The following is a 225,963-nucleotide window of genomic DNA, read 5'->3' as shown; positions in this document are numbered from 1 at the left end:
CACTGTGTCCTTGCGAGCCTCTGTCCCATGCGCGCATGTCTCGGCGGATCTCCCGTGCCGCGATCCGCAACTCGGAACCGCCTCGGAACCGATGACCTCGCCGAGCGAGACGCCGGTCGAAGACCGCTCCGCATGTGAGCAGCAGACCGAAGAATCCGAGAACCAGCCACCACATGAAGCCAAGCTAACCGACCAAGGAGAAAACCTTGAGGCCGGATCAGCACCTATAGGTAGACCATGTCGTTCGGAAGCTCGACTACTCCCCTAACGAACCGCCGCCTGACCGACAACCGCAACTGGCCGTGCCCCCGGCTACCCGCGCTGCCGCCTCACGTCCTGGCTGAGCACGAGCAACATGATCGCTGCCCAGCGTATGCGCCTCGAGATCATCGAGCGGTCTCCCGAGATGCTCGGCGCCCCTGCTGTGCAAGGCGTGCGGCCACGGCGCGGGTGGATTCCAGTTCGTCGGTCAGCTCCTCGACCAGCGCGGTCAGCCTAGCCAGCTCGTCATGGAGCCATGCGGTTTCGCGCTGCAGTTCGAGGATCTGCTTGATGCCGGCCAGGTTGACGCCCTCCTCCTGCGAGAGCCTCTGGATCTCGCGGAGCATCACGATGTCGCGCATCGAGTAGCGGCGGGCCCGCCCGGCCGTTCGGACGGGGCAGACCAGCCCCATCCGGTCGTAGGTGCGGAGCGCTTGAGGGTGCAGGCCGGACAAGTGCGCCGCCACCGAGATCACGAAGACAGGGATGTCATCCCCGAAGGGCCGCGAGTCCGAACCGGGTGATTCGGCTTCCGCACCGCCGGCACTCACGGGCTGGTGGCCCATCCAGCGGTTGAGTCTTTCGAGCCCGGCACCCATGTCATGCGACGACCGCTCGGCAGCGGCCTGCTGCTGTGCCTGCCGGTACACATCTGCCGGCGCGACGGCGATGTCGCGCTCAGTCCCAGGGCTCCGCCGCAGGCTCTCCACATGGCCTCCCGCGCGGTCCCCGGCATGGTTCCCTGCCCGGCCGGCTGCGGAAACTGTCCCGCGCTCCACCGATTCCGGGTGTTGCGCATGGACGCCCAGGACCGAGTCGATCTCTTCGACCGTCAGTGGCCTCTCGGCCCGGGCCACCGCTGACAGCAGCTCAGCGTAGAGTTCGATTTCGTCGAGAGCGGCTCCGTCATCGGCACGAAGATCGAGGTTCTCCTTCCTCACGACGCCGCCTCCTTCCCAAGATCGTCCCCACTATCGTCGATGTCTTCAGGATCGTCCAAGAAGGGGATGTCGGACCCCACCTGCTCGACCAGTCCGTCTCGCGCGACCTTGAGGTGCCCGCGCACCGAAGCAGGAGCGATCCCTAACCACTCGGCGATCTCACCGGTACTCCACTCCTCGCTCCAACGCAGGAAGGCGACCTTCTGCCGCATCGGCGGCATCTGCTCGATGGCCAGCCAGCACCTCTGCAACGCCAACGCGGACAGAACCTGATTGAACGGTTCCGCTGCCGGCCGGCCGAACCCGGCGAGGTCGGCACTGGGGTGCTGACGTCTGTTCTTACGCCATTCGTCGATCGCCTTGTTCCGCAGCACCGTGAACAGCCACCGCCGTCGACCTTCGAGGTCCCGTCCGGCGAGCTTGCGCCAGCACAGCGCGGCCTCCTGAAACGCCATGTGCACCAGGTCCTCGGCGTGCGCCCGATCCACCTGCGGCAATGTGCGGGCATACCCGAGCAGATCCGATGCGGTCTCGACGTACAGTTCCCCCACTTGATCAGCGACCTCTGGGGGGATCGGGACCGTCACCCACTGTCCTCGGATGGCCGGAGACGAGACTGCCCGCCCAATGTGACCCTCATCATCTGTCCGTCAGGGCCGTCCTGCTGCACGATCACGGTGCCGTGCGGCGCGTCAGCCGCCAATGCCGTGAAGGTCCGACGCCGCTGCCATTCGATGAAGATCCGGGTGATCCCGCTCACGGCCAAGACCGCCAGCACCATCCCGGCCGCCCGCCAAGAGATGAGCCCAGCCATCCCGCCGCCCACCATCGTTGTCCACCATGCCCCGCCACCGGCGGGCTTCAGTACCGTCACACCCTTACGTCGGACAGAACCACAAAACCGTTCGGCCGACGCGCTGAACACAGAATCAAGAGGTCCCGCACTGACGGCCCGAGCAGTCCCGCAGCGGACCCGATAGGCCGCCTGGGCCGGTGCCGGCCACGACCCTGCCGTCGCTGCCGACCATGTCGGCTCAGGTCGGCCTCGTGCATCGTGACCGGCCACGCGTCCCGCTGTTGTGGGACAACCCTTAGAAGGACGACCGAGAAGATCGGGGATCGCTCGGGGTGCTCCCTAATGGCGTGGCGTGTCGCCGACCTCAAGACTTGAAACATGAGCTTCGCAAGTTCGCCGACACGTCGAACTCGATGAATGGCACCCACCACGCGGGAGAAACGAGTTGCAGTGCGCCTTGTAGGAAGACGCCGGAACCGCGGCGGCCTGGCCCCGGCGGACGCCCTCCCAGTAGTGGTGCGGCTGGACAACGTGATTCGCCGTTACGGGGCCGGTCATGCCGAGGTGGCTGCGCTGAACGGCGTATCGCTCGGCTTCGCGCCCGGGACGTTCACCGCGATCATGGGGCCCTCGGGCTCCGGCAAGTCGACGTTGCTGCACTGTGCCGCCGGGTTGGACCGTGTGGACGACGGCCGGGTGTGGTTGGCCGGCCAGGATCCGTCGCGTCTGCCACGGCGGACCCTGACCGAGCTGCGGCGTGACCACACCGGGTTCGTCTTCCAAGCGTTCAACCTGATCCCGACGCTGACGGCGAAGCAGAACGTGGAGCTGCCGGTACGGCTGGCAGGCCGCAAACCCGACCCGGACCAGGTGGCACGCTCACTGGACCGTGTGGGACTCGCCGACCGCGCCGACCACCTGCCGACACAGCTTTCAGGCGGTCAGCAGCAGCGGGTGGCGGTCGCGCGTGCGCTGGTCGCCCGCCCTCGGGTCCTGTTCGCGGACGAGCCCACCGGGGCCCTGGACATCCGTTCGTCACGGGAGGTCCTCGGCCTGCTGCGTGACACCGTGGCGCAGAGCGGAACGGCCGTGATCATGGTGACGCACGACCCCGTGGCCGCGGCACACGCCCAGCGGGTGGCGTTCCTCGCCGACGGACGTCTCGCCGGCGAGCTGGTCGGTGCGAGCGCGGAGAAGATCGCCGCGCGGATGACGCTGCTGGAGTCCGGTCGATGGGCTGATGGTCGGGGTGGCCACGGGCCGACCCGTTCCGACGGGGAAGGAGCCGTCGGTGCGCGGGGTTGACCGGCTGACCTGGGAGCTGGGACTGGCCAGCGTGCGGCAGCGCTGGTCGAGCTTCGTGGGAGCGTTCGTGGCCCTGGCGGTCGGAACGCTGATCACGGCCGCCAGCATCCATGTCCTGGCGGCGACCGCGAGTACACCCTCACCAGGGCCACAGCGTTTCGCGGCGGCTCAGAGCGTCGTCGTCCCGGTCGACGGCCTCGGGACGCCGTTGCCGGCACCGGCAGGCCTGCCCCGAGAGACCGTGGATCGGGCAAAGCTCGCCGGCCCGGCCGTGGTGGATCGCAGCTTCGCCGTTCGAAGCCTGGCCGGGCCCGGGATGGAGGCTGTAGGGCACGGATGGTCCTCGTCGTCCCTTGCCTCCTACAAGCTGCTCTCCGGGCATCGGCCGGTCGATGACCACCAGATCGTCGTGACGGCCGAGGACACCGACTCCACTCCCCTGGGCGAAAAGGTCAGGGTGGTGACACCGCTGGGAACGGCGTGGTACACCGTCGTCGGCGCGGCCGGGCGCAAGTCGTTCGAGGACGCGGTCTTCTTCACTGACGCGGAGGCCGCTCGCCTGTCCCCGGCTGTGAACGCGGTGACCGTCCAGGCGCCGGCCTCCGCGGTTCGCGCTCGTGTGTCCAGCGAGACCGCCGAAGTGCTCGCCGGCGACCTGCGGCGGTTGGCGGATCCGGCCACCGTCGGCGGTATCGGCAGAGCCCGGTCCGTAGTGCAGATGACCACCGGGCTGTCGGTCTTGGTCGTGGTGTTCGTCCTGATCGCGACATTCGCCTTCGTCGTCGAGCAGCGGTCGCGCGAACTGGCGCTGCTGAGTCTGGTGGGCGCCTCGCCCGCGCGGATTCGAAGGATGGTCCGTGCGGAGACCGTGGTGGTCGGCGCCGCCGCGGCACTGCTGGGGTGCCTGCTCGGAATCCCCGCCAGCCTGCTGCTGCGGTCCTGGATGGTGGCCAACCGACTGGCTCCAGAGTGGTTCCACGTCGGTTTCCACCCCGTGGCGTTGATGATCGCGTTCCTGGTCGGCATCGGAGCGGCGGTGCTCGGCTCCGCCGCCGCCTCATGGCGCGCGTCTCGTGCCCAGCCACTCGACGCCCTGCGGGAGACGATGGCCTCGCCCCGCATTATGTCACCGGTGCGGTGGATACTCGGTGGCCTGATCCTGATCGTCGCCGGCACGGTCGCGCTCGTGTTCGCCGTGATCAGCCCCTCAAGCGCCGCGAATCCCGGAACCTATTTCGAGGTGCCGATCCTTTGTGCGGCGGGTCTCGCGATTCTTTCGCCGGCGCTGGTCCGCCCTGTGGCACGGGTGGTGACTTGGCCGCTGATGCGCTTCGGCGCGCTCGCGCTGGTGCTGCGGCAGAGCACCCTCAATGGCGGACGCAGGGTAGCTGCCATCGTGACGCCGGTCGTCCTCGCCGTCGGCATGTTCGGCGGGATGATAGGCATGCAGAATGTCGGCCGTGACGCGGCCGCCCGCCAGCGCACCGCCGCGGTCGAGGCCGACTTCGTCGCCACTCCGAACTTCGGCAGTACCTTCAATCTCCCAGCCGTCTCCACCCTGCGCCACGCCGGCGGCATCCGGAGCGTCGAGGTGACCGACGAGGTCGTCACCCTGGCCACGAAAGGCGGCGAAGTCCTCGACGCGGTCGACGCGCGAGGCGTCGACCTCAGCGCCCTCGGCGACGTGGTGACACCACAAGTGCGGCAAGGCTCCCTCGACGCGCTGCCCGCCGATGCCATCGTGGTCAGCCACGACCTGGCCTCCTCCGCCGACCTGCGGATCGGTCAGCCCCTCGTGGCGTGGACCGGCAACGGTCATCGCGTCACCGTACACGTCGCCGCCGTTGTCGACTCAGTGCTCGGAGGCGGTGCGGCCTATGTGTCCCACGGGCTCCCAGGAAGCATGACGCCCGGCACAGCGTTCCTACGCACCCTCCCCGGCAAGAGCGTGACACCGCAGTTGAGAGAACTGCGCGCTGCCGGCATGCGAATCGAGCCTGTGTCGACGTACGTGGCCCGAGCGAGCCAGGCCGAGAAGGAGGACTCACATCTCGCGAACGTCGTCATCCTGGGCATCGTGATGGCTTACGCCCTTCTGGCCCTCGTCAACACCCTCGTGACGAGCGTCTCTGCGCGACGGCGAGAGATGGGTGCCCTCAGCCTCACCGGGGCCACCTACCGGCAGATCGTCAGCATCGTCGTCAGCGAGGCAGTGCTGGCCGTGGTCGTCGGCACCTTGGTCTCGATCCTCTCCGCGGGAGCGGTGCTCGGACTGCAGCACGTCACGCTGAGCCGCATCATTGACCATCCACCTCTGGCATTGCCCTGGACCAGTCTCTGGCAGATCGTCACACTATGCACCGCGACAGCCGCGCTCGCTGCCTTCGTCGCCGTCTGGCGCACCCTCGCACGCTTCGAGACCACACCCACAAGCGAGTAACGCACCGGTGACCAGCAAGGGGGCTGTACGGTCTTCGGCACCTCTCTGTGTCAGAGCGGCGGCGAGCAGAGAGGTGTCAGTCAACTGGACGGCCCCCTCGGCACCGAGGGGACTGACATCGCAAGTCGGCGATGAACGTCCGAGAAGTCGGCCCATTCGCACGCGGGTGAACGTGCTGATCGGCGGACCATCTCCGCGCGTGCGGGGCCGAGCGCTGCTCGCCGGGTCGATCATGACGAGGCGACTCACCCGCTCAACTACGAAATATCAGCCTGGGCTCCCCATGCGCGATACCCGACGGATCATACTGCGCATCCCGGGGATAAGCCCAGACGCTGAAATTTCCACAGGCTACAAAACCGCCGTCGGTCTCAGCATTGAGCAGGAGGCACTGCACCTTTGGAGCACGCGATTCAGATACGCCCCGTGGCGGTGATCTGCACGTGGGTCCCGGCACTGGTACGGAGCCACATGCCGGGTTTCGGTTCGGCGGCGGGCACCGGATCCGCAGGCCCGCATCCCGGCGCAGGCGGCACCATCGAGCCTGCTGACGGATTTCACGCTGAACTACGTGGCCGGGGATCGTCCGGCGCCGCCGCCGGACGGTCAGGTCGCGGTGGCGGCTGCTGAACCCGGGCCAGCAGGCTCTGCCGGTGCTGGTGCACCTGCGCAAGGACGAGACGTTCGCCGAGGTCGCCGGGGGGCCGGGTGTCGGTGGCCCCGCCTGCCGCTGTGTCGAGGAGATCGTCGTGCTGCTCTCGGCACGCCTGTGGACCTCGGGGGCGATGCCCGGCAAGATCCACGACCTCCCCGCCGCCTGTGGAGAACCCATCTCGTTCACGACAGGTGCGAAGTCAGGCCATCCGGAAGCCCAGGGGGGCGCTGCCCGGCCACGTCGGCGGGGAGACGTCCGACGGCGTGTTCGAGGTCGGCACCGGGTGGCAGGGGACGCATGTGCTGAGGGATTGACGGCTCTATGGAGTCGATCGAGCAGCGGCCAGACTGACAGATCCACATTCAGGTGCTTATGATGTCCGGGATGAAGAACAACTCCTCTTACAGATCGGGGGAATCGTTCGCGCAAGGTGAGTGCTGATGGCACACCACTTCGCGAACATTCCGGCCCGTCTGCTGATGTGGCAGCGCGTGCGTGAGTACGCCGTACCACTGTCCATGATCGAGACTGCGACCGCACGGCGCGTGGTCGGTGACTGGGCGGGGGCCTGCGCCTCCGCTCGGATCGACATCGATTTCGGTCTGCGCGCCGTGCGCGACCGCTACGGCACCGAGTTCGTCACCCGCCTCAGAGCGGATCTGCGTCGGCTGGCACCGGATCTGCTTCGCTGGCACATGCCCCGAATCGCTCCCCACGGGCGGCTCCGGCCCGGGCTGACGATCTCCCTCAGCCGTTATGGCAGTTCTGGCACCACGCCGGTGCAGTTGGTGGTGCGAACACCGCCGGCTTGGGCGGACGCCGGCCAACGGATGTCCCTGGCCCTCTGGGACGAGCACGGTGGCGGCGCACCGAGGCACCATCCGCACCCACATCCCGCCCGGCGTTTCCGGCTCGACCTGCATCGGCATCTGTGGGACTCCAGTCGGTGCGGCGAACTGACGTCGCGCTGCGGTGCGGACGCCGCGCCGGTCCCGGCACCCCCCGACCGTCCCCACCCGCTCGCCCGGCTGAACGGGCCGGTCCGGCCCAATCCCTCCGACGTCAGCGATTACCCGTGGGCGTCGGCACGGTGGGCCGCCGAGGCAGAGTTGTTGCTGGGAGCGGAGGGCGACTCCAGCGGGATTTTCACCGTGCGGCTCGGCGCACGTGACCGCAGGGCGTTCGAACTCGTCTCCCCCGATGGCCACCATGTCCCGACGTTCCGGTCGCTTCGAAGGGCACTGCCACCTCAGGTGTACGCAGCGCTGCCGGTGCTACCGGAAGCGGCGGCCCGGATCCTTCCGGATCTGGCGTTGCTGCGGGCCGGGCTCGTCACTGCCGATCGGCTGCATCCGCTTGTGGCCAAAGCGCTGTCGGCGTACGGAGCAGAACCCGCGCCCAGCCCTGAGCATCAGCCCGGCGACCCCCACAGCGTGGAGTGCCGGGGCGACGTCCACCGAATCGCGCTGCGGGACGGGGTACTGACGGCGGTCGACCACGACCCGGCACAACTGCGCCGGGAGGAGTTGCTGGTGGCACTCGGTGGCCCCGCGCTGCCGTGCCTTCGCGCGATCGACGCGGTGCACCGCGCCCCACAGGCACTGCCCGCCGTCCGGGAGCGGCTCGGCCACGGCGATGTCTCCGGCGCGCTGGCCGTGGTCGAAGGCCTGCTCGGTCCTGGTGCAGTCCTCCGCGACGGGCCGCTGCGAGAGGCGCTGGAGTCGTCTGCGGCCCGCCGTCTCGATGACGGGCTCTTCCGCTCCGGGCTGCGCCCCGTACACGCTCCCGCAACGCGCCCCGCACAACGCAGTCGGGCGCGACTCCGTACCAGTCCGGCACGGGCAAGCTGACCGTCCCGCGCCCGCGCCGCGAATTCCGCACGGCCTGGCCCGGCCATGCCGTCCATTTCGACTACCCCCAGGTGATGCTCTTGATCTCCAGCGCCCTTCCGCCCAGCTCGGTCCTGACGACCGGGATGTCCACCGACGCATCCGGAACCGACCCGCAACTCGTTCTCGCTGACGACCTCCTGGCCCTGCTGCGAGCCACCACAACCGAGACACGTCCCTCCGAGCAGCTCGAAGCGCTCACCCTGGCCGTGGCAGCCGACCTGCCCGTGCTGCTGTGGGGCGAACCGGGCATCGGCAAGACCGCAGCTCTGACGCAGCTCGCCGCGTCGCTCGACCTGCCGCTGACGACCGTGATCGCCAGCGTCCACGAGCCGACGGACTTCTCCGGGTTGCCCATCGTCGGCGATGATGCGGCGACGCAAGGAGTGCCCATGGCGCCGCCGCAGTGGGCAGTGGACCTCGTACGCACCGGACGGGGATTGCTCTTCCTGGACGAACTCTCCACCGCCACTCCGGCCGTCCAGGCAGCGTTGCTCAGAGTCGTTCTGGAGCGCAGAGTCGGTGCATTGCAACTGCCGCCGGCGATACGGATCGTGGCCGCCGCCAATCCGCGCGCATCGGCAGCGGACGGATGGGAGCTCAGCCCACCGCTGGCCAATCGATTCGTGCACCTGAACTGGGTCCATGACCAGGACACAGTGGTGCGCGGGCTGGGCGGGGTCTGGCCCCGGGCACAGCTGCCCCGGCTGGTGCCGGAGGAGCTACCGGAGGCGGTGGCGTACGCCCGGCGAGCGGTCTGCGGATTCCTGCGGGCACGGCCGACACTGATCCACCGGCTGCCGAGCACTGAGACACGACGCGGCGGTGCCTGGCCGTCACCCCGGAGCTGGGAGGCCGCGCTGACACTGCTGGCCTTCGGCACGGCGGCGTCCGTCTCCCGGGAGGTGCTGGCGTTGCTGGTACGGGGCGCGGTGGGGGACGGGCCAGGGCTCGAACTTCTCGCCCATCTGGACCGGATGGACCTGCCGGACCCCGAGTCGCTGCTGGCCGATCCCGCATCCGCCGAGCTGCCGATGCGGGGAGATCTACGTCAGGCGACCTTGGAGGCGGTAGTGGCCGCCGTGGGTGCACGGCCACAGCGGGAGCGCTGGGAGGCGGGCTGGACGGTACTGGTCCGGGCGCTGGAGACCGGTGCCGCTGACCTGCTGGTCACACCGGCAATGGTCTTGGCCTCGCTGCGGCGTGACGACTGGGAAGTGCCGGAGTCGGTGGAACGGCTGGCCGGAGTGATCGGTATCGCCCAGCGGGCCGATCAGTCGGTACTGCGTGCCACGGGGTCGGCTGATGCCGAGCGTACGGCGGGGGTGGGCCGATGACGAGGACCTCGAAGTTCCCGATGGCCCGGCCCGCACCGCCGCGCCGAGTGCGGGCCGCCGTCCCGGCACGCCCGGCCGGCTCCGAGGAGCCGTATGGACCGCCTGGCCTTCCGCTGGACCTGGAGAAGTTGCTGGCCGCTCGACTGCACGCGGTAAGGGTCCGTCCCTATCTGGCGAGCGCGCTCTTCGCGCTGCACGTCGTTGAGGACCGTTCAGTGCCGACGATGGCGGTGGATGCGCACTGGCGCTGCTATGTCTCCCCCGGCTTCGTCGCGCGCACCCCGGTGGAGGAGCTGGCAGGCGTCTGGGTGCACGAGGTCTCCCATCTGCTGCGAGACCATCACGGGCGGGGGGATCGGTACGCGAAAGAGCACGGGCAGAACGGGCCGGGCGAGCGGCTGCGGCGGAACATCGCCGCCGACTTCGAGATCAACGACGACATCTACGGTGACGGTCTTCCCCTGCCCGCCGGGGCGGTCCTGCCGTCGATGCTGAGGCTGCCCGACGGGATGCTCATGGAGGAGTACCTGCGGACGACCTCTCTATCCGGGCTCACGCCGGACCTGGCCTGGCTGGACTGCGGCAGCGGAGCCGACGGACAGGGCCGTCCGTGGGAGTTGGGGCCCGACGGGGCACACGGCCTGAGCAGACAGCAGCGGGACGCGGTGCGCTTCCGGGTCGCCGAGGGAATCAAGGGCCGGCCGGGCGACGCGCCGGAAGGCTGGCGCCGCTGGGCGGACGAGGCGTTCCATCCGCCTCAGCCGTGGCGGCAGTTGCTGGGGGCGGCGGTCCACTCGGCAGCGGGAGCCTCTGGGGCAGGAGAAGATCACAGCTATCGGCGTCCATCCCGGCGCGCGGCCGCCGTCCCCGGCGTGCTCCTGCCGAGCCTGCGCCGTAAACCGCCCCAGGTCTGCGTGGTGATCGACACATCCGGATCGGTCAGCGACGCCGAACTGGGCAGCGCGCTGCTGGAGGTGGTGGCGATCTCGCGGGCGGTGGGCGGACGGCGCGACCTGGTGTCGGTGATCTCCTGCGACGCGGCGGCCGGGGTCGCCGTTCCTCTTTGCCGAGCTGAGAACGTCGAGCTGATCGGTGGCGGAGGAACGGATCTGCGCTCGGGTTTCACCCGGGCGCTCCGCTCCCGGCCCCGCCCGGACGTGATCGTCGCCCTGACGGACGGCCAGACCCCCTGGCCCGCCGAGCAGCCCCCTTGCCGCACCGTGGTGGGTCTCTTTCCTCGCCCGGCGAGCGCAGTGGACGAGGAAGACCCCGACTATGCCCCGAACAACCCGCCGCACTGGGCCCGCGTTGTCACGATCAGCTGAGGAAGCGCGATGACGCCGATGTTCAGCCCCGATGCGAGCCGGGTGCTCGGAGGCGGGTTCATCGCCGACGTGTCCACCTCAGACTGGTACGAGCCGTTGCGGTCGGTGGTCGAGGACGGGTGGGTTCTGAGGACGGACGCCATGCGTGGGTTCGAGTCCCACGCGACCCAACCTCTGACCAGGGCAAACGTGAGAGTGCCAGGCTTGTCCGCCACCACGTCTTCCCCGCTTCGTCCCCATGGCGGCTCAAGGGCGGCCCCAAAGAATCGGCGCAGACCTTCCCTCGGAAACAAAGCGATAACGCCGGGCGCGTGATCTGAGAAGGTGTCATCGCCCCACCCCCCGGAGCGCCGGGACCAGAGGGCGATGGCGTCCCAGTCAGAGCGTCACTTTCCTTGGCGACGCTTGGCGGTGTACTTGAAGAAGACCGTGCCTGCCGAGAAGATGACGGCGACCACTCCGATCAGGATGAGGATCTCAACGAGCGTCGGCGCTGCTGATGGCATTGGGTTCCTTTCTCGGCGGGGCGGCTGGGGGGTCGGCTGTCAGGCGCCGCCCCGGAGGGAGGCCTTCCCGCTGGGCCAGGCATCGATCCTAGCCAGTAAATCCTGGCGACGTAGCGCAGGCGTCGGCGAGGCCAGGACCCGGATCTAGGGTGATACCGCGGTCCTCAATGCGCGCGTGACCAACACCGCGCATTACGGGGGTCAGCGGTTCGACACGGACGAATGGACGACCGAGCTCACATACTCGTTGGGAACCACCGAGCCGATGACCTTGCCGCTCAGCTTGCCGCTCTCCGGCAACCGGGCATCGGCGGTCACCGTGCCTCCGGCCTGGACCCTGATCGGCCGGGCGGCGAAGCGGTCGGGGGCGTCACCGGACCATTGCCACGCATAGCGGCCGCGGAAGTCCGGGTACTGGACACGCCAGTCGTAGGGGCCGAGGCCGTCGATGGTGTAGCGCCCGCCGGAGTCGGTGCAGTTCCTGCCCCGTGCTTCCGGGCCGGATGGGCCGGCAGGCAGCACCCAGGCGCACACGTCCTCGACAGCCTTGCCGGTGCGGGCGTCGGTGACGGTACCGGCGATGGATCCCGTCCCGTCCAGCCGCACCTCGGTCTTGATGACGTCACCGCCGGCCACCGTGAACAACGCCGCCTTGGCCGTGCGCTGTTACCAGTCGCGCCATTCGTCTGTGATCTCATGGCGGGTCAGGCCATGGCGTCCGGCGAAGGCGTCAACGTCGATGCCGTTGTCAGTGAGCGAATTTTCAATGTACTCGCATAGCTGTTCGCGTTCGTCGGTCTCGTAAGCGGCGCCATCGTAGTCCTCGTTCACCTTGTTGAGGGCGAGCACCACGTGCTGGATGACGGCGAAGATCTCCTCGTCGGTTGGATCGATCAGGGCGGCGAGTTCGCGCTCAAAGGGCTGCAGGACTTCGTCAGTGCGGATGAGCATGTCTTCCGGGAAGAGCTCTGCTGTCGACGCATCCTCGGCGTCGAGCTCACCCGCGGCGACCTGCCGGGCTTCTTCGGCGACATCGCGCCAGTATTCGGTGGGACGAGTAGCCATGCGCCGGACCTTAGCGACCACCTGTGTCATCGCGGCGGGTGATGGCCGAGCCGGCCTTCGCGTTCGGCCTCGGCCAGGCGGTCGTGCAGGTCGCTCGGATCTCTTCGAGGCGAAACGCTGGGCTGGGTCCGGCCTCAGGAGTGAACGTCTGACACAGGCGTGTTCATGGATACAGGTGAGGTGAATGCGCGCCGGACCGGCTGAGAGCCGACGATGCGAGTCTCCAAAATCGCCGGGGCGGTCCCGGCCCCGGAATCCTAATACCGCTGCGCGTACCTGGTCGGTTGCTCGCCGAACATGCCCTTGAAGTCGCGGATGAAGTGGCCCTGGTCGGCGTAGCCGAGGTCTGCCGCCAGCGCGGCCCAGTCGATCGCCCCGCCGGCGGCCATGCGTGCGGTCACCTCGCGCAGGCGGTAGCGGCGGATCACCCACTTGGGCACGATGCCGACGTACTCCGCGAACAGCCGTTGCAGCCCCCGCACGCTCAGCTTCAGCTCGCCGGCGAGGTGCTCGACCCTGGTCACGGCCTTGTCCTTGGCGATCAACTCGACCGCGGCCGCCGCCTGGCGCACCCGGGGGTCGTCGTCCGGCAGGTGTCTCAGCAGGAAGGCTTCCACGGTCGGCACGTCGAGCGTCGTGGGCAGGTCCGGGCCGAACACCTCGGTCGCCGGGACGATGCGGTCGGTGATCGTCGAGACGGAGGCACCGAGGAACGGGCGGAAGCAGCCCGGCCGGAACGCGACGCCGAAGACATGAGCGCGACCCTCGAGGACCTTGATCTGGTAGCCGCTGCACACGCCGTTGACATCCGCGCGGCCGCCGCCGAACGACAGGTGGACGTTCGGGTACGGCACGATCTTCTGCCGGTAGGGCTCGGCGTAGTCCCAGCGAGCCTCCCAGTACCGCTCCACCCATGGCGCGAGCGCCGGCGACGGGCTGTGGAACGTGTGGCGCTGATACCTGGTCCACGCACCCCGCAGCTCACGAACGTCCCGCTCCACACGGCAGAGTGTATGTCGCCTTTGTCCAATACCCCTCCCGCCCGGGCCGCCTAGCCTCGCTGCCCATGTCGCATCTGTCCAACGCTGCCGAGGCCATGGCCGCAGTCGCCCGCACCATCACCGACGACCAGCTCGCCAACAAGACTCCGTGCACGGAGTACGACGTGCGGGCACTGGTCAACCACCTCCTGTTCTGGGGCCCGTCGCTCGCCGGCGGCGGCCGCAAGGAGTCCGTTCCGCAGCCGGCGGGCGCCGAGTCCGAGGTGGACCTGGCGGCCGGCGACTGGCGCGGCCGCCTGCTCGCCCTGCTGGACGACATCACGTCGTCGTGGGCGCCGCCGAGCGCCTGGGAGGGCGAGACGAGCATGGGCACACCGCAGACGCTCCCCGCGCCCGTCCTGGGCGACATGATCGTCGGCGAGCTGGCCATGCACGGCTGGGACCTGGCGGTCGCGACCGGGCAGCGGCTGGAACTGCCCGCCGACCTGCTGACGCATCTGCATGACACGGTGTTCGCCAGCGTGGACCAGGGGCGGGAGATGGGCATGTACGGACCGGAGGTCGCGGTGCCGGCCGACGCACCCGCCTTGGACCGCATCCTCGGCCTGACCGGCCGCGATCCCGCCTGGGCGTAGTCACACCGTCCGCCGCGCCGCGCCGGCCCGGGACGGTGGCGGGAGGTGGAGGCGGGAGTCCATGTCGAGGCCACCGGCTGCGTTCAAGATGCCGTCAGAAGGCCTCACGATGACGCGGTCGTAGAGCCCGCCATGTCATGCGCTCGGCTGGGGAACCTTGCAGTTGGCGGTGGGGTTGAGACCGATGTAGTTGAGCGGACCGGATGCCCAGGTGATTCCGATCGTGGCGATTTTGGCGCAGCTGCCGTCAAACTGGGCGTAGTAGTGGCGCTGCCCCGCGGCGAGCGCTCCTATGATCAGCCAGGCGACGAGCATCCACCGTCCTGACCTCATCGCCACCTCCGGTGACCGCTTCGCCGACCCTGGGGTACGACAGTAACGACAAGATCGTCCATAGTTAAGCAAGTCGGGCCGGGTGTGTCATGTCACCAACGTCTCGCGCGGCCGCCCTGCTCTCGACGACGCCCTGCCCACCACCGGAACGTCTCTCGACGACCCGACCGTGCACAACCCGCTCGATCCCCCGACTGGCAGCGGGTGGTCACGGCGTGGTGCGCCGGGGGACGGGTCGGGCGGTTGCAGGTGGTGTATCGGGGGCATGCATGCTGGCGAGCTGCGCAGGGACGGCTCACCGAGGATCTCGACCAGGCGCGGGTCGTCGATGTCCACGCCGGCGATGGAACGCAGATAAGGGACGACCCGGGCGGTCATGCCCTCCCAGTCCTGATGGAGCTCCCGCATCTCAGGTTCCAGGAAAGCCGCGAGAATGCCGTTGCGGCCCGGGGCGTTGAACGGTGAGAGGGCGATGGCGAGGCTGTTGGCGGCGAGTACGTCCATGTACTTGCCGTGGATGTACGCCGGGGTGAGTGGCCACGTGTCGATGAGGGCGCGGATGCCCTCGCCGGCCCGCTCGGGTTTGCGGGGCCGTTTGCGCCGCGCCCCCGCCGGTGCGGCGATCTGCAGCAGGTAGGCCGTGGCCCGCGCAGATACTGGACGGCCAAGGACTGCTGGCCGCCCTCGTCCCGGGGACGATCATCGTCAACCACGGCACCGGCGATCCCACCGAGGCCGTCCGCATCGCCGAACACGTCGCGCAGGCCGGAGGCGTTCACCTCGACGCCCCCGTCAGCGGCGGCGGCCCCGCTGCCCGCGCCCGCACGCTGACGACCTTCACCGGCGGGTCGCGGGACGCGTTCGAGGCGGCCCGACCGGTGTTCGACACGTTCAGCGACACCGTCAAACTGATGGGAGCGGTCGGCGCGGGCCAGATCACCAAGTTGTTCAACAACGCGCTCACCATCACCAACATGAAGAACGCCGAGGACGTGCTCGGTCTGGCCGCGCAGGTCGGCCTGGACCTTCCGGCCCTCATCGAGGTGGTCTCCGCTAGCAGCGGCGGCAGTGCGGCGCTCCACGCCCTCGGCCGCGACATCACCCCGGAACTGGCCGAACACGTCCACACGCTCATGCACAAGGACATGCACCACTTCGCCGACGCCGTCCGCGCAAGTGGTGGTGACCCCTTCGAGGTGCTGGAGCGCGGCCTGGCCGGAGCCGCCGGCCTGGTCGAGGCGGCCCGTACGGTGGCCCATGCCCGGAAGTACGCCGCAGCGGGGAGGAGCGGCGCGTGACCGGCGCGCCGACCGGCCCGGCACGCTCAGCCTGTGGGCCCGGCGTCGGCGCCGAGCACGGTCCCGAGCTCGGTCCGCGAGGCGATGCCGCGCTTCGCGAAGACCTTCCGCAGGTGGTATTCGACCGTGCGCGGGCTCATGAACAGCCTGCCGCCGATCTCGGGATTGGTCAGGCCCGTACTGGCGAGACGTGCGATCTGCAACTCTCGCTGGGTCAGGTCACCGTCGGCCTCGGCGCTTCTCCTGTGCGCGGTCTCGCCGGTGGCCCGCAACTCCCGTGCGGCGCGCTCGGCGAACGCCTCCATGCCCATCGCGGTGAACATCCCATGCGCGTTGCGCAGGTGTTCGCGCGCTTCGAGCCGACGCCGCTCGCGGCGCAGCCATTCGCCGAACAGCAGGTGGGCGCGGGCCGTCTCCGAGCGCAGCCGGGTGCGGCCGAGGCGGTCGATCGCCTCGCCGTAGAGGGCCTCCGCCTCCTCGCCGTGGCCGATGAGCGCGCGTGAGCGGGCCGCGATTCCCCGTGCCCAGTCCGTCTCGCTCGCCTGTGTGGTCTCCAGCAGCTGCCCGAGCGCCCTTGCGGCGAGGCGCGTGTCTCCGCAACGGACGGCCGCCTCGACCAGTTCGGTCGGCGCCCACTGGGCCGCGACGCCCGGTGCCGGAGGGTCCGCGCTGGCCTGCCGGGCGGCGTCCCGGGCCTTCTCGTAGCGCCCCAGACCGTTGTAGAGCACGGCGCTCGTCCACTGGGCCACGCTCAGACCGACCCCCTCGCCCCGCGAAGTCGCTTCGCTGACGGCCGCTCCCCTCAGCTCCTCGGCCTCCGCTTCGCGGCCTCGCCACGCGGCGAGCGCGAGGGCACCGTAGTTCGTGATCTGCATCCCGGTGGCCGCGGTGAGGGTGTCCACCTCCTCGCTGAGCGTCGTCGCCCCGGCCAGGTCACCTTCGAAGAGCCGCACCATGATGCGCGAACTCAGGGCGAGAGGCAGCACCGCGAGGGCGCCGGTCTCCCGTGCCAGGCGGACGTGGCGGTCGGCCAGCGACCGGCCCGCCTCGTCGTCCCACCGAGCCATGGCCGTGATGAACGCGAGCCACAGCCATCGGAGTTCGTCGTCCGCGGAGACGTCCCGGGCCAGGAAGGCGTGCAGCGCCCGCCTCATCGCCGGGGTCGCCGCCGCCGCGTCCTCGGTGAACAGCAGGGCCAAGGCGTCCAGGAGGAGATCGGCGGCCCGGCAGGGTGCCGGCGGACGCGGCGCGGCACGGGCCGCCACGGCGACCTCCAGCAGTCCGGTGCCCTGCGCCAGGCGGCCGGCGAACATCACGGCGGACAGGGCCTGGAGGTAGGTGTCACGCGCAAGGGGCAGGTCCAGCGGCTCCAGTTGCTTGGCGGCGTCGAGCAGCAGAGGCGGAGCCAGGTTGCCGTGGTGCGCGGAGAACTCGATCTCAGCGTGCAGCAGGGTCGCCCGAGCGCGCTGCCGCTCGTCGAGCGGCCCCGCCTGGGCCGCGGCCAGCAGCCTCCGGGCGGCTTCGGCCGCGCCGGCCTCCTGCTGGGCGTGGGCGGCGGTCAGGGCCCGCTCGGCGCGGCGCGCGGGATCGGGGGTGAGCGCGACGGCGCGCTGCATGAAGGCCGCCGCCGCGGCCAGGCCTCCGCGCGCCTGCGCATGCCCGGCCGAGCGTTCGAGTTCCGCGGCGATCTCCTCGTCGGGCTCGGCCGTCGTGTGCGCACGGTGCCAGGCACGGCGTTCCGGATGCGCGCGGGCATCGGTCGCGTCCGCCAGCGCCGCGTGCGCGCCCAGCCGTTCCTCCGCCGTCGCGGCCCGGTAGACCGCCGAGCGCACCAGGGGATGCCGGAAGCGGATCAGGGTGCCGAACTGGATCAGATGGTCCGCGGGGGCGGCGGCCGCGGTGCCGTCGGTGATGCCCGTCCCGGAGGCCGCCCGCCAGACCAGGGCCGCGTCGCCGAGCGGCTCGGCGGCGGCCAGCAGCAGCAGCCGCCGCGTGGCCGGGGGCAGCCGCTCCAGCTGCCGCAGGTAGCCGTCCTCGATGCGGCGGGAGAGCGTCCCCGTCCCGGGGAGTCCGAAGCCGCCCGCCAGCTCGGCGGGGGTCGAGCCGAGCGGCAGCTCCAGCAGGGCCAGCGGGTTGCCGCGGGCCTCGGCGATGATCCGGTCGCGCACCCCCTCGTCGAGCGGACCCGGTACCGCCCGCCGCAGCAGCTCCCGCGCGTCACGGTCGCCCAGCCCCCGCAGCTCCATCTCCGGCAGCCCCCACCGGTCGGGGGAGTCGGCGTCGTGCTCCGCGCCCTCCTCCGCGTCGCGGACCGCGAACACGCAGGCCACCGACTCCGCGCCCAGACGGCGCGCCACGAACGCCAGGAGCTGCGCGGAAGCCCTGTCCAGCCACTGGACATCGTCGACCACGCACACGAGCGGACGCGGCTCGGCCGCCGCGGCGAACAGGCCGAGCACGGCCAGGCCCAGCAGGAAGCGGTCCGGCGGCGGCCCGCCGCGCAGGCCGAACGCCGTCCTCAGCGCATCGCGCTGCGGCTCCGGCAGCCTGCCGAGCAGGTCCAGCATCGGCGTGCACAACTGGTGCACGGCCGCGAAGGCGAGTTCCATCTCCGACTGGGCCCCCACGGCGCGCACCACGCGGCAGCCGTCGGCCCGCCGCACCAGGTACTCCAGCAGCGCAGACTTGCCCGTCCCCGGCTCCCCGCGGATCACCAGCGACCGGCTCTCCCCGGCGCGCACGGAGTCCACCAGCCGATCGAGCGCCTCGCACTCCGCACGCCGCCCCAGCAGTCCGGACCGCTGCGGCCAGGCGGGAGGACGCAGGCCGGTCGGATCTGTCGACGACATCCCACCTCCGTCCGCCGGGAGCCGCTGACGCCACTCTACGGCCGCGAACGGCGGTTCGCCCAGGTCGGGGCAGGTGCGCCCGGAATGCGGGCGCAGGCGGGCCCGTCGTCAGTCGTCGGTCAAGCCCGCGAAGAGCATGGTGAGCCCCTCGCCCATGGTGGGGTGGGTGATCATCATGTCGCGGAGGGCGGTGAAGGGAAGGCCGGCGAGCATCGCGGTCTGCACGGTGGTGATGGTCTCGCCGGTTTCCGGCCCGAGCAGCGTCGCGCCCAGAATGCGGTCCGTGTCCGCGTGGACGACGGCCTTCCACAGGCCCCGCGTCTCCCCGGTCGTGCGGGCGCGGGGAATGGCCGACACGGGCAGGCGGGCGATCTTCACGGGGTGGCCGAGCCGACGGGCCTCCCTCTCGGTGAGGCCGACGTGGGCGAGGTCGAGGCTGAGGAAGGTCGTGCGCGGGACCAGCCGGTCCTTGGTGGACCGGGAGCCGCCCGCCATGTTCTCCTTGAGGATCCGGTAGTCGTCGAGGGACGCGTGGGTGAACTGCGGGCTGCCGGCCACGTCGCCCGCCGCCCACGTGTGCGGCGCGGTCGTGGCCAGGTGCTCGTCGACGTCGACGAACCCGGCGGCGGTGACCGCCACGCCCGCCCGCGGGAGATCGAGCTCCTCCGTGACCGGCTGCCGTCCCACGGCGACCAGCACGTCGTCACCGGCCAGTTCCAGGCCGTCCGCCAGCACCACGGTCACCTCGCCGCCGCCGTCACGGCCGACGCGCGCGACCTCGCGCTCGAGCAGGACGGTGACGCCATGGCCGGACAGCAGGTCCCGCACCGCCGCCGCGATCTCGGCGTCCTCACGCGGCAGCAGCCGGGAATGCCGGCTCACCACGGTCACCCGGCTGCCGAACGCGGCGAACATGTCGGCGAACTCCAGCCCGATGGGCCCGTCACCCAGCACGATGAGCCGACCGGGGATCGACTCCAACCGCAGCAGGCTCTCGCTCGTCAGCGCCCCGGCCGCGTCCAGTCCCGGGATGGCGGGGACACGCGGCCGCGTGCCGGTGTTGATGACCGTGTCCGCACCGCGCAGCACCCGCCTGCCGCCGTCGCCCAGCCGGACGTCCACAGTGCGCTCGGCCACGAACCGCGCCCGGCCGATCACCAGGTCCATGCCCGAGTCGAGGAACTGCTTGTGGTTGAGCGCGACCATTCCGTCGACGACATCGCTCTTGTGCGCCCGGAGCAGGTCGGCGTCGGCCTCCGCACCGTCCACGATGAGCCCGAGTTCGCGGCCGCGGTCCAGCGTCCTGCGGGCGCGGGCGCTGGCCACGAGGGCCTTGGTCGGGATGCACGCGACATTGATGCACGTGCCCCCGATCATGCCCTGCTCCACCATCGCCACGCGGGCGCCGCCCCGCGCCCGGTCCATGGCCAGCGTCTTGCCGGCCTTGCCGCCGCCCACGACGAGAAGGTCGAAGTCCTCTGCCGGCGGTGCCATCCGTTCCTCCCTCAAGGCTCGGTCCGGGCTCCCACGCCCGTATCAGTCGTCGGAGTCCAGCGCCGCGCGGAGCACCGCGACGGCCTGGGCGACGGCCGCCCGGGTGGCGTTGGTCTCGCTGAGCGGGTTGAGCATCATGAAGTCGTGGGTGATGCCGCCATAGCGGACCGCGGTCACCGGAACACCCGCGGCACGGAGTTTCGCGGCGTACGCCTCGCCCTCGTCCCGCAGCACGTCGGCCTCGTCCACGATCACGAAGGCGGGCGGAAGGCCCGCCAACTGGTCCCGGGTCGCCCGCAGGGGCGAGACGGTGATGGCCGCGCGGCGCGCGGCGTCGGGCAGGTAGGCGTCCCAGAACCACGCCATGGCCTTCGCCGTGAGGAAGTAGCCGGTCGCGAAGCGGGCGTAGGAGCCGGTGTCCATGCCCGCGTCGGTGACCGGGTAGTACAGGGACTGGTGGACGAACCGGACGTCGCCGCGCTCCTTGGCCAGCAGGGTCAGCGCCGCCGCCATGTTCCCGCCCACGGAGTCGCCGGCGACGGCCAGGCGGTCGGGGTCGAGACCATGCTCACGGCCGTGCCGGACGATCCACTGGGCGGTCGCGTACCCCTGCTCGACGGCGACGGGGTAGCGGGCTTCCGGCGAGCGCGTGTACTCGACGAACACGACGGCGGCCCCCGCCCCCACCGCGAGCTCGCGGACGAGCCGGTCGTGGGTGTCCGCGTTGCCGAGGATCCACCCGCCGCCGTGCATGTACAGCACGGCCGGCAGCGGCCGTGCTGCGCCCTGCGGGCGCACGATGCGCACCCGCACGTCGCCGGCGTCGACGGGGACGGTCGTCCATTCCGAGTCGGCGGGGAGTTTCTCGATCGGTTCCGCCTGGAGGTCGTCGAGCACCTTGCGGGCCTTCGCCACCCCCAGTTCGTACAGGAAGGGCGGGTGCGCGGTGGCGTCGGAGAGCCGCTGCGAGGCGGGCTCCAGAACGATGCCGGCGTCGGACTGGTCGGTCATGACGGGACCCCTTACTGGTTCGAAGGACCGGTGGCGCGTCCACCACGGTCACGCCGTGGAGGCGGCGGCCTCCCGGACGAGGTCGGCGACGGTGGCGGCCTCCGGGATGCCGACGGCGTGGGAGCCCTCCGGCAGCTCCACGGTCCGCCGGGATCCCGCCCGCTCCGCCATGAACCGCTGGGCCGCGGCGGGGATGTTCTTGTCCTTGCCGCCGATCAGGAACCACGACGGGATCGTCTTCCAGGCCGGCTCGCCCGACGGCTCGGCGAGCGCCGACTCGGCGATCGGGCGCTGCGTCACGGCCATCACCGCGGCCTCGCGGGCCGGGGAGTCTGCGGCGAACTGCGCGTGGTAGAGGTCCTGCCGGATGTACAGGTCCGTACTGCCGTCGGCGAGCTTCACGGGCGCGAGCGTCTCCCCGAGGGTGCTTCCCTCGTAGCGGCCCGCGAGGTCGGCGGCGCTCTCCCCCGTGTCGGGGGCGAAGGCGCCGATGTAGACCAGCGCCTTCACGTTGCCGTTCCCGGCGGCCCCGTTGGTGATGACGATGCCGCCGTAAGAGTGGCCGACGCAGATGACGTCGCCGTCGATCGCGGCGAGGACGCCGCGCAGGTGGTCGGCGTCGTAGGCGACCCCGCGCAGCGGGTTCGCGACGGCGATCACGGGGTGGCCGTCGTCGAGCAGTGCGGCGATGACGCCGTTCCAGCTCGACGACTCGGCGAACGCCCCGTGCACCAGCACGATCGTGGGCTTGCCTGCGGAGTTCGTCGTGATGCTCATCGTCTGGTTCCTCTCGTTCGGCACCGGAATGCGGCCAGTCTGTTCTCGGCGTCCCGCCACTCGCATCCGTCGGTCCCCGGCGGGAGTCCCTAGCGCCTGACGACCTGCGTCGCCGCGGCGCACCCGAAACACCCTCACCGGTCGGCGTCCGGCCCTGGCGCGGGGCAGGCCGTGGAGCGAGCCGATCACCGTCGGCCCCGGCGCGCCGCCGGGCACGTCGGCAGGTTCCCGGGCACGCCACCAGTGAGGCCACGGATGCGAGCCGGCGCTCACAGCACCGACACTCGGGGCATCGGGAGAAAGGGAGACATGCCATGCGCGCTGTCGTACTGGAGGAGTTCGGTGGTCACCTGGATCTGCGCGAGGTACCGCACCCCGTGCCGGGGACGGGACAGGTGCTGGTCCGGATTCGCGCGAGCGGCGTCAATCCGCTCGACACCAAGATCCGGGCGGGCCGCGCGGATCATGCGCGCAGCCGGCTGCCGGCGGTTCTGGGCCTGGACCTGGCAGGCGTGGTCGTGGAGGCGGGACCGGGGGTGACCGGCTTCCGGCCGGGCGACGAGGTGTACGGGCTGACCGGCGGAGTGGGCGATCTCCAGGGATCGCTGGCGCAGTACGCGGCCGTCGACGCCCGCCTGCTCGCCCCCAAGCCGGCCTCCTTGGGGATGCGAGAAGCGGCGGCGCTCCCCCTCGCCGTGATCACGGCGTGGGAGGGGCTGGTCGACCGTGCCGGGGTGCGGGCGGGCCAGCGCGTGCTGGTGCAGGGCGGCGCCGGCGGTGTGGGCGGTGTCGCCGTCCAGCTCGCGGCGTCCCGCGGCGCCGAGGTCTACGCGACCGCGTCGGCCGCCAAGGCGCCCCTCGTCCGGGACCTCGGTGCGACGCCGATCGACTACAGCACGACGTCCGTCGAGGAGTACGTGGCCGAACATACCGGCGGCGCCGGCTTCGACGTGGTGTTCGACACCGTCGGGGGCGCGGTCCTGGACGCCTCGTTCACGGCCGTGCGCACCTATACCGGGCACGTGGTCAGTGCCCTGGGATGGGGTACGCACAGCCTCGCGCCGCTGTCGTTCCGCGGCGCCACCTACTCGGGCGTGTTCACCCTGCTGCCGATGCTGACGGGAGCCGGGCGCGAACATCACGGCCAGATCCTCCGGGAGGCCACCGCGCTCGCGGACGCCGGCGGACTCCGCCCCTTGCTCGACCCGCAGCGCTTCAGCCTCGAGACGGTGGCCGAAGCACACGCCGCCGTGGAGAACGGCACGGCCCTGGGAAAGGTGGTCATCGACATCGAGCACTGAGCGGCACGGAGCCGACCGCTCGGCGAATCCCGGCATCCCGTCCGTACGTGCGCGCCGTACGCCGGCCGGGCCTGATAATGGTGTCGTGAGCAACAGGCGGCTGCGCGTGGTGCTGGCCGAGGACTCCGTTGTTCTCCGTGACGGCATGGTCGAGCTGCTCGGCGCCCGAGAGTGCGAGGTGGTGGCCACCGCAGGGACGGCGCCCGAGCTGCTCGCCGCGGTGGTCGAGCACCGGCCTGACGTAGCGGTGGTGGACATCCGGATGCCGCCCACACAGACCGATGAAGGCATCCGCGCCGCCGTGGAGATCCGCGCGAGGACGCCCGAAGTCGGCATCGTGGTCTTCTCCCAGCACGTCGAGACCACCTGGGCGTCCCGGCTGCTGGCGGACGGCGCGGCGGGCATCGGGTACCTGCTGAAGGAGCGCGTCGCCCGCACCGCCGAGTTCGTGGACGCGCTGTACCGGGTCGCCGACGGGGGCACGGCGCTCGACCCGGAGATCGTCACGCAGCTGATGCGCGGTCGGCAGCGCAGCCGTGTGGACACCCTGACGCCTCGCGAGCGCGAGGTGCTGGAGCTGGTGGCTCAAGGGCACTCCAACCGCTCCATCGCCGCACTGCTGGTGGTGTCGGAGCGGGCGGTGGAGAAACACGTCGCCGCCGTCTTCACCAAATTCGATCTGCGGTCGACGGACACCTGCAACCGGCGGGTGAAGGCCGTCCTCACCTACCTGGCGGAGAACGGAAGTCGATCGGCCATCACAGACGGGTCGGCAGCTCGGCGGTGACCACGGTCGGTCCGCCGGGCGGGCTGTCGATCCGCAGAGCGCCGTCCACCGCCGCGAGCCGTTCGGCCAGGCCCGTCAGGCCGGTGCCGACGCCGAGCGCCGCACCGCCGCGGCCGTCGTCGCGCACGGACAGGCGGATTCGACCGGCGGTCGCGCTCGCCTCGACTTCGGCCGAGTGCGCTCCGCTGTGCTTGGCAACGTTGGTGAGCAGCTCGGCGGCGCAGAAGTAGAGGGCCCGTTCGACCACTTGATCCGGTCGTTCCGGCAGGTTCAGGCGGAGGGTGACCGGCACTGGCGAGGTGGCGGTGAGTCCCGGCAGTGCCTCGTCGAGGCCGCCGTCCAACGCCACCGGGTGAATGCCGCGAGTGAGCCGCCGCAGTTCGGTGACGGTGTCGTCGGTCTGGCCGCGGGCGCGTTCCACGAGGGTGCGCAGCCGTGCGAGGTCCGGGCCTGAGGCGGGACCGAGCGCGTCTTCGGCCAGCGAGAGGGTGATGGCCAGGGCGACCAGCCGAGCCTGGGTGCCGTCGTGCAGGTCACGCTCCAAGCGGCGGAGTTCGTCATCGTTCTGCGCGAGCAGGGTGGCGCGGGCGGTCTCCAACTCCCGGACGCGCCGATGCGCTCGGGCCGGGCCGAGCAGCAGCCGGGCGAGCCGGCGGTTCGCTCCGCTCAGCACCCGAACCGCGCCGGGCACTGCGGACAGGATCACCGGCCCCAGCGCCACGGACGCGGCATCCAGCCAGGTGGCGGGTCGCGGGCCCGGTTCGAGCAGTCGTGCCCAGAGCGGGAAGCCGATCAGCCAGCCGGAGCCGAGGGGAATCGCCACTGCGGCGGCGAACCCGAGCACGCCGAGCGGCAACCGCAGCACCAGATAGAGCAGCGACCACCAGGCGATCGGGTCGGTCAGCACGACCCGACCACGGGCGACCACGCCCGCCGGGCGGTGCAGCCTGGCCGGCGCCTCGATGTGCTCGCCGAGCAACCGGCCGACCAGCCGCCGGTGCAGCGCGCCGAGGCCGCGCGCGCCCATCAGCCCGGCGGCCATGAACGGCAGGCCGAACACGGTGAGCGAGAGCAGCGTCCCCGCGTAAAGGACAGCGAAGGCGTAGACCCCGCCGAGCAGGGCGAGCGGCAGCCCGACGACGGCGAAGGCCCATTCGCCGCCCCGGACGGACAGGTATCGCCGCTGCTCAACCACGGTCGACCCTGGGGACCTGCGCAGGCCCGCCCGAGGCTGGTGACAGCACCGAGCCGGCGGGCGGCGCGTCCGCCACCGTTCTCCGGGTGGGCGCCCGTGCGCAGGCCGTCCCCTCGGCGACCGCCCCATCGCCGCGCTCAGTCACGGCCACCTCCCACCAGCTCCGCCGCCGGCCCGCGAACCGCCTGCAAGCCCGTGCCCAGGATGCCGGGAACGGTCAGCGCCGTCGCGCCTGCGGCGATCCAACAGCAGCCGGCCACCGGAAGGGACGGCATCGGCGACCCGCTCACCGCCGTGCTGAACGCCGCCGACGCGGCGCCCGCGACCGCCGCGCCGAGCAGGATCCCCACCGCCGTGGTCAGCACCGCCTCCGCGGTCAGCATGCGCAGCAGCTGCGATCGGGTCGCGCCGACCAGCCGCAGCAGCGCGAACTCGCGGCGCCGTTCGGCGGTCACGGCGACCAGGGTGTTGACGGTGGAGACGGCGGCGAAGCAGACGAGCATCGCCAACTCGGCCTGACGCAGCCAGACATCGGTCGCCGAAGTGACGCTGGACGCCGCCGCGCCCGCGGCGTGCCCGGCGGTGCTCGTCATGATCAGCATGGTGCCCGACAGGCCCACGAGCAGCGCGACCGGCACCACGGCGGACGACAGGCGCCGCGCGTACCCGCGCAGGTTGGCGTCGGCAAGCCATCCTGCACCGGGTGCCAGCGCCCGTACCGGTGCGCCCAGCGCGGCCGCCAGGACGCGCGCCGCGAGCGGTCCCGCCAGAGCCACCGCGACCAGGAGCACCAGCGAGCTGAACAATGCCGCCTGCCCCGCCTTGTCCACCTGCTCCGCCGGCCGCGTCGCGGCCAGCCGCAGCAGCAGGGCGCCGCCCGCCAGCGCGCCGATCGCGGCGAGCAGACGCAGTGCGCCCGTCCGCCCGTGCTCGGTCGAACTCGCCGTGAGGGCGGCCGCAGGCGTGATCCGGGAGATCCGCCGCGCCGCGACGGTCGAGGCCGACAGCGCGACGGCCAGTGCGGCGGCCAGCGCGACGACCAGCGCCACCAGCACCGGAATCGTGGACCCCGGCATCCGCACACCCGGCGCCGCCATCCCCCGCCGCTGCAGCTCGGCGAGCAGGCCCCGGGCCGCCGCCGCGCCGACGGCCCAGCCCGGCACGGCCACCGACAGCGTGGTCACGACGGCCTGGCCGCGGACCAGGCGCCGCGCCTGGCGGGGTGTCGCCGCGATGGTGCGCAGCAGGGCCAGCTCCCGGTGCTGCTGGCGCAGCGCGAACCCCAGCGCGTTGACCACGACGAAGAACGCGACCAGTACGGCGATCTCGCCGAAGGCGCCGGCGATCACCATCAGGCCGGGCCCGGCGGTCGCCTTCCGGACCGCCGCCGGGGCGGTGACGTCGGCGGCGAACAGCGAGCCGAACAGAGTCAGGGTGGCGATGGCGAGGAAGAGCGCGACCGCCACACCGGCGAAGGCCGCCGGACGGCGGCGCATCTGCCCGAGCGCGAGCGGGATCACAGCCCTCACCCGCCCAGCCGGCTCAGGCATTCGCCGACCTGGGCGGCGGTGGGCCGGACGAGCTCGTCCACCACCATGCCGTCGGCGAGCAGCAGCACCCGGTCCGCGTACCCGGCGGCCACCGGATCGTGGGTCACCATCACGCAGGTCCCGCCGTCCTCGTCCACACCGGCGCGCAGCAGAGCGAGGATCTCGTGCCCGGTGGACCGGTCGAGGGCGCCGGTCGGCTCGTCGGCGAACAGCAGCAGAGGACGTGAGACCAGTGCCCGGGCGATGGCCACCCGCTGCTGCTGCCCGCCGGACAGCTGCCCGGGCCGGCGCCGCTCGCGCCCGGCCAGTCCCACCCGGGCGAGCGCGTCGAGCACCCGGCCCCGGTCGGGCCGCTCACCGGCCAGTCGGCCGGGAAGCTCGAGGTTCTGCGCGACCGTCATCGCGGGCATCAGATTGAACGCCTGGAACACGAACCCGACCCGGCTGCGCCGCAGTACCGCCAGCCGCCGCTCGGGCAGCCGGGACACCTCCGTGCCGCCCCACCAGACGGAGCCCCGAGTGGGCCGGTCCATCCCCGCCAGGCAGTGCAGCAAGGTGGTCTTGCCGGAGCCCGACGGCCCCATCACCGCCGTGAACGTCGCAGGCGCAAAGGCCACCGACACCCCGCGCAACGCCCGCACGGCGGCAGCGCCGCGTCCGTACTCCCGGTGCAGGTCCTCCGCCCGGGCGGTCAAGCCCGTCGTGTTGTCCGCCGCTATCTCAGCCATGCCCTCATCCTCGGCGGGCGGAGCACGGCGATCGATCGTGCCCGCCCCCGAATCGGACGTTCGGAAAACCGCACCCCAGTGGGCCGGCCACCCCACCCGCCACTGGCTGCGGCGTCGGCCCGCCCCGGACATGACGCCGGGACGGGCCGAGGGGACGGCGGTTGTCAGGTCGGCGTGACCACCTGTCGCCCTCCACCGGGATGGTGGGCTGCGGCGCGGGCGGCACGCCTGGATATCAAGTGCCGTCGATCAGGCGAATGGCCAAGTCGGGGCTGAACTGGCCGGCGGGAATCCCCGCACCGATTCCGCAGTCGCCGTCGGAGTCGCCTGGGACCTTGACCCACAGTTCCAGTTCCGCATCGGCTCCCTCGCGGGGCGGGGTGCCGAGCCTGCGTCCGGCCGGGTTGCACCATTCACCATTGGAGCCGTTGCCGTTGCGGCTGGTGTCGACCACGAAGGTCTTACCGCCGGGGAGCCCGGCATTGACGGCCTTGGCGTAGGTGACCGACTGTTCGGTCGTGTAGTAGTTCGACACGTTGACCGAGAAGCCGCGTGCGTCTGCGATCCCGGCGGCCTGCAGACGCTGGGCCATGGTGCCGGCGGGAATCCAGTTGGCATTGGCGGCGTCCAGGTAGACCCAGGCGTTCGGCGCCTTCTGCTTGAACTGCTGCACGCCGTATCTCAGCAGGTCGAGCCGGATCTGCCGCTCGCTGTCGTTCGGCAGGCAGTCGAGTTGGGCGACCGCGTCGGGCTCCACCACGACGATCGCCCGGCGGTCGCCGATGGCCGTGGCGAACTGCCCGATCCAGGTGCGGTAGGCCTCCGGGCTGCCCGCGCCGCCGCCGGAGTGGCTGCCGCAGTCACGGCCCGGGACGTTGTAGGCCACCAGCGTCGGCGTGGCCCCGGTCTGCGCGGCACCGCCGACATAGCGGGACACCGCCGCGGTGATATCGCTGTCCCAGTTGCCGAACCAGCGTGCGATCGGCCGGTCGGCGATGGCCGCCTTGATGCGAGCGGCCCGCGGGTCGCCGGGGTTGGCGGCGACCCAGGCCGCCGGGTTGGAGTTCGGGTCGACGTACAGGTTGGCCGCGGCGATCGCCTTGGCCTCGGGTGGGGCATAGGAGACGGCGGCGACCTTGGCGGCCTGCGGCTGCTGTCCGGTGAGGTGGGCACCGGTCAGCGCGGCCGTCGACGCGGTGACCGCGGCGATGGCGGTGATGGTCCATCTGCGGAGAGCGGGGAGCACGGGGGTCCTTTCCTGTCCGGTGTCATTGCGGCACCGTCCGCCGGCTCTCCGGCCATCTTTCAGCGGATCATAGGAAGCGGACGAGTCCAATGCACTATTTCTGGACGTTTCCCGCGAAACTATCGACGCACTTCAATTCGAGTCAAGAGCCCTTTCACGATTTCATCTTCATCCAGCTGCAGAGCAGCCCGCCGTCATTGCGATCCTGCGGGCCACCGATATTGCGGGCCTGGTCAGGGGCTGATCTGCAGTGGTCTTCTCTGCGGTGGTGTGGACGCCTTCGGGCAGCACGGAAGCGCAGGTGTCGGCGATGATTCCCGGCCGGCTCGGCGTCCTGACATGCCTCAGCCCCGGCGCCTCGGCCGGGGCATTACGGGAGTCAGGCCTTGGCGCGCTGCTGCTTGAGGCGGAGTTCCTCTTCGCGGACTTTGACACGGACGGCTTGCTCGCGTTCCAGCCAGTCGGGGTTCTCGGCCTTCAGGTTCTCGATCTCGGCTGTGGTGAGGGGGCCCGTGATGCCGGCGCGGGCGAGACCTGAGGCGGAGACACGGAGCCTGGCGGCGACGACCTGACGGGGGTGGGGGCCTTCGCGGCGAAGTTGGGCGAGCCACGAGGGCGGGTCGGCCTGGAGCGCGTTCAATTCGTCCCGGGAAACAGGGCCTTCCTGGAACTCGGCGGGCGCCGCCGACAGCAGGATCCCCAGCTTCTTGGCCGCGGTCGCGGGCTTCATGGTCTGCGGGGTCTTCGCCTTGGACGCGCTCATGGCCCCAAGGGTAGCCAGCGGAAGGGGCTGCCTGGACGGGACTACGCTGAGGGAGTGACCGAAGGTGAGTTCCGGCTGGCCTACGTGCCGGGGGTGACGCCCGGGAAGTGGGCGGGGGTATGGGCCGAGCGGGTGCGGGATGTGCCGCTTGAGCTGGTGCAGCTCCCCGCCGCCGATGCCGTCCCCCTGCTGCGGAAGGGCGATGTGGACGCGGCGTTCGTACGCCTGCCCGTCGACCGCGAGGCCCTCCATGTGATCCCGCTGTACCTGGAGACGACCGTCGTGGTGGTGCCCAAGGACCACGCGGTGGCCGCGGTGGAGGAGGTCGAGCTTGCCGATCTCGCCGACGAGGACGTGTTCGAGCCGCTCGACGAGGTCTTGACCTGGGACGACCGCCCCGGACAGCCCGCCTTCACCCGTCCCGATGACACCGCTGCAGCGATCGAGTTGGTGGCGTCGGGGGCCGGCATCCTGCTGCTTCCGCAGTCTTTGGCCCGCCTCCACCACCGCAGAGACCTCACCTACCGCCCCGTGACCGACGCTCCCCAATCCCAGATCGGCCTGGCCTGGCTTGATGCCGAGACGACCGATCTCATGGAGGAACTGATCGGCATCGTCCGCGGCCGCACCCCCAACAGCTCCCGCGGCCGCAACGCCCAACAACAGCCCGCCCGCAAGAAGCCGCCCCGCCAGCGCTCCACCCCCAAGCGCCGCCACCAAAAACGCCGCCGGACGTAGCCGAGTACGCCGTGCTGCGTCGGGACGCGGGGACTACCTGCCGGCGCAGATCGCACACCGATTAGGTTTCCGCGCCGCGCCCGTCTGTAGGTGTGAGATCGACTCACAGGAGGCTGACGCCATGCGGAAACTGACCTACGGCATGAACCTGAGCCTGGACGGCTACATCGCCGCGCCCGGCGACGACCTGGGCTGGAGCGTGCCGAGCGACGAGCTGTTCCAGTGGTGGTCCGACCGGGTGGGGGCGACCGGCCTGGCGCTGTACGGGCGCAGATTGTGGGAGATGATGAGCTCCCACTGGCCGACCGCCGACCGGCAGCCCGGCGCCACACCGGCGGAGATCGAGTTCGCCCGCCGCTGGCGGGACATGCCGAAGGCGGTGTTCTCATCGACGATCGACAAGGTCGACTGGAACGCCCGCCTGGTCACCGGCGACGCGGTCACCGAGATCACCCGGCTCAAGGCCGAGGACGGTGGCCCGATGGACATCAGCAGCGCCACACTCGCCGGAGCTGCGATGCGGGCCGGGCTGATCGACGAGTACGTGCTGGTCACCGTGCCGGTCCTGGTGGGCGGCGGCAAGCCGTTCTTCACCGCGCTGGACAGCTGGGTGAAGCTGAACCTGGTCGAGACGCGGACATTTCCCGGCGGCGTGCTGCTGACCCGATACGAGACGAGGCGATGAGCACGGGCCAGATGCTCGGCTCCTAAGGCCAGGTCGAAATCCTTTCTGGCACGCTCGCCGTGCCCCTCGACTATGAGTCGTCGCCGGTGGGGACTCGTCCGGTCACAGCGTCGCGGGCAGGTTCAGCCATGGTTTGTCGGTGGCGTCGAATCCGGTGAGCTCGGCGATCTTCCCGTCGACGATGTGCAGGACCGCGATATTGAACAGACGGTATTCGGGGTCGTCGGGGGTGCGGAGGTACAGCACGGCGGCGGGCATGCGGTTGACCGTCGTGGCGATGCAGCGCCAGTCGTCGTGGCCGGGCTGGAAGAGCCCACCGGCGACCCAGCCGTCCACCGCGTCCTTGGCGGTGACGTCCACGGTGCCCGACCCGGGCAGCATCATGAAGCGCAGGTCGTCGCGCAGCAGGGCCATCAGCCCGTCGAGGTCGTTGCGCTCATGGGCGTCGATGTACGACTTCACCACGCCGCGCTCGTCGTCCGACAGCTCGTGCGTGGCAGAGCTCCGCCAGTCGAGGCGGCGGTCGGGCAGCTGCTCGCGCATCGTCACGCGCGCCCGCTGCAGTGCGCTGGTCACCGACGCGACGGTCAGTTCGAGGGCGTCCGCGGCCTTCGACGCCGGCCAGCCGAGGACGTCCCGCAGGATGAACACCGCCCGCTGCCTCGGCGGCAGGTGCTGGACGGCGACGATGAACGCCAGCTCGATCGTCTCCCGCGCCACCACCGATTCCTGCGGGTCCTCCGGAAGCATCCGGTCCGGGTATGGCTGCAGGTAGCGCATTTCCGAGCCCGCGTCCGGCAGCTCGGCGGGCACGGGTGTGCGGTCGTTGCGCTTCTCCAGGAAGTCGAGGCAGGCGTTCGTCGCGATCCGGTACAGCCAGGTCCGCAGCGCGGCGTTGCCCTTGAACGACTCTCGCTTGCTCCACGACCGCAGGAACGTCTCCTGCGTCATGTCCTGAGCGTCCTCGTAGTTCGCGAGCATCCGGTAGCAGTGCACCTGCAGCTCCCGCCGGTAGCGCTCCGTGATGAGCGCGAACTGAGCTGTGTCGTTCGAGCGGGCCGCCGCGATGAACGCGGCCGTGTCGGCGTCCAGCAGGCCGGCGTCGGTCATGGTCGTCAATCCTTCCGCGGGTGGCGAGGGGCCACCAGAACTGACGGCGTGGCGAAGGATTTCTGATCGGTGAAGCCGCTGACACCGACCCGTTCGTCAGACCGGACGGGTCGGGGCGATCCAGTGGACGTGTTCGCGTCGAGCAACCGTGTCCCGCGGGTCCGGGTCCAAGCCGCGCAATGCCAAGGTTCGACAGCACGTTGGGCCCGCAGGCCGCCCTCCCAGGTACCCGGCTCAGCCGGGCAGGTCGGCCAGGACGGCTTCGGCGGCACGGCGGCCGGACACCAGGGCTCCTTGGATGGAGCCGGTGTCGCGGTGGTCGCCGCATACGTAGCGTCCCCTGCGTATCCGCACCGGACGGCGCAGCCGCAGTGGCGGGAGCATCGCCGGAAGAGCGGCTTTGATCGGATAAGTGGCGATCAGCTGCCACCCGGCGGTGTCACCGTAGATCTCCTCCAGCCGGCCGCGCACGCGCGACTCGTCGGCGTCGATCCCGAGCACGGATGTCGAGATGAGTGCGCGGCCGTCGGCGGAGTACTCGGGCGCCGCGTCGGTGAGAACGAGGGTGTCGGTGATGATCCCCTCGGCGTCCAGGATTTGCAGGGGCTCCTCCAGCGGGGACTTCGGCGCCGCGTGGTAGAAGGTGGTGACGTCCCGCATGACGGGCGCGTCGATCTCGGGGACGAGGGCGGCGGCCTGGGCGGGGTCGGTCGCCACGATGACGGCATCCGCCTCGAATGCCTCTCCCTCGGAGCTCTGCACCCCTCGCCTGTGACCGCTCGCACGGCGGTCTCCAGTGACACTGCTCCGTCCGGCAACCGGGCCGCGAGTTGCTCCGCCATCCGTCCCATCCCGAGGGCCGGGGCGCCGATCGTGCCGCGTGCGAACGACCGCCAGATCAGGTGGAAGAAGCGGTTCGAGGTCTCCAGCTCCCGTTTGCAGGGCTTCGCCTAGGTCTGCAAGGGCTGGTGCGGCCCAGACGACGCCCGGGGGACGGCCCTCCATCGACTTCGCCTGATGGCGGCCGTGACGGAAACGTTCGCGGCCTCATGCGGTGCCACGGATCTGGGCGGCGTAGGCGTCGATCTTGCGCTTCAGGTTGGCTCGTTCCGCGGCGTCATCGGCTTCCTGGCGGCGGACGGCGGCCAGTTCGCGGTCGTGTTCCGCCTCGTTGACCAGGGCCATCAGGGCGGCGCTGTGCTCTTTCTCCTTGGCCGCGGCCACTTCGATGCGGTCGAGTTCGGCTGCCGTCTGCGCATCCACCCAGCGGCGGTGCACGACTTCGTTGGCCGTCAGGCGGGCCTCGTGCAGGCGGTCGTACTTGCCGGTACCGCCCAGCAGTTTGGTCAGGACGGGGGCGCACTCGACGATGATGAGCAGGAGGCGCAGGAGCCAGAGGGCGGCGCCGGCGTTGGTGTCCCGGGATGCCAGGTGGTGCAGGGCTTTGATCTCCTCCAGGACGCCGATGCCCTTCGCCGCGCTCTTGCGTTCCGCCACCTGCTCCGCGATCCGCTTGTTCACGTTGGCGGCGTAGCCGGCCGTGCCGGTGCCCAGGTCCGTGGTCAAGGCGGTGATCTTGGCGTTGACGGCGGCGAGTTGCCGGTGCAGGCCGTCGATGCCGGACGTCTTCTTGTAGGTGGCGAACGTCGCGCGGTTGGCCTTGCAGTTGACCCCGTTGCCGTAGCGCCGGGTGCCGCCGGTGCCGTCGCACTCCTCGCGGGCACGCTTCTCCAGAGCGTCCAGTTTCCGCTCGATTGGCCTGATCTGGTCGGTCAGTTGGGTGCGCTCTCGCTGCTTGGCGTCCAGGTCCGCTTGAACGCCTGCGGGAAAGCCCGCGACGCTCAGGGTGCTGCCCGCGCAGTCGGAGGACGTACTCGGCAGGCCGGTGGTGGGGTTGCACCGGCGCAGCCTGCTCTCGTACTCCAGGGCCTGCACCTGGCGGATCTGCAGGGCCTCCTGGCGGATCTCCTCATGGAACAGGCGCAGTACCAAGGGCTCGGCGATCACCACGGCTATCAGGACGGCCATCAGAATCCGCGGGACGAACAGCACGAGTTTGCGGGCGCCGCTCACCACGCCCTGCGCCGAGGAGATGAGCCAGGCGTCCAGGGCGAAGATCAGGGCGCCCCAGAACAGCGCCACCGCGAACACCGCGGGGTGGCCGAAGACGCGGTACAGGAAGAAGCTCATGGATACCGCGGCCATGCAGCCGGTGAACAGGGTGATCACGCCCTGCCAGGCCAGCCGCGGGCGCTCCTCGGGGGACCAGCACAGCCGCTCGTCGATGACCCCGATCAGGTCACGGACCAGGCGGAGCGGGCCGGTGCTCGGAGGGACGGGGCGGAACGCCTCAGGGGTGATCGCGGTGAACGGGCCCACGTCGCGGGAAGGGTCAGTAGTCGTCGTCATCTTCGGTGAGGTCCTCGATGCTCTGGTCGTCGGCGGCGTCACGGCTCGGTTCGACGATTTCGGGGCGCTGGCCGGAATCCACGGCGGGCTTGCCCGAGTCGGCCTGCAGGCCCTTGATCAGGCCCTCCACATCGACATTGATCTGGTCCAGGTAGCCGTGTTTGGCGATCTCCCGCAGCAGGTTCAGCCGGAGGTCCAGCGCGTGCAGCCGGTCCTGGTGCTCGCGCTCGTCGCGATCCCGGCGGTCCTGCCGGTCCCAGGTCTCGCGGCGGATCATGTCCTTGCGCCCGGCCTCGATCTCGGCCAGCTTCTCCTCCCGGTCCCACACCTCGCGGCGCAGCTTGTCCTCGTGCTCCTGCTCAGCGACGGCGCGGTAGTCGGCGCGCCGCTCCAGGCGCAGCCGCTCCTCGCGGTCCAGCAGCGCCTGGGCGTCGCCGCGCTGCTCCAACCGGAGCTTCTCGCGGTGCTCCTCCTCCCGGCGGTCCTGCTCACCGACCGTCACCGCGACATCTTCGTGGCCGATGGCGCCGTACTGGTTGGCGAGGATCGTCGCGCGCACCGGGTCGTTGCCGATGGCGTCGTAGTCGTGGTCGAGCTGGGTGCGCGCGAACTCGGCCCGCTCCTCGCGGTTGCGGAGCTCGGCCTCCCGCTCCCTCTCTTGCATCTCGACCCTGAACTCGCGCGTCCGGCGTTCCGCGTCACGCTCCATCTCCGCCTTCTGGTCCGCGACGCGCTGCTCGCCGGCGTCCTCGCCGAGGGTGCCCTCCACCTTGCTGATCGGCGGCGGCGTCTGGACGTCCACCGCGGCGAGCGCGATCCGCATGCCCGGCACCGTCGGCTGGATGAAGTGGGCGTACGCCTTGATCTGCGCGGTCACGTCCAGTTTGAACTCCTTCCACTCCGCGAGGCCGCGCCGCAGGCCCACCTCGAAGATCTCGTTGTGCTCGCGCAGGTACTGCTCCAGCGGTGCGGTGACGTCGCGCAGCCCTGACTTCACGACCCGGGAGGCGTCCACCACCGTGCAGTCGAACATGACGTCCACCTGGAACGTCTGCGCGTCCTGCGACGCGACCGGCAGCCGCACCGCGACGCTCACGCCCATCGCCATGTCGACGACGCTGACGCTGGTCGCCTCGATCGCGTCGGGGTGGTCGGGCCGGGGATGCCGCAGCACCGTGAAGCGGTCGCCGATCTGGAACACGTACGCCTGGTGCGGCCGTGCGGGCGGCAGTTCCGCGGCCACCCGCTGCTTGCGCTTGAAGCCGGCGCGGCCGTGCTTGCGGGCCTCGGCGAGGGGGCACTGCTCGGTGATCGGATAGGGCATCGTCACTCGCTCTCGGGGGACGGGCTCGCCGCGTCCAGCGCGGCCAGCAGGATCTTGGTCAGGGGGGACGGGCGGTCGCGGTGCGCCGGGTTCCGGGCCATCACATTCGGCAGGTCGCGGCGGAGCGCCGCCTGCTCGGCGGGGCCGAGCGCGCGGCGCAGCTCCTCGCCGAGCGCGGTGGCCTCCCGCTCGGCGTGCTCGCTGAGCCGCTCGATACCGCGCAGCGCCTGTGCCAGCGCCCGCAGTGCGCCCAGGCGGGCCGGGCCGTAGCGCAGCGCGTCGGCCCAGATCCGGCAGATCAGCGGGCGCCGGTCGGGGCGGGCCAGCAGCAGAACGACGATGGCGGGCTTCCCGCCATCGGGCAGCTTGGTCGACAGCACCGCCAGCACGGCCTTCATCGCCAGCCGGTACCGCGGCGCGTCCCGGCCGGTCGGGCGCAGCAGGTCCAGCCGCTTGCGCAGCAGCGCCAGGACGTGGTGCGACCTGCCCTCGGCTTCCACCAGCGTGGCGAACAGCTGCCCCATGCTCTGCGCGACGGCGGGACTGATCGACGTGCACTGGGTGACCAGCTGCCACATGCGGCGGGCCGCCTCCTCGGGGTAGCGGACGCCGAGGAGGCCGGTGAAGGCGACGGCGCCCGTCCACCGCTGCTGGGACGTGCCGTGGTTGACCCAGTCGTTCGCGGTGTCGAGGGCGGTCTTGGACAGCGCCTCATCGGTGCACATCACCGACAGCACCCACACTGCCGCCTGCTGGCCCCGCCAGCCGTCCCGGCCCTGCGACCAGGGCAGCAGGTAGTCGGGCTCGACCTCGTCGTAGGCCTCGCGGGCAAGCAGCGCCAGCCCGACCGACAGGTTGAACCGGACGGTGTCGTCCAGCAGGTACTCGTGCACCCACTCGTGGACGACGTACCAGAACCGCTCGTCGTACTCGCCCCAGAGTTCGCGCAGTACATGCGACCGGTAGGCGGGGTCCTTGAACCGGAGCCGGCTGCTGGCGGCGCCGTGGCGCACGATCCGGTCGCAGGTCATCAGCCCGTCGCCGTTCAGGACGGCGCCGCGCCGCCGCGGCAGGTCCTCGCGTTCCTTGTCGTCGTCGGCCGACGGCGGGATGTGCTTGTCGAGGATGCTTTCGAACTTCATCAGGCACATGCCGTGGTCGCGGTGCCGGAGGCCCCCGGTCAGCGCCAGGACGGTGACCGAGCAGATCTCGGCCCGGGACGGCGTGCTCGCGAACCAATCCCGGACCGTCGCGGCGGCGGCGAGCCCGAAGGTGTGCTGGACGGCCTCCTTCGGGTTTGTACCGGACGCGACCAGCTCGGCGGTCCGGATGACGCTGCCCATGGCGGGCTCGTCCGGCAGTTCGTCCCGGACGACCTCGGCGGTCGCGGCGTCAAGGCCGTGCGCGGTGAGGATCTCGGCGATGTCGGGGGGCTCCCAGCGCAGCCGCCGCACGCCTCCGGCGCCGGACATGTCCCCGGCCTCCTCTGCCGACACCGCGAGCAGCCATGCCCCGCAGTCGGCGAGCCTGGTGCGGACCCGCCGCCAGGCGTCGGTCGCCATCCGCCGGTCGGCGCCTTCCCGGACGGCCTCGGCGAAGTAGGCGCAGCCTTCCTGGTAGCCGCGGCGGGCCAGCTCGTCCAAGATGAGCCCGGGCGTCAGCACGAAGATCTTCTGAGGGTCGAGACAGGCGAGCACGGCGGTGCCGCCGTGCTCGCGCCCGCTGCCGGGCCGCCCAAAAATCACCAGCACTCGCGCATCGGAGAGCAGTCGCACCGCCTCGCCGTGCACGGGTGACCGGACCGGGCTGGTCCGGAGCGTGTGGATCTCCGCTTTGCTCAGCTCACCGGTGACGGCCTTGGACGTCGTCCCGCCCGGGGCGCCGTGCATCCCGAGGTAGACGTTCCCGTGGTTCTCGACCTTGGTGTGGAACTCCTGGTTCGCCTCCTGCGTGAACTGGTGGGTGGCTCGGGTGCCGCCGCCCCTGGGCTCGTCCTTCGCACCGTCGCCGGCGGGCTGCTCGCCCGTCTCGGTAGCCGATTCGCTGTCGGGTTCCTGCTGGGTGTTCGCTTCGTTCACGGGTCGACCAACCGCCGTGGGTGAGAGTGGTCCCGGGTCACGGCCCGGTGGGGAAGTTGTTGACCACGCCGAACTGGGCCGTGCCGCCCTCGGCGATCTTGATCCGGTGGTACTCGTGGTGGTGGTTCGCGGCCTTCCCGGGGGCGGCGGCGGGGGCCGGGTCGGGAGCCGGGGCCTCGGTGCCGGGGCCGACGCCGCCATCCCGGATGCGGTCGCGGGCGGCGGTCAGCCGCGGATCGATGGGGAGGCCCTCGCGGGTGAGGCGGTCGAGCATCGCGTCGTGGACGGACAGGGCCTCCTTCGAGCGGCCCAGCTTCGCCAGCGCGTACATCAGGTAGCCGGCCATCACCTGGTCGTAGGGGTCTTCGGCGAGGGCCTCGCGCAGCAGCGGGACGCGGGCCTCCTCGCGGCCGGCCTGCAGCGACCACAACTCCAGGAGGCGGCGAGCCTCGGCGCGCTCCGCCAGGAGGCGCTGCCGGAACGCCTCTGCCCGGGTGCCCGCCAGGCCGGGCAGAGGGGTGCCCGCGACGTGGTCCAAGGCGCCGGCCATCTGGTCGGCGGCGGCGGCCGGGGCCTCCCCGGCGATCCGCCGGGCGTGCTCTGCGTGGTCGCGGAAGAGCTGGAAGTCGGCCACACGCGGCAGCTTCAGCCAGTAGCCGCGGTTCACCGTCTCCAGCACGTCCGAGTCGAACCCGGCCGCTTCCAGCACCTTTCGGACGTCCCGGACCTTGCGCTGCAGGTCCTCGTCGGCGCCGAGCGGCTCCTCCTTCCCGTCCCACACGTAGGAGACCAGGGCGCCCCGGGCGATCCAACCCTCGGAGATCACCAGATGCGCCAGCACCGCCTGGTGGGTGGGGCCGCCGAGCGGCAGCGCGCGACCCTTGTCGCGCACCTCGATGGAATCGAACGTCCGGATTGCGGCGCCGGTCCTGGGCGCCGGTAGATCGTTCGGCATATTCTCCCCCTTCATCGGTCCTTATGGAACGCGAAATTGCCGGTGGTATTGCCGGTCGCGCGCCCCGCTGCTTTCCCGGCATCGAAACGGATGATCACCTTGTCGGCGGGCATCGGGCCCGCCGGGCGAGGAGCAGATCCATGGATGTCTCTGACAGCGGAAAGCGGTCGGCCTTCCGCAAGAGCTCTTACAGCGGCTCGCACAATGACGCGTGCGTGGAGGTCGCCGGCGACGGCGCCGGGCTGCTGGTGCGCGACTCCAAGGACCCGGAGGGCGGCACGCTGGCGCTGGACCCGGTCGCGGCACGGCGGCTCCTGGCCATGCTGCGCGGCTGACCGTGCGGGGCCCGCCGGGCGCCGCCCCTGCAGGCGCCCGGCGGTCAGTCCGGTCACCGCGCCGCCAGCCGGGTGAGGAACACGATCGAGGCGTCCGGGTCGAGCGCCCCGGCCCGGGATCGGTCGAAGGCGTCCGCGTACCGGTCAACCTCCGCGGCGGTCCATTCGAAATACTCCCGGTCGAATTCCTCCAGTTGCACGACCGAATTGATTCCTCCGGGCTCTTCCGGCAGCGCGAAGAGGTGGAAGGTGAAGCCAGCCTCGCGGAAAGGCGGTGCCGCGAACGGGCGGACCAGAATCGTCACGCGGGGCCGATGCGCCAGCTCTATCAGGTGCTGGTACTGGGCGCGCATCCCGGCGGCGCCGCCGACGGGGCGGCGGAGCGCGGCCTCGTCGATGACGGCTTCCACCTCCGGGCCGATGTCGCCGCTCAGGACGCGGGCGCGCTCCAGTCGGAGCCGGACGAGCCGTTCCATCCGCGGCCACGGCTGGTCGCGGCGGGTGCCCAACAGCCCCGCGGCGTAGCCGCGGGTCTGGAAGAGTCCGGGGATGAGGCCGGCGGTCTGGGTGCGGATCCGGACGGCGCTCTCCTCCAGGATCAGCATGGTCTCGTAGTCGTCGCCGATGTCGTCGGAGTACGGAGCCCACCAGTCGCGGGTGCCGGCGAGCAGCGCCTCCTCGGGCTCCGCTCCGTACGCGGCGACCAGTTCCTTGTAGTCGGCCCGCCGGATGCCGGCCAACCCCGCCTCCAGGCGTTCGAGCTTGTGCGGCTGCCATTGGAGCGCCGCGCTCGCAGCGCCGGCGTCGAGACCGGCCGCCGTACGCAGCCCCCGCAGATGCGTGCCGAGCCGGCGACGTTGCCAGATCCCCATCCCCACCCCCGCGGTGATCGTTTGCAACCTGCAATTTGCTGATTATGCATCAGCGCGGCTAGTCCTCGCAATCCGGGATACCCCGGTCACCTGCGTGACGTTCCCCACGACACTGGGCATGCCGCCCACGCACCGGAGGCCAGAGGGCGCGCCGCAGCCGGCCGAGAGGCTGGGGCAGCCAGCAGAGCAGGGCCGCTACGAACGCCGCGAGCGCCGGCCATGTCCAGCCGGCCGCCAGCAGGATCGGCGCACAAAGGGCGCAGACCTTCTCCAACTCCGCGAACGGCCACCGGGACGGTTTCCCGACGGTACCGGACACCTCTCGCGGCCGTGAGCGCCTATCCACGTATCCTCCAGGTAATCAAGCCCTGCCCCCCGAGTTCGACTCCAGGGCGAGAGCGGGGCGCAGAACGCAAATTGCAAGATGTAACGTCGAGCTGCGAGACGGCGGAAAAGGGGACGGGATGGCACGTGGCAGGAGCCCGGTGATGCAGCGCCGGAGGCTGGCTGCCGAACTCCAGCGGCTGCGGGGCGCGTCCGGCCGCACCCTGGAGGAGGTCGCCGAGCGGCTGGAGTGCTCGCCCGCCAAGATCAGTCGGATCGAGAACAACCTCGTCGCGGTCCGGATTCAGGACGCCCGCGAGCTGCTGGACTTCTACCGGGTGAGCGGCGAGCGCCGCGAGGAGTTGCTCACCATGGTCCGGGAGGCGCGCCGCAAGGGCTGGTGGTCGGCCTACTCCGCCGTGATGGATGAGAGCACCGAGAACCTGCTGAGCCTGGAGGAAGACGCGGTCCGCGTCTCGATCTACGACGAACGCGCCGTCAGCCCGCTGTTGCAGACCCCGGACTACGCCCGAGCCCAGCTGACCGCGGCCGACGAACTCGACAGCGCCGCGATCGAGCGGCGGGTGGAACTGCTGGCCGAGCGGCAGCGGATCGCCACCGGGCCGGACGGTCCGCAGCTGGCGATCGTGCTGGACGAGGCGCCGCTGCGCCGGTACGCCGGCGGCACCGCGATCATGGCGGGCCAACTCGACCGGCTCATCCACGCGTCCGACCAGAACAAGCTGGAGCTGCGCGTGATGCCGTTCAGCCGAGGCCCGAGCAACGCGCAGGGCTTCCCCGCGCAGATCTTCGAGTTCGCCGCCGACCCGCGCGTCGTCTACACAGAGCAGTTCGGTGGGGGCGGCCGGATGATCGAGGCCGCCGAGGAGGTCGGCCTCTATCTGTCGGCGTTCGAGCAGCTGTGGGCCCGCGCTCTGACACCCTCCGCGACGCGCGACTTCCTCAAGGCGCTGCGGGTAGAGCTCTGACCCGGGCATGCCCGTACCCCCTTGCTTCAGTGGTCACCTCGATCGAAGCGAGGGGGACCGGGAAACGATGGGGGTGGAGAGCCGGGAAATCGACTATTTCCATGAGCGGGTGCGGGACAGGCCGACGATGCGTCCCGTTCAGGTACCAGCCGGCGTAGGGCAGGAAGCCTCTGCTACTAGAGGTCGCGGGACGGGAACGTCCGACCTTGGGACTATGGTGCGTTTTCGTGAACAGACTCCACACCAGTCTCGATGAGAAGGTCCGGGCGTGAGCCGCTACAGGGGGCCCGCCACCTTGATCAGCAGCGGGGGAGCCGAGGTCGAGGTCTACGTCGATCTGCGCTCCAGGCAGCGGGAGTGGTCCGGGACCGCGACCATCGCCGACTTCGATTCCAGCGATCCTCATGACCGGACGTTGAGGCTTCCCGACGGCCGCGAGGGACAGGTCGCGCTCGGGGGTTCGGAGGCCTGGTCCGACGTCGTCACGCTGGTCGGAAGTGGTCCGCCGCCCTTCGGCTGAGCAGATCGTCCGACCAGCGGCGCCGGCATCCTCCCGGTCGCATGGGCCGCTGCCTTTCGAGCACGGCGATCAAGAGGCGGAATCCTTCGGGGTCCGCGCGTGAGCTTGGTCCAGCCGGTCTGTTCGTCGGCCATCCGCGTGATGCAGTCGGCCGGCTCGGCCAGCCGTGGGTTGTCGGCGGGCTGGTCGAGGGCCTCGCCGCAGGTGCGATAGAAGTCGACGAGTTGCGGGTCGCCGATCTGCTCCCACTTGCGTGCCGTCCACTACCGTGACCCGCTCGGGTGAGTGCGCGGCCGGCAGGACCCGGCCTTCGCGCTCAACGGGGACGATCCTGTCGCCGACGCCGAGCGCTCGAAGCGGGTCGAGATCTCGGCCACCTCCGGCGGCAGCGCCAAGTGGTCCCCGGCGTCCGGGATAAGCGCGCGTCTTAGGGCGTGGCGGGGTCGGTGGGGAGGAGTTCTTGACGCGGCCGGGGTAGGCAGTCAATGTGACCACCCTGGATTACTCAGCGGTGTTCGACGCGGTTCCCGCCGCGTGCGCGGTGCTGTCGTCCGACCTGGTGTACCTGGCGGTGAACCGGGCGTACGAGCATGTCGTGGAACGCCCGCGCGGACAGCTGCTCGGGCGTCGGATCTTCGAGGTCTTTTCGGGTGGTCCGTCCGGGGAGGGCGTCCAGGAGCTGCGCGCCTCACTGGAGCGCGTGCTGGCCGAAGGCGACGTCGACGTGATGCCGCTGGTGCGTTACGACGTGCAGGCGGCCGGGCAGCCGGGAAACTTCGAGGAACGGTACTGGACCGCGGTGAACTCCCCCCTGCTGGGACCGGACGGCCGAGTCACATGTGTGGTCAACCGGGTCGAGGAGATCACCTCCTACATCCAGCGGCTCCGGTCGGCCGGCGCGGCCGAGGAGGGGTTCCTGGCCGACCAGGTGGAGGCGACCGAAGCCGAGCTGTTCCAGCGCGCGCAAGAACTCCAGGAGGCCAACCGGCGGCTGCGCCGGGCACAGCGACGCGAGCGGCAGGCCACCGCCGCCGCCCGCGCGGCGCTGCGCCGGCAGCAGCAGGTGGTGGCCGACACCTCACACGACCTGCGCCGCCCGCTCACCGGCCTGCAGACCAGGCTGCAGGTGGCGCTGACCGACCCCCAGGCCGACTCGCGGCAGGTCCTGCACGCGGCACTGCAGGACGCCGAACGGCTCGGCGACATCGTCAGCGACCTGCTGGAACTGGCCCGGCTCGAAGGCAAGGCCCCCTTCCCCACCGAACCGGTCGACCTGTCGGCGCTGGTGGAAGCCGAACTCGCGCGGTCCGGCCTCGCCTGCGCCACCACCGTCGACATCACCGAAGGCATCGTGGTCGAAGGGTCCGCGGTCCGCCTGGCGCGGCTGCTGGCCAACCTGCTGACCAACGCCGACCGGCACGCCACCAGCCTGATCCACATCAAGGTCCACGAACGCGGCGAGGAGGCGTTCGTCGAGGTCATCGACGACGGCCCCGGGATACCCGCCGACGAGCGGGAAGCGGTCTTCCAGCGCTTCTACCGCCGCGCCGACGCCCGCCGCAGCGACCCCGAGGGCACCGGCCTCGGCCTGCCCATCGCCCGCCAGATCGCCCGCGCTCACCACGGCGACCTCTACGTCGCCGACCACCCCAGCGGAACCCGCATGGTCCTCCACCTGCCCCGCACGTCCCCCTGACAAGGCGCGCGGACGTTGTCGAACGGCGTCAGGCGGTTAGGCGCCGGCGCAGGAAGTCCTTGCCCTGCTCGGCGCCCTTGCGGCTCTCGGTCTGGGCACGGCGGAACAAGTCCGCCAGTTCGTTGTCGCCTTCGCGCTCGGCGTCGGCGATGTAGATCTCCAGTCGCAGCGCGTTGCTCAGGCATTGCTCGACGAACCAGACCAGGTTGTAGTCCTTGTCCTTGGTGCCCGTAATCCCGCCGGTCTCCTGCTCATGCATCAGACTCATCGGTCCCCCCTTTTCCGTCGGTCTTCGTGCCGAGCCCTACCCGGCCGCTCGCCCTCCATGCGAGCCCCGCAGGCCGTCGAAAGGTCCGAGGTCGTCGGGACGAGGGCACCGGCAGGGCCCTTAGGCGGGGTGGAGGCTCAGGCTCGCCGCGTTTCGGCCTCGACGGTGTCTTGGGCGAACTGCACGGCGGCGCTTGTGGCACCCTTCAAGCCCAGTACGGCCCCGTTGGCGTTGAGACCGTCGATGATCAGGTTGATCCGGTCGGAGAGGGCCTCCGGGTCCCGCGCTCCGGCGCGCTTCGCGAGGTCGCGCAGGTGCGCCTGCTTGGCGGTGAAGTGGTCCACGATGACCTGGTGGGCGGGGTGGGTCTCGTCGGGGAACTCCGCGTAGGCGTTGCGCAGCGGGCAGCCCCGGAAGCCGTCTTCGGCGGCGCGCTCGGCGACCGCGGCGACCAGGGCGACGATCTCCCGGCCCGGGTCGGACGTCTCCGGCCGGGCGGCATCGGCGACGACCGCGTCCCAGTCGTCCTTGCAGCGCTCCAGGAAGGCGACGACCAGCTCGTCCTTGCTGCGGAACTCGCGGTAGAGGAGGTTCTTGCCGCAGCCGCACTCGTCGATGATCCGCTGGAGCCCCACGGCGTGCACGCCGTACCGGGCGAAAAGGCGCGACGCGGTCTCCAGGATGCGGTCGCGCGCCCCCTCGTCGGGCTTTCGGGCCATCGAGCACCTCCGCCGGACCGTCGACCGTCCCCGCACGGATTATAGCGGACTGATCGGTCCGCCGCTTCGGGCGCGGAGCTCCCGACCGGTTGACACCGGCTCCGCCGTCCATCAAGGATGGGGACCGTTCGGTCCGGGACCGATCGGTCCGCAACCGTGAGGAGTCGTACGTGGACACAACGGGTTCGATGGCCGCCGACGACGGCGGCAGGCTGGGCGGACGTGCCTGGGGCATGCTGCTGGTGCTCTGCGGAGCGCTCTTCCTGGACGCCCTGGACGTTTCGATGAAGGGCGTCGCGCTGCCCTCGATCGGCGCGGACCTCGGCATGTCCACCCGCTCGCTGCAGTGGGTGGTGAGCGGCTACGTGCTCGGCTTCGGCGGCTTCCTGCTTCTCGGCGGCAGGGCCGCCGACCTGCTCGGCAGGCGCAGGATGTTCGTTCTCTCGCTCGCCGCGTTCCTGGTCGCCTCGGCCGTCGGCGGCATCGCCGCCAACGGCGAGGTCCTCATCGCCTCCCGCTTCCTCACCGGCGTCAGCGCGGCGTTCTCCGCTCCGGCCGGGCTGTCCATCATCACCACGAGCTTCGCCGAGGGGCCGGCCCGCAACAAGGCCCTGTCGGTCTACAGCGCGACGGGTGCGTCCGGCTTCGCTCTGGGCCTGGTCGTAGGGGGCCTTTTCACCGAGTTGTCGTGGCGCTGGGTCTTCTTCGCCCCGGTCCTGATGGCCGTCGCGACCCTCCTCGGCGCGCTCTGGCTGGTCCCCCGCACCGTCCGGCCGGAGGGCCCTCGCCAGGGCTTCGACGTGGCCGGCGCCATCAGCGCCACCGCCGCGATGCTCCTTCTGGTGTTCACCCTGGTCGAGGCGCCCCAGGCGGGCTGGGGGTCGGCGCGCACGGTCGGCTCCCTCGTCGCCACCGGGCTGCTGCTCGCGGTCTTCGCCCTGATCGAACGCCGCGCGCCCGCGCCGCTGGTCCGTCTCGGCCTGTTGCGGTCGGGTCCGGTGATCCGCGCCAACCTCGGCGCGATGGCGCTGCTGGGGAGCTGGGTGTCCTGCCTGTTCATCCTGACCCTCTACATGCAGCAGGTCCGCGGCTGGTCGCCGCTGGAGACCGGCCTCGCCGTCGCCCCGTCCGGCCTCCTCGTCGCGCTGCTGGCACCGCGGATCGGCGCCCCGCTGGTGGGACGCTTCGGCGCGTTCCCGGTGACCCTCGCCGGGCTGGCGGCGGCCGCCCTGGCGTACGCCCTGCTGCTCCCGCTCGGCCCCGACTCGGCGTACGCGCCCGCCATGCTTCCGACGTTCCTGCTGGTCGGCGTGGCGTTCTCGTTCGCCTACGGGCCCCTGAACATCGCCGCGACCAACGGCGTTCCGGCCGAGGAGCAGGGTGTCGCGGGCGGGCTGGTGAACACCTCGTTCCAGCTCGGGCCCGCGCTCGTCCTCGCGGTCGTCACCGCTGTCGACGACGCCGCCGCCGGACCCGGCACGGCGCCGTCCGATCTGCTGGACGGCCTGCACGCGGCGCTGGTCGTGCCACTGGTCGCGGCCCTCATCGGCATGGCGGCGATAGCGCTCGGCGGCCTCGGAAGGTCCCGGTCGCCGCGGCGCCCGGCGCACGGCTCCGACTCCCGGACCCGCCAGTCCGTTCCGGCCCCCTGAATCCCGACCTGCCGGGCGAGGCCTGGCGGTAGACCTTCGACCCGCATTTCTTCAATGCACTGCCGGACATGCGAGGGGCGCCCACCGCGTGGTGGGCGCCCCTTTCTTGATGGCGATGTGGCTACTTGAGGAAGGGGAGGCGGCGAACCAGCGGGGTGCCGGCCCACCAGCGGCCCAGGCCCAGAGTGTCGCCGGCGCTGACCAGAGCCAGACCCACAGCCAGCAGGGCGTAGACCAGGTGGTCGTCCATGAACGGGTTGTTCTCCGGAGGCAGAACCGCCGCCCACATCATGACCAGCAGCACCGCCCCGGCACCGGCCGCGAGACGTATCCCGATCCCCAGCATCAGCGCCGCGCCGATCCCCGCCAGGCCGAGCATGAACAGCCAGTCCGCCCAGGCCAGCCCTGCCAGATCGTTGTAGAACCCGGCCAGCGGGCCCTTGGGGGCGTGGGCCAGGAACCCCTCGGTGGGGCTGCCGCCGTCGATCCACCCCTTGCCCGCCGGGGTCTCATGCCCCAGCCCGAACGCCTTGTCCAGGAACGCCCAGAAGAACACCCACCCCAGCGCGATCCGGGCGACCGCCCACACATACCGCGCGGCCGGCGACTCGGTGATCGGCCTGGCCGCCACCACCTTCAGACTCACCAGAGCCCGGCGCCCGCTGATCCTGTGCTCGGAGACAGCCATTGTCGTCCCCACCCTTCCCATCGAACCCCGAACTCCTGTCACTGATCATTCAACGCACCCCCAACCACCCCCCATAGGTGCATTCGCCCCACCCTTTAAGGGACCTTCGTCCCACAATGAAAATGCTGCTCTGATACGGGAGCCCGGACTTTAACCCGGATGCGGTCGCTCCTATCGGAAGCGGCTCTCCATGCGCCGGCGGATCCGGCCGGGTGTCAGCTTCGGGCCCGGATCGACAGCGCCAGGGCCGGGCACATCTCGGCGGCCTGAGCGGCCCCCCGCAGGAGCCGGGACGGGATGGCCGCGCCGGTGATGACGGGATAGCCGAAGCGGTCCAACTCGATGAGTTCGGGAAGCAGATGCCGGCAGAGCTTGTGGCCGGCGCAGCGCGACCAGTCGATGGCCAGTTGGGCCCCCGACTCCTCCTCGGTCCGCTCCCCCGGTACGGGAAGGAACCGGCGGGTGGGACGGCCGCATCCGCCCCTGGTCAGGTGCGCGTCGACGTCGTCCTGAAACGCCTTGAGCGCCGAGAGCAGGAAGCGGGTCGTCCCGTCGGGGTGGCTGCACGCCCCCCGCCCCCGCACGGTCGCGCTGCCGTTGCGGATCGCGGCGAGCGCCTCGTCACCGGTGTTCCCGGCGGCCAGGGCGCCGAAGGACTGGGCGATGGCGGGCAGGCCCAGCCGGCAGGGGCCGCACTGCCCGGCGGACTCGGCCCCCATGTAGGCGGCGACGCGGGCGACCTCGCCGACCGGGCACGTGTCCCGGGGCAGCGGGACGATGATCCCGGCGCCGAGCGCGGCGCCCGCCGCCGTCATCGACTCCCGCGACACGGCCGCGGTCGCCGCCTGCGCGGGAGTGAGCCAGGCGCCGTGGTACCCGCCGACCATGAGGCCCTGCCCGGCGTCGGTGCCGCATCGGCGCAGCACGTCGGCGAGGGGGACGCCGGTCGGGGTCTCCACGACGACGTGGCCGCCGTCGGGGACGGTGACGGTCAGCAGGACGGTGCCGGGCTCGGCGGCCGTGCCGACGGACCGGTAGCCCTCGGCGCCCAGTCCGGCGAGGACGGCCAGCTGCGCGAACGTCTCGGCGTTGGACAGCAGGGTCGGCAGCCGGTCGACCCCGCTCTCCGCCGCCCTGACTTTGCGCCCGGGCGGTATGGGCGTCTCGCCGTTGACGCCGCGCACCAGGGCGCCGCCCTCCCCGGTGATGAACCGTTCCGGCAACTGGACGACCCGGACCCGGTCGTCCAGCCCGGACTCGGCGACGGCCAGCCGCAGCGACCGCGCGGCCGGCCCCTCATCGGTGATCCCGATGACGAGTTCCCGGGCGCGCAGCGCCCGGACCGCGAGCATCGCGCCGTTCAGCACGAGATGCGGGACGTGCGCGAGCAGCGCCTTGTCCTTGGAACTCGCCGGCTCGCCCTCGGTGGCGTTGACCAGTACCACGCAGGGCCGGTCGGACCGGGCCGCCGCCTTACGCACGGCGGTGAGCTTGCGGGCGAAGGGGAAGGCGGCTCCACCCCGGCCGCGCAGGTCGACCGCCTCGGCGAGGGCCACCAGATCGGGCACCGAGAACCGGGCCGGGACACGGTGCACGCGCCGGTGCGCGGCGGCGTCCAGCCGGGAGACCCGGTCGAGCCCGGCCAGCAGCCGGGGACGGCCGATCGTCGTCACTTGGGGGACGGGGCTCACGGGCGGCTCCTCGACCAGCGGCGGGCCTCATCCTTCAGGTCCGCCCAGAACTGCTCGTCGGGCACTCGGGCGACGACGTCCGGCGCAGGCTTGGCCGCCGGCCGGGCCGGTGACCTGGGGACGGCGGGCTGCGCCGGTCGCGGCCGGGTCGCGCGGCGGTGCCGGGCGGCGAGGGCGAGGCGCAGCAGCACCAGGACCACGACCACGGCCGCGCAGGCGAGATAGCTGAACGTCACCCAGCTCTTCGCGGCGCGGCCGGCGTTGAGGCCGTGGACGAGGGCGACCGGCCAGCACACGTAGACGCTCAGGTGCAGCAGCCGCCACGTCCAGACCCGGCCGGCGCCGATGAACCGGCCGCGCGCGACGCCGATCAGGAACGCCAGGATCATCAGATCACCGGCGACCGGGCCCAGCGAGACCATCAGACCGTGCCCGCGCAGCCCGGCGGCGGGCAGGACCGCGTCCAGCGCGGTCGCGTGCCGTTCCAGGATCTTGAGGGTCACGTGCACGGCCAGGAAGCTCATCGACAGGGTGGCCGTGGCCCGGTGCCCGGACTGGGCGACGATCCGCAGCCGGACGGGAGTGAACCGGCCGCTCGCCAGCAGCCCGAACACCACCGCCCCGGTCAGCCCGACCAGGGTGAACACGCCGGAGAAGAACTCCAGGAACGCGTGCACGCCGGCCAGCGCGCTCGCGGCCGGAGCGGTCCGCCCGGCGGCGGCCGCGGCGGCCAGGCCGGCGGCGAGCAGCAGGAACGCGCGCACCCGCCGGCCGGTGCCGGACGGCAGGGTGTCGGAGGAGGAGGTCGCGCTCATGACGCCTTCCGCATCAGAACACCGACGCTGCGGGACGGCGCCGGAGCCGTGGGGCTGAGCCTCGCCGACGGCGCCGGGGAGGCACCGGGGGCGACGCCGAGGTTGAGCAGCGGATCCCCCGCCTGGATTCGCAACCCGGGGCGCTCCGCCTGGATCGGTCCGGATGCGGGCACGTCCAGGGTCCAGCCGCCGATCCGCAGGGAGTCCAGCGGCACCGGGCGGCCGCCGGACAGGACCCCGAACACCACCGCGGCGGCCCCGTCCACGTGCGCGCCCGTGCAGGACTCCTCGTTCCCGGCCGTCCCGAGGTAGGCGCCCCGCTGGACGACCGCCCCGTCCTTGACGTTCGCGAGAGCCGACATCTGTGAGTACGTCGAGGCGAGCCCGTTGGGATGGATCAGCAGGAGCATGCCGTGGGCGGGCTCGCGGCTGCACAGCCGGTACAGGCGCCCCGATCCGGCCGCCAGCACACGCCCGTCCCCGCCGGTGAACGCGATCAGTTCCGCGCTGCCCGTGGGGCGCATGGTCCACGACTTGCCCGCCCCCCAGGGCAGTGACAGGCCGGTGTCCTTCGACGCCGCCGCCTTGCCGTACGCGGCCAGGAACGACCGCTCGGCCTTCGGGACGACGCTGTCCGGCGCCTGCCGCGCGTAGGCGGTGAAGGTCTCGGAACCGGTCACGGCGACGTGCCAGCCCGTCCTGGCGCGGCGGGCGATGAACAGCGAGGCGTCGGGAGGGGCGTCCACGCCCTCGGGGGGAGTGAGGACGGAGGAGCCGAACGCCCAGCCGCGCGCCGGGTCCGACCGGGACAGCAGGACCCTGGGCGCCGCCGGGGCGTGGCCCCCGAAGTCGCGGCGCGCGAGCGGCGCGCGCTGCCGCAGGACCACGGCGCGCACGGTGCGCACGAGCGGCGTCGACTTCGCCGCCGGCCGGGCGGGTTCCGAGGGGTGCGAGCCATGCACCGGCCGCGTCCGGCCGGAGGCGGGTACGGACGCCCGTGCCGGCCCGCTCCGCGCGGGCGCCACCGTCTGCGCCACGACGGCGGACAGGATGAGCAGGACGGCGCTCGCCCCGGCACCGCCGAGCCACGTGATGCGGTTGGCGAGCGGCAGTATCGACCGGCCGCCCGGTTGGTGGCTGGACATCACCGGACCAGGGTCGCGTCCGAGCCGATAAGGCGGCGCTGCCTCCAGGTTAAGGCTGGGCTAAGAAGCGCGGCCCCGGGGCGGAACCCCGAAACGGACCATGACCCGCGCGCCTTCGGCCGGGGACACGCCGAGCTGAAGGCTGCCGCCGCTGGCTTCGGCGGTGCGCCGCACGATGTCCAGCCCCAGCCCGGTGGACGACGCGGTGCTGACGCCGCGGCGCAGCAGGTGGCGGGCGCCGAAACCCGGGCCGGCGTCGTCCACCGTCAGGTAGACGGCGCCGCTGCGCGGTTGCAGCGCCACGGCCAGCGCGCTCCCTTCCGGCGTGTGCGAGAAGACGTTGCCGAGCAGCGCGTCCAGGCAGGCCGAGAGGTCCTCGGCGCGCACCTTGACCGGCAGCGGACCCGGCGGGACGTCCAGGTCCACGCGGCGGTCCTGCTCGTCCGCCAGCGCCGACCAGAACTCCACCCGTTCGGTCACGATCGCGGCCGCGTCCGCGCGCGGCGCCTCCGTCCGGGCCGGTCGGCGGGTGGTGTTGATGAGGTCGGTGACGGTGCGTTCGAGCACCCCCACCTGGTCGCCGATCCGCTCCGCCTCCGCGGGGTCGCTGAGCGTCTCCGCCTCCAGCCGCAGCACCGTCAGCGGCGTCCGCAGCCGGTGCGACAGGTCCGCCGCCGACTCCCGCTCCCGGGCCAGCAGCTCGCCGATCTGGGCCGCGAGGTCGTTCAGCCCGATCGTCACGTCCCGGATCTCCGGCGGCCCGCCCGGCGCGACCCGGACGTCCAGGTCCCCGTTCGAGACCCGCTTGGCCAGGTCGGCCAGCAGGGCGATCCGCCGCACCAGCGAGCGCGCCAGACGGTCGGCGAGCACCAGGCTCACCGCCAGCAGTCCGCTGCTGAGCGCGGCCAGGATCCCCCACGCCCGCGTCACGCCAGCCCGCATCTGGCGGTCGGACACGAAGGTCCGGATCACCGCCGTCCCGCCGGGCACGCCGAGCACCGCCACCAGGATCTCCTGTCCCCCGGGCGTGTCCACCGTCAGGCTCTGACCGCGCTCGGCGAGCCGCACCCCCGGGTCGCGCGCGGCCGGCGCCCCGCTGACCCGCCCGTCCGGCCACAGCACCGTCATCGGGTGGCCGGTGGAGGCGTTCTGCTGCAGCGCCAGCTCGACCGTCCCCCGGTCGCCCGCGGCCACGACGGGCGCCAGCGACTGCGCCCGCACGTTGGCCGCCGCCAGGGTCCGGGTCCGCGCGACGTCCTGGACCAGCAGCGCCAGCGGGACGAGGAACGCCACCAGCACCAGCACCACCGTCGCCGCCACCAGCAGCGTGATGTGCCGCCTCACGTCGGATCGACGATCTTGATGCCGGAGCCGCGGACCGAGCGCAGGTACCGGGGCGCCGAGGCCGTCTCGCCAAGCTTGCGGCGCAGCCAGGCCACGTGCACGTCGATCGTCTTGTTCGCCCCGCCCATAGGCACCTGCCACACCTGCGTCAGCAGCTCGCGTTTGGAGACCACCTGCCCGGGGCGCGAGGCCAGGTAGTACAGCAGGTCGAACTCCTTGGGCGACAGTTCGAGCATCCGCCCGTCCAGCACCGCCTCGCGCGCCGCCGCGTTCATGCGCAGCCCGCCCACCTGGACCGCCGGCGCCGCGGCGTCCGCGCCCTCCGAACGGCGCAGGACCGCCCTGATACGGGCGTCGAGCTGCCCGGCGCCGAACGGCTTGACCAGGTAGTCGTCCGCGCCGGCGTCGAGGATCCGCTCGATCTCGCGCTCGTCGTCGCGGGCCGTCGCGACGATCACGGGGACGGCGCTGACCGCGCGGAGCATCCGCAGCACCTCGGCGCCGTCGAGATCCGGCAGGCCGAGGTCCAGGATCACCAGGTCGGGCCGCGCGGTGACGGCCCGCCGGATCCCTTCCATGCCGGTCGGGACCGAAGCCACCGCGTGCCCGCGCTCACCGAGCGCCCGGACGAGCCTGCCGCGCACCTCGATGTCGTCTTCCACGAGCAACAGTTGGACCACGCGGCAACGCTAGACCGCCCGCTCCGCCGGCACCGGCCGGATCACCCCCTTACGGGGGCCTTAAGGGCAACTTAACCGACCCTTAGCCACGAACATGCGACAGTCGGCACATGTCCAAGCACAGCGCGCTCGCCGCCATGGCGTGGGCGGCGGCCGCTGTCATCGCGATCATCTCGGGCATGGCGGCGATCTCCGCGGTGGGCTCCGGCATCACCGACCGCGGCACCGAGCCCATGAGCCCGCGCGAGGTGGAGGCCGCGCTGGCCGCCCCCACGGCCGGACCGGCCCCGTCGCCCTCGTCGCCCGCGGCCCCGCGGCCCTCGCGCCGCCCGGCTCCGACGGTCACGGTCACCCAGAAGATCACCACCTCCGTCACCAACCTCGCCTCCGAGGCCGGCGACATCGTCGCCCGCTGCAACCACGGCTCGGCGTACCTGGCCTCCTGGACGCCCCGGCAGGGTTACAGCGTCGGCGACAGCCGCCGCGGACCGCAGAGCCCGGTCTTCGTCCGGTTCCGCTCGTCCGCCCGCCAGGTCACAATGGTCGTCGCCTGCCGCGGCGACCGCCCCTTCGCCACCGTCCGCAGGGAGCGCACGGACCGCACCGGCGAGCATCCCGATGACCGCACGCACACCGAAGACCCTTACCACCGCCATTCCGAGAGCCGCGAATAGCCTCGTCCGCCCTGGCAGTGCACGGTGCGGACGGTGCGACCACCTGGTCCCGATTCCAGGGACGACTGGACGAGCCGATCGGCATGGGAGGGCTGCACACCGGCCCACTTGAACTGCCCATACCTCCCGGCTCGGGTAAGAGATCCCTTATGCTCGCCGCATGCAGCTCGTGGCAATGGGGGACGGCACCCCGGCGGTCCTCGCGGTCGGGCCCCGGGCCGTCGGCGTGTTCGCCGTCGGGCAGGAGGCCAGCGGGATCATCGCCATCGGTCAGATCGCCACCGGTGTCATCGCTGTCGGCCAGTTCGCGCGGGGCGTCGTCGCCATAGGCCAGCTCGCCATCGGGGCCGTGGCGGTCGGCCAGGGGGCCTTCGGCCTCTGCGCCGCGGGGATGGGCGCCATCGGAGTCGTCTTCCAGGCCGGGTTCGGTATCGGCGGGACCAGCGCGATCTCGTCCAAACTCGGCCTCTGGGGCAAGCTCCACGTCGACCGGGTGTTCGACCCGCACGCCCGCGGCCCGATCCTCGAGAACGGCGGCCTGCCCGGCTGGCGGGTCGCGCTCGCGCTCGTCGGCACGCTGATCCTCGCCGGGGCCTGGTGGAAGATCACCGGCGAGCCGCTCCGGGCGGCGATCCGGGAAATGTGATCAGGCGAAGAGCAGCAGGCAGAGCAGGACGATCAGGACCAGCCCGCCGAGGGCGTTCAACCAGACCGGGATCCGGCCGAACAGCTCCTCCCCGCCCGGAGACAGCGCCGGGAGCGTCCCGGCCTTGCCGCTCCTGCCGCTCTTGCCGCTCTCGCGCCGACGCGTCATCAGCCCGCCTCCGCCAGCCCGCCGGGCAGCAGTGTGAGCCCGGTCCTGCGCGCCTTCTCCACGCTGTGCCGCAGCGCCTCCTCGAGCTTCCTCGCCTCGTCGGTGAGCCCGTCGATCTCCGCGACCGCCAGCTCGTCCCGGACGGTCCGCGCGAGCAGTTCGCCGTAGGCGTCGCTGCTGTCGGCCAAGCGCTGCAGGGTCTTCCACTGCAGCAGTGCCCGATCGGCGGCCGTCACCTGCTCGGCGTACCGCTCGATGGCCTCGATGCGCTCCGTGACCGAGGCCGTGGCCAGCTTCAGCGCCTTGGCCTGCGGGGCCATCATCTGGGCGAGCTCGGCGCTCTGCCCGGCCAGGCGCGCCGTCCGCTGCTCCTCCGACAAGCGGCTGATCTCCTGCAGGGTCTGGGCGACCTCCCACTCCTGCGCCGGCAACGTGACGGTGTTCCGCAGATCGTCGAGCAGGCCCTCCTTGGTGACCTCGGAGGTCAGCACCACCTGGATCGCCCGCTGGACCCGCCCGAGCAGTGCCGCCGTAGCGGTGTCGAGGTCGTCCGGCACCACGTAGGAGCCGTGGAGCCGCCGCGCGAGGGAACCGGCACGGCCCTGCCCGCACCGGGCCAGCAGCACACCGAACGCGACCACGGCCGCTCCCGACAGGACGAAGAGGCCGCCGGGCGCGAAGATCAGCACTGCGCCCGCCGCGACCTGCCCGATCGCTCCGGCGATCAGCGCCCTGCGCCCGTAGAACGGAGCGACGACGAGGGGCAGAAGTGCCCACAATGGGGCATTCCAAAGGCTGAAGAGCACATCCCGGGGGGTCCGCCCACCGACCGGCCCCGACGGCCGCACTCCGGCGGCGGGGTGCAGCAACTCAGGCCGCGCCTCCAGCAGGGCGCGGTCCTCCGCCGCGATGAGCGGGTCGAACGAGGGTCTGACGGTCACGGGAGTATCTAAGCACTTACCTCCTCGGGAACTAAGGGGTCCGTTTCGCGGAGCATCCTCGATTCCGTTGACGCGGGCGGGGCGGTTCGACACGCCGGCGTGGATCGCCCGCGACGTCGGCGAGCCGGCCTGAGCATGCTCGGCCTCGTCAGGAGGAGAGATCGCTGATGGCGCCGCCCACCAGCTTCGCGGCGAGGATCAGGCAGATCACCGTCATGATCGCCGAGTTGTTCCGCTCCATCCAGACCTTGAGGCCGTCGAGGATGTGCTCGGAGCGCTCCTTGAGCGCGAAGTAGAGCACGACCGGCGCTCCGGTCCCGAGCGCCCCGATCACGACGAAGACCGCGAGCGCCGCGGCCTGCGCGCCGGCCGAGATGTCCGTGCGCGCGATCGCCGCCGCCGCGGCGATCACGAGCAGCAGGTTCTTCGGGTTGACGGCCGACAGCGCGATCCCGAGTGCCCCCGCCTTGACGGGGGTGAACGAGTCGACCGCGTGCAGCCACTTCGGCAGCGACACCTCCTCGTCGCCGCGCGGCCGGCCGCGCCACTCCTTCACCGCCACCCACAGCAGCAGCACGCCGAGCGCGAGGTCGAGCGCGCTGGCCCACTCGGCCGGCTGCCCCTGCTCGCTCGGCCCCGCGCCGCCCGACACCAGCAGCACGACCGCCCCGACCAGGGACAGTCCCAGGATCCAGCCCAGGAGCAGCGCCGGCCCGTTGGACCGCGCCCTGGGAGTCGCGAGCATCAGCACCACACCGATGATCGGAAACGGGCTCAGCGCCACCCCGACGGCGTACGACAGAACCTGACCGATCGCCTCGCCCACGGCCGTCTACCTCACACCGGTTCGACCTCGCCCGGCCGCCAGGTCTTGTCGAAGAACGGCGGCAGAGGGCTGTAGAGCCGCAGGACCACGAACCATCCCTTGCCCGGAACGGTCTGGATCCAGTTGCCCTCCGGTACGCCGTCGGGCCGGTCGGGCCCGAAGTGCACCGTGGTCCTGCCGTCCGCGGCGGCGGCCGCCGCCGGGGTGGGATAGTCCTGGCTGCCGGCCCGGGGGAAGCGTTGCGGTGTGGAGAGCATCGAGCGGGTCTGGTTGTCGTAGACGGTGCACGACCAGAAACGGGCTGCGGGAATGTCCGGCGGGAGCACCAGGCGGTAGTGCCCGCCCCCGTCGAGGGCCCGGCCATGCCGGTCCGCGAACGCGAACAGGTACTGCGAGCCGATGCCGGGCAACGGTGCGGTGAACGCCGGGCTGATGCCCACGCCCAGGTACCACCACCAGGTCCGCAGGTTCAGCTTGCGGGCGCCGTCGCTCGGACGGAGCTCGACGCCCCGGTCGGTGATGTCCGGGGGCGGGGTCATGAAGTCGTAGCCGGACACGAGCAGGCCGTTGACCCACTGGGAGGACGCGCCGTAGAAGTGCGCCCCCTCCTCCGCGCGCGGGCGGCAGGCGAGGGTACGGGCCGTCGCGTTCCCCACCGCGGCCGCCTCGGCGAGGATCCCCCGCATCCGCGGATCCGGCTGGAACGGCCGGTCCTTGGCGATCCCAAGGGCGGCCAGAGCACCGGCGATCTCGGGATCGAGCGCCTCGGCCGGCTGGTCGTGCACGAGCTCGCTCGCGAGGTCGAAGTAGGTCGCGTCCGCGGGTGGGACCGTGTTCACGGCGAACCCGGTGCCCTCGACGAAGCGCGGCGGGTCGGGTTCGCGGAGCGCGGCGGTCCACGTCTGAGCGGTCCACGGCGACGGCGGGGCCGTGCCCCCGGTGACGATCTCCCCGATGCTGGTTCCGAAGAATCCGGGGGCGTAGCGGTGGATGCGCAGCCCCTCCTTGATGCGCGCGACCGCCGGCTTCGGGTCGTCGCCTTCTAGGAACGCCCGCCCGCCCAGGAGGAGCCGCGTGGTGCGGGTCGGCTGGGTGAAGTAGCCGCCCTGCGGAAGGGGGCCCTCATAACCGGGCGGGACGAAGAGGTATCTGCCGCCGGCCCCGCGATCCGGCCCGGCCATACCGGGATCCGCGACCCAGCGGAACCACATGTCGTTGACGAAGCACAGGGAGAGGGGCGGCATTTCCACTACCAGCGGGCCCTCAGTCAGGTCGAGGAACGTCACGAAATAGACGGTGTCCGCGTTCCCTGTCAGCACGAGCGTCTCGGAATCCATGAACTCCGAGAAGAGCAGGACGTCGTGGTCCCTGATCCCGGCCTCGAGGAAGCCCTTGCGCGCCGCCCACACGTTGACCCCGGAGTACGCGTCGAGGAACGCTCCGACGGCGTGCACATGGTCCAGATGGTCGTAGACGCGGTCGGCGGTCTCGTCGGTGGGCATGCCCAGCGGGAATTCCAGAGTGCCCAGGCGCGTCTCCACCCGCCCGGGCGTCGAGAGCGACTCCATGACCTGGGGCGAGATCCGTCCGGCTTGCTGCAAGGCATCGCTCCGTTCTCGGGAGAGGGCTCCCCTCGCCCACGAGCCGTACCTGCCGCGAACCATCACTAAACGCAGCGTCCTGAGTCATTGGTTTCTCGCTGGACGAAAGATGAACGATCGCCGCCGGGGACAGGTGCGTTGGTTCGGACGCGCAGAGAATTCCCCATGAGAAAATTCCTATGGGCGGCGCAGGTCATGGCGGCCGCCGCCGCCATCGGACTGGTCGTACCGGGCACCGCCGAGGCCCAGGCCGACCGCGGACGTCCGGTCACGTTCGCCCTGATCGGTGACACGCCCTACGGCGACGCCCAGCGAGCCGCCTTCCCGGCGCTGGTCTCGGACGTGAACGGCGACAGGAGGATCCGGTTCGTCCTGCACGCGGGCGATGTCAAGAACGGCTCGTCCACGTGCGACGACGCCCGGTTCGCGGATCTGGCCGGGCTGTTCGGCACCTTCCAGGCCCCGTTCGTGCTGACGCCCGGCGACAACGAGTGGACCGACTGCCACCGCACCGCCGCCGGCGGCTACCTGCCGACCGAACGCCTCGACAAGGTCCGCAAGGTCTTCTACCCCGTGGCGGGCAGGACCCTGGGCCGCCGGCCGATGGGCGTGTCCAGCCAGGCCACCGACCCCCGGCACCGCGCCTACCGCGAGAACGTGATGTTCAGCCGAGGCCAGGTGGTGTTCTCCACCCTGCACGTCGTCGGCAGCGAGAACGACCTGGAACCGTGGGCGGACCTGCCCGGCGGCGACCTGCCCGCGCCGCGGCTGGCCGAGTTCGAGGCCCGCAAGGCCGCCGCCCTGGACTGGATCGACACCACCTTCGCCAAGGCGAGCCGCACCCACGCCCCCGGAGTGCTGCTGATGATGCAGGCCGAGCCGACGGCGTCGCCCGGATTCACCGAGATCAGGGAGCGGATCGTCCAGCGCTCCAGGGCGTACGGAAAGCCGGTGCTGCTGGTCCACGGCGACGAGCACCATTACGAGGTGGAGCCGGCGTACGCCGGGGTTCCCAACCTGACGCGCCTGGAGACCTTCGGGGCCACCGCTTCCCAGTGGCTCCGCGTCACGGCCGACCGGAACGACCCGAAGGTGTTCACCTGGGAGCCCCAGACGGTCCCCGCCGGCTGACTCCTCCTCCACGCGCGCTTCCGGCTCGGCGATCCGGCCCCGCCGATCTCTCGACCGGCCACGGTGCGCACACCCGGCGCCCGCGTCCCCGGTGCGATCACGCACCGGGGACGCAGGCGTATCCGTCTCGGTCGCCGCCGTGCCCGTGGGCTCGCGCTGGTGGCGGCGGCCTCCCAGGCGCCCGGCTCCATCGTCTTGAAGGTTTCCGCGTTGTTCGCCTACCGGGCCGACGGGCGGGGTGGGAAGGTCGTGCCGGACGTTCACGCTTGCGCCGTGAAGATCGCCATCGTGACCGAGTCGTTCCTGCCCCGGGTCAACGGGGTCACCGGCTCTGTCTGCCGCGTACTCGAACAGCTCGCCGCGCGCGGGCACCAGGCTGTCGTCGTCGCCCCCGAGCCCGGTCCGGCCACTTACGCCGGCGTCCAGGTGGAACTCGTCCCCGGTGTCGCACTCCCGTTCTACTCCTCGTTCGCGGTCGGCCTGCCGTCCCGCAGGGTCACCTCGGTGCTGCGGGACTTCGAGCCCGACATCGTCCATCTCGCCTCGCCGCTGGTGCTCGGCGCCTCCGGCCTGGCCGCGGCCGAACGGCTGGACGTGCCGGCCGTGGCGGTCTTCCAGACCGACATCGCCGGGTTCGCCCGGCGGTACGGCCTGCGCGGCACCGATCCGCTCGTGTGGTGGTGGTTGCGCCGCCTGCACGGGCGCGCCGACCGCACGCTCGTCCCCTCCACACCGGTCCTGGCCGAGCTCGAACGCCACGGCGTGCCCAGGCTGTCGCTGTGGGGGCGAGGCGTGGACCGGAGCCGGTTCCACCCCGCACACCGGTCGACCGACCTGCGGAAACGGCTCGCGCCAGGTGGCGAGGTCCTGATCGGGTACGTAGGACGGCTGGCCGCCGAGAAGCGGCCGAGAATGCTCGCGCGGCTGGCCGGCCTGCCCGGGACGCGACTGGTGATCGTGGGCGACGGGCCGGAGGAACGGCGCCTGCGCCGCCTGATGCCCGACGCGGTGTTCACAGGGTTCCGCACCGGCGCCGAGCTGTCGCGGCTGATGGCCTCGCTGGACGTGTTCGTGCACACCGGCGCCGACGACACGTTCTGCCAGGCGATCCAGGAGGCGCTGGCGTGCGGGGTACCCGTGGTGGCGGCCGCGGCGGGCGGTCCGCTCGACCTGGTCCGGCCCGGCGTCAACGGGTTGCTGTACGCCCCTGATGACGGCGATGGCCTGCGCGCGGCCGTGGCCGCACTGGTGGCCGATCCCCAGCTGCGGGCGCGGATGAGCGACGCGGCCCTGGAGTCGGTGGTGGGACGAGACTGGAACACCGTGTGCGAAGAACTGATCGGCCACTACCGACAGGCGGCCTACGGTGCGGCCGCGCAGCAGACGGCCGCGCGGCAGGCCGGCAACGCCGCATGAACGCGCACGCGAGCTTTCCGATCATCGTGTCCGTCCACGATGTGGCCTCCAGCACCGCGGCACCCACCGCCCAGTGGCTCACCGACCTGGACGAGCGGGGTGTGCCCGCCACACTGCTGCTGATCCCGGGCCCGTTCGGCGGGGGTCCGGCGCTTCGCGACGACCCCGCCCTGACCGAGTTCCTGCACCGTGCGGCCGGCCGCGGCCACGAACTCGCCCTGCACGGCTACCGGCACGAAGGCGTTCCCGGCGGTTCACTCTGGCGGCGCGGCGTCAACGAGGTGCTGGCCCGGGGAGCCGGTGAGTTCTGGACGCTGACGGAGCAGCAGGCCCGGCGGCGGCTGCGGGCGGGCCTGGAGATGCTGGCGGACGCGGACATCGGCGTGATGGGGTTCACGCCGCCGGGATGGCTGGCCTCGCCGGGTACGCGGCGGGCGCTGGCCGCGCTCGGGTTCGGGTACTGGACCAGCCATCTGGCCGTCCACTGCCTGCCGGGCGGGCCGGTCCGCCGGATGCCGGTGCTCTCCCACCGGCCGGGCGGGGCGGGAGAGCGGACCGGTGCCCGCCTGATGATCGATGCCGCCCGCACCTTCTCCCGGCGACGGATGCCGTTCCGGATCGCCCTGCACCCGGCGGACCTGACCCGTCCCGGCCTCCGCCGGACCACGCTGGCCGCCCTGGACCTGGCCCTGGCCGCGGGCGCCCGCCCGATGACCTACGAGGCCGCGGTGACGGCATGAGGATCGTGCAGCTGGCCAATCTCTACAGCCCGGTGTCCGGCGGGCTGCGCACCGCCGTCGACATGCTCGGCGCCGGATACGCCGCCGCCGGTCACCAGCGGGCACTGGTGGTGCCCGGCCGCGCCCACACGCGGACGGAGGACGACAGGGGGCTGCTCATCACGGTGCCGGGCGCGTCGGTCGCCCCGGGCTACCGGTTCGTACTGGATCCGCGGCCGGTGCTTAGGGTGCTGGCGCGGCTCCGACCCGACGTGGTGGAGGTCTCCGACAAGGCCAGCCTCACCGTGGCGGCCCGCTGGGCCCGGCGGCGCGGGATCCGCACGGTGCTGTTCTCTCATGAACGCCTCGATGCGATCCTGGCGCCGCACACGCCCGGATGGCTCCCGCTGGAACCGGTCACCGACCGCTGGAACCGGCGGCTGGCCGCGGCCTTCGACGCGATCGTGACGACCTCGGCGTTCGCCGCGGCCGAGTTCGCCAGGGTGGGCGCGCCCCGCCTGCACCGCGTGCCGCTCGGCGTCGACCTCGCCACGTTCCGACCGGCCGGCACCGGCGGGGACGACCGTCTCCGGCTCGTCCACCTGGGGCGGCTCTCCCGGGAGAAACGCCCGGAACTCGCCCTGGCGACGGTGCGCGAGCTGCGGCGACGCGGCGTCCCCGTCCACCTGGACGTCGTGGGCAGCGGCCCGCTGTATCCGGCGCTCCGCTCGCTGGCAGCCCACGAGGCCCTCCCCGTCCGCTTCCACGGACACGTGCACGGGCGCGGCGACGTGGCCGCGCTGCTGGCCGCGGCGGACGTGGCCCTGGCCACCTGCCCCGTCGAATCCTTCGGGTTGGCGGTGCTGGAGGCGCTCGCCTGCGGCACCCCCGTCGTGGCGGCCGACCGGGGCGCGGCCCACGAACTGCTGGCCCCCGACGCCGGAATCGCCGCCCCGCCCACACCGACGAGGTTCGCCGACGCGGTCCAGCACCTCTGCCGCCTGCCGCGATCTCGGCGCCGAGGTGCCGCACGCGCCCGCGCCGGGCACTACCCCTGGGCCGCGACAACGGCGAGGATGCTCGAAATCCTCGAAGGCCCGTGAGACGACGGCAGTCCCGCCGTGCTCGCGGCCGCGGACCGCGCGACCGGCACGGCTCGCTCGGCAGAGCCAGTCGCGATGTTCCGCACACCGCCTGTGCGGCGCGGCGGCCGCTACGGCCGGCGGGATCTCGCTCAGGCCAGGGCGGGCATCACATCGCCGGCAGGGCTGCGGCGCTGGCGTGCCGTCTGCACGAGCTGCACGAGCAGGCGCGTGAGGAGGGCCTCGACAGCCGCGACGAGCGCCTTGGCGAGGATGCTGGCGAGGAGGTCCGACATCGAAGTTCTCCAACAGGAAGACGAAAGATTACCTTTTGTCCGTTATGCCGGGTTACGGCTTCCCTCGGGGAACCAGAACTTGGCCAGAAGGTGAACATTGGCCCATGACCGGTTAATGCCTTGTGCGGGGGGCGGGCGCCGATGGCCGGCGACCGTGTGAGCGGGACCGCCGGCAGCGGGCACGCCCTGCGGATCCGAGGGCGGCGATGGCCCAGCCATCGGGAAGCGGCAGCCGATAGCCGAAGCAGTGGGTCGGTGATGGTCCCGGGCGGTCAGCCGCAGCTCGTCGGGGCGGCGTGCATGACGCCTCGGTCAACCTCTCGATCAACGCGATGCCTGGTCATCGGGTCGCCAGTGACGGCGTGCGGCCGGGTGGTGGTGCCGTTGTCCGGCGGGCATCAACCAGCCGACCGTCCTCCTACTGCCTGCGCCCCGTCTGCTCATGCCGCTGCTCGTCGGAGCGGCGTGCCCGCTTCGCGACAGCGACCCCTACTCCGATCGCCGCCGCGACCGGCCATTCCACGACACCGAACGCGGCCAGGGCGCCCAGCCCGGCGTAGTAGACCAGCCGGCCCGGCGGCCGAATGAACGAGGTCACGGTCTTGCCGGCCGTCACCATGTCGTCGCCGCTCACCGGAAGGCTCGGCGCCGGCACGTCCACCTTGTGGACGGTGAAGTGCGGGGCGACGAGAGGAACGGTGACCGTCCGGTGCGCCTTTTCGGTGCTCTTCTTCGCCGCGGGCCGCTTCGCAGGGGCGGCCCGGCCCCTGGTCTGGGGCTTCGCCTTCTGCGGCGCACGACTACGCGTGGTGGTGGTCGTGGTCCTGGCTTTTTGGGGCGCTGCCATATCGGCCTCCTGGAGAGGATCTCGGCCTCTCATCGTCCGAAGACGGGCCGCTGTCTGCGAGTCCGTTAGTGCCGCGTACCCATGGCATCAGCGCCGCAATCACCAGGTTGCACTGCGTTTACGGTGGTTTAGGAACTCTTCTCCGTCGCCCCAGCGTGTTCCCGCGCCCAGCACCCAGATCAGCGTTTGCGGTTGTAGGTGGCGATGGCCATCGGGCATAAGACGATGAGGGTCGTCGCCGAGCTGGTGCCGAGCATGAGCGGGATGAAGGCGACGAAGCCGAAGGCCAACACCGCGCCCTCGTCCTTGACCAGGACGCCGAGGAACACGGTGATCCAGTTCAGGCAGAACCCGAAGCCGAGCGCGACCGCCGCCGGCGCGGACGCCGTGCCGGTGTGGACGCGGAAGCCCATGAGGAACCCGATGGCGAACAGGAGCGCGATGGCCACCGCGCAACGGACGACGTCGGCCAGGACGGATCCGAGCAGCGGCGCGGAACGGGCGATGGGCAGGCTGCGGAAGCGGTCGAAGACGCCCTTCTTGATGTCGATGTTGAGGGTCAGCCCGCTGGCGAGCATCCCGGACAGCCCTGCGCCCAGGACGAGGATGCCGGGGAAGAGGTAGTCCAGGTACTCGCCGGTCGATCCGGCGACGGCCCCGCCGAAGAGGTAGACGAAGAGCAGCATGAAGATCGCCGGGGTGATGACGCCGTTGACGGCCGCGCCGGGGTTGCGGGCCGACTTGGCCAGGCTCCGTCCGGCGAGGATGAGGCTGTGCCGCAGCAGTCCCGCGGGCCGTCCAGGCTGGGCAGCCGAAGGGAGAACTCGGCCAGGGCGATCCCCTGTTCTTCGAAGCGGCGCGCCACCTCGAAGACGGCCCGGTCGCTGTCGACGTGCACGGCGATCTCGTGGCGGTCGGCCCGTTCGACCGGGTGCCCTGCGACCGTCGCCAGGATCGCGGCCGCGTCATCGAGGCGGTCGGGGTCTCTGGGACGAGCGGCGACGGCCTGACCGCCGACGATCTGCTTCAGTTCCGAAGGCGTTCCGTGGGCGATGACACGGCCATGGTCGATCAGCGCTATGTCGTCGGCCAGCGCGTCGGCTTGACCAGCCCTTCGGTCTGGAACGCGTATTCCTCCACGCGCCTGCCCTCCTCTCGCGGTCGCATCCCCCTCGGTCCCGGAAGGACGACCGGAGTTCAGATGATGCCATCATTCGGATGATGAGAGTATCTTGGAGCCTCGTCGAGTCGAGGGAGTGGTGGCGATGGCCCGGCTGACGCGGGTCCAACAGCAGGCACGCACACGCGCATCGGTGCTGGCGGCGGCCAGGCAGGAGTTCATCGAGCAGGGCTACGCGGGGGCGAAGATCGACCAGATCGCATCGCGGGCGCAGTTGACCCGGGGGGCCGTCTACTCCAACTTTCCCGGCAAGCGGGCGCTGTACCTGGCGGTTCTGATCGAGATGGTCGAAGGCGCCGACATCGTGGAGCCTCCGCAACGGCCGGAGTCCGCGGGGGAAGCGCTCGGCTCGTTCGCCCGGGCATGGTTGGAGCGGTTGCCGCTGACGGGCGACACGGCACCGGAAGGCCGTCTGCGCCTGCGCTCACTGGCGGAGGTCGTCGATGACGAGCAGAGCCGCACCGTGCTGGCACAGATCGCCCGGCTGGAGGCGCTGCTGCTGGCCCTCGGGTTGGAGAGCTGCGCGCGGAACGGCTCCGCATCGCGGCAGGTCCGGCTCGCCGAGCTGGCACTGACATTGCTGGGCGGATCCGCCCTGCTCGCGGAGATGGCACCCGGTTTCGGCGACCCCTTCGACCGGGCCCGCGCCTGCGAACATCTGGCCGGCCTGCCCCTGGCGGACACCTGGGCGCCGCCGTACCTGCCCTTCGTCAAGCCCGCTCGTACCAGCCGCGACGTCTGGTCCCCGCCGGAGGGACTCACCGATCGGCTAACCGGCGATCGCATCGACCTCCGCGCCGACGGACTGGTGAGCGTGCTGGGCGCACACAGGATGGAGGCGGCCGAGGACGCCGTCCGGTCGGCTCGGTCCGGCGAACGGGTCACGGTGGCCGTCGTCACCGGCGACCCCGACGAGACGGGCCTTCTCCTCCGGCTGAGAGTCGCCGACCTCGCCTCCTGCCTGCGCCGCGTCTTCCCCGCCGAGATCTGGCGGCGCTTCCGGCTGGTCATCGGCGACGACGCGGCCGCCGTGGCGACGTCCATCGGCCTGACCGGCACCGACGACACGACCGAGGCCGCGGTGCGGATCCAGGACGGGGCGATCGTCGCCCGGGCCCACGGCCGGGGAGCCGCCCACGCGGCCGCCGCCGGCACCGCGCGCGCGACGTCGCGGAAGGCGGGAACATGACCTCGCCTGGACTTTCTTCGACCGACGGCGACCTGCTGGTGCTGCACGCCCTGCGCTGCTGCGGCCACACGGGCACCGCCCGCCTGGCGGCCGCCACCGGTATGGACGAGTCCGCGGTCGAGTCCGAGCTGATCGACCTCGCGGTCGCCGGGCTCGTCACCTACGAGTCCGGCGTGTTCAGCGCCTGGGGGCTGACGGACGCCGGACGCGTCGCCGCCGGCGAGCGCATCACCGCGCAGCTCCAATCGGACGGCGCCCGCGCGGCCGTGGCCGGGGCGTACGAGCGGTTCATGGTGCTCAACCCGGAGCTCCTGGACCTCTGCACGGCCTGGCAGCTGAGGGCTGTCGACGGCGTCACGACCGTCAACGACCACAGTGACCCCGCCTACGACGCCCGTGTCCTCGGCCGGTTCGCCGATCTGAACGAGCGGGCCGCGGCTGTCTGCGCCGACCTGGCGGCGGTGGTGCCGCGCTTCGGCCTCTATCGGGAACGCCTTGCCGACGCCCTCGCCCGTGCCGCCTCGGGGCAGCTGGAGTACGTGGCCGACCACATCGCGTCGTACCACACCGTGTGGGCCGAGCTGCACGAAGACCTGCTCGCCACCCTCGGGATCCCCCGGTGAAGTGGATCCGCCAGATCTCCGCCGAGGTCGAGGACCCCGCCGAGACGCTGGGCGCCAAAGCACACGGTCTGGTGGCACTGCACCGATTGGAACTCCCGGTGCCCGCCGCGTTCGTCGTCACCACCGAGGCATGCCGGGCCTTCCTCAGCGAAGGAGCTCTCCCCGCCGGGCTCGACACCGAACTCGCGGCCGCGATGAGCTCCCTGGAGGCCGCGACGGGACGACGGTTCGGCGGTGACCGGACGCCGCTCGCGGTATCGGTCCGCTCGGGGGCGAGCGTGTCGATGCCCGGCATGATGAACACCATCCTCAACCTCGGTCTCACGACCGGAGCGACGCAGGCGCTCGCGGCCGAGACCGGCGACGAGCGGTTCGCCCGCGACTCGCGGCTGCGGTTCCGGTCCGGATTCGCCTCCGCGCTCGCCGACGGCGGTGCCGCCGGGCGCCTCGGTGGGGCGGTCCGCGCGACCCGGGCCGGCCGGCAGCCGCGCGGGGAGACGATTCCGGACGACGCGTTCCGGCAACTGGAGTTGGCGGTCGAGACCGTGTTCTCGTCGTGGGAGGCACCGCGTGCGCGAACCTACCGCGAACTCCACGGCATCCCGCACGACCTCGGCACCGCCGTGATCGTCCAGGCCATGGTGTTCGGGAACCTCGACGAGCGCAGCGGCTCCGGAGTCGCCTTCAGCCGCGACCCCAACACGGGGAGGAACGTCCCGTTCGGTGACCTCCTGTTCTGTCACCAGGGCGAGGACGTCGTCTCAGGCCGATCGGCGGCTCGGCCCCTGCACGAACTCCACTCGCGGGAACCGGCCGTTTGGGCCGCCCTGACCGATGCCCTGGCCCGGCTGGAGCGGCACTACCGCGACGCCTGCTACGTCGAGTTCACCTTCCAGGCCGGCGAGTTGTGGCTGTTGCAAGTCCGGCCCTGCCGGTACGGCGGCGCCGCCGGCGTGGGCGTCGCGACCGACCTGGCCGACGAGCACCTGATCAGCCGCCGCGAAGCGCTGCGTCGCGTCTCGCCGCACCATCTCGAGCACGTCCGTACACCGCGCATCGCGGCCTCCGCGCAGACCGACCTGCTCGCCCGAGGGGTGGGAGCCTGTCCCGGCGTCGCCACCGGCAGGGTCGCCACCACGACCGAAGCGGCGGTACGGATGGCCGCCGACGGTCCCGTCGTCCTGGTACGCCCGGAGACCTCCCCGCACGACATGCGCGGCCTGGCCGCCGCCGCGGGCATCGTCACCGCCCTCGGCGGGCCGGCCAGCCACGCCGCGGTCGTCGCCCGGGCGATGCACAAGCCCGCCGTCGTCGGCGTCGCCGACCTGGAGATCGACGCCGGCGCCTCGGTGACGGCCGGTGGACGCACCATCGGCGAAGGCGCCCTGGTCACCATCGACGGGACCAGCGGGACGGTGGCCCTCGGCAGCCCCCCGACCACCACCGGCACGGCCGACCCGCGTCTGCGCCGGCTGCTGTCATGGGCGGACGACGTATCGGGCGACCACACCGAACGCGACGAGGTCCAACGCCTCAAAGCGGCCCACGCCGCATTGGGCCGCCGAGGATGACCAGGGAAGCACCCGCTGCCGCCTCCGCGGCGTCATGGCCGTCGAAGAACCCCGCCCACGCCTCAGGGACCCGGTCCGGCACATGAGGGACGTGATCGACCAGTTCGGTCGCCTCCCGCACCGGAACGCCCGGCAGACGCTCGCCGATGATCCGCGCTGAACGCGCCGCGCGCGGCAGAGGCGAGTGCCACACCGCGTCGACCGGCAGGCCGGCGAGGCGGTCGGCCACCAACTCCGGCTGCCGCCGTCCCACGTCGGTCAACTCTCCGAAGGGGTCGGCCGCCCCATGCCTCACCACGTACAGATGCCGCGCCACCATCGGCCGCTCCACCACACCATCTCAAATGTTCTTAACATCCAGATGTTATTATCATCCGAATTACCGGGAGCGTCCTTCCCGGAGCGACCCGAGAGGCGCGCCACCTCAAGGACGGCGGGCAAGGATGCGAGGGAGATGCGGCGTTGGCTGCACGCGGCGGCCGACGCGCTCGGTATCGAGATCGATCACGCTTACGACCCCTCGGCCGGTTGCTGGGAGTGGCGATGGGTCGACGGCCCCGCGCCTTCACGGGTGGCGGAGGATCTCGGCGACGCCGCCGGGCGGGTGCGCCTCGATCGAGCACCTCACCCACCGCTACGCCGCCCGCCCCACCCGCCTCTCACACCAGCCCTGACCGGGTGAGACATCTGATCTGCGGAGGGTTCAGCGGCGAAGGACGGCGCCGGGACCGGCTGCCCTCGTGAAGCTCATGTCCATCCAGTGCCGCCAGTTCGAGCCGTCGTCGGTGCGCTCCCATTCGGCCGTCATGGACTCGCCGTCTTCGGCGATCACCAGCGTCGCCCGCTCCGTCTCGCCGGCGAACGTCCAGACACCGCCGTCGTCGACGCTTGCCCGCATGGTGACGAAGTGGCCGTGATTGTCGAAGGAGCGCATGGGGTAGGTCCGGCTCTCCGGATCGTAGGGCCCGATCATCTCGATGACCTCGACGCGTTCCTCGTTCATGCGCACGTCCACGCGGTGAATGAGAAAGTGCTCGCCCGCCAGCCACTCGTAGGTGTCCGACCCGGCGATGCGGATCTCCGGGTCGCTCGCGGTGGCCGCTGTACGCCCCTGCGAACGCCAACGGCCGACCAGCGCGCCCAGGCGCTGGTTCTCCGGTCGGGGGGCGCGGGCGTTGCCGTCTCCTGACATGGCGGGTCCTCGTCACCGATAGAATGTAAGATGTTGCTTAAACACTTACACAGTCTCCCGGCAGTGCGCAACGAAGGCGGTGGCCCATGGACGACGCGCTTCGCGCCGTGGCGGACCCGACCCGCCGCGCCATCCTCGTCCTGGTGCGGGATCGCGAGGTCTCGGCGGGTGAGATCGCCGAGCGCTTCCCCGAGATCAGTCGTCCGGCGGTGTCCCAGCATCTGCGGACGCTGGCAGCGGCCCGCCTCGTCGACGTCCGGCGCGCCGGCAACCGCCGCTTCTACCGGCTGCGCCCCGAAGGGTTGGCCGAGGCGGCGACGTTCCTGGAATCAATGTGGTCCACCTCGCTCAGCCGCCTCCAGCACGAAGCCGAGCAGGAAGAACACGCGCACACCCGCGAACAGGACGCGAAGGGATCGCTGTGAGCAGGACGATCGAGCAGACGTTGCACATCCGCGCGCGTCCCGAGACGGTCTGGCGGTACTTCACCGACCCGGCACGCCTGGCGCGCTGGTGGGGAACGGCAGAACTGGACGCCCGCCCTGGCGGCACTCTGCGGGTTGCGATGCACGAGGGCCCATGCCCGGTGATGCGCGGGCGATTCGTGGAGCTCGTCCCGTACGAACGCCTCGTCTTCACCTTCGGCTGGGAGCCGAAACCAGGAGCGCCCGACATCGCACCAGAGGCATCCCGAGTCGAAGTCACCCTGACCCCGGATGGTGACGGCACCAAGCTCACCCTGCGCCACAGCGGTCTACCGGCCGCCCTCGATGAGGAGACCAGCGACGGCTGGGCCCACCTGCTCCGCCGTCTGAGCGAAACAGCAGAACGCCAGGAACCCCGCTGAGCCTGAACGAACTCGGCGCCGACCGCACCGAGCCCGCAGAGCGCGCAGCCGGGCAGCGCGCCGCGGGCACTGGCGTGCGGGACGCTGATCAGCGGAGCGAGTTGTCGACCAGCAGGTCGGTGCTGCCGGAGGCCTTGCCCACGATGCGGGGCGCCCGGCCAGGGCCGCCCAGGATCACGGCGTGGGGGTCAGCCGTCAGCCTGGACCGTCCATGACCGGATGTCAGTGGTCCGCGACCCCGTCAGGTGGGCGCGGCGTCGTTGTGGTCGGTCAGCCCGGCGGCGGTCAGGGTGAGGTGCCGGGTCAGGACCTCGGTCGCTGTGTCGGCGTCGCGGGCCAGTGCCGCCTCCTCCAGCCGGCGGTGCTCGCCGACGGCGTCCCGGCCGGGAGCGCGGAGCGCCGACAGGCGGCGGGCCAGTTCGCTCGCGGTCCACAGCCGGTCGAAGGTCTCCAGCAGGACGGGGTTGCCGCACCCGTCCAGCAGGGTGCGGTGGAAGTCCCGGTGGGCTTCGGCCCAGGCGTCGCTGTAGTACTCGCCCTCGTCCGGCACGTGCGTCGGGGTGCGGGCCAGCCGGTGATGGGCGGCGCGAAGGCGGACCTCCCAGTCCACGTCCCCGCGCTCGATGGACATGCGCAGCGTGACCGGCTCGATCGTCCGGCGGGCCTCCGCGATCTGCTGCCAGCGGAGGTCGGAGAAGGCCGGGACGGCGAAACCGCGGTTGGGCAGCCGCTCGGCCAGCCCCTCGCCGACCAGCCGCACGAGCGCCTCGCGCACGACCGCCAGGCTCACGCCCTGCTGTTTGGCCAGGTCCTGCGGTTTGAGGGCGGCCCCGGGGGCGTGTCGGCCATGCATGATCGCATCCCGCAGGTGCGCGTGGACCTGCTCGGAGAGCATCTGCTTCCCCGACGGCGGCGAGGTGTGGAGCGGCTGACTCATGGACGCCAGCATAGACGATTCGGAAGATAATCGATTATTAGTGTTATGGTCGATTCACAGCGGACGGACGGCGGCGGCGTCGCAGCCGCGTGCTGCCGGCCGTCGTCGACCGCATCGCCGCCGCCCGTCGTCACGATTCGAAAGGAACGACGCGACATGAGCGCCAACGACCCCTTCGCCCGCCTCCCCGAGGCGGCGTCCTTCTCCGTGACCAGCACCACCGTCGCCGACGGTGGCGTCTGGCCGCCCGGGCAGTTCTCCTCGGGCGTCCCCGGCGGCAAGGACCTCTCACCGCAGCTGTCCTGGAGCGGTGCCCCGGAAGGGACCAAGAGCTACGCCGTCACCGTCTACGACCCCGACGCCCCGACCGGGTCCGGGTTCTGGCACTGGGCGGTCGCCGACATCCCCGCCGAAGTCACCGAACTGCCCGAGGGCGCTGGCGACGACACCGGCTCCGCTCTGCCCGAAGCCGCCTTCCAGTTGCCCAACGACGCCCGGGCGGCCCGCTACATCGGTGCCGCCCCTCCGGCCGGGCACGGCCCGCACCGCTACTTCGTCGTGGTGCACGCCCTCGACGTCGCCTCGATCGGTGACGCCACCCCCGCCCTCCTCGGCTTCACCATGACCGGCCACATCCTCGGCCGCGCGGTCCTGATTGCCACCGCCGAGACCGCCGCCTGATGAACGGCAGTGAGGGTGGCTCTCGACCGCGAGAGTGGTCGAGAGCCACCCTCACCACATCGAGGCACGGGGCAGCCGCAGGCGGTTCAACGTTGTCGTAGTCGCCGGCACAGCGCGGGGACGGCGCGTGCTGATGCTCGCGCCGTCCGCTGTGTCAGGCTTCGGCGGTCCGCTTGGGCAGCTTCCAGCCGGGGCGGGGGAAGTGGCAGGTGTAGCCGTTCGGGTACTTCTGCAGGTAGTCCTGGTGCTCGGGCTCGGCTTCCCAGAAGTCGCCGGCGGCGGTCACCTCGGTGACGACCTCGCCCGGCCACAGGCCGGACGCGTCGACGTCGGCGATGGTGTCCTCGGCGACCTTCCGCTGCTCCTCCGAGGTGTAGAAGATCGCGGAGCGGTAGCTCGTGCCGATGTCGTTGCCCTGCCGGTTCACGGTCGTGGGGTCGTGGATCTGGAAGAAGAACTCCAGCAGCGCCCGGAAGTCGGTCTGGCCGGTGTCGTAGACGACCTCGATGGTCTCGGCGTGGGACCCGTGGTTGCGGTAGGTGGCGTTGGGCACGTCGCCGCCGCTGTAGCCGACGCGCGTGGAGACCACTCCGGGCTGCCGGCGGAACAGCTCCTCCATCCCCCAGAAGCAGCCGCCCGCGAGCAGGGCCCTCTCGGTTGCCATGTTCCTCGTCCCCCTCGTCTCCTTTGTCGATGACTACAGCGGTCATCGCCTCGGCGCTATTCCGCGCCGCTCACCTAGCCTCGCGTCGCTTCTTCCATTCGGCGACGACGGCCTCGACGTGTTTGCGGATGTCGTCACTGCGGTCCGCGCTGCCGTTGACGTCACGGCACGCCTGGTCGTACTCGGCCCACAGGGCATCGTCGGCGAGGCGGAACTTGCGCTGCGGACTGCCCGGTGTAGGGATGTCAGCCGCCCAGCTTCGCGACCAGCGAGCGCAGGTGGGGGGTCGCAGCGTTCTCCTGGCCGCGCTTCACCCACTCCGCGATGTGTTCGCTGACCAGTTCGGCGAGGCTCGCGCGCTCGTCGTCGCTGAGGTCCACCGTGGTCGTGGTGTTGGTCCGGCAGTCGTAAGCCGTGAAGAGGATGTCCCCGACGGCCTGTTCGGCCGCGGGAGGCTTGCGGTTGCGCTGAGCATGCCAGTCGGCACTGTTGTTGACGACGCCCCAGCCGTGCAGGGCTTCGTAGTTGGTGAGTTCGAGCCTCATGGGGCCGGCACCTCTCGCTGCAAGGGTGTGGCCACACCCTTGCAGCCACTCTACGCAGGTGTGGCCGCACTGGTGGCGCAGGCGACGGTCCGGTGCGGGACGACTCCAGGCTCGAATGCCGCTCAGCCGGTGCGGACGGGCTCCTTGGTGAGGCGGATGGTGCCGTCCTCGCCGGGGAGCGGGGCCGGGTCGTATCCCTCGCTCCGGTAGAGCGCGATGTTGTTCCGGCTGCCCGCTCCAGTGGACAGCACGATGCGGCGGCAGGCGGGGTCGGCGACGGCCTCCGCCGTACGGAGCAGCCAGCGTCCGAGGCCGCGCCCCCGCAGGTCGGGGGAGACGCCGAGCCGCCCCACGTGCCATTCGGCTTCGACGCGGCGGGTCCGCACCATGCCGAGGAGGCGGCCGTCCCGCCACAGTCCGACCGCGTCCCAGTCGGCGAGCCACTCACGCACCTGCTCCACGGACTCGTGCAGCGCCGGGACGGTGCCGGGGTCGTTGGCAAGGGCCTCGTCCACCCAGCAGCACCGCTGCAGGACGGTCACCTCGGGGGCGTCGTCCGGCGTCAACCGCCGCAGGTAGGACCCCGGTTCGGGCCCGGCCACCGACTCGGGCCGCGCCTGCTCTCGCATCGGCCTGAGCGCGTGCGCGACCCGGACCAGTTCGTCGAGGACATCGATCGCGGCCATGCCGGCAGTGGGGGCGGGCCGCACTTCCCCGTCCTGCACGGCGTCGGCGATGCGGAGAGCGACCGTGGCCCCGAGCGGCACCAGGCGCAGCGTGGTCAGCACCTGCTTGGCGTGCTGCACGGACCTCGTGCCCGCCGAGGTGTTGCCGTAGCTGACGAAACCGACCGGCTTCCACGCCCACTCGCGGGAGAGGTAGTCCAGTGCGTTCTTCAGGGACGCCGGCATCCCGTAGTTGTACTCCGGCGTCACGACGATGACGCCGTCCGCCGCGTCCACGATCGCGCTCCACCTTCGCGTGTGCTCGTTGCGGTACACGCCCGACGACGGATGCTCCTCCTCGTCGAGGAACGGGAGGCCGAGGTCGGCGAGGGCCACCGGCACCAGCTCGGCGCCGAGTTCGGCGGCGCGGGGAGTGATGGTCTCGGTCAGCCATGCCCCCACCGCGGGGCCGAGGGCGCCGGGCCGGGTGCTGCACACCAGCACGAGGACGCGTACCTGTTTCGTTGACATGTAAATGAATCTAGACGATAGGTTGTTTACATGTCAAAGAATCCGTCGGACGGGTCGGTGCGCTGGCTGACCCCGGACGAGGAGCGGGCGTGGCGGGCCTTTCGCCGCATGATGATCGCCGTCCAGACCGGCACCGCGCGCGACCTCTCCCAGGTCGGCCTCTCCGAACCCGACTACGAGGTGCTCAGCACGCTGTCGGAACGGCCGGACCACGCCGGCACCCTGCACGGGCAGGCCGCGAAGATGGGCTGGTCGCGCAGCCGCCTCTCCCGGCACGCCACCCGCATGGAGGCGCGCGGCCTCATCCGGCGCGCGCCCGACCCGGACGACGGGAGGGGCTGCCTCCTCGTCCTCACCGAACACGGCCTGGACACTCTGGTGGACGCCGCGCCCGCGCACCTGCGATCGGTGCGCCACCACTTCATCGACCGCCTCGCACCGGAAGACCTGACGGCCCTTGAGCACATCGCCAGAAAGGTGGAGCCCCCAGACGAGGCACCCCGGCCACCCCAGACCTGACACCGCCGCTGTCGCGTGCTGTCCCGCTTTCCGTGGGGTCGGTCTTGTTTGGCTGCTGTGCCTTCGCGTTCACGCGAAAACGCGAAGAAGGGCGCTCACCGTGGCGAGCGCCCCTCTTTGTCTTGGTGTGGCTACTTGAGGAAGGGGAGGCGGCGAACCAGCGGGGTGCCGGCCCACCAGCGGCCCAGGCCCAGGGTGTCGCCGGCGCTGACCAGAGCCAGACCCACAGCCAGCAGGGCGTAGACCAGGTGGTCGTCCATGAACGGGTTGTTCTCCGGAGGCAGAACCGCCGCCCACATCATGACCAGCAGCGCCGCCCCGGCACCGGCCGCGAGACGCATCCCGATCCCCAGCATCAGCGCCGCGCCGATCCCCGCCAGGCCGAGCATGAACAGCCAGTCCGCCCAGGCGAGCCCTGCCAGATCGTTGTAGAACCCGGCCAGCGGGCCCTTGGGGGCGTGGGCCAGGAACCCCTCGGTGGGGCTGCCGCCGTCGATCCACCCCTTGCCCGCCGGGGTCTCATGCCCCAGCCCGAACGCCTTGTCCAGGAACGCCCAGAAGAACACCCACCCCAGCGCGATCCGGGCCACTGCCCACACATACCGCGCGGCCGGCGACTCGGTGATCGGCCTGGCCGCCACCACCTTCAGACTCACCAGAGCCCGGCGCCCGCTGATCCTGTGCTCGGAGACAGCCATTGTCGTCCCCACCCTTCCCATCGAACCCCGAACTCCTGTCACTGATCATTCAACGCACCCCGAACCACCCCCCATAGGTGCATTCGCCCCACCCTTTAAGGGACCTTCGTCCCACAATGAGCACGGAGACCAGAATGCACGCAGCGGGGTGGCCGACCGCTGGGACGCCCTCCAGCCGCGTCGTCCGGAGCCCAGCTCCACGCGTCCATCCGCGGCCAGTGGCGTCCGTCAGGTGGAGGCGCGGCGCAATGAGGGACTTTCGGCCCTGGGTCGGGCATCGGCCAAGGCGGTCTTATAAGTGATGCGCGGGAGGAACCGCGGAAAGGGTGCGGAGCAGCGGCTTGCCGTTCACCACACATCTCGGATCGCTGCCTAAGCGGCGAAGGGCTCCTCCCGCGCGACACATCACCGACCGGCGGGTCGGAGGGCTTCGTCACCCGCAGGTCGCCTAGTCATACAGAAGTGTTTGTTTGACAGGGCGTGCGGTCGGTGGGCTACGGTCCTGGCGTGGCTGAGGACCTCGGGCGAATGCTGCTGGGTCGGTACCGGCTCATGGATCCGCTGGGACGCGGCGGTATGGGCACGGTCTGGCGCGCGTACGACGAGCGGCTCGGCCGCCGGGTCGCGGTCAAGGAGCTGCGGCTTCCCGAGGGCCTGGACGCCGAGCAGCGCCGCGCGTGGACGGCCCGGCTCGATCGGGAGGCGCGTGCGGCGGCCCGGCTCCGGCACCCCGGCATCGTCACCGTGCACGACCTGGTCACCACCGGCGACGGGCAGCCGTGGATCATCATGGAACTGGTGCCCGGTCCGTCCTTGGCCGATGTGCTCGCCGAGCACGGCCCTCTCTCACCGGACCGTGCCGCCGCGCTCGGCGCGCGGGTGCTGGACGCGTTGCGCGCGGCCCACCGGGCGGGCATCGTCCATCGCGACATCAAGCCCGCCAACGTCCTGTTGGAGGGCGACCGGGTCGTCCTGACCGACTTCGGTATCGCCGCCGTCGAGGGCGACGCGACCCTGACGCGTTCGGGCGCACTCCTGGGGACCCCTGCGTACATGTCCCCGGAGCAGGTCCGCGGCCTGCCCGCCGGCGCCGAGTCCGACCTGTGGTCGCTGGGGGCGACACTGCACACCGCGGTGGAAGGCCGTCCGCCCTTTTCGGGCACCAGCCCCGGAGCCGTCTTCGTCGCCGTCGCGACCGAAGAACCGGCTCCCGCTCCCCACGCCGGTCCCCTCGCACCGGTCATCCACGGCCTCATGCGCAAGAACGCGGCCGAACGGATGGGGCTTGACCAGGCGCTGGAGATGCTGAACGCGCTCGCGTCCCAGCAGGCCGGGTTCGCTCCCGCGCCGGCCGGCGGGCAGGGCTCGCCCGGCGATCCGCCCGGGCCGGTTCCCGGACCAGCGCCCAACATCGCGCCACCACCGCAGGGGCCTCCAGCGCATCAGGCTCCGTGGCAGCCACCGCCGCCGTACGTGTCGCGCCCGAGCAGACACATCGGCCGTTGGCCGGGGTTCCTCATCGCTGGCGCAGCGGCACTGCTGATGGCCACGGTGCTGCTGCCCTGGCAGACGGTGACCGTCTCCGGGGCGGGCCTCCCCCACATCCCGCCGACCACCTCCTCCGGACTCGGTTCGGCCTGGGGCTGGGGGATGCTGCTGTGCGCGGCGGCGGCAGCCGCGCTCGGCGTCCTCGGCGGCGTCCGGTCCAAGGGCCGGCTTGCGGCGACCGCTGCGGCGCCGGCGCTGGTCGGCCTGCTCATGCTGGCCATCGCGGCCGTCCTGCCTCAGATCAAGAAGCCCGCGATCCCGAACGCGAAGGTGCTGCCTCCAACGCTGGTCCACCTGGCGAGCAGTCACACCAAGGTCTCCATGGGATTCGGGTGGTACCTCGCGGCGCTCCTGACACTGCTGGTCATCGGCCTCAGCATCGTTTCCCTCGTGCTCGCGACCCGGGACTGAACACCGGCGCGGTGCGGTGACCGCCGGACGAACGTCTTCACGGGGCGGGACCTTGGTCCGGGGTTTTGCGGGACCGACGACCGGCGACCGGGCGGGACGCCGGTGATCGACTGAGTGTCGCGGCACGCAGGCCGCTGATCGAGGAGACGCTCATGGGCACGCAATCCCCCCGCCGAAGACTGGGTTTCTGGATGGCCTCCGCACTCGTCGTGGGCAACATGATCGGCTCGGGCGTCTTCCTGCTGCCCAGCTCGCTGGCCGAGTACGGCCCCATCAGCCTGATCGCCTGGGTGTTCACCAGCGCGGGCGCCGTGCTGCTGGCGCTGGTGTTCGCCCGCCTGGCCCGCGCCTACCCGCGGACGGGCGGGCCCTACGCCTACGCGCGGCGGGCCTTCGGCGACTTCGTCGGATTCCAGACGGCCTGGGGCTACTGGATCGCGGTCTGGGCGGGGAACGCGGCGATCGCGGTGGCGTTCGTCGGCTACCTGGCCCACTTCTGGCACGCGCTGGCCACCGACAGGGTCCTGGCGGCCGCGGTGGGGATCGCGGTGATCTGGCTGCTGACCGCCGTGAACGCCTACGGCGTCCGGCAGGGCGGCGCGGTCCAGGTCGTGACGACCGTGCTGAAGCTGGCGCCGCTGCTGCTGATCGCGGTCGGCGGGCTGTTCTTCATCAAGTCCGCCAACTTCGGGCCGTTCAACGCCAGCGGCGAGGGCGCCTTCTCGGCGGTCACCGCCGCGGCGGCGCTGACGCTGTGGGCGTTCATCGGCCTGGAGTCGGCCACCGTCCCTGCCGAGGACGTCGAGAACCCCGAGAAGAACATCCCGAGGGCCACCGTCGCCGGCACCGCCGTCACCGCGCTGATCTACATCCTCGGCACCGTCGCCGTCCTCGGCCTGGTGCCCGCCGCCGCGCTGGCGACCTCGACCGCGCCGTTCGCCGACGCCGCCGACGCCGCGTTCGGCGGATGGGCCGCCGACCTCGTCGCCGCGGGCGCCGCGATCAGCGCGTTCGGTGCGCTGAACGGCTGGATCCTGCTGCAGGGCCAGGTGCCGTTCGCCGCCGCGCGCGACGGCCTGTTCCCCCGGGTCTTCGCCCGCACCGGACGCGGCGGCACCCCGGTCGGCGGCCTGGTGATCTCCAGCGTGCTGGTGACGGCGCTGATGGCGATGAACTACAACGCGAGCCTCGTCGACCAGTTCACGTTCGTGATCCTGCTCGCCACCCTCACCACCGTCATCCCCTACGCCTACGCGGCGGCCGCCGAGCTGGTGCTGCTCGCGACCGACCACACCGCGTTCTCCGGACGCCGGCTCGCCCGCGACGCGGTGATCGCGCTGCTGGCGTTCGGCTACTCGGTGTGGGCGATCTCCGGCGCCGGCCAGGAGGTCGTCTTCAAGGGCACGCTGCTGGTCTTCGCCGGGTTCCCCGTCTACGCGTGGCTCAAGTACCGCGACGCCCGCACCCCGCTCGAGGCCGTCGCGAGCCGGCCCGAACCGCCCGCCAAGGCCGCCTGAACCGCCGCTCGAAAGGAAAGATCTCCGTGTTCACCGTTTCCTCCGAGGTCGGGCGGCTGCGGCAGGTGCTGCTGCACCGCCCCGACCTGGAACTGCTCCGGCTCACCCCGGCCAACAAGGACGACCTGCTCTTCGACGAGGTGCTGTGGGCCAAGCGCGCCCGGCAGGAGCACGACGTGTTCGCCGACACGCTGCGCGAGCGCGGCGTCCAGGTGCTCTACCTCGCCGAACTGCTGGCCGAGACCCTCAAGAACGACCAGGCGCGGGCGCACGTGCTGGACCACACCGCGTCCGAGACCGTGCTCGGGCCGACGCTGGCCGGTCCCGTCCGGGCCGCGCTGGACGGGCTCGACCCCGACTCCCTCGCCCGGCACCTCATCGGCGGGCTGACGAAGGCGGAGACGGGCCTGGCCGTCCACAGCCTGCTGCTGGCCTCGCTCGACGACGGCGACTTCGTCCTGCCGCCGCTGCCCAACCACCTGTTCACCCGCGACCCGTCGGCCTGGGTGTACGGCGGCGTCACCCTGCATCCGATGGCCAAGCCCGCCCGACGCCGCGAGACCCTCCATCTGGACGCGATCTACCGGTACCACCCGATGTTCGCCGAGCAGCACCCGCCGGTCTGGTATCCGGGCGCCGGCTTCGCCCTCCCCACGCTCGAAGGCGGCGACATCCACGTCCTCGGCAAGGGCCTGGTCCTGGTCGGCATGAGCGAGCGGACGACGCCGCAGGCCATCGAGCTGCTCGCCCAGCGGCTGTTCGCCGCGGGCGCGGCGCACCGCGTCATCGCCGCCCAGCTGCCCCGGCGGCGGGCGTTCATGCACCTCGACACCGTGATGACCATGGTCGACCGGGACGCCTTCACCGTCTACCGCGGGCTGCCGCCGCTGCGGTCCTACACGCTCACGCCCGGACGGGCCGCCGAGGTCCTCGTGCACGAGAACGAGGCGCTGTTCCCCGCGATCGCCCGAGCCCTCGACCTGCCGCGCGTCCGCGTCCTGACCGCCGAGCAGGACGTCCGCGCCGCCGAGCGCGAGCAGTGGGACGACGGCGACAACGTCCTGGCCCTCGAACCGGGCGTCGTCGTCGCCTACGAGCGCAACGTCACCACCAACACCATGCTCCGCCACCACGGCATCGAGGTCGTCACCATCCCCGGCAGCGAACTCGGCCGCGGCCGGGGCGGCCCCCGCTGCATGTCCTGCCCCCTGCTCCGCGACGAGGTGACCCCATGAAAGACCTGCTCCGCGCCGCCGACCTCAGCGCCGACGACCTGGCCCTGCTGCTGAAGCTGGCCACCGGGTTCCAGGACGAACCGGGCGCGGCTCACGACCTGCTGGCCGGCCGCATCGTGCCGATGTACTTCGCCAAGCCGTCCACCCGGACCCGCCTGTCCACCGCGGCGGCGGTCGCGCGGCTCGGCGGCGCGCCCGTCACCGTCGGGCCGGACGAGCTGCAGCTGCGGCGCGGCGAGACCATCGCCGACACCGCCCGGGTCATGGGCTCCTACGCCGCCGCGATCGTCATCCGCACCTTCGCCGACGCCGACGTCGAGGAGCTGGCGGCCGCCGCCCCGATACCGGTGGTCAACGCGCTGACCGACGGCCACCATCCGCTGCAGGCCGTCGCCGACCTGCTGACCGTCAAGGAGCACTTCGGCGAGCTGCGCGGCCACCGCGTCGCCTACGTCGGCGACGGCGGCAACAACGTCGCCCGCAGCCTGATGGAGGCCGCGGCGGTCGCCGGCATGGAGATGGCCATCGCGGCCCCGGACGGCTACCTGCCCCGAGAGGAGGTCCTCGCGTCCGCGAGGGCCGAAGCCGAACGGCGCGGCGGAAGCATCGCGGTGACGCATGACCCCGCCGGGGCCGTCAGGGGCGCAAGCGTCGTCTACACCGACGTCTGGCTGTCCATGGGGGATTCCGAGGACGAACGCGCGCGCCGCCGTTCCGTGTTCGCCGCGTACCAGGTCGACCAGGACCTCATGAACGGCGCCGGTGAGGACGCCGTGTTCATGCACTGCCTTCCCGCCCATCGCGGGGAGGAGGTCACCGCGGCCGTCATCGACGGCGGACGGTCGCTGGCCTTCAGGCAGGCCGCCAACCGGCTCCCGGCCACCCAGGCCGTCCTCTACGCCCTCCTGACCGACCAGTTGGAGGGACGGCGATGAGGATCGTCGCCGCACTCGGCGGCAACGCGCTGCTGCGGCGCGGGGAGCCCCTGGACGCCGCCGTCCAGATCGCGCACGTCCGCGAGGCCGTCCGCGGCCTCGCGGCCCTCGCGGACGGCAACGACCTGATCGTGACGCACGGGAACGGCCCGCAGGTGGGGCTGCTGGCGATCGAGAGCGCCGCCGACCCCGAGCTCGCCGCGCCCTACCCGCTCGACGCCCTCGGCGCCGCGACCCAGGGCATGATCGGCTACTGGCTGATCCGCGAGCTCCGCCGCGTCCTCCCCCACCGGGAGGTCGTCGCCCTGCTGACCGAGACCCTGGTCGACCCGGCCGACCCCGCCTTCCGCGATCCGACCAAGTTCATCGGCCGCGGCTACCCGCCGGCCGAGGCGCGGCGGCTGCGGGACGCCAGGGGGTGGGCGATGCGCCCGGACGGCCGCGTGTGGCGGAGGGTCGTCCCCTCCCCCGAACCGCGCGGCATCGTGGAACTCGCGTCCATGCGGCGGCTCGTCGACGACGGCTGCGTGGTGATCGCGGCCGGCGGCGGGGGCGTCCCGGTCGACCCGGACCACCACGGTGTAGAAGCGGTGGTCGACAAGGACCTCACGGCCGCGCTCCTCGCCGCGCACCTGAAGGCGGACACGCTGATGCTGCTCACCGACGTCCCCGCGGTGATCGCCGGCTACGGCACCGCGGACGCCCGTCCCGTCGGACTCATCACGCCGTCCCGGCTCCGCGCGATGGACCTCCCGAGCGGCTCCATGGGGCCGAAGGCGGAAGCGGCCTGCCGGTTCGCCGAGCAGCGTCCCGGCGCCGTGGCGGTCATCGGCTCGCTCGCCGACGCGCCCGCCCTGCTCGCCGGTGAGGCGGGCACCAGAGTCGAGGCACCATGAGCGTCGCACCGCCTGCGGCGTGGCGTTCGGCGGTCAGGCCGCGCTCGGCCGCCCGGGGAGCGCTGAACCGACCCGGTCCCGGATCGCTTCGATCGCCTCCCACTGCGCGGTGGCGAGATTCGCCAGCGCGGCGGGGAAGACACCGTCCTGTTCCGTGAGGATGTGCTGCCGCAGGACGTGCAGGGCGTCCAGCAGCCGCTCCTCCCCGCCCGGCTCCACCGCTTGGGCCGCCTCGGAGAGCGCCGCCTCGACGAGACGGTGCTCGTGGACGAGCGCATCGATGTGGTCGGGGAAGTCGCCGGCCATCGCGGGGAACAGCCCCTGCTCCTCGACGGCGGTGTGCGGACCGAGGACCGCGGCGATCCGGCCGGCGAGAGCGCTCACCAGGTCCCGGTCGCCGGCTCGGTGGGCGGAGCGCACCTCGCCGATCAGGTCGACCACGAGTTCGTGCTCATCGGTCAGCCGCCCGATCGAATCGATGGCCTGACATCCGCAGTACTCGCACATGACGCCCTGCCCGCCTCCCGCCGCGGTGCCGGTTCTCGACCGCCGGCACATCGTTCTCCCTCCCAGCATCGGCGGACCTTCATGGCCCCGGGCAGGGCCATTGGTCCCGTCCGGGCATCCTCCTGAATCCACGGCACCGCAGATCCCTCGGACTCGCCCAAGCCGCAGGCGCCAGGGATCTTCCGGGTGGCCCTCCCGACACCCGACCATGGCGCGGCCGTCGCACCGTGGGGTCACTCCGCGCGATACCGGGCCTTCACGGTGTTCAGGGCGGCCATGAAACGCGCGAGGAGCGGATCGGCGTCCCCGGCCCGCCAGACCAGGTGCAAGGTGGTGGCGGTGCCCGCGAGCCGTCGCGGTGTCACGCCCTCCCGGTGCAGCACGCGATAGGAGTCGGCCATCACGGCCGCACCGAAGCCGGCGGCGACCAGCGCGAGGATGGTCTGGACGGTCCGGCCCCGCGCGCCGACGCGCGGCACGACACCGGCGCGGTGGCACACCGCGGTGATCTCGTCATGCGCGCGGGGCGCGGATTCGCGCGGCCACAGCACCAGGGGGATCTCCCCGAGCACGGACACCGGCACCGGCTCACCGGTCCTGGCGAGGGGGTGCCCGGACGGCAGGAAGAGGGTCAGCGGCTCGCGCGCCCAGACCCGGGTGGCGAGACGGGCGTCGTGGACCGGCAGCCGCTGCACCGCCACGTCGAGGCTTCCGTCCAGGATTCCGGCCGACATCTCGGTGTCGTCGAACAGCTCCACCAGGGACAGGTCGACGTCGGGAAGTTCCGCCCGCAGCCGCCCGAGGGCGTCCCCCAGCGCGCCGTTGATGCCCGATCCGGCGAACCCCACCGTCAGGCGGCCGGTCTTGCCCTCGGCGGCCAGCCGGACGTCGTGCAGGGCGGCCTCGGCATCGGCCAGCATGCGCACGGCCCGCCGGAGCAGCGCATCCCCGGCGGCGGTCGGGACGAGTCCGCGGCCGGCGCGGACGAACAGCTCGGCCCCCAGGCGCCGTTCCAGTTCGCGGAGCTGCCGGCTCAGGTTCGGCTGGGTCAGCCGCAGCCGGCGGGCGGCTCCGCTGATGGACCCCTCTTCGGCGATCGCCACCACATAGCCCAGCAAGCGCAGATCCATCCATACCTCCAAGGCATGGGTGCCATATCGATCGATGCCTCAGAGTAGGCATGTCGGGATCCGCCGGGAAGAATCAAGTCGTCCCGATTCACCGGAGAACGCCGGAGCCGTCGTGAAACACCTTGGGGTCCTCGCCCACAGCACGGGAGGGGCCGCGCTGTGCTTCCTCACCTTCTGCGAGGAGGGGTTCCGCCGGACGGGCCGCAACGAGCACCCCGACGTCACCCTGGACTACATCGCCTTCGGGTACAGCATGCCCGCCTGGGACGCAGGGGACCACGCGGCCGTCCGGGCCACCCTGGCCACCAGCGCGCAGCGGCTCGCCCGGGCGGGCGCCGACTTCTTCGTCTGCCCGGACAACACCGCCCACATGGCCCTGGAGGCGCCGGGACCGGACCTGGCGCTGCCGGGCCTGCACATCGCCGAGGTCGTCGCGGACCAGGCCGCGGCCGAGGGGCGCACCCGTGTCGGCGTGCTGGGCACCAGGTACACGATGGACGGCCCGCTGTATCCGCGCGCGTTCGCCGCCCGCGGGATCGCCGCGGAACTGCCGGACGCCGACGACCGCGACCTCGTCAACGAGGTCATCTTCGCGGAACTGGTGAACGGCGTGATCAGCGACGCGTCGCGCCGGGAGTACCTCCGCGTCATCGACCGGCTGGCCGACCGGGGCTGCGACGCGGTCGCCCTCGTCTGCACCGAGATCCCGCTGCTGATCACGCCCGACGTCTCGTCCCTGCCGACGCTGGACTCGACCCGTCTGCTGGCCCGCGCGGCCTATGACGTCGCCGTCGGCGAGCGGGCGATGCCCGACTGGCGCGGCGGCCCCCGATGAGCCCGGGACGCCGCGGAACGGGGCGCGCGATGTCCCGTCCCGAACAGCGCCTCGCGGAACTGGGGCCGGCGCTGCCGGAGGCCGTCCCGCCGGTCGGGACGTACGTGCCCGCCGTGCGCAGCGGTGACCACGTCCACGTATCGGGCCAGGTGCCGCTGCGGGAAGGACGCCTGATCGCGGCCGGCCGGCTCGGCGACGCGGTCGGCATGGAACTCGGATACGCATGCGCGCGCCAGTGCGCGCTGAACGCCTTGGCCGCGCTGAAGGCGGAGACCGGTGACCTGGCGGCGGTGGCCCGCGTGGTCAAGGCCCTGGTGTTCGTCGCGTCGACGGCCGACTTCACCCGGCACCCGCAGGTCGCCGACGGGGCGTCGGACCTGCTCCGCGAGCTCTTCGGCGACGCCGGACGCCATGCCCGCTCGGCGGTCGGGGTGTCGGCGCTGCCGCTGGGCTCCCCCGTCGAACTGGAACTCCTGGTCGAACTCCACCGGCCGGCACACGGCTGAGCCCGCGACTCCCCCGGATCCCCCGCCGCCGGCCTGCGGGGGAAGGGCCTCGGCGTCGAGGTGTCCGCAGAGGGCGTCGACTGGCTGCTCGGCGACCGGACCGGCCTCCGCTGGTCTTCGAGGCGACCTCCGCGAAGGCGCACGCCGCGGCCGCGCCGCGCTACGCGGCCGCGGGGATCACCGCGATCGACCTGACGCCCGCGTCGGTCGGCCCCTGGGTCGTGCCGGCCGTCAACCTCGACGACCACCTGGAGGCGCCGAACCTCAACATGGGCGGCTGCGCGGGACAGGCCACCATCCCCCTGCTGTACGCGATCGACCAGGTGGCCGACGCGTCGTACGGCGAGATCGTGGCGACCATCGCGAGCGCCGGTGCCGGTCCGGGCACCCGGTCGAACCTCAGCGAGTTCAGCGAGAAGACCGGGCAGGCCCTGGTCGCGGTCGCCGGAGTGGACGAGGCCAAGGCGTTCTCCCTGATCAATCCGGCCGAGCCGCCCATGGCCATGCGCGACACCGTGTACGCGAGGGTCCGCCGGAGCGTCGCCGAACGGATCGCGGAGACGCCCCTGGGAGCCGCCCGATGATCACTCTCGTCGACACGAGCCTGCGCGACGGCATGAGCAGCGTCGCGCACGCGTTCACGCCGGAACAGGTCGGCGCGGTCGCCGGAGGCCTCGACGGGGCCGGGGTGCGGGTCATCGAGGTCGCCCACGGCATCGGCATCGGCGCCTCCTCGGTCCAGTACGGGTTCGCCGCCGCGACGGACGTCGAGTACGTGCGGGCCGCCGTCGCCGCGGTGGACAGGGCGGACATCGCCGTGCTGTACGTGCCGGGATCTCGACGCTCGCGGCCCTGGACGCCGTCCGCGACGCGGGGGCGACCACGGTGCGGGTCGCCACGCACTGCACCGAGGCCGACTGCGCCGAGCAGCCGACCCGCCACGCCCGCGACCACGGCATGCGCGTCATGAGCTTCCTGATGATGAGCCACAAGCTCAAGCCCGCGGCCCTCGCCGCGCAGGCCGCCAAGCTGGACTCCTACGGCGCGGAAGTGGTCTACGTCGTCGACTCCGCCGGGGCGCTCGTGCCCGACTCCGCCGGAGCCCGCGTCTCCGCGCTGCGCGACGCGGTCCGCGCCGACATCGGGTTCCACGCCCACAACAACCTGGGGGTGGGCGTCGGCAACGCGCTCTTCGCGGTCGAGAACGGAGCGACCTACATCGACGGGTCGCTCCGGGGCCTGGGGGCCGGCGCGGGCAACGCCCAGACGGAGGTTCTCGCCGCGGCGCTGGAACGGACCGGCCACGACCCGGGAGTCGACGTCTTCGCGCTGGCCGAGGTCGCCGAACGCGTCATCGCGCCGTTGATGACCGAGCCCCAGATCATCGACGTCGCTGCGGAGCTTTCGAGCCGCGACCCGGCCACCTGAGCGAGGACTCCGGCAATTCACCGCCGACCCGGTCCGCGCGGTCCTCGACGCGCTCCCGGCCGTGTGCGCCGCGGCATGCTCGTCAGGTCGCCGGATGGGAAGGAACGGGGCGCGGAAACACTCTGGTACCGGGATGGTCCGCGCGGAACCGGGACAGCGTCGGGGCCGTCACCTCGGTGTCGACGAGGTCGAGGTGGTCGAGGTCGTACCGCTCGAGCACCGGAACGATCGCATCGGTGACCGGTGTCCCGCGAAGGCTCAACGACCTTATGCACCTGACGCCGTCGAGCAGTGTCATCAGGTCCTCATCGGCGGCAGAGGTGAGACAGATGTCCAGACGGTCGAGCTTCGCGGGCAACCTCGCCGAACCGGCGACGTTGGCCGCCGTGAGCGTCACGCTGTTCAGGGCCGAAGAAAAGGGGGCGTCCAACCAGAGGGACTCGTTCGCGCTGAGATGGACGCTCGTGAGGCCGGGGGCGGCTTCGGTCAGCATTTCCTGACCCCATGGGCGCGAGGGGAGGTTGGCAATCGTCAGATCGGCGAGGGCATCGAGTCGCCCGCCGCCGGCGCCGGCATGGAAGGCGCCCGGCTCCCCGAGATAAAGGCGCAGGATCCGCAGTTTCGGGAAACGGAGGAAAGCCGACAGTGCTTCGGCCTCGATCGTGCACGCCCGATGCTCGAAGATCTCAAGGCTCGGCAGGTTCGGCACAGCGGAAAGCAGGCGGTCATCGAACTCTTCGGTCATCAGGGTGAGCGACCACACCCGGTCGGAGGCGGTCGCCAGTGGTTCGAGGTCGGAGCCATGCCGGCATTCGACACGCGTGTGAATGCTGAACGGGGTGCCGTCATGCCGGGGCGGCAGGACCGGGCTCAACACGTGAAACGGCGGCGTTCCCTCTTCGGAGTGGTAGAGCCGGGAATCGTCGCTCGTGAAGCGCCCGCAGCAGACGACTTCGACAACCGTCGCCGTGCCCGTCTCACTGACCGCCGCGACGTTCACCCATTCGGGGACGTGGCCGTCGCGCCACAATTCGGCCACGACGGTTTCCGCGTCGCATCTGCTCAGTTCGACGGCCCGATTCCGGGCACTGTCCTCCGGAAACCTCAACTCGCCGGATTGCGGGGGGTGCCCGTCGTAGGATTGGTTGAGCCGTACCCTGAAAACCAGCGGCTCCGGCAAATCCTCGGAGACCAGTGACTGGGCGACCTCCCAGGCGGCCCGAGTCGATGCGGCGAACCGCGCGGCGAACACCTCTCGATTCACCCGGCCAATCTACCGGCCGAAAGCGTCCGGGGCGGTGGCGTATTGGAGGGCGGTGTTCTCGGTTCTGATGCGGAACCTCAGAAGGCCGAGGTTCACGATGGTGAACACCAGGGCGGTGGTCCAGCAGGTGTGCACCAAGGGCAGGGCGATGCCTTCGGCGACGACCGCCACGTAGTTGGGGTGGCGCAGGCGGCGGTAGGGACCCGCGTCCACCAGCGGCAGGTGCGGAACGATGATCACCCTGGTGTTCCAGCGCCTGCCGAGTGTGGCGATGCACCACCAGCGCAGTCCCTGGGCCAGGACGGTCAGACCCAGCATCGACCAGCCCAGGAGCGGGATGAAGGGGCGGTCGAGCAGCCGCACTTCGAGCAGCGCGCCGCCGAGCAGGCCGACGTGGGCGGCGACGATCCCCGGGTAGAGTCCGCGCCCGTACTCGACACCGCCCCTGCTCCTGGCCCAGGCCTGGTTGCGGCGGGCCACGACCAGCTCCGCGATCCGCTCGGCTCCGACGAGCGCTACGAGCAGGGTGAACCCGGTCACGGAGGTCACCAGCGCAGCAGGAGCAGTTCGGCGGAGAACCCGGGGCCGAGTGCCAGCAGCAGCCCGGGATCGCCCTCCGGCGGGCGGCGCCGTTCGATCGTCTCCTGCAGGACGTTGAGCACAGAGACCGACGACAGATTGCCGTTTTTCCGCAGGGAGTCCCAGGTCAGGTCGAGTTCACCGGCCCCGAGGGCGAAGGCCTCGGCGATCTTCTCGATCACCTTCGGCCCGCCGGGATGGCAGACCCACGAGGGCACCTCGTCGGGAGACAGGCCGTGCTCGCCGAGGAAGGCGGCGACGTCGTCCGCCAGCGTCGCCTCGACGTGGTCCACCAGGTCGGCGGCCAGGACGATCCGGAAGCCGTGCTCGCCGACGTCCCATCCCATGAGCCGCTGGGTGCCGGGATAGAGCTTGCTGCGGGTCGCGACGACCTGGGGCCCCCAGCGGACCGGCCCACCGGCGGCGGCCTCCCGGTCGTTCCCGACCGCCACGGCGGCCGCGGCGCCGTCCCCGAACAGGCCGCTGGCCACCAGGTTGGCCAGCGAGTCGTCGTCGCGCTGCGCCGTCAGCGAGCACAGCTCGACGCAGACCAGCACCGCCACCTGGTCGGGCCAGGCGCGCAGGTAGTCGTACAGCCGCGACAGCCCCGCGGCGCCGGCCGCGCATCCCAGGCCGAAGATCGGGACCCGCTTGACGTCCTGCCGCAGGCCCAGGCGCTGTGCCAGGGTCGCGTCCAGCGAGGGGGTGGCGACTCCGGTCGAGGAGCAGAAGACCAGCTGATCGACCTGCGACGCGTCGACCCCGGCCGCCTCCAGCGCGCCCCTGGCGGCCCGCTCCCCGAGGGACAGCGCGGCATCGACGTAGGCGCCGTTCGACGTGGTGAAACCGTCGAGGTTCGCGTACTTGTCGATCGGGAGCGCGAGGTACCGGCCCGCCACCCGGGTGGCGGTGTGGAAACGCTCCACCACCCGCCGATCGGCGCTGGTCGCCCTGACGACGGCCTCAGTGATCTCACGCTGGTCGTAGTGATGTTCCGGCAGGACGGTCCGCACAGCCCCTACACGCACAGCTCCCCCTAAGCCACCCTCCCGGCTCCTTCCCCGCCAGCGCGGCTTGTACCAGCGGATCAATCTCCCCTCTCGGAACCGGCCGGACCCCCGCGGCGAGGCGAGCGCCTCCGCTGTCACTCCTCGCTGCTGGAACGGCCGGCGAGGAAGGCCAGCAGCGAGGGATCGGCCGAGGTGAACCGCTCGACCTCCTGGCCGCCGTCGCACTGGCACAGCGCCACCGTGACCTCGGACCGCCCCCGGGCCAGCACCCGCCACACGGCCCCGCAATCCTCCCAGCGCCGCAGGACGGCGACCAGGTCGCGTCCGTCGGCCCCTTCGGCGTGAGCGCCGGGCGGCGAGGCCGTCATCGCGGCCTCGCCGTGAGGGTCACGCAGCAGCGGTCCTCGCCGGGATCGAGGCTCGCCTCGAACTCGTGGGCCCCGACCGCGTCGATGAGCCCGTTGATGAGGGCATGGTTCATGTGGCAGACGAGCTCGGTGTGCGTCCGAGCGAGGGCGTGGAAGGGGCAGTTGGCCATGACCGCGCGGTCGCCCTCGCGCCGCGGCTCGTAGCCGTACTCGGCCAGCGCGCCGAGAGCGGCGTCGAGAGCCTCGGCAGGCGGTGTTCGAGCGCCGTCCGCGACCGCGCTTCCGATCGCCATGCCATGTGCGGCGGCGACCCGCTGGAGCGTGTCGAGGACGGGTGCGCCGGTCCGCGCCGACTCCGTGATCGCCTCGGCCATCAGCCGTCCCGCCAGCTCGTACCGCCGGTCCGGCAGCGAGACGGCGATGTCGTGCGGCGTCCGGCGGTAGCGCTTGGAGGTGCGTCCGGCGCCGGGCCCGGTCCGGCCGGTGAGGCGGGCGTAGTCGGCTTCGAGGAGCCCTTCGGCCTCGAGCCGGTCGAGATGGAACTTGGCCTGGTGGCGCGGCACGCCCACCGCCTCGGCGGCCTCGTCCCGGCTCACCGGCGCCGCCTGCGCGCACACATACAGGTAGAGCGCCCGGCGCACCGGTTCGGCAAGGGCGCCGATCCCGGCCACGTTCTGCTCGAATCCAGGCACCCGCCCACCTTCTAACGGACATCAGTGTTGACGTTACAGTCGCTCCAGTTCTAACGTTGATTCTACTATCCGTTAGACCTGGAGCCAATCCATGCGCACCGATCCTCTGCCTTCATGACCGAGACCATCAGCTCCCCGAGCGGCCACCCGAACGCCGGCCACGACCCGATCTCGATGGACCCGGATGTCGGCCTGCAGGTGGCGGCACGCGCGGCACGGGAGTTCCTCGAAGCGCTCGGCGTGGCCTGCGACGAACCCGGCACGCGCAACAGCCCGTTGCGGATGGCCCAGGCGTACCGGGAGATGCTCACGCCGCGCACTTTCGAGATGACCACCTTCCCCAACCACGAGGGGTACGACGAGCTGGTCGTGGTCAGGTCGATACCGGTGCAGTCGGTCTGCGAGCACCATCTGCTCCCCTTCACCGGGACCGCGCACGTCGGCTACCTGCCGGGCGACCGGATCCTCGGGCTGTCGAAGTTCGCCCGCGTGGTGGAGATGTTCGCCCGCCGCCCGCAGGTCCAGGAACGCCTCACCTGGCAGATCACCACCTGGCTGGACGAGCGGCTGCGCCCCGGCGGGGTCGGTGTCGTCATCGAGGCCGAGCACACCTGCATGACCCTGCGGGGCGTCCGGGCCGGCGGGACGGTCACCAGGACGACGGCACTGTCCGGCGCCCTCCGCGAGAACCCGGCCACCCGCGCTGAGTTCCTCGCCGCGACGACCACCTGACGCCCCCGCGCTGACGCATGACCGCTGACCCCCCAGCCGCGAACGAATTGGATCGGAAAGGAGCCTGCGATGGCCGCAGATCCGGGATGTGTCGTCATCGGAGCCGGACTCGCCGCCGCGAACGTCGTGCAGACCCTGCGGGAGCAAGGGTTCGATGAGCCGATCACGCTCATCGGAGACGAACGCGAACGGCCGTACGAGCGACCCGCCCTGTCCAAGGGCTACCTGCAGGGGAAGACCGAGGCCTCCTCGCTGTACGTCCACGGCGAGAACTGGTACGCCGACCACGGGATCGACACGCGGTTCGGTGAGGCGGCCGTGTCCATCGACCGGTTCGGACGGCAGGTGCGGCTCGCGTCGGGGGACTCGGTGGCCTTCCGGCAAGTCGTGATCACCACCGGATCCAGCCCGCGCGTCCTCGACATCCCCGGCACCGAGCTGGCGGGGGTGCACACGCTCCGGCGGATCGGCGACGGCGACGCGCTGAGAGCCGCGCTGGACGAGGGCGGCCGATGGGTCGTGATCGGTGGCGGCTGGATCGGGCTGGAGGTGGCGGCCGCCGCGCGCGCGGCCGGCCGGGAGGTGACGGTGCTCGAGTACGCGCCGCTCCCCCTCCAGCGCGTGCTGGGCGACCGCCTGGGCCGGTACTTCGCCGAGCTGCACCGCTCCCACGGGGTCGACCTCCGCACCGGGGTGTCGGTCTCCGAGATCGTGGGCTCCGGCGGGAAGGCGACCGGAGTGCGGACGGACCACGGCCTGGTCCCCGCCGACCTGGTCGTCATCGGCGTGGGCGCCACCCCCAACACCGCTCTCGCCGCCGAGGCCGGCCTCAAGGTCGACGGCGGGGTCGTCGCCGACGAACGGCTCCGCACCAGCGACCCCGCGATCCTCGCGGCGGGCGATGTCGTCACCGCCCGCAACACCGCGCTCGGACGGTCCCTGCGGGTCGAGCACTGGGACAACGCCATCCGCCAGGGCCGGCTGGCCGCGATGTCGATCCTCGACCGTCCCGGCCGGTACGACTGGCAGCCGTACTTCTACACCGACCAGTTCGACCTCGGCATGGAGTACGTCGGGCACGCCCGCGCCGACGACGACGTGGTCATCCGAGGGGACACCGCCGGCGGCGAGTACATCGCCTTCTGGCTCCGCGACGGCCTCGTCACCGCCGCGATGAACGTCAACATCTGGGACGTCAACGACGACCTCCGCTCGCTCGTCGGCCGCGCGATCACGACCGACCGGCTCGCCGACGCGGACATCGCCCTCACGGACCTCTGACCGGCTCCGGCCCCGGCCTCGCGGCGCCTGCGACCGCACCGGCGGACCCTCAGGAGCATTCGAACCACACCGTCACGCCGGGCGGCGCCGGGGTGACGCCCCAGCGCGTGGTGAGGGCGTCAACGATCATCATTCCGCGGCCGCCCTCGTCGCGGGCCGCGCCCCTGACGTGGGGAGTGGAGTCCGCCGCGCCGTCGTCGGTCACCTCGCCGCGGATCACGTCGCCGTCCGCTGCGACGGTGACGGTGATCTGACCGCCGTCACCGCTGGCCGAATGTCGGACGGCGTTGGTGACCAGTTCGCTGACGCACAGTTCGACCGTGTCGGCCACCGGCCCCGTCCCGAGCACCTCGCGCACGAACCGGCGGGCGCGCGCCACCGAACGACCGGTGCCGGGAAAGGCCGCCGTACCGATCAGCGCCGTCTCACGGGTCATCAGGGCACCTCCCGGGCGGCGCGGTCCCGGATTCCGGCGGCCGCCCGCGGCCGCCGCGGACGGTGCCCTCTCCGGGCGCGGCCTTCCGCGGCCGGGGTCCGTGATGGGCGGTGTGCGACTCGATCGGCATGGCGATCACTCCTTGGGGAGGGTTCCGGTGACCAGATAGCGGCGCGGCACCTTGTACCGCGCGAACCGCGACCGCAGCTCGGCGTCCACCCTGGCGACCAGCGGCCGCGGGGAGACGTCGCCGCGGGCGACGAGATGGGCGACGACGATCTCGCCGTGCCGCTCGTCGGGTTCCCCGCGTACGAGGACGTCGGCCACACCGGGGACGCGGCGGACGGCGTCCTCGATCTCCTGCGGGTAGACGTGGTACCCGGTGTTGATCATTCGGTCGAGCCGCCCGCGGAGACGGAGGTGGCCGTCCTCCAGTCGTCCCAGGTCGCCCAGCGAGCACCACCCGTCGGCGTCGGCGTACTCGGCGACCACCATCGGCGACCGGACGCTGATCTCCCCGGACGGCCCGAGGCGCAGCTCACCGGCCGCGGCGACGGGACGGCCGCAGCTGCCCGCCCGGGACATGTCGCCCTCGGCCACCGCCCGGTGATCGGCCTGGTCGAGGACGGTGAGGGGCCAGCCGCCCTCCAGCCGACCGTAGATCTGGACAAGGACGTCCGGGAGCAGGAGCGCGGTGTCGCGCAGGTCTTCCGGCGCCATGGGCGCCCCGCCGTAGAGGAGGCGCCGCAGGGAGCCCAGCCCGCCCGGACGGCTCCGCACGGCGGCGGCGAGCCGGGAGACCATGCCGGTCACCATCATCGTCGAGGTGACCGTGCCGGACCGCAGCAGGTCGAGGACGGCGTCGGCGTCGAACCGGCGCATGATCGTCTGCGGCAGCCCCATGCGCAGGAACGGGAAGGTCCCCACGAGTCCCGTGCCGTGCATCAGCTGCTGGACGGTGAGGAAGCACTCGTCCGGCCCGAAGCCCGGGCCGTAGCCGCCATCGCGGTAGAGGGCGATGTTGGCGGCCATCGCGGCCTCCCAGTTGCCGTACGAGATCGGCACCGCCATCAGCTCCCCCGAACGGACGGCCCGCGGGTAGAGCAGCAGGGTGCGCTCCGCGGGGACCTCCGGCTCGGACGGCGCCGGCGGGCCGGTCAGCGGCTCGTCGTCGTCGTGGACCAGCGCGCCGCCCCCGGCGTGCTCGCGGTCCACCAGGACGGCGTCCGTGCCGGCGGCCTTCCAGATCGAGGCGGCCTCGGCGGGCGCGGCACCGGGATCGACGGGGACCCTGGTCGCGCCCAGCCACTCGACCGCGAGGGACGCCTCGACGGCGGCGATCGCGTTGGTGTGCCACAGCCCGATCCGCCCGCCCGCCAGGCCGCGCTCGGCCAGGGCCCCGGCGAGCCGGTCGACGCGCGCGGCGAGTTCGTCGCCGGTGCGCGCGCCTCCCCGGTCATCGCTGATCAGCACGCGGGGTCCGGCGGCCAGGAGGGCGGCCCGGGCGGCGGTCACGATCCCGCCGCCAGGCGCTCGCGCAGGACGGCCCGCTGCACCTTCGCCCCGCCCAGCACGCAGGGCAGCTCGTCGACCACGACGATCTCGGGCCGCTCGTGCGGGAACAGTCCCGGCGCGGCCGTGCGGTCGATCTCCTCCCGCAGGGCCTCGGTGTCGGCGAAGCCCTCCTTGAGCACGACCGCGGCCACGACCCGGTCGTCCCCGAGCCCGACGACACCGCAGTTGGCCACTGCCGGGTGCTTCAGCACGGCCGCCTCCACGGCGTGCGGGTACACGCTCCCGGACGCCGTCGGGATCGAGTCGGCGGCGCGGTCGACGTAGTAGAGGAATCCGTCCTCGTCGAGATGGCCGACGTCGGCGGGCCTGAACCAGTCGCCGGGCAGGAAGGCGTCCTCCGTGCGATCGGGCATGCCCCAGTAATGGCCGATCGACATCGCGCTGCGGACCACGATCTCGCCCAGCCGCCCCGTCGGGACCCGCCGGCCGGCGTCGTCGACGATGGCCACCTCGAAGAACGGGGAGGCGGGACGTCCCACGCTGGTGATCCGCCGCGGATCCTCGGCCACCTCCGATGCGAGCAGGCGTGTGGTCACCGCGCCCTGCTCGGTCGAGCCGAACCCGTGGCACCACACCGGCCCCAGCAGCGCGGTCGTGCGCTCCAGCAGCTCGGGGGTCGCGAAGAACACCACCAGCCGGCGCAGCCGGTGCCCGACGCCGCCGCGCAGCTCGACGACGTCGAGGATCGGGTCGAGCATCGGCGCCGGCAGCAGGAGCCCGGTGACGCCCTCGGAGACGATGACGTCCAGGACGTGGGCGGGGTCGAAGTCGGAGTCGTCCACCAGCACCGTCCGGGCGCCGCGGACGAGGTAGGGGTACAGGAGCTGGAATCCCGTCGCCCACTGCAGCGCGTGCGCGTGCAGTACGACGTCGGAGGGGCCGACCGGTTCGAGTCCGGGTGCGAACGTGTCGACGTGGTGGAGGTTCTGGTCGACCACCGCCGCCCACGAGCGGTGGCTGACCGTCCAGGGTTTCGGGGAGCCCGTGGTGCCGGACGTGGGCTGGATGAACGCGGGGGAGTCCTCGTCCACGTCCAGGGGCTCGGCCACGGGGGACCCGGCCGCCAGGACGTCCGTCCACGGGGTGGCCCAGGAGGGCGGGTCCTCGCCGACCGCGATCAGCAGGAGGTCGCCGAGCCGGTCCCGGTGCGCATCGACGGCATCGGCGAAGCGGACATCGAAGATCAGCCCGCGGGCCCCCACCTGCTCCAGGAGCTCCGCATGGGTGCCCATGTCGAAGTGGCTGTGCAGGACGACCCGGACGATTCCGGCCCGTTCGCATCCCAGCCAGGCGTGCACGACCTCGGCCCGGTTGTGGGAGAGCACGCCGACCCGCTCCCCTTCGCCCACCCCGAGGGCGGCCAGGCCGGTGGCGACCCGGTTCGCCGACGCGTCGAGCTCCGCGAAGGTCTGGTCCCCGCCGGCCGTGGTGAGGGCCGTCCTCCCGGCGAACCGCATCGCCGCGTCCATCGGCAGCATCCCCGCCCTGATCAGCATCTTTCCTCCTCATGAGGTCGAGCGATGCCCACGAAGCTAGGAGGCGGGCGCCGTCCGCGGACGTCCGCTGCACGGAGCGACAAGCCATCTGGCACGCAGCGACAAGTCCTGCCTTGTCCCCCCGGACACACCGGCCTAGCGTTGGCCTCGTGGGACAGGTGCTCTCCACCGAACAGGTCCCGCCGCGGGACCGGATCGCGTACTGGCACGAGGTCATCTGCTCGACCTTCATCCAGCTGGACGTGGCCCAGACCAGCGGCGGAAGGTTCCGCGGCATGGTGCGGAACCACCAGGTCGGCCCGATCCAGGCGACCCGCATCCTGACCGATCCGATGACCGCCGAGCGGTCACGCCGCCATCTGCGGTCGGCGGAGGAGGACGTCTGCCTGCTCGCACTGCAGCTGCGCGGCCGGACCGTCGGCCACCAGGACGGGAGGAGAGCCGTTCTGGAACCGGGCGACCTGGCGCTGTTCGACAGCACGCGCCCCTACCTGGTGGACTTCCAGGGCCCGCAGTTCGATCATCTGGTGCTGCAGTTCCCCCGCGCCGCGCTGAGCGAGCGCGGCATCGAGGCGGCCGGTGCCACGGCCCGCCGGATCGCGGTGGACTCCATGGTCGGCCGCCTGGTCTCCCCCTTCCTGGTCAACGCCACCCGGATGGCGGACACGGCCAGTCCGGAGACCGGGCAGCGGCTCGCCGAGATGGCGCTGGACCTCGTCGCGACCGCGCTCGCCCCGCTCACCGGCATCGACCGCCCGCCCGCCTCACCGGGAGAGGAGCTGCTGCGCCGGGTCCAGCTCTACATGCAGCTGCACCTGTCCGACCCGTGCCTGTCCCCGCCCAAGGTCGCCGCGGCCAACAACATCTCGCTGCGCCAGCTCCACCGGCTGTTCTCCCGCGAGGGCACCTCGTTCGGGCGCTGGCTGCGCGAGGAGCGGCTGCGCCGCTGCTTCGACGACCTGGGCTCCCCGCTGCTCGCCGGACGGTCCATCGCGGAGATCGGCGCCCGCTGGGGCCTGCCGGACGCGCCCGGCCTCAGCCGCGCCTTCCGGGCCCGCTACGGCATGAGCCCCCGCGAGCACCGCAGAGCGGCCCTGTCGATGTGCGACGCCCCGCCGCGCCGACCGGCGACGAGCCCGTTCTGAGGCTTCGGGCGGTCGGGCCTCGTGGCTCAGCCGGTGTGGAGGACCCGGAATCGATCAGGTTCGGCCGGGTCGCGGTCGACGACCTGGATCGGCGGCCAGGCCCACTGCCAGACGCTGATGCCCTGCGCACGGGAGAACCGGATCTGCCCGCGGGTGCCCTCGACCGCGACCCGCGGCCAGGTCTCGGCGACGCCGGCCCGGTCCGCGCCGCGGCGGCGCAGCACGTCGGCGAGGACGGCGACCGTGTCGTAGCCCTCGAAGGCGACGAAGGACGGCGCTCGGCCCAGCCGCTCGCGGAGGGCCGTCTCGACTCGGGCGCCGAGCGGGCCGAGACGCTCGGGCAGGTAGCGCAGGAACGGGACCGCTGAGCCGGCGTCGCCCAGCAGCGCCGCCCATTCGGTGAACTCCGGCTGCCCGGCCGGCGCGCCGATCAAGATCTCGGTGAGGCGCCGGTCGCGGCGGACGGCCTGGACGATCGGCACCGCCGGGTCCGGGTGCCCGACCAGAAGCAGGAGGGCCGTCGCGCGGTGTGCCACGAGCTCGTCGCACACCGCCGCGGGGGCGAGCACGCCCATGTCGAGCTCGATGAGGCTGCCGCCGCGTTGAGCGAGATGGTCCCGCAGGATGCGGGTCCCCGACGTCCAGTAGACGCTCGGCTGCGCGGCCACGGCGATGCGGCTGTGGCCCTGGTCGAGGAGGAAGTCAGCGTAGATCCGCCAGCCGCGGGACTGCGCCGGGGCCAGGCGCGCGACCCGTTCGGTGGGCTTGTCGGTGAGCGCGTCGAGAACCGCCGACGAGCAGAGGAAAGGCAGGCCGAGGGCGTCGGCCCTGGCAGCCGCGGCGCGGGCGACGACGCTGTGGTACTCCCCCGCCAAGGCGGCCACGCCCAGGCGGGCCAGCTCGTCGACCGCCGCTTCGGCCCGCCGCGGGTCGGCCGCGGTGTCCCGGACCACCAGTTCGAGCCGTCGTCCGGCGATCCCGCCGGCGTCGTTGACGTCGCGGACGGCCAGCTCAAGGCCGGCGAGCAGGTGCCGGCCCGCCTCGACCCAGCCGGGCGGGGTCAGCGGAACGAGCGCGCCGACCTGGATTGACGACCCGGCAGTGCGCTCCGCTCCAGACCGCGATGACGGCGTTTCCATGCGCTGCCCCCCGTGTGGCGATTCGGTCGCACCATAATCCCCGGCCCCCGAGGCCAAGGAAAGACGGAAATGTCCGGCGGGGGCGGGCAACCGTTCCGGTGGGCCAACCGGTAGATGTCGGCAGAACATCTCTTGGGAGGTCGGATGCGGGAGCGACCGGAGTACGCGGCGTATGTGACGGAGCGGTCGCCGCGCCTGCTCAGGACGGCCTACCTACTGTGCCGCGACTGGGGCCAGGCCGAGGACCTGCTCCAGACGGCGCTGGTGAAGGCATGGCGGGCCTGGCGGCGGATCGGGGACGACCCCGATCCCTACGTCTACCGGATCCTCGTCAACACGCACGCGTCGTGGGCGAGGCGCCGCTGGCGGGGCGAGCGGCCCACCGAACGCCCGCCGGAGGCGGCCGACCCGGCGGACGGCTTCGGCGCGGCCGAGGACAAGGCCGTCCTGTGGGCGGCGCTCGGGCGGCTCCCGCACCGGCAGCGCGCCACGGTGGTGCTGCGCTTCTTCGAGGACCTGTCCGAGCCGCAGGTCGCCGAGGTCCTCGGCTGCTCGGTCGGCACGGTCAAGAGCCAGACCAGCAAGGCCCTCGCCAAGCTCAGGGTCGATCCGGGCGTCCTCGCCGCCACGCCGCAGGGAAGGGAGTGACCGATGGCCCACACGCTGAAGGACCTGACCGAGGTCATGGAGGCCGCGAGCGCGCCCGGCCGGCCCTCGCCCGACCTGCTCGCCGACGTCCGGCGCCGGGTCGGGCGCGGCAACCGGGCCCGCGCCGCCGCCGGGGCCCTCGGGGTCGCGCTGGCGGCCGGGGGGACGTTCGGGACGGTCCAGGCGCTGGCCGGGAACGACTCCGGCCCCGCCCCTCGCAGGCAGGAGGCGCTCGGACCGGCGATGACCGGCGTCACGAACGGCGCCTTCCCGAACTCCGCCCGGGTCGAGGGACTGCGACCGGTGGCGGAGGTGCACTACGCCGAGTTCGGCCGGACGGCCCGCCTCACGTTCACCCCGACCGGCGAGTTCACCATGGTCAGGGCGGCCGACTGCGGTGACGCGACCGTCTTCGGACTGAGCCACGACACCCTGAGCAGTTACAGGTGCGGAGGGGAGGCCTACATGCTCACCACTCCCGGCGTGCCCGTCACCATCGAGACGACCGTCCTGTCCAGAGGGGCGGCCAGGGATGTGGGCAACATGCCCACACTCCCCGCGCTCAACCGGTACCTGGCCGCCCACAAGCCGACGCCTGGACACTGGAGCGTCCAGGTCTACAGCGGCCCGTGCACATCCGACACGTGCAAGACGCGGCATCCGCCGAAGCCATGAGCCGCTCCTGTGACACCCGCCGGAGCGTGGACCCTGGAGGCCTACGCACGCTGAGCACGGAGCGGGCGCGTCAGGGGTTGTAGCGGTAGCCCATGCCGGGCTCGGTCAGGAGGTGCCGGGGACGGGTCGGGTCCGGTTCCAGTTTGCGGCGGAGCTGGGCCATGTACTGGCGGAGGTAGTGGCTTTCCCGGACGTACTCGGGCCCCCAGACCTCCGTCAGCAGGTACCGGTGCCCGATCAGTTTGCCGGGGTTGCGCAGCAGGATCTCCAGCAGGTGCCACTCGGTCGGCGTCAGGCGCAGGGTCGTGCCGTCGGACGCGGTGACGGTCTTGTTCACCAGGTCGACGGTGTGGTCGCCCACGGAGGCCGTGGGGACGGCTTCGCCGGGTCTGGCGCGGCGGGTGACGGCGCGGATGCGCGCGATGAGCTCCTCGACGGTGAAGGGCTTGGTGACGTAGTCGTCGGCCCCGGCGTCGAGGGCGTCGACCTTGTCGCGGCTGCCCGCCCGCCCGGACAGGACGATGATCGGGACGTCGGTCCAGCCGCGCAGGCCGTGGATGACGTCGAGGCCCTCGATGTCGGGCAGGCCGAGATCCAGGACGACGAGGTCGGGGCGGGCGGTGCCGGCGAGGCGGAGCGCGGCGGTGCCGTCGGCGGCGGTCTCGACGTCGTAGTGGCGGGCGCGCAGGTTGATGCGCAGGGCCCGCAGGATCTGGGGGTCGTCGTCGACGACGAGCACGCGGGTCATGGGCCGTCCGTCCGGGTCGCGCGGGGAAGCGAGACGGTCATTGTGAGGCCGCCGCCGGGGGTGTCCTCGGGGATCAGCTCACCGCCCATCGCCTCGGTGAGCCCGCGGGCGAGGGCGAGGCCGAGGCCGGAGCCGGTGTGGTTGTCGCGGTCCGACAGCCGCTGGAACGGCAGGAAGATCCGGTCGTGGTCGGCAGCGGGGACGCCGGGGCCGCGGTCGGCGACACGGAGCTCGACGCGGTCCCGGAGGGCGCCCGCGGTGACGAGGACGGGCCTGCCGGGCGGGTTGTAGCGCAGCGCGTTCGTGATCAGGTTGACCAGGACCCGCTGCAGCAGCGCCGGGTCGGCCTCGACCTCGGGGAGGTCGGCCGGGATCCGGACGCTGACGTCGTGGCCTTCGGGTCCGGCCTCGTCCAGGGCGCGGGGGACGACCTCGTCCAGGGCCAGCGGTCGGGCGGCCATGCCGAGGGCGCCGGCCTGCAGGCGGCTCATGTCGAGGAGGTCGGCGACGAGGCGGTCGAGCCGGTCGAGGGACTCGGCGGCGGTGTCGAGGAGTTCGGCGCGCTCCTGGGGCGTCCAGCGGATCTCGGTGTTGCCGAGGCTCTCGACGGCGGCCTTGGCGGACGCGAGGGGGGTGCGCAGGTCGTGGCTCACGGCGCTGAGCAGGGCGGTGCGCATCCGGTCCACGGCCTCCAGCGGCCGGGCCCGCTCGGCCTCGGCCTCCAGCCGCTGCTGTTCCAGCGCGGCGACGGCCTGGACGGCGAACGCCTCCAGGATGCGGCGGTCCCCGGCGGTCGGGATGCGTCCGCGCAGGGCGAGGGCGAGGCCCTCGTCGAAGGGGATCTCGGTGTCGGCCTCCTCCGGGGTGGTGCAGGGACGTCCGCCGACCGCGGCGATGACCTTCCAGTCGGCGGTGCCGCCGTGGCCGCCGGGCGCGGGCAGGGCGCCGGGGACGCGCTCCAGGAGGGTGACCGAGTCGAGCCCGAAGGTCTCCCGGAGGCGCCCGAGCAGCGCGTCGAGCGCGCGCTCGCCGCGCAGGACGTTGCCGGCGAGGGTGAAGAGGACCTCGGCGTCCGCGCCGAGGCGGGTGGCCTCGCGCGATCTTCGGGCGGCGAGGTCGACGACGGCGCTGACGGCGGCGGCCACCACCAGGAACACGCCGAGGGCCAGCAGGTTCTCGTGCTCGGCGATGGTGAGGGTGTGCAGGGGCGGGGTGAAGAAGTAGTTCAGCAGGACGGACCCGGTGACCGCGGCGATGAGCGCCGGCCACATGCCGCCGACGAGCGCGACCCCGACGATGGCGGCGAGGAAGAACATGATGTCGACGGGCAGGGAGAACGCGCCGCGCAGTTCGGCGAGGGTGAGGCTGAGCAGCGGGAGGCCGAGGACCGCGAGGACGAACCCGGCGAGCCGGCGGCGCGGCGCCAGGCCGGTGTCCGCCGCGCGATGGTGCCGCAGGCCGCGGTGGGCGTGCTCGTGGGTGACCATGTGGACGTCGATCGAGCCGGACAGCGCGGTGGTGGCGACGCCGACGCCGGGGAACAGTGCCTGCGCGAACCGGTTGCGGCGCGAGACGCCGAGGACGAGCTGCGTGGCGTTGACGGCGCGCGCGAACTCCAGCAGCGCCTTCGGCACGTCGTCGCCGACGACCTGGTGGTAGGTGCCGCCGACGCTCTCGACGAGGTCGCGCTGGCGGGCGAGCCGGTCGGGGCGGGTGCCGGAGAGGCCGTCGCCGCGGATGACGTGCACGGCGAGCAGGTCGGCGCCCTTGGTGCGGGCGGCGATGCGGGACGCGCGGCGGATCAGGGTCTCGCTCTCGGGCCCGCCGGTGAGCGCGACGACGACGCGCTCGCGGGCCTCCCAGGTGCGGGCGATGCCGTGGTCGGCGCGGTACCGGTCGAGCTGCTCGTCGACCTTGCCGGCCAGCCACAGCAGGGCCAGCTCGCGCAGGGCGGTGAGGTTCCCGACCCGGAAGTAGTTGGACAGCGCCGCGTCGATCTTCTCCGGCGGGTAGACGTTGCCGTGCGCCATCCGGCGGCGCAGGGCCTCGGCGGACATGTCGACCAGCTCGACCTGGTCGGCGCGGCGCACGACCTCGTCCGGCAGGGTCTCGCGCTGGGCGACCCCGGTGATCTGCTCGACGACGTCGTTCACCGACTCCAGGTGCTGGATGTTGACGGTGGTGACGACGTCGATCCCGGCCTCCAGGATCTCCTCGACGTCCTGCCACCGCTTGGGGTTGCGGCTGCCCGGGACGTTCGTGTGCGCGAGCTCGTCGATCAGGGCGGCCTGGGGCGCACGGGCGATGACGGCCTCGGCGTCCAGCTCGGTGAACTCCGCGCCGCGGTAGGTGAGGGCGCGGCGCGGGACGATCTCCAGGCCGTCGAGGAGCTCGGCGGTGTGGACGCGGCCGTGGGTCTCGACGAAGCCGACGACGAGGTCGGTGCCGCGGGCGACGCGCCGCCTGCCTTCGGCGAGCATGGCGTAGGTCTTGCCCACGCCGGGGGCGGCCCCCAGGTAGATGCGGAGCAGCCCCCTGGCCATGGTCGGTCTCCTCCGTTCAGCCCCGGTACGGGGCGGTCCTGTCGAGGTCGATGTTGAGCTGGAGGACGTTCACCGCGGGCTCCCCCATGAACCCCAGCGCGCGCCCGGCGGTGTTCCCGTCGATCAGCGCGCGGACCCGGTCGACGCTCAGGCCGCGCGCCCGCGCGACGCGTCCGGCCTGCAGTCTCGCGTACGCGGGTGAGATGTGCGGGTCGAGGCCGCTGCCGCTCGCGGTGACGGCGTCGGACGGGACCGCCGGCCGCGCCGGAGCCCCGCCTCGGACGGGGATGATCCGGCCCTCGTCGACGTCTTCGCCCGCGGCGCGGCACTCGACCTCGACTCCACGGTACGTCGCGAGGAACGGCGTCGCGGGGCACGCCTCGTTGACGCTGACGACCCGCGTCGGGCGGACGACGGCGCCGCTCGCGTCGCGCGGACCGATCACGGAAAGCACGGCGCCCACGCCCCCGCCGGTGCAGTACGGACGCGCCCCGTCCACGCCTTCCCGGGCGCCGATCGCCTTGCTGCGCGCGCAGACCTGGGTGAGGAGGCTCTGCCGGGCGTTCGGGTCCGGTTTGCCCGCCTTGACCAGCGTGGGGTCGGGGGGGACATCCACGACGTCCTCGGGACCGAGGTTGCTCGCGCCGGACGCCGCGGGGTCGTAGCCGTCGCCGGCGGCGGACGGGCGGCCCTGGAAGTACTGCTTGAGCGGCTCGCCGTGCCCGTCGGTGAACCTCTGGCCGATCAGTGCGCTGCCGGCGGCCCTGCCGTCCACGACGACGCGGGAGCCGTCGGCCCTGTGCCGAAGGCCGGGCGCCTGGGCGACGGCGGTGACGGCCAGCGGGTAGAGGACGCCGCAGACGGCGGTGAAGACCAGCAGCGCGCGGAGGGCCGCCAGATGCCGGCGGGCCCAGGCGGGAAGCGTGTTCATGAGATCCCCGGAATGAACTGGACGATGAGGTCGATCACCTTGATCCCGGCGAACGGGGCGAGGACGCCGCCCAGCCCGTAGAGGGACAGGTTGCGGCGCAGGAGCCGGGAGGCCGAGGTCGGCCGGTAGCGGACGCCCCGGAGCGCCAGCGGGATCAGCGCGACGATGACGAGCGCGTTGAACACGACCGCCGAGAGGATCGCCGACTCCGGGCTGGTCAGCCGCATGACGTTCAGCGCCTCCAGGCCGGGGAACAGCGACACGAACAGCGCCGGGATGATCGCGAAGTACTTGGCCACGTCGTTGGCGATGGAGAAGGTGGTCAGCGCGCCCCGGGTGATGAGGAGCTGCTTGCCGATCTCGACGATCTCGATGAGCTTGGTCGGGTCGGAGTCGAGGTCGACCATGTTCCCGGCCTCCTTGGCGGCGGAGGTGCCGGTGTTCATGGCGACGCCGACGTCCGCCTGGGCGAGCGCGGGCGCGTCGTTGGTCCCGTCGCCGGTCATGGCGACGAGCCGGCCGCCCTGCTGCTCGGCCTTGATGAAGGCGAGCTTGTCCTCGGGCCGGGCCTCGGCGAGGTAGTCGTCCACGCCCGCCTCGTCGGCGATCGCCCGCGCGGTCAGCGGGTTGTCCCCGGTCACCATGATCGTCTTGATGCCCATGGCGCGCATCCGATCGAACCGGGCGCGCATCCCCTGCTTGACGACGTCCTTGAGATGGACGACGCCGAGCACGGCCGCGCCGGGCGTCCCGTCCGGGCCGGGGCGGGTCTCGCCGACGGCCAGCGGGGTGCCGCCCGCCGCCGCGATGCCGTCGGCGACCTCCGCGAGCGCGGGCGGCACCTGCCCGCCCTGCTCGCGGACCCACGCGGCCACCGCCCCGGCGGCGCCCTTGCGGAGCCGGCGCCCGTCGAGGTCGACGCCGGACATCCGCGTCTGCGCGGTGAACGGGATCCAGTCGGCGTGCGCGAGCTCGCCCGGAGACCGCTCCCGCAGCCCGTACGCCTCCTTCGCGTAGACGACGATGGAGCGGCCCTCGGGCGTCGCGTCCGCGAGGCTCGACAGCTGGGCGGCGTCCGCGAGGGCCTCCTCGGTGACGCCGCCGACCGGGACGAAATCCGCCGCCTGCCGGTTGCCGAGGGTGATGGTGCCGGTCTTGTCGAGGAGCAGGGTGTTGACGTCGCCCGCGGCCTCGACGGCGCGGCCGGACATCGCCAGGACGTTGCGCTGCACCAGCCGGTCCATCCCGGCGATGCCGATGGCGCTGAGCAGCGCGCCGATCGTCGTCGGGATCAGGCAGACCAGCAGCGAGACGAGCACGACGCCGGTGACGCCGTTCCCGTCCAGCGCCGCGCTGTCCGGGACGCCTGGGTTGTCGGCCTTGGCGTAGATCGCGAACGGCTGCATGGTGGCGGTGGCGACCAGGAAGATGATCGTCAGCGCGGCCAGCAGGATGTTCAGCGCGATCTCGTTGGGCGTCTTCTGCCGGGCGGCGCCCTCCACCAGACCGATCATCCGGTCGATGAACGACTCGCCGGGCCGCTGGGTGATCTCGACGACGATCCGGTCGGACAGCACCTTCGTCCCGCCGGTCACCGCGTTGCGGTCGCCGCCCGACTCCCGGATGACCGGGGCGGACTCCCCGGTGATCGCGGACTCGTCGACGCTGGCGATGCCCTCGACGACGTCGCCGTCCCCCGGGATGATCTGGCCCGCCTCGACCACGACCACGTCACCGCGGCGCAACTCCGCGGCCGGGACCTCCTCCTCGTCCAGGGCGGCGGCACCGGGCGTCCAGCCGCGCAGCCGGCGCGCGAGAGTGCCCCGCTTTGCCTTGCGCAGCGTCTCGGCCTGGGCCTTGCCGCGCCCCTCGGCGACCGCCTCCGCCAGGTTCGCGAAGAGCGCCGTCAACCACAGCCACACCGCGATCAGGACCGAGAACGACGACGGGTCCGCGATCGCCAGGACCGTCGTCCACACCGCGCCGACCTCGACGATCAGCATGACGGGGTTGCGCCACATGACGCGCGGGTCGAGCTTGCGGAGCGCGGCAGGCAGCGAGACGAGCAGCTGCCCGGGGTCGAGCAGGCCGCCGCCCACCAGGTCCGACGCGGGACGGCCGCGTGCGGGGCGCCGTCCGGACGGCCTCGTCCGGAGGTTTCGGGGGGACATCAGTGGATCCCTTCGGCGAGCGGCCCGAGGGCCAGCGCGGGGAAGAACGTCAGGGCGACCAGGACGACCGCCACGCCCACGACCAGGCCGACGAACTGCGGGCGGTGGGTCGGCAGCGTCCCGGCGGACGCGGGGACGGGGGTCTGGCGGGCCAGCGAGCCCGCCAGCCCGAGCACGAGGACGATCGGGAGGAACCGGCCGAGGAGCATCGCCAGGCCGAGCGCGACGTCGTAGAACCAGGTCGCGGCCGACAGCCCGGCGAACGCCGACCCGTTGTTGTTGGCCGCCGAGGTGAACGCGTACAGCACCTCGGAGAAGCCGTGCGCCCCGCCGTTCAGCATCGACCCGCGCGGGCCGGGGAACGCCATCGCGATCCCCGCGCCGACCAGCACCAGCGCGGGGGTGACCAGGAAGTACAGCGCCGCGAACTTGATCTCCCGGGCGCCGATCCGCTTGCCGAGGTACTCGGGCGTCCGGCCGACCATCAGCCCGGCGACGAACACCGCGATCACGGCGAGGATCAGCATGCCGTACAGGCCCGAGCCTGCGCCGCCCGGCGCGACCTCGCCGAGCATCATGTCCACCAGCAGCATCCCGCCGCCGAGGCTCGTGTAGGAGTCGTGCGCGGAGTCGACGGCGCCGGTGGAGGTGAGCGTGGTCGCGGCGGCGAACATCGCGGAGCCGATGACCCCGAAGCGGGTCTCGGTGCCCTCGGCCGCCGCGCCCGCCGCCTGCGGGACGGTGCCGTGGTGGACGGCCTGCGCCGCCGCCGTCGCGCAGACGGCGATCAGCGCCAGGACGGCCATCACCGCGGCGATCGCGTACCCCTGCCGCTTCTGCCCGACGAGCCGGCCGAACGTGCGGGGCAGCGCGGACGCGATCAGCAGCAGCAGGAAGATCTCGATCCAGTTCGTCCAGGCCGCGGGGTTCTCGAACGGGTGGGCGGAGTTGGCGTTGTAGAAGCCGCCGCCGTTCGTCCCGAGTTCCTTGATCACCTCTTGCGAGGCCACCGGCCCGCCCGGGAGCGCCTGCCGCTGCCCGGCGATCGTGGTGACGGCGTGCGGATCCGCGAAGTTCTGCACGACGCCGCCCGCGACCAGCACGACCGCGCCGACGGCGGCGACGGGCAGCAGGATCCGCAGGGTGCCGCGGGTGAGGTCCACCCAGAAGTTGCCGAGTTCGCCGGTCCGCTGCCGGGCGAACCCGCGGACCAGCGCGACCGCCACGGACATCCCGACCGCCGCCGACACGAAGTTCTGCACCGCGAGCCCGGCCATCTGCGTCGGGTAGCCCATCGTGGACTCGCCGGAGTAGGCCTGCCAGTTGGTGTTGGTGACGAAGCTGACGGCGGTGTTCCAGGCGACCTGGTCCTCCACGCCGCCGAGGCCCAGGCTGTACGGCAGCAGCCCCTGAAGGCGCTGCAACCCGTACAGCACGAGCACCGACACCAGGGAGAACGCCAGGACGCTGCGGGCGTAGACGCCCCACGTCTGCTCGACCTCCGGGTCCACGCCCATGACCTTGTAGAGGGCCTTCTCCACCCGCAGGTGCCGGGGCGAGGAGTACACCCGGTACATGTGGTCGCCGAGCGGCACGTGCACCGCGGCGAGCGCCAGGAGCAGGGACGCGACGAACACGATCCCCGCGGTCGTGGAACCCATTCAGAACCTCTCCGGGAAGAGCAGCGCGACCACGAGGAGGACGACCAGCCCGACGGCGAGCACCAGCCCCGCCGCGTTCTCGACGCTCACAGGCGCCCCACCGCCTTCACCACCAGCGCGAGCACCGCGAACACCGCGATGGTCAGCGCCACGAGCACCACGTCTGCCATGACTCCGAGTCCCTGCCGTCTCGTCCGGCGCCGCGCGATCCACGGCACACCCCGCAGAAAACACCCGTCAGCAGGACAAATGGCTCATCTTGACGCCTTCCTTACGCCCGACCGCGCGATCTTCACGCGCCCCCTACGGCCCTCCCCTTCCCGGGACGGCCGGAACCGGATGAGATCCTGGTTCCATGAGAGTCAGCGGTCCGCCCGTTGACCCCCCGCCCGGCCCCGGAAGCGCGACGGCCTTCCGGAGGGACGGCTACGCCCGGCTGCGCGACTACGCCGTGATCGGAGACGGGCGGAGTGCCGCACTGATCGCCGCCGACGGGTCCGTGGACTGGCTGGGAATGCCGGACCTGGACTCCCCCTCGGTGTTCGCCGCCGTCCTGGACCCCGCCCGAGGCGGCCGCTTCCTGCTGGAGCCGGAGGAGCCCTACACGGTCGCGCGCCGGTACCTCCCCGGGACGAACGTGCTGGAGACGACGTTCACCACCGACCGCGGCAGCGTCCGGGTCACCGATGCGATGACCCTGGATGCCGATGGGGCCCTGGGGCCGATGCGGGAGGTGCAGCGGCGCCTCGACGGCGTGGCCGGAACGGTACCGCTGCGCTGGAGCGTGCAGCCGCGGTTCGGCTACGGCGCCCACCGGCCACGCATCACCAAGCGGGCCGGTACCCCGGTCGCGGTGGCCGGAGCGGACGCGCTCGCCGTCTGCGCCTGGGACGCGGGAGAGCCCGAGTGCACCGACCGGTCGATCAACGGCCGCTTCGATGTGCGGCAGGGAGGGCGGGCCTTGCTGGCGATGCCGCTCGCCCACCAGGAACCGCTCGTCCTTCCGACCCGTTCCGAGTGCGATGCCCGCATGGACCACACCATCGCGGCGTGGCGCGACTGGGCCCGGGCCCGCTCCTGCGGCGGCAGGTGGCGGGACGCCGTGCTGCGCAGCGCGCTGGCGCTCAAGCTCCTGATCTTCGCGCCCTCGGGGGCGATCGCCGCCGCGGTGACCTCCTCGCTGCCGGAGCAGGTCGGGGGCGAACGGAACTGGGACTACCGCTTCTCCTGGGTCCGCGACTCGGCGTTCACCCTCGACGCGTTCCTGAGGCTGGGATGCCCCGCCGAGGCGGACGCCTACTTCTGGTGGCTCATGCACGCCTCCCAGCTCACACATCCGCGGCTGCGGGTGCTCTACCGGCTGAACGGCGGCGGCCACGCCCCGGAACGGACGCTCCCCCTCGACGGGTACCGCGGCTCCAGACCGGTGCGGATCGGCAACGCGGCGGGCGCGCAGACCCAGCTCGACACCTATGGCGAGCTGCTGCAGACCGGGTGGCTGTACGCGGGCGCCGCCGGACGGCTCGACGCGGACATCGCCCGGCGCCTCGCGGAACTGGCCGGCTTCGTCTGCGCCGCCTGGCGGGAGCCGGACTCGGGGATCTGGGAGGTGCGCAGCGCTCCCCTGCACTTCACGCAATCGAAGATGATGTGCTGGGTCGCGCTCGACCGGGCGATCGACCTCTGCGAGCGCGGCCTGATCCCCGACCGCGGTTCGGCCCATTGGCGGCAGGCCCGCGCGCAGGTGCGCGACTTCATCGAGACGCGCTGCTTCTCCTCGCTCCGCCACTGCTACACGCGCTCCGCCGACAGCCCGGAGCTGGACGCCGCAGTGCTGCTCGGCCTCCTGCACGGGTATGCGCGTCCCGGCGATCCCCGCATGCGCTCCACGGTCGATGTGCTGGATCGGGAACTGCGCCACGGCCCGTTCGTCGACAGGTACTCGGGCGAGGACGGGGTGAGCGGCACCGAGGGCGCGTTCCTGGCCTGCTCCTTCTGGCTGGCCGAATGCCTCGCCCGCACCGGACGCATCGAACAGGCCACGGCGCTGATGGACGACCTGGTCGGGCTGGCCAACGACGTCGGCCTGTACGGAGAGGAGATCGATCCGGCCACCGGCGCCTTCCTGGGGAACCTGCCCCAGGGACTGAGCCACCTGGCGTTGATCAGTGCCGCGTGCGCCATCGAGTCGATCACCGGGGAGGCGGGCGGGTGAGCGCCTGGGGGACCGCCGCGGGCGCCTTCGTCGGCACGCTGGTGCTGACCACCGTCCTGCGCACCGCCAGCGAGCTCCGGCTCACCCGCATGGACCTGCCGTTCCTGCTCGGGACCGCCGTGACCGCCGACCGGGGCCGCGCCAAGGCGCTCGGCTACCTCGTGCACTTCGCCAACGGACAGGTGTTCGCGTTCGTCTACTACGCGGTCTTCCTCGCCATCGGCCACGCCGGCTGGTGGCTCGGAGCCCTCTTCGGCCTGGTGCACGGACTGTTCTCCGGCACCGCGCTGGTGAACATCCTGCTGCCGCTGGTCCACCCCCGGATGGGCAGCCCGCTGACAAGCGCCCCTCGGGTGGCCCTCCTGGAACCCCCGGGCTTCCTGATGCTCAACTACGGGCCCACCACCCCCCTGGTCACCGTCCTCGCCCACGTCGGCTACGGCGCCATAGTCGGAGGCTTCACCACACTCGGCTCAACCTGACCCCCAACCCGACCCTCGGGTTGGGGGCGGTCGAGCCGCTGGGTGGTGGTCAGGTGATCGTGTAGGTCAGGTTCACGAGGCCGTCCGGGAGGGGCTGGACGTCGCGCAGTTGGAGTGTGTGGCGGCGTTCCGTCGTCCCGAACAGCGACTTGGCCTCACCGGCGATCAGCGGGTACACGATGAGCCGGAGCTCGTCCACCAGTCCGGCGTCGATGAGGCTCGCCGTGATCCGGGCTCCGCCCATGAGGTAGATGTCCTTGCCGGGCTGCCGCTTGAGCTCCGCGATCTCCTCCACCTTGCGGAGGAAGCGGGTCTGCGGCCAAGCGGCCGAGGTCACGGTGCTCGACAGGACGTAGTGCGGGGTCCGCTCGGCGAAGCGGGACCATTCGATCTCGCCCGGGGTGGGGGTGTGGCCGGTCAGCGGGTGGGGCCCCTCCGGCTTGTCCTTGAGCGCGGTCCAGTACTGCTCGTAGCCGGGGTACATGCCCGCCCCGATCACGACCGCGTCCACCTGGGGCGTCAGGCCGTAGTCCTCCGACCAGGCCGGTACCCAGTCCGCGTATCCCTCCGGGCCCTCCACCTGCCCGTCGAGCGAGGTCTTGAAGGCGGCGATCAGCTTGCGCACGTCGTTCTCCCTGGTCGTTACCGCCGGTGGACTTCACCGGCGGTTCGACCCACCGACGAACAGGGCGCCCGCGCATCGACATCCTCGTCAAAGAACTTCGGGCGAAACCCCGGGCATGACGGAGGGGCGCCGTGCAAGTGGGCGGCTAGCCACGCAGGGCCCTGGTGGCTTGGTCGGCGATGGTCGCGACGATCTCGGCTGCGGACGCCCGGTCGCGGACCAGCCCGGCGCTTTGCCCGGCGTACAGGGCCAGGGCCGTGAGGTCTCCGCTCATGCCTTCGACCGGCACCATGTCGTCGTAGCGCATGTGGGTGCGGCCCTGGGCATCGCTGGCAATGGCCGCGCCCTCGCCTGGGCGGTCGGGCCTCGCGGGGCTGCCGGCCTCCTCCCAGGCGGTGAGGGTTGTGTTGCGCAGCGCGCGGTGCGGGGCGTTGGGCCAACCGCCGTCGAAGCACCTGGTGTGGACGCTGTCCTCGGGAGCGGCGCGCACGACGGCGTCCCGGTAGACCGGGTGGCTGGCGGCCTCGTCCGCGGTCAGGAACCGGGTGCCCAGCCAGCCCGCCTGCGCGCCGAGCATCAGAGCCGCGGCCAGCCCGCGTCCGTCCGCGATGCCACCGGCGGCGATCACCGGGGTCGGGCCGACCGCGTCCACCACCGCGGGCACCAGCGACATGGTGGTGACCTGGCCGCGCACATGGCCGCCGGCCTCCCAGCCCTGGGCCACCACCGCGTCCACGCCCGCGCGGACCGCGTCCACGGCCTCGCCCACCGAGCCGATGGTGTGCACATGCAGCGCACCGGCCTCGTGCACGCGAGCGGTCACGGCCTCGGGGGCTCCCCAGAAGGTGGAGATGACAGGCACCCCTTCGGCCAGGCAGGCCGTCAGGACGTCCTCTACGTCGAAGTCGAGGACCAGGTTCACGGCGAACGGCCTGTCGGTGAGTTCGGTGACTCTCCGGACCTGCCGCACCGCCTCAGCGGCGTCGACCCACGTCAGCGCCAGCGTGCCCAGCGCTCCCGCCGCCGAGACCGCCGCCGCCAGTTCGGGTGTCGCGGCCGATCCGATCGGTGCCTGGATCACCGGCACCGCTATGCCCAGCCGACCGCACAATGGCGTCGTCAACGTCCCGGCCACTCCGGCCCCCTCCATTGGTCAGACCTTTGACGGCCAACGGATTATACCTGCACCGAAAAATAGGCATTGACGCTGGGGCCCCGTGACGGCAATCTTGGACATGCATTGGCACTGGACTCTTTGTCGCAACCGCTCCAGCGAACTGCTTCGAGGCGGTGAAATGTTCACTTCCCTACTTGCATCCGGCGCGAAGAAGGACCGGGTCCAGTTGCTTTCGCCGCGGACTGTTGAGCGATCTCGGCAATCCCAAAATGGCCGTCTTCTTCAGTAGCCTGCTGCGCCGCCCGTCAATTCGCCGCGGCTTGGACATGGTGACCGGGACAATCCTGGTAGCCCTGGGAATCAGGGTGGCGGTCGAACCTCGGTGACGCAAAGACGGCGCCCGCTCCTGAGATCCCCGTTCTGTGCGGCATAGGCTCACAGGTGGCCGCCAGGCTGCGCCGCCCAATGGGCGATGAGCGCGGCGGCGAGGTCGGCCGCCCTCTCGTCGGGGAAGAAGAGCTTGGCGCCCTCCAGCTCGACGACCTTTGTCACGCCGGGAATGGTGTTTCGAAGCCGGTAGGCCCATTTCAGCGGGAAGAACTTGTCGGCGGTGCCCCAGACGATGAGCGTGGGAACGCGCAGCCGGGCGAGGTCGGGATCGATCGCCGGCAGGTCGCGGGCATGGAGGGAGAGCAGGAACCGCTCGAACCGGCGGGCCGATTCGCGAGTACCGAAGATCGGCTCCAGATAGGCGCGGACGACCTCCTCCGGCAGCGTCCGGACATCCTGATACCCGCTGCCGTAGACCCGCCTGCGCGCTCGCGGCAGGTCGCGGAGCATTCTCGGAGCCGTGCGGGCGAGCAGCCCGGCGCGCGCCAACATGATCACTGGCAGGAGCGCCCTGGGCGGCAGGTTGCCGTGGGTCTCGCAGTTGGTGAGGGTCAGTGTGGCGAGCCGGTGGGCGTTGCGGGCGGCGAACGTCTGGGCGATCGCGCCGCCCGTGTCGTTCGCGACGAGGTGGAAGCCGTCCAGGTCGAGGGCGTCGCAGAAGTCGCCGACGAAGCGGGCGAGCCCCGGCAGGGTGAAGTCCTGGTCCGGTGCCGCCGGCGTGGTGCCGTGCAGCGGCAGGTCGGGGACGACGCAGCGGCGGTCCAGCCGCTCGACCACGTGGCGCCAGAGGTAGCCGCTCGTGGCGAGACCGTGCAGGAAAAGGACGGGCGGCCCGTCCCCGCCGGTATCGGCGTACCCGACCGGCCCGGAGGCGGTCTGGACCCTTTGGCGGTGGCGTTCGAACTCGTCGGGCGTCATGAACCCTCCCAGGGCGGCACCTACCGCCCCACAAGTCGGCCGGGTGAATAGACCGACAGTCGGTCTGGTTTGCCAGACCGACTGTCGGGCGTCTCTTCCGGGGCGGTCGGCTCAGCCGTTCAAGGTGGCCATGAAGGGGGCCGGCCAGCGCTCACCCGCGGCGGCTCCCGGCGGGAACGTCTCGGCCAGGAGCCTGCGGTCCTCCTCGGTCAGTCCGACGTCCAGCGCGGCGGCGTTCTGCTCGACCCGTTCCGGCCGGGTCGTGCCGGGGATCGGGACGGCGTCCGGTACCGAGGCGAGCACCCACGCCAGCGCGACCTGCGCGGCGGTGGCACCGCGGTCAGCGGCGATCCGCTGGACGTGCCCGACCAGTTCGCGGTTGCGGACGAGGCTGTCCCCCTGGAAGCGCGGGTTGGTGCGCCGGAAGTCGTTCTCGGCGAGGTCGTCCGGGCCGCTGATGCTCCCCGTGAGGAACCCGCGGCCAAGGGGGCTGTAAGGAACGAAGCCGATGCCCAGCTCGTGCAGTGTCGGGATGACCTCGGCCTCCATGTCGCGGCTCCACAACGAGTACTCGCTCTGGACGGCCGTCAGCGGATGGACGGCGTGGGCGCGGCGGATCGTGTCCGCCGACGCCTCGCTGAGTCCCAGGTACCGCACCTTCCCCGCCTCGACCAGTTCCGCCATCGCCCCGACGGTGTCCTCCACCGGAACCCTCGGGTCCACCCGATGGAGGTAGTACAAATCCACATGCTCGACGCCGAGCCGCCTCAGTGACCCGTCGATGGCCCAGCGCACATGCTCCGGACGCCCGTCGGGGACAGGACCGTCCGGCGAATACGAACCGAACTTCGTGGCCAGTTCGACTCGGTCGCGCCGCCCGGCGAGGGCCTTCCCAAGTAGCGCCTCGTTGCTCTCGGGCCCGTAATGGTCGGAGGTGTCGAAGAAGGTGACACCCAGCTCAAGTGCCCGGTCGATGGTGGCGATGGCGCGCTCCTGCGCGACCGGGCCATAGCCGAATGTCATTCCCATGCAGCCGAGGCCCATGGCGGAGACCTCCGCCCCCTGGCTGCCCAACGCACGCCTCAACATTCGAATACTCCTTGGCTTTGGGGGATGCCGTGCCTCAGGCGGTGGTGGAGGCGCGGAAGCCGGCGACTCTCGAGCCGAAGTCCACCTGTGGGGCCGCGACGAGCAGATCGGCGAACCGCTCCAGCAGTTCCTGCACGTAAGGAGCGGTGAAATGGGCATCGCATGCGGCCTGGTCGACGTACTCCTCGTACACCAGGAAACGGACCTGGTCGTGGCGCACCACCGAGTAGGCGACCGCTCCCGGCTCCCGCGCCGTCCGCTCCGCGACCTCGGCCAGGGCCGCCTCCACCTCGTCGCCCCGGCCGGGAACGGCCTCCAGCCTCGCCATCGCAACCGTCATCGCACTGCCTCCCGTCGTTCGGTCAGTGCCGAGTCTCCGGCCCCTCCGGCAGCGACGGATAGTAGAAATGCGACGTCCCCCGCCCGAGCACCGCCATCGGGGACTCCCCCGTGATGCGTCGGAACTCGCGGATGAAGTGGCTCTGGTCGTAGAAACCGGCATCCAGCGCAGCGTGCACATAGTCCGTGCTCCCGCTCAGCAGCAGCGGCCGCACCACCGACCGGAACCGGGCCAGACGCTGGAACTCCTTGGGCGTCGCGCCGGCGGCTCTGGGGAACGTCCGCTGCAACTGCCGCGTCGTCAGCCCCAGCTCGCTCGCCAGCCCGTCCACCCGGGCCGTCCCGGGACGGGCATGAAGCACCCGGACGGCAACGTCCACCCGGGACTCCTCCCGCCCGTGCGAGCGTCGCAACTCCTCCAGCCCGCGGTCCAGCGCCCGGGCCCAGGCCGTCGACCGCGACGGCGGGCCCGCCTCTGCGACCTGTTCGACGATCCGGTTCCCGAGGCGTCCCCACAGATCCTCGGCGCTCACCACGCGGTCGGCCAACTCAGCCAGTCCCTGCCCGGTGAAGTGGCGCAATGCGCCCGCGCGAAAACGGACGGCGACAAAGCTCGCTTCACTGCGGGGTTTCAGCGACCAGCGTGTCCGGCGCAGGCAGACGGCATGGGCGCGCGGCAGAGGCGCACCGTCCAACTCGACGCCGCCCGCCAGGTGGATCCAGAACTCCGCGCCGGTGCCGGGGAACACCACTGGCAGCTCCGTCGCACCGGCACACCACCAGTAGCGCTCGATCAATCCCCGCAGCGGCGGCGCCGGCAGCACGCGCCCGATCTGGAGCACCCCTCCAGCCTACCTGCCGTCCTCGCGCGATCTCTGGGGCGTGATCAGCGGCGCCCATCGGGTTCCCGGGCGTCAGGCGGCGGTGCGCTCCAGCATGTCGTGCATGTAGGCGCGGAAGCGGCGGAGGGTCGGGGGATGGTCCGCGAAGCGGCGTGTGCCCTCCGCGTCGACGAGGCCCACGTGGATGAACCCGTTCACCATCCAGATGATGTTCCAGAGGCCGAGTTCGAGGTCGTAGCCGGGGCGGACCGCGTCCTTGAACATCTCGACGAGGGCGCCGAGCAATGGCCGGTACAGGCCTTCGACGTCCTGCACGTCGGCCGCGTCCTGGAGCCAGCGGTGCAACCACAGGGCCCGCAGCTCCGGATGGGCGATCGAGTAGTCCAGGTAGCCGTCCACGAGCGTGTGCAGACCGGCCATGTCGGGCGAGATGCGCTCCATCACGCCCCTCATGTACACGGCCTCGGCCCTGGAGTACCGGGTCATCACCTCCAGGTAGAGATGCTGCTTGTCCTCCACGAGACGGCTGACCTGCTTCGCGCTCATCCCGGCGGCCGCCCCGATCATCTGCAGCGTGGTGCCGTCGTATCCGAGTTGGACGAAGAGCCTGGCCGCCGCCTGGATGACCAGCTCACGCTCCTCCCCCGCGCCCTCCTGGGCAGCCACAGTCCCCCCTTCCCAGAAACACGCTCTCCCGTCCTCGGTCCTTCCCCCCGTCGCCCACGACACCCGCCGCCCGGCGTGAAATAACCCTGCATTGCGGTCATATCTGGACAAGTCCGCATCATCCGCTTGCCCTTGCGCCCGGAGCGCGCCACCGGTCGGGCGGGACTCTCCGCCCGACCGGTGCCACGTCATCTCATGGCTCGGCCGTCACGCCGGAGGCGTGAAGTCGAAGAAGGCCGTGCAGTTGCGCGGCCAGCGCGGATTGCCTCCCCGGCCGGGAACGGGCGACACCCTGCACGACGTCTGGCGTATGACGTCGTGGCCGGCCGCGTCCGTGCCACGAACGGTGATGTGGATCCGGTTGGCACCCTGGGAGATCACGGAGATGTCGTCGGCCCCTCTGACGGGGTAGCCGGGCAGGCTGGAGATGTCGTGCCAGGAACCCAGGTTCGGATCGTAGACATGGGTCCGGCCGTTCTGGCCGACCACGCCGATGTACTTGTCGTCGCCCAGCATCGTGCTGTCGAGGCCCAGGCTTCTCGGCCCGGTCGGACCCGTCGCCCCCTGAGGCCCGGTCGCTCCGGTCGGCCCGGTCGCTCCCGGACTTCCCGAGGGGCCGGTGGCCCCGGTAGGGCCGGCCACGACTCCACCGGCGGGTCCCGTCGGGCCGGTGGCCCCCACCGGACCAGTCGGTCCGGTGGCACCGGGCTCACCGGCCCCGGGTCCCGTCGGGCCCGTCGCGCACGAATGCTCGCATCCGTGGTGGCCCTCATCGCATGCGGGCGGATGACATCCGCCGGGCCGAGCGTCTCCGCGCTGGAGCACTGCGGCGGATGCGCCTTGCGGTGTCATCGCCAGCGTGGGGGCCGACACCAGGGTGAGCCCGCCGGCGGCCGCCAGCGCTACCAGCAAGGGGCGCCCCTGTGCGAGTGTTCGCCGATCGCGCCGTTTCCTGTAGTAGGTCAACTTCATCCCTCTTCTACGAATTGCACGAACTGTCTTTCGAGGCACCGCGGACGCGGCGTGCACTAAATCCCCACTCGGACGCGAGATCAGCTCATGGCGAAAGAAAGAGTTCAACAACAAGGCGGAGCCGACTATTCGCAAGCCACAGCGCAGTCAAAATCTCGGCATGCCGCTATACGGAGCCGAAACCGGACTTACCCTGCGCGGGCGGCGGTCAGCTTGTGCGGCGCCAGACGGCCCAGGCCCCCGTGTACGTCCAGCGGGCGGCCACGAACGTGAAGTTCGCGGGTGCGCCCGGCCAGCTCTTCGCGGGTGGCGTCCCGGGATCCCAGGGGACGACGGCCAGTGTCGCGTCCGGAGCCAGGGTCGAAGGATCGAAGCGGTCCAGGGGCCTCAGGTGCGTCCGCACCTGGAACGCCTGGGACACCCACACCCGCCACGGCATGCCCCTGTAGTCCAGCGCCACCACGTCGCGCGCGGTGAGCCCCGCCACGGCCAGGCTGGTGGCGGAGTCGAGCCTGCGCCCCCAGTACCGCGTCCCCCGGACGCTGACCGCCGTCACGACCGCGATGTTCAGGACGACGACGAGAACGAGCGCCGCCGCGGCCATCCGGCGGTTCTTCAGCAGGACCAGCAGCGCCAGCCCGGGGAGCACCGCAAGCGTCGCCCATCCTGGTTTCAGGGCGTCCCAGCTCCACGTCACCACGCTCATCTCGGGGAAGTCGAACACTCCGAAGAAGTCGGTGTACAGGCGCTGACCCGCGTGCTGCATCACCATCACGGCGCACAGCAGCGTCACCATCACCGTGGCGACCGCGGCGCGCTGAACTTCCCTGCGGGGTCGGCGCAGCGCTAGAGCGGCACCCGCCAAGAACAGGACCGGTGCAAAGCAGGCCAGGTAGCGGCCGTAGGCGAAGTTCGCGACCGTCCCCTCGTCCGGCACGGCGGCCGAAGACGCAAGGGCGATCCCCGCCATCGCGGCCAGGACGGCCAAGGCCGACACCCGCAGCGCCCGACCCGCCCCGCGCCGTACCGCGACGAACCCGGCGGCCGCCAGGCCCGCTCCTGCCACTCCCCATGTGGACACGACGAGGTACCAGAGCTTCCCCGCCGTGAGGCCCAGCGTCCAGCCCCAGCCGTCCAGGCTCGTCAGCCGCTGGACGAGGAAGCCGTCCAGGTCCATGGGGCCGCCGGGATAGATCTGCGACTGAAGCATCCTGTTCAGCAGAGCACCCGCGGCCACGCCCAGCGCCAGGACACCGGTCGCGGCGGCGACGTCGCGTCTGGGCGCCCAGCGGCGGACGAACACGGCCATCAGCAGCGCCGCGTGCACCACCACGATGACGTCGCCGCGGACATGCACACTGGCGGTGTAGGCCGCCAGCGCGGCGGCCGCCGCCCCGTGCCCCATTCCGCCTCGGGACATCCAGGAATGGATGCACAGCATCCACCCGAGGACGACCACGGGCAGGACCGCGTCCGTCAGGGCGAACTGCCCGTAGTAGAGAGCGGACGGCAGCAAACCGGTCGTCATGGCGACCGCGTACGCGGGCACGCGCGACAACCCCAGGCGTCTCAGCGCCGCGTAAGCGAGCACGAAGAGAAACGCGCCGATCAGCGCGTTGATGACCAGCACGATCCGGTAGACGGTCGCCGGGTCGTCGCTCGCATGGAACGCCGGACTGATGAGCAGCGGGTACCCGCCCTCGTAGAGGGTGCGACCCGACAGATCTCCTCGGTCACCGCCGGACAGGAGACGGGCCGCCAGGAGATAACCGGTCTCGTCCGGAACGAGAACGGGCATCCGGTGGAACGGCAGGAACAGCAGCCGCACCACGAAATGCGTCAGCCAGCCGCCGGCGAGCAGCGCCGGCCACCAGAGCGTCCGGCGCCCGGTCCCGCCGACCGTCGGCGCCGGCCGCCACGCCCGCTCGGGCGGCCTCAAGACTTCGAGCGATCCCATGGCGCCGCGCCGCCTCCGTCCACATCCGGCATTCCTTCATCGGAAACGGCGCCCGACCCTCGTCGATCGGCCGTCACGCTGATCGGACCGGCCGGCGCCACCCATCATGATCACTCTTCGCTTGCGCGAGTTTCGGATTCCCCTGGGGCGACCACCGAAATCAAGGACGGACTTTGTCGCCCGATGACCAAATGGAAGCCATTTCGCACCACGTCAGATGTCGACCTGGGAGCCCATGGTGACCGTGTGGTTCTCGGGGAGGCGGAAGTATTCGGCGGGGTCAGCGGCGTTGCGGGCCAGGGAGGAAGAGCCTCTTGCACCACTGGCGCATGCCGGGCGCCCAGGTGAGCTGCGGGGTGATCCGGGACAGGAAGTAGGAGGCGTGGTCGGGGTCGAAGCGCAGCTCGGGGACGGGGAGCGCGGCGGCGCGGCGCAGCGCGGCGGGGAGGTCCTGCGGGAGGGCGATCGGGGTGACGGGACCGAAGAGGCCGCCGACCCGATGCGTCCCCCAGCGCTGCGCCATGAACAGCAGCGTCAGGACCGCTCCGTGGTCGATCGAGAAGACCTTCTGCAGGGCGTACAGCGGGCTGGTGCCGATGTCGCCGTAGACCACGCCGAGAGCGCCCAGCATCAGCACGCCGCGCCCCCGCGCCCAGGACGTGAGGGCGCCGTTCCCGGACGCGGGCGGCCCCGGCGTGTCCTTCGCCGTCCGCGGGTCGGTCATGACGCCATACCTACCCGGACGGCGGGTACGGGTGAGGTGAACCGGCGGTGGGGCGTTTCCCCTGGTCGCCGGGCTTGGAGATCCCGCCCGTGTCCCCGAGGAGGCCGGCCGTCCCATGAACGATCTGACGTTCACCGTCCCGCTGTGGGTCTGGACCGCGGTCATGGCCGGCATCGTCGCCATGCTCGCCGTCGACCTGCTCGCCCACCGCGACGGCCACGTGATCGGCTTCCGGGAGGCCGCGCTCTGGAGCGGGGGCTGGATCGCCGCCGGGCTGGGCTTCGGCGGCGTCCTCATGCTGTGGCAGGGCGGCGAGGTCGCCTCCACCTACTACGCCGGCTACCTGATCGAGAAGGCCCTCTCGATCGACAACGTGTTCGTCTTCGCGCTCGTCTTCTCGTTCTTCGCCGTCCCGGACGCCTACCAGCACAAGGTCCTGTTCTGGGGCGTGATCGGCGCGCTGGGGGCCCGGCTGGTGTTCATCTTCGTCGGCGCCGAACTGCTGCGGGTGTTCTTCTGGACCGCCTACGTCTTCGGCGCCTTCCTCATCTGGACCGGCTACAAGATGGCCGTCTCCAAGGACTCCGAAGTCCACCCCGACAGGAACCCGGTCGTCCGCGCCGTCAGGAGGATCGTCCCGACCGACCCCCGCTTCCACGGCGACCGGTTCGTCACCCGCGTCGACGGACGGCGCGTCGCGACGCTGCTCCTGGTCGTCCTGGTCGCCGTCGAGGCCACCGACCTGATCTTCGCCGTGGACTCCGTCGCCGCCGTGCTGGCCATCACCACCAACACCTTCCTGGTGTGGACGGCGAACGCCTTCGCCGTCCTCGGCCTGCGGAGCCTCTACTTCTGCCTGTCCGGCCTCCTGCGCCGCTTCGCCTACCTGCACTACGGCCTGGCCGTCCTGCTCGTGTTCGCCGGCGTCAAGCTCATCCTGTCCGAGACGCCCGTCGGCAAGCTCCCCATCCCGCTCACCCTCTCGGTCATCGCCGTCACCATCGCCGTCTCCATCGGCTGGTCCCTCCTCGCCACCCGCGGTGGGACCGACGAAAGCCACGATGGACGGGCCCCAGGGTCGCCGGACGTCCCCGAGCCAGGAGCCCGTCCGCCCGGAGACGACCTGTGACCCTGCAAGTCGCCATCGCGTCGGCGCGGCCGAGGGCGTCAGGCAGTGCCGATCAGGACAAGGCGACCGACAGGTTCCCCAGCGTGGTGCCGGTGTCCGAAGGGCGCGATGCCCTCCCGGCGGTCGAGCGGCGGGCGCGGGCCGCCGCCGGTGCAGCGCCGCCGGGTCCCGCTGAGGGGGCGCGGCGCAGCCGGTACGCCAGGACGGCGGCGGCAAGCAGCGGACCCCAGATCGGGAACGGGAAGATCAGCAACGCCATGACCATGCCGACGCCCATGCCGTCGCTCTCCAGCCCGTGCACGACGAAGCCCGGCGCGGCCACGCACGCCGCCGCGGCGACCACGCCGCCCGGGATCACGGCCATCCCCGGCGGCACGGGACGTCCGCCCACGACCGGGACCCAGCGCGGGAACCGCTCGCCCCACCTGGCGATCAGCCCCAGGGTGAGCACCGTGCCGCCGACCGCGGCCACCCCCAGTCCCGCGCCCTGCATCCGGGTCGCCGGATTGTCCTCGCTGCCCATCAGTCCTATGGGCCACGGGGTCAGCCAGGTCAGCCGGACGAGGCCGTACGTCAGCGGGCACAGTCCCGCCGCGATCGTGGCGATCCGTCCCCATCGGCGGGCGCCCTCGGGGGTCGCCCAGGCCGGAAGACGACCGCCACCGCCCAGAAGCATCGAGCGGCGCAGCAGCCGGTAGGCCAGGAACGCCCAGCCGGCGGTGACGGCCGACATCCCGATGCCCCAGACCAGCCGCAGGTCGTAGTCGGCGAAGCTGTGCCCCACGTTGCGCGCGAACCGGGACACCGAGCCGACGGTGAGGAAGCCGGTCGCCACCCCGACGGCGGCCAGGGCCAGCAGCATCCCGGCGGCCAGGTACCCGATCCGCTGGCGGCGGACGCAGGCCACCAGGACGGTCGTCAGCACGATCAACGGGCTGGTGAGCGCGAGGGTGTAGGCGAGCCCCACCATCAGCGTGATGTCGGCCATCACCAGGCCGAAGAACAGGGTCTCGGCGAGGGCGATCGCGCCGGCGGCCCGCAGCGCTGCGACGCGGGCGCGCCCGCGGGCGGCGAACGCGGTGGCCGCGAGCCCGGCGGCCGAGGCCGCCAGCAGCATCGCGCCCGCCGCCCGGTGCTCGATCAGGTGGGTGACCGACACCGTGACCTTGTCGGCGGAGCCGAACGGGTAGCTCGACGGACGGGCGAACCACAGCGCACCCACCCCGGCTATGAGCAGCGTAAGCATTCCCGACGCCGCGACCGGCCCTCGGGGCGGCCTCGCCTCGCAGGCGTCGTCCTTCTGCGTTTCCATGGCAGGGAGGCTAGAAAGAGCTGGCCGGAGCCCGGTTCCCCCTGCCGGGGGAGCCGCCTCCCTCCGGCGAGCGAACCGACCGCCCGGACGGTCGCGAAGTGCTCCACCGCGCGTGTCCGAGCCGAGTGCCACAATGCGGACGGCATTTACAGGAGGTGGGATGGCCGTCCTCATCCACGCCAGTGAGGTGCCTGCCGCGGAGCGGGCGCAGACCTGGCTCGACGTGGTCTGCGACACCCTGGGCCCGCTGGATGTGCGGATGGATCGGGACGTCCCTCTGGAAGGACGGATCGAGGCCGCGCAGCTCGGCCCGCTCGGCGTCGGCAGGATCCAGACCTCGACACCGCACAGCGTCCACCGCACGCCAGGGTTGATCAAACGCGGCGGGCCGGCGCTGTACCGGGTGCTGCTGGCGGCTTCGGGAACGGTGCTGCTCCGCCAGGACGACCGGACGGCGCGGCTGCGCGGCGGCGACCTGGCGGTGTACGACTTCACCCGTCCGTACGAGCTGGTCTACGACTCGGCCGTCCAGTTGGCGGTCTTCAGCCTCCCCAGGGAAGCGCTTGCCGTACCCGCCGGCACGCTGCACCGGCTCACCGGCGTCCCGATCCCGGGGGACGGCGGTACGGCGGCCCTCGCCGGGCCGCTGCTGCGCAGGGTCGCCGAAGACGTGGACACCTACCGGCCGGCCAGCGCCGCCCGGCTGGCCACGGTGGTGACGGACCTGCTCACGACGACGGTCGCCGAGCACGCGTCGCAGGCCGACGCGCTGGAGCCGGAGACCCGCGAACGGGTGCTGCTGCACCGCGTCCACGCGTTCGTCGAACAACACCTCGGCGACCCCGACCTCAGCCCGGCCGTGGTGGCGGCGGCCCACCACGTGTCGCTGCGCTACCTGCACCGGCTGTTCGAGTCGCAGGACACCACGGTCGCGGGGTGGATCCGGCACCGGCGGCTGGAACGCTGCCGCCGGGACCTGGCCGACCCGGGCTGCTCCGACCAGTCGGTCAGCACCATCGCCGCGCGGTGGGGGCTGCCCGATCCGGCCCACTTCAGCCGGCTCTTCCGCCGGGCGTACGGGAGGCCGCCGGCCGAGTACCGCAGGGCGTGCCCGGCGCCGGGCGGCTGAGTCCCGCACGGATCGTCAAGTCCCCGGCTCTCAGGTACAAGCCCCGCCGCAGCGCGGTCCGCAGAATCGTGGACATGGCAGGCCGCGAGGCCACGACCTCCGAGAAGGGAACGGAAATGTCCCACACCCTGTTCGTCAACATGCCCGTCAAGGACCTCGACCGGTCCAAGAAGTTCTTCACCGAGCTCGGCTTCGACTTCTTCGGCATGACCGACGACATCGCCTCCGTGGTCATCAGCGAGCGCACCCAGGTCATGCTGCTGGCGGAGCCGACGTTCGCCGGTTACAGCCGCAACCCGGTCGCCGACCCGGCCGAGACCACCGAGGTGATCCTGGTGCTCGGCCTCGACAGCCCCGCGGAGGTGGACGAGCTGTTCGACAAGGCGGTGGCAGCCGGCGCGACGCCCGTCGGCGAGCCGCTGACCGAGGGCCCCCGCTACCAGCGCGGCTTCGCCGACCCCGACGGCCACCAGTGGTCGGCGCTGTGCCTGATCAACCCGGCCGGCTGAGATGGCGGCGATTCCGGCTCCGATCGCCACGGACACCGCGACCTCGGCCGACGGCACGTCGATCGTCTTCGACCGCACCGGCACGGGACCCGCGCTCGTCCTGGTGCACGGCGCCTTCACCGACCGGTCGCATCCGCTGCTCCACGAGGTGGCGCGGACGCTGGCCCCGTGGTTCACGGTGTTCGACTACGACCGCCGCGGCCGCGGCGCCAGCGGGGACACCCGGCCCTACGCCGTCCAGCGGGAGATCGAGGACCTGGCCGCGGTCATCGAGGCGGCGGGCGGCACGGCGATGGTGTTCGGCGGCTCCTCCGGCGCCGCGCTGGCGCTGCGGGCCGCCGCCCGCCTCCCGGCCGTCACCCGCCTCGCGCTGTGGGAACCGCCGTACCACGTCGGCCCCGGCGCCCCCGAACTGCCGCACGACTTCGCCTCGCGCCTCACCGCACTGGTGGAGGGGGGAGCGCGAGGCGAGGCGGTGGAGCTGTTCATGGTCCGGGCCGCCGAGGTCCCCGCCGACGTGGTCGGTGCGATGCGCGCCGATCCGTCGTGGCGGCGGATGGAGGCGCTCGCCCACACCCTGGCGTACGAGGCGGAGGTCATGGGCCCCGGCAACCCCCTGCCCGTCGACACGGCCACGTCGATCGGGCGACCGGTCCTCGTCCTCAACGGCCAGGACAGCCCCGCCTGGATGCGCGACGCCGGCGCCGCTCTCGCTCAGGCCGTCCCAGGGGCCGTCCACCGGACGCTGAGCGGCCAGACCCACGCCGTCGCCCCTGACGCGCTGGCCCCCGAACTGCTCGAGTTCTTCGCCCGGCACGCCTGACGCCCGCCGGCCGTCCGCCCGCACCCTTGACACATAGCGACCGATTGGTTTCTATGTCGGCCATGCGCTTCGACGTCATCATCCGCGGCGGCCGCTGGTTCGACGGGACGGGCGCGCCCTCCGCGATCCGCACCCTCGGCATCAAGGACGGCAAGGTCGCCGCCGTCTCCGCCGCCGACCTCCCCGCGGAGGGCGCGCGGGTCGTCGACGCGTCCGGCAAGTGGGTCATGCCGGGCTTCATCGACATCCACACCCACTACGACGTCGAGGCCCTCGCCGCGCCTGGACTGGGCGAGTCGGTGCGCCACGGGGTCACCACGGTCGTGTTCGGGTCGTGCTCGCTGGGCACCGTCCACGTCGAGCCCCTGGACGCGGCCGACCTGTTCAGCAGGGTCGAGGCCGTGCCGCGCGAGCACGTCCTGTCCATCCTGGGACGGCACCGCGACACCTGGGGCTCGGCCGCCGAGTACATCGCGGCGCTCGAAGACCGGCCGCTGGGCCCGAACGTCACCGCGTTCCTCGGCCACTCCGACCTGCGCGCCGCGGTGATGGGGCTGGGCCGCTCCACCGACGCGAAGGCCGCCCCGACCGGCGCCGAGCTGCGCAGGATGGAGCTGCTGCTGGTCGACGCCCTGCGCGCCGGGATGATCGGCATGTCGGAGATGCGCAACCCCTGGGACAAGCTGGACGGCGACCGCTACCGCTCGCGCACCCTTCCCTCCACCTTCGGCACCCGCGCCGAGCGCCGCCGCCTCTACCGCATCCTGCGCAGCTCCGGGCGGGTCCTGCAGTCCATCCCGAACCTCAACCTGCCCGTCTCCCTGATCCCCGCGCTGCTGGCCTCCATCGGACGGGGCGGCACCAAGCCGCTGAAGACCAGCTACCTGACCGCCGCCGACGTCAAGGCCAACCCGTTCCTCATGCACATCATGGGGCCGCTGGCCCGCGCGGTGAACCGGCTGGGCGGCGACTTCCGCTGGCAGCACCTGCCCGTCCCGTTCCAGGTGTTCGCCGACGGCATCGACCTGGTGGTGTTCGAGGAGTTCGGGGCCGGCGCCGCCGCGCTGCACCTGAAGGACGAGGTCGAGCGCAACGCCCTGCTGCAGGACGAGGCCTACCGGCGGCGCTTCCGGCGGGAGTACGAGAACCGGTGGACTCCGCGCGTGTGGCACCGCGACCTGTACGACGCGCACATCGTCGACTGCCCCGACGCGTCCGCCGTCGGCAGGACGTTCGGGCAGGTCGGCGACGAGCGCGGCGTGCACCCGGTCGACGCCTTCCTGGACCTGGTGGTCGAGCACGGCCCGAAGGTCCGCTGGCACACCACCATCTCCAACCACCGGCCCCAGGCCCTGAACCACCTCAGCTCGCTGCCCGAGGTGCAGATGGGGTTCTCCGACGCCGGGGCCCACCTGCGCAACATGGCGTTCTACAACTTCCCGCTGCGGCTGCTGCGCCGCGCCCACCACGAGGGCTTCATGACGATCGAGCGGGCCGTCCACCGGCTCACCGGCGAGCTGGGCTCCTGGTACGGGCTGGACGCCGGGTTCCTGCGCGAGGGGGATCGCGCGGACCTCGTCATCGTCGACCCCGACCACCTGGGTCCGGAGCTCGACCAGGCGCAGGAGGCCCCGGTCGAGGCGTTCGGCGGGCTGCGGCGCATGGTCAACCGCAACGACGCCACCGTCGTGGCGACGTTCGTCGCGGGCACCCGGATCTTCGGCGCGGGCGAGTACGCCCCCGAGTTCGGCCGCCGCCGCACCGGCCGCTTCCTGCGGGCCGGCGAGCCGCGCGGCACCGTCGACCCCCGGACCCTGCCGGGCCCGGCTGCTATCGTCGGCTGAGTGGACGCCCAGCAGCCCGTCCGGCGGCGCACGCAGCGCGAACGCAAGGAGGCGACCGTCACCCGGCTGCTGGACGCGACGATCGCGGCCATCGCCGAAGCCGGTTACGCAGGCACCTCGGTGGGCGAGGTCTGCGCCCGCTCGGGCGTCTCGCGCGGCGGGCTGTTCCGCCACTTCGGGTCCCGGCTCGACCTCGTCGTCGCCGCGGCCGAGCGGGTCGCCGCCCACCACCTCGAAGCCGCCGCCGACCACCTGGCCGCCGCGCCGCCGTCGGACCTGCGCGCCGCACTGGAGTGGATGCGCGGCCGCCACCGCGACCGCGAGAACGTCGTCTGGTTCGAGCTGATGGTCGCCGCCCGCACCGACGCCGCGCTGCGCGCCCGGCTGTCCCCCGTCGCCGAGCGCTTCTTCGCCGACATCACGCGTCTCGCCCGCCGGGTCCCCGCCCTGGCCGGCTTCCCCGACGAGACCCTCCACCTGCTCGTCTCCTCCGCGCGCAACCTCCTCGACGGCGAGACCATCTCCAGGACCCTCGTCCCCGAACCCGCAGTCGAGGACGCCCGCCTCGACTTCCTGGCCGACTTCGCCCAGTTCCTCGCCGTCCGCCGGACCCGCGTGAGCGTCGGCGGCGCGTGACCGGACAACCGGTTCCCGGCGCGCCACAACGGTCGGTTGTGCGCGCCTAGGGTGAACCGGTGGACACCGAGGCATTGCGATCGTTCGTCCGGGCGGCCGAGCTCGGGCAGCTGGGGCACGCGGCCGACGAGCTGGGCGTGACGCAGCAGGCGGTCTCCAAGCGGATCGCCGCACTGGAGCGCGATCTGGAAGTCCGCCTGTTCACGCGTACCGCGCGAGGGGTGGAGCTGACCCTCGACGGCCAGGCGTTCCTCCCCCACGCGCGGAGCGTCGTCGCCGGGGTGGAGCGCGCCGTCACCGCGGTCAGGCCGGGGTCGCGGGCCCTTCGCATCGACGTCCTCGGCTTCCGGAGCGCGCAGGCCGTCGTCCTGCACGAGTACTGGCGGTCGCATCCCGGGACCGACCTCGACGTGGTGACACTCCGGGTCGACGACCCGCGCGCGGCGGTCGCCGCCATCGAAGCCGGCGAGATCGACGCTTCGTTCCGCACCGTGACCGACCCGGCCGCCCTGCCGTCCGGCGTGCGGATGATCCGGGCGTTCGACTCCCCGCTGGAACTCCTCGTCGGCCCGGGCCACCTGCTCGCCTCCGCGCGGGAGCTGACCCCGGCCCGGCTGCGCAAGCACCGGATATGGGTGCCGGGCATCGCGCCCCGAAGCGAGTGGGGAGAGTTCTACGACCGGCTCGCCGCCCGATTCGACCTGCGCATCGACGCGGCGGGCCCGCACTTCGGCGACGAAGTGCTCCTGGACGTCCTCGCGGACTCCGCCGACGTGGCCACCCTCGTCGGCGCCCGGGACCGCTACATCTGGCCGGCGAGCTACGACCTGCGCCGCATCCCCATCGTCGAGCCGACCCTCGCGTACCCGCTCTCGCTCATCCTCCCCAGAACGAACCCGCATCCGGGACTACGCGGAATCATCGCCCACCTCAGAACCCTACCGAGCCTCCCCGACCCGGTCTGGCTCCCGTCCTGGGCGCCCGAAGAGGCATCGCAAGAGCCCGCCTGACGAAGGCGACCCGGCCGACCGCTGATGGCGGCCTCCCCTTGAGCCCCCATCTCACCGATTCACCAGAAGGGATCGCGGCATGCCCAGCGACCGCCTCATGCGCATCCACAGCCCCGATTTCAAGGCCATGTCCGACAGGGTCCTCCGGGCCACGGAGCTCACCTCCCGCCTGAACGTCCTGCCCTTCGAGGACGAAGCGGGCAAGGCCGAGCTGTTCGAACGGATCCTCGGCAGGCCGCTGCCCGCGAGCGCCACGATCTACCCGCCCTTCTACACCGATCACGGCCTGCGCCTGGATCTCGCGGAGCGCGTGTTCATCAACCAGAACTGCACGTTCCTGGACTACGCCGGCATCCGGCTCGGCGAGCGCGTGATGGTCGGGCCGAAGGCCACGTTCATCACCGTCGGCCATCCGGTCGATCCCGGGGAGCGCCGGGAGTGGCTGACCGGCGCGCCCATCGACGTTGCGGAGAACGTGTGGATCGGCGCGGGCGCCACCGTCCTGCCCGGCGTCAGCATCGGCCGAGACTCGGTGGTCGCCGCCGGAGCGGTCGTGGCCGACGACGTCCCGCCCGCAACCCTGGTGACCGGCCCGAAAGCGACCCTGAACAGGCAGTGGTGACCGCGGCGGGAGCAGGCCGAGGGGCGGCGTGCGTGGAAATCGACCCGTGAGTCCCGTTAGGGTCGTGGCTTGGTGAGCCGGGAAGTCTGGTCGGCACTGCGTCCGCCATTCCCGAGAGAGCCCCGGTATGACCAACCTTCTGCTCGCCTTCGCCGCCATGCTGCTGCTGGCGGTGCTGGTGTCCAACCTCGCCCACCGCACCGTGCTGTCGACGGCGGCGCTGTTCCTGGTCGGCGGGTTCCTGCTGGGCGACGGCGTCACCGGACTGATCACTCTGAAGCCGGGCGACACGCTGGTGTCCGAGCTGGCGGAGCTGGCGCTGTTCGCCGTGCTGTTCACCGACGGCATGCACGCGGGCTGGCAGGACCTGCGCAGCGCCTGGCGGCTGCCCGGCCGCGCCCTCGGCTGGGGACTCCCCCTCACGCTGCTGGTCACCGCGCTCTTCGCGCACTACGTCGTCGGGCTCGGCTGGGTGCAAGCACTGCTGATCGCGGCCATCCTCACCCCCACCGACCCCGTGTTCGCCGCCGCGCTGGTCGGCAACGACAAGGTGCCGCCGCGGCTGCGCCATCTGCTGAACGTGGAGTCGGGCGTCAACGACGGGCTCGTCCTGCCGTTCGTGGTGCTGTTCCTGGCGATCGCGCGGGGCGAGGAGAGCCTGCATCTGGGTGAGCTGGGCGCCGAGCTGGCCGGCGGGGTGGCCATCGGCGTGGCGATCCCGTGGGCCGCGATCATGCTGGTGCGGACCCGGTGGTTCGCGATCGCGCCCAAGTACGAGCCGCTGAACGCCGTCGCCATCGGGCTGCTCGTGCTGGCCACCGCGCAGGCCACGCACGGCAACCTGTTCCTGGCCGCGTTCGCCGCCGGCGTCACCGTCGCGACGGTCGGGCACCGCCACCGCGAGACGTTCGAGCAGTTCGGCGAGCTGGTCGCCGAACTGCTCAAACTCGCCGCCCTGCTGGTGTTCGGCGCGCTGCTGTCCCCCGCGTTCCTCGGCGACGTCGGCTGGACCGGCTGGGCCTTCGCCGTCCTCGCCCTCGTGGTCGCGCGCCCGGTGGCGATCTGGGTGTCGTTCCTGCGCTCCGGACTCACCGCACGGGAGCAGGCCGCGGTGATGTGGTTCGGGCCAAAGGGCTTCGCCTCGGTCGTCTACGGCCTGCTCGTCCTGGAGTCGGGCATCCCCGCCGGCGAGAAGATCTTCCACCTCGTCGGCGTCACCATCACCCTGTCGATCCTCGCGCACTCCTCCACCGACATAGTCGTCGCACGCGGCTTCGATGAGGAACGCGAGGTCCCGGCCTGGTTCGGAAAGGCCCGCGCCCGCCTCCGACGCCCCGCCCCCGCCGAAGGCGGCGACGGACCGGCCGCCGAGTCCGGGGCGGATCGCGAGCCCACTCCCTGATCAGGAGCCGCGACCGGGCGCCTCAACGGGTGTCGCGGAGGGTGGTCTCTATTGCGGTGAGTTTGTCGGCCAGGTGGAGGAGGGCGCCGACGGACGGGTCGTCGGTGGCGCCCGCGAGGGTCTGGGCGCGGCGGTAGGCGGCTTTGATCTCGGTCCAGCGCTCGGCCTCGGACGGGGTGAGGGTGCCCTGGAGTTCGGCGAGTTTGAGGAGGTTGGCCTCCGCGTCCGAGGTGAGGGTCTGGGACTCGGCCCGGTAGTGGTCGTCGATGACCGCTTGCAGTTCGGTGTCGTCCATGACCGGGAGGATGCGTTCGGCGAGCTTGTTCATGTCGCGGTAGGAGCCCTGGAGGCGGAACGGCGGTTCGGTGCGGGACGAGTCGTCCTGGGCGGCGGAGGCTATGTAGACGCGGTTGACCGTCAGGACCACCTGCTGCGCGTAGCGGAGCTTGGCGAGCACGGACAGGATGTCGTCCAGTTCGGCTTGGGAGTACGGGTGGGACAGGCGGTCGGGGTGGACGGTCTGGTCCCCCGCCGCCAGGCGGACGAGCAGTTCGATGTCGCCGCGGTCGCGGCCTCCAAGGGGCGCGAGGACGGGGTTCGAGGTCAGGGCGTTCTCGATGTAGCTGAGCGCGAACAGCTCGTCCTTGCCGGACAGGACGTCGCCGAGGTTCCACACGTCGGCGCGGTTGGCGAGCATGTCGGGGATGCGGAAGCGGCGGCCCGACTCGGTGTAGGGGTTGCCCGCCATGCAGACGGCGAAGCGCTTGCCGCGCAGGTCGTAGGTGCGTTCGGCTCCCTCGATGCGGCGCTGGGCGTCGCAGAGCGGGATGAACTTCTGCAGGAGTTCCGGCGAGGTGTGCTGGATGTCGTCGAGGTACAGCAGGACGTTGGTGCCCATGTCGAGCGCAAAGTTGATCTTTTCGACCTCGCGGGCGGCGGTGGCGTCGGGGGCCTTGGACGGGTCGAGGGACGTGACGCCGTGGCCGAGCGCCGGGCCGTCCACCTTCACCAGGGCGAGGCCGAGGCGGTCGGCGACGTACTCCATCAGGGTCGTCTTGCCGTAGCCGGGCGGTGAGACGAGCAGGAGCAGCCCCATCTGGTCGGCGCGCTCGCCGTCGCCGGCGGCGCCCAGCTGCTTGGCGAGGTTGTCGCCGATGAGGGGGAGGTAGACCTCGTCGATGAGGCGGTTGCGGACGAACGCGCTCATCGTGCGGGGGCGGAGGCCGGCCACTCCCAGGCGCTTCTCCTCCGCCGCGACCAGCTCGTTCCGCTTCCGCTGGTAGGCGCGGAAGGCGGGGACCCGCTCGGTGCGGAAGCGGTGCGTCCTGGTGAGGAGCTCGTCCAGGCGCAGGTCGAGCCGGCGGCCGGTGATCCGCGGGTGGCGGCCGAGCAGGTCGTCGATGGTGGCCGCGAGCGCGGCCGGCGAGTCGTACCGGGCGGACGGGCACAGGAGCATGGACACGGCCTCGGGCAGGTCGGCCGGGTCGCCGTCCGCCCCCGTCCCGAGGTAGGCGGAGAGCCACGCCTCGGCCAGCTGCCGGCGTGCGGCGAGGGTGCCCGCGCCGCGCAGGTCCTCGTCCAGGGGGACGTCGCCGAGCGCCTGGGTGAAGTCCTTCAGCAGGGTGCGGGCGCCCTGGCTCGTCACGAAGCCGTCCGGGGCGGTGGCGAGTTCCTCGACCAGGTACTCGGCGGCGAGCGGGTCGGGGGCGGGCATGGCGTCGCGGTCGGCGAACGCCTCGATCGCCGAGCGGAGTTCCTCGGTCAGCCCGGTGAGGGCGCCGGGACGTCCGAACGCCTCGCGGGCGCGGACGAGCGACCGGGCGCGGACCGTCCACGTCGCGCGCTCGGCGTCGTCGGGACCGTGCGTCCAGAAGAGCTGGGCGGCGGCGCGGGCCTCGCCCGGGTAGCGCAGGAGGCCCGCCTCGGTGTGCAGGCGCAGGAGCGCCTCCAGGATGCGTGCCGCGTCGTGGTCGTGGACGCCCCGCTCGTACCCCTCGTCGTAGCGGTCGGCGGCGGTCTCCCGGACGAGGGCGAGCAGGCGGCCGTCGGCCGCGGCCCGGCGCAGGTCGCCGGGGTCGGCGGCGGCGAGGAGCGACGCCGCCAGGTACTCGGCGCGGTAGGTCTCCGCCGTCTCCGAGACGAGGCTCTGGCTCCAGAAGGGGCGGGTCGCGGCGAAGTCCGCGTCGTGGACGGGCGCGCGGTAGTCGGTCCCGGTGATCGTGAAGGCGACCGTGTCGCGGTGCAGGACGAGGGTCAGCTCGATCGGACGGGTGTTGACCGCGAACCGGTGGCGTCCGAGCCGGATCGTTCCGCCGCCGTCGCCGTACAGGTCGAGGCGGTCGCGCAGGGCGCGGCCGGCCTCCTGGCGGGCGGCGTTGAGGCGGCCGTCCAGCTCCTCGGCGCGGGCGGCCTCGCCCAGGGCGCGCAGCTCGTCGGCGATCGCGCGCAGCCGGCGCACCATGGCGTCGGTCGTGAAGTAGGCGGTGACCTCGGCGGGGGACGCGAGCGCGGCGGCGCGGCGGCGCACACCGGACAGGATCCGGTCGGCCGACTCGGTGAGCCGGTCGCCGCGGCGGGCGCGCTCGTCCAGGAGCGTCTGCTTGCGGGAGGTGAACGCCTCGTTGAGCTCGGTCCGCTTCGTCTCCAGCTCGGCGAGGAACTCCTCCGGCTCGGCGAAGCGGGCCTGGAGCGTCTCCAGGCGGAGCAGCAGGCGGCCGAGCTGCGCGTCGCAGTCCTCGGGGGTCGCCGCCGCGGCGAGGGCGCCGGCGATGGCCTGGTCGAGCAGGCCGAGTTCGGCGGCGAACGCGGCGCCTCCCTCGCGGGCGAGCAGCTCGCGGCGGCGGTCGTCGAGGACGGCGCGGGCCCGGTTGAGGCCGCCTAGCACCTCGCCGACGCGCTCCAGGATCGCGGTCCGCGCGGTCGCGTCGGTGACGTCGAGGTCGCCGACGACCTCGGTGACGACGTCCAGCCCCTCGTTCTGGGCGTCGAGGAGGGCGGCCAGCGGCGCGGCGTCGGCGGCCGTCCCGATGGCGCGCGCCGCCTCGGCGATGCGCTCGACCTCGGCGTGGTAGCCGGTGAACGCGTCCTCGCCCTGGAGGTACTCGACGGCCTGCCGCGCGGCCTCGTCCAGCTCCGCCCGGACGTCCTCCGAGAGCGCGTCGATCCGGGCGCCGTCGGCGTAGCGGAGGTCTCGGAGCGTCTCCAGGTGCCCCTGGGCGCGGCGGAACTCCGCCAGGCGGGAGACCCAGCCGTCCGCGCTCTCCGGTTCCTCGGTCCGCGCGCGGCGGATCAGGGCGGCGAGCCGCTCGCCCGCCTCGGCGACGGCGGCGGCCGCCTGCCCGGTGAGCGCGCGGACCTTCTCGTACTCGTCCAGGACCTGGCCCGCGGTGGAGCGGACTTCGGCGAGCGGCGCGGCGAGGTCCCCGAGCCGGTCGTCGCCGAGCCAGGGGTACAGGTCCGCCGCGCGCGTGCACGCGGCGATCAGCGCCTCGAACACCCGGCCGGACGGCGACGTCTCCGCCGCCATCCGGGTGATCGACAGGCACTCGGAGACGCCGCGCACGAGGTCGGCGTTGCCGACCCGCTCCAGCGGGCCCGTGCCGACGGGCTGCGCGGCGGCGTGCGCGTCGGACACGAACGGGGTCGCCCAGATCTGCATCGGGTGGACGCGGGACGGCTCGTCGGAGAGCGCCCGCATGACCACGAGCGTCCCGTCGTCGAACAGCGAGTACCCGTGGCAGGTGATCGGCGTCGCGACCTGCTTGCGGATCACGTTGTAGGGCAGCAGCAGCGACCGGCCGTCCTCCCGCGAGTGGAAGACGTACAGGACGTCCTCTCCGTTGGGAGAGCGGACGACCCGCTCGTACTCCAGGCCCGCGACGTCGGTGTCGAACGTCTTCGCGGCGCCCGTGTCGAGGTGGTAGCCGCCGGGGAAGATGATCCCGTGGTCGTCCGGCAGCCGGCGGCACGCCTGCTCGATCCCGTCGAGCCGCGCGACCTCCTTGGTGCGGACGTTGAACACCAGGTGCCGCCACGCGGACTCGTTGTACGGCCTGATCCGCAGCAGGATCAGCGCCCCGACCCGCGCGTGCAGGACGTCGGCGTCCGCGAGCGACTGGAGCGGCTCGTCCACCGGCTCGGAGTAGATCCCCTCGCCGGTCCCGGTGTTGTCCTCGATCTTGACGGTGAGGGTCCCGCCGATCGTCTCGACGAACACCTCGCCCTCGATCGAGATGTGCGGGTGCCGCCCGGCGACGTGGTCGTCCCGTGTGGCCTCCACCCAGTCGACGTCGTGCGCGGGAGGGAACGCGTGGTCGCGCTCGCCCTGGTTGTCCTCGTAGGCGACGCCGCCGTCCGGCGCGGTCCGCCACCGCAGGACGCGCAGGTCCGACAGGCGCGGACCGGTCTGGAAGACGGCGAGCAGCCGCCCCTCCACCAGGCGCAGCTGGAGCAGCCGCGCCTGCCGGTAGTACCGGTACATGTCGGCGAAGTCGCGCAGGAAGCGCGGGTCGTCCAGCAGGCCCGGCACGGCCTCCGGCCCGGTCTGGACGAACCGGACGCCGTCCTCTCCGCGCGTGAACCGGTGCAGCGAGAAGACGTCGTCGACCGTCGTCTCGGGCTTCAGCCCGAGGAAGGCGTTGCAGCCGAACAGCAGCACCCCGCCGAGCGCCACCACGTCGCGGGGCACGCTGTTGTGCGCCGTGCGGATCCGCTCGGTGCCCGCGAGCCGCAGGTCCGAGCCCCCGAAGACCTCCAGCCGCCGGGCGTTGAGCGCCTCCGCGCGGCGCGCCAGCTCGCCGGCGTGCCCGGCGAGCCGCGCGCGCAGCACCTCGTACGTGCCGTGGTCCGGCTCCGCGTGCCGGTTCCCGGCCGCGCCGGGCTCTGTCATGTCCACGCCCACCTGCCTCCCGTTCGTCTACCGCGACGCGTGCCGAACCCCGACCTCGTCCAAGCGGTCCGTCCTGCGGCGAGCCGCCGTCCGGCGGCTCGCCGCGCGTGTCAGCGGGCCGCGGCGCCGACGGTGAGATCGGTGCCGTTCGGCGCGGCCTTCGGCAGCGGGGCGTCGGCGACGCCCAGGCGGCGCGCGGTGTCCAGGAGGTCCTGGAGGCCGGCGGTGTCCGGGCCGCCCGACTTGATCAGGCGCAGCAGGAGCGCCGAGAGGGTCAGGTCCCGCACGCCGCCCGTGTCGACCGCGCCGAGCACGCGCGACAGGTCCTCGGTGAAGCTCGCCGAGCCGTCCAGCCACGGACCCGCCACCGCCCGCGCGACCTCGGAGTTCTGGACGAAGCCGTCCACGCTCTTGCCGAGGGCGACCGACCCGACCAGGCGGTCGAAGAAGACCGAGTCGCCGCCGACGATGCTGATGTCGGCCTGCTCCAGCCCGGTGGCGAGGACGGTGGCCTGCGCCTCCGCGACCTTCTGCTGCACCTCGATGCCGGCCAGCCGGACGTCCTTCTCCGCCTCCAGGCGCAGCCGGTACTCCTCGTGCTGGCGGGACGCCTCGTCCAGCGCGGCCATTGCCCCGGCCTTCTCGGTCAGCCCCTCGGCCTCGGCCTTCAGGCTCTCGCGGATCCGGTCGGCCTCGGCCATCGCCTTCTCCCGCGCGACCGCGGCCTCGGCGCGCCCGACCTTCTCGATGGCCTCGGCGTCGCGCTCGCGCACCTGGACCTCGGCGAGCCCGGCCGCGGCGGCCTCCGCGCGGAGCCCCTCGGCCAGCCTGATCTTCGCCTGCGCGTCCAGCTCGGCGGTCTCCTGCCGGGCCTGCGCCAGCGTCAGCTCCTCGCGGGCGCGGTGCGCGGCGGCCGCCTCCGCCGCCTCGGCGGCCTTGATGTCCTTGACCAGGTTCTCCTGCGCCTCCGCCTCCGCGTGGATGATCACGGACTGGCGGGCGCGCTCGGCCTCCTCGACCGCGCGGAGCCGCTTGATGGCCTCCTCCTGCTCGGCGACCGTCCGCTCCACCGCGATCCGCTCGCGGACGACGTTCGCGATCTCCCGCTTCTCCGCCTCGACCTCCTTGTCGGCCGCGATGCGGGTCAGCTGCGTCTCGCGCTCGCGGGCGATGACCTCCAGCAGGCGGTCCTTCTCGATCCGCTCGCTCTCGATCGCGAGGACCCGCTCCTTGTTCTTCGCCGCGACCGACACCTCGCGGTCCCGGTTCTCGTTCTGGACGCCGAGCTGCTCGTCGGTGCGCAGGTGCGCGGCCTGCGCCCGCAGCCGCTCCTCGGCCTTGACCCGCTCGATCTCGGCGGCCTCGCGGGCCCGGACGGTCTCGACCTCGCGCTCCTGCCGCAGCTCGGCGTCCGCCTGCCGGCGCTCCAGCTCCAGGATCGCCTCGCGCGCCTCCACGTTCTGGCGCGTGATCTCCTTCTCCTCGTTGCGGGCGTGCTCGTTGGTGCGGACGTGCTCGATCGCGGTCAGCTCGGTGATCTTCCGGATGCCCTGGGCGTCGAGGATGTTCGACCTGTCCAGGGAGAGCAGGGGCGTCTGCTCCAGGTGGTCGATGGCGGCGTCCTCGAGGCTGTAGCCGTTCAGGTCCGTCCCGATGACGCGGATGATGTGGTCGCGGAACTCGTTGCGGCGGGTGTAGAGGTCGGCGAAGTCCAGGTGCTTGCCGACGGTCTTCAGGGCCTCGGAGAACTTGGCGGCGAACAGCTCCTGCAGCGTCTCCTGGTTGCTGGCGCGCTCGGTGCCGATCGCCTGCGCCACCTTGATCACGTCCTCGACCGTCTTGTTGACGCGGACGAAGAACGTGATGCGGATGTCGGCGCGGATGTTGTCCTGGCAGATCAGCCCGTCCCGGCCGGTCCGCTCGATCTCGATCGTCTTGACCGAGATGTCCATGAGCTCGGCGCGGTGCAGGACGGGCAGGACGATCGCGCCGGTGAAGGTGACGTCGACCTTCTTGAGCTTGGAGATGATGAGCGCGCGGCCCTGGTCGACCTTGCGGAACAACCGGGTCACCATGAGCACGAGGCCGAGGGCGACGAGCAGCGCGAGAGCGAGGAGCACACCGGCTCCTATCGTGATGGTGTCCATCGAGATCCCTGTCTGCCAGAGGGGATGAGAACGCGGGGGGCCGGGCGGGGCCGGGAGTCCTAGCGGGGGCCGGGAGCCGTGTCGTACGGCATGACCCAGAAGAAGCGGCCGTCCGGATCGATATCGAAGATCAGTGCGGTGCTGCCGGTGGTGAGGCCGGTGCCGGCCGCGGCGCCCGCCACGGGCACGTCCATGGCGTGCTGCCGCACCTGGACGATCGCGGACGAACCGTCCGGGGCGGTGACCTCCGCCTGGCCGAAGTCCGGCCCGACCTGCCCGGTGCGGATGACGCACGGCAGGCCGACGAAGTCGCGCAGCGACGCCTCGGCCCGGCCCTGGAAGACGCGCCGCAGCGGCAGGACCGCCGCCCGCGTCCCGATCCAGGCGACGACCAGGGCGAAGGGCAGGACGAGCGCCCGGAGGACGGCGCCGTCCAGCAGCGCCGAACCGGCCAGGCTGACGAACCAGGCAAGGCCGACGAGCACCGACAGCACGACCGTGGCCGGGACCCCGCCCAGCCCGAGCGGTGCGAGGTGCTCGGCCGCGAACCCGTCCTCGGCGCCGGCGCCGGCCCCCGTGTCGGCATCGGCGCCGGCGCCGAGGAAGTCCACTCCGAGGCCGCCGAGCAGGACGAGCGTCCAGTACCCGGCCACGACCAGGAGAGAGAAACTGAAAAGCGCGGTCGGAAAACCGAGCGCGACATCGACGAATTCGCCCATTGAATGCACGCTTCCGCATCGAGACGGCATGAACTGCGGAAGGGCGCACCGCTACGGCCGCCCGACCGTGAGGAAAGGCTTCGTCAAGCGAAGAAGGGGACCAGCTCAGCTATCCAGGAAGGCGTGCGCCCAGAACACCCGGAAGAAGACGGGGGGCGCGTCGCGGCTCGGAGCGCCTTTGCGCCGCGGAGCCGGCGGGACGAGAAAGTGCCGGGGAGTCATAGACCCTCCTGATCGGAGACGTATCCTGTCTCGCCGACCAGGCTTCCCGGCACACCGAGAGACACTTTAACTCATTTGCCGGGCTAACGGAAGCCTTTTACCCCGAACTCGGGCATCGCGCCCGTCCGTCGGCGGGGAAACCCGTTAATGGCGGCCGACCCCGGACACCGTTTCCCGTAAACCCCGGCCGCTATTTGCTACAAGTGTCGTAGACCGGGACGGCCCCCTCGCGCCGGGGCGGGCGCGGGAGGACGAGGATGCGGCCGAGGCAGGCCAGGAGCAGGCCGAGCGCCCAGCCCGCGACGGCGTCGGTCGGCCAGTGGTACCCGAGCGTGACGACGGCGACCGCGACACCCGCCGCCATGGCGTGGGCGGCGGCCGTCCAGGCGCGGGAGGCGCCCGTCACGGCCGCGATGAACAGCAGGCACGCCGCCGCGTTGGCGGCATGCCCGGACGGATAGGACAGGACGCCGTCGGCGAACAGCAGGTCGTGGCCGGTGCGCGGCGGGGTCCGGGCCAGCGCGACCTGCGTTCCGCGCACCAGGAGTTCGCTGCCCACCAGCCAGATTCCGGCCTTGACCAGCAGGGCGGGGCTGCGCCGCCGTCGCGCGGCGACGACGGACGCGATCGCGGCGAGGGAGCCGACGAGCCAGTACTGGCCGCCGTTCACGACCGTCCGCCACCAGAGATGCCAGGCGCCGCCGCGCGGTGGCAGCCCGTCGGCGAACATCCGCCCGTCGAGGTGCCGCAGCGGGCCGCCGAGCAGGACGTCCAAGGTCACCGCCACCGCGACCAGTGCGGCGACCGCCGCGAGCGCGTAGGGCGGCCTGCCGTCTCCCGTTCCGGACGCCTTCACCGGCATGCGGCCGGCACCTCCCCCGAGTCTGCTACTACATTTGTAGCAGTTCGGCTAGGGTCGGTGGAGACGGCCGACGAGCGGAGGATGACGATGCCTTTCTGGGACAAGCTGCGCGAGTCAACCCAGACCATGCAGACGCAGCTGCTCAGTAAGAAGAACGAACTCAAGAGCGGAGCGTTCCGTGACGCGAGCATGGCGATGTGCGCGCTCGTCGCGGCCGCCGACGGCAGCGTGGACCCGTCCGAACGGCAGCGCACCGCGTCCCTCATCGCCTCCAACGAGGTGCTGCAGAACTTCCCGGCCGACGACCTGCAGCGGCGGTTCAACGACTACGTGGCCAAGCTCACCGCCGACTTCGACTTCGGGAAGGTGGCGGTGCTGCAGGACATCGGCAAGACCAAGAAGAGGCCGGCCGAGGCGCGCGCCGTCATCCAGATCGGCATCGTGATCGGCGGCGCGGACGGGCACTTCGACCAGAGCGAGAAGGCCGCCGTCCGCGAGGCCTGCTTCGCCGTCGGCCTCGACCCCGCCGAGTTCGAGCTCTGAGGGGTGGCGCGGCCCGTCAGCGGAACGCCAGCACCGACAGCAGGAACGACACGAGGACGTGGTCGAGCTGGAGGGTCGCGGCGGTCAGCGACCCGGTGACGACGCCGTTGCCCATGAACAGCAGCGGGCCGGTGACCGTGTTCTTGGCCGGGGGCGTGCCCATCAGCGCCTCGACCCGTTCGACGACCCCGGACTCGGCGAACGCGCTCAGCGGTCCGGGGTCGCGCGGCTGCGCGAGGGCGACCTTGGCGATCGTCCGGGCGACGGCGGCGCGGTCGCCGGTCGCCTCCGCGGCGTCCTCGTCCGCCCAGCGCTCCGTGGCCAGCCGCAGCCGGGCGGCGAGGGGGCGCAGCGGCGGCAGGACGGCCGAGGCCAGCGCCCCGGCGGCGAGGTAGCGGTGGTGCCGGTGCCTGAGGTGGGAGCTCTCATGCTCGAAGACGACGTGGAGCTCCTCGGCCGTCAGCTTCCGCAGCAGGCCCCGGGAGACCAGGACCCCGCCGCGGCGGCCGGGGACCGCGACGGCGATCGGGACCTCGGTGTCGAGCGGCTCGCGGGCGTCCGCCCGCGCGGCGCGGAGCGCGGCCGCCCCCCGGGCGGCGGCCCTGCCCGCGGCCGCCAGCCCGGCCGCCGACAGCACGGCCGCCGGGATCCCCACCGCGTCCGGGACCGGCCGGTCGTCTCCGAACAGCGCCCACTCGGGGACGTGCGCCGCGGCGGCCGGCGCCAGCGTCGCCGCGTAGTTGACGGCCACGAAGAAGCCGGTGCCGAGCGCGGCCACGCCGGTCAGCGCCCCGGTGGTCGCCAGCAGCCGCGCCGACCAGGACGGGTGGAGCCGCGACGGCGCCTTCGCCAGCACGGCGCTCAGCGTCAGCATGATGGCGAGGGGCAGGAAGGTGTACCAGTTCACCCGCCGGCCTCCGGACGGTCGAGGAACTCGCGCAGCTTGCGCGCCTCCTCGGCGCTGAGCGACCGCGCGAACCGGTTCAGCACGTTGCCGGGGTCGCTGGCGTGCCGCAGGTGGTCGCGCATGCGCCCCGCCACCAGCTCGGACTCGTCGACGGCGAGCCGGTACCGGTAGTGCCGGCCCGTCCGGGTCCGCGAGACCAGCTTCTTCTCGTGGAGCCGGTGCAGGATCGTGTTCACCGTCGTGTAGGCGGGGTCGCCGTCCAGCCGCTCCACCAGTTCGGCGGTGCTGGCCGCCCCGCCGAGCCCGGCCAGCGCGGCGAGCACCTCTGCCTCCAACTGCCCGAGCGGCCTGCGCCCCACCGTCCTCAGCCCCCCTTCCGCAGCACGTCCGGCTCGAGGTAGACGAGCCGGGCGATCGGCACCGCCGCGCGGATGCGGGCCTCGGCATCGTTGATCGCGTCGGCGACCTCCCGCGCGTCGTCCTGGAGGTCGACGGCGACCTTCGCGGCGACCAGCAGCTCGTCCGGCCCGAGGTGCATGGTGCGCATGTGGATCACGGCGGGGACGTCGCGGCCCTCCACGATCGCCTGCCTGATCAGCCGCACGTGCTCCGGGGTCGCCGACTCCCCGATGAGCAGGCTCTTGACCTCGGTGGCCAGCACGATCGCGATGGCCGCCAGCAGCAGGCCGATCGCGGCGGTGCCGATCCCGTCCCAGACGCCGTCACCGGTGACGAGGGTCAGCCCGACGCCCGCGAGCGCGAACACCAGCCCGATCAGCGCCCCGGTGTCCTCCAGCAGGATGACCGGCAGCTCCGGCGACTTGGAGCGGCGGACGAACTGCACCCAGCCCGCCCGCCCCCTGCTCCGGTTCGACTCGCGGACCGCGGTGCGCAGCGCCGCCCCTTCCAGGACGATCGCGACCAGCAGGACGGCGATCGGCACCCACTGCCACTCCTCGATCGGGTGCGGATCGGCGATCTTGTGCCAGGCCTCGTACAGGGCGAACAACCCGCCCAGGCTGAACAGCACGATCGCCACCAGGAAGGCGTAGATGTAGCGCTCCCGTCCGTAGCCGAACGGGTGCTCCTCGGTCGCGTCCCGCTCCGCGCGCTTCCCGCCGATCAGCAGCAGCGCCTGGTTGCTGGAGTCGGCGACCGAGTGGATCGCCTCCGCCAGCATCGACGACGACCCCGTCAGCGCGAACGCCACGAACTTGGTGGCCGCGATGCCCAGGTTCGCACCCAGCGCGGTGACGACGGCCTTGGTACTGCCTTCGGCGCTCACGGACTCCCCTGTCATATCCGCACCCCGGAACGTCCGGCTAAGCGTAGGCGGTGATCGCGGGCAGCATGTCCTGAAGGGTTCGCCCCTGGCCGGGTTCGCCGCCGCGGCGGTGCGGGGATGGCTCTTCGCGCGTCCGCGACCTGGCGATGCGCTCATTAGTGTGGTTCCGGCAGATCCGCGTGGACAGGACCGCGCTGACCGGAAGGGCGGGGCATGGACGAGTTCGATGTCGTGGTGGTGGGGGCCGGGCCGACCGGGGAGAACCTGGCGGAGCGGGCGCACGCCGGCGGGCTCAGCGTGGCCGTCGTGGAGAGCGAGCTGGTGGGCGGGGAGTGCTCGTACTGGGCGTGCATGCCCAGCAAGGCGCTGCTGCGCCCGGCCGCCGCGCTCGCGGACGCGCGGCGGGTGGCCGGCGCGCGCGAGGCGGTCGGCGGGACGCTGGACGCGGCGGCGGTCCTCAGCCGCCGGGACGAGTTCACCTCGCACTGGAAGGACGACGGCCAGGTCTCCTGGCTGGAGGGGGCCGGGCTCGTCCTGGTGCGCGGCCACGGGCGGCTGGACGGGCCGAAACGCGTCGTGGTGCGGACCCGGGACGGCGGGCAGCGGGTGCTGACCGCCCGGCACGCGGTCGCGGTGTGCACGGGTACCCGCGCCGCGCTGCCCGACCTGCCCGGACTGGCCGAGGTCCGTCCCTGGACCAGCCGCGAGGCGACCGCCTCCGAGCGGGTTCCGCCGCGGCTCGCGGTCGTGGGCGGCGGCGTGGTGGCGTGCGAGATGGCCACGGCCTGGCGGGCGCTGGGCAGCGAGGTGGTGCAGCTGGTGCGCGGGTCGCGCCTGCTGCCCCGGATGGAGCCGTTCGCGGGAGAGCTGGTGGCCGAGGGCCTGCGCGCGGCCGGGGTCGACCTGCGCTTCGGCACGTCCGTCACCGCCGCCCGCCGCGACGGAGCGGTGGTGCTCACCCTGAACGGCGGCGAGACGGTGACCGCGGACGAGGTTTTGTTCGCCACCGGACGGGTCCCCGCGACGGCCGACCTCGGGCTGGAGACGGTCGGGCTGGCCCCGGGCCGGTCGATCGAGGTCGACTCCACCGGGCTGGCGGCCGGCGTGTCCGGCGAGTGGCTCTACGCGGCGGGCGACGTCAACGGCCGCGCGCTGCTGACCCACCAGGGCAAGTACCAGGGGCGGATCTTCGGGACGGTGATCGCCGACCGCGCCGCCGGACGTCCGCTCGACACCGCCGAGTGGGGGCGCAGCGTGGCGACCGCGGACGAGCGGGCGGTGCCGCAGGTCGTCTTCACCGATCCCGAGGCCGCCGCCGTCGGGCTCAGCTTGGAGGAGGCGACCCGGGCCGGGCACCGGGTGCGGGCGGTCGACTACGACCTCGGCGGCGTGGCCGGGGCCTCGCTGTACGCCGACGGCTACCAGGGCCGCGCCCGCGCGGTGGTCGACCTGGACCGCGAGACGCTCCTCGGCGTCACCTTCGTCGGCGCGGGCGTGGCCGAACTGCTCCACTCGGCCACGGTCGCGGTCGCCGGCGAGGTCCCGATCTCCCGCCTGTGGCACGCCGTCCCGTCCTACCCCACGATCAGCGAGATCTGGCTCCGCCTCTTGGAGGCCTATCGCGGCTGAGCCCGTCCGGCGGTCTGAGATGGGACCGAGCCGTCCTCGGACAGCCGGCCGTCGGTCATGGAGTACACGCGGTCGGCGGCGGTGAGCCGGGCCAGGTCGTGGGTGACCATGACCGTGGCCAGCCGCCGGTCGCGGGTGAGCCCGGCCAGCAACTCGACGACCTGCTCGCCGCGGTGGTGGTCGAGGGCGCTGGTGGGCTCGTCCACGAGGAGCACCTCCGGGCCGTTCATCAGCGCGCGGGCGATGTTGACCCGCTGGCGCTCGCCGCCCGACATCTGGTGCGGCCGCTTGTGCTCCATGCCGGCGAGGTCGACGGCGGCCAGCAGTTCGCGGGCCCGGGCGGCGGCCCGCCGCGGCGACCGGCCGGCCATGTGCGCCATCACCGTCAACTGGTCGAGGGCCGTCAGCGAGGCCGGGAGGTTCGGCTGCTGGAAGACGATGCCGATGTGGTCGCGGCGCAGCCGGGTCCGTTCGGCGGGACGCAGCCCGGTGGTCTCCCGGCCCGCCACCAGCACCGTCCCGGAGGCGGGGGCGATGAGCGTCGCGGCAACGGCTAGCAGGCTCGACTTGCCGGATCCGGACGGCCCGACGACCGCGGCGAACTCGCCGGGCCCGACCGCCAGGCTCACGTGGTCGAGCGCGGTGAGGGTGCGGTCCCCGTCGGGATAGGTCAGGACGACGTCGGTGAGGGCCAGGCTCATCGTGCGGCTCCCAGCGCGGTCAGCGGATCGACAGAGGTGATCTTGCGGATGGCCAGCGCGGCGCCCGCCGCCCCGAGGACGACCATCACCGCGACGGGCAGCACGGTGGTGGCGGCCGAGACCACGAACGGGACCCGGTCCCCGATGGCGAACCCCGCCAGCCCTCCGACGGCGCCGCCGAGCCCGGCCCCGGCCAGGAGCACCAGGACGGCCTGGGCGAGCGCGTCGCGCAGCAGGTAGCCGGTGCTCGCGCCGAGTGCCTTCAGCACGGCCACGTCGCCGCGGCGCTGGATCGTCCAGACCGTGAAGAACGCGCCGATGACCAGCGCCGAGATGGCGAACAGGAAGCCCCGCATGAGTTGCAGCGACCCGTTCTCGGAGGAGAACGACGGGATCGCGGACTTGGCGTCCCCCTGGGCGATGGTGGTGGTGGCGAGCCGCCGGTCGGCCGCGTCCAGGTCGGCATGGCCGGTCTCGCGGAGCAGCAGGACGGTCGCGGCCCGGTCGCCGCCGGACGGTTCGAGGGCGCGCCAGTCGTCGATCCCGATCCAGGCGACCGGCGTGTGGCTGTAGGAGGAAGCACCGCCCTTACCCGCCACGGTGAGCCCGTGCCCGAAGACCTGCACCCTGTCGCCGGGCGCCAGCCCGGTGCTCTCGGCCAGCTCCTCCGACAGCACGATCTGCCCGGACGCGGGCGGGTGCGCCCGGTTCCCCGGAGCGACCCCGAAGAGCGCCGCAGGCGCGCCGCGCTCACCGGACGGGCCGAAGGACATCCGGCCCATCGAGATGCCGAGCGGCTCGGCCCTCACCCCCGGGACGTCCTGCCAGCCCTTCGCCGTCGCCGTACCGATCCGGCTCCCCGAGAAGGTGGCCTCACCGCCGAAGACGATGTGGTCGGCGGGCAGGTCCTCGACGGCCGAGGCGCTGTCGCGCGCCAGCCCGGCCGTCAGCCCGGACAGCAGGGTCACCAGCAGCGTGATGAGCAGCACGACCGACCCCATGAGCGCGAACCGCCCCTTGGCGAACCGCAGGTCCCGCAGTGCCACGAACACCGGCGCCCCCGTTCCACGTGATCTGGGATTGACGTCTCCCAGCGTGCGCCGCGGGCCCGTCCCGGCACATCGTGCGCCGGGACGCGCGGAACGCCTTCTTCCGGACGGCCGGACATCAACCTTTCGATCGATGCGACCAGGGGAACCCGTCGCCTACGCTGAGTGAGAAATGCCGAACGATCCGTTCTCGCCGGCGGTGCGGCTGCTCGGCTGGGCCGTGCACGGCACCTTCCTGGTGCTGCTCGCTATCGCCCTGGTGCGCACGCTGCACGACGGGGAGGCGGGGGCGGCGGCCGGGGGGTTCGCGCTCGGCGTCCTCTATGCCGGCGGGGTGGTCTGGGCCGGACGGCACCGGACGCCTCGTCCGATCCCTGCCCGGTTGTGGCTCGCGCTGCTCACCGCGGGCTGGGCGGGGCTGGCCCTGGCGTCGCCCGACTTCGTCTGGCTGGCCTTCCCGCTGTTCTTCCTCTACCTGCACCTGCTGCCGCTGCCCGCCGCGCTGCCCGGCGTCGTGCTGCTGACGGCCGCGGCGGTCGCGGCCGTGGCCTGGCACGGCGGCGGGGTCACGCTGGCGGAGGTGCTGGGCCCGAGCATCGGCGCCTCGGTCGCCACGCTCATGGCCCTCGCCTACCGGGCCCTGTACCGGGAGAGCGAGCAGCGCCGCCGGCTCATCGAGGACCTCGTCCGCACCCGCGAGAAACTCCTCGGCGCGGAGGCCGACGCGGCCCGGCTCACCGAGCGCGAGCGCCTGGCCCGCGAGATCCACGACACGCTCGCCCAGGGGATGTCCAGCATCATCCTGCTGCTGCGCGCCGCCCGCCGCGACCTCGACACCGACCGGGGCGCGGCGCTCGGACGGCTGGCGGAGGCCGAGCAGGCCGCCGCGGAGAACCTCGAGGAGGCCCGCAACTTCGTGCGCGCGCTGGCCCCGCCCGCCCTCCAGCGCTCGTCCCTGCCGGACGCGCTGCGCCGTCTCACCGAGTCGGCCGCCGCCCGTTCCGCGGCCCGCATCCGCTTCGAGGTGTCCGGGTCCCCCGCCGAACTCCCGGTCGACTACGAGGTGGCCCTGCTGCGCATCGCCCAAGGGGCCCTCGGGAACGCCGCCAGGCACTCCGGCGCCGAGAACGTCGGAGTCACCCTGACCTACCTTGACGACATGGTGGTGCTGGACGTCTACGACGACGGCCGCGGCTTCGACCCGGCGGCGGGCGGCGGGCGTCCACCGGAGGACGGGGCAGGCACCGGCTACGGGCTGCGGACGATGCGCGACCGGGCCCGCGCCCTGGGCGGGGCGCTCACCGTCGAGTCGGCCCCTCGGGAGGGGACGGCCGTGGTCGCGACCCTGCCGCTGCCCGAGGGCGAGGAGCGGCGGTGAGCGGGCCGATCCGCATCCTGCTGGTGGACGACCATCCCGTGGTGCGCTCCGGGATCCGCGCCATGCTCGCCGACCAGCCCGACTTCGTGCTGGTCGGCGAGGCCGCGACGGGACGGGAGGGCGTCGAGGAGGCGCGCCGCCTCTCCCCCGACGTCGTGCTCATGGACCTGCAGCTCGGCACCGGGATCCACGGCAGCGAGGCCACCCGCCAGATCACCGCCGCCGGGCCGGACGCGCCGCGCGTCCTCGTGCTCACCACGTTCGACACCGACTCCGACATCCTCGCCGCCGTCGAGGCCGGCGCCACGGGCTACCTGCTCAAGGACGCGCCCCCGGACAGGCTGTTCACCGCGATCCGGTCGGCCGCCGCCGGCGACAGCGCCCTCGCGCCGAGCGTCGCCTCGCGCCTCCTCGGCCGGATGCGCTCGCCCACCGCGACGCTGACCGCCCGCGAGCTGGAGGTGCTGCGGCTGGTCGCCGAGGGGCTCTCGAACCGGCAGATCAGCAAGCGGCTGTTCCTCAGCGAGACCACGATCAAGACGCACCTGGTGCACATCTACGCCAAGCTCGGCGTCGACTCCCGCACGGCCGCGGTCGCCGCCGCCACCCGCCGCGGCCTGATCCGCCCCACCTGACCGCCTCCCGCACCGCGCCGCCCGGGGCCGACCACTCAGACCCGGGCCTTCTCCGCGGCCTTGACCGGGGCGGGCTCCGCGGGGCGGCGGCCGGGCATCCACCAGTTGGCCTTGCCGCACAGTTCCATCACGGCGGGCACGAGGATCATCCGGACGACGGTGGCGTCGATGAGGACGGCGACGGCCATGCCGAGGCCGATCTGCTTGACCGACACGTCGGAGCCGAGCAGGGACGTCCCGAAGACGGCGATCATGATGGCGGCCGCGGCCGTGATGACCTTGGCGGTGCGGGCCAGCCCGCGGGTGACGGCCGCCCGGGTGTCGCCGGTGCGCTCGTACTCCTCCCGGACCCGCGAGATCAGGAACACCTCGTAGTCCATGGACAGGCCGAACAGGAGCGGGAACATCATCATCGGGACCCAGGTCGTGATCGGCATCTCGGTGGGGAAGCCCAGGGCCGAGCCGAGCCATCCCCACTGGACGACCGCCACCAGCACGCCGTAGGCGGCGCCGATCGACAGCAGGTTCATCACCGCGGCCTGCACCGCGATCGTCACCGACCGGACGAGCGCGATCAGCAGCACCAGGGACAGGGCGAGGACGACCGCGACCATCAGGGGCAGGCGCGCGCCGACGTCCTCCGCGACGTCGATCGCGGCGGCGTTGGGCCCGCCCACCTGGACCTCGGCGCCGCCGGGCGCCTTGGGCAGGACGTCGTCGCGCAGCTCGTGCACCAGGTCGGCGGTCGCCTCGTCCTGCGACCCGGTCTTCGGGAAGGCCATGAACGTGGCGGCCCGCCCGTCCTCGCTGATCCGGGCCGGAGTGACGGAGGCGATGCCGCCGGTCCTGCCGACCGCCTCGACGACGGGACGCAGATCGGCGTCCGCCGAGCCGATCCGGGCGGCGAAGATCAGGGGCGCGCCGTAGCCGGGGCCGAAGCCCTCGGAGAGGATCTCGTAGGAGGTGTAGCTGCTCCGGTCGCGCGGCTGGACGCTGGCGTCGGGCAGGCTCAGCCGCATCGACAGCGTGGGAGCCGCGAGCACGAGCAGGCCGGCGCCCGCCAGGACCGCCGCGAGCAGCGGCCGGCGCTGCACCGTCACGGCCCACCGCTCGGCCGGGGGGCGCCGCTCGGCGGAGCGCGGGCGGGGCGCGCGGCGCGGCAGCCGCAGCGAGTCGATCCGGTGGCCGGTGAAGCCCAGCAGCGCCGGCAGCAGGGTCACCGCGGCGACCATCGTGACCAGCACGGTCACCGACGCGGCGATGGCCACGCCGGTCATCAGCCGCTGCCCCATGACCACCAGGCCGAGCAGCGCGATCACGACGGTCGTGCCGGCGAACAGCACCGCGTGGCCCGCGGTGGTGATGGCCCTGACCGCGGCGCTCTCGGGCTCGTCGCCGTCCTGGCGCGCCTCCCTGTAGCGGGTCACGATGAACAGCGCGTAGTCGATGCCGACGCCGAGCCCGACCATCGCCGCGACGAGCACGGTGAAGTCCGGCGCGGGGACGAGGTATCCGACCAGCCTGATCAGGGCGATGCCGCCGAGGATCGCCATCAGCGCCGTCATGATCGGCAGGCCCATCGCGACCAGGGACCCGAAGGAGACGAACAGGATCACCGCCGCGGTGAGGATGCCCACGCCCTCGGTCGGCCCCTGCGGCGGCGTCTCGGCCTTCTCCGCCCGCTCGCCGCCGAGCCCCAGCGTCACGCCGTCGCCGGAGGCGTCCTTGACCTCGTCCACGAGGGGCTTGACGGCGGTCTTCTCCACCTCCTTGTCGGTCAGCGGGATGGTCATGCGGGCGATGCGGCGGTCCGGCGTCACCTGGGCGGCGTCCCGGTACGGCGAGGTCACCGGCCCGGTCAGGGGCGAGGCGTCGAGGTCGGCGACGACCTTCTCGATCCGCCGCCGGGCGGCGGGGTCGTCGATCCCCTTCGACGCCTTGATCGCGAGGGTCAGCGTGTCGCCCTGCCGCTCGGGGAAGTGCCGCTCGATCAGTGCCTGCGCCTTGGCGGATCCGGAGTCCCCGCCGGAGAAGTCGTTGTCGGAGGCGGCGCCGTAGCCGAAGCCGGCGAAGGCCACGGCGGCCACGCCGAAGATCCAGGCCAGCAGGACCAGGCGGCGCCGCCGGTGGCAGAACCGGGCCAGCGCCGCGAGGGCGCCGTCCGGCCGCGGAGTGGAGGAATGATCGCTCATGGCGGCGATCGTCGCGCCGGCGGGGCGTCCGCCGCGTCTGCCGACGATCGGCCGCGCCTACACGATCGGGCGTACGCCGTCCGGGCGGCGCTACACCGGACGGAGTAGCAGGTCACGCGGCTGAGCGCAGCGGCGCCCGCGCACCGGCTCGGTACGATCGCGTCATGGAACGCCATACCGGGTCGTTCTCCCTGCGTGCGGCGACGCACGACACGCTGCTCGCGCTCTTCGTCACCGTGATGCAGGTGCAGGGGACGGTCGCCCGCGTCGCCGCCGAAGGGGCGACCCGCCCGCTCGCCGACCTGGGGAACCTCGGGTACGCGCTGCTGGCGGTGAGCGGCCTGGTCCTGGTCGTCCGCCGCCGGTGGCCGGTGCCGGTGTTCGCCGCCACCGCGCTCGCCAGCCTCGCGTACTACGCCGTCGACTTTCCCGACGGGCCCGGCTGGCTCGGGCTCTTCGTCTCCCTGTACACGCTCGCGGCCTACGGGGACGGGCGCCGCTCCCTGCTGATCGCCGGTACGGGGATCGCCGTGCTCGCCGCCGTCTGGCTGTACCAGGCGGCCGACATCGAGCCCCGGGCCGCCATCGGATGGGTGTTCTTCCGCATCGGCGCCTCGGTCATGAGCGCGGCGCTCGGCGAGTCCGTCCGGTCCCGGCGGGTCATCGCGGCCGAGGCGCAGGAGCGCGCGGAACTGGCCGAGCGGACCCGCGAGGAGGTGGCGCGGGCCCGGGTCGACGCCGAGCGCCTCCGGATCGCCCGCGAGGTCCACGACACCGTCGCGCACGCGGTCGCGATCATCAACGTGCAGTCCGGGGTCACCGCGCATGTGCTCGACAAGCGGCCCGAGCAGGCGCGCGAGGCGCTGCGGGCCATCGAGGAGACCAGTTCCCGGGCGCTGCAGGAGATGCGGGCCATCCTCGGCGTGCTCCGTGACGACGACGACGGCCGTGCACCGCAACCCGGCCTGGACCAGATCGACGAACTCACCGCGAAGGCGCGCGAGGCGGGGCTCGACGTCACGCTGGACGCGTCCCCGCCCACGGCGCCGCTGCCGGGCGCGGTGGGAAGCGCCGCCTACCGGATCCTTCAGGAGTCGGTCACCAACGTGATCCGCCACGTCGGCCCCACCCGGGTGACGGTCGCACTGAATCCGGGGACCGACGCGCTGGAGATCCGCGTGACCGACGAGGGCCGCCGCACCGGAGGCGGGAACGGCTCCGCGTCCGGCGGGACCGGCTCGCGCGGGCCGGGCCGCGGGATCCTGGGCATGCGCGAGCGCTGCCGGCTGCTCGGCGGCGAGTTCGACGCCGGGCCCACGCCGGGCGGAGGCTTCGAGGTGACGGCCCGGCTGCCCCTCGCGCCGGCCGGACGGCCGCGGTGAGCGCGGCGCCCGCGGCGCCCATCAAGGTGCTGCTCGCCGACGACGAGGGGCTCGTGCGGTCCGGGTTCCGGCTCCTCATCGACGTCGAGGACGACATCACCGTGGTCGCGGAGGCGACCGACGGCGCCCGGGCCGTCGAGCTGGCCCGCGCCACCTGCCCCGACGTCGTCCTGATGGACATCCGCATGCCGAACCTGGACGGCATCCAGGCCACGGCGCAGATCACCAGGATGCGGGGGCTGGAGGGCGTCCGGATCCTCATCCTCACCACCTACGACACCGACGCCTACGTCTTCGAGGCGCTGCAGGCCGGCGCCAGCGGCTTCCTGCTCAAGGACGCCGGACCGGCCGAGCTGCTGCACGCCATCCGCGTGGTCGCGGCCGGGGACGCCCTGCTCGCACCGCGGATCACCCGGCGGCTCATCGGCCGGTTCACCGCGCGGCACACGGCCTCCAAGGCCGCGCAGGACCGGCTCTCGGTGCTCACCGAGCGCGAGCGGGAGGTGCTGGCCCTGATCGGGCGGGGGCTGAGCAACCAGGAGATCGGCGCCGCACTGTTCATCAGCCCGGCCACCGCGCGCACCCACGTCAGCCGCGCGATGGCGAAGCTGGGCGCCCGCGACCGCGCCCAGCTGGTCGTCGCCGCCTACCAGACGGGCCTCGTCGAGCCCGACGCATGACCGTGGGGCTCGCCGGGGGTCTGCTACGTCCGTGACGGTTCGGACGTGCCGCGTCCGCCGGCCGCCTCGCCACCGCCGGCCGACCGTTCGATCAGGGCCTTCACGAGGCGGACGAGCGCGGCGCGCTGGCCGTCCGGGTCGTCGTCCAGGTCGGGCATCAGCATCCGCCGGAGTTGCGGGGTCGCGAACCACCAGCCGGCCAGGACGATGACGGCGTACAGCAGCTCCCGGGGCGCGAGCCGGGTGTCCAGGCACCCCGATTCCTGAGCCCCGGCCAGCGCGGCGATCTTCTCGGCGTAGTGCGCGGTCCGCTCGGCCTCGGCCGCCACGGGCTCGTCGTCGGCGGTGTGGAGGCCCTCCCAGTGCAGCAGCCGGACGAAGTGCGGGTGCTCGCGGTGGTAGTCGAAGACCTGCCCGGCGTACTCGCCCAGGTCGGAGGCGGCGCGCTCGTCCAGCGGCACGGCCTCCGCCAGGCGCTCCAGCTCCGTTGTCAGCACGATCGCGAACATCTGCCGCTTGTTGCCGAAGTAGGAGTAGATCCGCTCCTTGTTCACCCCGGCCGTGGCGGCGATCCGGTCCATGCGGGCCGCCTCGGGCCCGTGGGCGGCGAACTCGGCGACCGCGGCGTCCAGGATGAGCCGCCTCGTCCTCGCGGTGTCCCATGCCATGACCCGAGCCTACCGCAATTTCCAACTAACGAGTTGGAATCTGGCGCCGGCCGTGGCAAACTCCAACTAACGAGTTGGAGTTTCCGGGGCTCGCCGGACAGCGGGCCCACCGAACCGAGGAGGCGCCATGCCGTCGCTCCGCACCACGTCCGCCGCCGTCGCGGGTCCCTCGATCCACCTGCGCGCCGCGTTCACCTGGCTGGCCGTGTACCTGATGATCATGCTCACGCAGCTGCTGCTCGGCCCCCTGCTGGGATCGCTTTCGCTGCCGCTTCGAACGCTGGTGGTGACCGGCGTGGTCGTGCCCACCGTCGTGTACGCGCTCGTCCCGGCGATCCTGCGGGCCTACGCCGTGCTGCGGCGCCGCGCCACGGGCCGATACGTGAACCGTACGAAGGGGATGTGCCGGCCGACCTCGCGGTAGTCCTCCACGCTGCCGTCGACGGCGAAGCCCATGAGCTTGCACAACTGCCGCGCGGCGGTCGGGTGGCGGGGAGCGTAGCGGGCCATGATCTCGCCGCCCTCGCCGGCCGGGATGGAGGCCGCGGTCGCCTGGATGCGCTTCCCCCCGATCTGGAGGGTGACGTCCGGGTTCGCCATGACGTTGCGGTACCAGTCCGCTCGTGGCCCGAATCCGGAGGCGGCCACGCAGCCGTGCTCGTCCTTCTGGACGACCTCGATGACGACCTGACGCGGCAGGCCGGAGACGCGGCCGGTGTGCGTGAGCAGCATGACGCGGCGCCCCAGCAGCGGCCCGAGCCCGATGCGGTAGAGCCGGATGGGCAGCCGCCACAGCAGGCGGCGCAGTCCGGTCGGCGGAGCGGGCCTGTCAACGATCTCCATGATTCGGTCCTCACGGTTCGGTCCAGACGGGGTCGGCGGCGCGGGGCGGCGGGTCCGCGGACCCCTCATTCCCGGCCTTCCAGCAGGTCTTCGGCGGCGGACAGGGCGTCGGCGACCGGGAGGTCACCGTCGATCATGCGGTGCAGCATCACCCCGTCGATCGCCCCGGTGATCAGAGTGGCCGCGCCGACGAGCCGTGCCCGCGGCCAGTCCGGGTGCAGCAGCCGGAGGCGGTCCGCGATCAGCACACGGGCCTGGCGGAGTTCGTCGCGCAGCACGGCGCCCAGGGCGGGGTCGCGCATCGCTCCCACGATCAGTTCGGCGGCCAGCCGGGTCCCCGGCCCATCGCTCGGGGCTCGGGCCAGCAGGCTCCGCATCGTCTCCAGCGCGGCGCGCTCGTCCGGCGCCGCCAGCAGCTCGGCCGCCATCGGCCCGACGATCAGGTCCGTGGCCTGGCGGAAGACCGCCTCGTGCAGTCCGGCCAGCCCGCCGAAGTGGTAGTGGATCAGTCCGGGGTTGGTACCGGCGCGCTCGGCCACCGCGCGCGTGGAGACGCCCGGCCACCCCTCGTCGCCCAGCAGCGCGACCCCGGCGTCCACCAGCTGCCGCCGCCGGCGGTCGCCCCGCGGCGAGTTTGGTCGATCGGCCAAGTTGGTCACATGGCCAAGTTAGCACGCGCGGCGCGCACCCGGACGGGCTTGTCCGGAAAGGGGGGACCCGCCGCCGGAGAGCGTCTCGTCCGGCGGCGGGCCGGTCTCACGCCCTCAGCCGACGCCGAGGGTCAGGATCGGGGCGCCGCTCGGCCGGGGGGAGCCGCCGGCCGGTTCGATCGTCACGCCGATGCGCCGGGCGTCGCCGAGACCCGAGGCGACGACCGGGCGATCCGATTCCGACGGGTTCATCGTCCCGGCCGAGCGCGGTGCGGCCCGGCCGAGCCACCACATCTGGTACGTCTTGGCCGACGGCAGGGGCGGCATCCGGTCCGTGGTGACGACGGCCTTGCCGAGCGAGCGCGACGAGACGACCGTGACGGTGGCGGCGTCCGGCGTCCGGACGGTGGAGGTGTGCGCGTCCGGCGCGCTCATCACCGCGGCGACCTGCCGGTTCAGGGACTGCTCGGATTCGGCGGAGCGCTGGATGCGCCATGCCGCGCCGGCGCCGACCAGCGTCAGCACCAGGCACGCCGCGGCGGCCAGCCAGATCAGCCCGCCCGCGCGGGGGGACGGCAGGCGGCGGGCGAGCGGCGGGGGCGACTGCCGGGTCCGGGCGATCTCCGCCATGACCCGTCCGCGCAGCTCGTCCGGCGGGCGCCGCGCGGCGGCCAGCGCCAGCCGGGTCGCGGTCTCGCGGAATCCGGCGGCCTCGTCGGCGCAGGCCGCGCAGCCGGGCAGGTGGCGCTCGAACCGGCGCCGCTCGGTGCCGGAGAGCGCGTCCAGCGCGTAGGCGCCGGCGAGGCGGTGCGTGTCGTGGTCATGCGGGTCGCGGGTCATGGCTGGACTCCCAGGCAGTCACGCAACCGGATCAGGCCGTCGCGCATCCGGGTCTTGACGGCCGCGAGACCGACACCGAGCAGTTCGGAGACCTCGCGGTAGGTGTAGCCGCCGTAGTAGGCGAGCGTGATCGATTCGCGCTGGGTCTCGGTCAGGCCCCGCATGCAGCGGCGCACCTGCTGGTGCTCCAGCCGGACGCCGACCTCCTCGGCGACCTCGTCGTACTCGGGCGCCGGCGCGGCGGTGCGCTCCTCGCGGTCCCGGTCGGCCTGGCTGGAGCGGACCCGGTCGACGGCCCGACGGTGGGCCACGGTCAGCGCCCATGACGTCGCGCTGCCGCGTTCCGGGCGGTAGTGCGAGGCCTTGCGCCACAGCTCGACCAGGACGTCCTGGGCGATCTCCTCGGCCTGCGCGGGATCGCGGACGACCCGCAGCGCCAGCCCGTAGACGGGCCCGGACAGTCGGTCGTACACGTCCCCGAAGGCTTCCTGGTCGCCGCGGGCGACGCGGCCGAGCAGCTCGGCCAGGTCCGGCGGCTCCGCGCCGACCGTCCCCGCCGGGCGCGGCCCGATGCCCGGTTCGCTCATCTCCACACTGTTGATTCGGCGCGGACGGCCGGATGGATGGGTTCGGATTCCGACGAAGATTCGACCCATCCACCTGCCGTCCCGCCCCGAACACCGGTTGTGACAGACGAACGAGCGACCGGGCCCCTGCGGTGGATCGCCGGCGCGCTGAGCGGCCTGGCCTCCGCCGCGGCGGCGTTGGGGATCGCGGAGCTGGCGGCCGGTGCGCTCGGACGGGCGTCGTCCTCGCCGCTGCTCGCGGTCGGCGCGGGCTTCATCGACCTCACCCCGGGATGGCTCAAGGACTTCGCGATCCGCCGGTTCGGCAGCGCCGACAAGACGGTACTGCTGGCCGGCCTCGGGGCCGGGGTCACCGTGGCCGCCCTGGTCGTCGGGCTGCTGGGCCGACGCCGGCTCGCCTGGGGCCTGGCCGGGCTCGGCGCGTTCGGGACGGCCGGGGCCGTCGCGGCGCTGACCCGACCGGTCGCCGGGCCCGCCGACGCGGTGCCGTCCGCCGTCGGGGCTCTGGCGGGAATGGCCGCGCTGACCGCGCTGGTGCGCGCCGCCCGCCCCGAGAACGCCGGCCCGGGGACGGAGGTGGATCGGCGGCGCGTGCTGCTGACCGGGGCCGGAGTGATCGGCGTCGCCGCGGCCGGCGGTGCCGGTGGGCGGGCGCTGCTGCGCCGCGGCGACGTCTCCTCCGTCCGCGCGGAGCTGCGGCTGCCGCCACCGGCGAGCCCGGCCCGTCCGGTGCCTCAGGGAGCGCGGGTCCGGGTGGCGGGGATGGCGCCGTTCCGAACGCCGGCCCGGGAGTTCTACCGCGTCGACACCGCGCTCACCCTGCCCCAGGTCGACCCGCGCGACTGGACGCTGCGCGTCCACGGCATGGTCGCCCGCCCTGTCGAGATGTCGTTCGACGATCTGCTGCGCGAGGCGCTGATCGAACGCGACATCACCCTGTCGTGCGTGTCCAACCAGGTCGGCGGGGACCTCGCGGGCAACGCCCGCTGGCTGGGCGCGCCGCTGGCGCCGCTGCTGCGCCGGGCCGGTGTCCGCTCCGGAGCCGACCAGATCCTCTCCCGCTCGGCCGACGGCATGACGCTGTCCACCCCGATCGAGACGGTCCTCGACGGCCGGGACGCGATGATCGCCGTCGGCATGAACGGCGAGCCGCTGCCGATCGCCCATGGCTTTCCCGCCCGCATGGTCGTCCCCGGCCTGTACGGCTACGTCTCCGCCACCAAGTGGGTCGTCGACCTCAAGATCACGCGCTTCGCGGCCGACCGCGCGTACTGGACGGAGCGCGGCTACGCCGAGGACGCGCCGGTCAAGACGTTCTCCCGCATCGACGTGCCGAAGCCGCTCGCCGGTGTGCGCGCGGGACGGGTCGCCGTCGCGGGCACCGCGTGGGCCCAGCACCGGGGTGTCGACGCCGTCGAATGGCAGGTCGACGACGGGCCCTGGCGGGAGGCGCTCCTCGCCCCCGTCCCCGGCCTGGATACGTGGCGGCAGTGGATCGCCGAGTGGGAGGCCGAGCCGGGCTCCCACACGCTCCGCTGCCGCGCCACCGACGGGACCGGCCGCACTCAGCCCGGACACCGCGCCCCGCCGTTCCCGGACGGCGCCACGGGATGGCACTCGGTGGTGGTCACCGTGACCTGACCCGTCCCCTCCCCTGCCCGCGACCCACGTCGTCCTGCACAGGACCGCATCCGGTCCACCGAAAGTTCCGACAAAGGAGTTCACCATGCACCGCAACCGCATCGCCGCCGGCGTCCTCGCGGCCGCCGCCCTCGCCATCGGCGCGACGGCCTGCTCCGGCGACGACGACGGCGACGCCGCCGCGGCCCCGGCCGCGTCGTCCGCGCCGGAGACCTCGATGAGCGGCGCGCCGGCCGCCGAGGGGCCGTTCGGGCCCGCCTGCTCGGCCGTCCCGGCGTCCGGCAAGGGCAGCTTCCAGGGCATGGCCGCCGACCCCGTCGCGACCGCCGCCTCCAACAACCCTGTGCTGTCCACGCTGGTCAGCGCCGTGCAGAAGGCCGGCCTCGTGGACACGCTCAACTCGTCGAAGAACATCACCGTGTTCGCGCCCACCAACGACGCGTTCAAGAAGATCCCGAAGGAGACGCTCGACAAGGTCCTGTCGGACAAGAAGACGCTGACGGGCATCCTCACGTACCACGTCGTCGGCCGGCAGGTCGCACCGAGCGGGCTCGCGGCGGGCGACTTCAAGACGCTGAACGGCGCCATGCTCAAGAGCAGCGGCTCAGGCGAGTCCTTCACCGTCGGGGAGGACGCGAAGGTCGTCTGCGGCAACGTCCAGACCGCCAACGCGACCGTCTACATCATCGACAGCGTCCTGATGCCGCCGAAGTGACCCGCGTCATGGCCGGGCCCCGCCATCCGAAGGGGCCCGGCCGCACCGGGCGCCGCCCCGGGCCCGCCGGTGCGCTGCCGCCACCGGGCCGCGCATTCGGCCGCCGCGGCCGCGATTCACGCCGTCACCGTTCGCCGGGACCGGGCATGGGGCGCTCTTCGCAAGAATGATGTGTCTCGGTCGAGATATGGCCTGGCCATCGGGCCAGAAGGGAGTCTGGAGTCGTCAAGGCCCGTGCGGGGCGACGGATCGCGTCATTCCGAACTATGGGCCGGGCCTCGGAGTGCGTGCCGGGCCGATGCTTTCAGGAGGCGTCCTGGCGCGCGTTGGGGACCAATGGCGCAGGCTGCGCATTGGCCTGGTCGCCGGCGACGTTCGCGAACGCGTGCCGGAGGGTGGGGCTGATGAGCATGTGCGCGTCGAGGCCCGTGCGTTGGAGGATCCGGTGGCACACCGGGCTCGGGCGGCTGAGGACCAACCGGCCGCGCTGGGCCGTGACGGCCTTCCAGACGCCCACCAGGGCACCCAGCCCGGAGGAGTCGCAGAACTTCACATCCTGCAGATCCAGGACGATTCTCCAGGTGGCGGAACAGTGAGAAAGAACATGCTCCCGGAAGCCGTCGGCCGTAAGGTAATCGATTTCACCTTCCACCCGGACGAGAAGGCAGGTATCGCGGTCCTCGATGCCGATCCGGAGCCTGTCGTGAGGATCGTGCCATCGTCGTAGCGACGTGTGATTTCCGTCTTGTACCGCGTCCATCACCTGATTCCACCTCCTGTTGAGGCGAGGCTACCCCGGAACGCGGACGGCATTCCTGAGGCCCCGACCACACCCGCTGACCTCGGCGCTTACCGGCCTTGTCCAGGCCCGCAAGGGGAACCCGCACGAATCTTTGCCTTCCGGCAACTGTCTTGTTGTGGTTAGGGTGGTGGCGAGGACACGATCCTCGTTCAGCGGCTCAGTGCAGGAAGGAAGTGGTCCCGCCGCAGGCTGCGACGTGATGGAACTGACCCAAGGCATAGACGGCACTCAGCGCGTTCTCGACCCGGCGCTGGGGCCCGGCCCCTACCCCGCGCTCGCGGTGGACCCGTCCGGCACCGTCATGCGGCTCAACGACGCGGCGCGCCTGCTGCTCGGCATGCTGCCGGGCGCACGGCTGGACGACGCGGCGCCCGCCTGGCTGGCCGAGGCCCACCACTCCCTGACCGAGACCCCCCTCTCCGAAGTGGCAGAGGACGATCTGCCGCAGACCGGCGCCTCGCGGCCCGGTCCCCTCGCCGACGGCCCCATCGGCGACCGCGTCTTCGAGGCCCACGGCGTGCCCGACGAGGGCACGGGCGCCCCCGACACGCAGCCCGGCATCGCGCCGGGGACGGTCTGGTGGCTGTTCGACGTCACCGCGCACCGGCGGCTGGAACGCGAACTCGCCGACGAGCGGGAGCGGACGGCCTTCCTGGCGGAGGCGTCCAGCCAGTTGCTGGCGTCGCTGAACTTGGAACGGTGCATGGAGGTGACCGTCCAGCTGGCGGCGCGGTACCTCGCCGACGCCGCACTGGTGATCGCGCCCGGTCCCGGGCGCGCCTACCCCGTCTCCTACTGCGGCCCGGACGGCGCGGTGGACCACCAGCAGCTCCTCGTCGACCCCGCGGAGGTGCCGGGGCTCGCGGAGGCGATGCAGGGCTTCCCGCCGGTGCCGTCGCGCTGGCTCGACCCGACCGCCGCACCCTCCTGGATCGTCCGCACGGACCTGGGCGACCTCGGCGCGATGGTGGTCACCGCGCTGCCGGGGCAGGGCATGCCCGCCGGGGCGCTGGTGCTGCTCCGCCGGGGCGGGCGGCGCGCGTTCTCCGAGGGCGAGGAGACGATCGCGCGCCTGTTCGCGGCACGGGCCGGCGCGGCCATGTCGGCCGCCCGCGTGTACGCCGAGCAGGCGTCCATCACCGACACGCTGATGCGCGACCTGCTGCCGCCGCGCACCAGGGAGCTGGAGGAGGTGGAGCTCGCGGCCCGCTACCGGCCGGCGGGCGCCGGCGAGCGCGTCGGAGGCGACTTCTACGACCTGCACCCGGCGGCCGCCGACGGCTCCGGCGCCGAGCAGGAATCGCTGGTCGTGCTGGGGGACGTGTGCGGCAAGGGCCTGGAGGCCGCCGTGCTCACCGGCAAGATCCGCAACACGCTGCAGGCCCTGCTTCCGCTGGCCGGCGACCACAAGCGCGTGCTGGAACTGCTGAACGGGACGCTGCTGAACAGCGAGTCCACCCGATTCGTCACCCTCGTGCTGGCGTCGATCCGGCGCGAGGGCAACCTCGTGCGGCTGCGGCTGACCAGCGCCGGCCATTCCCGCCCGCTGATCGTGCGGGCCGGCGGCGAGGTCGAGGCCCCCGACACGGGCGGGTCGCTGATCGGCGTGCTGGACAAGATCTCCTCCACGACCGCGACCGTGCTGCTGGAGCCGGGCGACACCTGCCTGCTCTACACCGACGGCATCACCGAAGCCTTCGGCGGCCCGCTGGGCGACGAGATGTTCGGCGACGAGCGGCTGAGCGGTGAACTCGCCCGCTGCGGGGGAATGCCTCCGGAAGCGCTCGTCGAACGGGTGCACATGCTCGCCGCCGAATGGGTGGGCACGGGCAAGCACGACGACATGGCCGTGGTCGCCATCACCGCTCCCCGGCGCTTCCACCTCAGCGCCGTAGGGGGGCAGGGACCAGGGAGGTTCACCGCGTGACGAGGCCCGCAGAGCACCACGGGCCGCCCCCGGAGCTCGACGGCTGGACGGACGCGCTCTGGGACGCCGTCCTCGCCGGCGACGAGTACGCGGCCGCCGACGCGGTGACCGCCGCGCTCGACCACGGGATGGACGCCGAGACCGTCCTGCTGGACGTCATCGCCCCGCTCCAGGCCCGGGTGGGCCGGGAGTGGGCGGCGAACCGGCTCACGGTCGCGCAGGAGCACACCGCGACCGCGATCAACGAGCGGACGATCGCGGCGCTGGCGCACCACCCGGCCGTCCGCGAGGCCATGGCGCGGCACCGCGCCGAACCGCGCGGCCGGGTCGCGGTCGCGTGCATCGACGGGGAGTGGCACGCCCTGCCCGCGCGGATCCTGGCCGAGGTGCTGCGGCTGCGCGGCTGGCAGGTCGACTACCTCGGCGCCCAGGTCCCGACCCCGCACCTGATCTCCCACGTGCACCGGGCGAACCCGGCGGTGGTGGCGCTGTCGTCCTCGATCGCCACCCGGCTGCCGGCCGCGCACGCGGCCATCACCGCCTGCCAGGCGACCGGTACGCCCGTCCTCGTGGGCGGCGCCGCGTACGGGATCGACGGCCGGTACGCCTCCCTGCTCGGCGCCGACGGCTGGGCCCCCGACGCCCGCGCCGCCGCCGACCGGCTCGCGGAGGGGCCGCTGCCCAAGCCGCCGCCCCTGCACCAGGTCATCGACGACCTGCCGCACCTGGCCGACCAGGAGTACACGCAGGTCAGCCGGACCTCGCGCAAGCTGGTGCGGCACGTGATGGCCGAACTCCCGGCCCGCTTCCCGGCGATGGCGGACTACACCGACGAGCAACTCCGCCACACCGCCGAGGACATCGCCCACATCGTCGACTTCCTCGCCACCGCCCTCTACGTGGACGACCCCGGCCTGTTCACCGGGTTCATCGAGTGGACGGCGGGCATCCTCACCGCAAGGGGCGTGCCGGCGAAGAGCCTCCTGCCAGGGCTGGAGCTCCTGGCGGAGCAACTCGTCGACTACCCCCGGGCCACGGGCATGCTCTCCAGCGCCTGTGAGTCGCTCCGGCAGCCGGTGCCGGACGCCGCCGACGCCGCAACGGACGCGCCGGGCGGTTCCGCCGAAGAAAGGACCGCATGACCGCCTTTGTTCCCGATACTCCGCTGCGTGTCGTCGCGACCCTCCCCGGGCCGCGGGCGCTGCGGATCGAGATTGAGGGTGACCTGGACTTCTACACCGCCGACACGCTGGTGGCGACCGTCCGCAGGCAGATGGAGGACCACCCGGACGTCCGCGACCTGGAGCTGGCCTGCGGCGGGATGGGCATGTGCGACTCGGCCGGCCTGGCGGCCCTGCTGATGGTCCGCCGCCGGACGGCCGCCGCGGGCGTCGGCCTCGTGCTGAGCGGCCGTCCTCCGCAGCTCGACCGGCTCCTGCACCTCACGGGGACCTTCCAGCATCTCACCGGCGAGTCGGCCGGGTCGGCTCAGTCCGCCGGGTCCGCCGAGAGCCAGGACCAAGAACCCGCCCAGTGACCTCCTGACGACCCCCGGCGCCGCGGACTGGATCCCGCCCGGCAGGTCGTCGGCACTGGATGCCACGCCCAGGGAGCCCTGGGCAAGCGCGAGGACGCTTCGAGGAGCCCGCCCGGTGAGCGCGGGCGGGCCCGCGCGCTTTCATTGCCCGTCTATTGCATTGTGCAACGGTCGGGCGTACCTTGGCCAAGTGGCCAAAGCGAATGGACGAGGCGTTCGGCCGACCAGTGCCGAGCAAGGCGCCGCCACCCGGGCGGCGATCCTGGAGGCGACCGCCGCCCTGATCGCCGAACTGGGGTGGGGGCGGGTCACCATGCGGGCGATCGCGGCTCGGGCCGGGGTGCCGCACGGCGTGATCAGCTACCACTTCCAGGGCAAGGACGACGTGCTCCGGCAGGCCGCCGTCACGGCGACGCTCCAGGCGCTCGCCGAGCCGGTGGAGGCGCTCGCGACGGCGAGCAGCGTCCAGGAGATGTTCGAGGGCACGCTCGCGTGGTTCGCGGGCGGCGGTCTCGAGGACCCGTCCGTGGGACTGCTGCTGGAGACCGCGCGCCAGTCCTCGCGCGATCCGGCCCTGCGCGAGCCCATCGCCGCGGCGACGCGGGAGTTCCGGGCCGCGCTCACCGAGCTGGTCCGGCGCGACCAGGAGCGCGGCGGCGTCACCGCGAGCGCGCCCGCGTCCGGCACGGCGACGGTGGTCGCCGCGCTGCTGGACGGGCTGCTGCTGCACCTGGTCATGGACCCCGAGCTCGATCTGGCAGGCGCGGTCGAGGCCGTGCGAACCCTCCTGAGAGGCGATTGACTTCCTCTCCCGCCTAGAGGCAGGCAAGTCCAGCGGTCGCCCGCTGGGTTTCCTGCTTCGCCGACGAGTGCCCCGTCCGGGAGGTGTCCCGTTGAGGTCTTACACCGTCTCCACAGGCGGTCGCCGCCAGCCCGGCGGCCAGTATGTTGCGCGCGGCGTTGACGTCGCGGTCATGCACCGCGCCGCACTGGCACGTCCATTCGCGGACGTCCAGCGGCAGGTAGGCGCGGACGGTTCCGCAGGTTCCGCACAGCTTGGAGGAGGGGAACCAGCGGTCGACCACCACCAGGTCGCGGCCGTACCAGGCGCACTTGTACTCCAGCATCGTGCGCAGCTCCCGCCACGCCGCATCAGAGATGGCGCGAGCGAGCCCGCGATTCTTCAGCAGGTTACCGACGGTGAGGTCCTCGATCACGACCGTTTGGTTCTCACGGACGAGACGGGTCGACAGCTTGTGCAGGAAATCGCGGCGCCGGTCGGCGATCCGCGCATGCACGCGGGCCACCTTGCGGCGCGCCTTGTCCCGGTTCACCGAACCCGGGGCCTTGCGCGACAGGTCCCGCTGCGCCTTGGCCAGCCGGGCGCGATCGCGCCGCTCGTGCCTGGGATTGGCGATCTTCTCCCCGGACGACAGAACCACCAACGAGGTGATCCCGGCATCGATCCCGACCGCGTGCTCCGTGGCCGGGGCCGCCGTAATGGTGTCCTGGCACAGCATCGAGACGAACCAGCGGCCCGCTCTGTCGCGCGACACCGTCACCGTGCTCGGTTTCGCGCCCTGGGGCAGTGGGCGCGACCAGCGGATGTCCAGCGGCTCGGCCATCTTCGCGAGCGTGAGGTGCCCGTCGCGCCAGGTGAAGGCGCTGCGGGTGTACTCGGCCGACGCGCGCGACCGCTTGCGCGACTTGAACCGCGGATACCTGGTCCGCTTGGCGAAGAAGTTGGCGAACGCCGTCTGAAGATGCCGCAGCGCCTGCTGGAGCGGGACGCACGACACCTCGGTGAGGAAGGCCAGTTCCGGAGTCTTCTTCCACTGCGTCAGCAAGGCGGACGACTGAGCGTAGGACATGCGGCGCCGCTCGTCGCGCCAGGCCCGGGTGCGTTCCTCCAGCGCCCTGTTGTACACCAGTCGCACGCAGCCGAACGTGCGCGACAGCTCAGCCGCCTGCTCGCCCGTGGGATAGAAGCGGTACTTGAACGCCCGCCTGACCTGCCGCGCCATATCCCACGTTCTAGCAGCCTCGGCACGAGCCGACCCGACGGACGCCGAAACGCCCCGGCTTCCCCGACCTGCTCTGCAAAAGCCCGTTTCCTTCTCGGTCCGAGGGCCGGGTTATCCACGAAGGAGAACCGATGATGGGACGACGTCGCTGGGGCGCCCTCATGGCCGAGCACCGCCGGCTGGTGATCACCACTTGGATCGTGGTGCTGATCGCCTGCGGGGCGAGCTTCCCCCTCCTGACCAAGCAGCTCAAGTCACCCGACTACGGGGTGGACGGCGCACCGTCCACCGAGGCCTCCCGGCTCGTCCAGCGGTACTTCGCCGGCCAGGGGGACGAGCAGGACGTCATCGTCTTCGACGCCGCGCGCGGCCGGATCGACGACCCGGCGCGCAAGGCCGCCGTCCAGAAGGTGGTCGGCGCGGCCCGCGGGGAGGAGGGCGTGGTCACCGTCATCGGCCCGTTCGACCCGCAGGCGAGAGGGCAGGTGGCTCCCGACGGGCGCGCCGCGATCGCCGTCGTCGGACTCAAGGGCGACGGCCGCGAGCGGCCCGCCAGGGCGGCCGACCTCCAGGACGCACTCGACAGGGCGGCCCCCGGTGACGGGGTGGCGGCCTACCTGACCGGCTACTCGCCGATCACCAACGACCAGACGGTGGTGGGGACGGCCGACGCCGAGCGCGGCGAGGCGATCGGCATGCCGATCGCGCTCGCGGTGATGGTGCTGGCGTTCGGGGCGGTGGCGGCCGCGGTGCTGCCGCTGGTGCTGTCCATGGCCGGGCTGGTCCTCACGTTCGGCGTCGTCTACCTGCTCACGTTCGGGTTCTCCTTCGACTCCTTCCTGCTGACGATCGTCACGATGATCGGGACGGGCATCGGCATCGACTACGCCATGTTCATCGTCAGCCGGTTCAGGGAGGAGCTGGCCCGCCGCGGGGTGACGCGGGGCGGGCCGCGCCGGCCGGAGGCCGTCGCGGAGGCCGCCGGGACGGCCGTCGCGACCTCCGGGCGGACCGTGCTGTTCTCCGGCGTCGTCGTCGCGATCTCGGTGTGCTCGCTGTTCGTCATGGAGGCCCCGGTCTTCCGGGAGATCTCCACCGGCGTGCTGATCTCGGTGGTGTGCACCCTCGCCGCCGCGCTGACGCTGCTGCCCGCCGTCCTCGCCGTCCTCGGGCCGCGGGTCGACGCCTGGTCGCTGCCCGAGCGGTGGCGCCCGGCCGACACCCGGTCCGGCGCGGGCGCCGAGCACGGCCCGTGGGCGCGGTGGGCCCGGCTGGTGATGCGCCGGCCGGTCGTGTTCGGCCTGGCGGCCGCCGCCGTCCTGGTCGTCTGCGCGCTCCCGGTGCCGGGCGTCAAGTACGGGATCGACCTCGGCACCGCGTCCCTGGAGGGCCGGCCGACCGCCAAGGCGCAGACCGTCCTCGAACGCTCCTTCACCGCCGGGGCGGTGTCGCCGGTGCAGGTCGTGGTCACCGGTCCGGACGGCGCGGCGCTGGACGCCGCCGGGCAGCGCCAGGCCGCGCGGGTGGCGGCCCTCGTACGGCAGGACCGGCGCGTGGCCGACGTGGAGTCCTTGCCCGGTTCCGGACGGGTGCTGATCAACGCCGTCCCCCGGGTGCCCATCGACTCGTCCGCCGCCACCCGGCTGGTGAAGGACATCCGGAGCGGCATCGCGCCCGAGGCCGCCCCTGACCAGCAGGTGCTGGTGGGGGGCGCCACCGCGACCTTCGTCGACCTGTCCGAGGAGACCACCGGAAAGCTCCCCTACGTGATGGCGCTCGTGCTCGGCCTGTCGCTGCTGTTCCTGCTCGTGGTGTTCCGGAGCGTCGCGCTGCCGGTCAAGGCCGTGGCCATGAACCTGCTCGTCACCGCCGCCTCGGTCGGCCTCACCGTCTGGGTCTTCCAGCACGGCCACGGCGAGGGCCTGCTCGGCTTCCACAGCACCGGGTTCGTCCAGGTGTACCTGCCGATCACCGTGTTCGTGCTGCTGTTCGGCCTCTCGATGGACTACGAGGTCTTCCTCATCCGCCGCATGAAGGAGGCGTGGGAGGACGGCCACGACAACGCGACCGCCGTCGCCGCCGGGGTCGAGCACACGGCCCGCCCGATCGCGGCCGCGGCGGCGATCATGGTGGCGGTGTTCGGCGGCTTCCTGACCGCCGGGATCCTGGAGCTGAAGGAGTTCGGGCTCTCGCTGGCGACCGCGATCGCGCTGGACGCGACCCTGGTGCGGCTGGTGCTCGTCCCGGCCCTGATGAGGCTGTTCGGCGACTGGAACTGGTGGCTGCCCGGCGGGCTCGGCCGGCGGCTCCCCCGGCTCGGCGAGGAGGGGGCCCGGACGGCTCACCCGGAGGTCGGCCCGGCGGGGGCGTCCGGGGCCTGAACGCCGTCCACGAGGGCGGCGCCGGTGGCCGTCCGGTAGTAGAGGACGGAGCGTCCGGCGCGGCGGCGGTCGATCAGGCGGGCGTCGGACAGCACCCGGAGGTGGCGGCCGACCGATCCGAGCCCCTGCCCGGTGAGCGCCACGAGCTGCGTGGTGCTCAGCGGCGTGGCGAGCAGGACGAGCACGCGGGCGCGCCCCGCGCCGAGGAGGCGTTCGAGCGCCTCGGGGACGGCGGCGCCGGCCGCGTCCGCGAGCGGCGCAGAGCAGGGGTGGACGATCGCGTAGCGGGCGGGGTCGGCCTCCTCCCAGGCCACCCAGCCCGTTCGCGGCGTGACCGGGACGAAGAGGAGCCGGGAGCCGGAGATGTCGCGCGGCGGGTAGTCGCGGACGTTGATCTGCAGGCGGCCGGCGCCGAGCCAGCGCATCCCCGAGCGCATGTCGTCCAGGGCGGCGGCCCATCCGCCGCGGCTCAGCTGCCCGGCGCGGGCGACGGCGTCGGCCTCGATGACGCGGCGGCGGCGCTCCCAGTCCGGCTCGACGGCGTGCGTCCACACCCGCTCCAGCAGGCCGGCGAGCCGCTCGGGCACGTCGGGGCGCCGCAGCTCGGCGGGCAGCGGGCCCCCGAGCGAGACCTCCAGGTCGGCGTGCGCCCGCTCGGGCGGGGTCCGGCGGACGGCGGCGAGCTCCTCGTGGAACGCCGGCGAGCCCGCGCCCGGGTGCGGCGGCGTCAGGAAGTCGGCGTTCCACTTCGTCCTGGTGCCGAGGGCCGCGTGCAGCAGCGCGGCGGTGACGGGGTCGCGCCGGAGAGTGCGCCGGTAGGCGGGCAGGTGGACGTCGAGCCAGGCCCGCTCCCCGGGGTGCGCGGCGGCGCCCTTCTCCAGGAGCTTCAGGCAGGCGGTGGTCTCCGCGAGGGCCGACACCACGAACCGCCCGCTCGCGAGCGTGTCCGCGTCGACCAGCCACCAGCCCACGTTTCGCCTCCGTGCGAAACATTACCGGCGACCCGGCGGTGCGCCCGACCCTTTCGATCATGCGCACGTATCGGGACCTCTTCCGCACTCCGGAGTACACGCCCCTCTTCGCGTCCTTCACCGTGCAGGCGTCCGCCCAGACGGTCAGCGGCCTGGCGCTCGGCACGCTGGTGTACGACTCGACCCGGTCGCCGCTGCTGTCGGCGCTGAGCATGTTCGGCGGCTCGTTCGCCCAGATGGCGGGCGCGCTCACCCTGCTCTCGGCCGCCGACCGCCTGCCGCCGCGGGCGACGCTCGCCTCCATCGCCCTGCTCTTCGGCACGGGGACGGCCGTGCTGGCGGTCCCCGGCCTCCCGCTGGCGGCGGTGTTCGCCATCGTGCTGGGCCTCGGCCTGGTCGCGTCGCTCGGCAGCGGCGTCCGCTACGGCCTGCTGAGCGAGATCCTGCCCGAGGAGGGCTACCTCCTCGGCCGCTCCGTGCTGAACATGTCGGTGGGGACGATGCAGATCTGCGGCTTCGCCATCGGCGGCGTCCTCGTCGTCGCGCTCTCGCCCCGGGGGACCCTGCTCACCGGCGCCGCGCTCTACCTGCTCACCGCCGTCGTGGCGGTCGCCGGGCTGAGCCGCCGCCCGCCCCGGGCGGCCGGACGCCCGAGCCCGGCGCAGACCTGGCGCACCAACGTGCGGCTGCTGTCCTCGGCGCCGCGCCGCGCCACCTACCTCGCGATGTGGGTGCCGAACGGTCTGATCGTCGGCTGCGAGGCCCTCTTCGTCTCCTACTCCCCGCACCACGCGGGGCTCCTGCTCGCCATGGCCGCCGTGGGCATGCTGGCGGGCGACACCGTGACGGGCCGGTTCGTCCCGCCGCACCTGCGCGCGCGTCTCGGCCCGGTCCTGCGGCTCCTGCTGGCGGTCCCCTACCTGCTGTTCGCCGTCGACCCGCCGCTCCCCCTCGCCGCGGCCGCCGTCCTTTCGGCCTCCGTCGGCTACGCCGCGACGCTGCTGCTGCAGGAACGCCTCATGGCGCTCACACCGGTCGCCATGCACGGGCACGCCCTGGGCCTGCACTCGTCCGGGATGCTCACGATGCAGGGGGTGGGCGCGGCCCTGGCGGGCGGCGCGGCCCAGGCGACGTCCCCCGCGGCCGCGATGGCGATCATGGCCGCCGCCTCGGTGGCCGTCACCCTCGCCCTGGCGCCCGGCCTGCGCCCGCTCCCCGACCTCCGCACCGCGAACTGAGCACGCCCGGGGCACGGGGACTGAGCACGGCCGGGGGCACGGGATCTCCACACGATCCGCACACGGCGGACGCCACCGGCGCGGCGGGGCGGCGTCCAATGAGGCATGCGCGTGAAGATGATCCTCCCGGCCCTGACCGAGGCGACGTCGCCGTTCTTCCGCCCGATCAAGTACTCGCTGTTCCCGCCGCTCGGGCTGGCCACGCTCGCCGCCTACCTCGACCCGGACGACGAGGTGACGCTGACCGACGAGCACGTCCAGCAGGTCGACACCTCCGACGAGCCCGACCTCGTGGTGATCCAGGTCTACATCACCTCGGCGCGGCGCGCCTACGAGCTGGCCGACCTCTACCGCGCCCGGGGCGCGCACGTCTGCCTGGGCGGGCTGCACGTCACCTCGCTCCCGGACGAGGCGGCCCGGCACGCCGACACGATCTTCTGCGGGCCGGGCGAGGACACCTGGCCCCGCTTCCTCGCCGACCTGCGCGCCGGGCGCCCGGCGGTCCGCTACGACTCCGCCGAGCGGACGCTCGCCGGGCTTCCGCCGGTCCGCCGCGACCTCATCGCCCGCGAGCGCTACCTGGTCCCGAACTCGATCGTGGTGTCGCGCGGCTGCCCGCACGTGTGCGACTTCTGCTACAAGGAGGCGTTCTTCGAGGGCGGCAAGTCGTTCTACACCCAGACCGTCGACGCGGCGCTCGCCGAGATCGACCGGCTGCCGGGGCGGCACCTGTACTTCCTCGACGATCACCTGTTCGGCAACGCCCGGTTCGCGTCCGCGCTGTTCGACGGCATGCGCGGGATGGGGCGGCTCTGGCAGGCGGCGGGGACGGTGAAGGCGGTGCTGAACCCCGGGCTCCTGGAGAAGGCTGTCGAGTCCGGGCTGCGGAGCCTGTTCGTCGGCTTCGAGACCGTCAACGCCGGCAACCTCACCGAGCAGCGCAAATGGCAGAACATCGACCGCGACTACGGCGCGGTGGTCCGCCGCCTGCACGACAACGGCGTGATGGTCAACGGAAGCTTCGTGTTCGGGATGGACGAGGACGACCCGGCGGTGTTCGACCGCACCGTCGAGTGGGCGGTCGGCCAGGGCATCGAGACCGCGACCTTCCACATCCTGACCCCCTATCCGGGCACTCGCCTCTACGACCGCATGGCCAAGGCCGACCGGCTCCTGCACTCCGACTGGGACCGGTACGACACCCGTACGGTCGTCTTCAAGCCCGCCAAGATGACCGCCCGCCAACTGGAGGACGGTTACTGGCGCGCCTACCGCGACTTCTACCGGTGGGGCTCGATCCTGCGCGGCGCCGCGACCAAGCCGACCCTGCGCGGCAAGGCCAGGCACGCCGCCTACGCCGGGGGCTGGAAGAAGTTCGAGCCCGCCTGGGACCTGGTCATCCGTGCGAAGCGGGCTGGGCGCGCGCTGCCGCTGCTGGAGGCGGTCCTGTCCGGCTTCGGCGGCCGTCCGGCCCGCTCCGGGCATCACCGGGAACCGGAGCGGGCATCCGTATCCTGATCACTTCCGGCGCCGGTGCGCCGCTCGGTGCCCGCGCAGCGTAGGCGACGGCTTTTGCAGGTTTCCTACAACTGGAGCGGCGCAGCGTGCGTTGTCGGCGGCATGGCGCCGCCGCCCTCTGGGCGGAAAGGTGAACAGTGTCCGGGTGCGCCGTGTCCCGGCGCCGCAATCGTCTAACAGGAGGGCTCGGTCGGGTGTTCAGTCGTGTCGCCATCGTGAACCGGGGTGAGGCCGCCATGCGCCTCATCCACGCCGTACGGGACATCGCCGCGGAGAGCGGGACGCGGATCGAGACCGTCGCCCTGTACACCGATGTCGACCGGACGGCCACCTTCGTCCGGGAGGCGGACCTGGCCTACGACCTCGGGCCCGCGTCGGCCCGGCCGTACCTGGACCTGGAGGTCCTGGAGCGCGCGCTGGTGGAGACCGGCGCCGACGCCGCGTGGGTCGGGTGGGGCTTCGTCGCCGAGGACCCGGCGTTCGCGGAGCTGTGCGAGCGGATCGGCATCGCCTTCGTCGGGCCGAGCCCGGAGGCCATGCGCCGGCTCGGCGACAAGATCGGCGCGAAGCTGATCGCCGAGGAGGTCGGCGTGCCGGTCGCGCCGTGGAGCCGCGGCGCGGTCGACTCCCTGGACGACGCGCTCGCGGCGGCGGCGGAGATCGGCTACCCGCTGATGCTGAAGGCGACCGCGGGCGGCGGCGGGCGCGGCATCCGCGTCATCACGAGCGAGGCCGAGCTGGCGGACGCCTACGAGCGCACCAGCCAGGAGGCGGCGCGGGCGTTCGGCAGCGGCGTCGTGTTCCTGGAGCGCCTGGTCACCGGCGCCCGGCACGTCGAGGTGCAGGTGATCGCCGACGGCGGGACGGCGTGGGCGCTGGGCGTGCGCGACTGCTCGGTGCAGCGCCGCAACCAGAAGATCATCGAGGAGTCGGCGTCGCCGGTGCTCGGCGCCGAGCAGACCGCCGAGCTGAAGGCGTCGGCCGAGCGGCTCGCCGTCGCGGTCGGGTACCGGGGCGCTGCGACCGTCGAGTTCCTCTACCACCCCGGCGACCGCATGTTCGCCTTCCTGGAGGTCAACACCCGCCTGCAGGTCGAGCACCCGATCACCGAGTCCACCACCGGGTTCGACCTGGTCAAGGCGCAGCTGCACGTGGCCTCCGGCGGCCGGCTCGAAGGCGCGCCGCCGGTGGAGCGCGGGCACGCGATCGAGGCCCGGCTGAACGCCGAGGACCCCGACCGCGACTTCGCCCCCTCGCCGGGCCGCATCGCCCGCCTGGACCTGCCCGCCGGGCCGGGCATCCGGGTCGACACCGGCGTCAGCGAGGGCGACGCGATCCCCGCCGACTTCGACTCGATGATCGCCAAGATCATCGCCTACGGCCGCGACCGGGACGAGGCGCTCGGCCGGCTGCGCCGCGCGATGACCGAGACCACGGTCATCATCGAGGGCGGCGCGACGAACAAGAGCTTCGTGCTCGACCTGCTCGACCGGCCCGAGGTGGTCGAGGCGAGCGCGGACACCGGCTGGATCGACCGCGTCCGCGCCGAGGGCGGGCTCGTCTCGCACCGGCACTCCGCCGTCGCGCTCGCGGCCGCCGCCATCGAGGCCTACGAGGAGGCGGAGGGCGCCGAGCGGCAGCGGCTGCTGTCGACGGCGTCCGGAGGGCGCCCCCAAGCGCGGCACGAGAGCGGCCGGCCGCTGGACCTCAAGCTCCGCGGCGCGAGCTACCGGGTGCGCGTGGCCCGCACCGGCGCGGACCGGTTCCGCGTCGCCGTCGAGGCGGGCGCCGACGTCCGCACCGCCGACGTCGAACTCGAGCGCTTCGACCGGCACCTCGGCCAGATCACCGTCAACGGCGTCCGGTACCGCCTGCTCACCGGCACCCACGGGCCGATCCACTTCGTCGAGGTGGACGGCGTGGCGCACCGGGTCAGCCGGGACGAGGGCGGCGTCGTCCGCTCGCCCGCGCCCGCGCTCGTCGTCGCCACCCCGCTGGAGGTCGGCGCCGAGGTCGAGGCGGGCGCGCCGGTGCTGGTGCTGGAGAGCATGAAGATGGAGACGGTGCTGCGGGCGCCGTTCAAGGCGCGGCTGAAGGAGTGCGTCGTCTCCGTCGGCAGCCAGGTGGAGACCGGTGCGCCGCTGCTGCGGCTGGAGCCGCTCGCCGACGAGGCCGAGGCCGCCGACACCGCGGCGGCGGGGGCCGCCCCGCTCGACCTGCCCGCCGCGCCCGGGGCCGCCCCGGCGCGGGACCGCACCCGGCGCGGCCTGGAGGACCTGCGCGGCCTGCTGCTCGGCTTCGACGTCGACCCGCACGACGAGCGCCGCGCCCTGGACGACTACCTCGCCGCGCGCCGGGCCGCCGCCGCGGACGGCCACCGGCCGGTGGCCGAGGAGATCGCGCTCTTCGACGTGTTCGCCGACCTTGCCGAGCTGGGCCGCGACCGGCCGGCGGGCGGGGACGGCACCGACGGCGGCCACGTGCACAGCGCCCGCGAGTACTTCCACACCTACCTGCAGAGCCTCGACGTCGAGCGGGCCGGGCTGCCCGAGGCGTTCCAGGCCAAGCTCGCCAAGGCGCTCGGCCACTACGGCGTCACCGACCTCGACCGCACCCCCGAGCTCGAGGCGGCGGTGTTCCGGATCTTCCTCGCGCAGCAGCGCACGTCCGCCGACGCCTCGGCGGTCGCCGCGCTGCTCCGCGAGTGGCTGGGCGAGCCCCCGCCGGAGGACGCGCTGCGCGAGTCCGCGGGCCTCGCGCTGGAGCGGCTGATCGCCGCGACGCAGGTCCGGTTCCCGGTGGTCTACGACCTCGCGTGCGGCGTGGTGTTCGCCTGGTTCGCCCAGCCGCTGCTGCGCCGCAACCGCGCCGCGGTCTACGCCCGCGTCCGCCGGAACCTGCGGCACCTGGACGAGCACCCGGACGCGCCGGAGCGCGACGAGCTCATCGCCGAGATGGTGCGCAGCACCGAACCGCTGGTGCGGGTGCTCGGCCAGCGGCTCGTGCGCGGCAACCGGAACAACGCCGTGATGCTGGAGGTGCTCACCCGGCGGTACTACGGCAACAAGGGCCTCACCGGCGTCCGCACCAGGGAGGCCGGCGGCTGCGAGTTCGTGGTCGCCGAGCGCGCCGGCTCGTGTCTGGCCTCCTCCGCGGTGAGCTTCGACTCCCTCGGCGCGGCGCTGCGCGGGCTCGCGGAGCTGGCGGACGGCGGCGACGACGTGGACGCCGACGTCTACCTGTCCTGGGAGCGGCAGCCGGAGGACCACGACGCGATGGCGGCCGCGCTCCAGGAGGTCGTCAACGCGCACCCGCTGCCGCCGCGGGTACGGCGGCTGACCACCACCGTCGCGGGCAGCAGCGGCGCCGTGATGCACCACCACTTCACGTTCCGCCCGGCCGAGGGCGGCGGGACGGAGGAGCGGAGCGATCCGGGGGGTGTGGGGGGTCGTCCCCCCACAGGGGGCACGGAGGAGCGGAGCGATCCGGGGGGTGTGGGGGGTCGTCCCCCCACAGGGGGCACGGAGGAGCGGAGCGATCCGGGGGGTGTGGGGGGCATGGCGGAGGAGCGGCTGATCCGCGGCCTGCACCCGTTCATCGCGCAGCGCATGCAGATGGAGCGGCTGCACAAGTTCGACCTCACCCGGCTGCCGTCCTCGGACGAGGAGGTCTACCTCTTCCAGTGCGTGGCGCGCGACAACCCGTCCGACGACCGGCTCGTCGCGTTCGCGCAGGTGCGCGACCTCACGGCGCTGCGCGACGGCGACGGCAGGCTGCGCTCGCTGCCGACGGCCGAGTTCACCCTCGCCACCTGCCTGGACTCGATCCGCCGGGCGCAGGCGCGGCGGCCGACGAAGAAGCGGTTCCCCACCAACCGCATCGTGATCTACGTCTGGCCGGTGAGCGACCTCACCCGCGCGGAACTGCAGCGGATCGCCAACCGCATGCTGCCGACGGCCGCGGGCGCCGGGCTGGAGGAGGTCCTGCTGATCGCGCGGCAGCGCGACCCGCGGACGGGCGAGCCGATGAAGGTCGCCGTCAGGATCTCCTTCGACGCCACCGGCGGCACCCGGCTCACCGTCGGCGCCCCGTCGGACGAGCCGGTCGAGCCGCTCGACGGCTACCGGCAGAAGGTGCTCCGCGCGAGCAGCCGCAACACCGTGTACCCGTACGAGCTGACCGGCCTGCTCGGCGACTTCGTCGAGCACGACCTCGACGACGACAACGTCCTCGTGCCGGTCGACCGGCCGAAGGGGCGCAACACCGCGGCGCTCGTCGCGGGCGTGGTCACCAAGCGGACCCGGCGGCACCCGCAGGGCGTCACCCGGGTCGTGCTGCTCGGCGACCCGACGAAGTCGCTCGGCGCGCTGTCGGAACCGGAGTGCCGCCGAGTGATCGCCGCGCTGGACCTGGCCGAGCGGATGCGGGTGCCGCTGGAGTGGTACGCGCTGTCCTCGGGCGCCCGGATCTCCATGGAGTCGGGCACGGAGAACATGGACTGGGTGGCGGCGGCGCTCAAGCGGATCGTCGAGTTCACCCAGGACGGCGGCGAGATCAACGTCGTCGTCGCGGGCATCAACGTCGGCGCCCAGCCGTACTGGAACGCCGAGGCGACGATGCTCATGCACACCAAGGGCGTGCTCGTCATGACGCCGGACTCGGCGATGGTGCTCACCGGCAAGCAGGCGCTCGACTTCTCCGGCGGCGTGTCGGCCGAGGACAACTTCGGCATCGGCGGCTACGACCGGGTGATGGGCCCGAACGGGCAGGCGCAGTACTGGGCGCCGAACCTCATCGCCGCGCGGGACGTCCTGATGTCGCACTACGACCACACCTACGTCGCGCCCGGGGAGCCCGGACCGCGCCGCGCCGGCACGAGCGACCCCTTCGACCGCGACGTCTCCGCCTTCCCGCACGTCCTGGAGGGCAGCGACTTCACCACCGTCGGCGAGATCTTCTCCGCCGAGGCGAACCCGGACCGCAAGAAGCCGTTCGACATCCGGACCGTGATGCGGGCGCTGTCCGACCAGGACCACCCGGTGCTGGAGCGCTGGGCGGGCATGGCCGACGCGGAGACCGCGGTGGTGCAGGACGTGCACCTCGGCGGCATGCCGGTGTGCCTGCTCGGCATCGAGTCGCAGTCGGTGCCGCGGCGCGGCTTCCCGCCCACCGACGGCCCGGACGCCTACACCGCCGGCACGCTGTTCCCGAAGTCGTCCAAGAAGGCGGCCCGGGCGATCAACGCGGCCAGCGGCAACCGGCCGCTGGTGGTGCTGGCGAACCTGTCGGGCTTCGACGGCTCGCCGGAGTCGATGCGGCAGCTCCAGCTGGAGTACGGCGCCGAGATCGGCCGCGCGATCGTCAACTTCCGCGGGCCCATCGTGTTCTGCGTGATCTCCCGGTACCACGGCGGCGCGTTCGTGGTGTTCTCCAAGGCGCTGAACCCGAACATGACCGTGCTCGCGCTGGAGGGGTCGTTCGCGTCGGTGCTCGGCGGCGCGCCAGCCGCCGCGGCGGTGTTCGCCGCCGACGTCAACGCCCGGACCGCCGCCGACCCGCGGGTGCGGGAGCTGGAGACCCGCGTCGCGGCGTCCACGGGCCCCGCCCGCGCCACGCTGACCGCGGAGCTGGACGAGCTGCGCGCCTCGGTCCGCACGGAGAAGCTCGGCGAGGTGGCCGCGGAGTTCGACCGCGTGCACGACATCCGGCGCGCGGTCGAGGTCGGCTCCGTCGACGCCGTCATCGGCGCCGCGGAGATGCGTCCGCGGATCATCGAGGCCATCGAGGCCCGCCTGGGGTGACGCGGGGGCGCGGGGGCCGACCGGCTCCCGCGCCGCCGGCGGTTCCGGGTCGGGGCGCTAGAAGACCCAGCCGTTGGCGTACGCCTCTTCGAGCGCCTGCTCGGCCTCGCGGGTGTCGAGCATCTCCAGGCCGCGCACCGCCCAGAACCGCAGTGAATCGTCCTGGCTTTCGAGCTGGCCGCGGAACACCTCCAGGGCCTCCGGCGACCGGGCCTCGGCGATCAGTTCGAGCAGCCAGCAGCGCAGGCCGGGGTCGTCGCGCTCGGCCGCGAACTCCTCGATCAGCTCGCCCACGTAGGCGTCGGCGTGCTCGCGCAGGAAGTCGAACGCGTCCTCCCGGACCCGCGGCTCCTTCGTCCGCATGAGCTGCATGGCCTGATCGAAACGCCGCCGCGACATGGCCCCGACCCTACGGCCGACCCCCGACAAACGGCCACCAAAAGGGCGTAGGCACGCCCGCCGGACGGGGCACGGTCCGTCCGGCGGGCGGGGAGCGGTCAGCCGAAGTTCACATCGCTGCAGATGTAGTACGACTGGTCCATGTGCGACGCCTGCCAGATCGTGTAGACGACGTGGCGTCCGCTGCGGCCGGGTGCGCTCACATCGCCGACCACGTAGTTGTTGCTCGGCGCGTACCGGCCGGTCTCCCGGACCAGCTCCAGGTCGCTCCACCGCAACGGCCGGGTCAGCGGGTCGTACCCCTGGCGGGTGACGTAGACGCGGATGTAGTCGGCGCCGTGGCTCGCCTGGTCGTACAGGTTGATCGTGAACGTGGTGCCGATGTCCGTGGTCGTCCACGGGCCGACGGCGTCCATGGACCGGTACCGCCCGCCCTCGGTCCGGCCGCCGCTGCACAGCTGCCCGTCGGGGATCGCCGCCTGGTGGTCGCCGCCGACGTTGTTGCGGTACAGCCCGTTCCAGTTCCACATGGCGTTGGGGTTGTCCTGCCACGCCTGCCAGCACATCGGGTCCTTCTGCTGCATGGCGGGGTTCTGGAAGTCGCCGCCCCAGCGCAGCCAGCAGCCGTAGTTGCGGGACGCCGGATCGATCACCGATCCGTGCGCCGACGCCGTGCCGGACCACAGGGCGGGCGCCAGCACCGGCATGAGCAGGGCCGCCAGCAGGACTGTCAGGGCACGGCGTGCGCGGTCGTGTCGCATCGCGTTCTCCGTTCCGGTTGCGGGAAGGGCCGGATTGGGAGCGCTCCCATGCGCATCGTAGACGCGCCTCGGTCCGCGGTCACCCGCGTCATGAAAGCTTTCACGCACCCGCGGGCGGGCGCCGGGTCAGCGGATGCCCTTCCAGAGGTCGGACAGGAGGGCCGACAGGTTCTGGACCGTGTCGCGGCCGTGCCGCTCGGCGAGGGCCTGCTCGTGGGCGCGGGCCAGCGCCTCCAGCCGCTCCAGCTTGGCGCGGCCCAGGTCGGAGACGCGCACCGACACCCGGCGGCGGTCGCGGCTGGAGTGGGACCGGTAGAGGCAGGCGGAGTCGACCAGGGCGTCCACGAGCCGGGTCAGAGTGGGGTGCGGGATCTCGACGATGACCGCGAGCTCGCCCATCGAGACGTCCTCGGCCTCGGCGAGGGCGCGCAGCACCCGCCACTGCTCGACCGTCGCGCCCTCCTCCTGCTCTAGACGGGCGCCCAGGTCGCGGGCCAGACTGCGCTGGGTGCGTGTGAGGATGTCGACGAGATCGCTCGCCGCCGTACGCGCCACCGCGTCGTGCTGCTCGGCCACCAAGTCGCCTCCCTTGCCGGTCACCCGTAGCGGATAGCATAGATGACCTGGTCATGAAGGGTTCGGCGGTGATGCGTTCGGTGGTGCGGGACAGCACGGAAGTGCTGGTCGCCGGCCCGGATCCCGCCGTGCTGCGGCTCGGGCTGCTGCTGCCGCTGTCGGGGCCGCTCGGGCTGACCGGGCCGTCCGGGCTGAGCGCCGCGTGCCTGGCCGCGACCGAGGTCAACGCCTCCGGCGGGGCGGCGGGACGCGCCGTCGAGCTGGTGCCGGTGGACGCCGGACGCTCGCCGGGAGCGGTGGCGGGCGAGGCGCGGTTCCTCGCCGACGCCGGGCTCGTCCAGGCGTTCGTCGGCTTCCACACGAGCGACGTGCACCGGGGCCTGGAGGCGGCGCTCGCCGGGCGGGCGCCGTACGTGTTCACGCCGCCGCACGAGGGCGGGGCGCGGCGGGAGGGCGTCGTCCTGCTCGGCGACTCGCCGGAGCGGCAGCTCGGCACCGCCCTCGACTGGCTGAGCCTGCGGCTGCGGCTGCGGCGGTGGGCGCTGGTGGGCAGCGACTACATCTGGCCGCGCTCGGTGCACCGGGCGGGAGCGCGGCTGGTCCGGGCGGCCGGCGGCGAGGTGGTCCTCGACCGGCTCGTGCCCTTCCCCTGGGCGCCCGGCGACGACCCGGAGGCGCGCTTCGAGGAGATCGTGGACGCGCTGGCGCGCACGGGCGCGGAGGCGATCCTGCTCAGCCTGGTCGGCCGGGACCTCGTCGTGTTCAACCGGGTGTTCGCCGCCTCGCGGCTGTCGGCCCGGGTCGTCCGGCTGTCGGGGGCCCTGGAGGAGAACGTCCTGCTCGCCTCCGGCGGCGACGACACCGGGGAGCTGTACTCGGCGATGCGGTCGTTCGCGGGGCAGGGCGACGAGCGGCAGATCGCGCTGGCCGAGCGGTACCGCTCGGCGTTCGGCGAGGTGGCGCCCGTCCTCGACGTCTACGCGGAGGGCTGCTACGACGGCGTCCACCTGCTGGCCGCCCTGGCCGCCGCGGGGATGCTGGGCGTGCGGCATGGGAGGGCCGCCTCGGCGCGGCTTCTGGCGGGCGCCGACCCCGTCGCCCGGCACGCCTGGGCGGCCGCGCCGCTCGGGCCGCCGCGGCCGGAACGCTATCTGGCCAGGGCGGACGGCCTGGACCTCACCGTGGTCACGCGCCTCTGATCTTTACCAGACGAAACCTTTCCATTTGAAAAGATTACCTCTAGGCTCCGCTGAGCGGGATCCACCCGCGTCCGCGCGGTCAGAGGAGGAAGCATGGCCGTCGACTCGGCGCAGCCCGAGGGCATCGAGCGCTACGGGTACACCCAGGAGCTGCGACGCTCTCTCACGTTCAAGGACCTGGTGGTCTACGGACTGATCTTCATGGTGCCGATCGCGCCGTTCGGCATCTTCGGCAGCGTCTTCCAGGGGTCGGGCGGCATGGTCGCGCTCGCCTATGCGATCGGGATGCTGGCCATGCTGTTCACCGCCGGCTCCTACGCGCAGATGTCGCGGGCGTTCCCGATGGCCGGGTCGGTCTACACCTACGCCGGGCGGGGCATCACGGCGCCGGTCGGGTTCCTGTCCGGCTGGATGATCCTGCTCGACTACGTGCTGGTGCCGTCCCTGCTGTACCTGATCGCCAGCGTGGCGATGAACTCGCTCGTGCCGGGCGTCCCGGTGTGGCTCTGGCTCATCGCGTTCGTCGTGCTCAACACGGTCGTCAACTTCTTCGGCATCGAGATGACCGCGCGGATCAACCGGATCATGCTGGTCGCCGAGCTGGTCATCCTGGCGATCTTCCTGGTGGTGGGCCTGGTGGCGCTCGCCCAGGGCAAGGGCCACGGCGGCGGGAGCCTCACCCCGATCTACAACGGCGGGACGTTCTCGTGGGGGCTGGTGTTCGGCGCCGTGTCGATCGCGGTGCTGAGCTTCCTCGGCTTCGACGGCATCTCCACGCTGGCCGAGGAGAACCGCGAGTCCGCCCGCGCCATCGGGCGGTCGATGGTGGCCGCGCTGCTGCTGGTCGGCGTCCTGTTCATCGTCCAGACCTGGGTGGCCTCGCTGCTGGTCACCGACCCGGACAAGCTGATCAAGGAGGGGGACGCGGACGGCGTCGCCTTCTACGACGCCGCGCGGGTCGCCGGCGGCGCGTGGCTGGCCAAGCTGACCGCCCTCGCCACCGCGATCGCGTGGGGCTTCGCCAACTCGCTGGTGGCGCAGGCCGCGACGTCCCGGCTGCTGTACGCGATGGCGCGGGACCGGCAGCTGCCGAAGTTCCTCGCCAAGGTGCACCCCCGGCGGAAGGTCCCGGTCAACGCGACGCTCGTGGTCGCGGCCGTGTCGCTGGGCCTCGGCCTCTACATGGAGCAGCGCGAGGACGGCATCACGCTGCTCAGCTCGCTCGTCAACTTCGGCGCCATGACGGCGTTCCTGGTGCTGCACGTCTCGGTCGTCGTCCACTACGTCGTCCGGTCGGGCAGCCGGGACTGGTGGCGCCACCTGATCGCACCGGTGATCGGCTTCGGCATCCTCGGCTACGTGGTGGTCAACGCGAAGGTCGCCGCGCAGGAGCTGGGCTTCCTGTGGCTCGGCATCGGAGTGGTGCTGCTGGTCGGTCTGCTGCTCATGAAGCGCCGTCCGGCGCTGGCCGGCATCGAAGAGGAGGACGAGAAGTGACATTCGACGTGGTCTCCATGGGGGACACCGAGCCCGGCTTCGCGTTCGGCGGGCGGGAGGCGGCGCTCACCGTCGCGCCCGGCACCGTCGTGGAGCTGACGACCGAGGACTGCTTCGGCGGCGCGGTCCGCGGGGTGGACGACCTGCCGAGCCAGGTGTGCGCCTTCCCCTACCTCAACCCCGTCACCGGCCCCATCGCGGTGGCGGGCGCCGAGCCCGGGGACGCGGTGGCGGTGCACTTCGTGGACATCCGCCCCGCCCGCGACTGGGCGGTCTCGTCCACCTTCCCGCACTTCGGGGCGCTGACCGCGACGCACACGACGGCGATGCTGCACCCAGCTCTGCCGGAGCGGGTGTGGATGTACGACGTGGACGCCGAACGCGGGATCTGCCGCTTCCGGGCCCGCGCCAGCGACCTGGAGATCGAGCTGCCGCTCGACCCCATGCACGGCACCGTGGGCGTGGCCCCGGCCGCGAACGAGGTGATCATGAGCATCACCCCGGGGGCGCACGGCGGCAACATGGACACCCCGGAGATGCGCGCGGGCACCACGGCGTACTTCCCGGTCAACGTGCCGGGCGGGATGATCTCGATCGGCGACGGCCACTGCCGCCAGGGCGAGGGCGAGGTCTGCGGCACCGCCGTGGAGGCGGCCATGAACACCGTCGTGGTCGTGGACCTGGTCAAGGGCGCGGCGCCCGCGTGGCCGCGCCTGGAGGACGACCTCCACCTGATGTCGACCGGCTCGGCCCGCCCGCTGGAGGACGCGTTCCGGATCAGCCAGCACGACCTGGTCACCTGGACGTCCGCGCTGCTCGGCCTGGACGAACTGGACGCCTACCAGCTCGTCAGCCAGGCGGGGCTCGCCCCGGCCGGCAATGTCGTCGACACCAACTACACGATGCTCGCGAAGCTCCCCAAGACCGCTCTGCCGGGCGTCTCCGCCTACGACGGGATCCACGCGCGCCTGCGTGAGACCGCCGAGCGCTACCTGTCCCAGCGCTGACCCGCTCAGGGCCAGCCTCCCCGATCGTCACTCTCTGTATTCATATAATCCCCGTGCGTTGCGACGTCCAGGGACGGAGCGCGGTCGCGCTCCACGGGGAGGGTGTGCGTCTTGAGGATGAGCAGGAAAGTGGCGGGCGTGGCCGTGGGAGCGGCCGCCGTCGCGATCGCGGCCGCGGGATGGCCGGTCGGAGCCTCCGCGGGCGGCCAGTGGAAGCTGGTCGCCCGGGAGCGGTTCGACCGGCCGCTGCGCGTCGACGGCGCGCCGTGGCGGCTGGACCCGCAGGGGCCGCGCAGCCCGTGGCACGTCGACGCGTTCGACGACGACGGGGAGGCGTGGCGGAGGCTCAGCGGGCCGCTGTTCGAACGGCAGATGAAGACCCTCAACGTGTTCCGCAAGCGCGTCGCCTTCGGGGAGCGGGGGTGGCTGACGGCGGAGGTCGCCGCCGTCGACAAGGACCGCGACGGGCGCCCCGACTCCCGGCCCGGCCTGTCGGCCGTGTCGCTGCCGGGCGGGCGGACCGCCGGGCGGATCTCCGAGCCGAGCTGGGACGCGGGGGTGCTGATCCGGCCGACCCGCCCGCTGCCCCGGTACTACCGGGTGGAGATGACGCTGCGCGGCATCCAGTTCGGCGGCAAGCGGAACGGCACGTTCGACTACGACGGCAGGCACAACGGATACACCATGGAGCCGTGCAAGACCCGGTACCCGTGGACGTTCCAGGGCGCCCTGCCCGGCAGGTCTCGGTGCCAGTACCCCGACGTGACGCGGGAGAACGGGTTCTACTACCTGACGATCCTCGACTACGCGACCCCGGCGCCGCACGGCAACCCGGGCATCCACTTCCGGCGCAAGGTCATCATGGACGGCTACTACAGCGACGACGCCCGCTGGAAGAACGCCGCGACCTGCAACCCGAAGACCCGGAAGATGTACCGGACGTTCGAGGGCACCTTCAACGGCGTCAACGCGCTGTTCCCGCGCGGCGACCTGTTCCGCGAGACCGCCAACAACAACATCAGCAACGAGTACTACGCCAAGACCGCCTGCGGAGAGGCGTCCATGGACCGGCGGTACGGGCCGGGCGGCCGGTTCGAGGGGCACCTGACCAGCGCCGAGCTGCGGCCGGAGCTGCTGCCGAAGGCCGCCTACCGGTTCGCCATCGAGCGCGACCGGACCGGGTACACGCTGGAGATGAGCGGCCCGTTCCTGCACACCGGGCAGACCACGCTGCGCGTCCACCACGACTTCGTGGAGAACGGGCGCCCGATCTGGCACTACAACCAGACGCCCGGCGAGTACGACGGCCGGTTCGACCGCAGGCTCGTCCACAAGGGCCCGGCCGGGACGTACACGACCGAGCACAGCTGGCCGAAGGGCTCGGCCTACCCCGACTCCTTCATCATCGGCGACCCGCACCTGAACTACTACGAGGGTGAGGCGTTCGTCGACGACATCCGCCTCTACGTCCCCAGAGACCAGGGATGACCCGCGCCGGCGGGGCGCGTTCCGCCGTCAGCGGGACGCGCCTCGCCGGCGGTCAGCGGGGTCGGCGGTCAACGGCGTCAGTGGTCAGCAGCGCCCGATCCAGGAGCACTCCAGCTGCGGGGAGTTCCCGGAGACGCGGAACGTCCGGACGGCGGCGGGGTCTCCCCCGGCCAGCCGGACCGCGATCCTGTCCTCGATGTCCTTGGGCGCGGCGCCCTGGTAGCCGTTCAGCACGACCGAGAAGACCAGCCGCCGCCCGGACGGGTCGGTGACGTAGCCCGACAGCGCGGAGGCGCCGGTCAGCGTGCCGGTCTTGGCGTGCACGTTGCCCGCGGCGGGGGTGCCCTGCATCCGCGACCGCAGCGTGCCGCCCTCCAGGCGGTCCGGGTCCCCGGCGACCGGCAGAGCCCGGTACCAGGCGGGGAACCAGGGCGCGCTCTGCGCCTTCTTCAGGATGGTGCTGACGTCCTGCGCGGTGGTGCGGTTCTCGCGCGACAGCCCGGAGCCGTCGGCCATCTCCAGCCGTCCGGTGGGGACGCCCTGGCGGCCGGCATACCTCTCGATCACCGGCAGCCCCGCCTCCCAGCTCCCCATGCCCGCCCTCTCCCGGCCGATGGCCTTGACCAGGGTCTCGGCGACCATGTTGTTGCTGAGCTTGAGGAACGGCACCATCAGCCGCGACAGCGGCATCGAGGAGCGGACCGCGAGCGCGGCGGCGCCCCGCGGTGTCCTGCCGCGCTCGGTGACGCCCTCGACCTCGACGCCGTGGGCCTGGAGCGCGCTCCGGAACACGTCCGCCGCGTACAGGGTGGGATTGTCGACCGTCCGCAGGGTCGTGTAGGGCGCGGCGCCCGCCGGGTACGAGCCGCTCACCACGATGGTGTCGCTGCCGACGGCCCGGTTCACCGCCAGCGTGGACGGCGACCCCGGCGCGCCCGTGACCGCCCTGTTGTCGATCTTGACGGTGCGGGTGGCCGGGGACAGCCCCGCCTCGACCGGGTCGCCCTCGGCGCCGCCCGGCCGCACCGACACCTCGACCGACCCGGCGTCGAAGTCGGTGTTGGGCGCGACGGTCAGCGCGGACGTCTGCGCGGCGTAGTAGTACTGCAGGTCCGTCGGGTCCCAGTGGGAGGGCGTGCGGACGGCGTCGAACCAGGTGTCGTCCGCGACCAGGTCGCCCTCGACGCGCCGGACGCCCCGCGCCGCCACCTGGGCGGCGAGCCGGTCGTAGTCGGCGGCCCGCGTCGTCGGGTCGCCGGTCCCCCTGAGGTAGAGGTCGCCCCTGACCGTCGAGCCGGACACTCCACGGGCGTACACGCCGGTGCGGAACCGGTACCCGGGGCCGAGCAGCGACAGTGCCGCGCCCGACGTGTAGAGCTTCATGTTCGAGGCGGGCATCACCTGCGCCGTCGCGCCGCGCGAGTAGCGGACGGCGCCCGTCCGGGCGTCCCGCACCACCGCGCCGACGGTCGCGCCTTCGAGGCGGCCGTCGGCGAGTATGGCGTCGAGGTCCTTGCCCAGGTCGGTCTTGGCGGCGCCTGCCTTGGCGGCGGCCATGGCCGCGGGGTGCGCGGCGGGAGCGGCGAGCAGGGACGTCCCGGCAAGCAGGACGGACGTGATTCGCACCAATGGTCCACGCATGAGGTGTGAGCGTAGGGCAACGACCGGACCACGGCAGCGGAACGACACGATCGTGATCAAGTACTTGCGCGGACCGGGCCGTTCACCACATCGCGTCGAGCAGTTCCGCGACCGCGTCGGCGTCCGGCGGCCGGGGATTGGGGTAGGGATCGGCCGCCACCCGCCCGGCCATCTCGCGGAGCCGTTCGCGGGGGACGCCCAGAGCGGACAGCCGCGTCGGGCCCCGGTGCGCACGGGCCAGCGCGGCGACGACGGCGACCGGGTCCGGCCCGGCCACCCGGGCGAGCCGGGCCGAGGCGGCGGGCGCCGACGGCAGGTTGAACGCCATGACGTGCGCGAGCAGCATCGTGTGCAGTTCGGCGTGCGGGAGACCGAACGCGCCGCCGAGGACGTGCGCGAGCTGGTGGTGCAGCCCCATCCGGGTCTGCGCCAGGCAGATCCCGGCCAGCCACGCGGCCGACTGGAGGCGCGCGCGCCCCTCCATTCCGGTCGGGTCGTCCAGCACCTCGGGCAGCGCGCCCAGAATGCCGGCGACGGCCTCGGCCGCCAGCGCGTCGGTGACCATCGTGGCGTCCGGCGCCCACAGGGCCTCGACGGCGTGGGCGAGCGCGTTCATCGCGCTGGTCCGGGTCAGGCCGGACGGCATGCCCAGGGTGAGGCGCGGGTCGTAGACGACCGTGCCGGGAGCCAGGCCGGGGGCGCGGCGCGTGGTCTTCACGCCGTCCTCGGTCTCGCCCAGCACGGGCGTCATCTCGGAGCCCGCATAGGTGGTGGGCACGGCGACCTGCGGCATCCCCGTCCGCGCCGACACCGCCTTGGCGAGGCCGATCGCGGAGCCGCCGCCGACCGCGACGACGCAGTCCGCGCCCGCGGCGTCCTCCATGGCGCGCGCCGTCACGGCGACCGGGGTGTGCGGCGCCGGACGGTCGAAGCGCGCCGCGAGCCGTCCTCCGAGCGCCCCGGCGATCCGGTCGGCGGGCCCGGCGGCGGACGGCGCCGCGACCAGCAGCACCCTCTCCGCCCCGATCCGCGCGACCTCGTCCGCGACGAGATCGCTCGCACCCGGCCCGACCAGGACGCGTACGGGCAGCGTCTCGTGGACGACGACCTCGTCCGCGCTGCTCATGACGACCGGCCCGGCATAAGGATCATGTGCACTCTCCTGTACGGCGCTGCGAGCTTCTATACCGCGTGACCTCTCTCTTACTCAGCGCCACAGCCCTCGTATACGACACGCACCCACCCGCGGCGCCGGTGCGGTGCCGGGACCGGTCAGCCCTCGTCCGCGTGCTCGGCGATCCGGCGAAGCAGGTCCACGAGACGGTCCCGGTCGTCGCCGTCCAGGTGGCCGAAGAGCCGTTCGCCCACGTCGGCCCCCGCGCGCCGGGCGCTCTCCAGCGTCCGCGTCCCGTCCGGGGTCAGGCTGATCGAGTGGGCCCGGCGGTCCTGCGGGGCGCGCTCGCGCCGGACCAGGCCGCCGTCCTCCAGCTCGTCGACGATGCGCACCATCGTGGACTTGTCGATGCCGGTGAGGTCGATGAGGCGCCGCTGGCTGGACGGCCCGTACATCTCCAGCGCCAGCAGCATGCTGAACTCGCGCACGTCGATCCCCAGCCGGCCCAGCTCGCCGTTCATGCTCGCCCGGCTCCGGTTGTGCGCGGAGGCCAGCAGCATGCCGAGCCCCACGTGCCGGACGGCGGGGTCGCCGTCCTCGGACAGGAGCCGTTCGAGCAGGTCGTCGAGCATGGCCCCAGTTTAGGGGCCTCTGATATAGTCCCACTTGAGACTTTCTCGTATGAGAGAGCTTGGTGGGCGGCGCATCGAACGAGTGAGGGAGACGCGCATGCCCGAGACGACCCGCCGCCGCGCCCTGCAGGTGGCCGGCCTGGCGATGGCCGCGGCCGCCGTTCCGGCAGGTGAGGCGGCCGCCGCCCCCCGGCGGCCGCGCGGCAGGATCGACACCCACCATCACGCCGTCCCGCCCCGGATGCGGGAGTGGGCGGTCGAGCAGGGCCTCCTCCCGCCGACCGGCGGACCGTCCTGGGCCCAGTGGACGCTGCCGAGCACCCTGCGGACGATGAACGCCAACGGCATCGCCGCCGGGGTGGCGTCCGCGCCGGTGCCCGCCGAGGTGTTCCTGGACCGGGGGATCGCCGCCTCGGGCGTCCAGGTGTGCAACGAGTCGCTGGCCGAGCTGGTGCGCGAGCACCCCACGAGGTTCGGCTTCTTCGCCAACGTGGCGATGCTCCACCCGGACCTCGCCGTGCGGCAGCTCGCCCACGCGCTGGACGACCTGGGCGCGGACGGAGTCCTCCTCAACACCTCGGCCGCCGGGCACTACCTGGGGGAGCCGATGTTCGACCCGCTCTGGGCCGAGCTCGACAAGCGCCGCGCGGTCGTGTTCGTCCACCCGGTCGCCCCCAAGGGCCTGCCCGAGGCGCCGGGCGTCGGGGACTGGCTCGCCGACTACCTGCTCGACACCACCCGCACCGCGCTCAACCTCATCGCCGCCGGGACCCTCGACCGGTACCCGGGGGTGTCGGTCGTCCTGTCGCACGGCGGCGGGTTCCTGCCGTACATGGCGGGACGCGCCGAGCGCTCGGCCCGGGAGGACGGCGGCCCGCTCCCGGCGCGGATGCGTCCGGCGCTCCGCCGCTTCCACTACGACACGGCCCTGCCGGTGTCCCCGTACGCCGCACCGTCCCTGATCGCCGCCGTCGGCGCCGACCGCGTCCTGTTCGGCACCGACTGGCCCGCGAACTCCGCCCGCGAGGTCGCGCTGAACACCCGGGACCTCGACCGCGACCCGGTGCTGGACGAGCGCGCCCACCGCGCCGTCGACCGGGGGAACGCCCTGCGCCTGCTCCCCCGGCTGGCCGAACGCCTTACGTGATGCGGACGGGGAGGGTGCGGGGGCCGCGGACCTGGCCGGCGGCCCACGTGACCGCCGCCGGGTCGGCCAGGGCGAAGGACGGGACGCGCTCCAGCCAGACGTCGAGCGCCACGCGCAGCTCCATGCGGGCCAGGTGCGAGCCGACGCAGCGGTGGATGCCGAGGCCGAAGGCGGCGTGCCGGTTCACCTCGCGGTCGATGACGATCTCGTCCGCGCGGTCGAACTGGGCCGGGTCGCGGTTGGCGGCGGGGAACGACAGCAGGACCCAGTCGTCGGCCTTCATCTCGACGCCGCGCCAGGTCATGTCCTCCCTCACGAGGCGCGCCATCGTGACGGGCGCGAAGGCGCGCAGGAACTCCTCCATCGCGGTCGGCAGCAGCGACCGGTCGGCGGCGAGGCGCTCGCGGTCCGCCGGCGTCCTCGCCAGGTGCCACAGCGAGGCGCCGATCGCGCTCCAGGTCGTGTCGATCCCGGCGATGAGCAGCAGCGCCATCGTCCCCGAGACGTGGGACGGGTCGAGCTTGCGCCCGTACAGCTCGGCTTCGATCAGATAGGTGGTGAGGTCGTCGCGCGGGTTCGCGACGTGGTCGCGGATCTGCTCCAGGAGGTAGTCGAACAGCTTGTCCATGCGCGCGATGCGCTCGTCCGGGGGGAGGTTGACTCCTTCGAGGGTGTTCTCGACGAACTCGCGGAACCGGGGGCCGTCCTCGGGCGGGAAGCCGAGCATGTCGGCGATGACCCGCATCGGGATGTGCTGCGCGTACTCCTGCGCGGCGTCCACCGTCTCGCGACCCTCGAAGGAGTCGATGAGCTCGTGGCAGTACGCCCTGGTCGCGGACTCCAGCCGCGCCACCGCCGACTTCTTGAACGCGGGCAGCAGCAGCTTGCGCGCGTCGTGGTGGAACGGCGGGTCGGACGAGATCGGCGGCGTGACGCCGACCGGCTCCACCTCGCGCGGCGGCCGGAAGTTGCTCATGACGACCGAGCGGGAGGTGAACCGCTCGGTGTCGTAGGCGACCGCCGCCACGTCCTCGTAGCGGGTCGGCAGCCAGCCGCCGCCGAACCGCTCGGTCCGCGCGACCGGGCAGCGCCGCCGCAGGTCGTCCTGGATCGGGTACGGGTCGGCGGCCCACTCCGGTTCCAGGTGGGAGAAGTCGGTCGCCCAGTCGGAGACCGGGCCGGTGACGACCTCGTTGCGCGTGCCGAGCGGACGACTGGCCCGCTCGTCCCGGAAGTCCTTGCCGAAGCGGTCGTCCGCGGTCATCTCACGCCTCCCCGAGGACGTCGATCGCACGTTCGGGGCAGTTCGCGACCGCGAGGCGGGCCTCGTGCTCCCCGCCCTCGGGGACGACTCCGTCGCCGAGGACGACGCCGTATCCCTCGTCGTCCTCGCCGAACAGGCCGGGGGCGAGGTCGTAGCAGCGGCCGTGCCCCTGGCAGCGCTTCGGGTCGATCTGCACCTTCACTGGGTTCCTCCCCCTGTCGTTCCGGGCGGCGCGAGCGCGGACACGATCCGCGCGAGCAGCGCGACCCACTCCTCGTCCCCGACGGCGTGCATGTCCCGCGGGATGAGGGCGCTCCCCATCCCGAGCAGCAGGCAGAGGTGGGCGAGCGCGTTCGGGGAGAGCGCCGGGTCCATCTCCCCGCCCGCCTGGGCGATGCGCATCAGCCCGGCGAGCCACTCGGCGCGCTCTCCGACGTAGTCGCGCATGGGACGGGCCACGTCCTCGTCCCGGTGGGCCGCGACGAGGGCCTCCACGACGAGGTGGGCGCGGGCGTCGCGGCGGTTCGGCAGCCACCGCCCCATGGTGAGCAGCAGCTCGACGACCGGGCGGTCGGGCTCGGCGGCGAACAGCTCGGCCAGCAGCCGCCGCCCGTGCGCACGCAGCGCCGCCACCAGCAGCTCCGCCTTCGAGTCGAAGTGCGCGTACAGAGCGCCGTTGCTGACGCCGGCGGCCCGCGCGATGTCGGCGACGCGCGTCCCGTCGTACCCGCGCCGCGCGAACTCGTCGGCCGCCGCGCTCAGCAGCCGTTCGCGCGTCTCCGCGCGCGTGACGCCGGCAATGCGTCCCATACCGAAATTAAACGAGCGTTCATTTGCCGGGTCAAGGCCCCCGCACCCCCGAAGGCTCCAGCCAGGCCTCTTGACGGCGGGTTGCGGGTCCTCGGATACTCGACACAACATGAAAGCGGCTTTCATTAAGCGAAAGTGACAGGTGGAACACGTGGCTGACGGGTCCGCGGCGGCTCATGGTGCGTCGGACGCGGCGGCTGACTGGCCTGGGCTGCGGGGCGCTCGGGTACTCGTGCTCGGTGCCGGCGGGATCGGCGCGGAGTGCGTTCGGGGATATCTCCGAGCCGGGGCCGTCGTCACGGTGGTCGACCGCGACCCCGCGCGGCTGGACGCTCTGCCCCCGGGCCCGGACGGGACCGGCGCGCACACGTTCGCGGCCGACCTGGCCGAGCCGGGCGCCGGAGCCGACGCCGTCCGGCGGGCGGTGGAGGCGATGGGCGGGCTGGACGTGCTCCTGCACTGCGTCGGCGTCAACGACCGGCGCCCGATCCTCGACTTCACCGAGGACGAGTGGGACCGGGTGCTGCGCACCAACCTGTCCACCGCGTTCGGCGCGGCGCAGGCGGCGGGGCGGCACATGGTGGAGGCAGGCGGCGGGCGCATCGTGCTCCTGTCCTCGGTGTCCGGGCACCTGGCGCACCGCAAGCACGGCCCGTACGCCGCGTCCAAGGGCGGAATGAACCAGATGATGCGGGTCATGGCGGCCGAGTGGGCGTGCCACGGCGTCACGGTCAACGCGGTCGCGCCCGGCTACGTCGAGACGCCGCTGACCGCCGGATACCTCGCGCAGCCGGGCGTCCGCGAGGAGCTCGTGCGCCTCGTCCCGGCCGGGCGGCTGGGCACCGCAGCGGAGATCGTCGGCCCGATACTGTTCCTGTCCTCGCCGCACGCGGCCTTCATCACCGGGCACGTCATGTACGTCGACGGTGGCCGCACTCTCGTCTGATCAGAGGAGAACGCATGAGCACGCAGGAGGGCATCTTCCCTCGGTTCGCCGGGAAGACGGTGCTGGTCACCGGGGCCGGGACGGGGTTCGGGGCGGAGATCGCCGTCCGGGCCGCGCAGGAGGGCGCCCGGGTCGGCGTCCACTACAACAGCTCGAAGCAGGGCGCCGAGCGCACGGCGGAGCGCGTCCGGGAGGCCGGCGGCGAGGCGTTCGTCGTGCAGGCGGACATCTCGTCCTGGGACGAGATCCGCCGCCTCGCCGACGAGGTCTTCGCGTGGGCGGGCACGCTGGACGTCCTGGTCAACAACGTCGGGGACGTCGCGACCGAGCAGATGTCGTGGCGGCAGCTGACCCAGGAGTCGCTGGACCGCGTCATCGACGTGGACGTCAAGGGCACCCTGCTCATGACGCACGAGTTCGGCTCCCGCATGCTGGAGCAGGGCCACGGCTCGATCATCAACATCGGGTCGACGGTGGTCGTGCGGGGCAGCGCGCGGGCCCCCCAGTACGCCGCCGCCAAGTACGGGCTGCTCGGCATCACCAAGTCGTACGCGGCGGCGTTCTCGCCGGCCGTCCGCGTGAACACCTTCGCGCCCGGCTTCATGGAGACCGGCGCCACGCTGGAGCGCGAGGACTGGAAGTCGGGGCGCCGCGAGAAGCTCATCGCGCAGACGCCGCTGGGCACGATCCCGCCGCCCGAGAAGGTCGCGGGCACGGCGCTGTTCCTCGCCACCGAGGACGCCTCCCACATCACCGGCGCCTACATGCTCGCCGACGGCGGCTTCAACATGGTCGGCGCCTGATCCGCCGGCGCCGAGCCCGGACCGGCGGCGCCGGGGCCTGAGAGGAACCCATCTTGAAACTGATCACGTTCGACGAGGGCCGGGTCGGCCGGCTGGACGGCGAGGACGTCATCGAGCTCGACGTGCCGTCCACGCGGGCGTTCTTCGAGCGCGGCGGCACCGCCCCCGAGACCGGGGAGCGGCTGAGGCTGGCGGACGTCCGGCTCCGCGCGCCCATCCGGCCGAAGAAGTTCTTCCACACCGCGGGGAACTTCGCCGACCACCACGAGGAGCTCCAGGCGGTCAACTGGTCGCACCCGGTGCACAAGGGCATCGTGTTCTTCCAGAACGTGGACGCGATCATCGGGCCGGACGACCCGATCGTGTACCCCGAGCACCTCACCCGGGAGCTCGACTACGAGCTGGAGCTGGCCGTCGTCATCGGCAAGCCGGGCAAGTTCTTCGGCCCCGAGCAGGCGCTGGAGCACATCGCCGGGTTCACCGTCTTCAACGACGTCACGGCCCGCGACATCCAGCGCCGCGAGATGGAGTCGGGGGTGTTCTCGTTCAGCAAGGCCATCGACACGTTCTGCCCGATCGGCCCGTGGATCGTCACCGCCGACGAGATCGAGGACATGCAGGACCTCGCCATGGAGCTGCGGGTGAACGGCGAGAGGCGGCAGACCGGGCACACCAAGCAGATGCGCGTGTCGATCCCGCACCTGGTCGCCTACCACTCGCCGCAGACCTACAGCGCGGGCGACATCATCACGACGGGCACCGTGTCGGGCGTCGCCGCCGTCCAGCCGGACCCGTTCGCGTTCTACCTGCGGCCCGGCGACGTCGTCGAGGCCGAGATCGAGGGCGTCGGGACACTGCGCAACCCCGTGGTCTCCTGGCAGGACGCCCACGGCGAGGCTCCGCCGGAGCGGGTCGACTGGTGAGGTTCGCCAACCTGGACGGGCGGGCCGCGGTCATCGTCGAGGGCGCCTCCGGTGACCTCGCCGTGGACGTCGCCGAGGCGAGCGGCGGCCGGTTCCCCGCCGACCCGCAGGCCGTCTTCAGCCGGTGGCGCGCGTTCTGCGAATGGGCGGCGTGGTCCCTGGACCCGGAGCAGGGCAGGCCGTTCGCTCCGGAGGACCTCGGCCCGCCGGTGCCGCGTCCGGCCCAGGTGTTCGCCATCGGCGTCAACTACGCCGCGCACGCGAGCGAGGCCGGGTACCCGCCCGAGTCGGCTCCCGTGACGTTCACCAAGTTCCCGAGCTGCCTGGCCGGGCCCTACTGCGAGGTCGAGCTGCCGTCCGCCACCGTGGACTGGGAGGTCGAGATGGTGGTGGCGGTCGCGCGGGAGAGCAGCGGCGTCCATCCGGTGGACGCCTGGGACTACGTCGCGGGCATCACGCTCGGACAGGACCTGTCCGAGCGGACCTCGCAGCTCGCCGGGCCCAGGCCGCAGTTCAGCCTGGCCAAGTCGTTCCCGAACTTCGGCCCGACCGGCCCCTGGCTCGCCACCCTGAGCGAGTTCGACGACCCGTCCGACCTCGCCATCTCGTGCAGCCTCTCCGGCGAGACCGTGCAGAGCGCGCGGACCTCGGCGATGATCTACAGCGTCCCGGAGCTGCTCGTCCGGCTGTCGCGGATCTGCCGGCTGTTCCCGGGCGACCTGGTCTTCACCGGGACGCCGGCCGGCGTCGGGAACGCCCGCTCGCCCAAGCGGTTCATCCGGCCGGGCGACGTGCTGGTGAGCGAGCTGGAAGGCGTGGGGGGCATGACCCAGCGGTTCGTCGCGGGGCCGGCCCGTGACGGCCTTCCGCCCTCCGGGGAGTGAACGGCGTCAGCGTCCGCCCAGCAACCGGGAGATCTCCGCGCACGCCTCCTGCACCAGCGGCCGGATCTCCTCCAGGAGGCGCGCCGTCGGGACCTCCATCGCGGGCACGGCCACGTTGACCGCCGCGACCGCCGTCCCGGACGCGTCCCGGACGGGCGCCGCGACGGACCGGAGCCCGTAGGCGAGCTCCTCGTCCTGGAGGGCCCAGCCGCGGCCGCGGATCTCCGCCAGCTCGGGCCGGAGCGCCTCCAGCGAGGCCGCGGCGTTGGGGCCGGCCGCCCCGGCGAAGGACTCCCCGGTCAGCACGTCCTTCAGTTCGGCGTCGTCGAGCTGGGCCAGCAGCATCTTGCCCATCGAGGTGCGGACGGCCGGAAGCCGCGACCCGACCTGGATGTTCGCCGTCACCAGGTCGTTGTTGCGCAGCCTCACCAGGTACAGCACGTGGTCCCCCGACAGCACGCCGAGGTTCGCCGTCTGCCCGGTGGCGTCGGCGAGCCTGCGCAGCGGCCCCTCCGCGAGCTGGACGAGGTCGAGGCTGCGCAGCGCCGAGAAGCCGAGCGTGAGCACCTTCGGCGCGGGCCGGTAGGCGCCGTCCGGAAGCTGTTCGAGGAACCCCTCGGCGGTCAGCGTCGAGGCCAGCCGGAAGGCGGTCGGCAGGGGCAGGCCCGTCGCCGCGGCCATGTCGGTCAGCTTCATGGCCGGGCGCTGCTCGGAGAAGAGCGCGAGGAGGCGCAGGCCCTTCGCCAGCGCCTCCACGTGGTAACCGCTCTTCGGGCCGGCCCGGCCGCCGGCGGAGCGGGGCGGCGTACGGTCACGCGGGGGCACGGACGCCTCGCTTTCAGCCTGGCCGGCGGACACCGCCGACTGACGGGCCTGCCGGCTGACGGGCACTGCGCCTCTCATCATACGGACGCGCCGCCCCGCGGATCCGTCACCTCAGGGCCTCGTAGTACGAGTCCGCCTCCTCCTCCCTCTTCCGGCCGGCCGTGAAGAAGCCGGCGAGCGCGGCGAGCGCGGCCACCGCCTCCCCGGCGAAGCTGATCGTCTTGTCCGCGTACCACTGCGGGTCGTACATCCGCGGGATCGGGCCGATCTGCCCGAAGTCGACGAAGTAGTACAGCAGCACGGCCCCGGCCGCGCTCGCCGCGACGACGAACGCGATTGCGTACGTCCACCTCCGGGCCCAGAACAGCACGAGCAGGCCCGCGACGGCCGCCGCGATGGCCTGGCCGTAGAACAGGTCGTCTCCCGGGATGACGTCGCTGGGGGTGTTGGGCCCGGGGGCCATGTCGGGTGCGAACCGCCAGTGCACGACGGCGTCGGCCGCGAGTCCCGCGGCCACGAGTACACGAAGAACAATGCCCATACCCCTTGCACGGGGATACCCGGCCGCCGGATCAATCCGGCCGAACATTTCCCCAAGTCGGGCCCGTCACTCGGGGAAGGTCTCGGCGCGGCGGGCCTTCACCCGGCGCCAGCTCCAGTAGAGGAGCCCGCAGAGGATGAAGCCGGACAGGATGAGCCCGGAACCCGTGCTCCATCCGCTGAACGGCAGCTCCCGCACAAGTCCCCAGGCCACGCCCGCGCCGAACAGCGCCAGCACGGTGAGGAGGGAGCCCGTGAGGCGCCACCAGGACGTGACGCTCTTCTCCGCCTCGCCGATCGCCTTCTCGCGGAGGGGCTCGACGTAGCGGTTCACGGCCGGGAACTCCCGGGACAGGATGAGCAGGCCCGCCAGCACGAGCAGCAGGCCTGGGCCGGGCAGGACGAGCAGCGCGACTCCCGCCAGCAGCACGGCGCCGCCGGCCACGATCACCACGCCCTGCCTGGTGGACCTCCCGTAACCCATGTCCCTCCCCGTCCTCCCGCCCGGTCCGGGAGCCGCCCGGACCGGCCCCGCACCGTATCCGGTAAGGGCCGTGTACCCGTCTGGGGAGATCTTGTGCGCGGCGGGCCCGCCGAAATCCCCCGGCCCGCGCTCCGGACCCCCTCCGTGACCCCGGCACAGCGCGCTGTGACTCCCAGGGTTGTGGGGCGTTTCGTTAGGTATGCTCCACGAGCCCCTCCCAGGATCAGAGATCTTTCATGACACAGACACCCGAGGCGTCCGTCGTGGCCGAGGCGGCGGTCCCAGATTCCGCCGAGGCGGCGGCGTCCCCCGCCCAGCGCCCGCAGGAGAAGCCGCGGACGCCGGGCGGCGCGGCTCCCCGAGCACGCGACCCCCACCTGGACAACGCCAAGTTCCTGGCGATCCTGCTCGTCGCCGGCGGGCACGGACTGTCGGGCCTGCGGGACGTCCCGCTGGCGGCGGCGCTCTGGAACTTCATCTACCTGTTCCACATGCCGCTGTTCGTCATGGTCAGCGGGTACCTGTCCAAGCGGTTCACGCTCACCGACGACAAGTCGGTGCGGCTCGTCGGCTCGACCATCGCGCCCTACGTCATCTTCCAGTGCGCCTACAGCCTGTTCGCCTGGGGCGTCGACGACCGGCGGTTCCAGTTCGACGTGCTGGACCCCTACTACCTGACCTGGTTCCTGCTGGCGCTGTTCGTCTGGCGGCTGCTCACCCCGATCTGGCGGCGGCTCAAGTACCCCCTGGCGACGGCCATGCTCGTCGCCCTCCTCGGCTACATGAGCGACATCGGCAGCACGCTCGACGTGTACCGGATCCTCGGGCTGGCGCCGTTCTACGTCCTCGGGCTGACGCTGTCGCCGGAGGTCGTCCAGATCGTCCGGCGGCCGTGGGCGCGGATCACCGGCGCCGCGCTCCTGCTGGCCGCCTTCGCCGGCGCGTACCTCACCCAGGACCGCATGAACGCGCGCTGGCTGAACTGGGACACCTCCAACGCCGACCTCGGCGTGGGCGAGCTCACCGGCACCCTGATGCGCGCCGGGCTGCTGGTCACCGGGACGGTTCTGATCCTCGCCTTCCTCGCGGTGACCCCGTCCCGCCGCACCTGGTACAGCGGCCTCGGCGCCGCCACCATCTACGGCTACCTGCTGCACGGGTTCGCGACACGGCTGTTCACGTTCGAGGGCTGGCACAAGCTCGCGTGGTTCGACACGATCCCGGGCGTGCTCTCGGTCGTGCTCGCCTGCTTCGTCCTCGTCACGGTGCTGAGCACGCCCCCGGTGCGCCGCGTGACCCGCTGGGCCGTCGAGCCGGACATGAGGCCGCTGTTCGGCCGTTGACGATTCCCCTCGTCCGGGCACCTCAGGCCCCATCACACAAGGGTTACGGGGTCCTGGAACGTCGGTGAATTCGTCTCAAAGTTCCACAGACCGGGTACAGTAAAGCGTCAGTTCCCCCCTGTGCGGATCATCAGCCCTGCGAATGCCGCGCCGCCCGCGCCCCCCAGAGATCCCCCTCGGGTGACTGCAACACCTCGTTTCCGGCCGCCGTTCCGGCTGCCATGAATAAGAAGGACGGTCGCATTGGTCATGGCGCCGCAGGGTGAGCATCGCGTCGTCGCCGTCATCCTGGCGGGTGGCAGCGGGCAGCGGATGGGCCTCAGCACCCCCAAGCAGCTCCTCAAGATCGCCGGCAAGTCGATCCTCGAGCACACGCTGGGCGTGTTCGAGGAGGCCTCCGACGTCGACGAGATCCTCGTCCTCATGAACCCCGGCTTCCTCAAGGACGCCGAGGAGTGCGTGAAGAAGGCCGGCTGCACCAAGGTCAAGGCCGTGCTCCCCGGCGGCACCTCCCGGAACGCGACCACGCAGCTCGCGCTCGACGCCCTCGCCGACCACCCGGCCGAGACGACCAGCGTGCTGTTCCACGACGCGGTGCGCCCGCTGCTGTCGCAGCGCATCATCCGCGACTGCGTGTCCGCGCTGCGCGAGCACCAGGCGGTGGACGTGGCCATCCCGTCCGCCGACACGATCATCCAGGTCGACGAGGACGTCATCGTCGACGTGCCGCGGCGGGCGAACCTGCGGCGCGGGCAGACCCCGCAGGGCTTCCGGCTCGCCACCATCCGCGCGGCCTACGAGAACGCGTGGCGCGACGAGAACTTCGAGGCGACCGACGACTGCTCGGTGGTGCTGCGCTACCTGCCCGGCACCCCGATCTACGTCGTGCGCGGCGACGAGCACAACATGAAGGTCACCGAGCCGGTCGACATGTTCGTCGCGGACAAGCTGTTCCAGCTCGCCTCCTCCGAGGCCCCCGACCTGACCGAGGACGAGTACGCCGAGGCGCTCGGTGGCAAGACGATGGTCGTGTTCGGCGCCAGCCAGGGCATCGGCGCCGCGGTCGCGGAGCTCGCCCAGCGGTTCGGCGCCCGCGTGTTCGGCTACAGCCGCGGCGCCACCCGCACCCACGTCGAGCGGCCCGAGGACGTCGCCGGCGCGCTCGCGCAGGCCTACTCGGCGACCGGCCGCGTCGACTTCGTCGTCAACACGGCGGGCGTGCTGCGGATCGGCCGGCTCGACGCCATCGACCCCGACGCGATCGAGGAGGCGCTGCGGGTCAACTACCTCGCGCCGATCCACATCGCGCGGGCGTCGTTCCCCTACCTCGCGAAGACCGGCGGGCAACTGCTGCTCTACACGTCCAGCTCCTACACCCGCGGGCGCGCCGACTACAGCCTCTACTCCTCCGCCAAGGCGGCCACGGTGAACCTCACCCAGGCGCTGGCGGACGAGTGGTCCGGCGACGGCGTGCGGATCAACTGCATCAACCCCGAGCGGACCAGCACCCCCATGCGGACCGCGGCGTTCGGGCAGGAGCCCCCGCACACCCTGCTGAGCGCGGACCAGGTGGCCCGCACCTCCCTCAACGTCCTGCTCTCCAGCCTCACCGGGCAGGTCATCGACGTCCGCCGTGAAGACCCCCTCACCGGCGGCCGCTCCGGCTGACGCCGGCTCCCCCGCACACGCCCGCTCGGCCCGGCGGGCGCAGGTCCCCCCTTCCCCTCTTCAACTGCGCCACCCCCCCGGGGCGCTGACCAGACGGAGGTGTGCCGTGCGGCGTCTCGTCTCCCGGTACTCGACTCTCATGCGGTACTCAACGGTGCTGTGGCTGCCCGTCACGCTCGGGCTGCTGATCGGGACGGCCGCGGCCGGGTCGCCCTGGGCGTTCCTCGGCGCCGCCGTGCTCTGCTACGCGGCCGAGTACGCCCTCGGGCGGACGCTGCCGGACGCGGCCAGGCCGCTGCGCTGGGGCCAGATGCCCCCCGGCGCGCGGGTGCTGGTCCGGCAGGCCGCCCTCGTGCTCCTGCTCGTCCAGTCGGGCGGCGCCGGCCGGCCCACGATCGTGCTGGCCGCCCTCGGCCTCCTGCTGGTCGACTGGCTCCGCGCCGCGACCCTCGCCGGCTCGGTCGCCGCGCGCCGCGTCAACCGGCTGCCCTTCGCCACCCGCAACCTCGGCGAGGGCGAGCCGGCGCTCCCCGGCCCCGACACCGTCTGGCAGGCCCGGCTGATCCTCCTCCTGGAGAGCCACGCCGACCTCCCGATTCTGCTGTTCGGCACCGCCGGGATCCTGCTCGACCTCCCGGTGCTCGTGGCGGTCGGCCTCCTCGGCACCGCGGCGGCGGCCGTCGCCACCGCGGCCGCGCAGGCGCCGCGGCTGCGCCGGATGCGCGCCCTGCTCAACGCCGGCCGGATGGCCCGCGACGTGCAGCGCCGCGTGAACCGCTACAAGCCCGAGGTCGTGCTGTACTTCACCGGCCCGGTCACCACCGTCTACCAGGCCAACATGTGGCTGGAGACGCTGGAGCGGCTGGACCGCAAGGCGATGGTCCTCGTCCGCTCCCCCGAGGTCGTCGGCGCGCTCGCGCCCACCCGGCTCCCGGTCGTGTGCATCACGCGGGCCGAGGACATGATGAACTTCGACCTCGGCACCGTGAAGGTCGCGCTCTACCCGGGCAACACCGGCAAGAACCTCCACCTGCTCCGCGAGGAGCACATCAAGCACGTCTTCGTCGGGCACGGCGACAGCGACAAGGGCCCGAGCTCCAACCCGGTCAGCAAGGTCTTCGACGAGGTGTGGGTGGCCGGCCCGGCGGGCCGCGACCGCTACCGCAACTCCGACGCGGGCGTGCGCGACGAGGCCATCGTCGAGGTGGGGCGCCCGCAGCTCGGCGAGATCACCACCGAGCCGTCCGGCGGGCCCGTCCCGACCGTCCTGTACGCCCCCACGTGGGAGGGCTGGGACAACGAGCACGGCTACAGCTCGCTGCTCGGCATGGGCGAGCGGATCGTCCGGACCCTCCTGGAGCAGGGGCCGCGGCTGCGCGTCATCTACCGGCCGCACCCCTACACCGGCCGGCGGCTGCCGGAGGCGGCGGCCGTGCACAACCGGCTCATGCGGATGATCGAGCAGGCGAACCGCAGCGGCGCGGGCGGCCACCAGGTCGTGACCGGCGCGGACGCCTCCCTCTACGAGTGCTTCAACCGCTCGGACATGCTGATCACCGACATCTCCAGCGTGATCTCCGACTACATCCCGAGCCTGAAGCCGTACGTCGTCACCAACCCCGACGGGATGGACGAGAGCGCCTTCAGGGCCGAGTTCCCGTCCGCGTCGGCGGCCTACCTGCTGAGCCCGGGCTGCGGCGAGCTGGCCGACATCCTCGCCGTCGCGGCGACGCCCGGCCAGGACCCGCTGGCCGCGGAGCGCCGGACGCTCCGCGACTACCTGCTGGGCCCCGAGCACCCGGACGCCATGACGCGGTTCGCCGCCGCCGTCGACGCGCTCGCGGAGGCCGGCCCCAGGTCGACGATGTACAGGGTCTCCGGCGCGGCGGTCACGGAGCACGCCTAGAGTGTTCGCCATGAGTGCCTTCCGGCCTGTTGAGGGGCCATGAGCCGACCTCTGGTCAGTGTGATCGTCCCGGTGTTCCAGTGCCGGGACACGGTGGGCGGGGCTCTGGAGTCGGCCTTCACCCAGAGCCTGCCCGCCGGACAGGTCGAGGTCATCGCCGTCGACGACGGCTCGACCGACGGCAGCGGCGAGCTGCTGGACGAGCTGGCCCGCGCCCACGACCAGCTCACGGTCGTCCACCAGCCCAACTCCGGGGGCGCGGGAGCGCCCCGCAACCGCGGGCTGGAGCTCGCTTCCGGGGAGTTCGTCTTCTTCCTGGACTCCGACGACCGGCTGGGCCCGGAGGCGCTGGAGCGCATGACGGCCATGGCCGAGCGCAACGGCACCGACATCGTCCTCGGCAAGCAGGTCGGGACGGGCGGGCGCAAGGTGCCGCGGGTGTTCGAGCGCACCATCGAGCGCACCCACGTCCTCGACCCGGACTGCGACCTGTTCCCCCGGATGTCGATGGCCGCGCTCCAGCTCTTCCGCCGGTCGCTGGTCGAACGCGAGGGGCTGCGCTTCAGCGAGGGCCTGCTCTCCCACGAGGACCAGCTCTTCACCGCGGGCGCCTACCTGGCGGCGAGCGGCGTGTCCGTCCTCACCGACTACGACTGCTACTACTGGGCGGCGCGGACGGACGGGTCGAGCGCGACGCAGGTCGGCGGCGCCCCGCCCGCCGAGGTGCACGCGATCGCCCACCGCGCGATGTCCCTGGTGGCCAGGTACACCGAACCGGGCGAGCTGCGAGAGCGCCTGCACTACCGGTACCTGCTGCTGGAGGTCTTCGGCATGCTCGAGCAGCGGTACCTGCCCGCCTCGCGCGAGGGTCGCGAGATCATCCTCAAGGGGTGCCGCGACCTGCTGGACACCTGGCTCACCCCGGGCCTGCTGGAGCTCTACGACCCGCGGCGGCGGGTCTTCGCGCACTGCCTGCGCGAACATCTCAACGAGGAACTCGCGGAGGTCCTGCGGTTCCACCGGAGTGGAACGCCTCCCGGCATCCGCATAGACGGCGGGCGGACATACCTGAAGTACCCGTTCTTCCGCGACGCCTCGGTGGGCGTTCCCGACGCGTGCTACGAGAGCCGAGAGCCCGTACGGGTGCGGCACGACCTGACCGCGCTCTCCTGGGCTGACGACGCCCTGCGCCTCACCGGCGAGTTCCTTCTGCACGACGTGGACGAGGCGGCCCCCCTCCTGCACCTGGTCCTGGAGAACGGCGCCGGGGCCTCGCACCGGATCGAGTGCCAGGTCACCTCCTCCGTCCGTGACGAGAAGGGCTTGGCCGTCACCTACACCGCGTCGTTCCTGCCGGCCCCCGGCTCCTGGGCCGACGGGCGGTGGACCGCGACCGTGGAGGCCGAAGTCGGGGGGCTCACCCTGACCGCCCCCGTCGTCAAGCCCCGCGGGTTCGCGATGCCGCGCGCGGCGGTCGTCCAGGCGGACGGCCGGTGGCACCTCGTCCGGCCGCTGTCGCCGCACGAGCGGAAGCGGCTGACGCTGGAAGTGGGCGGCGCCCTCAAGCCCACCGACTTCCAGGACGTCCGGATCAGCCAGGCCCGGGGGCGCCGGCTGCGCGTGATGGCGGATCCGCCGCCGACCCTGCCCTCCGGCGGGTCCCCGGCGATGACCATCGTGCTGCGGCGGTCCAACGAGGGCGGGGGCGAGATCCGCACGGGGCTGGAGCACGGTCCCGGCCGGCGGTCCCACCGGTACGCCGACCTATCCGTCGCCCGCGCGCGCCCCGGCGTCTGGCGCGCATCCTTCGAGATCGACGGGATGGGCGGGCCGGTCTCCACGCGGATGCCGGAGGGCACCGGCCGCCTCGGGCCGCTCACCGCCTCCTTGCTGCCGCCCCGCCGCGTGTACGTCAGGCTCGACGAAAGCCCGCTGGCCGTGCATGTCACGTCCCCCCTGAACACGCGAGCGCGCCGGGCGCTGGGCTTGATCACTCCGCGACGGAAAGGGACCGAATGAGCCACCGCATCCTGCCGAGCGCCCAGGTCGACCCGAGCGCCGAACTCGGCGACGGAACCACGGTCTGGGACCTCGCCCAGGTCCGGGAGAAGGCCCGGCTCGGCGAGGGCTGCATCGTGGGGCGCGGCGCCTACGTCGGCGCGGGCGTGCGGATCGGCGACAACGTCAAGCTGCAGAACCACGCGCTCGTCTACGAGCCCGCCGTGCTGGAGGACGGCGTGTTCGTCGGCCCGGCCGTCGTGCTCACCAACGACCGCGAGCCCCGCTCGGTGGACCCGGACGGCAGGCTGAAGCGCGGCGGCGACTGGGAGGCGGTCGGCGTCCACGTCGCCGAGGGAGCCTCGCTCGGCGCCCGCAGCGTGTGCGTCGCGCCCGTCCGCGTCGGCCGCTGGGCGATGGTCGCCGCAGGCGCCGTCGTGACCCGCGACGTCCCCGACTTCGCGCTGGTCGCGGGCGTGCCCGCCCGCCGCATCGGCTGGGTCGGCCGCGCGGGGGCCCGGTTGACCGAGCGGCCGGACGAGCAGGGAGTATGGGAGTGTCCGCGGACCGGCGAGCGCTACGTCGAGACGCCCGCCGGGGACGGTTCGCAGACGACGGTCCTCATCGAGAGGCAGGCATGAACCTCAAGGTCCTCAGCATCGTCGGCGCACGGCCGCAGCTGGTGAAGCTCGCTCCCATCGCCGCCGCCCTCGCCGCGCAGGGCCACCGGCACGTCATCGTCCACACGGGGCAGCACTACGACGCCGACCTGTCGGACGTGTTCTTCTCCGGCCTCGGCATCCCCGACCCCGATGTGCACCTCGGCGTCGGGTCCGGCAGCCACGGCGTCCAGACAGGGGCCGTCATGTCCGCGCTGGACCCGATCCTGGAAAGGGAGCGTCCCGACTGGGTCCTCGTCTACGGGGACACGAACTCGACGCTGGCCGGAGCGGTGTCGGCCGTCAAGCTGCACCTCCCCGTGGCGCACCTGGAGGCGGGGCTCCGATCCTTCAACCGCCGCATGCCGGAGGAGCACAACCGCGTCCTCACCGACCACGCCGCCGACCTGCTGCTCGCCCCGACGGAGGAGGCCATGCGCCACCTCGCCGCCGAGGGGCTCGCGGAGCGCAGCGTCCGCACGGGCGATGTGATGGTGGACGTGTGCCTCCGGGTGCGGGACTCGGTCCTCGCCGACCCCGCCGCCCCCGCTCTCCCGGACGGGATCGACTCCGAGCAGCCCTACCTGGTCGCCACCCTGCACCGGGCGGAGAACACCGACGACGCCGCTCGGCTCGGCTCGCTCGTCGACTCCCTCGCCGACCTCCCGGTCCCGGTGGCGCTGCTCGCCCACCCCCGGCTGGTCGCCCGCGCCGAAACGCACGGGATCAAGCTGGACCGCGGCGCCGTCCGGGTCGGCCGCCCCCTGCCCTACGCCGCCATGGTGGCGGCCGTGCTCGGCTCGCGGGGCGTGATCACCGACTCCGGGGGCCTCCAGAAGGAGGCCTTCCTGCTCGAACGCCCGTGCACGACCCTGCGCACCGAGACGGAATGGCCGGAGACGCTCGCCGGCGGATGGAACGAGCTGGTCCCCCATCCCGGCGAACTCGGCGCGGCCCGCTGGACGGCGACCGCCACGCGTCCCGCCCCGGAGGCGCCGCGCGGCACCCCTTACGGCGACGGCCGCGCGGCCGAGGCCGTCGCGGCGATCCTCGCCGAACGCGCCCGCGGCTGAGCCCGGTCAGCGCGCCGGGTCGAGCGTGCGCACCTGCCGCGTCGTCACGGTGACGTCCGGGTGCCGGCGGGCCAGCCGCCAGGCGCACGGCACCGACGCGTCGTCCATCACGACGACCCGGCTGACCTTCGCCATGTCGATGCCGCTCAGGACGCGTCGCCGCGCGATGCGGGCCAGGAGAAGCGGCCGGACCTGCCCGTAGAAGGGCAGGAAGAGCCGCCGGTGGACGGCATCGGAGACGCGGCTCTGCGCCCGTCCGAGGACGGCGCCTGGACGGCCGAGCCGGTTCAGCGGCCGCACGATCCTGCGCGGCGCTCTGCTCACCACCGCCTGTTCCAACCAGAGCAGCGGATGCCGGGCCTCGGTTCCGTCCAGCCGGTGCAGCCTGACCCGCTCGTCCAGCTTCTCCCACCCCCTCGGCTCGGCGGTCACCACGTCGACCCGCGCTCCCTCCTCGTCCAGGAAGGAGGCGACCAGGCTCGCGACCCTGGCGTGGCCGCGTTTGTGGCCCCTGGGATCCATGGCGAGGATGAGTACCTGCGGTGACGGTTCAGCGTTCATGTCATCGCCTCCGAGAACGGTCATCCGGCCGCGCGCCCGCGTTCCGCCAGTGCTGTCAGCCGCCGTACCAGCGGCTCCAGCGACACGCTGCGCTCGAAGCGGCCGGCGTAGGCGCGCGCCTCGTCGAGCTGCCGCTGGTCGAGTCCCGCCGCGGCCTTCGCGGCCTCGGCCATCGAGGCCGCGATGGCCCTCGGCTCCAGCCCGCCCGGGTTGAACCACAGCGGGTAGCCGCGAAGGATCTCCTCGGCCGCGGAGCCGGGGGCGTGGACCGACACGATGGGGCGTCCCGCCGCCATGTACTCGAAGATCTTTCCGGACGTCACGTAGCGCGCGCCTCCTGCCAGGAACACCAGGACGTCGGTGTCCCGGTAGACGTTGTGCAGTTCGGTCTTGGACACCGGCCCGCAGTACCGGACACCGGGCGGGAGGCCTTGCTCGCCGCCCTGCCCGCCGCCCTGCCCGTCGAGTCCGGTCGCGAGCCTCTGGTGGAGCTTGCCGTCGGCCCCCTTGAAGAAGCCGAGATATCCGTGCAGGTCGAGCCCGGCGTGCGCCAGGTCCGGGTGTTCGCGGGCCTGCCCGAACCCTTCGAGCATCGCCTCGATGGGCTGGTTGCCGGTCAGCGTGCCGACGTAGGAGAACCGCGGGCGGCGCTCGTCCCGTCCATCGCGGATGCTCGAGGGCGGCCCGACTGTGTTCGCGAGGGTGTCGGAGTCCCAGCCGTTCGGGACGACCATCATCCGGTCCGCCACGGACGGATAGCGCTTGGCGTGCCACGACCGGATGGCCTCGTTGACGAAGACCACGTTGGACGCGTGCTTCAGCACCCGGCGCTCCCAGGCCAGGGCCGAGTGCCCCTCCTCGAACGCGAGTGTCTCGTTGAACAGATCGAGGGTCCAGGCGTCGCGGTTGTCCAGGATGTAGGGCGTCCGGGTCAGCCGGTTGAACGCCCATGCCGCGGCGAACGAGGCGAAGGGGTTCCCCGTCGCCAGCACGACGTCGAACCTGCGGCGGGCGTGCAGGCGCAGCGCGCGGCGCACGCTCGCACGACCCCAGGACGCGTAGTGCTCCGGGAACACGTGCTTCTGCCCCCACCCGTAGGCCCGGCGGGCGAGATGCGGGAAGGTTCCACGGAACCTGCCGTAGCGGCGCACGTCCTGCTGCCATGCGAACTGGTTCAGTTCCGGCCGTACCACAGTGATCCTCGGATCGACCGAGGCGAGCAGCTTCTCGTCGAACGAACCGATGGCGTCGTGCAGGAAGGACATCGGCGCGGCGAAGACCGTGACGTCCCAGCCCCGTTCGACCAGGAGATTGGCCGTCGCGCGCGGACGGTAGACGCCGCTTGCCCGGGACGGCGGGAAGTAGAAGGCGAGGTACAGAAGGCGGGGACGGCGTGCGGTCATGGCTTTCCCCCTCCGAGCAGGCCGGCCACAGGCCGGGCTTGAGCGTCCGCAGGCCCGGCGTGGGCGGCGGTATAGGCGAGGCGCGCCCCCGAGCCGAGGACGACGTCCCGCAGTTCGGACGCGGTGACCGCCGACTCGGCGTCACCGACGACGACGATGTCGATCGACCTGCCGCCAAGGAGTTCGCGGCGGGCGACGCGGCTCCGGACCCGGGCGGGATCCCGCTGGTAGAACCGGAGGAGCCGGTGGTGGATCGGACGGGAGACGCGGCGCCGGTGGAATGCCTGCAGGCGCGCTCCGTATCCCGTCAGGGGACCGCGCAGGCAGGCGCGTATGAGGAACAGGGGGACGCGGTCCAGCAGCAGCCGCATCACGGCGGGCCTGTGACCGCGTACGAGCCGCCGCCACTCGACCATGTCGGCTCCCTCCGGCAGCGGGTCGTTCCGCCACCTGGCGGGGTCGCCGACCAGCACGGTCGCCGCCCCGCCGGCGGCGAGGACGTGTTCGGCCTCGGCGACGATCACATGCCGGCGCGACCCGCCGAGGGCGAGGAACAGGACGTTCACGAGTCTTCTCCCCCGTTCGGCCCGGTCTCCGGGAACCAGTGCCGGTGGTGCGCCTCGGCCACGGCGCCGTATCCGAACCGCGCCTCCAGCACCCGCCTGGCCTCGGCCAGATCGAGGTCATGGGGGAACCTGTCGCGCAGCCTGCGGTACCCGCCGGTGATCGACTCGGCGTCCTCGGTGACCTCGATCATCTCCCCCGCGGCGCTCTCTATCCCCGCCAGCGTCCGCTCGGGACCACCGCAGCGCGTGACGAGCACCGGCATCCCCGCCGCCACCGCCTCGACGACCGAGACGCCGAACGTCTCCCAGCGGGCCGGGTGGACGAGGAGGTCGTGCTCGCGCATGAGCCGGTTGCACTCGTCCAGCGGGACCGGGGGGAGGAACGTCACCGCGTCCCGCACCTCCAACTCCCCGGCGCGCTCCGCGAGCCGGTCGCCCAGCGGGCCCTTCCCGACCATCGTCAGCGTCAGGCGGGGGTCCTCCGCATGGCACTTGGCGAACGCCTCCAGCAGCCAGCCGACCCCCTTGCGCTCGATGAGGCTCCCCACATACAGCCAGCGACGCAGCCCGGTCACCGGCCTGGGCCGGGCCGCGCCGAACGAGATCGGATTGGAGATCACATCGATCTTGTCGGAGTACGCCGGGAACGCCGCCGTCAGCTGCTCGCGCAGGGCCTCGGTCACCGCGAAGAAGCGTGTGCAGCGGTCCAGGACCTGCTCGTACAGGTCGCGCGAATCCGGCTGTTCGAGCACCTGGTGGAGGTAGGACGCGTGCTCGGTCACGAACACCCTCGCGTCCGGGCGCGCGTTCTCCAGCGCCGTCCAGCCGCCCCGCAGCCCGACATGGGCGTGCACGACCGGCGCCGGGATCGGCTCGCCGTCCAACGCCAGGCCGAGACCCTTCGCGTGCTCCCTGGCCTGTTCCCCGAAGGTGCGTCCGCGCATCAGGACGGGGACGCGCAGCAGCCGGGCTCCCCCGTCCGCGGGAAGGGGGGAGAGCGCGTCGGGCAGGAGTCGCCGGTGCGCCTCCTCCGCCGCCCGCGCCGCCTCCGGCGCGATCCTCAGCGGCCATCCGTCGGTGTGGTAGACGGTGACCGCGCCGCAGCCCGGCGCGGTCGCCTCCACCATCGCCTGGACGAAGGCGCCCTGGAACTTGTGGTGCGGGGCGGGGTACCAGGGGGTGAGGACCGCCACGTCCCTGCCGCCGCCTCTGTCCGCCATGGCCTACACGCTCTTCACGGACGGCTTCGCGGCGCCCGGCAGCAACTCCGTGTAGACGCCGTCCAGGACCTCGGCCTGCGCCTCCCACGTCCACGCACGGAGCAAGTCCGGCCGTGCGCCGTACACGGCGCGGTACCGCTCCGGGGCGCTCAGCACGGCTTCGACGGCCCGCACGTAGTCGTCCTCGTCCTCGGCCCGGAACACCTCGCCCTGGCCGGTGCCCCGCACCGTCTCGCTCATGGCCCTGACGTCGCTGACGACGATCGGCAGCCGTGCGTGCGAGTACTCGAAGAACTTCGTGATCAGCGCGATCTCGTGGTTCGGCCAGTGGTGGATCGGGATGACGCCGACGTCGGCCGCCGACAGGAACGGGACGACCTGGTCGAACGGAACGTACGGGAGGATGTGCACGCGGTCGCGGACGCCGAGTTCGCCGGCGCGGTGCAGCAGCCGCTTCGCCTCGCTCCCGCCGGGCACGGGAACGACCAGGGCGACGTGCAGTCCGGCCAGCCGCGGCAGTGCCTCGATCATGATGATCAGGCCGCGCGGCTCGGAGGCGCCGCCGCTGTAGACGGCGAGCGGGGTGCCGACGCCGATGCCGCACAGCTCCCGCAGGTCCGGGACGGGGCGCGTGGTGGTCGGCTCTCCCCCGATGGCGGGCGCGTTGAGCACGACGGCCGGCTTCTGCCGCAGGCCGTGGTGCTCGACGAGCATGTCGGCGAGAGGCGCCGAGACGGTCACCACGGCATCGGCCGCGCCGGCGTACTCGCGTTCGTAGGCGCACACGGCGGGATGCCAGCGCGGCCCGTCGTGCCAGGGACGGATGCCGGGAAGGAACTCGTGCGCGTCCCACACGAGCTTCACCTCCCGGCCTTTGGCCCGTGCACGCCGCACGGCGCGGGCGCCGACCCCGAGCATGCGGAAGTCGTTGGCGTGGATGATGTCCGGTTCGAGTTCGTCGACGGTCGTCCTGTAAGCGGTGTCCCAGTCCCACAGGCCGCGGTCGAGAACGCGCCATGCCCGATCGCCTAGGAGCTTCTGCCAGAAGGCGAGGGCGAGGCGCTCGACCGGCGAGTTCGCGTCCATACGGGCCCTGGCAAGGGAGTCCGTCTGGTGCGCACGCAGCGCCACCCAGCTCTGCTGGGCCCTCGCCGAGATCCGGCGGGCCGCCAGCCACGCCTTCCACACCGGTCCGTCGACGCCGGGCGCGAGGCGGGTCGCGGCGATGTCGGCCCGCCGGGACTGGACCAGCCGCCGCCGGTACGCCGCGACCTCCGCGTGCGAGTACGCCAGCGGACGGCGGAGCGTGGACCGCCAGACCCGGGGCCGCGGCCTGTTGAGGACGTCCTGCCGGGGGACGAGCAGCACATGGGCGCCGCCCAGCCGCCAGGTCTGCCTTCGCCGGCTCCGGACGCAACCGACGAGGTGCACCTCCCACCCCGCGGCGGCGATGGACGTCGCGGCCTTCTGAACCCGGGAGTCCTTCTCGACGCCGTTGTCGACGAGCATGACGACCCGGCCGCGCGGCTCCAGGGGATCGGTTTCGCCCTCGGTGTGCATACGGCATCCTCCGTTCGGTCGAGCCGTCGCCATCCGGCGCCGAGTGGCGGGATGAGCGGCACGGTCGTTCGGCGGTAAGTCGCGGCTCACCTGCAAGTATGGGAGGTCTTACCTCGATCGCGGGTGAGGGCGCGGTGAACGCCGGGCGAACGGAAACGGTCGTCGCGGATCGGCCTGCGGCGGGTCAGCCCCTGGCTTCCAGGGACTTGTCCATCCGGGTCGTCACGGTGACGCCGGGATGCCTCCGCGCGAGCCTCCAGGCGAGCGGAACCCCGTCCCTGTCGGTGACGATGACCCGCACCACCTGCGCCATGTCGATGTCCCGCAGGACGCGCCTGCGGGCGAGCCTTGCCAGCAGCAGCGGCCGGACGTGCCGGTAGAACGGCAGGAACAGCCGCCGGTGAACGGCACCGCTCAGCCGGCCGCGCACCCGTTCCGCCATCGCGCCTGGGCGGCCCAGCCGTGCCAGCGGACGCACGGCGAGCCGCGGCGCCCGAACGACCACGGCGCGCTCCAGCCACGGCAGGGGATGCCGGGCCTCCGCCTCGTCGAGCCGGTGCAGCCGCGCCCGCTCGTCCAGCTTGCCCCAGCCGCGCCGCTCGGCGGTCAGGACGTCCACCCGCGCGCCCTCGTCCAGGAAGTGGGCGGCCAGCCGGATGGCCTTCTTGCGCTTGAGGTCGGGGGCCATGGCCACGAGCAGGACCCGCGGGGACCCTTCACCGTTCACGTCGTCACCCTCCCGCACCTTCGTCTCCGGCGCCGTCATCCGGCCACGCCCCGCTTGCGGCCGGCCAGACCGGTCAGCCGCCGCACGAGCGGCTCCAGTGCGACGTTCCGCTCGAACCGGTCCGCGTACCCGCGCGCCTCCGCGACCTGCCGTCCGTCGAGCCCTGCCGCGGCCTTGGCCGCCGCGACCATCGACGCGGCGATGTCCTCCGGGTCGAGACCGCCCGGATTGAACCACAGCGGGTAGTCCCGCAGAACCTCCTCGGCCGCCGAGCCGGGCGCGTGCACCGACACGATCGGCCGGCCCGCCGCCATGTACTCGAAGATCTTCCCGGACGTGACGTAGCGGGCCCCGCCCGCCAGGAACACCAGCACGTCGGACGTCCGGTAGACCTCGGCGATCTCCGTCTTGGACACCGGCCCGCGGTACCGCACCCACGGCGCCGGGTCCTGCTCCCCCGGTGCGCCCGGTTCCGCATCGCCGGCCCCGGAGGCGAGCCGCTTGCGGAGCCCGCCGTCCGACCGCTTGAAGAACCCGAGGTAACCGTGCAGGTCCAGTTCCGCGTCCGCCATGTCGGGATGCTCGCGGGCGCGGCGGAACGCCTGGACCATCGGTTCGATCGGCTGCTTACCGGTCAGTGTTCCGACGTAGGCGAAGCGGGGCGCGAGGCCGCCGGAGGCCGACGGCGGCGGCTCGGCGACGGCCGGGAGGGTGTCGGCGTCCCAGCCGTTGGGGACCACGAACATCCGGTCCGCCTGGTCGGGATAGCGTTCCGCGTGCCAGGACCGCAGCGCCTCGTTGACGAACACGATGCCGGACGCGGACCTCAGCACCCGGCTCTCCCACTTCCAGGCGGGATCGCCGTCCGCGAACGCCGGCTCCTCGCTGAACAGATCGAGCGTCCAGGAGTCCCGGTAGTCGAGGATGTAGGGGATCCGGGCCAACTGGTGGAGCCGCCAAGCCGCGCCGAACGAGGCGAACGGATTCCCTGTCGCCAAGACCACGTCAAATCTGCGGCGCGCGTGCATCCGCAGAGCCTTGCGGACGCACGCCCGGGCCCACGACGCGTACTTCTCCGGAAAGCGGTGCTCCTGCCCCCACTCGAACATCGACTGGGCCAGGTGGGGGAATCTGCCCCGGAAGCCGCTGTAGTCCTGGAGTTCCGTCTGCCAGGCGTACTGGTTCAGTTTGGGCCGCACCACCGTGATGCTCGGGTCGACGGTCTCGCCGAGCTTCTCGTCGACCGACCCGATGGTGTCGTACAGGAAGGGCAGCGGCGCCGTGAAGACAGTGACGTCGAAGCCCTGCTGGACGAGGCGGTTGGCGGTGGCCCGTGCCCGGTACACCCCGCTCGCACGGGAGGGCGGGAAGTAGAACGCGAGGTAGAGCAGGCGGGGGCGGCGGTGGGGGGACATCGGCTTCATCCTCCGGCGGGACCGGTCGTGGATCCCTGGTGGTCGACGGTGTAGGCGAGGCGTGCCCCGGTGCCGGTGAGGACGTCCGCCAGTTCGGACGCCGCCACGAGTGACTGCGCGTCGCCGACGACGACGAGGCCGAGGGAGCGGCCGCGGAGCACGTCGCGCTCGACGGCCAGGCGGCGGACCTGGACGGGGTCGCGCCGGTAGCGGCGGGCCAGCCGGCGGTTCAGGGGCTTGGCGACGCGGCGCCGGTACGCGTTGTCGATCCGGTCGCGCCAGCGGCGCAGCGGCCCGGGCAGGCAGATCCGCAGCACCAGCCGCGGTGCCCGGTACAACCAGAACCGGACCCAGCCGGGCCGGTAGCCGCGCTCGACCGCCGCCAACTCGACGACCTCGGCGCCTTCGGGGAGCGGGTGCTTCCGCCACGCCGAAGGCTTGCCGATCAGCACGGTCGCGGTCCCTCCGCCCGCAATGACGCGCTTGACCTCCGCGGAGACGGCGCCCTTGCGTGAGGCACCGAGCGCCAGGAACAGGACGTTCACGAGTCTTCTCCCCCGTTCGGCCCCGTCTCCGGGAACCAGTGCCGGTGATGCGCCTCGGCCACGGCGCCGTATCCGAACCGCGCCTCCAGCACCCGCCTGGCCTCGGCCAGGTCGAGGTCATGGGGGAACCTGTCGCGCAGCCTGCGGTACCCGCCGGTGATCGACTCGGCGTCCTCGGTGACCTCGATCATCTCCCCCGCGGCGCTCTCTATCCCCGCCAGCGTCCGCTCGGGACCACCGCAGCGCGTGACGAGCACCGGCATCCCCGCCGCCACCGCCTCGATGACCGAGACGCCGAACGTCTCCCAGCGAGCCGGATGCACGAGGAGGTCGTGCTCGCGCATGATCCGGAGGGCCTCCTCCGGAGGAACGGGGGGAAGGAACTCCACCGCATCCTGGACCTGCAACTCCGCAGCGCGCTGCGCGAGCTGCTCGCCCAGCTCTCCCGCCCCCACCATCGTCAGCGTCAGCTCGGGATCCTCCGCATGGCACTTGGCGAACGCCTCCAGCAGCCAGCCGACCCCCTTGCGCTCGATGAGGCTCCCCACATACAGCCAGCGACGCAGCTCGGTCACCGGCCGGGCCCGGGGCGTGTCGAAGGAGATCGGATTGGAGATCACATCGATCTTGTCGGAGTACGCCGGGAACACGTCCAGCAGCTGCTCGCGCAGGGCCTCCGTCACCGCGAAGAAGCGTGTGCAGCGGTCCAGGACCTGCCCGTACATCTCGCGCGAATCCGGCTGTTCGAGAACCTGGTGGAGATAGGACGCGTGCTCGGTCACGAACACCCTCGCGTCCGGGCGCGCGTTCTCCAGCGCCGGCCAGCCGCCCCGCAGCCCCACGTGGGCGTGCACGACCGGCGCCGGAATCGGCTCGCCGCCCAGTGCCTCACGCAGCCACGCCGCATGGTGCCGGGCGAGCTCGGCGTAGCTGCATCCGGCCGGGATCAGCACCGGGACGCGCAGCAGCCCGGCGCCCGCGACGGTGGTCGCGCGGTGCAGCACCCGCGGCATGAGGGCGCGGTGCGCCTCGGCCGCGGCGGCCGCGGCCTCCGGTTTCATCTTCGCCGACCAAGCGTCGGTCTGGTAGACCGTGACTTCGCCGCAGCCCGGCGCCGTCGCCTCCACCATCGCCTGGACGAACGCCCCGGCGAACGGTGTCTGCGGAATCGGGTACCAGGGGGTGACGACCGCAACGTCCCGGTTGCCGGCTCTTCTCATGCTCACCTCTCGGTGGGCGCCGGCCGTCCGGTCGACGCCTTCTGTTCGGCGGCGGCGGGGGCGCCGATGACAACGTGCGCGACGCCGGGCCAGCGGGAGGCGTCGGTGACGCGGCGGCCGTCGACCAGGGCCTTGACGCCCGGCAGGTCGTCCGCGCCGAGTTCGCGGTAGGCGGCGTGGTCGGCCTGCACGATCGCCGCGGTGACCGACTCGCCCCGGTGGGGCGGGAGGCCGAGGGCCTCCAGTTCCTCATCGGTGTACATCGGGTCGGACACGTACGGGACGGCGCCGCGCCGCCGCAGCGCCTCCACCGTGGGGAAGACGCCGGAGAACGCCGTCTCCTTGACGCCGCCCCGGTACGCCGCGCCCAGCACGAGGACGCCGGCGCCGGTCAGGTCGCCGTAGGCGTCGGCGAGCAGGCCGACGGCGTACTCGGGCATGCCCGTGTTGGCCTCGCGGGCGGCGCGGACGACGGTCGCGTCCGGGTCGTTCCACAGGTACATCCGCGGATACACCGGGATGCAGTGGCCGCCCACGGCGATGCCCGGCTGGTGGATGTGGCTGTACGGCTGGGTGTTGCAGGCCTCGATGACCTTCGTGACGTCCACGCCCACCGTGTCGGCGTAGCGGGCGAACTGGTTGGCGAGGCCGATGTTGACGTCCCGGTAGGTCGTCTCGGCGAGCTTGGCGAGCTCCGCCGCCTCCGCGGAGCCGAGGTCCCAGACGCCGTTCGGGCGGTCGAGGTCCGGCCGCTCGTCGAAGTCGAGGACCTGCCCGTAGAACTCGACGCCGTGCCGGGCGGACGCCTCGTCGATGCCGCCGACGAGCTTGGGGTAGCGGCGCAGGTCGGCGAAGACCCGCCCGGTCAGCACCCGCTCCGGGCTGAACACCAGGTGGAAGTCGGTGCCCGCGGTCAGGCCGGAGCCCTCCGCGAGCATCGGGGCCCAGCGGTCACGGGTGGTGCCGACGGGCAGCGTCGTCTCGTAGCTGACGAGCGTCCCGGGGCGCAGGCCCTGCGCGATGGAGCGCGTCGCGGCGTCCATCCAGCCGAAGTCCGGGGTGCCCTTCTCGTCCACGAACAGGGGGACGACCACGACGACCGCCTCCGACTCGGCGACCGCGGCCGCCGTGTCGGTCGTCGCCGTCAGCAGCCCCGCCCGCACCGCCTCGCCGAGGTGGACGTCGAGTTCGGCCTCTCCGGGGAACGGCTCGCGCCCCGCGTTGACCTCGGCCACGACGCGCTCGTTCACGTCGGCGCCGATGACGCGGTGGCCCTTGCGGGCGAACTGCACCGCGAGCGGAAGACCGATCTTGCCGAGCGCGACCACGCAGATCCGCATGTGCTACTTACCTCCAAGGGACGTCACGCGCCGGACCCGCTGGGCGACGGCCTGGGCCGGACGTACCGGACGTGTCTCGATCATCGTGCCGTGCCGGTCGTCGCCGGCCACCGACAGCCGGTAGGGCCTGGCCCGGTGCCAGAAGAGCTCGCCGCGCGGGGCGGGCACCATGGACGTCCCCGTCGGCACGGCGACGTCGTGCGTCTCCCCGGCGGCCCGGACGACGAGCCGCAGCGCGTGCTTGGGCTTGCCGGACGCCGCCGTGAGCGTCACCGGGATCCGGGCGGTCACGTGCAGGCCGTCCTCGCGCGCCTCGCGGGTGAGGTCGTCCAGGTCCAGGGTCTTGCCGCCGCCGCGGGGGGCGAGCGCGAGGCGGACGGTCGCGGGGTCGCCGGTCTCGGGGCCGGTGAGCGGGGTCCGGACGGTGATCTCCACCGTGTCGCGGTCGCGCCGCACGGCGACCGTCCGCGCCTCCTGGGCCAGCCGCTTGCGCATCCCCTTGGTGATCTCGAACAGGTCGTCCGGGAGCCCGAGGCGGGGGTCCTCGAAGCCCTGGTAGGCGAGGTAGGCCCGGCCGTCCTTGAGCGCGATCAGGTAGGGGTGCTCCGCGATCCCGGCCCGGATCGCCTCGCACAGCAGGTCGATCTCGCCGCGCTGCGCCAGCCGGAGCCGGACGCGGCGGACGATGGGCAGCGTGTAGAGGACCTCGTCGGTCACGTACCGGTCGACGAGCCTGCCGACGCGGGCGCAGACGTCCTCCTGCGCGGCGCGGTCGAGTTCGAGGAACCCCTCCCGCGTCGGCATCGTCAGCTCCCAGCGGGTGTGCCGCTTGAGGATCGCGTCGCGCTTCGGGCCGGGTTCGATGAGGTCGGCGACGACGCCGAAGAGGCTCTCCGCGCATTCGAGGCGCGTGTGGACGTCGACGGCGCCCTGGGTGATGTTGCCGCCGTCGTCGCGCAGCACCGCGTAGTAGCAGGTGTAGTCGGCGAGGACGGAGATGCGCCGGGCGCGCACGCACGCCTCGAGCGTGAACGGCTGGTCGCTGCCGATCCGCATGTGCTCGTGGAACCGCAGCTTGTGCCGCTCCACCAGCTCGCGGCGGAACAGCTTGCAGTTCGACAGCACCCACGGCAGCACCGAGTCGTACAGGTCGATCTCGGGGCGGTTCTCGGCGAACAGCTCCGGGCGCCGGACGGCCCGCCCGTTGACGCCCTCCATCTTGCCGACGAGGACGTCCGAGCCCCACTCGTCGGCCGCGGCGACCATGCGTTCCAGCGCCTCGGGGCCGAGGTGGTCGTCGGCGCCGACGAAGTAGACGTAGCGGCCGGTCGCGACGTCCAGCGCCCGGTTGCTGGGGGCCGCCGGGCCGCCCGAGTTCGGCTGCCGCAGCACGGTGACGACGTCGGGGTACTCCGCGGCGAACCGGTCGAGCTCGGCTCCGGAGCCGTCGGTGGAGCCGTCGTCGACCGCGACGACCTCCATGCGGTCGCGGCCGATGCTCTGCCCGACCAGCGAGTTCAGGCAGTCGGTCAGGTAGGGCATCGTGTTGTAGACCGCGACCACGACGGTGACGTCGGGCACCCCGGCGGAGGCGGGACCGCCGTCCTCCGCTCCGCCGCTCCGCTCAGACGGCATCCAGCACCTCCCCGGGCTGGAGCGACACCGTCTCGCCGAGGCGCGCCGACTTCAGCACGGCGGCCGACACCTCGACCGTCCGCAGGCCCTGCCGCAGTGTGACGACGTCGCCCGGGGCCGAGCCGTCGGGGCCCGCGAGGACCGCGTCGCGGAAGCGCTCGTGCTCGACCAGCAGCGGCTCGCGCTTGGGGATCGCGTACCGGATCATGTCGCCCTCGGACACGCCGCGGAACGCCCGCAGCGCCTCCCACTCGGTGCTCACCTCGCCGTTGGCGTAGAACGTGAGGTCGGCGGTGAGCGTGTCGGCGACGAAGCAGCCGCGCTCGCCGGTGACCACCGTGGTGCGCTCCTTGAGCGGGCTCAGCCAGTTCACCAGGTGGTTGACCATGGAGCCGTCGGCCAGGCGCCCGACGGCGGCGACCATGTCCTCGTGCGGGCGGCCGCTGCGCGCGACGGTGTGCGCGGAGATGGACACGTAGTCCTGGCCGGTCACCCAGCCGGTGAGGTCGATGTCGTGGGTCGCGAGGTCCTTGACGACGCCGACGTCCGCGATCCGGTGCGGGAACGGCCCCTGGCGGCGCGTGACGACCTGGAACACCTCGCCCAGCTCGCCCGCCTCCAGCCGGGCCCGCATGCTCTGCAGCGCCGGGTTGTAGCGCTCGATGTGGCCGACGGCCGCGACGAGCCCGCGCGACTCGAACGCCGTCACCAGCCGTTCGGCGGCCTCCACCGACTCGGCGAGCGGCTTCTCGATCAGCGCGCCGACGCCGGCCTCGGCGAGCGCGAGCCCGATCTCCTCGTGCAGCGCGGTCGGGCAGGCCACCACCGCGTAGTCGATGCCGACGGTGAGCAGTTCCTGGAGGGACGCCATCAGCGGCACCCCGTGCGGGGCGCCCGCGGGCCGTCCGGCCGGGTCGACGATCCCGACGAGGTCGACGCCGTCCAGGCCGGACAGGACCCGCGCGTGGTTGCGGCCCATCACGCCGAGGCCGACCAGGCCCGCGCGCAGCCGCGCGCTCACGACGCGGCTCCGGCCGCGTTCACCGCGTCGGCGACGCGCGCCAGGTCGTCGTCGGTGAGGGACGGGTGCACCGGGAGGGACAGCACCTCGGCCGCGGCGCGCTCGGTCTCGGGCAGGTCCCAGCGCGGGTCGGGGGCGCCGTCCTTCAGAAACGGCCTGAGCCGGTGGACGGGCGTCGGGTAGTAGACGGCGCTGCCGACCTTCCGCTGCTCCAGGCGCTGCTGGAAGGCGTCGCGGTCGCCGGGGACGCGGACGGTGTACTGGTGGTAGACGTGCCGCGCGCCGGGCGCGACCGGCGGCACCACCGCGCCGGTGATCTTGGCGTCCAGGAACCGGGCGTTGGCGATGCGCCGCTCGGTCCAGGCGGGCAGCTGCTTGAGCTGCTCGCGCCCGATGGCCGCCGCGACGTCGGTGAGCCGCACGTTGGCGCCGACGATCTCGTTGGCGTAGCGCTGCTCCATGCCCTGGTTGCGCAGCAGCCGCAGCGTCCGGGCGGTCTCCGCGTCGGCGGTGGTGATCATGCCGCCCTCCAGGGCGTGCATGTTCTTGGTCGGGTAGAAGCTGAAGGTTCCGATCGTGCCGATGGCGCCCACCGGGACGCCGTTGTGGGCGGCGGCGTGCGCCTGGCAGGCGTCCTCGACGACGGCGAGCCCGTGCCGCTCGGCGAGCGCGCCGATGCGGTCCATCGCCGCGGGGTGCCCGTACAGGTGCACCGGCATGATGGCGGCGGTGCGGGGGCCGACCGCGGCGGCGACGGCGTCCGGGTCGACGTTGAACGAGCCGGGCTCGATGTCGACGAAGACGGGCTCGGCGCCGACGAGGCGGACGACGTTGGCCGTGGCCGCGAACGTGAACGAGGGGACGATCACCTCGTCGCCGGGGCCGATGCCGAGCGCCATCAGGCCGAGGTGCAGGGCCGACGTCCCGGAGTTGACGGCGACGCAGTGGCGTCCCGCGACGAGGGCGGAGAACTCCTCCTCGAAGGCGGCGACCTCGGGGCCCTGCACGACACGCCCGCTGCGGAGGACGCGCACGGCAGCCTCGATCTCCGCCTCCCCGATCACGGGACTCGCCGCGGGGACGGGCCTTTCCGATTCCACGGGCATGCACAGGCTCCTTATGGCAGGACGGTGAGCAAGGGCTTCCTCGCGGGGGACAGATCGCGTCCGGACAAGAGGCGCATTCTCGGCGGAAGCCTCGTCTGACGGACGGATTCTAGCCAAGTCAGACCGTGGCGAGGACGTCCATCGATCTTTCCCGCACTCAGGAACCTCCCATGAAGACGCCCGTCCAAAACCGCTGCCGGTCCGGATCGGCGCCGAACAGATACGTCGCCTTCAGCTTGGGCGGCAGCAGCGGCGCCAGCCGCGCCGCGGTCTCGGCATGGCGGCTGAGCTGCGACAACTCGGCGTTGGCGAAGACGCGGTGGACGATGTCGGTCGCGTCCGAGCCCTCGTCCCCGGCGGCGCGCAGCCGCTCCGCCCAGCCGTCCAGGTCGGCGGCCAGCTCGCGCAGCCCGGTCACCTGCCGGCGGGCCAGCCGCGCCTCGAGCGCGGTGAGCGGGACCGGCGCGTAGTCGCCGTCGCCCAGATACATCTTGGCGATGTCGAGCGGCAGACCGGTGCCGTGCAGGCGGATCAGGCGCTCAAGCGTGCGCTTGGTCATCCACTGCCGGCCCTCGTCGTCGATGTCGTTCTTCCACCACTCCAGGACGGTTTCGGCCACCCCGCCGTAACGGGCTATCAACCATTCGTTCGCCGGAATGTCATCCGGCTCGATCTCCAACGAGACCGTGAACCGGGACGCCTGCGCGATGGTGTTGCGCGACACGAGCAGCTTGCGGCCCAGGTAGTAGGGAGGGTTCTGCAAGGCGATCTGGGCGCGGAGCCCCTTGATGCGCCGCCCGGCCAGGGACCACTCCTGCGTGACCTCCATGAGGCGGGCGAACGTGGCCTTGTCCTTGGGACGGTTGTACTCGTCCCAAACGATGGCCTTGTCGCCCGGCTCCAGGAACGGGCCGGACAACAGGTTGTCGAGGGTTCCGTCCAGAGTGGGGACGGGCGCGCACAAGTCCTCCACGTTGGTGACGGGAAGCGAGAAGTAGAGCGGGTCGGCGCCGAGCTCGTCGCGGACGACCTCCTTCACCACCTCCGTCTTGCCGCAGCCGGGCGGCCCCTGAATGAGCACGGCCCAGCGCCGCTCGATGGCGGCGCGCACGACGCGGCGGACGGCGTCCGGCACGTGCGCGGGGTCGGGGACGTCGGCCCCTGCGCGCCGCAGCTCGGCGGCGACGCGGCCGAGGATCTCGGGGGCCTGGTCGTCGCCCGGCCTCCCGTCCGGGCCGCCGGCCGCGGCGGCGAGGGGCAGGCGGCGCCCGTCCACGAGCGGGAGGCCCCAGGCGAGCGGGAACCCGGCGAGCGCGCAGTCGAGGACGTGCTCCAGCGTGCGCGGCGACAGCAGCCTGCGCAGCTCGGCGGGCAGCGACGCCCACACCCGGAACACGCCGGTGAGGTCGACGCCGCGGAACCTGCGCGACAGCGCGGCCCGCCACGCGGTGTCGGCGGCGGTGACCCGCAGCGTCGCCATCCGGTCGAGGACGGCGGGATCCGTGCGGAGCGCCGCGGTCTCGGTGAGCGACTCGTTGTCGGTCAGGAACACCCCGACGCAGCCGAGCGCGCGCAGGTCGTGCTCGCCGAGCGTCCAGTTGCAGGCGATCTGCATGAGCTGGGACTGGATCGTCGCGCCCGCCTGGAGCGAGTCGTCGATGAGCAGCACGAACGGCTTGCCCGGCTTGAGCTGCCGCATGACGAGCTGCCGCAGCACGAGCTCCCCGTCCTGCCGGACGGGCGCGTTGACCAGCAGGTCGTCGGGGGTGAGGTTCGCGGCCGGGACGTAGACGAGCGCGGTGTCCTCGCGGCGCCGGACGTGGTGGAAGAACGTGGAGGTCTTGCCGATGCCGTGCTCGCCGAAGACCTGCCCGGTGATCCCGAGCTCGATCATGGTGTCGATGAAACGGGCCAGCCGCGGCCCGTCCGGCATGCTCATGCGCTCCAGTACAGCGGTCCGGCACGTCCGGATCACCCGATTTAATGGCGCACATGCGCGACGACGATGTGCGGACCTGCCTGCGCGTCCTGGCGGAGATGGCGGACGCGCCGGACGGCCATCCCGACCTGGCGCGGGTGCGGGCGGCCGCCGGCGCGTTCGTGCGCAGGACCCGGGAGCGCGAGCGGGCCGCGGCCCGGGTGCGCCAGGCGGCGGCCGACGCGCGGATGCTGGCCGCGACCGCCACGGGCGCGCCGGGACGGGTCGAGGGCGCGCCCGTCGAGCCGCCGCGCGAGGCGGTCCCGTCCGGCACGGTGACGGGCGGGCTGCGCGCCTGCTACGTCTGCAAGGCGCACTTCCGGGAGGCGGACGCGTTCTACCACCGCCTCTGCCCGCCGTGCGCGGAGGAGCACCGGCGGTACCGGCACGCGCGCGCCGACCTGGCCGGACGCCGCGCGATCGTCACGGGCGGGCGGGTCAAGGCCGGGTTCGAGCTCGTGTTGAAGCTGCTGCGCGACGGCGCGGCCGTGACCGCCCTGACCCGGTTCCCCGCCGACGCGCGCCGCCGCTTCGCCGAGGTCGCCGACCAGGCCGACTGGCGGGACCGGCTCACGATCGTCGGCATGGACCTGCGGGACGTCCCGTCCCTCGTCCGATGGTGCGACGCGCTCGTGGACGCCGGCGAGCCCCTCGACATCCTGGTGAACCTGGCGGCGCAGACGCTGCGGCATCCGCCCGAGTCCTACGCGGAACTGCTGGCGGGCGAGAAGCGGGCGGGCGAGCTGACGGCGGGCGAGGAGATCGCGGCGCCGGGCGCGCTGCCCGTGCCCCTCCCGACCGGCGCCGTCGACGTGGCGGGGCTGCTCCCCGACCCGTCCCCCGTCAACTCCTGGACCCGGCTGGTGCACGAGGTCGATCCCGTGGAGCTGCTGGAGGTGCAGCTCATCAACGTGACGGCGCCGTTCGTCCTGCTGGGGCGGCTGCGTCCCCTCCTGGAGCTGTCGCCGCGTCCGCGCCGGTACGTGGTGAACGTCTCGGCCGTCGAAGGGCAGTTCGACCGCGTGTACAAGGGCGCCGAGCATCCGCACACGAACATGGCGAAGGCGGCGCTGAACATGCTGACGCGCACGACCGCGTCCGAGCTGGCGGAGCACGGCGTGCACGTCACCAGCGTCGACCCCGGCTGGTTCACCGACCAGCAGCCCGAGCCCGCGCGGGCGCGCCGCACCGCCGCCGGGTTCCGCCCGCCGCTGGACGTCGTGGACGCCGCCGCCCGGATCTACCACCCGATCGTGCGCGGCGAGCGCGGCGGCGACCCGCCGAGCGGCTGCCTGCTGAAGGACTACCGGGTCGTCAACTGGTGACGGCTCAGCTCGCGACCGCGCCGGCGGTCGCGAGCAGCTCGGGCAGCGTCCCGACGAACCCCTCCTGCAGCAGCCTGCGCGCCACCAGCCACGCCTCGGGCCGCCCGCCGAGGTGGCGGTCGACGTGCTCGGCGAGGCGGCGCAGCACCCGCGGGTCGGGCATGCCCTCGGAGGGGGCGAGGATCGCGTCGACCTCCGCCGCCCCGAGCACGGCGTCGGCGGTGACGTCCCCCGAGCCGCGGAACAGGCGGCCGGCTGCCTTGCCGTAGGCGAGCTCGGGGTCCCAGTGGCGCCGCACGCCGGGTTCGCGGAGGTTGCGCGCGCGCCCGTGGCCCGTCTCGTCGACGAACGGCGGGGCCAGGACGACGTCCCCGTCCAACCCGAGCCCGGCCCTGAGCCGGGCGGTGCCGCGCAGGCCCGGGAGCCACAGCGCGTCGGCGACCACGCGCAGCGTCTCCTCGGGGACGGCCGCGGCGACGCCGTCGGGCGTCAGCGTCCCGGCGACGAGGCCGTTCCCGACGACCTTGACGATGACGTCCGCGCCCGCGCGCGCCCCGAGCCCGACGAGGTCGGCGAGCACCTCGGGCGCGGGGTCGGGCAGGTAGACGGCCGTTTCCGGATGGTCGGCGACGAGCATCCGGACGAGTTCGAGCGGAACATCCGTACGTTTCGCCATGAACCGGGCGGCGCGCAGCGGGAACGGCCCCTCGGCGGCCCGGCGGCGCGGCTCGTCCGCCAGCACCGCGTCCCAGCCGACGCGCGGGATGCAGAAGGCGCGGCGGTTCACGACCGTCCGGACGAGCGGGGTGCCGCGCCACGGCTCGCAGCCGTCCGCGTCGGCGATCTCGGCCACCGTGCGCAGGAACTCGGGACGGCGCGCCCGCCCGGCCAGCTCCCGCAGCCGCCGCTCCCCCTCGGCGCTCGCCAGCGCCGCCTGCGCGTAGGCGAGCACGCTGGGCTCCGACTGGTCCGGCCCCCACCGGTACGCGGGCAGCCGCCCGTCCTCGACGAGCCGCCGGATCTCGTGCTCCCGGTGCGCGTCGAGGAGCGTGCGGCAGGCCTGGACGGCGCCGTGCGGATCGGCGCCCGCGCCGAGGTACAGCAGCGCGCCCCCGGCCAGGTCGGGGTCGGCCGCGTACAGCAGCGCGTGGTCGAGCGGATCCTGCCCCCGCGTGGACAGCAGGGCCTCCCGCACCTCGGCGGGCAGCGGCAGCGGCGTGACGCCGTCCCGGCGGGAGGTCTGGTGGGCGAGCTGGCGGCGCAGGTTGCGCGGGATGCGGCCGAGCGCGCTCTCGGCGGTCAGCAGGGTCGCGTTGACCTCGGGGTCGTCCAGGTCGAGCAGCCGCCCCAGCAGCTCCGGCGGATCGCCGACGAGCACGGCGTGCCGGACGAGCAGGTCCAGGTCGCCGGCCCGGCCGCGCCGCAGCAGGGCCTCAAGGACGACCCGGTTCGGCGTCCCGTGGCTGCTCAGCGCGTGTTCGAGCAGGCTCAGCGGGAGGTGGCCGAGCAGCACGTCCATCTCGTCGGGCGTCGCGAACCGGAGCAGTCCGGCCGTGCAGCCCAGGAGGTCGTTGGCGCGGATCCGGGAGTGGGGGGCCATGAGCCGTCACCGTAGCCGACGGATCACCTCGGCCGGACCCGGTGGCAGGCCATTCCCCGCCGCTCCGGCCACTCGTCGCCGCCGGAGGTGATGAGCCAGATCCACTTCCCCGGGTCCAGGGGGAGGATCGGGTCGGCGTACCCGTCGGTCACGACGATGACGGCGTCCGCGGGCTCGTCCCGTCCCTCCACGTGCCGCCGGACGGCCGCGAAGCTCGTCCCGCCGCCGCCCCGGAGCGGCTCGCCGGGCCGGAACGGCTTCACCGTCGCGTCGAAGGCGACCCACTCGGCCTCGGCCCCGTCGATCCGGCCGACCAGCTCGCCCAGCCACTCGACCACGCCGGCCGGCATCGACCCGGACGTGTCCAGCGCGATGACCAGCGACTTCACCCGCCGCGGCCCGCGCCGCGCAAGCATCGGCTCGTGCCCGAGCGCCGCGAGCACCGCCCCGCGCTTCTTCGGGTAGACGAGCCGCTCCCCCTCCTCCAGCTTCGAGGCGAGCACGTCCACGAGCCACCGCTGCCACCACTCGACCCGCCGCGTGGCCGACGTGACGCCCCGCAGCGCATGCGCTCCGAGGTCGCCCCAGATGCGGTCGACGCCCTCCGACGCCCCCTCGGTGCGCCGGAGGAGGTCGAGCAGTTCGCCGCGCGCCACCCGGTCGCCCCGCCGCGCCGCGATGAGCACGCTCCGCAGCACGTCGTCGCCGATCCGCCCGACCGTCTCCTCGTCGAGCGCGTCGACGACCACGTGGATGCAGGCCGCCTGCCAGGCGCCCGGCGGGTTCCGCATCCGCCCGAGTTCCCGGTAGACGCTCATGTCGGTGTCGACCCACTCCTCGTACGGGAGCGGATCGGCGCCCTGCTCCCGCAGGTCATCGACGTAGTCCCGGTACACACCGCGAGGCGAGATCCCGACGGGCTCGCCGCCGATCTCGGGCAGCCCGCCGCCCAGCCGCACCATCGCGACATGGTTGATGGTGACCTCGCACGCCAGCGTGAACACCGGGTCGCTCCGCAGGTCGGCGTCCGCGAAGAGGTGCCGCTGGACGAGGTGCCGGGCCTCGTGGAACAGGACGAACCGCACCCCTTCGGCCCCGATCCCGACGAAGAACTCGGGGTTGTAGAGGAGCAGGCAGGACCCGTCCCCGGAGGCGACCACGGCCGCCGTGTCCACCGCCGTAGTGGGGACCTGGTGGTGGCACTTGCTGAACAGCCACGACGCGATGGCGCTGTGCGTCATCCCGAGTTCGAGCAGCGCCCGCTCCTTCAACCGCCGCGCCGCCTCGACGACCTCCTCGTCGGCGGGCCGCCACCGCTCCAGCGCCCGCCGATCGGCGAGCTCGACGACCGGCGCCCGCGGGCGCCTGACCTCTCCGTACCCCACCCCTCAACCCTCCCGGCAACCCGCGCCCCGTTCCACCGGTTTACGGGGGCCGGGGGTTCAGGCGGGCAGCCCGGCCGCGTGGCGCATGGCGTCCCGCGCACGGGACGCGGCCGAGGGGTCCTCCAGCAGCTGGACCTCCTGGTTGGCCGCCATCGACAGGCCGATCAGCGTCGTGGCGACCTCCTCCGGGGGACGGTGCGGCCCCGGCAGCGCGGCCTGGGCGGCGGCGACCTCGGCGGCCAGCCCCCGCCGGTTGGCGGCGACGATCTCCCGCAGCCGCTCGCGCAGCGGCCCCGGGCGCCCGTCGAGCTCGGACGAGGCGGACGTGAGGAAGCAGCCCCCGGGGAACGGGCAGTCGGCCAGGTAGTCCACCCATCCGTCGATGAGCCGGGCGAGCCGTCCCGGCCCGGGCGGCAGGTCCGCCAGCGGGTCGATGACCGCCGCGCGGAACACCTCGCAGGCCTCTTCGAGCGCGGCCATGAGCAGCCGCTCGCGCGAGCCGAACGGCCCGACCAGGCCCGCCTTGCTCATGTCGAGCCGCTGCGCCAGCGAGCCGACCGTCAGGCCTTCCAGACCGAGCCGGGAGGCGTCCCGCACCGCGGCGCGCACGATCCGGTCGCGCGTCCGGGCCGCTTCGGCCGCCGAATGACGAGGAGACATGGCGCCAGGATAGCGAACGAGCGTACGCTATGTTTTTGGCGAACGACCGTTCGCCAATGAATGGAGGCGACATGACCGATCTGCTCCGGCTCGACGCCACGGCCCTGGCCCTCATCGGCCACGACGTGGCGATGGTCCCCGACGCCGCGATGGCGGCCCCGACCCCCTGCGAGGGATGGACGGTCGCGGACCTGCTCCGCCACATGAACGAGCGCCACGAGGCCATCGCGCGGACCGCGCTGCCGGCCCTCGAACCGTCCGGCGACCCGCGCGGCGACTTCGCCCTGACCGCCTCCCGCTGCCTCGCCGTCCTCGAACGGGCGGGCGAGACCGTCACCATGCCCCGGCTGGGGCCGCTGTCCACCGAGTGGGTGCTCGGCATCCACGCGGTCGACATGCTGGTCCACCGCTGGGACCTGGCGCGTGCGCTCGGGACCGCGCCCGCCGCGCCGTCCTGGATCACCGACGCCGCGCTGCCGCTCGCCCGCGCCAACACCGCCCCCGGCAGCCCCCTCAACGGACCGGGCGGCGCCTACCGGCCGCCCCTCGCCGAGGACCCGGCCCGTCCGGCCATCGACAACATCGCCGCCCTGCTGGGCCGCGATCCGCGCTGGTCCCCGGCGATCTGACGGTTCGGGGGGCGGGCGCGGCATAGTGGCGGGCCTCAGGGGTGTCTGAGGAGACGACACCCCCAGAGGAGGCCCCGTGAACCGAGAGGCCCGAGAGAGCTTCGGCGCGTTCGTCGCGGCGCGGTCGAGCAGGCTCATCCGGACGGCGTACGTCCTGACGGGCGACCAGCACGCCGCCGAGGACCTGCTGCAGAACGCCCTGGCGAAGACGGCCGCGCGGTGGCGGCACGTGCGCGACAACCCGGAGGGCTACGTGCGCCGCGCCATGTACAACGAGCAGGTGACCCGGTGGCGGTGGCGCGGCCGCGAGGCGGTCGTCGCCGAGCCGCCGGACCTCCCCTCGTCCGGCCCCGACGTCGATCTGCGGGTGACGCTGGAGCGCGCGCTGCTGTCCCTGCCGCCCCGCAAGCGGGCGGTGCTCGTCCTGCGCTACTACGAGGACCTCCCGGAACGGGAGGTCGCCGAGATCATGGGCTGCTCGGTCGGCACCGTCCGCAGCCAGACGCACCGCGCCATCACCCGGCTCCGGGAACTGGCCCCGGACCTCGCCGCCGACCTAGCAACCATGGGGAGCTGACATGACCGACCAGATGCTGAAGGACGCCCTCGCCGCGCTGGCCGACCGCGCCCCCGACCCCGTCGACGGGCTCGCCGAGCGCGCCGTCCGCACCGCCGCCCGCCGCCGCAGGACCAGGACCGCCGCCGCCTGCGCGGCGACTCTCGCCCTGGCGCTCGCGGTCCCGGCGACGGTCATGACAGTGCGCGAGGACTCCGCGGCCCAGGCCCTCGGCTCTTCCGGCGACGCCGAGTTCGCGAAGGGGCTGCCGAAGAACACCCCTGAGCAGCTGGCGCTCGCCCGCATCTGCGTGAAGGACGACAGGCTCCCGTCCGTGCGGCGTTCCAAGCCGGGCGACCCCACACCCCAGAGCACGGTGCGTGACGCGATCGGCCCCGTGAAGGACTTCCGGGTACTGACGTCGATGCCGGTGAAGGGCGGGCATCTCATGGAGGTCGGCAGCCCCCGCGGCCTCGTGGTCTGCGTGAGCAACGGCAAGAGCCGCACGATGGGGCCGTGGCTGAACGCCTGGCCGGGGAAGTCGAGCGGTGGGCTCTTCGGATTCAGCGCGCCGCTGCGCGTGGACGCGATCAGGCAGATCCAGGCGCTGAGCCACTTCGACGATCTGCTCGCGGTCGTCGCCGGGCGCGCCAAGCCCGGGGTGGCCAGGATCCGCGTCACCTGGGAGGGCGGGCGGGCGGCCGACGCGGCCGTCCAGAACGGGTTCTTCATCGCCCAGACACCCACCAGGATGGTGCCGGACCACAACGCCACCGGGGTGATGTCGAAGGGAGCGATGTCCTCTCCCACGATCCGCGTATTGAGCGTGACCGGGTACAACGCGGCGGGACGGGTCCTGCACACCTGGAGCCCCAAGGTCAGCTCGGAGGAGGCGGGCTTCGCCACAGAGGACTGCACCGACGGCATGACGCGCCCCCGCCCCACCCTCTGCGACTGAGCCGCCCGGCGCCGGCCGCCGCCGAACGGGCGGCCGGCGCAGAACGGGTCAGCCGTCGCCGAGGAGGAGGCGGCCGGCGCGTTCGGTGACCTCGGC

The 225,963-nt window shown here is 72.5% G+C and carries 214 protein-coding genes and 1 pseudogene (1 of these 215 running past the window's edge); 92 read left to right on the top strand and 123 right to left on the bottom strand.

Annotation, left to right across the window (positions count from 1 at the left end; genetic code table 11):
- Positions 1–413 precede the first annotated feature (413 nt).
- From ABWI07_RS04905 to ABWI07_RS04895, 3 genes and pseudogenes are all read right to left on the bottom strand, one after another.
- Positions 414–827: pseudogene (locus tag ABWI07_RS04905) on the bottom strand (heat shock protein transcriptional repressor HspR); the annotation flags it as partial.
- Positions 828–1,198: 371 nt separating this feature from the next.
- Positions 1,199–1,789 (bottom strand): RNA polymerase sigma factor, encoded by a 591-nt coding sequence (locus ABWI07_RS04900; RefSeq protein WP_353817742.1) that lies wholly within the window; start codon positions 1,787–1,789, stop codon positions 1,199–1,201.
- Complete coding sequence (locus ABWI07_RS04895; protein ID WP_353817741.1) at positions 1,786–2,076, bottom strand: hypothetical protein; 291 nt, start codon at positions 2,074–2,076, stop codon at positions 1,786–1,788. The genes ABWI07_RS04900 and ABWI07_RS04895 overlap by 4 nt, the downstream gene beginning before the upstream one ends.
- 435 nt (positions 2,077–2,511) lie before the next feature.
- Between ABWI07_RS04895 and ABWI07_RS04890 the strand changes: the two genes are divergently transcribed.
- The 5 genes from ABWI07_RS04890 to ABWI07_RS04870 all read left to right on the top strand — a co-directional run bounded on the left by ABWI07_RS04890 (position 2,512) and on the right by ABWI07_RS04870 (position 10,949).
- Positions 2,512–3,303, top strand: a complete 792-nt coding sequence (locus ABWI07_RS04890) for an ABC transporter ATP-binding protein (protein WP_353817740.1) — start codon at positions 2,512–2,514, stop codon at positions 3,301–3,303.
- Positions 3,290–5,743 carry an ABC transporter permease gene (locus ABWI07_RS04885; protein WP_353817739.1) on the top strand — a complete coding sequence of 818 codons (2,454 nt, stop codon included), beginning with the start codon at positions 3,290–3,292 and terminating at the stop codon, positions 5,741–5,743. The genes ABWI07_RS04890 and ABWI07_RS04885 overlap by 14 nt, the downstream gene beginning before the upstream one ends.
- 1,095 nt (positions 5,744–6,838) lie before the next feature.
- Positions 6,839–8,248: a hypothetical protein gene (locus ABWI07_RS04880; RefSeq protein ID WP_353817738.1), complete on the top strand. Its 1,410-nt coding sequence runs from the start codon at positions 6,839–6,841 to the stop codon at positions 8,246–8,248.
- Between the two features lie 74 nt (positions 8,249–8,322).
- Entirely contained in the window at positions 8,323–9,624 is a 1,302-nt protein-coding gene (locus tag ABWI07_RS04875; RefSeq protein ID WP_353817737.1) for an AAA family ATPase, read from the top strand.
- 47 nt (positions 9,625–9,671) lie between these two features.
- Entirely contained in the window at positions 9,672–10,949 is a 1,278-nt protein-coding gene (locus ABWI07_RS04870; protein ID WP_502912786.1) for a vWA domain-containing protein, read from the top strand.
- Positions 10,950–11,656: 707 nt separating this feature from the next.
- Here ABWI07_RS04870 and ABWI07_RS04865 read toward each other — a convergent pair.
- From ABWI07_RS04865 to ABWI07_RS04855, 3 genes are all read right to left on the bottom strand, one after another.
- Positions 11,657–12,100 (bottom strand): carboxypeptidase-like regulatory domain-containing protein, encoded by a 444-nt coding sequence (locus ABWI07_RS04865; RefSeq protein ID WP_149261716.1) that lies wholly within the window; start codon positions 12,098–12,100, stop codon positions 11,657–11,659.
- Positions 12,101–12,121: 21 nt separating this feature from the next.
- Positions 12,122–12,520: a hypothetical protein gene (locus tag ABWI07_RS04860; protein WP_353817736.1), complete on the bottom strand. Its 399-nt coding sequence runs from the start codon at positions 12,518–12,520 to the stop codon at positions 12,122–12,124.
- A 257-nt stretch (positions 12,521–12,777) separates the two neighbouring features.
- Positions 12,778–13,521 (bottom strand): DUF6597 domain-containing transcriptional factor, encoded by a 744-nt coding sequence (locus tag ABWI07_RS04855; RefSeq protein WP_353817735.1) that lies wholly within the window; start codon positions 13,519–13,521, stop codon positions 12,778–12,780.
- Positions 13,522–13,586: 65 nt separating this feature from the next.
- Between ABWI07_RS04855 and ABWI07_RS04850 the strand changes: the two genes are divergently transcribed.
- Positions 13,587–14,156: a TIGR03086 family metal-binding protein gene (locus ABWI07_RS04850; protein WP_353817734.1), complete on the top strand. Its 570-nt coding sequence runs from the start codon at positions 13,587–13,589 to the stop codon at positions 14,154–14,156.
- Positions 14,157–14,291: 135 nt separating this feature from the next.
- Here ABWI07_RS04850 and ABWI07_RS04845 read toward each other — a convergent pair whose 3' ends face one another.
- Complete coding sequence (locus ABWI07_RS04845) at positions 14,292–14,471, bottom strand: hypothetical protein (protein WP_235037090.1); 180 nt, start codon at positions 14,469–14,471, stop codon at positions 14,292–14,294.
- Positions 14,472–14,576: 105 nt separating this feature from the next.
- On the bottom strand, positions 14,577–15,050 hold the full coding sequence (locus ABWI07_RS04840; protein WP_353817770.1) for an MmyB family transcriptional regulator: 474 nt from the start codon (positions 15,048–15,050) through the stop codon (positions 14,577–14,579).
- Positions 15,051–15,103: 53 nt separating this feature from the next.
- On the opposite strand from ABWI07_RS04840, the gene ABWI07_RS04835 reads away from it, so the two are divergent.
- Complete coding sequence (locus ABWI07_RS04835; protein ID WP_353817733.1) at positions 15,104–15,787, top strand: NAD(P)-dependent oxidoreductase; 684 nt, start codon at positions 15,104–15,106, stop codon at positions 15,785–15,787.
- A 26-nt stretch (positions 15,788–15,813) separates the two neighbouring features.
- Here the strand turns inward: ABWI07_RS04835 and ABWI07_RS04830 are convergent, their stop codons facing one another.
- From ABWI07_RS04830 to ABWI07_RS04815, 4 genes are all read right to left on the bottom strand, one after another.
- Positions 15,814–18,636: a helix-turn-helix transcriptional regulator gene (locus ABWI07_RS04830; protein ID WP_353817732.1), complete on the bottom strand. Its 2,823-nt coding sequence runs from the start codon at positions 18,634–18,636 to the stop codon at positions 15,814–15,816.
- 108 nt (positions 18,637–18,744) lie between these two features.
- Positions 18,745–20,130 (bottom strand): dihydrolipoyl dehydrogenase family protein, encoded by a 1,386-nt coding sequence (locus ABWI07_RS04825; protein WP_353817731.1) that lies wholly within the window; start codon positions 20,128–20,130, stop codon positions 18,745–18,747.
- 42 nt (positions 20,131–20,172) lie between these two features.
- Entirely contained in the window at positions 20,173–21,141 is a 969-nt protein-coding gene (locus ABWI07_RS04820; protein ID WP_353817730.1) for an alpha/beta hydrolase, read from the bottom strand.
- 48 nt (positions 21,142–21,189) lie between these two features.
- Positions 21,190–21,918, bottom strand: a complete 729-nt coding sequence (locus ABWI07_RS04815; RefSeq protein ID WP_353817729.1) for an alpha/beta fold hydrolase — start codon at positions 21,916–21,918, stop codon at positions 21,190–21,192.
- 314 nt (positions 21,919–22,232) lie between these two features.
- Here ABWI07_RS04815 and ABWI07_RS04810 point away from each other — a divergent pair, with 314 nt between their 5' ends.
- Positions 22,233–23,219 carry a zinc-dependent alcohol dehydrogenase family protein gene (locus ABWI07_RS04810; RefSeq protein WP_149261724.1) on the top strand — a complete coding sequence of 329 codons (987 nt, stop codon included), beginning with the start codon at positions 22,233–22,235 and terminating at the stop codon, positions 23,217–23,219.
- 85 nt (positions 23,220–23,304) lie between these two features.
- Positions 23,305–24,006: a response regulator transcription factor gene (locus ABWI07_RS04805; RefSeq protein ID WP_353817728.1), complete on the top strand. Its 702-nt coding sequence runs from the start codon at positions 23,305–23,307 to the stop codon at positions 24,004–24,006.
- Here the strand turns inward: ABWI07_RS04805 and ABWI07_RS04800 are convergent.
- From ABWI07_RS04800 to ABWI07_RS04780, 5 genes are all read right to left on the bottom strand, one after another.
- The gene (locus ABWI07_RS04800) at positions 23,978–25,201 is read right to left on the bottom strand and encodes a sensor histidine kinase (protein WP_353817727.1); all 1,224 of its coding nucleotides are present in this window, start codon (positions 25,199–25,201) and stop codon (positions 23,978–23,980) included. The two genes, ABWI07_RS04805 and ABWI07_RS04800, sit on opposite strands and share 29 nt — an antisense overlap.
- Before the next feature lie 137 nt (positions 25,202–25,338).
- Positions 25,339–26,730, bottom strand: a complete 1,392-nt coding sequence (locus ABWI07_RS04795) for an FtsX-like permease family protein (protein WP_353817726.1) — start codon at positions 26,728–26,730, stop codon at positions 25,339–25,341.
- On the bottom strand, positions 26,727–27,479 hold the full coding sequence (locus tag ABWI07_RS04790; protein ID WP_353817725.1) for an ABC transporter ATP-binding protein: 753 nt from the start codon (positions 27,477–27,479) through the stop codon (positions 26,727–26,729). Before ABWI07_RS04790 ends, ABWI07_RS04795 begins: the two co-directional genes overlap by 4 nt.
- A 235-nt stretch (positions 27,480–27,714) precedes the next feature.
- Positions 27,715–28,725 (bottom strand): glycoside hydrolase family 6 protein, encoded by a 1,011-nt coding sequence (locus ABWI07_RS04785; protein ID WP_353817724.1) that lies wholly within the window; start codon positions 28,723–28,725, stop codon positions 27,715–27,717.
- A 379-nt stretch (positions 28,726–29,104) separates the two neighbouring features.
- Positions 29,105–29,488, bottom strand: coding sequence for a DUF5997 family protein (locus ABWI07_RS04780; protein WP_353817723.1), 384 nt, complete (start codon positions 29,486–29,488; stop codon positions 29,105–29,107).
- A 54-nt stretch (positions 29,489–29,542) separates the two neighbouring features.
- On the opposite strand from ABWI07_RS04780, the gene ABWI07_RS04775 reads away from it, so the two are divergent.
- Both ABWI07_RS04775 and ABWI07_RS04770 read left to right on the top strand, forming a co-directional pair.
- On the top strand, positions 29,543–30,226 hold the full coding sequence (locus ABWI07_RS04775) for a LysR family transcriptional regulator substrate-binding protein (RefSeq protein ID WP_353817722.1): 684 nt from the start codon (positions 29,543–29,545) through the stop codon (positions 30,224–30,226).
- 121 nt (positions 30,227–30,347) lie between these two features.
- The gene (locus ABWI07_RS04770) at positions 30,348–30,911 is read left to right on the top strand and encodes a dihydrofolate reductase family protein (protein WP_149261727.1); all 564 of its coding nucleotides are present in this window, start codon (positions 30,348–30,350) and stop codon (positions 30,909–30,911) included.
- 102 nt (positions 30,912–31,013) lie between these two features.
- On the opposite strand, the gene ABWI07_RS04765 is transcribed toward ABWI07_RS04770, so the two are convergent.
- The 6 genes from ABWI07_RS04765 to ABWI07_RS04740 all read right to left on the bottom strand — a co-directional run bounded on the left by ABWI07_RS04765 (position 31,014) and on the right by ABWI07_RS04740 (position 38,787).
- On the bottom strand, positions 31,014–32,021 hold the full coding sequence (locus tag ABWI07_RS04765; RefSeq protein WP_149261728.1) for an RNA polymerase subunit sigma-70: 1,008 nt from the start codon (positions 32,019–32,021) through the stop codon (positions 31,014–31,016).
- Positions 32,022–32,255: 234 nt separating this feature from the next.
- Positions 32,256–32,783: an FAD-dependent oxidoreductase gene (locus tag ABWI07_RS04760; protein WP_235037093.1), complete on the bottom strand. Its 528-nt coding sequence runs from the start codon at positions 32,781–32,783 to the stop codon at positions 32,256–32,258.
- A gap of 285 nt (positions 32,784–33,068) precedes the next feature.
- A complete protein-coding gene (locus ABWI07_RS04755; protein WP_149261729.1) occupies positions 33,069–34,430 on the bottom strand; it encodes a DUF4407 domain-containing protein in 1,362 nt (453 codons plus the stop codon).
- On the bottom strand, positions 34,414–35,754 hold the full coding sequence (locus ABWI07_RS04750) for a hypothetical protein (protein WP_149261730.1): 1,341 nt from the start codon (positions 35,752–35,754) through the stop codon (positions 34,414–34,416). The genes ABWI07_RS04755 and ABWI07_RS04750 overlap by 17 nt, the downstream gene beginning before the upstream one ends.
- Before the next feature lie 2 nt (positions 35,755–35,756).
- Positions 35,757–37,832 (bottom strand): hypothetical protein, encoded by a 2,076-nt coding sequence (locus ABWI07_RS04745; RefSeq protein WP_149261731.1) that lies wholly within the window; start codon positions 37,830–37,832, stop codon positions 35,757–35,759.
- Between the two features lie 37 nt (positions 37,833–37,869).
- Positions 37,870–38,787 (bottom strand): AfsR/SARP family transcriptional regulator, encoded by a 918-nt coding sequence (locus ABWI07_RS04740; protein WP_160161037.1) that lies wholly within the window; start codon positions 38,785–38,787, stop codon positions 37,870–37,872.
- A gap of 140 nt (positions 38,788–38,927) precedes the next feature.
- On the opposite strand from ABWI07_RS04740, the gene ABWI07_RS04735 reads away from it, so the two are divergent.
- On the top strand, positions 38,928–39,122 hold the full coding sequence (locus tag ABWI07_RS04735; RefSeq protein ID WP_160161038.1) for a DUF397 domain-containing protein: 195 nt from the start codon (positions 38,928–38,930) through the stop codon (positions 39,120–39,122).
- Positions 39,123–39,175: 53 nt separating this feature from the next.
- Here the strand turns inward: ABWI07_RS04735 and ABWI07_RS04730 are convergent, their stop codons facing one another.
- On the bottom strand, positions 39,176–39,994 hold the full coding sequence (locus tag ABWI07_RS04730; protein WP_160161039.1) for a helix-turn-helix domain-containing protein: 819 nt from the start codon (positions 39,992–39,994) through the stop codon (positions 39,176–39,178).
- A gap of 464 nt (positions 39,995–40,458) precedes the next feature.
- Here ABWI07_RS04730 and ABWI07_RS04725 point away from each other — a divergent pair, with 464 nt between their 5' ends.
- The 3 genes from ABWI07_RS04725 (at position 40,459) to ABWI07_RS04715 (ending at position 43,523) form a co-directional block, all read left to right on the top strand.
- Positions 40,459–41,307: a helix-turn-helix domain-containing protein gene (locus ABWI07_RS04725; RefSeq protein ID WP_149261735.1), complete on the top strand. Its 849-nt coding sequence runs from the start codon at positions 40,459–40,461 to the stop codon at positions 41,305–41,307.
- Between the two features lie 268 nt (positions 41,308–41,575).
- Entirely contained in the window at positions 41,576–41,827 is a 252-nt protein-coding gene (locus tag ABWI07_RS04720; protein ID WP_149261736.1) for a DUF4873 domain-containing protein, read from the top strand.
- Positions 41,828–42,314: 487 nt separating this feature from the next.
- Positions 42,315–43,523: a sensor histidine kinase gene (locus tag ABWI07_RS04715; protein ID WP_149261737.1), complete on the top strand. Its 1,209-nt coding sequence runs from the start codon at positions 42,315–42,317 to the stop codon at positions 43,521–43,523.
- Between the two features lie 28 nt (positions 43,524–43,551).
- Here ABWI07_RS04715 and ABWI07_RS04710 read toward each other — a convergent pair whose 3' ends face one another.
- A complete protein-coding gene (locus tag ABWI07_RS04710; protein ID WP_235037094.1) occupies positions 43,552–43,791 on the bottom strand; it encodes a hypothetical protein in 240 nt (79 codons plus the stop codon).
- 137 nt (positions 43,792–43,928) lie between these two features.
- Complete coding sequence (locus ABWI07_RS04705; RefSeq protein ID WP_149261738.1) at positions 43,929–44,510, bottom strand: TetR/AcrR family transcriptional regulator; 582 nt, start codon at positions 44,508–44,510, stop codon at positions 43,929–43,931.
- 170 nt (positions 44,511–44,680) lie between these two features.
- On the opposite strand from ABWI07_RS04705, the gene ABWI07_RS04700 reads away from it, so the two are divergent.
- Entirely contained in the window at positions 44,681–46,162 is a 1,482-nt protein-coding gene (locus tag ABWI07_RS04700) for an MFS transporter (protein ID WP_353817721.1), read from the top strand.
- A gap of 121 nt (positions 46,163–46,283) precedes the next feature.
- Here the strand turns inward: ABWI07_RS04700 and ABWI07_RS04695 are convergent, their stop codons facing one another.
- The 6 genes from ABWI07_RS04695 to ABWI07_RS04670 form a co-directional block, all read right to left on the bottom strand.
- Positions 46,284–46,850: a hypothetical protein gene (locus ABWI07_RS04695; protein WP_353817720.1), complete on the bottom strand. Its 567-nt coding sequence runs from the start codon at positions 46,848–46,850 to the stop codon at positions 46,284–46,286.
- Between the two features lie 215 nt (positions 46,851–47,065).
- Complete coding sequence (locus tag ABWI07_RS04690; protein WP_353817719.1) at positions 47,066–48,541, bottom strand: NADH-quinone oxidoreductase subunit NuoF family protein; 1,476 nt, start codon at positions 48,539–48,541, stop codon at positions 47,066–47,068.
- A complete protein-coding gene (locus tag ABWI07_RS04685) occupies positions 48,538–49,356 on the bottom strand; it encodes a hypothetical protein (RefSeq protein WP_149261741.1) in 819 nt (272 codons plus the stop codon). The genes ABWI07_RS04690 and ABWI07_RS04685 overlap by 4 nt, the downstream gene beginning before the upstream one ends.
- Positions 49,353–50,501, bottom strand: coding sequence for a M23 family metallopeptidase (locus ABWI07_RS04680; protein WP_353817718.1), 1,149 nt, complete (start codon positions 50,499–50,501; stop codon positions 49,353–49,355). The genes ABWI07_RS04685 and ABWI07_RS04680 overlap by 4 nt, the downstream gene beginning before the upstream one ends.
- Before the next feature lie 60 nt (positions 50,502–50,561).
- The gene (locus tag ABWI07_RS04675; RefSeq protein WP_149261743.1) at positions 50,562–51,845 is read right to left on the bottom strand and encodes a sensor histidine kinase; all 1,284 of its coding nucleotides are present in this window, start codon (positions 51,843–51,845) and stop codon (positions 50,562–50,564) included.
- Positions 51,842–52,525 carry a response regulator transcription factor gene (locus ABWI07_RS04670; RefSeq protein WP_149261744.1) on the bottom strand — a complete coding sequence of 228 codons (684 nt, stop codon included), beginning with the start codon at positions 52,523–52,525 and terminating at the stop codon, positions 51,842–51,844. Before ABWI07_RS04670 ends, ABWI07_RS04675 begins: the two co-directional genes overlap by 4 nt.
- A gap of 110 nt (positions 52,526–52,635) precedes the next feature.
- On the opposite strand from ABWI07_RS04670, the gene ABWI07_RS04665 reads away from it, so the two are divergent.
- Positions 52,636–53,199 (top strand): hypothetical protein, encoded by a 564-nt coding sequence (locus ABWI07_RS04665; protein ID WP_160161040.1) that lies wholly within the window; start codon positions 52,636–52,638, stop codon positions 53,197–53,199.
- Between the two features lie 160 nt (positions 53,200–53,359).
- Complete coding sequence (locus ABWI07_RS04660) at positions 53,360–53,845, top strand: hypothetical protein (protein ID WP_149261746.1); 486 nt, start codon at positions 53,360–53,362, stop codon at positions 53,843–53,845.
- Here ABWI07_RS04660 and ABWI07_RS04655 read toward each other — a convergent pair whose 3' ends face one another.
- The 4 genes from ABWI07_RS04655 to ABWI07_RS04640 all read right to left on the bottom strand — a co-directional run bounded on the left by ABWI07_RS04655 (position 53,846) and on the right by ABWI07_RS04640 (position 57,381).
- Positions 53,846–54,013, bottom strand: coding sequence for a hypothetical protein (locus tag ABWI07_RS04655; RefSeq protein ID WP_160161041.1), 168 nt, complete (start codon positions 54,011–54,013; stop codon positions 53,846–53,848).
- Positions 54,013–54,954: a hypothetical protein gene (locus ABWI07_RS04650; protein ID WP_149261747.1), complete on the bottom strand. Its 942-nt coding sequence runs from the start codon at positions 54,952–54,954 to the stop codon at positions 54,013–54,015. The genes ABWI07_RS04655 and ABWI07_RS04650 overlap by 1 nt, the downstream gene beginning before the upstream one ends.
- A gap of 148 nt (positions 54,955–55,102) precedes the next feature.
- Positions 55,103–55,780, bottom strand: coding sequence for a GAP family protein (locus ABWI07_RS04645; RefSeq protein WP_353817717.1), 678 nt, complete (start codon positions 55,778–55,780; stop codon positions 55,103–55,105).
- Positions 55,781–55,791: 11 nt separating this feature from the next.
- Positions 55,792–57,381 (bottom strand): DUF1254 domain-containing protein, encoded by a 1,590-nt coding sequence (locus ABWI07_RS04640; RefSeq protein ID WP_353817716.1) that lies wholly within the window; start codon positions 57,379–57,381, stop codon positions 55,792–55,794.
- Positions 57,382–57,546: 165 nt separating this feature from the next.
- Here ABWI07_RS04640 and ABWI07_RS04635 point away from each other — a divergent pair, with 165 nt between their 5' ends.
- The 4 genes from ABWI07_RS04635 to ABWI07_RS04620 all read left to right on the top strand — a co-directional run bounded on the left by ABWI07_RS04635 (position 57,547) and on the right by ABWI07_RS04620 (position 61,750).
- The gene (locus ABWI07_RS04635; RefSeq protein WP_353817715.1) at positions 57,547–58,512 is read left to right on the top strand and encodes a metallophosphoesterase; all 966 of its coding nucleotides are present in this window, start codon (positions 57,547–57,549) and stop codon (positions 58,510–58,512) included.
- A gap of 273 nt (positions 58,513–58,785) precedes the next feature.
- Positions 58,786–59,928: a glycosyltransferase family 4 protein gene (locus ABWI07_RS04630; RefSeq protein WP_200842133.1), complete on the top strand. Its 1,143-nt coding sequence runs from the start codon at positions 58,786–58,788 to the stop codon at positions 59,926–59,928.
- 26 nt (positions 59,929–59,954) lie between these two features.
- Complete coding sequence (locus ABWI07_RS04625; protein ID WP_353817714.1) at positions 59,955–60,668, top strand: DUF2334 domain-containing protein; 714 nt, start codon at positions 59,955–59,957, stop codon at positions 60,666–60,668.
- Positions 60,665–61,750, top strand: coding sequence for a glycosyltransferase (locus ABWI07_RS04620; protein WP_353817713.1), 1,086 nt, complete (start codon positions 60,665–60,667; stop codon positions 61,748–61,750). The genes ABWI07_RS04625 and ABWI07_RS04620 overlap by 4 nt, the downstream gene beginning before the upstream one ends.
- 131 nt (positions 61,751–61,881) lie before the next feature.
- On the opposite strand, the gene ABWI07_RS04615 is transcribed toward ABWI07_RS04620, so the two are convergent.
- The 3 genes from ABWI07_RS04615 to ABWI07_RS04605 all read right to left on the bottom strand — a co-directional run bounded on the left by ABWI07_RS04615 (position 61,882) and on the right by ABWI07_RS04605 (position 63,639).
- Positions 61,882–62,025: a hypothetical protein gene (locus tag ABWI07_RS04615; RefSeq protein WP_160161042.1), complete on the bottom strand. Its 144-nt coding sequence runs from the start codon at positions 62,023–62,025 to the stop codon at positions 61,882–61,884.
- 418 nt (positions 62,026–62,443) lie between these two features.
- Positions 62,444–62,872, bottom strand: coding sequence for a hypothetical protein (locus ABWI07_RS04610; protein WP_200842134.1), 429 nt, complete (start codon positions 62,870–62,872; stop codon positions 62,444–62,446).
- A gap of 179 nt (positions 62,873–63,051) precedes the next feature.
- Positions 63,052–63,639 carry an ABC transporter permease gene (locus ABWI07_RS04605; RefSeq protein ID WP_353817769.1) on the bottom strand — a complete coding sequence of 196 codons (588 nt, stop codon included), beginning with the start codon at positions 63,637–63,639 and terminating at the stop codon, positions 63,052–63,054.
- Between the two features lie 125 nt (positions 63,640–63,764).
- On the opposite strand from ABWI07_RS04605, the gene ABWI07_RS04600 reads away from it, so the two are divergent.
- From ABWI07_RS04600 to ABWI07_RS04585, 4 genes are read left to right on the top strand one after another with little or no spacing between them, the layout of a single operon-like run.
- Complete coding sequence (locus ABWI07_RS04600) at positions 63,765–64,094, top strand: hypothetical protein (protein WP_353817712.1); 330 nt, start codon at positions 63,765–63,767, stop codon at positions 64,092–64,094.
- A 10-nt stretch (positions 64,095–64,104) separates the two neighbouring features.
- Positions 64,105–65,241, top strand: a complete 1,137-nt coding sequence (locus ABWI07_RS04595; RefSeq protein WP_353817711.1) for a TetR/AcrR family transcriptional regulator — start codon at positions 64,105–64,107, stop codon at positions 65,239–65,241.
- Positions 65,238–65,864 carry a transcriptional regulator gene (locus tag ABWI07_RS04590; protein WP_353817710.1) on the top strand — a complete coding sequence of 209 codons (627 nt, stop codon included), beginning with the start codon at positions 65,238–65,240 and terminating at the stop codon, positions 65,862–65,864. The genes ABWI07_RS04595 and ABWI07_RS04590 overlap by 4 nt, the downstream gene beginning before the upstream one ends.
- Positions 65,861–67,435: a pyruvate, phosphate dikinase gene (locus ABWI07_RS04585; protein ID WP_353817709.1), complete on the top strand. Its 1,575-nt coding sequence runs from the start codon at positions 65,861–65,863 to the stop codon at positions 67,433–67,435. The genes ABWI07_RS04590 and ABWI07_RS04585 overlap by 4 nt, the downstream gene beginning before the upstream one ends.
- On the opposite strand, the gene ABWI07_RS04580 is transcribed toward ABWI07_RS04585, so the two are convergent.
- Both ABWI07_RS04580 and ABWI07_RS04575 read right to left on the bottom strand, forming a co-directional pair.
- Positions 67,398–67,766, bottom strand: coding sequence for a histidine phosphatase family protein (locus tag ABWI07_RS04580; RefSeq protein WP_353817708.1), 369 nt, complete (start codon positions 67,764–67,766; stop codon positions 67,398–67,400). The genes ABWI07_RS04585 and ABWI07_RS04580 overlap by 38 nt on opposite strands.
- 372 nt (positions 67,767–68,138) lie before the next feature.
- A complete protein-coding gene (locus ABWI07_RS04575) occupies positions 68,139–68,627 on the bottom strand; it encodes a DUF1579 family protein (protein ID WP_149261758.1) in 489 nt (162 codons plus the stop codon).
- An 86-nt stretch (positions 68,628–68,713) separates the two neighbouring features.
- Here ABWI07_RS04575 and ABWI07_RS04570 point away from each other — a divergent pair, with 86 nt between their 5' ends.
- Together ABWI07_RS04570 and ABWI07_RS04565 are read left to right on the top strand one after the other, a co-directional pair.
- On the top strand, positions 68,714–69,052 hold the full coding sequence (locus tag ABWI07_RS04570) for an ArsR/SmtB family transcription factor (RefSeq protein ID WP_149261759.1): 339 nt from the start codon (positions 68,714–68,716) through the stop codon (positions 69,050–69,052).
- Positions 69,049–69,474: an SRPBCC family protein gene (locus tag ABWI07_RS04565; protein ID WP_160161043.1), complete on the top strand. Its 426-nt coding sequence runs from the start codon at positions 69,049–69,051 to the stop codon at positions 69,472–69,474. The genes ABWI07_RS04570 and ABWI07_RS04565 overlap by 4 nt, the downstream gene beginning before the upstream one ends.
- Before the next feature lie 241 nt (positions 69,475–69,715).
- Here ABWI07_RS04565 and ABWI07_RS04560 read toward each other — a convergent pair whose 3' ends face one another.
- Complete coding sequence (locus ABWI07_RS04560; RefSeq protein WP_353817707.1) at positions 69,716–70,411, bottom strand: GntR family transcriptional regulator; 696 nt, start codon at positions 70,409–70,411, stop codon at positions 69,716–69,718.
- A gap of 156 nt (positions 70,412–70,567) precedes the next feature.
- Here ABWI07_RS04560 and ABWI07_RS04555 point away from each other — a divergent pair, with 156 nt between their 5' ends.
- A complete protein-coding gene (locus ABWI07_RS04555; RefSeq protein ID WP_353817706.1) occupies positions 70,568–71,092 on the top strand; it encodes a YbhB/YbcL family Raf kinase inhibitor-like protein in 525 nt (174 codons plus the stop codon).
- 154 nt (positions 71,093–71,246) lie between these two features.
- Here ABWI07_RS04555 and msrA read toward each other — a convergent pair whose 3' ends face one another.
- From msrA to ABWI07_RS04540, 3 genes are all read right to left on the bottom strand, one after another.
- Positions 71,247–71,756 (bottom strand): peptide-methionine (S)-S-oxide reductase MsrA, encoded by a 510-nt coding sequence (gene msrA, locus ABWI07_RS04550; protein WP_149261763.1) that lies wholly within the window; start codon positions 71,754–71,756, stop codon positions 71,247–71,249.
- A 245-nt stretch (positions 71,757–72,001) separates the two neighbouring features.
- Entirely contained in the window at positions 72,002–72,301 is a 300-nt protein-coding gene (locus ABWI07_RS04545; protein ID WP_149261764.1) for a hypothetical protein, read from the bottom strand.
- Positions 72,302–72,423: 122 nt separating this feature from the next.
- Entirely contained in the window at positions 72,424–73,497 is a 1,074-nt protein-coding gene (locus ABWI07_RS04540) for a GNAT family N-acetyltransferase (protein ID WP_353817705.1), read from the bottom strand.
- 30 nt (positions 73,498–73,527) lie between these two features.
- Here ABWI07_RS04540 and ABWI07_RS04535 point away from each other — a divergent pair, with 30 nt between their 5' ends.
- On the top strand, positions 73,528–74,016 hold the full coding sequence (locus ABWI07_RS04535; protein WP_149261766.1) for a MarR family winged helix-turn-helix transcriptional regulator: 489 nt from the start codon (positions 73,528–73,530) through the stop codon (positions 74,014–74,016).
- Between the two features lie 131 nt (positions 74,017–74,147).
- On the opposite strand, the gene ABWI07_RS04530 is transcribed toward ABWI07_RS04535, so the two are convergent.
- A complete protein-coding gene (locus ABWI07_RS04530) occupies positions 74,148–74,714 on the bottom strand; it encodes a hypothetical protein (RefSeq protein ID WP_200842135.1) in 567 nt (188 codons plus the stop codon).
- A 507-nt stretch (positions 74,715–75,221) separates the two neighbouring features.
- On the opposite strand from ABWI07_RS04530, the gene ABWI07_RS04525 reads away from it, so the two are divergent.
- The 5 genes from ABWI07_RS04525 to ABWI07_RS04505 all read left to right on the top strand — a co-directional run bounded on the left by ABWI07_RS04525 (position 75,222) and on the right by ABWI07_RS04505 (position 81,256).
- Positions 75,222–76,673, top strand: a complete 1,452-nt coding sequence (locus ABWI07_RS04525; RefSeq protein WP_353817704.1) for a serine/threonine-protein kinase — start codon at positions 75,222–75,224, stop codon at positions 76,671–76,673.
- 152 nt (positions 76,674–76,825) lie between these two features.
- On the top strand, positions 76,826–78,190 hold the full coding sequence (locus tag ABWI07_RS04520; protein WP_149261767.1) for an amino acid permease: 1,365 nt from the start codon (positions 76,826–76,828) through the stop codon (positions 78,188–78,190).
- Between the two features lie 26 nt (positions 78,191–78,216).
- Positions 78,217–79,425 carry an arginine deiminase gene (locus ABWI07_RS04515; protein WP_353817703.1) on the top strand — a complete coding sequence of 403 codons (1,209 nt, stop codon included), beginning with the start codon at positions 78,217–78,219 and terminating at the stop codon, positions 79,423–79,425.
- Positions 79,422–80,360, top strand: coding sequence for an ornithine carbamoyltransferase (argF, locus tag ABWI07_RS04510; protein ID WP_353817702.1), 939 nt, complete (start codon positions 79,422–79,424; stop codon positions 80,358–80,360). Before ABWI07_RS04515 ends, argF begins: the two co-directional genes overlap by 4 nt.
- Positions 80,357–81,256, top strand: a complete 900-nt coding sequence (locus ABWI07_RS04505) for a carbamate kinase (RefSeq protein ID WP_353817701.1) — start codon at positions 80,357–80,359, stop codon at positions 81,254–81,256. The genes argF and ABWI07_RS04505 overlap by 4 nt, the downstream gene beginning before the upstream one ends.
- Before the next feature lie 33 nt (positions 81,257–81,289).
- On the opposite strand, the gene ABWI07_RS04500 is transcribed toward ABWI07_RS04505, so the two are convergent.
- The gene (locus tag ABWI07_RS04500; protein WP_353817700.1) at positions 81,290–81,832 is read right to left on the bottom strand and encodes a hemerythrin domain-containing protein; all 543 of its coding nucleotides are present in this window, start codon (positions 81,830–81,832) and stop codon (positions 81,290–81,292) included.
- 164 nt (positions 81,833–81,996) lie between these two features.
- Positions 81,997–82,893, bottom strand: coding sequence for a LysR family transcriptional regulator (locus ABWI07_RS04495; protein WP_353817699.1), 897 nt, complete (start codon positions 82,891–82,893; stop codon positions 81,997–81,999).
- A 112-nt stretch (positions 82,894–83,005) separates the two neighbouring features.
- On the opposite strand from ABWI07_RS04495, the gene ABWI07_RS04490 reads away from it, so the two are divergent.
- The 5 genes from ABWI07_RS04490 to ABWI07_RS04470 are packed head-to-tail and all read left to right on the top strand — an operon-like array spanning position 83,006 to position 85,662.
- Positions 83,006–83,728, top strand: coding sequence for an aspartate/glutamate racemase family protein (locus tag ABWI07_RS04490; protein WP_353817698.1), 723 nt, complete (start codon positions 83,006–83,008; stop codon positions 83,726–83,728).
- Positions 83,729–83,757: 29 nt separating this feature from the next.
- The gene (locus tag ABWI07_RS04485) at positions 83,758–84,234 is read left to right on the top strand and encodes a RidA family protein (protein WP_149261772.1); all 477 of its coding nucleotides are present in this window, start codon (positions 83,758–83,760) and stop codon (positions 84,232–84,234) included.
- On the top strand, positions 84,231–84,818 hold the full coding sequence (locus ABWI07_RS04480) for a hypothetical protein (RefSeq protein WP_353817768.1): 588 nt from the start codon (positions 84,231–84,233) through the stop codon (positions 84,816–84,818). The genes ABWI07_RS04485 and ABWI07_RS04480 overlap by 4 nt, the downstream gene beginning before the upstream one ends.
- Positions 84,815–85,204 carry a hydroxymethylglutaryl-CoA lyase-like TIM-barrel protein gene (locus ABWI07_RS04475; RefSeq protein WP_268843274.1) on the top strand — a complete coding sequence of 130 codons (390 nt, stop codon included), beginning with the start codon at positions 84,815–84,817 and terminating at the stop codon, positions 85,202–85,204. The genes ABWI07_RS04480 and ABWI07_RS04475 overlap by 4 nt, the downstream gene beginning before the upstream one ends.
- The gene (locus tag ABWI07_RS04470) at positions 85,120–85,662 is read left to right on the top strand and encodes a hydroxymethylglutaryl-CoA lyase-like TIM-barrel protein (RefSeq protein WP_353817697.1); all 543 of its coding nucleotides are present in this window, start codon (positions 85,120–85,122) and stop codon (positions 85,660–85,662) included. The genes ABWI07_RS04475 and ABWI07_RS04470 overlap by 85 nt, the downstream gene beginning before the upstream one ends.
- A gap of 82 nt (positions 85,663–85,744) precedes the next feature.
- On the opposite strand, the gene ABWI07_RS04465 is transcribed toward ABWI07_RS04470, so the two are convergent.
- The 5 genes from ABWI07_RS04465 to ABWI07_RS04445 form a co-directional block, all read right to left on the bottom strand.
- A complete protein-coding gene (locus tag ABWI07_RS04465) occupies positions 85,745–86,926 on the bottom strand; it encodes a hypothetical protein (RefSeq protein WP_353817696.1) in 1,182 nt (393 codons plus the stop codon).
- Between the two features lie 9 nt (positions 86,927–86,935).
- Positions 86,936–87,475, bottom strand: coding sequence for an isoprenylcysteine carboxyl methyltransferase family protein (locus ABWI07_RS04460; RefSeq protein ID WP_353817695.1), 540 nt, complete (start codon positions 87,473–87,475; stop codon positions 86,936–86,938).
- Complete coding sequence (locus tag ABWI07_RS04455; protein WP_149261774.1) at positions 87,472–88,533, bottom strand: type III polyketide synthase; 1,062 nt, start codon at positions 88,531–88,533, stop codon at positions 87,472–87,474. Before ABWI07_RS04455 ends, ABWI07_RS04460 begins: the two co-directional genes overlap by 4 nt.
- Positions 88,534–88,649: 116 nt before the next feature.
- On the bottom strand, positions 88,650–88,883 hold the full coding sequence (locus ABWI07_RS04450; protein WP_353817694.1) for a hypothetical protein: 234 nt from the start codon (positions 88,881–88,883) through the stop codon (positions 88,650–88,652).
- Entirely contained in the window at positions 88,880–89,575 is a 696-nt protein-coding gene (locus ABWI07_RS04445; protein WP_353817693.1) for a helix-turn-helix transcriptional regulator, read from the bottom strand. Before ABWI07_RS04445 ends, ABWI07_RS04450 begins: the two co-directional genes overlap by 4 nt.
- Before the next feature lie 174 nt (positions 89,576–89,749).
- Here ABWI07_RS04445 and folE point away from each other — a divergent pair, with 174 nt between their 5' ends.
- The gene (folE, locus tag ABWI07_RS04440; protein WP_200842168.1) at positions 89,750–90,307 is read left to right on the top strand and encodes a GTP cyclohydrolase I; all 558 of its coding nucleotides are present in this window, start codon (positions 89,750–89,752) and stop codon (positions 90,305–90,307) included.
- A gap of 69 nt (positions 90,308–90,376) precedes the next feature.
- Positions 90,377–91,588: an NAD(P)/FAD-dependent oxidoreductase gene (locus ABWI07_RS04435; protein WP_353817692.1), complete on the top strand. Its 1,212-nt coding sequence runs from the start codon at positions 90,377–90,379 to the stop codon at positions 91,586–91,588.
- Between the two features lie 49 nt (positions 91,589–91,637).
- Here ABWI07_RS04435 and ABWI07_RS04430 read toward each other — a convergent pair whose 3' ends face one another.
- From ABWI07_RS04430 to ABWI07_RS04420, 3 genes are all read right to left on the bottom strand, one after another.
- The gene (locus ABWI07_RS04430) at positions 91,638–92,024 is read right to left on the bottom strand and encodes an ATP-binding protein (RefSeq protein ID WP_149261779.1); all 387 of its coding nucleotides are present in this window, start codon (positions 92,022–92,024) and stop codon (positions 91,638–91,640) included.
- Positions 92,025–92,159: 135 nt separating this feature from the next.
- Positions 92,160–93,539: a class I adenylate-forming enzyme family protein gene (locus tag ABWI07_RS04425; protein WP_353817691.1), complete on the bottom strand. Its 1,380-nt coding sequence runs from the start codon at positions 93,537–93,539 to the stop codon at positions 92,160–92,162.
- Positions 93,536–95,095, bottom strand: a complete 1,560-nt coding sequence (locus ABWI07_RS04420) for a class I adenylate-forming enzyme family protein (RefSeq protein WP_353817690.1) — start codon at positions 95,093–95,095, stop codon at positions 93,536–93,538. The genes ABWI07_RS04425 and ABWI07_RS04420 overlap by 4 nt, the downstream gene beginning before the upstream one ends.
- A gap of 149 nt (positions 95,096–95,244) precedes the next feature.
- On the opposite strand from ABWI07_RS04420, the gene ABWI07_RS04415 reads away from it, so the two are divergent.
- Positions 95,245–96,240, top strand: coding sequence for an AraC-like ligand-binding domain-containing protein (locus tag ABWI07_RS04415; RefSeq protein ID WP_353817689.1), 996 nt, complete (start codon positions 95,245–95,247; stop codon positions 96,238–96,240).
- Between the two features lie 26 nt (positions 96,241–96,266).
- Here ABWI07_RS04415 and ABWI07_RS04410 read toward each other — a convergent pair whose 3' ends face one another.
- Positions 96,267–97,379, bottom strand: coding sequence for an ABC transporter substrate-binding protein (locus ABWI07_RS04410; protein WP_353817688.1), 1,113 nt, complete (start codon positions 97,377–97,379; stop codon positions 96,267–96,269).
- 144 nt (positions 97,380–97,523) lie between these two features.
- Here ABWI07_RS04410 and ABWI07_RS04405 point away from each other — a divergent pair, with 144 nt between their 5' ends.
- Together ABWI07_RS04405 and ABWI07_RS04400 are read left to right on the top strand one after the other, a co-directional pair.
- Positions 97,524–98,027, top strand: coding sequence for a SigE family RNA polymerase sigma factor (locus ABWI07_RS04405; RefSeq protein WP_149261783.1), 504 nt, complete (start codon positions 97,524–97,526; stop codon positions 98,025–98,027).
- A 3-nt stretch (positions 98,028–98,030) separates the two neighbouring features.
- Positions 98,031–98,702, top strand: a complete 672-nt coding sequence (locus ABWI07_RS04400; protein WP_353817687.1) for a hypothetical protein — start codon at positions 98,031–98,033, stop codon at positions 98,700–98,702.
- A 70-nt stretch (positions 98,703–98,772) separates the two neighbouring features.
- On the opposite strand, the gene ABWI07_RS04395 is transcribed toward ABWI07_RS04400, so the two are convergent.
- Genes ABWI07_RS04395 through ABWI07_RS04365 form a run of 7 tightly spaced genes read right to left on the bottom strand, consistent with a single transcriptional unit; the run spans position 98,773 to position 106,974 of the window.
- A complete protein-coding gene (locus tag ABWI07_RS04395) occupies positions 98,773–99,450 on the bottom strand; it encodes a response regulator (RefSeq protein ID WP_149261785.1) in 678 nt (225 codons plus the stop codon).
- Positions 99,447–101,993 carry a DUF4118 domain-containing protein gene (locus ABWI07_RS04390; RefSeq protein ID WP_353817686.1) on the bottom strand — a complete coding sequence of 849 codons (2,547 nt, stop codon included), beginning with the start codon at positions 101,991–101,993 and terminating at the stop codon, positions 99,447–99,449. The genes ABWI07_RS04395 and ABWI07_RS04390 overlap by 4 nt, the downstream gene beginning before the upstream one ends.
- Positions 101,994–102,009: 16 nt before the next feature.
- Entirely contained in the window at positions 102,010–102,924 is a 915-nt protein-coding gene (locus ABWI07_RS04385; RefSeq protein ID WP_353817685.1) for a potassium-transporting ATPase subunit C, read from the bottom strand.
- On the bottom strand, positions 102,921–105,095 hold the full coding sequence (kdpB, locus tag ABWI07_RS04380) for a potassium-transporting ATPase subunit KdpB (protein WP_502912785.1): 2,175 nt from the start codon (positions 105,093–105,095) through the stop codon (positions 102,921–102,923). Before kdpB ends, ABWI07_RS04385 begins: the two co-directional genes overlap by 4 nt.
- Positions 105,095–106,756 (bottom strand): potassium-transporting ATPase subunit KdpA, encoded by a 1,662-nt coding sequence (gene kdpA / locus ABWI07_RS04375; RefSeq protein WP_149261789.1) that lies wholly within the window; start codon positions 106,754–106,756, stop codon positions 105,095–105,097. The genes kdpB and kdpA overlap by 1 nt, the downstream gene beginning before the upstream one ends.
- On the bottom strand, positions 106,757–106,846 hold the full coding sequence (gene kdpF / locus ABWI07_RS04370; protein WP_149261790.1) for a K(+)-transporting ATPase subunit F: 90 nt from the start codon (positions 106,844–106,846) through the stop codon (positions 106,757–106,759). It lies immediately after the preceding gene.
- Positions 106,843–106,974, bottom strand: coding sequence for a hypothetical protein (locus tag ABWI07_RS04365; RefSeq protein ID WP_268843276.1), 132 nt, complete (start codon positions 106,972–106,974; stop codon positions 106,843–106,845). The genes kdpF and ABWI07_RS04365 overlap by 4 nt, the downstream gene beginning before the upstream one ends.
- Before the next feature lie 137 nt (positions 106,975–107,111).
- Between ABWI07_RS04365 and ABWI07_RS04360 the strand changes: the two genes are divergently transcribed.
- Both ABWI07_RS04360 and ABWI07_RS04355 read left to right on the top strand, forming a co-directional pair.
- Entirely contained in the window at positions 107,112–108,971 is a 1,860-nt protein-coding gene (locus ABWI07_RS04360) for a glycoside hydrolase family 15 protein (protein ID WP_149261791.1), read from the top strand.
- Positions 108,968–109,453, top strand: a complete 486-nt coding sequence (locus ABWI07_RS04355) for a hypothetical protein (RefSeq protein WP_353817684.1) — start codon at positions 108,968–108,970, stop codon at positions 109,451–109,453. The genes ABWI07_RS04360 and ABWI07_RS04355 overlap by 4 nt, the downstream gene beginning before the upstream one ends.
- 49 nt (positions 109,454–109,502) lie before the next feature.
- On the opposite strand, the gene ABWI07_RS04350 is transcribed toward ABWI07_RS04355, so the two are convergent.
- The 10 genes from ABWI07_RS04350 to ABWI07_RS04305 form a co-directional block, all read right to left on the bottom strand.
- On the bottom strand, positions 109,503–110,078 hold the full coding sequence (locus tag ABWI07_RS04350; RefSeq protein WP_353817683.1) for a dihydrofolate reductase family protein: 576 nt from the start codon (positions 110,076–110,078) through the stop codon (positions 109,503–109,505).
- A gap of 145 nt (positions 110,079–110,223) precedes the next feature.
- Positions 110,224–111,228 carry an NAD(P)H-dependent flavin oxidoreductase gene (locus ABWI07_RS04345; protein ID WP_149261794.1) on the bottom strand — a complete coding sequence of 335 codons (1,005 nt, stop codon included), beginning with the start codon at positions 111,226–111,228 and terminating at the stop codon, positions 110,224–110,226.
- A gap of 402 nt (positions 111,229–111,630) precedes the next feature.
- Entirely contained in the window at positions 111,631–112,503 is an 873-nt protein-coding gene (locus ABWI07_RS04340) for an alpha/beta fold hydrolase (protein ID WP_353817682.1), read from the bottom strand.
- 111 nt (positions 112,504–112,614) lie between these two features.
- Positions 112,615–113,592, bottom strand: a complete 978-nt coding sequence (locus tag ABWI07_RS04335) for an aldo/keto reductase (RefSeq protein WP_149261796.1) — start codon at positions 113,590–113,592, stop codon at positions 112,615–112,617.
- Between the two features lie 34 nt (positions 113,593–113,626).
- Positions 113,627–113,932, bottom strand: a complete 306-nt coding sequence (locus tag ABWI07_RS04330) for a putative quinol monooxygenase (RefSeq protein WP_160161046.1) — start codon at positions 113,930–113,932, stop codon at positions 113,627–113,629.
- A gap of 22 nt (positions 113,933–113,954) precedes the next feature.
- Positions 113,955–114,773, bottom strand: coding sequence for a helix-turn-helix domain-containing protein (locus ABWI07_RS04325; RefSeq protein WP_149261798.1), 819 nt, complete (start codon positions 114,771–114,773; stop codon positions 113,955–113,957).
- A gap of 72 nt (positions 114,774–114,845) precedes the next feature.
- Positions 114,846–115,439 carry a TetR/AcrR family transcriptional regulator gene (locus ABWI07_RS04320; protein WP_160161047.1) on the bottom strand — a complete coding sequence of 198 codons (594 nt, stop codon included), beginning with the start codon at positions 115,437–115,439 and terminating at the stop codon, positions 114,846–114,848.
- Positions 115,440–115,646: 207 nt separating this feature from the next.
- Complete coding sequence (locus ABWI07_RS04315; RefSeq protein ID WP_200842139.1) at positions 115,647–115,955, bottom strand: hypothetical protein; 309 nt, start codon at positions 115,953–115,955, stop codon at positions 115,647–115,649.
- 664 nt (positions 115,956–116,619) lie between these two features.
- Entirely contained in the window at positions 116,620–118,368 is a 1,749-nt protein-coding gene (locus ABWI07_RS04310; RefSeq protein ID WP_353817681.1) for a hypothetical protein, read from the bottom strand.
- 280 nt (positions 118,369–118,648) lie between these two features.
- Entirely contained in the window at positions 118,649–119,092 is a 444-nt protein-coding gene (locus ABWI07_RS04305; protein WP_353817680.1) for a KUP/HAK/KT family potassium transporter, read from the bottom strand.
- 115 nt (positions 119,093–119,207) lie between these two features.
- On the opposite strand from ABWI07_RS04305, the gene ABWI07_RS04300 reads away from it, so the two are divergent.
- On the top strand, positions 119,208–120,221 hold the full coding sequence (locus ABWI07_RS04300; protein ID WP_149261801.1) for a TerC family protein: 1,014 nt from the start codon (positions 119,208–119,210) through the stop codon (positions 120,219–120,221).
- Between the two features lie 52 nt (positions 120,222–120,273).
- Here the strand turns inward: ABWI07_RS04300 and ABWI07_RS04295 are convergent, their stop codons facing one another.
- Positions 120,274–121,533 (bottom strand): hypothetical protein, encoded by a 1,260-nt coding sequence (locus ABWI07_RS04295; protein WP_160161048.1) that lies wholly within the window; start codon positions 121,531–121,533, stop codon positions 120,274–120,276.
- A gap of 160 nt (positions 121,534–121,693) precedes the next feature.
- On the opposite strand from ABWI07_RS04295, the gene ABWI07_RS04290 reads away from it, so the two are divergent.
- From ABWI07_RS04290 to ABWI07_RS04255, 8 genes are all read left to right on the top strand, one after another.
- Positions 121,694–122,662 (top strand): AraC-like ligand-binding domain-containing protein, encoded by a 969-nt coding sequence (locus tag ABWI07_RS04290; protein ID WP_353817679.1) that lies wholly within the window; start codon positions 121,694–121,696, stop codon positions 122,660–122,662.
- 74 nt (positions 122,663–122,736) lie between these two features.
- Positions 122,737–123,171: a VOC family protein gene (locus ABWI07_RS04285; RefSeq protein ID WP_200842141.1), complete on the top strand. Its 435-nt coding sequence runs from the start codon at positions 122,737–122,739 to the stop codon at positions 123,169–123,171.
- Position 123,172: 1 nt separating this feature from the next.
- Positions 123,173–123,994, top strand: a complete 822-nt coding sequence (locus ABWI07_RS04280; RefSeq protein WP_353817678.1) for an alpha/beta fold hydrolase — start codon at positions 123,173–123,175, stop codon at positions 123,992–123,994.
- A 62-nt stretch (positions 123,995–124,056) separates the two neighbouring features.
- Positions 124,057–125,838, top strand: coding sequence for an N-acyl-D-amino-acid deacylase family protein (locus ABWI07_RS04275; protein ID WP_353817677.1), 1,782 nt, complete (start codon positions 124,057–124,059; stop codon positions 125,836–125,838).
- A complete protein-coding gene (locus ABWI07_RS04270; RefSeq protein ID WP_353817676.1) occupies positions 125,839–126,474 on the top strand; it encodes a TetR/AcrR family transcriptional regulator in 636 nt (211 codons plus the stop codon).
- A 59-nt stretch (positions 126,475–126,533) separates the two neighbouring features.
- Positions 126,534–127,484, top strand: coding sequence for a LysR family transcriptional regulator (locus ABWI07_RS04265; protein ID WP_353817675.1), 951 nt, complete (start codon positions 126,534–126,536; stop codon positions 127,482–127,484).
- Positions 127,485–127,563: 79 nt separating this feature from the next.
- Entirely contained in the window at positions 127,564–128,106 is a 543-nt protein-coding gene (locus ABWI07_RS04260) for a DapH/DapD/GlmU-related protein (protein ID WP_353817674.1), read from the top strand.
- Positions 128,107–128,233: 127 nt separating this feature from the next.
- On the top strand, positions 128,234–129,508 hold the full coding sequence (locus ABWI07_RS04255; RefSeq protein ID WP_353817673.1) for a cation:proton antiporter: 1,275 nt from the start codon (positions 128,234–128,236) through the stop codon (positions 129,506–129,508).
- A 22-nt stretch (positions 129,509–129,530) separates the two neighbouring features.
- Here ABWI07_RS04255 and ABWI07_RS04250 read toward each other — a convergent pair whose 3' ends face one another.
- The 4 genes from ABWI07_RS04250 to ABWI07_RS04235 form a co-directional block, all read right to left on the bottom strand.
- A complete protein-coding gene (locus tag ABWI07_RS04250; protein WP_353817672.1) occupies positions 129,531–134,396 on the bottom strand; it encodes a DNA repair ATPase in 4,866 nt (1,621 codons plus the stop codon).
- Positions 134,397–134,506: 110 nt separating this feature from the next.
- The gene (locus ABWI07_RS04245; protein ID WP_353817671.1) at positions 134,507–136,543 is read right to left on the bottom strand and encodes a flotillin family protein; all 2,037 of its coding nucleotides are present in this window, start codon (positions 136,541–136,543) and stop codon (positions 134,507–134,509) included.
- Positions 136,544–136,602: 59 nt separating this feature from the next.
- A complete protein-coding gene (locus ABWI07_RS04240; protein WP_149261813.1) occupies positions 136,603–137,262 on the bottom strand; it encodes a hypothetical protein in 660 nt (219 codons plus the stop codon).
- Between the two features lie 412 nt (positions 137,263–137,674).
- Positions 137,675–138,346: a phosphatase PAP2 family protein gene (locus ABWI07_RS04235; RefSeq protein ID WP_149261814.1), complete on the bottom strand. Its 672-nt coding sequence runs from the start codon at positions 138,344–138,346 to the stop codon at positions 137,675–137,677.
- Between the two features lie 81 nt (positions 138,347–138,427).
- On the opposite strand from ABWI07_RS04235, the gene ABWI07_RS04230 reads away from it, so the two are divergent.
- On the top strand, positions 138,428–138,889 hold the full coding sequence (locus ABWI07_RS04230) for a tellurite resistance TerB family protein (protein ID WP_268843277.1): 462 nt from the start codon (positions 138,428–138,430) through the stop codon (positions 138,887–138,889).
- Between the two features lie 16 nt (positions 138,890–138,905).
- Here the strand turns inward: ABWI07_RS04230 and ABWI07_RS04225 are convergent, their stop codons facing one another.
- The 3 genes from ABWI07_RS04225 to ABWI07_RS04215 are packed head-to-tail and all read right to left on the bottom strand — an operon-like array spanning position 138,906 to position 141,081.
- Positions 138,906–139,796, bottom strand: a complete 891-nt coding sequence (locus tag ABWI07_RS04225; RefSeq protein WP_149261815.1) for a M56 family metallopeptidase — start codon at positions 139,794–139,796, stop codon at positions 138,906–138,908.
- A complete protein-coding gene (locus tag ABWI07_RS04220) occupies positions 139,793–140,155 on the bottom strand; it encodes a BlaI/MecI/CopY family transcriptional regulator (protein WP_149261816.1) in 363 nt (120 codons plus the stop codon). The genes ABWI07_RS04225 and ABWI07_RS04220 overlap by 4 nt, the downstream gene beginning before the upstream one ends.
- A 5-nt stretch (positions 140,156–140,160) precedes the next feature.
- A complete protein-coding gene (locus tag ABWI07_RS04215) occupies positions 140,161–141,081 on the bottom strand; it encodes a cation diffusion facilitator family transporter (RefSeq protein ID WP_149261817.1) in 921 nt (306 codons plus the stop codon).
- A 213-nt stretch (positions 141,082–141,294) separates the two neighbouring features.
- On the opposite strand from ABWI07_RS04215, the gene ABWI07_RS04210 reads away from it, so the two are divergent.
- Positions 141,295–142,710, top strand: a complete 1,416-nt coding sequence (locus ABWI07_RS04210; RefSeq protein ID WP_353817670.1) for a dihydrolipoyl dehydrogenase family protein — start codon at positions 141,295–141,297, stop codon at positions 142,708–142,710.
- Here ABWI07_RS04210 and ABWI07_RS04205 read toward each other — a convergent pair.
- On the bottom strand, positions 142,698–143,411 hold the full coding sequence (locus ABWI07_RS04205; RefSeq protein WP_353817669.1) for an ABC transporter ATP-binding protein: 714 nt from the start codon (positions 143,409–143,411) through the stop codon (positions 142,698–142,700). The genes ABWI07_RS04210 and ABWI07_RS04205 overlap by 13 nt on opposite strands.
- Positions 143,408–144,463 carry an ABC transporter permease gene (locus ABWI07_RS04200; RefSeq protein WP_353817668.1) on the bottom strand — a complete coding sequence of 352 codons (1,056 nt, stop codon included), beginning with the start codon at positions 144,461–144,463 and terminating at the stop codon, positions 143,408–143,410. Before ABWI07_RS04200 ends, ABWI07_RS04205 begins: the two co-directional genes overlap by 4 nt.
- Before the next feature lie 169 nt (positions 144,464–144,632).
- On the opposite strand from ABWI07_RS04200, the gene ABWI07_RS04195 reads away from it, so the two are divergent.
- Together ABWI07_RS04195 and ABWI07_RS04190 are read left to right on the top strand one after the other, a co-directional pair.
- Positions 144,633–145,838, top strand: coding sequence for a sensor histidine kinase (locus ABWI07_RS04195; protein WP_353817667.1), 1,206 nt, complete (start codon positions 144,633–144,635; stop codon positions 145,836–145,838).
- Complete coding sequence (locus ABWI07_RS04190) at positions 145,835–146,473, top strand: response regulator (RefSeq protein ID WP_353817666.1); 639 nt, start codon at positions 145,835–145,837, stop codon at positions 146,471–146,473. The genes ABWI07_RS04195 and ABWI07_RS04190 overlap by 4 nt, the downstream gene beginning before the upstream one ends.
- Positions 146,474–146,508: 35 nt before the next feature.
- Here the strand turns inward: ABWI07_RS04190 and ABWI07_RS04185 are convergent, their stop codons facing one another.
- The gene (locus tag ABWI07_RS04185) at positions 146,509–148,665 is read right to left on the bottom strand and encodes an MMPL family transporter (protein WP_353817665.1); all 2,157 of its coding nucleotides are present in this window, start codon (positions 148,663–148,665) and stop codon (positions 146,509–146,511) included.
- 164 nt (positions 148,666–148,829) lie between these two features.
- Here ABWI07_RS04185 and ABWI07_RS04180 point away from each other — a divergent pair, with 164 nt between their 5' ends.
- On the top strand, positions 148,830–150,047 hold the full coding sequence (locus tag ABWI07_RS04180; RefSeq protein WP_149261823.1) for a sensor histidine kinase: 1,218 nt from the start codon (positions 148,830–148,832) through the stop codon (positions 150,045–150,047).
- Positions 150,044–150,727: a response regulator gene (locus tag ABWI07_RS04175; protein ID WP_149261824.1), complete on the top strand. Its 684-nt coding sequence runs from the start codon at positions 150,044–150,046 to the stop codon at positions 150,725–150,727. Before ABWI07_RS04180 ends, ABWI07_RS04175 begins: the two co-directional genes overlap by 4 nt.
- A 23-nt stretch (positions 150,728–150,750) precedes the next feature.
- Here ABWI07_RS04175 and ABWI07_RS04170 read toward each other — a convergent pair whose 3' ends face one another.
- A complete protein-coding gene (locus ABWI07_RS04170) occupies positions 150,751–151,395 on the bottom strand; it encodes a TetR/AcrR family transcriptional regulator (RefSeq protein WP_353817664.1) in 645 nt (214 codons plus the stop codon).
- A 127-nt stretch (positions 151,396–151,522) separates the two neighbouring features.
- Here ABWI07_RS04170 and ABWI07_RS04165 point away from each other — a divergent pair, with 127 nt between their 5' ends.
- On the top strand, positions 151,523–151,819 hold the full coding sequence (locus ABWI07_RS04165; RefSeq protein ID WP_353817663.1) for a hypothetical protein: 297 nt from the start codon (positions 151,523–151,525) through the stop codon (positions 151,817–151,819).
- Here ABWI07_RS04165 and ABWI07_RS04160 read toward each other — a convergent pair.
- From ABWI07_RS04160 to ABWI07_RS04145, 4 genes are all read right to left on the bottom strand, one after another.
- Positions 151,741–152,238, bottom strand: coding sequence for a nitroreductase family deazaflavin-dependent oxidoreductase (locus ABWI07_RS04160; RefSeq protein WP_149261826.1), 498 nt, complete (start codon positions 152,236–152,238; stop codon positions 151,741–151,743). The genes ABWI07_RS04165 and ABWI07_RS04160 overlap by 79 nt on opposite strands.
- Positions 152,239–152,303: 65 nt before the next feature.
- Positions 152,304–152,888, bottom strand: coding sequence for a TetR/AcrR family transcriptional regulator (locus ABWI07_RS04155; RefSeq protein WP_353817662.1), 585 nt, complete (start codon positions 152,886–152,888; stop codon positions 152,304–152,306).
- A 114-nt stretch (positions 152,889–153,002) separates the two neighbouring features.
- Entirely contained in the window at positions 153,003–153,728 is a 726-nt protein-coding gene (locus ABWI07_RS04150; RefSeq protein ID WP_353817661.1) for an anti-sigma factor, read from the bottom strand.
- Entirely contained in the window at positions 153,725–154,315 is a 591-nt protein-coding gene (locus ABWI07_RS04145) for a sigma-70 family RNA polymerase sigma factor (protein WP_149261829.1), read from the bottom strand. Before ABWI07_RS04145 ends, ABWI07_RS04150 begins: the two co-directional genes overlap by 4 nt.
- Before the next feature lie 99 nt (positions 154,316–154,414).
- Here ABWI07_RS04145 and ABWI07_RS04140 point away from each other — a divergent pair, with 99 nt between their 5' ends.
- Positions 154,415–155,956 carry a molybdopterin-dependent oxidoreductase gene (locus tag ABWI07_RS04140; protein WP_353817660.1) on the top strand — a complete coding sequence of 514 codons (1,542 nt, stop codon included), beginning with the start codon at positions 154,415–154,417 and terminating at the stop codon, positions 155,954–155,956.
- Positions 155,957–156,041: 85 nt separating this feature from the next.
- The gene (locus tag ABWI07_RS04135; RefSeq protein WP_149261831.1) at positions 156,042–156,671 is read left to right on the top strand and encodes a fasciclin domain-containing protein; all 630 of its coding nucleotides are present in this window, start codon (positions 156,042–156,044) and stop codon (positions 156,669–156,671) included.
- A gap of 304 nt (positions 156,672–156,975) precedes the next feature.
- Here ABWI07_RS04135 and ABWI07_RS04130 read toward each other — a convergent pair whose 3' ends face one another.
- Positions 156,976–157,431: an STAS domain-containing protein gene (locus ABWI07_RS04130; protein ID WP_149261832.1), complete on the bottom strand. Its 456-nt coding sequence runs from the start codon at positions 157,429–157,431 to the stop codon at positions 156,976–156,978.
- 241 nt (positions 157,432–157,672) lie between these two features.
- On the opposite strand from ABWI07_RS04130, the gene ABWI07_RS04125 reads away from it, so the two are divergent.
- The 4 genes from ABWI07_RS04125 to ABWI07_RS04110 all read left to right on the top strand — a co-directional run bounded on the left by ABWI07_RS04125 (position 157,673) and on the right by ABWI07_RS04110 (position 161,739).
- Positions 157,673–159,400: a PP2C family protein-serine/threonine phosphatase gene (locus tag ABWI07_RS04125; RefSeq protein WP_149261833.1), complete on the top strand. Its 1,728-nt coding sequence runs from the start codon at positions 157,673–157,675 to the stop codon at positions 159,398–159,400.
- Positions 159,397–160,542 (top strand): cobalamin B12-binding domain-containing protein, encoded by a 1,146-nt coding sequence (locus ABWI07_RS04120; protein WP_353817659.1) that lies wholly within the window; start codon positions 159,397–159,399, stop codon positions 160,540–160,542. Before ABWI07_RS04125 ends, ABWI07_RS04120 begins: the two co-directional genes overlap by 4 nt.
- The gene (locus ABWI07_RS04115; RefSeq protein ID WP_149261835.1) at positions 160,539–160,937 is read left to right on the top strand and encodes an STAS domain-containing protein; all 399 of its coding nucleotides are present in this window, start codon (positions 160,539–160,541) and stop codon (positions 160,935–160,937) included. The genes ABWI07_RS04120 and ABWI07_RS04115 overlap by 4 nt, the downstream gene beginning before the upstream one ends.
- A 190-nt stretch (positions 160,938–161,127) precedes the next feature.
- Entirely contained in the window at positions 161,128–161,739 is a 612-nt protein-coding gene (locus tag ABWI07_RS04110; protein ID WP_353817658.1) for a TetR/AcrR family transcriptional regulator, read from the top strand.
- A 13-nt stretch (positions 161,740–161,752) separates the two neighbouring features.
- Here the strand turns inward: ABWI07_RS04110 and ABWI07_RS04105 are convergent, their stop codons facing one another.
- The gene (locus tag ABWI07_RS04105) at positions 161,753–162,961 is read right to left on the bottom strand and encodes an RNA-guided endonuclease InsQ/TnpB family protein (RefSeq protein WP_353817657.1); all 1,209 of its coding nucleotides are present in this window, start codon (positions 162,959–162,961) and stop codon (positions 161,753–161,755) included.
- Positions 162,962–163,092: 131 nt separating this feature from the next.
- On the opposite strand from ABWI07_RS04105, the gene ABWI07_RS04100 reads away from it, so the two are divergent.
- Positions 163,093–165,342, top strand: coding sequence for an MMPL family transporter (locus tag ABWI07_RS04100; protein WP_353817656.1), 2,250 nt, complete (start codon positions 163,093–163,095; stop codon positions 165,340–165,342).
- Here ABWI07_RS04100 and ABWI07_RS04095 read toward each other — a convergent pair.
- Positions 165,303–166,313, bottom strand: coding sequence for a helix-turn-helix domain-containing protein (locus ABWI07_RS04095; protein WP_353817655.1), 1,011 nt, complete (start codon positions 166,311–166,313; stop codon positions 165,303–165,305). The two genes, ABWI07_RS04100 and ABWI07_RS04095, sit on opposite strands and share 40 nt — an antisense overlap.
- A 59-nt stretch (positions 166,314–166,372) precedes the next feature.
- On the opposite strand from ABWI07_RS04095, the gene ABWI07_RS04090 reads away from it, so the two are divergent.
- The 3 genes from ABWI07_RS04090 (at position 166,373) to ABWI07_RS04080 (ending at position 174,870) form a co-directional block, all read left to right on the top strand.
- The gene (locus ABWI07_RS04090; RefSeq protein ID WP_149261838.1) at positions 166,373–167,551 is read left to right on the top strand and encodes an MFS transporter; all 1,179 of its coding nucleotides are present in this window, start codon (positions 166,373–166,375) and stop codon (positions 167,549–167,551) included.
- Positions 167,552–167,656: 105 nt separating this feature from the next.
- Positions 167,657–169,069, top strand: a complete 1,413-nt coding sequence (locus ABWI07_RS04085) for a B12-binding domain-containing radical SAM protein (protein WP_353817654.1) — start codon at positions 167,657–167,659, stop codon at positions 169,067–169,069.
- Positions 169,070–169,263: 194 nt separating this feature from the next.
- Complete coding sequence (locus tag ABWI07_RS04080; RefSeq protein WP_353817653.1) at positions 169,264–174,870, top strand: ATP-binding protein; 5,607 nt, start codon at positions 169,264–169,266, stop codon at positions 174,868–174,870.
- Positions 174,871–174,927: 57 nt separating this feature from the next.
- On the opposite strand, the gene ABWI07_RS04075 is transcribed toward ABWI07_RS04080, so the two are convergent.
- From ABWI07_RS04075 to ABWI07_RS04065, 3 genes are all read right to left on the bottom strand, one after another.
- Positions 174,928–175,269 (bottom strand): HEAT repeat domain-containing protein, encoded by a 342-nt coding sequence (locus ABWI07_RS04075; protein WP_200842145.1) that lies wholly within the window; start codon positions 175,267–175,269, stop codon positions 174,928–174,930.
- A 98-nt stretch (positions 175,270–175,367) separates the two neighbouring features.
- Positions 175,368–176,030: a lytic polysaccharide monooxygenase auxiliary activity family 9 protein gene (locus tag ABWI07_RS04070; protein ID WP_149261841.1), complete on the bottom strand. Its 663-nt coding sequence runs from the start codon at positions 176,028–176,030 to the stop codon at positions 175,368–175,370.
- A gap of 126 nt (positions 176,031–176,156) precedes the next feature.
- Positions 176,157–176,630: a MarR family transcriptional regulator gene (locus ABWI07_RS04065; protein WP_353817652.1), complete on the bottom strand. Its 474-nt coding sequence runs from the start codon at positions 176,628–176,630 to the stop codon at positions 176,157–176,159.
- Between the two features lie 29 nt (positions 176,631–176,659).
- Between ABWI07_RS04065 and ABWI07_RS04060 the strand changes: the two genes are divergently transcribed.
- The 4 genes from ABWI07_RS04060 to ABWI07_RS04045 all read left to right on the top strand — a co-directional run bounded on the left by ABWI07_RS04060 (position 176,660) and on the right by ABWI07_RS04045 (position 181,797).
- Positions 176,660–177,805 (top strand): ABC transporter substrate-binding protein, encoded by a 1,146-nt coding sequence (locus ABWI07_RS04060; protein WP_353817651.1) that lies wholly within the window; start codon positions 176,660–176,662, stop codon positions 177,803–177,805.
- A gap of 93 nt (positions 177,806–177,898) precedes the next feature.
- The gene (locus ABWI07_RS04055) at positions 177,899–179,302 is read left to right on the top strand and encodes an APC family permease (protein ID WP_149261843.1); all 1,404 of its coding nucleotides are present in this window, start codon (positions 177,899–177,901) and stop codon (positions 179,300–179,302) included.
- Positions 179,299–180,309 (top strand): acetamidase/formamidase family protein, encoded by a 1,011-nt coding sequence (locus tag ABWI07_RS04050; RefSeq protein ID WP_353817650.1) that lies wholly within the window; start codon positions 179,299–179,301, stop codon positions 180,307–180,309. The genes ABWI07_RS04055 and ABWI07_RS04050 overlap by 4 nt, the downstream gene beginning before the upstream one ends.
- A 138-nt stretch (positions 180,310–180,447) precedes the next feature.
- Entirely contained in the window at positions 180,448–181,797 is a 1,350-nt protein-coding gene (locus ABWI07_RS04045) for a hypothetical protein (protein WP_353817649.1), read from the top strand.
- Positions 181,798–181,881: 84 nt separating this feature from the next.
- Here ABWI07_RS04045 and dacB read toward each other — a convergent pair whose 3' ends face one another.
- From dacB to ABWI07_RS04030, 3 genes are all read right to left on the bottom strand, one after another.
- Complete coding sequence (gene dacB / locus ABWI07_RS04040) at positions 181,882–183,423, bottom strand: D-alanyl-D-alanine carboxypeptidase/D-alanyl-D-alanine endopeptidase (protein WP_353817648.1); 1,542 nt, start codon at positions 183,421–183,423, stop codon at positions 181,882–181,884.
- Positions 183,424–183,520: 97 nt separating this feature from the next.
- On the bottom strand, positions 183,521–184,564 hold the full coding sequence (locus tag ABWI07_RS04035) for a maleylacetate reductase (RefSeq protein WP_149261846.1): 1,044 nt from the start codon (positions 184,562–184,564) through the stop codon (positions 183,521–183,523).
- A 146-nt stretch (positions 184,565–184,710) separates the two neighbouring features.
- On the bottom strand, positions 184,711–185,184 hold the full coding sequence (locus tag ABWI07_RS04030) for a MarR family winged helix-turn-helix transcriptional regulator (RefSeq protein ID WP_149261847.1): 474 nt from the start codon (positions 185,182–185,184) through the stop codon (positions 184,711–184,713).
- A 97-nt stretch (positions 185,185–185,281) separates the two neighbouring features.
- Between ABWI07_RS04030 and ABWI07_RS04025 the strand changes: the two genes are divergently transcribed.
- Positions 185,282–186,331 carry an amidohydrolase family protein gene (locus tag ABWI07_RS04025; RefSeq protein WP_353817647.1) on the top strand — a complete coding sequence of 350 codons (1,050 nt, stop codon included), beginning with the start codon at positions 185,282–185,284 and terminating at the stop codon, positions 186,329–186,331.
- Here the strand turns inward: ABWI07_RS04025 and ABWI07_RS04020 are convergent.
- Genes ABWI07_RS04020 through ABWI07_RS04010 form a run of 3 tightly spaced genes read right to left on the bottom strand, consistent with a single transcriptional unit; the run spans position 186,324 to position 188,405 of the window.
- Positions 186,324–187,595 carry a cytochrome P450 gene (locus tag ABWI07_RS04020; RefSeq protein ID WP_149261849.1) on the bottom strand — a complete coding sequence of 424 codons (1,272 nt, stop codon included), beginning with the start codon at positions 187,593–187,595 and terminating at the stop codon, positions 186,324–186,326. The two genes, ABWI07_RS04025 and ABWI07_RS04020, sit on opposite strands and share 8 nt — an antisense overlap.
- Position 187,596: 1 nt before the next feature.
- Positions 187,597–187,797, bottom strand: a complete 201-nt coding sequence (locus tag ABWI07_RS04015; RefSeq protein ID WP_149261850.1) for a ferredoxin — start codon at positions 187,795–187,797, stop codon at positions 187,597–187,599.
- Positions 187,794–188,405 carry a TetR family transcriptional regulator gene (locus tag ABWI07_RS04010; protein WP_149261851.1) on the bottom strand — a complete coding sequence of 204 codons (612 nt, stop codon included), beginning with the start codon at positions 188,403–188,405 and terminating at the stop codon, positions 187,794–187,796. The genes ABWI07_RS04015 and ABWI07_RS04010 overlap by 4 nt, the downstream gene beginning before the upstream one ends.
- A gap of 142 nt (positions 188,406–188,547) precedes the next feature.
- On the opposite strand from ABWI07_RS04010, the gene ABWI07_RS04005 reads away from it, so the two are divergent.
- The 4 genes from ABWI07_RS04005 to ABWI07_RS03990 are packed head-to-tail and all read left to right on the top strand — an operon-like array spanning position 188,548 to position 191,961.
- The gene (locus tag ABWI07_RS04005) at positions 188,548–189,351 is read left to right on the top strand and encodes an SDR family NAD(P)-dependent oxidoreductase (RefSeq protein WP_353817646.1); all 804 of its coding nucleotides are present in this window, start codon (positions 188,548–188,550) and stop codon (positions 189,349–189,351) included.
- 14 nt (positions 189,352–189,365) lie between these two features.
- The gene (locus ABWI07_RS04000) at positions 189,366–190,154 is read left to right on the top strand and encodes an SDR family NAD(P)-dependent oxidoreductase (RefSeq protein ID WP_353817645.1); all 789 of its coding nucleotides are present in this window, start codon (positions 189,366–189,368) and stop codon (positions 190,152–190,154) included.
- 53 nt (positions 190,155–190,207) lie between these two features.
- Positions 190,208–191,077, top strand: a complete 870-nt coding sequence (locus tag ABWI07_RS03995; protein ID WP_353817644.1) for a fumarylacetoacetate hydrolase family protein — start codon at positions 190,208–190,210, stop codon at positions 191,075–191,077.
- Positions 191,074–191,961, top strand: coding sequence for a fumarylacetoacetate hydrolase family protein (locus ABWI07_RS03990; RefSeq protein ID WP_353817643.1), 888 nt, complete (start codon positions 191,074–191,076; stop codon positions 191,959–191,961). Before ABWI07_RS03995 ends, ABWI07_RS03990 begins: the two co-directional genes overlap by 4 nt.
- 6 nt (positions 191,962–191,967) lie before the next feature.
- Here the strand turns inward: ABWI07_RS03990 and ABWI07_RS03985 are convergent, their stop codons facing one another.
- From ABWI07_RS03985 to ABWI07_RS03975, 3 genes are all read right to left on the bottom strand, one after another.
- Positions 191,968–192,786 (bottom strand): IclR family transcriptional regulator, encoded by an 819-nt coding sequence (locus tag ABWI07_RS03985; protein WP_353817642.1) that lies wholly within the window; start codon positions 192,784–192,786, stop codon positions 191,968–191,970.
- Between the two features lie 106 nt (positions 192,787–192,892).
- Positions 192,893–193,303, bottom strand: coding sequence for a hypothetical protein (locus ABWI07_RS03980; RefSeq protein ID WP_149261857.1), 411 nt, complete (start codon positions 193,301–193,303; stop codon positions 192,893–192,895).
- Between the two features lie 90 nt (positions 193,304–193,393).
- Positions 193,394–193,810: a PGPGW domain-containing protein gene (locus ABWI07_RS03975; RefSeq protein ID WP_149261858.1), complete on the bottom strand. Its 417-nt coding sequence runs from the start codon at positions 193,808–193,810 to the stop codon at positions 193,394–193,396.
- Between the two features lie 236 nt (positions 193,811–194,046).
- Here ABWI07_RS03975 and ABWI07_RS03970 point away from each other — a divergent pair, with 236 nt between their 5' ends.
- From ABWI07_RS03970 to wecB, 6 genes are all read left to right on the top strand, one after another.
- Positions 194,047–195,153: an acyltransferase family protein gene (locus tag ABWI07_RS03970; RefSeq protein ID WP_353817641.1), complete on the top strand. Its 1,107-nt coding sequence runs from the start codon at positions 194,047–194,049 to the stop codon at positions 195,151–195,153.
- 249 nt (positions 195,154–195,402) lie between these two features.
- Positions 195,403–196,821: a bifunctional cytidylyltransferase/SDR family oxidoreductase gene (locus ABWI07_RS03965; RefSeq protein WP_149261860.1), complete on the top strand. Its 1,419-nt coding sequence runs from the start codon at positions 195,403–195,405 to the stop codon at positions 196,819–196,821.
- A 139-nt stretch (positions 196,822–196,960) separates the two neighbouring features.
- Positions 196,961–198,727, top strand: coding sequence for a CDP-glycerol glycerophosphotransferase family protein (locus tag ABWI07_RS03960; protein ID WP_353817640.1), 1,767 nt, complete (start codon positions 196,961–196,963; stop codon positions 198,725–198,727).
- Positions 198,728–198,766: 39 nt separating this feature from the next.
- Positions 198,767–200,746 (top strand): glycosyltransferase family 2 protein, encoded by a 1,980-nt coding sequence (locus ABWI07_RS03955; protein ID WP_353817639.1) that lies wholly within the window; start codon positions 198,767–198,769, stop codon positions 200,744–200,746.
- Positions 200,743–201,366: an acyltransferase gene (locus ABWI07_RS03950; protein ID WP_149261863.1), complete on the top strand. Its 624-nt coding sequence runs from the start codon at positions 200,743–200,745 to the stop codon at positions 201,364–201,366. Before ABWI07_RS03955 ends, ABWI07_RS03950 begins: the two co-directional genes overlap by 4 nt.
- Positions 201,363–202,457, top strand: a complete 1,095-nt coding sequence (gene wecB, locus ABWI07_RS03945; protein WP_149261864.1) for a non-hydrolyzing UDP-N-acetylglucosamine 2-epimerase — start codon at positions 201,363–201,365, stop codon at positions 202,455–202,457. The genes ABWI07_RS03950 and wecB overlap by 4 nt, the downstream gene beginning before the upstream one ends.
- Before the next feature lie 6 nt (positions 202,458–202,463).
- On the opposite strand, the gene ABWI07_RS03940 is transcribed toward wecB, so the two are convergent.
- The 14 genes from ABWI07_RS03940 to ABWI07_RS03875 all read right to left on the bottom strand — a co-directional run bounded on the left by ABWI07_RS03940 (position 202,464) and on the right by ABWI07_RS03875 (position 218,715).
- On the bottom strand, positions 202,464–203,018 hold the full coding sequence (locus ABWI07_RS03940) for a hypothetical protein (protein WP_149261865.1): 555 nt from the start codon (positions 203,016–203,018) through the stop codon (positions 202,464–202,466).
- Positions 203,019–203,038: 20 nt separating this feature from the next.
- Positions 203,039–204,421 (bottom strand): glycosyltransferase, encoded by a 1,383-nt coding sequence (locus ABWI07_RS03935; RefSeq protein WP_353817638.1) that lies wholly within the window; start codon positions 204,419–204,421, stop codon positions 203,039–203,041.
- Positions 204,418–204,987: a hypothetical protein gene (locus ABWI07_RS03930; protein WP_149261867.1), complete on the bottom strand. Its 570-nt coding sequence runs from the start codon at positions 204,985–204,987 to the stop codon at positions 204,418–204,420. The genes ABWI07_RS03935 and ABWI07_RS03930 overlap by 4 nt, the downstream gene beginning before the upstream one ends.
- Positions 204,984–206,207 carry a glycosyltransferase gene (locus ABWI07_RS03925; RefSeq protein WP_353817637.1) on the bottom strand — a complete coding sequence of 408 codons (1,224 nt, stop codon included), beginning with the start codon at positions 206,205–206,207 and terminating at the stop codon, positions 204,984–204,986. Before ABWI07_RS03925 ends, ABWI07_RS03930 begins: the two co-directional genes overlap by 4 nt.
- Positions 206,208–206,210: 3 nt before the next feature.
- Positions 206,211–207,767: a glycosyltransferase family 4 protein gene (locus ABWI07_RS03920; RefSeq protein ID WP_353817636.1), complete on the bottom strand. Its 1,557-nt coding sequence runs from the start codon at positions 207,765–207,767 to the stop codon at positions 206,211–206,213.
- Positions 207,768–207,951: 184 nt separating this feature from the next.
- Positions 207,952–208,494, bottom strand: a complete 543-nt coding sequence (locus ABWI07_RS03915) for a hypothetical protein (protein ID WP_353817635.1) — start codon at positions 208,492–208,494, stop codon at positions 207,952–207,954.
- 35 nt (positions 208,495–208,529) lie between these two features.
- Entirely contained in the window at positions 208,530–209,909 is a 1,380-nt protein-coding gene (locus tag ABWI07_RS03910; protein ID WP_200842151.1) for a glycosyltransferase, read from the bottom strand.
- 5 nt (positions 209,910–209,914) lie between these two features.
- Positions 209,915–210,454 carry a hypothetical protein gene (locus tag ABWI07_RS03905; RefSeq protein WP_353817634.1) on the bottom strand — a complete coding sequence of 180 codons (540 nt, stop codon included), beginning with the start codon at positions 210,452–210,454 and terminating at the stop codon, positions 209,915–209,917.
- Positions 210,451–211,674: a glycosyltransferase gene (locus tag ABWI07_RS03900; RefSeq protein ID WP_353817633.1), complete on the bottom strand. Its 1,224-nt coding sequence runs from the start codon at positions 211,672–211,674 to the stop codon at positions 210,451–210,453. The genes ABWI07_RS03905 and ABWI07_RS03900 overlap by 4 nt, the downstream gene beginning before the upstream one ends.
- 2 nt (positions 211,675–211,676) lie before the next feature.
- Positions 211,677–213,014 (bottom strand): nucleotide sugar dehydrogenase, encoded by a 1,338-nt coding sequence (locus tag ABWI07_RS03895; RefSeq protein ID WP_149261870.1) that lies wholly within the window; start codon positions 213,012–213,014, stop codon positions 211,677–211,679.
- A 3-nt stretch (positions 213,015–213,017) separates the two neighbouring features.
- Complete coding sequence (locus ABWI07_RS03890; protein ID WP_353817632.1) at positions 213,018–214,649, bottom strand: glycosyltransferase family 2 protein; 1,632 nt, start codon at positions 214,647–214,649, stop codon at positions 213,018–213,020.
- Positions 214,639–215,670, bottom strand: a complete 1,032-nt coding sequence (locus tag ABWI07_RS03885; protein ID WP_353817631.1) for a Gfo/Idh/MocA family protein — start codon at positions 215,668–215,670, stop codon at positions 214,639–214,641. Before ABWI07_RS03885 ends, ABWI07_RS03890 begins: the two co-directional genes overlap by 11 nt.
- Positions 215,667–216,776 carry a DegT/DnrJ/EryC1/StrS family aminotransferase gene (locus ABWI07_RS03880; RefSeq protein ID WP_149261873.1) on the bottom strand — a complete coding sequence of 370 codons (1,110 nt, stop codon included), beginning with the start codon at positions 216,774–216,776 and terminating at the stop codon, positions 215,667–215,669. Before ABWI07_RS03880 ends, ABWI07_RS03885 begins: the two co-directional genes overlap by 4 nt.
- Positions 216,777–216,933: 157 nt before the next feature.
- Entirely contained in the window at positions 216,934–218,715 is a 1,782-nt protein-coding gene (locus ABWI07_RS03875; protein WP_149261874.1) for a MoxR family ATPase, read from the bottom strand.
- Positions 218,716–218,768: 53 nt separating this feature from the next.
- Here ABWI07_RS03875 and ABWI07_RS03870 point away from each other — a divergent pair, with 53 nt between their 5' ends.
- Positions 218,769–220,079 carry an SDR family NAD(P)-dependent oxidoreductase gene (locus ABWI07_RS03870; protein ID WP_353817630.1) on the top strand — a complete coding sequence of 437 codons (1,311 nt, stop codon included), beginning with the start codon at positions 218,769–218,771 and terminating at the stop codon, positions 220,077–220,079.
- A 4-nt stretch (positions 220,080–220,083) separates the two neighbouring features.
- Here the strand turns inward: ABWI07_RS03870 and ABWI07_RS03865 are convergent, their stop codons facing one another.
- The 3 genes from ABWI07_RS03865 to ABWI07_RS03855 are packed head-to-tail and all read right to left on the bottom strand — an operon-like array spanning position 220,084 to position 223,724.
- Positions 220,084–221,679 carry a hypothetical protein gene (locus ABWI07_RS03865; protein ID WP_149261876.1) on the bottom strand — a complete coding sequence of 532 codons (1,596 nt, stop codon included), beginning with the start codon at positions 221,677–221,679 and terminating at the stop codon, positions 220,084–220,086.
- 23 nt (positions 221,680–221,702) lie between these two features.
- Positions 221,703–223,064 carry a DUF2201 family putative metallopeptidase gene (locus ABWI07_RS03860; RefSeq protein ID WP_353817629.1) on the bottom strand — a complete coding sequence of 454 codons (1,362 nt, stop codon included), beginning with the start codon at positions 223,062–223,064 and terminating at the stop codon, positions 221,703–221,705.
- A 57-nt stretch (positions 223,065–223,121) separates the two neighbouring features.
- Positions 223,122–223,724 (bottom strand): TetR/AcrR family transcriptional regulator, encoded by a 603-nt coding sequence (locus ABWI07_RS03855; RefSeq protein ID WP_353817628.1) that lies wholly within the window; start codon positions 223,722–223,724, stop codon positions 223,122–223,124.
- A gap of 71 nt (positions 223,725–223,795) precedes the next feature.
- Here ABWI07_RS03855 and ABWI07_RS03850 point away from each other — a divergent pair, with 71 nt between their 5' ends.
- From ABWI07_RS03850 to ABWI07_RS03840, 3 genes are all read left to right on the top strand, one after another.
- A complete protein-coding gene (locus ABWI07_RS03850; RefSeq protein WP_149261879.1) occupies positions 223,796–224,353 on the top strand; it encodes a maleylpyruvate isomerase family mycothiol-dependent enzyme in 558 nt (185 codons plus the stop codon).
- 76 nt (positions 224,354–224,429) lie between these two features.
- Positions 224,430–224,930, top strand: coding sequence for a SigE family RNA polymerase sigma factor (locus ABWI07_RS03845; RefSeq protein ID WP_149261880.1), 501 nt, complete (start codon positions 224,430–224,432; stop codon positions 224,928–224,930).
- 1 nt (position 224,931) lies between these two features.
- Positions 224,932–225,867 carry a hypothetical protein gene (locus ABWI07_RS03840; RefSeq protein WP_149261881.1) on the top strand — a complete coding sequence of 312 codons (936 nt, stop codon included), beginning with the start codon at positions 224,932–224,934 and terminating at the stop codon, positions 225,865–225,867.
- Between the two features lie 48 nt (positions 225,868–225,915).
- On the opposite strand, the gene ABWI07_RS03835 is transcribed toward ABWI07_RS03840, so the two are convergent.
- Positions 225,916–225,963, bottom strand: partial view of a TetR/AcrR family transcriptional regulator gene (locus ABWI07_RS03835; RefSeq protein ID WP_149261882.1) — the end only. It continues 507 nt past the right edge of the window; the window shows 48 of its 555 coding nt (coding positions 508–555); the start codon falls outside the window, past its right edge; its stop codon occupies positions 225,916–225,918.

It is taken from the genome of Actinomadura sp. NPDC000600 (assembly GCF_040492135.1).
Lineage (GTDB): Bacteria > Actinomycetota > Actinomycetes > Streptosporangiales > Streptosporangiaceae > Spirillospora.
The sequence above is the reverse complement of the archived record's forward strand: the minus strand, read 5'-3'. Positions and strand labels throughout refer to the sequence as shown.

Coding starts and splice junctions, on each gene's coding strand:
- ABWI07_RS04880 (WP_353817738.1), top strand. CDS start 6,839: ATGGCACACCACTTCGCGAACATTCCGGCCCGTCTGCTGATGTGGCAG.
- ABWI07_RS04875 (WP_353817737.1), top strand. CDS start 8,323: ATGCTCTTGATCTCCAGCGCCCTTCCGCCCAGCTCGGTCCTGACGACC.
- ABWI07_RS04860 (WP_353817736.1), bottom strand. CDS start 12,520: ATGGCTACTCGTCCCACCGAATACTGGCGCGATGTCGCCGAAGAAGCC.
- ABWI07_RS04850 (WP_353817734.1), top strand. CDS start 13,587: ATGTCGCATCTGTCCAACGCTGCCGAGGCCATGGCCGCAGTCGCCCGC.
- ABWI07_RS04845 (WP_235037090.1), bottom strand. CDS start 14,471: ATGCTCGTCGCCTGGCTGATCATAGGAGCGCTCGCCGCGGGGCAGCGC.
- ABWI07_RS04830 (WP_353817732.1), bottom strand. CDS start 18,636: ATGTCGTCGACAGATCCGACCGGCCTGCGTCCTCCCGCCTGGCCGCAG.
- ABWI07_RS04825 (WP_353817731.1), bottom strand. CDS start 20,130: ATGGCACCGCCGGCAGAGGACTTCGACCTTCTCGTCGTGGGCGGCGGC.
- ABWI07_RS04820 (WP_353817730.1), bottom strand. CDS start 21,141: ATGACCGACCAGTCCGACGCCGGCATCGTTCTGGAGCCCGCCTCGCAG.
- ABWI07_RS04815 (WP_353817729.1), bottom strand. CDS start 21,918: ATGAGCATCACGACGAACTCCGCAGGCAAGCCCACGATCGTGCTGGTG.
- ABWI07_RS04810 (WP_149261724.1), top strand. CDS start 22,233: ATGCGCGCTGTCGTACTGGAGGAGTTCGGTGGTCACCTGGATCTGCGC.
- ABWI07_RS04790 (WP_353817725.1), bottom strand. CDS start 27,479: ATGGCTGAGATAGCGGCGGACAACACGACGGGCTTGACCGCCCGGGCG.
- ABWI07_RS04780 (WP_353817723.1), bottom strand. CDS start 29,488: ATGAGCGCGTCCAAGGCGAAGACCCCGCAGACCATGAAGCCCGCGACC.
- ABWI07_RS04770 (WP_149261727.1), top strand. CDS start 30,348: ATGCGGAAACTGACCTACGGCATGAACCTGAGCCTGGACGGCTACATC.
- ABWI07_RS04765 (WP_149261728.1), bottom strand. CDS start 32,021: ATGACCGACGCCGGCCTGCTGGACGCCGACACGGCCGCGTTCATCGCG.
- ABWI07_RS04755 (WP_149261729.1), bottom strand. CDS start 34,430: ATGACGACGACTACTGACCCTTCCCGCGACGTGGGCCCGTTCACCGCG.
- ABWI07_RS04750 (WP_149261730.1), bottom strand. CDS start 35,754: ATGCCCTATCCGATCACCGAGCAGTGCCCCCTCGCCGAGGCCCGCAAG.
- ABWI07_RS04740 (WP_160161037.1), bottom strand. CDS start 38,787: ATGCCGAACGATCTACCGGCGCCCAGGACCGGCGCCGCAATCCGGACG.
- ABWI07_RS04735 (WP_160161038.1), top strand. CDS start 38,928: ATGGATGTCTCTGACAGCGGAAAGCGGTCGGCCTTCCGCAAGAGCTCT.
- ABWI07_RS04730 (WP_160161039.1), bottom strand. CDS start 39,994: ATGGGGATCTGGCAACGTCGCCGGCTCGGCACGCATCTGCGGGGGCTG.
- ABWI07_RS04725 (WP_149261735.1), top strand. CDS start 40,459: ATGGCACGTGGCAGGAGCCCGGTGATGCAGCGCCGGAGGCTGGCTGCC.
- ABWI07_RS04710 (WP_235037094.1), bottom strand. CDS start 43,791: ATGAGTCTGATGCATGAGCAGGAGACCGGCGGGATTACGGGCACCAAG.
- ABWI07_RS04705 (WP_149261738.1), bottom strand. CDS start 44,510: ATGGCCCGAAAGCCCGACGAGGGGGCGCGCGACCGCATCCTGGAGACC.
- ABWI07_RS04695 (WP_353817720.1), bottom strand. CDS start 46,850: ATGGCTGTCTCCGAGCACAGGATCAGCGGGCGCCGGGCTCTGGTGAGT.
- ABWI07_RS04685 (WP_149261741.1), bottom strand. CDS start 49,356: ATGAGCGCGACCTCCTCCTCCGACACCCTGCCGTCCGGCACCGGCCGG.
- ABWI07_RS04680 (WP_353817718.1), bottom strand. CDS start 50,501: ATGTCCAGCCACCAACCGGGCGGCCGGTCGATACTGCCGCTCGCCAAC.
- ABWI07_RS04665 (WP_160161040.1), top strand. CDS start 52,636: ATGTCCAAGCACAGCGCGCTCGCCGCCATGGCGTGGGCGGCGGCCGCT.
- ABWI07_RS04660 (WP_149261746.1), top strand. CDS start 53,360: ATGCAGCTCGTGGCAATGGGGGACGGCACCCCGGCGGTCCTCGCGGTC.
- ABWI07_RS04655 (WP_160161041.1), bottom strand. CDS start 54,013: ATGACGCGTCGGCGCGAGAGCGGCAAGAGCGGCAGGAGCGGCAAGGCC.
- ABWI07_RS04635 (WP_353817715.1), top strand. CDS start 57,547: ATGAGAAAATTCCTATGGGCGGCGCAGGTCATGGCGGCCGCCGCCGCC.
- ABWI07_RS04620 (WP_353817713.1), top strand. CDS start 60,665: ATGAGGATCGTGCAGCTGGCCAATCTCTACAGCCCGGTGTCCGGCGGG.
- ABWI07_RS04615 (WP_160161042.1), bottom strand. CDS start 62,025: ATGTCGGACCTCCTCGCCAGCATCCTCGCCAAGGCGCTCGTCGCGGCT.
- ABWI07_RS04610 (WP_200842134.1), bottom strand. CDS start 62,872: ATGGCAGCGCCCCAAAAAGCCAGGACCACGACCACCACCACGCGTAGT.
- ABWI07_RS04590 (WP_353817710.1), top strand. CDS start 65,238: ATGACCTCGCCTGGACTTTCTTCGACCGACGGCGACCTGCTGGTGCTG.
- ABWI07_RS04575 (WP_149261758.1), bottom strand. CDS start 68,627: ATGTCAGGAGACGGCAACGCCCGCGCCCCCCGACCGGAGAACCAGCGC.
- ABWI07_RS04570 (WP_149261759.1), top strand. CDS start 68,714: ATGGACGACGCGCTTCGCGCCGTGGCGGACCCGACCCGCCGCGCCATC.
- ABWI07_RS04560 (WP_353817707.1), bottom strand. CDS start 70,411: ATGAGTCAGCCGCTCCACACCTCGCCGCCGTCGGGGAAGCAGATGCTC.
- ABWI07_RS04555 (WP_353817706.1), top strand. CDS start 70,568: ATGAGCGCCAACGACCCCTTCGCCCGCCTCCCCGAGGCGGCGTCCTTC.
- msrA (WP_149261763.1), bottom strand. CDS start 71,756: ATGGCAACCGAGAGGGCCCTGCTCGCGGGCGGCTGCTTCTGGGGGATG.
- ABWI07_RS04545 (WP_149261764.1), bottom strand. CDS start 72,301: ATGAGGCTCGAACTCACCAACTACGAAGCCCTGCACGGCTGGGGCGTC.
- ABWI07_RS04540 (WP_353817705.1), bottom strand. CDS start 73,497: ATGTCAACGAAACAGGTACGCGTCCTCGTGCTGGTGTGCAGCACCCGG.
- ABWI07_RS04535 (WP_149261766.1), top strand. CDS start 73,528: ATGTCAAAGAATCCGTCGGACGGGTCGGTGCGCTGGCTGACCCCGGAC.
- ABWI07_RS04530 (WP_200842135.1), bottom strand. CDS start 74,714: ATGGCTGTCTCCGAGCACAGGATCAGCGGGCGCCGGGCTCTGGTGAGT.
- ABWI07_RS04520 (WP_149261767.1), top strand. CDS start 76,826: ATGGGCACGCAATCCCCCCGCCGAAGACTGGGTTTCTGGATGGCCTCC.
- argF (WP_353817702.1), top strand. CDS start 79,422: ATGAAAGACCTGCTCCGCGCCGCCGACCTCAGCGCCGACGACCTGGCC.
- ABWI07_RS04505 (WP_353817701.1), top strand. CDS start 80,357: ATGAGGATCGTCGCCGCACTCGGCGGCAACGCGCTGCTGCGGCGCGGG.
- ABWI07_RS04500 (WP_353817700.1), bottom strand. CDS start 81,832: ATGCTGGGAGGGAGAACGATGTGCCGGCGGTCGAGAACCGGCACCGCG.
- ABWI07_RS04495 (WP_353817699.1), bottom strand. CDS start 82,893: ATGGATCTGCGCTTGCTGGGCTATGTGGTGGCGATCGCCGAAGAGGGG.
- ABWI07_RS04485 (WP_149261772.1), top strand. CDS start 83,758: ATGTCCCGTCCCGAACAGCGCCTCGCGGAACTGGGGCCGGCGCTGCCG.
- ABWI07_RS04475 (WP_268843274.1), top strand. CDS start 84,815: ATGATCACTCTCGTCGACACGAGCCTGCGCGACGGCATGAGCAGCGTC.
- ABWI07_RS04450 (WP_353817694.1), bottom strand. CDS start 88,883: ATGACGGCCTCGCCGCCCGGCGCTCACGCCGAAGGGGCCGACGGACGC.
- folE (WP_200842168.1), top strand. CDS start 89,750: ATGGACCCGGATGTCGGCCTGCAGGTGGCGGCACGCGCGGCACGGGAG.
- ABWI07_RS04435 (WP_353817692.1), top strand. CDS start 90,377: ATGGCCGCAGATCCGGGATGTGTCGTCATCGGAGCCGGACTCGCCGCC.
- ABWI07_RS04430 (WP_149261779.1), bottom strand. CDS start 92,024: ATGACCCGTGAGACGGCGCTGATCGGTACGGCGGCCTTTCCCGGCACC.
- ABWI07_RS04420 (WP_353817690.1), bottom strand. CDS start 95,095: ATGCTGATCAGGGCGGGGATGCTGCCGATGGACGCGGCGATGCGGTTC.
- ABWI07_RS04410 (WP_353817688.1), bottom strand. CDS start 97,379: ATGGAAACGCCGTCATCGCGGTCTGGAGCGGAGCGCACTGCCGGGTCG.
- ABWI07_RS04405 (WP_149261783.1), top strand. CDS start 97,524: ATGCGGGAGCGACCGGAGTACGCGGCGTATGTGACGGAGCGGTCGCCG.
- ABWI07_RS04400 (WP_353817687.1), top strand. CDS start 98,031: ATGGCCCACACGCTGAAGGACCTGACCGAGGTCATGGAGGCCGCGAGC.
- ABWI07_RS04395 (WP_149261785.1), bottom strand. CDS start 99,450: ATGACCCGCGTGCTCGTCGTCGACGACGACCCCCAGATCCTGCGGGCC.
- ABWI07_RS04390 (WP_353817686.1), bottom strand. CDS start 101,993: ATGGCCAGGGGGCTGCTCCGCATCTACCTGGGGGCCGCCCCCGGCGTG.
- ABWI07_RS04385 (WP_353817685.1), bottom strand. CDS start 102,924: ATGAACACGCTTCCCGCCTGGGCCCGCCGGCATCTGGCGGCCCTCCGC.
- kdpB (WP_502912785.1), bottom strand. CDS start 105,095: ATGTCCCCCCGAAACCTCCGGACGAGGCCGTCCGGACGGCGCCCCGCA.
- kdpA (WP_149261789.1), bottom strand. CDS start 106,756: ATGGGTTCCACGACCGCGGGGATCGTGTTCGTCGCGTCCCTGCTCCTG.
- ABWI07_RS04360 (WP_149261791.1), top strand. CDS start 107,112: ATGAGAGTCAGCGGTCCGCCCGTTGACCCCCCGCCCGGCCCCGGAAGC.
- ABWI07_RS04345 (WP_149261794.1), bottom strand. CDS start 111,228: ATGGAGGGGGCCGGAGTGGCCGGGACGTTGACGACGCCATTGTGCGGT.
- ABWI07_RS04340 (WP_353817682.1), bottom strand. CDS start 112,503: ATGACGCCCGACGAGTTCGAACGCCACCGCCAAAGGGTCCAGACCGCC.
- ABWI07_RS04335 (WP_149261796.1), bottom strand. CDS start 113,592: ATGTTGAGGCGTGCGTTGGGCAGCCAGGGGGCGGAGGTCTCCGCCATG.
- ABWI07_RS04330 (WP_160161046.1), bottom strand. CDS start 113,932: ATGACGGTTGCGATGGCGAGGCTGGAGGCCGTTCCCGGCCGGGGCGAC.
- ABWI07_RS04315 (WP_200842139.1), bottom strand. CDS start 115,955: ATGCTGGGCGACGACAAGTACATCGGCGTGGTCGGCCAGAACGGCCGG.
- ABWI07_RS04310 (WP_353817681.1), bottom strand. CDS start 118,368: ATGGGATCGCTCGAAGTCTTGAGGCCGCCCGAGCGGGCGTGGCGGCCG.
- ABWI07_RS04305 (WP_353817680.1), bottom strand. CDS start 119,092: ATGACCGACCCGCGGACGGCGAAGGACACGCCGGGGCCGCCCGCGTCC.
- ABWI07_RS04300 (WP_149261801.1), top strand. CDS start 119,208: ATGAACGATCTGACGTTCACCGTCCCGCTGTGGGTCTGGACCGCGGTC.
- ABWI07_RS04295 (WP_160161048.1), bottom strand. CDS start 121,533: ATGGAAACGCAGAAGGACGACGCCTGCGAGGCGAGGCCGCCCCGAGGG.
- ABWI07_RS04290 (WP_353817679.1), top strand. CDS start 121,694: ATGGCCGTCCTCATCCACGCCAGTGAGGTGCCTGCCGCGGAGCGGGCG.
- ABWI07_RS04285 (WP_200842141.1), top strand. CDS start 122,737: ATGGCAGGCCGCGAGGCCACGACCTCCGAGAAGGGAACGGAAATGTCC.
- ABWI07_RS04280 (WP_353817678.1), top strand. CDS start 123,173: ATGGCGGCGATTCCGGCTCCGATCGCCACGGACACCGCGACCTCGGCC.
- ABWI07_RS04275 (WP_353817677.1), top strand. CDS start 124,057: ATGCGCTTCGACGTCATCATCCGCGGCGGCCGCTGGTTCGACGGGACG.
- ABWI07_RS04260 (WP_353817674.1), top strand. CDS start 127,564: ATGCCCAGCGACCGCCTCATGCGCATCCACAGCCCCGATTTCAAGGCC.
- ABWI07_RS04255 (WP_353817673.1), top strand. CDS start 128,234: ATGACCAACCTTCTGCTCGCCTTCGCCGCCATGCTGCTGCTGGCGGTG.
- ABWI07_RS04250 (WP_353817672.1), bottom strand. CDS start 134,396: ATGACAGAGCCCGGCGCGGCCGGGAACCGGCACGCGGAGCCGGACCAC.
- ABWI07_RS04245 (WP_353817671.1), bottom strand. CDS start 136,543: ATGGACACCATCACGATAGGAGCCGGTGTGCTCCTCGCTCTCGCGCTG.
- ABWI07_RS04240 (WP_149261813.1), bottom strand. CDS start 137,262: ATGGGCGAATTCGTCGATGTCGCGCTCGGTTTTCCGACCGCGCTTTTC.
- ABWI07_RS04235 (WP_149261814.1), bottom strand. CDS start 138,346: ATGCCGGTGAAGGCGTCCGGAACGGGAGACGGCAGGCCGCCCTACGCG.
- ABWI07_RS04230 (WP_268843277.1), top strand. CDS start 138,428: ATGACGATGCCTTTCTGGGACAAGCTGCGCGAGTCAACCCAGACCATG.
- ABWI07_RS04210 (WP_353817670.1), top strand. CDS start 141,295: ATGGACGAGTTCGATGTCGTGGTGGTGGGGGCCGGGCCGACCGGGGAG.
- ABWI07_RS04205 (WP_353817669.1), bottom strand. CDS start 143,411: ATGAGCCTGGCCCTCACCGACGTCGTCCTGACCTATCCCGACGGGGAC.
- ABWI07_RS04195 (WP_353817667.1), top strand. CDS start 144,633: ATGCCGAACGATCCGTTCTCGCCGGCGGTGCGGCTGCTCGGCTGGGCC.
- ABWI07_RS04185 (WP_353817665.1), bottom strand. CDS start 148,665: ATGAGCGATCATTCCTCCACTCCGCGGCCGGACGGCGCCCTCGCGGCG.
- ABWI07_RS04180 (WP_149261823.1), top strand. CDS start 148,830: ATGGAACGCCATACCGGGTCGTTCTCCCTGCGTGCGGCGACGCACGAC.
- ABWI07_RS04170 (WP_353817664.1), bottom strand. CDS start 151,395: ATGGCATGGGACACCGCGAGGACGAGGCGGCTCATCCTGGACGCCGCG.
- ABWI07_RS04165 (WP_353817663.1), top strand. CDS start 151,523: ATGCCGTCGCTCCGCACCACGTCCGCCGCCGTCGCGGGTCCCTCGATC.
- ABWI07_RS04160 (WP_149261826.1), bottom strand. CDS start 152,238: ATGGAGATCGTTGACAGGCCCGCTCCGCCGACCGGACTGCGCCGCCTG.
- ABWI07_RS04150 (WP_353817661.1), bottom strand. CDS start 153,728: ATGACCCGCGACCCGCATGACCACGACACGCACCGCCTCGCCGGCGCC.
- ABWI07_RS04145 (WP_149261829.1), bottom strand. CDS start 154,315: ATGAGCGAACCGGGCATCGGGCCGCGCCCGGCGGGGACGGTCGGCGCG.
- ABWI07_RS04135 (WP_149261831.1), top strand. CDS start 156,042: ATGCACCGCAACCGCATCGCCGCCGGCGTCCTCGCGGCCGCCGCCCTC.
- ABWI07_RS04130 (WP_149261832.1), bottom strand. CDS start 157,431: ATGGACGCGGTACAAGACGGAAATCACACGTCGCTACGACGATGGCAC.
- ABWI07_RS04125 (WP_149261833.1), top strand. CDS start 157,673: ATGGAACTGACCCAAGGCATAGACGGCACTCAGCGCGTTCTCGACCCG.
- ABWI07_RS04115 (WP_149261835.1), top strand. CDS start 160,539: ATGACCGCCTTTGTTCCCGATACTCCGCTGCGTGTCGTCGCGACCCTC.
- ABWI07_RS04105 (WP_353817657.1), bottom strand. CDS start 162,961: ATGGCGCGGCAGGTCAGGCGGGCGTTCAAGTACCGCTTCTATCCCACG.
- ABWI07_RS04100 (WP_353817656.1), top strand. CDS start 163,093: ATGATGGGACGACGTCGCTGGGGCGCCCTCATGGCCGAGCACCGCCGG.
- ABWI07_RS04090 (WP_149261838.1), top strand. CDS start 166,373: ATGCGCACGTATCGGGACCTCTTCCGCACTCCGGAGTACACGCCCCTC.
- ABWI07_RS04085 (WP_353817654.1), top strand. CDS start 167,657: ATGCGCGTGAAGATGATCCTCCCGGCCCTGACCGAGGCGACGTCGCCG.
- ABWI07_RS04075 (WP_200842145.1), bottom strand. CDS start 175,269: ATGTCGCGGCGGCGTTTCGATCAGGCCATGCAGCTCATGCGGACGAAG.
- ABWI07_RS04070 (WP_149261841.1), bottom strand. CDS start 176,030: ATGCGACACGACCGCGCACGCCGTGCCCTGACAGTCCTGCTGGCGGCC.
- ABWI07_RS04060 (WP_353817651.1), top strand. CDS start 176,660: ATGAAGGGTTCGGCGGTGATGCGTTCGGTGGTGCGGGACAGCACGGAA.
- ABWI07_RS04055 (WP_149261843.1), top strand. CDS start 177,899: ATGGCCGTCGACTCGGCGCAGCCCGAGGGCATCGAGCGCTACGGGTAC.
- ABWI07_RS04035 (WP_149261846.1), bottom strand. CDS start 184,564: ATGAGCAGCGCGGACGAGGTCGTCGTCCACGAGACGCTGCCCGTACGC.
- ABWI07_RS04030 (WP_149261847.1), bottom strand. CDS start 185,184: ATGCTCGACGACCTGCTCGAACGGCTCCTGTCCGAGGACGGCGACCCC.
- ABWI07_RS04025 (WP_353817647.1), top strand. CDS start 185,282: ATGCCCGAGACGACCCGCCGCCGCGCCCTGCAGGTGGCCGGCCTGGCG.
- ABWI07_RS04020 (WP_149261849.1), bottom strand. CDS start 187,595: ATGACCGCGGACGACCGCTTCGGCAAGGACTTCCGGGACGAGCGGGCC.
- ABWI07_RS04010 (WP_149261851.1), bottom strand. CDS start 188,405: ATGGGACGCATTGCCGGCGTCACGCGCGCGGAGACGCGCGAACGGCTG.
- ABWI07_RS04000 (WP_353817645.1), top strand. CDS start 189,366: ATGAGCACGCAGGAGGGCATCTTCCCTCGGTTCGCCGGGAAGACGGTG.
- ABWI07_RS03975 (WP_149261858.1), bottom strand. CDS start 193,810: ATGGGTTACGGGAGGTCCACCAGGCAGGGCGTGGTGATCGTGGCCGGC.
- ABWI07_RS03970 (WP_353817641.1), top strand. CDS start 194,047: ATGACACAGACACCCGAGGCGTCCGTCGTGGCCGAGGCGGCGGTCCCA.
- ABWI07_RS03965 (WP_149261860.1), top strand. CDS start 195,403: ATGGCGCCGCAGGGTGAGCATCGCGTCGTCGCCGTCATCCTGGCGGGT.
- ABWI07_RS03960 (WP_353817640.1), top strand. CDS start 196,961: ATGCGGTACTCAACGGTGCTGTGGCTGCCCGTCACGCTCGGGCTGCTG.
- ABWI07_RS03955 (WP_353817639.1), top strand. CDS start 198,767: ATGAGCCGACCTCTGGTCAGTGTGATCGTCCCGGTGTTCCAGTGCCGG.
- ABWI07_RS03950 (WP_149261863.1), top strand. CDS start 200,743: ATGAGCCACCGCATCCTGCCGAGCGCCCAGGTCGACCCGAGCGCCGAA.
- wecB (WP_149261864.1), top strand. CDS start 201,363: ATGAACCTCAAGGTCCTCAGCATCGTCGGCGCACGGCCGCAGCTGGTG.
- ABWI07_RS03940 (WP_149261865.1), bottom strand. CDS start 203,018: ATGAACGCTGAACCGTCACCGCAGGTACTCATCCTCGCCATGGATCCC.
- ABWI07_RS03935 (WP_353817638.1), bottom strand. CDS start 204,421: ATGACCGCACGCCGTCCCCGCCTTCTGTACCTCGCCTTCTACTTCCCG.
- ABWI07_RS03925 (WP_353817637.1), bottom strand. CDS start 206,207: ATGGCGGACAGAGGCGGCGGCAGGGACGTGGCGGTCCTCACCCCCTGG.
- ABWI07_RS03920 (WP_353817636.1), bottom strand. CDS start 207,767: ATGCACACCGAGGGCGAAACCGATCCCCTGGAGCCGCGCGGCCGGGTC.
- ABWI07_RS03910 (WP_200842151.1), bottom strand. CDS start 209,909: ATGTCCCCCCACCGCCGCCCCCGCCTGCTCTACCTCGCGTTCTACTTC.
- ABWI07_RS03900 (WP_353817633.1), bottom strand. CDS start 211,674: ATGAGAAGAGCCGGCAACCGGGACGTTGCGGTCGTCACCCCCTGGTAC.
- ABWI07_RS03895 (WP_149261870.1), bottom strand. CDS start 213,014: ATGCGGATCTGCGTGGTCGCGCTCGGCAAGATCGGTCTTCCGCTCGCG.
- ABWI07_RS03890 (WP_353817632.1), bottom strand. CDS start 214,649: ATGCCGTCTGAGCGGAGCGGCGGAGCGGAGGACGGCGGTCCCGCCTCC.
- ABWI07_RS03880 (WP_149261873.1), bottom strand. CDS start 216,776: ATGCCCGTGGAATCGGAAAGGCCCGTCCCCGCGGCGAGTCCCGTGATC.
- ABWI07_RS03875 (WP_149261874.1), bottom strand. CDS start 218,715: ATGAGCATGCCGGACGGGCCGCGGCTGGCCCGTTTCATCGACACCATG.
- ABWI07_RS03870 (WP_353817630.1), top strand. CDS start 218,769: ATGCGCGACGACGATGTGCGGACCTGCCTGCGCGTCCTGGCGGAGATG.
- ABWI07_RS03865 (WP_149261876.1), bottom strand. CDS start 221,679: ATGGCCCCCCACTCCCGGATCCGCGCCAACGACCTCCTGGGCTGCACG.
- ABWI07_RS03855 (WP_353817628.1), bottom strand. CDS start 223,724: ATGTCTCCTCGTCATTCGGCGGCCGAAGCGGCCCGGACGCGCGACCGG.
- ABWI07_RS03850 (WP_149261879.1), top strand. CDS start 223,796: ATGACCGATCTGCTCCGGCTCGACGCCACGGCCCTGGCCCTCATCGGC.
- ABWI07_RS03840 (WP_149261881.1), top strand. CDS start 224,932: ATGACCGACCAGATGCTGAAGGACGCCCTCGCCGCGCTGGCCGACCGC.